The 217,806-nt window shown below is 71.4% G+C and carries 204 protein-coding genes and 1 pseudogene; 91 read left to right on the forward strand and 114 right to left on the reverse strand.

Annotated elements, in window-relative coordinates; all coding sequences use genetic code 11:
* Window positions 1–246: 246 nt before the first annotated feature.
* Window positions 247–1,647 (reverse strand): NAD(P)H-dependent flavin oxidoreductase, encoded by a 1,401-nt coding sequence (locus J5Y10_RS15120; protein ID WP_209374871.1) that lies wholly within the window; start codon window positions 1,645–1,647, stop codon window positions 247–249.
* A gap of 136 nt (window positions 1,648–1,783) precedes the next feature.
* A complete protein-coding gene (pnp, locus tag J5Y10_RS15125) occupies window positions 1,784–4,018 on the reverse strand; it encodes a polyribonucleotide nucleotidyltransferase (protein ID WP_209374872.1) in 2,235 nt (744 codons plus the stop codon).
* Between the two features lie 516 nt (window positions 4,019–4,534).
* On the opposite strand from pnp, the gene J5Y10_RS15130 reads away from it, so the two are divergent.
* Together J5Y10_RS15130 and J5Y10_RS28475 are read left to right on the forward strand one after the other, a co-directional pair.
* Window positions 4,535–4,741 (forward strand): cold-shock protein, encoded by a 207-nt coding sequence (locus J5Y10_RS15130; RefSeq protein ID WP_257715583.1) that lies wholly within the window; start codon window positions 4,535–4,537, stop codon window positions 4,739–4,741.
* Window positions 4,742–4,970: 229 nt separating this feature from the next.
* The gene (locus J5Y10_RS28475) at window positions 4,971–5,096 is read left to right on the forward strand and encodes a hypothetical protein (RefSeq protein WP_280855218.1); all 126 of its coding nucleotides are present in this window, start codon (window positions 4,971–4,973) and stop codon (window positions 5,094–5,096) included.
* A gap of 33 nt (window positions 5,097–5,129) precedes the next feature.
* Here J5Y10_RS28475 and J5Y10_RS15135 read toward each other — a convergent pair whose 3' ends face one another.
* A complete protein-coding gene (locus tag J5Y10_RS15135) occupies window positions 5,130–5,705 on the reverse strand; it encodes a YbhB/YbcL family Raf kinase inhibitor-like protein (protein WP_209374874.1) in 576 nt (191 codons plus the stop codon).
* A 268-nt stretch (window positions 5,706–5,973) separates the two neighbouring features.
* Between J5Y10_RS15135 and J5Y10_RS15140 the strand changes: the two genes are divergently transcribed.
* Window positions 5,974–6,849 (forward strand): aldose 1-epimerase family protein, encoded by an 876-nt coding sequence (locus tag J5Y10_RS15140; RefSeq protein WP_209374875.1) that lies wholly within the window; start codon window positions 5,974–5,976, stop codon window positions 6,847–6,849.
* Here the strand turns inward: J5Y10_RS15140 and J5Y10_RS15145 are convergent.
* The 10 genes from J5Y10_RS15145 to J5Y10_RS15190 form a co-directional block, all read right to left on the reverse strand.
* On the reverse strand, window positions 6,846–7,214 hold the full coding sequence (locus J5Y10_RS15145; RefSeq protein WP_209374876.1) for an H-NS histone family protein: 369 nt from the start codon (window positions 7,212–7,214) through the stop codon (window positions 6,846–6,848). The genes J5Y10_RS15140 and J5Y10_RS15145 overlap by 4 nt on opposite strands.
* A gap of 548 nt (window positions 7,215–7,762) precedes the next feature.
* Window positions 7,763–8,611, reverse strand: coding sequence for a DUF2272 domain-containing protein (locus tag J5Y10_RS15150; protein ID WP_209374877.1), 849 nt, complete (start codon window positions 8,609–8,611; stop codon window positions 7,763–7,765).
* Window positions 8,608–10,479 carry a hypothetical protein gene (locus J5Y10_RS15155; RefSeq protein ID WP_209374878.1) on the reverse strand — a complete coding sequence of 624 codons (1,872 nt, stop codon included), beginning with the start codon at window positions 10,477–10,479 and terminating at the stop codon, window positions 8,608–8,610. The genes J5Y10_RS15150 and J5Y10_RS15155 overlap by 4 nt, the downstream gene beginning before the upstream one ends.
* Window positions 10,480–10,812: 333 nt before the next feature.
* A complete protein-coding gene (locus tag J5Y10_RS28480) occupies window positions 10,813–11,754 on the reverse strand; it encodes an SH3 domain-containing protein (protein WP_209374879.1) in 942 nt (313 codons plus the stop codon).
* 68 nt (window positions 11,755–11,822) lie between these two features.
* Window positions 11,823–12,194 (reverse strand): DsrE family protein, encoded by a 372-nt coding sequence (locus J5Y10_RS15165; RefSeq protein WP_209374880.1) that lies wholly within the window; start codon window positions 12,192–12,194, stop codon window positions 11,823–11,825.
* A complete protein-coding gene (locus tag J5Y10_RS15170; RefSeq protein ID WP_209374881.1) occupies window positions 12,191–12,967 on the reverse strand; it encodes a HesA/MoeB/ThiF family protein in 777 nt (258 codons plus the stop codon). Before J5Y10_RS15170 ends, J5Y10_RS15165 begins: the two co-directional genes overlap by 4 nt.
* A gap of 61 nt (window positions 12,968–13,028) precedes the next feature.
* Window positions 13,029–13,604, reverse strand: a complete 576-nt coding sequence (locus tag J5Y10_RS15175; protein ID WP_209374882.1) for a hypothetical protein — start codon at window positions 13,602–13,604, stop codon at window positions 13,029–13,031.
* A 64-nt stretch (window positions 13,605–13,668) separates the two neighbouring features.
* Window positions 13,669–14,127 (reverse strand): dUTP diphosphatase, encoded by a 459-nt coding sequence (gene dut, locus J5Y10_RS15180; RefSeq protein ID WP_209374883.1) that lies wholly within the window; start codon window positions 14,125–14,127, stop codon window positions 13,669–13,671.
* On the reverse strand, window positions 14,124–15,590 hold the full coding sequence (locus J5Y10_RS15185; protein WP_342452930.1) for a bifunctional phosphopantothenoylcysteine decarboxylase/phosphopantothenate synthase: 1,467 nt from the start codon (window positions 15,588–15,590) through the stop codon (window positions 14,124–14,126). The genes dut and J5Y10_RS15185 overlap by 4 nt, the downstream gene beginning before the upstream one ends.
* Window positions 15,587–16,324 carry a class I SAM-dependent methyltransferase gene (locus J5Y10_RS15190; RefSeq protein ID WP_209374884.1) on the reverse strand — a complete coding sequence of 246 codons (738 nt, stop codon included), beginning with the start codon at window positions 16,322–16,324 and terminating at the stop codon, window positions 15,587–15,589. The genes J5Y10_RS15185 and J5Y10_RS15190 overlap by 4 nt, the downstream gene beginning before the upstream one ends.
* 87 nt (window positions 16,325–16,411) lie before the next feature.
* Here J5Y10_RS15190 and mutM point away from each other — a divergent pair, with 87 nt between their 5' ends.
* Window positions 16,412–17,305 (forward strand): bifunctional DNA-formamidopyrimidine glycosylase/DNA-(apurinic or apyrimidinic site) lyase, encoded by an 894-nt coding sequence (mutM, locus tag J5Y10_RS15195; RefSeq protein ID WP_209374885.1) that lies wholly within the window; start codon window positions 16,412–16,414, stop codon window positions 17,303–17,305.
* Window positions 17,306–17,347: 42 nt separating this feature from the next.
* Here mutM and dapA read toward each other — a convergent pair whose 3' ends face one another.
* The gene (dapA, locus tag J5Y10_RS15200) at window positions 17,348–18,256 is read right to left on the reverse strand and encodes a 4-hydroxy-tetrahydrodipicolinate synthase (RefSeq protein WP_209374886.1); all 909 of its coding nucleotides are present in this window, start codon (window positions 18,254–18,256) and stop codon (window positions 17,348–17,350) included.
* 313 nt (window positions 18,257–18,569) lie between these two features.
* On the opposite strand from dapA, the gene J5Y10_RS15205 reads away from it, so the two are divergent.
* From J5Y10_RS15205 to J5Y10_RS15220, 4 genes are read left to right on the forward strand one after another with little or no spacing between them, the layout of a single operon-like run.
* Window positions 18,570–19,109: a MarR family winged helix-turn-helix transcriptional regulator gene (locus J5Y10_RS15205; protein ID WP_342452932.1), complete on the forward strand. Its 540-nt coding sequence runs from the start codon at window positions 18,570–18,572 to the stop codon at window positions 19,107–19,109.
* Complete coding sequence (gene mdlC / locus J5Y10_RS15210) at window positions 19,106–20,716, forward strand: benzoylformate decarboxylase (protein WP_245214756.1); 1,611 nt, start codon at window positions 19,106–19,108, stop codon at window positions 20,714–20,716. The genes J5Y10_RS15205 and mdlC overlap by 4 nt, the downstream gene beginning before the upstream one ends.
* Before the next feature lie 16 nt (window positions 20,717–20,732).
* Complete coding sequence (locus J5Y10_RS15215) at window positions 20,733–22,229, forward strand: aldehyde dehydrogenase (protein ID WP_209374887.1); 1,497 nt, start codon at window positions 20,733–20,735, stop codon at window positions 22,227–22,229.
* 28 nt (window positions 22,230–22,257) lie between these two features.
* Window positions 22,258–23,244: a Bug family tripartite tricarboxylate transporter substrate binding protein gene (locus tag J5Y10_RS15220; protein WP_209374888.1), complete on the forward strand. Its 987-nt coding sequence runs from the start codon at window positions 22,258–22,260 to the stop codon at window positions 23,242–23,244.
* 4 nt (window positions 23,245–23,248) lie between these two features.
* Here the strand turns inward: J5Y10_RS15220 and J5Y10_RS15225 are convergent, their stop codons facing one another.
* From J5Y10_RS15225 to J5Y10_RS15240, 4 genes are read right to left on the reverse strand one after another with little or no spacing between them, the layout of a single operon-like run.
* A complete protein-coding gene (locus J5Y10_RS15225) occupies window positions 23,249–24,415 on the reverse strand; it encodes an acyl-CoA dehydrogenase family protein (RefSeq protein ID WP_209374889.1) in 1,167 nt (388 codons plus the stop codon).
* Entirely contained in the window at window positions 24,400–25,536 is a 1,137-nt protein-coding gene (locus J5Y10_RS15230; protein ID WP_209374890.1) for a CaiB/BaiF CoA transferase family protein, read from the reverse strand. The genes J5Y10_RS15225 and J5Y10_RS15230 overlap by 16 nt, the downstream gene beginning before the upstream one ends.
* Window positions 25,537–25,541: 5 nt before the next feature.
* Window positions 25,542–26,507 carry a Bug family tripartite tricarboxylate transporter substrate binding protein gene (locus tag J5Y10_RS15235; RefSeq protein WP_245214757.1) on the reverse strand — a complete coding sequence of 322 codons (966 nt, stop codon included), beginning with the start codon at window positions 26,505–26,507 and terminating at the stop codon, window positions 25,542–25,544.
* The gene (locus tag J5Y10_RS15240) at window positions 26,507–26,929 is read right to left on the reverse strand and encodes a cupin domain-containing protein (protein WP_209374892.1); all 423 of its coding nucleotides are present in this window, start codon (window positions 26,927–26,929) and stop codon (window positions 26,507–26,509) included. Before J5Y10_RS15240 ends, J5Y10_RS15235 begins: the two co-directional genes overlap by 1 nt.
* Window positions 26,930–27,049: 120 nt before the next feature.
* On the opposite strand from J5Y10_RS15240, the gene J5Y10_RS15245 reads away from it, so the two are divergent.
* Window positions 27,050–27,937: a LysR family transcriptional regulator gene (locus J5Y10_RS15245; protein ID WP_209374893.1), complete on the forward strand. Its 888-nt coding sequence runs from the start codon at window positions 27,050–27,052 to the stop codon at window positions 27,935–27,937.
* Window positions 27,938–28,273: 336 nt separating this feature from the next.
* Here J5Y10_RS15245 and murJ read toward each other — a convergent pair whose 3' ends face one another.
* From murJ to gloB, 4 genes are all read right to left on the reverse strand, one after another.
* Window positions 28,274–29,800 (reverse strand): murein biosynthesis integral membrane protein MurJ, encoded by a 1,527-nt coding sequence (gene murJ, locus J5Y10_RS15250; protein WP_209374894.1) that lies wholly within the window; start codon window positions 29,798–29,800, stop codon window positions 28,274–28,276.
* Between the two features lie 13 nt (window positions 29,801–29,813).
* Entirely contained in the window at window positions 29,814–30,818 is a 1,005-nt protein-coding gene (trpS, locus tag J5Y10_RS15255) for a tryptophan--tRNA ligase (RefSeq protein ID WP_209374895.1), read from the reverse strand.
* 104 nt (window positions 30,819–30,922) lie between these two features.
* Window positions 30,923–31,366: a cupin domain-containing protein gene (locus J5Y10_RS15260; RefSeq protein WP_209374896.1), complete on the reverse strand. Its 444-nt coding sequence runs from the start codon at window positions 31,364–31,366 to the stop codon at window positions 30,923–30,925.
* Between the two features lie 7 nt (window positions 31,367–31,373).
* The gene (gloB, locus tag J5Y10_RS15265; RefSeq protein ID WP_209374897.1) at window positions 31,374–32,147 is read right to left on the reverse strand and encodes a hydroxyacylglutathione hydrolase; all 774 of its coding nucleotides are present in this window, start codon (window positions 32,145–32,147) and stop codon (window positions 31,374–31,376) included.
* 54 nt (window positions 32,148–32,201) lie between these two features.
* On the opposite strand from gloB, the gene J5Y10_RS15270 reads away from it, so the two are divergent.
* On the forward strand, window positions 32,202–32,993 hold the full coding sequence (locus J5Y10_RS15270) for a methyltransferase domain-containing protein (RefSeq protein ID WP_209374898.1): 792 nt from the start codon (window positions 32,202–32,204) through the stop codon (window positions 32,991–32,993).
* Window positions 32,994–33,086: 93 nt separating this feature from the next.
* Window positions 33,087–33,713 (forward strand): DUF992 domain-containing protein, encoded by a 627-nt coding sequence (locus J5Y10_RS15275; RefSeq protein WP_209374899.1) that lies wholly within the window; start codon window positions 33,087–33,089, stop codon window positions 33,711–33,713.
* Between the two features lie 76 nt (window positions 33,714–33,789).
* On the opposite strand, the gene guaD is transcribed toward J5Y10_RS15275, so the two are convergent.
* Window positions 33,790–35,109, reverse strand: coding sequence for a guanine deaminase (guaD, locus tag J5Y10_RS15280; RefSeq protein ID WP_245214758.1), 1,320 nt, complete (start codon window positions 35,107–35,109; stop codon window positions 33,790–33,792).
* A gap of 127 nt (window positions 35,110–35,236) precedes the next feature.
* On the opposite strand from guaD, the gene J5Y10_RS15285 reads away from it, so the two are divergent.
* Window positions 35,237–36,208 carry a Bug family tripartite tricarboxylate transporter substrate binding protein gene (locus J5Y10_RS15285; RefSeq protein ID WP_209374901.1) on the forward strand — a complete coding sequence of 324 codons (972 nt, stop codon included), beginning with the start codon at window positions 35,237–35,239 and terminating at the stop codon, window positions 36,206–36,208.
* A 639-nt stretch (window positions 36,209–36,847) separates the two neighbouring features.
* Entirely contained in the window at window positions 36,848–38,014 is a 1,167-nt protein-coding gene (locus J5Y10_RS15290) for a glycosyltransferase family 4 protein (protein ID WP_209374902.1), read from the forward strand.
* 256 nt (window positions 38,015–38,270) lie between these two features.
* On the opposite strand, the gene asd is transcribed toward J5Y10_RS15290, so the two are convergent.
* Complete coding sequence (gene asd, locus J5Y10_RS15295) at window positions 38,271–39,146, reverse strand: archaetidylserine decarboxylase (RefSeq protein WP_209374903.1); 876 nt, start codon at window positions 39,144–39,146, stop codon at window positions 38,271–38,273.
* Between the two features lie 26 nt (window positions 39,147–39,172).
* On the opposite strand from asd, the gene J5Y10_RS15300 reads away from it, so the two are divergent.
* Entirely contained in the window at window positions 39,173–40,855 is a 1,683-nt protein-coding gene (locus J5Y10_RS15300; RefSeq protein WP_209374904.1) for an aminotransferase class III-fold pyridoxal phosphate-dependent enzyme, read from the forward strand.
* A 47-nt stretch (window positions 40,856–40,902) separates the two neighbouring features.
* Here J5Y10_RS15300 and J5Y10_RS15305 read toward each other — a convergent pair whose 3' ends face one another.
* Together J5Y10_RS15305 and J5Y10_RS15310 are read right to left on the reverse strand one after the other, a co-directional pair.
* A complete protein-coding gene (locus J5Y10_RS15305) occupies window positions 40,903–41,556 on the reverse strand; it encodes a hypothetical protein (protein WP_209374905.1) in 654 nt (217 codons plus the stop codon).
* The gene (locus J5Y10_RS15310; RefSeq protein ID WP_209374906.1) at window positions 41,556–42,287 is read right to left on the reverse strand and encodes a class I SAM-dependent methyltransferase; all 732 of its coding nucleotides are present in this window, start codon (window positions 42,285–42,287) and stop codon (window positions 41,556–41,558) included. The genes J5Y10_RS15305 and J5Y10_RS15310 overlap by 1 nt, the downstream gene beginning before the upstream one ends.
* A 389-nt stretch (window positions 42,288–42,676) precedes the next feature.
* Here J5Y10_RS15310 and J5Y10_RS15315 point away from each other — a divergent pair, with 389 nt between their 5' ends.
* From J5Y10_RS15315 to J5Y10_RS15335, 5 genes are all read left to right on the forward strand, one after another.
* Entirely contained in the window at window positions 42,677–43,408 is a 732-nt protein-coding gene (locus J5Y10_RS15315) for a calcium-binding protein (RefSeq protein WP_209374907.1), read from the forward strand.
* 172 nt (window positions 43,409–43,580) lie between these two features.
* Window positions 43,581–44,924 (forward strand): NHLP bacteriocin system secretion protein, encoded by a 1,344-nt coding sequence (locus J5Y10_RS15320; protein WP_209374908.1) that lies wholly within the window; start codon window positions 43,581–43,583, stop codon window positions 44,922–44,924.
* Window positions 44,921–47,110 carry an NHLP family bacteriocin export ABC transporter peptidase/permease/ATPase subunit gene (locus tag J5Y10_RS15325; RefSeq protein ID WP_209374909.1) on the forward strand — a complete coding sequence of 730 codons (2,190 nt, stop codon included), beginning with the start codon at window positions 44,921–44,923 and terminating at the stop codon, window positions 47,108–47,110. Before J5Y10_RS15320 ends, J5Y10_RS15325 begins: the two co-directional genes overlap by 4 nt.
* A gap of 3 nt (window positions 47,111–47,113) precedes the next feature.
* Window positions 47,114–50,089, forward strand: coding sequence for an ATP-binding cassette domain-containing protein (locus J5Y10_RS28760; protein ID WP_209374910.1), 2,976 nt, complete (start codon window positions 47,114–47,116; stop codon window positions 50,087–50,089).
* Between the two features lie 328 nt (window positions 50,090–50,417).
* A complete protein-coding gene (locus J5Y10_RS15335; protein ID WP_209374911.1) occupies window positions 50,418–51,113 on the forward strand; it encodes a hypothetical protein in 696 nt (231 codons plus the stop codon).
* A gap of 44 nt (window positions 51,114–51,157) precedes the next feature.
* On the opposite strand, the gene J5Y10_RS15340 is transcribed toward J5Y10_RS15335, so the two are convergent.
* Complete coding sequence (locus J5Y10_RS15340; RefSeq protein WP_209374912.1) at window positions 51,158–51,661, reverse strand: GNAT family N-acetyltransferase; 504 nt, start codon at window positions 51,659–51,661, stop codon at window positions 51,158–51,160.
* An 87-nt stretch (window positions 51,662–51,748) separates the two neighbouring features.
* Here J5Y10_RS15340 and J5Y10_RS15345 point away from each other — a divergent pair, with 87 nt between their 5' ends.
* Window positions 51,749–52,741, forward strand: coding sequence for a Bug family tripartite tricarboxylate transporter substrate binding protein (locus J5Y10_RS15345; RefSeq protein WP_209374913.1), 993 nt, complete (start codon window positions 51,749–51,751; stop codon window positions 52,739–52,741).
* Between the two features lie 321 nt (window positions 52,742–53,062).
* Here J5Y10_RS15345 and J5Y10_RS15350 read toward each other — a convergent pair whose 3' ends face one another.
* Genes J5Y10_RS15350 through cyoA form a run of 7 tightly spaced genes read right to left on the reverse strand, consistent with a single transcriptional unit; the run spans window position 53,063 to window position 59,955 of the window.
* Window positions 53,063–53,608, reverse strand: a complete 546-nt coding sequence (locus J5Y10_RS15350; RefSeq protein WP_209374914.1) for a response regulator transcription factor — start codon at window positions 53,606–53,608, stop codon at window positions 53,063–53,065.
* Window positions 53,586–54,938 (reverse strand): ATP-binding protein, encoded by a 1,353-nt coding sequence (locus tag J5Y10_RS15355; RefSeq protein ID WP_209374915.1) that lies wholly within the window; start codon window positions 54,936–54,938, stop codon window positions 53,586–53,588. Before J5Y10_RS15355 ends, J5Y10_RS15350 begins: the two co-directional genes overlap by 23 nt.
* Window positions 54,939–54,992: 54 nt before the next feature.
* Window positions 54,993–55,760 carry an SURF1 family protein gene (locus J5Y10_RS15360; protein ID WP_209374916.1) on the reverse strand — a complete coding sequence of 256 codons (768 nt, stop codon included), beginning with the start codon at window positions 55,758–55,760 and terminating at the stop codon, window positions 54,993–54,995.
* Between the two features lie 19 nt (window positions 55,761–55,779).
* Window positions 55,780–56,190: a cytochrome o ubiquinol oxidase subunit IV gene (gene cyoD / locus J5Y10_RS15365; RefSeq protein WP_209374917.1), complete on the reverse strand. Its 411-nt coding sequence runs from the start codon at window positions 56,188–56,190 to the stop codon at window positions 55,780–55,782.
* Complete coding sequence (gene cyoC, locus J5Y10_RS15370) at window positions 56,187–56,819, reverse strand: cytochrome o ubiquinol oxidase subunit III (protein ID WP_209374918.1); 633 nt, start codon at window positions 56,817–56,819, stop codon at window positions 56,187–56,189. Before cyoC ends, cyoD begins: the two co-directional genes overlap by 4 nt.
* A 4-nt stretch (window positions 56,820–56,823) precedes the next feature.
* Window positions 56,824–58,821 carry a cytochrome o ubiquinol oxidase subunit I gene (gene cyoB / locus J5Y10_RS15375; RefSeq protein WP_209374919.1) on the reverse strand — a complete coding sequence of 666 codons (1,998 nt, stop codon included), beginning with the start codon at window positions 58,819–58,821 and terminating at the stop codon, window positions 56,824–56,826.
* A 3-nt stretch (window positions 58,822–58,824) separates the two neighbouring features.
* Window positions 58,825–59,955, reverse strand: a complete 1,131-nt coding sequence (gene cyoA / locus J5Y10_RS15380) for a ubiquinol oxidase subunit II (protein WP_209374920.1) — start codon at window positions 59,953–59,955, stop codon at window positions 58,825–58,827.
* 177 nt (window positions 59,956–60,132) lie between these two features.
* Here cyoA and J5Y10_RS15385 point away from each other — a divergent pair, with 177 nt between their 5' ends.
* Window positions 60,133–61,503, forward strand: coding sequence for an MFS transporter (locus J5Y10_RS15385; protein WP_245214760.1), 1,371 nt, complete (start codon window positions 60,133–60,135; stop codon window positions 61,501–61,503).
* Window positions 61,504–61,997: 494 nt separating this feature from the next.
* Here the strand turns inward: J5Y10_RS15385 and rpsA are convergent, their stop codons facing one another.
* The 4 genes from rpsA to J5Y10_RS15405 all read right to left on the reverse strand — a co-directional run bounded on the left by rpsA (window position 61,998) and on the right by J5Y10_RS15405 (window position 66,906).
* Entirely contained in the window at window positions 61,998–63,728 is a 1,731-nt protein-coding gene (gene rpsA / locus J5Y10_RS15390) for a 30S ribosomal protein S1 (RefSeq protein ID WP_209374921.1), read from the reverse strand.
* Between the two features lie 453 nt (window positions 63,729–64,181).
* Entirely contained in the window at window positions 64,182–64,904 is a 723-nt protein-coding gene (locus J5Y10_RS15395; protein ID WP_209374922.1) for an IclR family transcriptional regulator, read from the reverse strand.
* Between the two features lie 61 nt (window positions 64,905–64,965).
* Window positions 64,966–65,886, reverse strand: a complete 921-nt coding sequence (locus J5Y10_RS15400; protein ID WP_209374923.1) for an SMP-30/gluconolactonase/LRE family protein — start codon at window positions 65,884–65,886, stop codon at window positions 64,966–64,968.
* A gap of 9 nt (window positions 65,887–65,895) precedes the next feature.
* On the reverse strand, window positions 65,896–66,906 hold the full coding sequence (locus tag J5Y10_RS15405) for a Bug family tripartite tricarboxylate transporter substrate binding protein (RefSeq protein WP_209374924.1): 1,011 nt from the start codon (window positions 66,904–66,906) through the stop codon (window positions 65,896–65,898).
* A 127-nt stretch (window positions 66,907–67,033) separates the two neighbouring features.
* Here J5Y10_RS15405 and J5Y10_RS15410 point away from each other — a divergent pair, with 127 nt between their 5' ends.
* The 13 genes from J5Y10_RS15410 to J5Y10_RS15470 all read left to right on the forward strand — a co-directional run bounded on the left by J5Y10_RS15410 (window position 67,034) and on the right by J5Y10_RS15470 (window position 81,608).
* The gene (locus tag J5Y10_RS15410; protein ID WP_209374925.1) at window positions 67,034–67,714 is read left to right on the forward strand and encodes an RraA family protein; all 681 of its coding nucleotides are present in this window, start codon (window positions 67,034–67,036) and stop codon (window positions 67,712–67,714) included.
* A gap of 33 nt (window positions 67,715–67,747) precedes the next feature.
* Entirely contained in the window at window positions 67,748–68,776 is a 1,029-nt protein-coding gene (locus J5Y10_RS15415; protein ID WP_209374926.1) for a hydroxyacid dehydrogenase, read from the forward strand.
* 53 nt (window positions 68,777–68,829) lie between these two features.
* The gene (locus J5Y10_RS15420; RefSeq protein ID WP_209374927.1) at window positions 68,830–69,816 is read left to right on the forward strand and encodes a tripartite tricarboxylate transporter substrate binding protein; all 987 of its coding nucleotides are present in this window, start codon (window positions 68,830–68,832) and stop codon (window positions 69,814–69,816) included.
* Between the two features lie 64 nt (window positions 69,817–69,880).
* The gene (locus J5Y10_RS15425; protein WP_209374928.1) at window positions 69,881–70,861 is read left to right on the forward strand and encodes a Bug family tripartite tricarboxylate transporter substrate binding protein; all 981 of its coding nucleotides are present in this window, start codon (window positions 69,881–69,883) and stop codon (window positions 70,859–70,861) included.
* A gap of 4 nt (window positions 70,862–70,865) precedes the next feature.
* Window positions 70,866–71,915, forward strand: a complete 1,050-nt coding sequence (locus J5Y10_RS15430; protein WP_209374929.1) for an amidohydrolase family protein — start codon at window positions 70,866–70,868, stop codon at window positions 71,913–71,915.
* Window positions 71,916–72,042: 127 nt separating this feature from the next.
* The gene (locus tag J5Y10_RS15435) at window positions 72,043–72,849 is read left to right on the forward strand and encodes an ABC transporter ATP-binding protein (protein ID WP_209374930.1); all 807 of its coding nucleotides are present in this window, start codon (window positions 72,043–72,045) and stop codon (window positions 72,847–72,849) included.
* Complete coding sequence (locus J5Y10_RS15440) at window positions 72,846–74,750, forward strand: AMP-binding protein (protein WP_209374931.1); 1,905 nt, start codon at window positions 72,846–72,848, stop codon at window positions 74,748–74,750. Before J5Y10_RS15435 ends, J5Y10_RS15440 begins: the two co-directional genes overlap by 4 nt.
* Window positions 74,751–74,752: 2 nt before the next feature.
* The gene (locus tag J5Y10_RS15445; RefSeq protein ID WP_209374932.1) at window positions 74,753–75,646 is read left to right on the forward strand and encodes a branched-chain amino acid ABC transporter permease; all 894 of its coding nucleotides are present in this window, start codon (window positions 74,753–74,755) and stop codon (window positions 75,644–75,646) included.
* Window positions 75,647–75,650: 4 nt separating this feature from the next.
* The gene (locus tag J5Y10_RS15450; protein ID WP_209374933.1) at window positions 75,651–76,718 is read left to right on the forward strand and encodes a branched-chain amino acid ABC transporter permease; all 1,068 of its coding nucleotides are present in this window, start codon (window positions 75,651–75,653) and stop codon (window positions 76,716–76,718) included.
* Window positions 76,719–76,767: 49 nt separating this feature from the next.
* The gene (locus J5Y10_RS15455; protein ID WP_209374934.1) at window positions 76,768–78,051 is read left to right on the forward strand and encodes an ABC transporter substrate-binding protein; all 1,284 of its coding nucleotides are present in this window, start codon (window positions 76,768–76,770) and stop codon (window positions 78,049–78,051) included.
* Window positions 78,051–78,890, forward strand: coding sequence for an ABC transporter ATP-binding protein (locus J5Y10_RS15460; protein WP_209374935.1), 840 nt, complete (start codon window positions 78,051–78,053; stop codon window positions 78,888–78,890). The genes J5Y10_RS15455 and J5Y10_RS15460 overlap by 1 nt, the downstream gene beginning before the upstream one ends.
* Window positions 78,887–80,122, forward strand: coding sequence for a phenylacetate--CoA ligase family protein (locus tag J5Y10_RS15465; protein ID WP_342452935.1), 1,236 nt, complete (start codon window positions 78,887–78,889; stop codon window positions 80,120–80,122). Before J5Y10_RS15460 ends, J5Y10_RS15465 begins: the two co-directional genes overlap by 4 nt.
* Before the next feature lie 151 nt (window positions 80,123–80,273).
* A complete protein-coding gene (locus J5Y10_RS15470; protein WP_209375062.1) occupies window positions 80,274–81,608 on the forward strand; it encodes a nucleotide sugar dehydrogenase in 1,335 nt (444 codons plus the stop codon).
* A 206-nt stretch (window positions 81,609–81,814) separates the two neighbouring features.
* Here J5Y10_RS15470 and atzF read toward each other — a convergent pair whose 3' ends face one another.
* Window positions 81,815–83,578 carry an allophanate hydrolase gene (gene atzF, locus J5Y10_RS15475; protein ID WP_209374936.1) on the reverse strand — a complete coding sequence of 588 codons (1,764 nt, stop codon included), beginning with the start codon at window positions 83,576–83,578 and terminating at the stop codon, window positions 81,815–81,817.
* 109 nt (window positions 83,579–83,687) lie between these two features.
* Here atzF and J5Y10_RS15480 point away from each other — a divergent pair, with 109 nt between their 5' ends.
* The 3 genes from J5Y10_RS15480 (at window position 83,688) to J5Y10_RS15490 (ending at window position 88,736) form a co-directional block, all read left to right on the forward strand.
* A complete protein-coding gene (locus J5Y10_RS15480; protein ID WP_209374937.1) occupies window positions 83,688–85,877 on the forward strand; it encodes a VTT domain-containing protein in 2,190 nt (729 codons plus the stop codon).
* Between the two features lie 4 nt (window positions 85,878–85,881).
* A complete protein-coding gene (locus J5Y10_RS15485; RefSeq protein WP_245214763.1) occupies window positions 85,882–86,601 on the forward strand; it encodes an endonuclease/exonuclease/phosphatase family protein in 720 nt (239 codons plus the stop codon).
* 344 nt (window positions 86,602–86,945) lie between these two features.
* Window positions 86,946–88,736: an SDR family oxidoreductase gene (locus J5Y10_RS15490; protein WP_209374938.1), complete on the forward strand. Its 1,791-nt coding sequence runs from the start codon at window positions 86,946–86,948 to the stop codon at window positions 88,734–88,736.
* A 39-nt stretch (window positions 88,737–88,775) separates the two neighbouring features.
* Here J5Y10_RS15490 and J5Y10_RS15495 read toward each other — a convergent pair whose 3' ends face one another.
* A complete protein-coding gene (locus J5Y10_RS15495) occupies window positions 88,776–89,114 on the reverse strand; it encodes an NIPSNAP family protein (protein ID WP_209374939.1) in 339 nt (112 codons plus the stop codon).
* 153 nt (window positions 89,115–89,267) lie between these two features.
* Here J5Y10_RS15495 and cynS point away from each other — a divergent pair, with 153 nt between their 5' ends.
* On the forward strand, window positions 89,268–89,714 hold the full coding sequence (gene cynS / locus J5Y10_RS15500) for a cyanase (RefSeq protein ID WP_209374940.1): 447 nt from the start codon (window positions 89,268–89,270) through the stop codon (window positions 89,712–89,714).
* Between the two features lie 14 nt (window positions 89,715–89,728).
* On the forward strand, window positions 89,729–90,439 hold the full coding sequence (locus tag J5Y10_RS15505) for a trypsin-like serine peptidase (protein ID WP_342452940.1): 711 nt from the start codon (window positions 89,729–89,731) through the stop codon (window positions 90,437–90,439).
* 7 nt (window positions 90,440–90,446) lie between these two features.
* Here J5Y10_RS15505 and J5Y10_RS15510 read toward each other — a convergent pair whose 3' ends face one another.
* The 3 genes from J5Y10_RS15510 to hppD all read right to left on the reverse strand — a co-directional run bounded on the left by J5Y10_RS15510 (window position 90,447) and on the right by hppD (window position 93,579).
* Window positions 90,447–91,427 carry a glutathione S-transferase family protein gene (locus tag J5Y10_RS15510; protein WP_209374942.1) on the reverse strand — a complete coding sequence of 327 codons (981 nt, stop codon included), beginning with the start codon at window positions 91,425–91,427 and terminating at the stop codon, window positions 90,447–90,449.
* Window positions 91,428–91,432: 5 nt separating this feature from the next.
* A complete protein-coding gene (gene dctP / locus J5Y10_RS15515; RefSeq protein ID WP_209374943.1) occupies window positions 91,433–92,407 on the reverse strand; it encodes a TRAP transporter substrate-binding protein DctP in 975 nt (324 codons plus the stop codon).
* Window positions 92,408–92,469: 62 nt separating this feature from the next.
* Entirely contained in the window at window positions 92,470–93,579 is a 1,110-nt protein-coding gene (hppD, locus tag J5Y10_RS15520; RefSeq protein ID WP_209374944.1) for a 4-hydroxyphenylpyruvate dioxygenase, read from the reverse strand.
* A 114-nt stretch (window positions 93,580–93,693) separates the two neighbouring features.
* On the opposite strand from hppD, the gene J5Y10_RS15525 reads away from it, so the two are divergent.
* A complete protein-coding gene (locus J5Y10_RS15525) occupies window positions 93,694–94,182 on the forward strand; it encodes an Lrp/AsnC family transcriptional regulator (RefSeq protein WP_209374945.1) in 489 nt (162 codons plus the stop codon).
* A gap of 160 nt (window positions 94,183–94,342) precedes the next feature.
* Here the strand turns inward: J5Y10_RS15525 and J5Y10_RS15530 are convergent.
* A pseudogene (locus tag J5Y10_RS15530) lies at window positions 94,343–95,515 on the reverse strand (MFS transporter); the annotation flags it as partial.
* Window positions 95,516–95,632: 117 nt separating this feature from the next.
* Here J5Y10_RS15530 and J5Y10_RS15535 point away from each other — a divergent pair.
* Together J5Y10_RS15535 and hslU are read left to right on the forward strand one after the other, a co-directional pair.
* Entirely contained in the window at window positions 95,633–95,974 is a 342-nt protein-coding gene (locus tag J5Y10_RS15535; RefSeq protein ID WP_209374947.1) for an ArsR/SmtB family transcription factor, read from the forward strand.
* Window positions 95,975–96,029: 55 nt separating this feature from the next.
* Entirely contained in the window at window positions 96,030–97,358 is a 1,329-nt protein-coding gene (gene hslU / locus J5Y10_RS15540; RefSeq protein WP_209374948.1) for an ATP-dependent protease ATPase subunit HslU, read from the forward strand.
* A gap of 295 nt (window positions 97,359–97,653) precedes the next feature.
* On the opposite strand, the gene J5Y10_RS15545 is transcribed toward hslU, so the two are convergent.
* Window positions 97,654–98,055: a hypothetical protein gene (locus J5Y10_RS15545; protein WP_209374949.1), complete on the reverse strand. Its 402-nt coding sequence runs from the start codon at window positions 98,053–98,055 to the stop codon at window positions 97,654–97,656.
* A gap of 106 nt (window positions 98,056–98,161) precedes the next feature.
* Between J5Y10_RS15545 and J5Y10_RS15550 the strand changes: the two genes are divergently transcribed.
* The 5 genes from J5Y10_RS15550 (at window position 98,162) to J5Y10_RS15570 (ending at window position 102,005) form a co-directional block, all read left to right on the forward strand.
* Complete coding sequence (locus tag J5Y10_RS15550; RefSeq protein WP_245214764.1) at window positions 98,162–99,025, forward strand: EcsC family protein; 864 nt, start codon at window positions 98,162–98,164, stop codon at window positions 99,023–99,025.
* Between the two features lie 208 nt (window positions 99,026–99,233).
* Entirely contained in the window at window positions 99,234–99,539 is a 306-nt protein-coding gene (locus tag J5Y10_RS15555) for a hypothetical protein (RefSeq protein WP_209374950.1), read from the forward strand.
* A gap of 116 nt (window positions 99,540–99,655) precedes the next feature.
* A complete protein-coding gene (locus J5Y10_RS28765) occupies window positions 99,656–100,696 on the forward strand; it encodes a flagellar motor protein MotB (protein WP_209374951.1) in 1,041 nt (346 codons plus the stop codon).
* Complete coding sequence (gene motA / locus J5Y10_RS15565; protein ID WP_209374952.1) at window positions 100,693–101,559, forward strand: flagellar motor stator protein MotA; 867 nt, start codon at window positions 100,693–100,695, stop codon at window positions 101,557–101,559. Before J5Y10_RS28765 ends, motA begins: the two co-directional genes overlap by 4 nt.
* A gap of 20 nt (window positions 101,560–101,579) precedes the next feature.
* A complete protein-coding gene (locus J5Y10_RS15570) occupies window positions 101,580–102,005 on the forward strand; it encodes a PaaI family thioesterase (RefSeq protein WP_209374953.1) in 426 nt (141 codons plus the stop codon).
* On the opposite strand, the gene J5Y10_RS15575 is transcribed toward J5Y10_RS15570, so the two are convergent.
* The 5 genes from J5Y10_RS15575 to J5Y10_RS15595 all read right to left on the reverse strand — a co-directional run bounded on the left by J5Y10_RS15575 (window position 102,002) and on the right by J5Y10_RS15595 (window position 104,670).
* Window positions 102,002–102,448, reverse strand: coding sequence for a DUF421 domain-containing protein (locus J5Y10_RS15575; protein WP_209374954.1), 447 nt, complete (start codon window positions 102,446–102,448; stop codon window positions 102,002–102,004). The two genes, J5Y10_RS15570 and J5Y10_RS15575, sit on opposite strands and share 4 nt — an antisense overlap.
* A 7-nt stretch (window positions 102,449–102,455) precedes the next feature.
* A complete protein-coding gene (locus J5Y10_RS15580) occupies window positions 102,456–103,010 on the reverse strand; it encodes a hypothetical protein (RefSeq protein WP_209374955.1) in 555 nt (184 codons plus the stop codon).
* Window positions 103,011–103,052: 42 nt separating this feature from the next.
* Window positions 103,053–103,817 (reverse strand): SDR family NAD(P)-dependent oxidoreductase, encoded by a 765-nt coding sequence (locus tag J5Y10_RS15585; protein ID WP_209374956.1) that lies wholly within the window; start codon window positions 103,815–103,817, stop codon window positions 103,053–103,055.
* 98 nt (window positions 103,818–103,915) lie between these two features.
* Complete coding sequence (locus J5Y10_RS15590) at window positions 103,916–104,191, reverse strand: hypothetical protein (RefSeq protein ID WP_209374957.1); 276 nt, start codon at window positions 104,189–104,191, stop codon at window positions 103,916–103,918.
* Window positions 104,188–104,670 (reverse strand): peroxiredoxin, encoded by a 483-nt coding sequence (locus J5Y10_RS15595; RefSeq protein WP_209374958.1) that lies wholly within the window; start codon window positions 104,668–104,670, stop codon window positions 104,188–104,190. The genes J5Y10_RS15590 and J5Y10_RS15595 overlap by 4 nt, the downstream gene beginning before the upstream one ends.
* A 147-nt stretch (window positions 104,671–104,817) precedes the next feature.
* Here J5Y10_RS15595 and J5Y10_RS15600 point away from each other — a divergent pair, with 147 nt between their 5' ends.
* The 3 genes from J5Y10_RS15600 (at window position 104,818) to J5Y10_RS15610 (ending at window position 108,604) form a co-directional block, all read left to right on the forward strand.
* Window positions 104,818–105,504 (forward strand): YqgE/AlgH family protein, encoded by a 687-nt coding sequence (locus J5Y10_RS15600; protein WP_432761255.1) that lies wholly within the window; start codon window positions 104,818–104,820, stop codon window positions 105,502–105,504.
* Between the two features lie 354 nt (window positions 105,505–105,858).
* Window positions 105,859–107,706: an aspartate--tRNA ligase gene (gene aspS / locus J5Y10_RS15605; protein ID WP_209374959.1), complete on the forward strand. Its 1,848-nt coding sequence runs from the start codon at window positions 105,859–105,861 to the stop codon at window positions 107,704–107,706.
* A 28-nt stretch (window positions 107,707–107,734) separates the two neighbouring features.
* Window positions 107,735–108,604: a cell envelope integrity EipB family protein gene (locus J5Y10_RS15610; protein WP_209374960.1), complete on the forward strand. Its 870-nt coding sequence runs from the start codon at window positions 107,735–107,737 to the stop codon at window positions 108,602–108,604.
* 57 nt (window positions 108,605–108,661) lie between these two features.
* Here J5Y10_RS15610 and J5Y10_RS15615 read toward each other — a convergent pair whose 3' ends face one another.
* From J5Y10_RS15615 to J5Y10_RS15630, 4 genes are all read right to left on the reverse strand, one after another.
* Window positions 108,662–109,855: an OprO/OprP family phosphate-selective porin gene (locus J5Y10_RS15615; RefSeq protein ID WP_209374961.1), complete on the reverse strand. Its 1,194-nt coding sequence runs from the start codon at window positions 109,853–109,855 to the stop codon at window positions 108,662–108,664.
* Between the two features lie 121 nt (window positions 109,856–109,976).
* Complete coding sequence (locus tag J5Y10_RS15620; protein WP_209374962.1) at window positions 109,977–110,390, reverse strand: hypothetical protein; 414 nt, start codon at window positions 110,388–110,390, stop codon at window positions 109,977–109,979.
* A 143-nt stretch (window positions 110,391–110,533) separates the two neighbouring features.
* The gene (locus J5Y10_RS15625) at window positions 110,534–110,962 is read right to left on the reverse strand and encodes a PaaI family thioesterase (protein ID WP_209374963.1); all 429 of its coding nucleotides are present in this window, start codon (window positions 110,960–110,962) and stop codon (window positions 110,534–110,536) included.
* Between the two features lie 95 nt (window positions 110,963–111,057).
* Complete coding sequence (locus J5Y10_RS15630; RefSeq protein WP_209374964.1) at window positions 111,058–112,404, reverse strand: MATE family efflux transporter; 1,347 nt, start codon at window positions 112,402–112,404, stop codon at window positions 111,058–111,060.
* Between the two features lie 470 nt (window positions 112,405–112,874).
* On the opposite strand from J5Y10_RS15630, the gene J5Y10_RS28770 reads away from it, so the two are divergent.
* The 3 genes from J5Y10_RS28770 (at window position 112,875) to J5Y10_RS15645 (ending at window position 116,073) form a co-directional block, all read left to right on the forward strand.
* Complete coding sequence (locus tag J5Y10_RS28770) at window positions 112,875–114,071, forward strand: pentapeptide repeat-containing protein (protein ID WP_209374965.1); 1,197 nt, start codon at window positions 112,875–112,877, stop codon at window positions 114,069–114,071.
* A gap of 90 nt (window positions 114,072–114,161) precedes the next feature.
* On the forward strand, window positions 114,162–115,199 hold the full coding sequence (locus J5Y10_RS15640; RefSeq protein WP_209374966.1) for an alpha/beta hydrolase: 1,038 nt from the start codon (window positions 114,162–114,164) through the stop codon (window positions 115,197–115,199).
* A gap of 28 nt (window positions 115,200–115,227) precedes the next feature.
* Window positions 115,228–116,073 (forward strand): fumarylacetoacetate hydrolase family protein, encoded by an 846-nt coding sequence (locus tag J5Y10_RS15645; RefSeq protein ID WP_209374967.1) that lies wholly within the window; start codon window positions 115,228–115,230, stop codon window positions 116,071–116,073.
* A gap of 70 nt (window positions 116,074–116,143) precedes the next feature.
* On the opposite strand, the gene J5Y10_RS28775 is transcribed toward J5Y10_RS15645, so the two are convergent.
* The 3 genes from J5Y10_RS28775 to J5Y10_RS15660 form a co-directional block, all read right to left on the reverse strand.
* Window positions 116,144–116,590, reverse strand: a complete 447-nt coding sequence (locus J5Y10_RS28775) for a CsbD family protein (RefSeq protein ID WP_209374968.1) — start codon at window positions 116,588–116,590, stop codon at window positions 116,144–116,146.
* Window positions 116,591–116,766: 176 nt separating this feature from the next.
* Window positions 116,767–117,147 carry an oxalurate catabolism protein HpxZ gene (gene hpxZ, locus J5Y10_RS15655; RefSeq protein WP_209374969.1) on the reverse strand — a complete coding sequence of 127 codons (381 nt, stop codon included), beginning with the start codon at window positions 117,145–117,147 and terminating at the stop codon, window positions 116,767–116,769.
* A 49-nt stretch (window positions 117,148–117,196) separates the two neighbouring features.
* On the reverse strand, window positions 117,197–118,153 hold the full coding sequence (locus J5Y10_RS15660; protein ID WP_209374970.1) for an SDR family oxidoreductase: 957 nt from the start codon (window positions 118,151–118,153) through the stop codon (window positions 117,197–117,199).
* A 171-nt stretch (window positions 118,154–118,324) separates the two neighbouring features.
* On the opposite strand from J5Y10_RS15660, the gene J5Y10_RS15665 reads away from it, so the two are divergent.
* Window positions 118,325–118,699, forward strand: coding sequence for a PAS domain S-box protein (locus tag J5Y10_RS15665; RefSeq protein ID WP_209374971.1), 375 nt, complete (start codon window positions 118,325–118,327; stop codon window positions 118,697–118,699).
* A 58-nt stretch (window positions 118,700–118,757) separates the two neighbouring features.
* Here the strand turns inward: J5Y10_RS15665 and gnd are convergent, their stop codons facing one another.
* Genes gnd through J5Y10_RS15690 form a run of 5 tightly spaced genes read right to left on the reverse strand, consistent with a single transcriptional unit; the run spans window position 118,758 to window position 126,014 of the window.
* Window positions 118,758–119,723 carry a phosphogluconate dehydrogenase (NAD(+)-dependent, decarboxylating) gene (gene gnd, locus J5Y10_RS15670; RefSeq protein ID WP_209375066.1) on the reverse strand — a complete coding sequence of 322 codons (966 nt, stop codon included), beginning with the start codon at window positions 119,721–119,723 and terminating at the stop codon, window positions 118,758–118,760.
* Window positions 119,724–119,775: 52 nt separating this feature from the next.
* The gene (locus J5Y10_RS15675) at window positions 119,776–121,092 is read right to left on the reverse strand and encodes an NtaA/DmoA family FMN-dependent monooxygenase (RefSeq protein WP_209374972.1); all 1,317 of its coding nucleotides are present in this window, start codon (window positions 121,090–121,092) and stop codon (window positions 119,776–119,778) included.
* Window positions 121,093–121,132: 40 nt separating this feature from the next.
* Window positions 121,133–122,434, reverse strand: coding sequence for an aminotransferase class III-fold pyridoxal phosphate-dependent enzyme (locus J5Y10_RS15680; protein WP_209374973.1), 1,302 nt, complete (start codon window positions 122,432–122,434; stop codon window positions 121,133–121,135).
* Window positions 122,431–124,005, reverse strand: a complete 1,575-nt coding sequence (locus tag J5Y10_RS15685) for a hydantoinase B/oxoprolinase family protein (protein ID WP_209374974.1) — start codon at window positions 124,003–124,005, stop codon at window positions 122,431–122,433. The genes J5Y10_RS15680 and J5Y10_RS15685 overlap by 4 nt, the downstream gene beginning before the upstream one ends.
* Window positions 124,002–126,014, reverse strand: a complete 2,013-nt coding sequence (locus J5Y10_RS15690; RefSeq protein ID WP_209374975.1) for a hydantoinase/oxoprolinase family protein — start codon at window positions 126,012–126,014, stop codon at window positions 124,002–124,004. The genes J5Y10_RS15685 and J5Y10_RS15690 overlap by 4 nt, the downstream gene beginning before the upstream one ends.
* 89 nt (window positions 126,015–126,103) lie before the next feature.
* Between J5Y10_RS15690 and J5Y10_RS15695 the strand changes: the two genes are divergently transcribed.
* On the forward strand, window positions 126,104–127,438 hold the full coding sequence (locus J5Y10_RS15695) for an NAD(P)/FAD-dependent oxidoreductase (RefSeq protein ID WP_209374976.1): 1,335 nt from the start codon (window positions 126,104–126,106) through the stop codon (window positions 127,436–127,438).
* Between the two features lie 279 nt (window positions 127,439–127,717).
* On the opposite strand, the gene J5Y10_RS15700 is transcribed toward J5Y10_RS15695, so the two are convergent.
* Window positions 127,718–128,206 (reverse strand): Lrp/AsnC family transcriptional regulator, encoded by a 489-nt coding sequence (locus J5Y10_RS15700; RefSeq protein WP_280855219.1) that lies wholly within the window; start codon window positions 128,204–128,206, stop codon window positions 127,718–127,720.
* Between the two features lie 105 nt (window positions 128,207–128,311).
* Between J5Y10_RS15700 and J5Y10_RS15705 the strand changes: the two genes are divergently transcribed.
* Window positions 128,312–128,551, forward strand: coding sequence for a DUF6356 family protein (locus J5Y10_RS15705; RefSeq protein ID WP_209374977.1), 240 nt, complete (start codon window positions 128,312–128,314; stop codon window positions 128,549–128,551).
* A gap of 9 nt (window positions 128,552–128,560) precedes the next feature.
* Here the strand turns inward: J5Y10_RS15705 and J5Y10_RS15710 are convergent, their stop codons facing one another.
* Window positions 128,561–129,127, reverse strand: coding sequence for a DinB family protein (locus J5Y10_RS15710; protein ID WP_209374978.1), 567 nt, complete (start codon window positions 129,125–129,127; stop codon window positions 128,561–128,563).
* A 22-nt stretch (window positions 129,128–129,149) separates the two neighbouring features.
* Window positions 129,150–131,033, reverse strand: coding sequence for an ABC-F family ATP-binding cassette domain-containing protein (locus tag J5Y10_RS15715; protein ID WP_209374979.1), 1,884 nt, complete (start codon window positions 131,031–131,033; stop codon window positions 129,150–129,152).
* A gap of 136 nt (window positions 131,034–131,169) precedes the next feature.
* Between J5Y10_RS15715 and nhaA the strand changes: the two genes are divergently transcribed.
* Window positions 131,170–132,363: a Na+/H+ antiporter NhaA gene (nhaA, locus tag J5Y10_RS15720; protein WP_209374980.1), complete on the forward strand. Its 1,194-nt coding sequence runs from the start codon at window positions 131,170–131,172 to the stop codon at window positions 132,361–132,363.
* Window positions 132,364–132,465: 102 nt separating this feature from the next.
* Window positions 132,466–132,888, forward strand: coding sequence for a nucleoside-diphosphate kinase (ndk, locus tag J5Y10_RS15725; protein ID WP_209374981.1), 423 nt, complete (start codon window positions 132,466–132,468; stop codon window positions 132,886–132,888).
* 289 nt (window positions 132,889–133,177) lie between these two features.
* Here the strand turns inward: ndk and J5Y10_RS15730 are convergent, their stop codons facing one another.
* The 5 genes from J5Y10_RS15730 to J5Y10_RS15750 form a co-directional block, all read right to left on the reverse strand.
* Entirely contained in the window at window positions 133,178–134,677 is a 1,500-nt protein-coding gene (locus tag J5Y10_RS15730; RefSeq protein WP_209374982.1) for a tripartite tricarboxylate transporter permease, read from the reverse strand.
* Window positions 134,677–135,192 carry a tripartite tricarboxylate transporter TctB family protein gene (locus J5Y10_RS15735; RefSeq protein ID WP_245214765.1) on the reverse strand — a complete coding sequence of 172 codons (516 nt, stop codon included), beginning with the start codon at window positions 135,190–135,192 and terminating at the stop codon, window positions 134,677–134,679. The genes J5Y10_RS15730 and J5Y10_RS15735 overlap by 1 nt, the downstream gene beginning before the upstream one ends.
* Window positions 135,193–135,596: 404 nt before the next feature.
* Complete coding sequence (locus tag J5Y10_RS15740; RefSeq protein WP_209374983.1) at window positions 135,597–137,108, reverse strand: efflux transporter outer membrane subunit; 1,512 nt, start codon at window positions 137,106–137,108, stop codon at window positions 135,597–135,599.
* Between the two features lie 17 nt (window positions 137,109–137,125).
* Complete coding sequence (locus tag J5Y10_RS15745) at window positions 137,126–140,308, reverse strand: efflux RND transporter permease subunit (RefSeq protein ID WP_209374984.1); 3,183 nt, start codon at window positions 140,306–140,308, stop codon at window positions 137,126–137,128.
* Window positions 140,309–140,317: 9 nt separating this feature from the next.
* A complete protein-coding gene (locus J5Y10_RS15750) occupies window positions 140,318–141,646 on the reverse strand; it encodes an efflux RND transporter periplasmic adaptor subunit (protein ID WP_209374985.1) in 1,329 nt (442 codons plus the stop codon).
* Window positions 141,647–141,847: 201 nt separating this feature from the next.
* Here J5Y10_RS15750 and J5Y10_RS15755 point away from each other — a divergent pair, with 201 nt between their 5' ends.
* Window positions 141,848–142,417, forward strand: coding sequence for a TetR/AcrR family transcriptional regulator (locus J5Y10_RS15755; RefSeq protein WP_209374986.1), 570 nt, complete (start codon window positions 141,848–141,850; stop codon window positions 142,415–142,417).
* A gap of 291 nt (window positions 142,418–142,708) precedes the next feature.
* On the opposite strand, the gene rfbD is transcribed toward J5Y10_RS15755, so the two are convergent.
* Both rfbD and rfbC read right to left on the reverse strand, forming a co-directional pair.
* Window positions 142,709–143,599, reverse strand: coding sequence for a dTDP-4-dehydrorhamnose reductase (gene rfbD / locus J5Y10_RS15760; RefSeq protein ID WP_209374987.1), 891 nt, complete (start codon window positions 143,597–143,599; stop codon window positions 142,709–142,711).
* A gap of 10 nt (window positions 143,600–143,609) precedes the next feature.
* Window positions 143,610–144,263 carry a dTDP-4-dehydrorhamnose 3,5-epimerase gene (gene rfbC / locus J5Y10_RS15765; protein WP_209374988.1) on the reverse strand — a complete coding sequence of 218 codons (654 nt, stop codon included), beginning with the start codon at window positions 144,261–144,263 and terminating at the stop codon, window positions 143,610–143,612.
* A gap of 208 nt (window positions 144,264–144,471) precedes the next feature.
* Between rfbC and J5Y10_RS15770 the strand changes: the two genes are divergently transcribed.
* The gene (locus J5Y10_RS15770; protein ID WP_209374989.1) at window positions 144,472–145,719 is read left to right on the forward strand and encodes a glycosyltransferase; all 1,248 of its coding nucleotides are present in this window, start codon (window positions 144,472–144,474) and stop codon (window positions 145,717–145,719) included.
* A 286-nt stretch (window positions 145,720–146,005) separates the two neighbouring features.
* Here J5Y10_RS15770 and J5Y10_RS15775 read toward each other — a convergent pair whose 3' ends face one another.
* From J5Y10_RS15775 to J5Y10_RS15785, 3 genes are read right to left on the reverse strand one after another with little or no spacing between them, the layout of a single operon-like run.
* The gene (locus J5Y10_RS15775; protein WP_209374990.1) at window positions 146,006–147,556 is read right to left on the reverse strand and encodes a sensor histidine kinase; all 1,551 of its coding nucleotides are present in this window, start codon (window positions 147,554–147,556) and stop codon (window positions 146,006–146,008) included.
* A 20-nt stretch (window positions 147,557–147,576) separates the two neighbouring features.
* Complete coding sequence (locus tag J5Y10_RS15780) at window positions 147,577–147,915, reverse strand: hypothetical protein (protein WP_209374991.1); 339 nt, start codon at window positions 147,913–147,915, stop codon at window positions 147,577–147,579.
* Window positions 147,916–147,968: 53 nt separating this feature from the next.
* Window positions 147,969–148,670: a response regulator transcription factor gene (locus J5Y10_RS15785; protein WP_209374992.1), complete on the reverse strand. Its 702-nt coding sequence runs from the start codon at window positions 148,668–148,670 to the stop codon at window positions 147,969–147,971.
* A 117-nt stretch (window positions 148,671–148,787) separates the two neighbouring features.
* Between J5Y10_RS15785 and creD the strand changes: the two genes are divergently transcribed.
* The gene (gene creD / locus J5Y10_RS15790) at window positions 148,788–150,137 is read left to right on the forward strand and encodes a cell envelope integrity protein CreD (protein ID WP_209374993.1); all 1,350 of its coding nucleotides are present in this window, start codon (window positions 148,788–148,790) and stop codon (window positions 150,135–150,137) included.
* Window positions 150,138–150,238: 101 nt separating this feature from the next.
* Window positions 150,239–150,490 carry a hypothetical protein gene (locus J5Y10_RS15795; RefSeq protein WP_209374994.1) on the forward strand — a complete coding sequence of 84 codons (252 nt, stop codon included), beginning with the start codon at window positions 150,239–150,241 and terminating at the stop codon, window positions 150,488–150,490.
* A gap of 68 nt (window positions 150,491–150,558) precedes the next feature.
* Here the strand turns inward: J5Y10_RS15795 and J5Y10_RS15800 are convergent, their stop codons facing one another.
* Both J5Y10_RS15800 and J5Y10_RS15805 read right to left on the reverse strand, forming a co-directional pair.
* On the reverse strand, window positions 150,559–150,855 hold the full coding sequence (locus J5Y10_RS15800; protein ID WP_209374995.1) for a putative quinol monooxygenase: 297 nt from the start codon (window positions 150,853–150,855) through the stop codon (window positions 150,559–150,561).
* Between the two features lie 71 nt (window positions 150,856–150,926).
* Window positions 150,927–151,727 carry a type 1 glutamine amidotransferase domain-containing protein gene (locus tag J5Y10_RS15805; protein ID WP_209374996.1) on the reverse strand — a complete coding sequence of 267 codons (801 nt, stop codon included), beginning with the start codon at window positions 151,725–151,727 and terminating at the stop codon, window positions 150,927–150,929.
* Window positions 151,728–151,842: 115 nt separating this feature from the next.
* On the opposite strand from J5Y10_RS15805, the gene J5Y10_RS15810 reads away from it, so the two are divergent.
* The 5 genes from J5Y10_RS15810 (at window position 151,843) to J5Y10_RS15830 (ending at window position 156,359) form a co-directional block, all read left to right on the forward strand.
* Window positions 151,843–152,751: a LysR family transcriptional regulator gene (locus tag J5Y10_RS15810; RefSeq protein ID WP_209374997.1), complete on the forward strand. Its 909-nt coding sequence runs from the start codon at window positions 151,843–151,845 to the stop codon at window positions 152,749–152,751.
* A 130-nt stretch (window positions 152,752–152,881) separates the two neighbouring features.
* Window positions 152,882–153,775, forward strand: coding sequence for a LysR family transcriptional regulator (locus J5Y10_RS15815; protein WP_209374998.1), 894 nt, complete (start codon window positions 152,882–152,884; stop codon window positions 153,773–153,775).
* A 262-nt stretch (window positions 153,776–154,037) separates the two neighbouring features.
* Window positions 154,038–155,237 (forward strand): MFS transporter, encoded by a 1,200-nt coding sequence (locus J5Y10_RS15820; protein WP_209374999.1) that lies wholly within the window; start codon window positions 154,038–154,040, stop codon window positions 155,235–155,237.
* A 136-nt stretch (window positions 155,238–155,373) separates the two neighbouring features.
* A complete protein-coding gene (locus J5Y10_RS15825) occupies window positions 155,374–156,078 on the forward strand; it encodes a lysozyme inhibitor LprI family protein (protein ID WP_209375000.1) in 705 nt (234 codons plus the stop codon).
* 2 nt (window positions 156,079–156,080) lie between these two features.
* Entirely contained in the window at window positions 156,081–156,359 is a 279-nt protein-coding gene (locus J5Y10_RS15830) for a hypothetical protein (RefSeq protein WP_209375001.1), read from the forward strand.
* A 10-nt stretch (window positions 156,360–156,369) separates the two neighbouring features.
* On the opposite strand, the gene J5Y10_RS15835 is transcribed toward J5Y10_RS15830, so the two are convergent.
* Window positions 156,370–156,660, reverse strand: coding sequence for a hypothetical protein (locus tag J5Y10_RS15835; protein ID WP_209375002.1), 291 nt, complete (start codon window positions 156,658–156,660; stop codon window positions 156,370–156,372).
* A gap of 283 nt (window positions 156,661–156,943) precedes the next feature.
* On the opposite strand from J5Y10_RS15835, the gene J5Y10_RS15840 reads away from it, so the two are divergent.
* Window positions 156,944–157,447, forward strand: a complete 504-nt coding sequence (locus tag J5Y10_RS15840; RefSeq protein ID WP_209375003.1) for a hypothetical protein — start codon at window positions 156,944–156,946, stop codon at window positions 157,445–157,447.
* Between the two features lie 22 nt (window positions 157,448–157,469).
* On the opposite strand, the gene J5Y10_RS15845 is transcribed toward J5Y10_RS15840, so the two are convergent.
* Genes J5Y10_RS15845 through J5Y10_RS15860 form a run of 4 tightly spaced genes read right to left on the reverse strand, consistent with a single transcriptional unit; the run spans window position 157,470 to window position 160,331 of the window.
* Window positions 157,470–157,880, reverse strand: a complete 411-nt coding sequence (locus J5Y10_RS15845; RefSeq protein ID WP_209375004.1) for a hypothetical protein — start codon at window positions 157,878–157,880, stop codon at window positions 157,470–157,472.
* A gap of 24 nt (window positions 157,881–157,904) precedes the next feature.
* A complete protein-coding gene (locus J5Y10_RS15850) occupies window positions 157,905–158,330 on the reverse strand; it encodes a hypothetical protein (RefSeq protein WP_209375005.1) in 426 nt (141 codons plus the stop codon).
* Between the two features lie 4 nt (window positions 158,331–158,334).
* A complete protein-coding gene (locus tag J5Y10_RS15855) occupies window positions 158,335–159,036 on the reverse strand; it encodes a hypothetical protein (protein ID WP_209375006.1) in 702 nt (233 codons plus the stop codon).
* Window positions 159,033–160,331: a hypothetical protein gene (locus tag J5Y10_RS15860; protein WP_209375007.1), complete on the reverse strand. Its 1,299-nt coding sequence runs from the start codon at window positions 160,329–160,331 to the stop codon at window positions 159,033–159,035. Before J5Y10_RS15860 ends, J5Y10_RS15855 begins: the two co-directional genes overlap by 4 nt.
* Before the next feature lie 148 nt (window positions 160,332–160,479).
* On the opposite strand from J5Y10_RS15860, the gene J5Y10_RS15865 reads away from it, so the two are divergent.
* The gene (locus J5Y10_RS15865; RefSeq protein ID WP_209375008.1) at window positions 160,480–161,490 is read left to right on the forward strand and encodes a hypothetical protein; all 1,011 of its coding nucleotides are present in this window, start codon (window positions 160,480–160,482) and stop codon (window positions 161,488–161,490) included.
* A gap of 58 nt (window positions 161,491–161,548) precedes the next feature.
* Here the strand turns inward: J5Y10_RS15865 and J5Y10_RS15870 are convergent, their stop codons facing one another.
* Complete coding sequence (locus J5Y10_RS15870) at window positions 161,549–162,256, reverse strand: hypothetical protein (RefSeq protein ID WP_209375009.1); 708 nt, start codon at window positions 162,254–162,256, stop codon at window positions 161,549–161,551.
* A 2-nt stretch (window positions 162,257–162,258) separates the two neighbouring features.
* Window positions 162,259–162,873, reverse strand: a complete 615-nt coding sequence (locus tag J5Y10_RS15875) for a hypothetical protein (RefSeq protein ID WP_209375010.1) — start codon at window positions 162,871–162,873, stop codon at window positions 162,259–162,261.
* 230 nt (window positions 162,874–163,103) lie between these two features.
* On the opposite strand from J5Y10_RS15875, the gene J5Y10_RS15880 reads away from it, so the two are divergent.
* The gene (locus J5Y10_RS15880; protein ID WP_209375011.1) at window positions 163,104–163,886 is read left to right on the forward strand and encodes an SIMPL domain-containing protein; all 783 of its coding nucleotides are present in this window, start codon (window positions 163,104–163,106) and stop codon (window positions 163,884–163,886) included.
* Window positions 163,883–164,497, forward strand: a complete 615-nt coding sequence (locus J5Y10_RS15885) for a hypothetical protein (protein ID WP_209375012.1) — start codon at window positions 163,883–163,885, stop codon at window positions 164,495–164,497. Before J5Y10_RS15880 ends, J5Y10_RS15885 begins: the two co-directional genes overlap by 4 nt.
* A 30-nt stretch (window positions 164,498–164,527) precedes the next feature.
* Here J5Y10_RS15885 and J5Y10_RS15890 read toward each other — a convergent pair whose 3' ends face one another.
* A complete protein-coding gene (locus J5Y10_RS15890) occupies window positions 164,528–164,845 on the reverse strand; it encodes a hypothetical protein (RefSeq protein WP_209375013.1) in 318 nt (105 codons plus the stop codon).
* A gap of 111 nt (window positions 164,846–164,956) precedes the next feature.
* Here J5Y10_RS15890 and J5Y10_RS15895 point away from each other — a divergent pair, with 111 nt between their 5' ends.
* From J5Y10_RS15895 to ligD, 3 genes are all read left to right on the forward strand, one after another.
* The gene (locus J5Y10_RS15895; protein ID WP_209375014.1) at window positions 164,957–165,625 is read left to right on the forward strand and encodes a DapH/DapD/GlmU-related protein; all 669 of its coding nucleotides are present in this window, start codon (window positions 164,957–164,959) and stop codon (window positions 165,623–165,625) included.
* A gap of 420 nt (window positions 165,626–166,045) precedes the next feature.
* Entirely contained in the window at window positions 166,046–167,077 is a 1,032-nt protein-coding gene (locus J5Y10_RS15900; RefSeq protein WP_209375015.1) for an LLM class flavin-dependent oxidoreductase, read from the forward strand.
* Window positions 167,078–167,121: 44 nt separating this feature from the next.
* Complete coding sequence (ligD, locus tag J5Y10_RS15905) at window positions 167,122–168,660, forward strand: non-homologous end-joining DNA ligase (protein WP_209375016.1); 1,539 nt, start codon at window positions 167,122–167,124, stop codon at window positions 168,658–168,660.
* 258 nt (window positions 168,661–168,918) lie between these two features.
* Here ligD and J5Y10_RS15910 read toward each other — a convergent pair whose 3' ends face one another.
* Both J5Y10_RS15910 and J5Y10_RS15915 read right to left on the reverse strand, forming a co-directional pair.
* Window positions 168,919–169,929, reverse strand: a complete 1,011-nt coding sequence (locus tag J5Y10_RS15910) for an amino acid ABC transporter substrate-binding protein (protein WP_209375017.1) — start codon at window positions 169,927–169,929, stop codon at window positions 168,919–168,921.
* An 11-nt stretch (window positions 169,930–169,940) separates the two neighbouring features.
* The gene (locus J5Y10_RS15915; RefSeq protein ID WP_209375018.1) at window positions 169,941–170,327 is read right to left on the reverse strand and encodes an MAPEG family protein; all 387 of its coding nucleotides are present in this window, start codon (window positions 170,325–170,327) and stop codon (window positions 169,941–169,943) included.
* Between the two features lie 80 nt (window positions 170,328–170,407).
* On the opposite strand from J5Y10_RS15915, the gene J5Y10_RS15920 reads away from it, so the two are divergent.
* Window positions 170,408–171,028 (forward strand): hypothetical protein, encoded by a 621-nt coding sequence (locus J5Y10_RS15920; protein ID WP_209375019.1) that lies wholly within the window; start codon window positions 170,408–170,410, stop codon window positions 171,026–171,028.
* A gap of 293 nt (window positions 171,029–171,321) precedes the next feature.
* Here the strand turns inward: J5Y10_RS15920 and J5Y10_RS15925 are convergent, their stop codons facing one another.
* Window positions 171,322–172,650: an aspartate aminotransferase family protein gene (locus J5Y10_RS15925; protein ID WP_209375020.1), complete on the reverse strand. Its 1,329-nt coding sequence runs from the start codon at window positions 172,648–172,650 to the stop codon at window positions 171,322–171,324.
* The gene (locus J5Y10_RS15930) at window positions 172,650–173,489 is read right to left on the reverse strand and encodes a MurR/RpiR family transcriptional regulator (RefSeq protein ID WP_209375021.1); all 840 of its coding nucleotides are present in this window, start codon (window positions 173,487–173,489) and stop codon (window positions 172,650–172,652) included. The genes J5Y10_RS15925 and J5Y10_RS15930 overlap by 1 nt, the downstream gene beginning before the upstream one ends.
* A 73-nt stretch (window positions 173,490–173,562) precedes the next feature.
* On the opposite strand from J5Y10_RS15930, the gene J5Y10_RS15935 reads away from it, so the two are divergent.
* On the forward strand, window positions 173,563–174,195 hold the full coding sequence (locus J5Y10_RS15935; protein ID WP_209375022.1) for an aspartate/glutamate racemase family protein: 633 nt from the start codon (window positions 173,563–173,565) through the stop codon (window positions 174,193–174,195).
* A 256-nt stretch (window positions 174,196–174,451) separates the two neighbouring features.
* Here the strand turns inward: J5Y10_RS15935 and glgX are convergent, their stop codons facing one another.
* From glgX to J5Y10_RS15950, 3 genes are all read right to left on the reverse strand, one after another.
* A complete protein-coding gene (gene glgX / locus J5Y10_RS15940; RefSeq protein WP_209375023.1) occupies window positions 174,452–176,587 on the reverse strand; it encodes a glycogen debranching protein GlgX in 2,136 nt (711 codons plus the stop codon).
* 440 nt (window positions 176,588–177,027) lie between these two features.
* Window positions 177,028–180,147, reverse strand: a complete 3,120-nt coding sequence (locus J5Y10_RS15945) for an efflux RND transporter permease subunit (protein ID WP_209375024.1) — start codon at window positions 180,145–180,147, stop codon at window positions 177,028–177,030.
* A complete protein-coding gene (locus J5Y10_RS15950; RefSeq protein WP_209375025.1) occupies window positions 180,144–181,301 on the reverse strand; it encodes an efflux RND transporter periplasmic adaptor subunit in 1,158 nt (385 codons plus the stop codon). The genes J5Y10_RS15945 and J5Y10_RS15950 overlap by 4 nt, the downstream gene beginning before the upstream one ends.
* 515 nt (window positions 181,302–181,816) lie before the next feature.
* Between J5Y10_RS15950 and J5Y10_RS15955 the strand changes: the two genes are divergently transcribed.
* The 4 genes from J5Y10_RS15955 (at window position 181,817) to J5Y10_RS15970 (ending at window position 187,056) form a co-directional block, all read left to right on the forward strand.
* Entirely contained in the window at window positions 181,817–183,880 is a 2,064-nt protein-coding gene (locus tag J5Y10_RS15955; RefSeq protein ID WP_209375026.1) for a prolyl oligopeptidase family serine peptidase, read from the forward strand.
* 316 nt (window positions 183,881–184,196) lie between these two features.
* A complete protein-coding gene (locus J5Y10_RS15960) occupies window positions 184,197–185,045 on the forward strand; it encodes a chorismate mutase (protein WP_209375027.1) in 849 nt (282 codons plus the stop codon).
* A gap of 45 nt (window positions 185,046–185,090) precedes the next feature.
* Window positions 185,091–186,173: a histidinol-phosphate transaminase gene (hisC, locus tag J5Y10_RS15965; RefSeq protein ID WP_209375028.1), complete on the forward strand. Its 1,083-nt coding sequence runs from the start codon at window positions 185,091–185,093 to the stop codon at window positions 186,171–186,173.
* Window positions 186,166–187,056: a prephenate/arogenate dehydrogenase family protein gene (locus tag J5Y10_RS15970; RefSeq protein WP_209375029.1), complete on the forward strand. Its 891-nt coding sequence runs from the start codon at window positions 186,166–186,168 to the stop codon at window positions 187,054–187,056. Before hisC ends, J5Y10_RS15970 begins: the two co-directional genes overlap by 8 nt.
* Before the next feature lie 320 nt (window positions 187,057–187,376).
* Here J5Y10_RS15970 and J5Y10_RS15975 read toward each other — a convergent pair whose 3' ends face one another.
* On the reverse strand, window positions 187,377–188,579 hold the full coding sequence (locus J5Y10_RS15975) for an MFS transporter (RefSeq protein ID WP_245214766.1): 1,203 nt from the start codon (window positions 188,577–188,579) through the stop codon (window positions 187,377–187,379).
* Window positions 188,580–188,722: 143 nt separating this feature from the next.
* On the opposite strand from J5Y10_RS15975, the gene J5Y10_RS15980 reads away from it, so the two are divergent.
* Window positions 188,723–190,153 carry a LutB/LldF family L-lactate oxidation iron-sulfur protein gene (locus J5Y10_RS15980; RefSeq protein ID WP_209375030.1) on the forward strand — a complete coding sequence of 477 codons (1,431 nt, stop codon included), beginning with the start codon at window positions 188,723–188,725 and terminating at the stop codon, window positions 190,151–190,153.
* A 309-nt stretch (window positions 190,154–190,462) separates the two neighbouring features.
* Here J5Y10_RS15980 and J5Y10_RS15985 read toward each other — a convergent pair whose 3' ends face one another.
* From J5Y10_RS15985 to J5Y10_RS16050, 14 genes are all read right to left on the reverse strand, one after another.
* Entirely contained in the window at window positions 190,463–190,774 is a 312-nt protein-coding gene (locus tag J5Y10_RS15985) for a hypothetical protein (RefSeq protein ID WP_209375031.1), read from the reverse strand.
* Between the two features lies 1 nt (window position 190,775).
* Window positions 190,776–191,378 carry a methionine biosynthesis protein MetW gene (metW, locus tag J5Y10_RS15990; RefSeq protein WP_209375070.1) on the reverse strand — a complete coding sequence of 201 codons (603 nt, stop codon included), beginning with the start codon at window positions 191,376–191,378 and terminating at the stop codon, window positions 190,776–190,778.
* A 50-nt stretch (window positions 191,379–191,428) separates the two neighbouring features.
* Window positions 191,429–192,583: a homoserine O-acetyltransferase MetX gene (gene metX / locus J5Y10_RS15995; protein ID WP_209375032.1), complete on the reverse strand. Its 1,155-nt coding sequence runs from the start codon at window positions 192,581–192,583 to the stop codon at window positions 191,429–191,431.
* An 80-nt stretch (window positions 192,584–192,663) separates the two neighbouring features.
* On the reverse strand, window positions 192,664–194,247 hold the full coding sequence (locus J5Y10_RS16000) for an ABC transporter substrate-binding protein (RefSeq protein WP_209375033.1): 1,584 nt from the start codon (window positions 194,245–194,247) through the stop codon (window positions 192,664–192,666).
* Window positions 194,248–194,445: 198 nt separating this feature from the next.
* Entirely contained in the window at window positions 194,446–194,952 is a 507-nt protein-coding gene (locus tag J5Y10_RS16005) for a F0F1 ATP synthase subunit B (RefSeq protein WP_209375034.1), read from the reverse strand.
* Complete coding sequence (locus J5Y10_RS16010; protein ID WP_245214767.1) at window positions 194,952–195,716, reverse strand: F0F1 ATP synthase subunit B family protein; 765 nt, start codon at window positions 195,714–195,716, stop codon at window positions 194,952–194,954. Before J5Y10_RS16010 ends, J5Y10_RS16005 begins: the two co-directional genes overlap by 1 nt.
* 61 nt (window positions 195,717–195,777) lie before the next feature.
* Window positions 195,778–196,017, reverse strand: coding sequence for an ATP synthase subunit C family protein (locus tag J5Y10_RS16015; RefSeq protein ID WP_209375035.1), 240 nt, complete (start codon window positions 196,015–196,017; stop codon window positions 195,778–195,780).
* Between the two features lie 59 nt (window positions 196,018–196,076).
* Window positions 196,077–196,832, reverse strand: a complete 756-nt coding sequence (locus J5Y10_RS16020; RefSeq protein ID WP_209375036.1) for a F0F1 ATP synthase subunit A — start codon at window positions 196,830–196,832, stop codon at window positions 196,077–196,079.
* 15 nt (window positions 196,833–196,847) lie between these two features.
* Window positions 196,848–197,147: an AtpZ/AtpI family protein gene (locus tag J5Y10_RS16025; protein ID WP_342452937.1), complete on the reverse strand. Its 300-nt coding sequence runs from the start codon at window positions 197,145–197,147 to the stop codon at window positions 196,848–196,850.
* 165 nt (window positions 197,148–197,312) lie between these two features.
* The gene (locus tag J5Y10_RS16030; RefSeq protein WP_209375038.1) at window positions 197,313–199,181 is read right to left on the reverse strand and encodes an ABC transporter ATP-binding protein; all 1,869 of its coding nucleotides are present in this window, start codon (window positions 199,179–199,181) and stop codon (window positions 197,313–197,315) included.
* A 70-nt stretch (window positions 199,182–199,251) separates the two neighbouring features.
* Window positions 199,252–199,833, reverse strand: a complete 582-nt coding sequence (locus J5Y10_RS16035; RefSeq protein WP_209375039.1) for a YqaA family protein — start codon at window positions 199,831–199,833, stop codon at window positions 199,252–199,254.
* 333 nt (window positions 199,834–200,166) lie between these two features.
* On the reverse strand, window positions 200,167–200,679 hold the full coding sequence (gene secB / locus J5Y10_RS16040) for a protein-export chaperone SecB (RefSeq protein WP_209375040.1): 513 nt from the start codon (window positions 200,677–200,679) through the stop codon (window positions 200,167–200,169).
* Window positions 200,680–200,781: 102 nt separating this feature from the next.
* Window positions 200,782–201,672, reverse strand: coding sequence for a dihydrodipicolinate synthase family protein (locus J5Y10_RS16045; protein WP_342452938.1), 891 nt, complete (start codon window positions 201,670–201,672; stop codon window positions 200,782–200,784).
* 13 nt (window positions 201,673–201,685) lie between these two features.
* Window positions 201,686–202,243, reverse strand: a complete 558-nt coding sequence (locus J5Y10_RS16050; protein ID WP_209375042.1) for a histidine phosphatase family protein — start codon at window positions 202,241–202,243, stop codon at window positions 201,686–201,688.
* Between the two features lie 154 nt (window positions 202,244–202,397).
* Here J5Y10_RS16050 and J5Y10_RS16055 point away from each other — a divergent pair, with 154 nt between their 5' ends.
* Both J5Y10_RS16055 and mltA read left to right on the forward strand, forming a co-directional pair.
* Window positions 202,398–203,051 carry a Tim44/TimA family putative adaptor protein gene (locus J5Y10_RS16055; protein ID WP_209375043.1) on the forward strand — a complete coding sequence of 218 codons (654 nt, stop codon included), beginning with the start codon at window positions 202,398–202,400 and terminating at the stop codon, window positions 203,049–203,051.
* A 4-nt stretch (window positions 203,052–203,055) separates the two neighbouring features.
* Window positions 203,056–204,051, forward strand: coding sequence for a murein transglycosylase A (gene mltA, locus J5Y10_RS16060; protein WP_245214768.1), 996 nt, complete (start codon window positions 203,056–203,058; stop codon window positions 204,049–204,051).
* A gap of 177 nt (window positions 204,052–204,228) precedes the next feature.
* Here mltA and J5Y10_RS16065 read toward each other — a convergent pair whose 3' ends face one another.
* Complete coding sequence (locus J5Y10_RS16065; RefSeq protein ID WP_209375044.1) at window positions 204,229–204,837, reverse strand: class I SAM-dependent methyltransferase; 609 nt, start codon at window positions 204,835–204,837, stop codon at window positions 204,229–204,231.
* The gene (locus tag J5Y10_RS16070; RefSeq protein ID WP_209375045.1) at window positions 204,834–205,538 is read right to left on the reverse strand and encodes a YggS family pyridoxal phosphate-dependent enzyme; all 705 of its coding nucleotides are present in this window, start codon (window positions 205,536–205,538) and stop codon (window positions 204,834–204,836) included. Before J5Y10_RS16070 ends, J5Y10_RS16065 begins: the two co-directional genes overlap by 4 nt.
* On the opposite strand from J5Y10_RS16070, the gene J5Y10_RS16075 reads away from it, so the two are divergent.
* The 3 genes from J5Y10_RS16075 (at window position 205,537) to J5Y10_RS16085 (ending at window position 208,315) form a co-directional block, all read left to right on the forward strand.
* Window positions 205,537–206,208, forward strand: a complete 672-nt coding sequence (locus tag J5Y10_RS16075) for a thiamine phosphate synthase (protein ID WP_209375046.1) — start codon at window positions 205,537–205,539, stop codon at window positions 206,206–206,208. The two genes, J5Y10_RS16070 and J5Y10_RS16075, sit on opposite strands and share 2 nt — an antisense overlap.
* A 132-nt stretch (window positions 206,209–206,340) precedes the next feature.
* On the forward strand, window positions 206,341–207,639 hold the full coding sequence (locus tag J5Y10_RS16080) for a porin (protein WP_209375047.1): 1,299 nt from the start codon (window positions 206,341–206,343) through the stop codon (window positions 207,637–207,639).
* A gap of 136 nt (window positions 207,640–207,775) precedes the next feature.
* A complete protein-coding gene (locus tag J5Y10_RS16085) occupies window positions 207,776–208,315 on the forward strand; it encodes a DUF3576 domain-containing protein (protein ID WP_209375048.1) in 540 nt (179 codons plus the stop codon).
* 60 nt (window positions 208,316–208,375) lie between these two features.
* On the opposite strand, the gene J5Y10_RS16090 is transcribed toward J5Y10_RS16085, so the two are convergent.
* Window positions 208,376–208,747 carry a PRC-barrel domain-containing protein gene (locus tag J5Y10_RS16090; protein ID WP_209375049.1) on the reverse strand — a complete coding sequence of 124 codons (372 nt, stop codon included), beginning with the start codon at window positions 208,745–208,747 and terminating at the stop codon, window positions 208,376–208,378.
* A 128-nt stretch (window positions 208,748–208,875) separates the two neighbouring features.
* Between J5Y10_RS16090 and leuS the strand changes: the two genes are divergently transcribed.
* Genes leuS through holA form a run of 3 tightly spaced genes read left to right on the forward strand, consistent with a single transcriptional unit; the run spans window position 208,876 to window position 213,008 of the window.
* On the forward strand, window positions 208,876–211,455 hold the full coding sequence (gene leuS, locus J5Y10_RS16095; RefSeq protein ID WP_209375050.1) for a leucine--tRNA ligase: 2,580 nt from the start codon (window positions 208,876–208,878) through the stop codon (window positions 211,453–211,455).
* Window positions 211,456–211,468: 13 nt separating this feature from the next.
* Complete coding sequence (gene lptE / locus J5Y10_RS16100) at window positions 211,469–211,990, forward strand: LPS assembly lipoprotein LptE (protein WP_209375051.1); 522 nt, start codon at window positions 211,469–211,471, stop codon at window positions 211,988–211,990.
* 7 nt (window positions 211,991–211,997) lie between these two features.
* The gene (gene holA / locus J5Y10_RS16105; RefSeq protein WP_209375052.1) at window positions 211,998–213,008 is read left to right on the forward strand and encodes a DNA polymerase III subunit delta; all 1,011 of its coding nucleotides are present in this window, start codon (window positions 211,998–212,000) and stop codon (window positions 213,006–213,008) included.
* A 110-nt stretch (window positions 213,009–213,118) separates the two neighbouring features.
* Here the strand turns inward: holA and J5Y10_RS16110 are convergent, their stop codons facing one another.
* Window positions 213,119–213,745 (reverse strand): hypothetical protein, encoded by a 627-nt coding sequence (locus J5Y10_RS16110; protein WP_209375053.1) that lies wholly within the window; start codon window positions 213,743–213,745, stop codon window positions 213,119–213,121.
* 180 nt (window positions 213,746–213,925) lie between these two features.
* Between J5Y10_RS16110 and J5Y10_RS16115 the strand changes: the two genes are divergently transcribed.
* The gene (locus tag J5Y10_RS16115) at window positions 213,926–214,864 is read left to right on the forward strand and encodes a hypothetical protein (RefSeq protein ID WP_209375054.1); all 939 of its coding nucleotides are present in this window, start codon (window positions 213,926–213,928) and stop codon (window positions 214,862–214,864) included.
* A gap of 33 nt (window positions 214,865–214,897) precedes the next feature.
* Here J5Y10_RS16115 and J5Y10_RS16120 read toward each other — a convergent pair whose 3' ends face one another.
* Genes J5Y10_RS16120 through argH form a run of 3 tightly spaced genes read right to left on the reverse strand, consistent with a single transcriptional unit; the run spans window position 214,898 to window position 216,677 of the window.
* The gene (locus tag J5Y10_RS16120) at window positions 214,898–215,050 is read right to left on the reverse strand and encodes a hypothetical protein (RefSeq protein ID WP_209375055.1); all 153 of its coding nucleotides are present in this window, start codon (window positions 215,048–215,050) and stop codon (window positions 214,898–214,900) included.
* 8 nt (window positions 215,051–215,058) lie between these two features.
* Window positions 215,059–215,352: a hypothetical protein gene (locus J5Y10_RS28490; RefSeq protein WP_209375074.1), complete on the reverse strand. Its 294-nt coding sequence runs from the start codon at window positions 215,350–215,352 to the stop codon at window positions 215,059–215,061.
* A complete protein-coding gene (argH, locus tag J5Y10_RS16130) occupies window positions 215,349–216,677 on the reverse strand; it encodes an argininosuccinate lyase (RefSeq protein ID WP_245214788.1) in 1,329 nt (442 codons plus the stop codon). Before argH ends, J5Y10_RS28490 begins: the two co-directional genes overlap by 4 nt.
* A gap of 102 nt (window positions 216,678–216,779) precedes the next feature.
* On the opposite strand from argH, the gene J5Y10_RS16135 reads away from it, so the two are divergent.
* A complete protein-coding gene (locus J5Y10_RS16135; RefSeq protein ID WP_342452939.1) occupies window positions 216,780–217,361 on the forward strand; it encodes a TlpA family protein disulfide reductase in 582 nt (193 codons plus the stop codon).
* Window positions 217,362–217,806 lie beyond the last annotated feature (445 nt).

A 217,806-nucleotide genomic window follows, 5' to 3' on the forward strand; every position in this document is an offset into this window, starting at 1 on the left:
AACAGCCCGGACCAGGCGCTTGCGCAGGTCCTGCGACAGAGGTGCCGTCATCTCCAGCCTCGCTGCTCAACAACAGCGTCGAATCAGAACCCGCGAGTCTGTGCAAGCCGGAAATGCTCTAGGGGGCGGCGCCCCCTGGTCCCGGACAGCCCAGGATCAGCACTAAGCACCATAAATCGAAAAGGCCCACTTTCGCGGGCCAGTTCGCGGTTTCCCCGATCGTCCGGGGCGGGATGATGGCGCTTCCTAGCGGCCCGTCATGATCCGGCCCACCAGCTCCTTCACCGTCGGGATGAACCCGTTGGAGTAGAAGGGGTCCTGGGCGAAGCGGTAGGCGTTGTGGCCGGCGAACATCAGGTTCCCGTCGGGATCGCCGCCGTGGCCGATGTCCTGCAGGGTCTTCTGAATACAGAAGCTGCGGGGATCGGCCTTCTTGCCGTTGGAGTGGTCGTCCGTGTGCTGCGCCCAGTTGGAGAAGCGGCACTGGGAGAGGCAGCCCATGCAGGCGACCTGGTCCGCCAGGATCTGGCGGCTGGCCTCCGGCGTTTCAAAGACGAGCGTGTCGTCCGGGGTGCGGAGCGCCTCGGTGAAGCCCTGCGCCTCCCAGCCCTTCACGCGGTGCAGGTCGCCCGGCACGAGATAGACCGGGCGCTTGCGCGGGCCGACGCCGTAGACCGCGGAGTGCTCGCCGATCGGCTCGCCGGTATAGGCGACCTGCCGGGCGGAACGGTCCTCCAGCTCGCGCAGGAAGGGGTTGCGGACGGCGCTGCTGTAGAAGCCGGTGGGGGAGAAGTTCTGGAGCGAGACGTCGCCGGACTTCAGCGTCAGCAGCTTCTGCTTCCAGGCGTCCGGGATCGGGCTCTCGCGGGTGACCAGCGGGCGGGTGCCGAACTGGAAGGCGATCGGGCCGAGTTCCGGGTTGTCGATCCAGTCCTGCCACTCCTCCAACCACCACACGCCGCCGGCCATGATGATGGGCACGTTGCCCAGGCCGAGCTCGCGCATCTGCTGGCGCAGCTTCAGCACACGGGCATAGGGAGCCTCGGGCCGCCGCGGGTCCTCGGAGTTGGAGAGGCCGTTATGGCCGCCGGCCAGCCAGGGATCTTCGTAGACCACGCCGCCCAGCCACTCGCTGGCCTTGGAGTAGGCGCGCTTCCACAGCGCGTTGAAGGCGCGGGCCGAGGAGACGATGGGGTAGATGTGGACGCGGTATTCCCGCGCGATATCGGCCAGGCGGTAGGGCATTCCGGCGCCGCAGGTGATGCCGTGGATCAGGCCCTTGGCCCCTTCCAGCATCCCGCGCGCCACGCGCTCCGCACCGCCCATTTCCCAGAGGATGTTGGCGTGGACCCGGCCCTGGCCGTTGGAGCGCTCATAGGCCTCGCGGGCCTGGGCGATGCCGCCGGCGATGCCATAGGCCACCAGCTCCTCGTGGCGCTCGCGCCGCGTCTTGCCGTGATATTCCTGGGGAATGATCCGCCCTTCGGCGTCGTAGCTGTCCGCGTTGACAGCGGAGAAGGTGCCCACCCCGCCTTCCGCGGCCCAATTGCCGGCGGAAGCGCCATTGGAGGCAGACACGCCCTTCCCACCCTCAACGATCGGGAGGACGTCGGCACCGCCCATGCGGATGGTGTTGATCGCCTTCAAGGTCGGCTTCTTCCCTGGAACGTGGCGGCCGAGGGGCCGCCGCTAGCGTCGCATATGGTCCGGGCCGGGGGACTCATACAGCCCCCCGGCCACACTTACATTACATTTCACGGGGCCGTGAGCGGCCCCGCGATTCCTAGTCGTTGAAGCGGCGGGGGCGGTCGCCGCCGCGGTCGCGGCGGGGGCCGCGATCGCCACGGTCACCGCGGTCGGAGCGCTCGCCGCCCTCCTCGCCCTCGGCGCGCGGACGCCGGGCGCCCACCTGCTCGCTGATGTCCGCACCCGTCTGCTGGTCGACGACCCGCATGGAGAGCTTCACCTTGCCGCGGTCGTCGAAGCCGATGACCTTGACCTTCACCTTGTCGCCGACCGAGACGACGTCGGAGGTCTTGTTCACCCGCTCCTGGCCCAGTTCGGAGATGTGGACGAGGCCGTCCTTGGCGCCGAGGAAGTTCACGAAGGCGCCGAAGTCGGCGACCTTCACGACCGTGCCCGTGTAGATCGCGCCCACCTCGGCCTCGGCCGTGATGCCGCGGATGCGGTCGATCGCGGCCTGGGTCGCCTCGGTGCTGCTCGACGCGATCTTGATCGTGCCGTCATCCTCGATGTCGATCTTGGTGCCGGTCTGCTCGACGATCTCGCGGATCACCTTGCCGCCGGTCCCGATGACCTCGCGGATCTTGTCCTTCGGCACGTTGATCACGGTGATGCGCGGCGCGGTGGCCGCGACATCCGTGCGGGAGCCGGACAGGCCCTTCGCCATCTCGCCGAGGATGTGGACGCGGCCGTCCTTGGCCTGCTCCAGCGCCGTCTTCATGATGTCGAAGGTGATGGACGTGATCTTGATGTCCATCTGCAGGGCGGTGATGCCCTGCTCCGTGCCGGCCACCTTGAAGTCCATGTCGCCGAGGTGGTCCTCGTCGCCGAGGATGTCGGACAGCACCGCGAAGCCCTTCTCCTCCTTGATCAGACCCATGGCGATGCCCGCCACCGGCCGCTTCAGGGGAACGCCGGCATCCATCAGCGACAGCGAGGTGCCGCAGACGGTGGCCATGGAGGAGGAGCCGTTGGACTCCGTGATCTCCGACACGACGCGGATCGTGTAGGGGAACTTGTCCTTCTCCGGCAGCAGCGGGTGCACGGCGCGCCAGGCGAGCTTGCCATGCCCGACCTCGCGGCGGCCCGGGGAGCCCATGCGGCCCGTCTCACCCACGGAGTAGGGGGGGAAGTTGTAGTGCAGCATGAAGTCCTCGCGGTACTCGCCCGCGAGGGCATCGATAATCTGCTCGTCCTGGCCCGTCCCCAGCGTCGCCACGCAGAGCGCCTGCGTCTCGCCGCGGGTGAACAGGGCGGAGCCGTGGCTGCGCGGCAGGATGCCGACCTCGGCCACGATCGGGCGCACGGTCTTGGTGTCGCGCCCGTCGATGCGCATGCCCGTGTCCAGGATCGCGTTGCGGACCACGTCCGCCTCGAGCTCCTTCAGCATGCCCTTGGCCGCGGCCGTATCCAGGCCCTCGGCCTCGAGCTGGGCGACGATCTTCTTCTTGACCTCGCCCACCTTGCCGTAGCGGACCTGCTTCTGCGTTTCCTTGTAGGCCTCGGCCATGTCGGCGCGGCCCAGCTCGGAGATGCGCGCCTTCAGCACCGTCTCGGCCTCGGTCTTCTCGACGAGGGCCCAGGGCTCCTTCGCCGCGCGCTCGGCCAGCTCGATGATGCCGGCGATCACGGGCTGGAAGGCCTTGTGGCCGAACTCCACGGCGCCGAGCATCACCTCCTCGGTGAGCTCCTTCGCCTCGGACTCCACCATCAGCACGCCCTCGGCCGTGCCGGCGACCACCAGCTCCAGCTCGCTGGTCTTCGTCTGCTCCAGCGTCGGGTTCAGGATGTACTCGCCGGCGGCGTAGCCGACGCGGGCGGCGGCGATCGGGCCGAAGAAGGGGATGCCGGAGATCGTCAGGGCGGCGGAGCAGCCGACCATCGCCACGATGTCCGGGCTGTTCTCCAGGTCATGGGACAGCACGGTCGCCACCACCTGCACCTCGTTCCGGAAACCCTCCGGAAAGAGCGGGCGGATCGGACGGTCGATCAGGCGGGAGGTGAGGGTCTCGAACTCGGAGGGACGGCCCTCGCGCTTGAAGAAACCACCGGGGATCTTGCCCGCGGCGAAGGCCTTCTCCTGGTAGTTCACGGTCAGCGGGAAGAAGTCCTGGCCCGGCTTCACGGAGCGGGCGCCCACCGCGGTGCAGAGGACGATGGTGTCGCCCAGGCGGGCGAGAACGGCGCCATCGGCCTGGCGGGCGATCTTGCCCGTCTCCAGCGTCAGGGTCTTACCGCCCCAGTCGATATCCTTGCGGTAGTAGCTGTCGAACATGCGCTCATCCTGTCGGCCCCGCTCGGCCGGATTGCCGTCGGGGCGTGGTGTTGCGACATGGATGGGATGAAGGGTCTCTGCGCCCCCGCCCCTCTGGCGGGCTGCCCGGCGTCTCGGGCGGCATGGGGTCCGCCGCGGGGTCGCCGCGTACGGGGTTCCATGTGGCCGGAAACGCCGCGGCGCGGCCGTTCCTGTCAGCCCACCGCATGCGCGGAGGGCGGGTGAACCCTGCGGCGCACCCGGTGGGCGGGTATATGGCGGCTCCGTCCGGCAAAGGCCAGGAAAAAGGCGCCGGCGGGGGTATTCCGGGCGCCAGCGGCGGCCTGCGGGACCCCGGGGCGGGTTGCAATCCTGTCATCCGCCTCCCAGATCCAGTCTGCCAGTGCTGGCCCAAACCGTCCGCCGCTCCAACAGGACGCCGGGCCGCCAGTTCCGGTGACCTGCCCCGTGGGCCGGCAAGTGTCGGTCCGGGGGGTACCCCCAGGGGGCAACCCCAGACCGAAAGACATGCGATCGATGGCTACCGGAACCGTGAAGTGGTTCAACGCGACCAAGGGCTACGGCTTCATCCAGCCGGATGACGGGTCCAAGGACGTGTTCGTCCACGTCTCGGACGTCCAGCGCGCGGGCCTCCGCGGGCTGAACGAGGGCGACAAGCTCTCCTTTGACGTCCAGAAGGACCCCAAGGGTAAGATGTCCGCCTCCAACCTCCAGCTGGCCTGAGAGGAGGGGCGGCCCCGCCGCCCCGCACCAAAGGGCGGGCGTCTCGGTCCCCGGACCGCGGCGCCCGTTCCATATCCGGCCCTTTACCGGCCGGTTACCAGGGATCCTGCATCATCATGATCCCGTCACGGGCCTGCCCCGATACCGTCCCAGATCCGGGCGGATGATGGCTGGCCCAAGAAACGCCCGGGCGACCAGACCTTGTCGCCGGAGCCCATGAAAGAAGACCATGAACACGCATAGCGTTACCCATCGGCCGGCCCCGAGCCTGCCGCACACCACCCCCCGGCCGAATGAGGCGGGAACCCTTAGCGACGCGGAAATCCGTCAGATCATCCGCGAGACGCTGGGCTAAGGCGGATCATCGCCTGAACGGTCGGACGGGACGTCAGCCCCGTCTCTCATAGGTGCCGATCAGGCACCCTTTCGCCAGGACGCCCGGGCCGAGGACCTTCCTCAAAGCCCCGCGCCCCGGCGACCCGGCCAGCGGCGCCGGCCGCCCGTGCAGGGCGAAGACCTGGAAAGCGTAGCGGTGCGGCCCGTGCCCCGGCGGAGGATCCGGCGGAAGCCAGGCCTTCCCGAAATACGAGTTCCGCCCCATTCCCACCCCCGGCAGGCCCGGCCGCCCCGGCCCCGGCAGGTCGCCCGCCGCCAGTCCGCCATCCGCCGCCGGCAGGCCGGTGACGATGGCATGGACCAGCGGCTTCGGCGTGGGGCTGTCCGCGTCCTCCACCACCAGCAGCAGTGACCCCGCCCCGTGCGGCACCCCTGTCCAGGCGAGCGGTACGGAAATCCCCGGCCCATCCGCCGTGTGCAGGGCCGGCATCGCCCCACCGCCGGTGAAGGCCGGGCTGGTCACTTCGATCACCGCCGGGACATTCACCCCGGCGAAGAGCAGCGCATTGATGCCGGGCCGCATCCCCGACAGGGCCCGGCCCAGGCCGGCGGGCAGGACTTGCAGCATGTGAACGCCTCCTGGCTATGGGGGAGGGACGCGCGCGGTGGCGCCGGGTTGCGGGGTGTGGTCTGTCCCGGGGAGAGGAAGAAGGAATTCTTCCTCTCCCCGGCCCCCTCACCATCATCTTTTTCTAGGCCTTGGTCTCGTCAGCTGGCGGTGCGCCTCGGGTTGGCCCGGCGGCAGCCGGACGGACGTCCAGGGGGCAGCGCCCCCTTGGGCTCGGGAACACGCCGGGATGACTTGCCCCGCCCGCTGGACCGAAGCATCCAGGCGCATGCCCGACGAGATGCACCGCTTCGGCGACGATCACCTCACTGCCACCGTCAGCGCCGACGGGGCGGAGTTGCGCGGGCTGCGCGATGCCGGCGGCGGGGAGTGGTTGTGGCAGGCCGGGCCGGAATGGCCGCGCCACGCCCCGATCCTGTTTCCCATCGTCGGTCGCCTGCCCGGCGACGTGCTGCGCCATGACGGACGAGCGCATCGGCTGACCCAGCACGGCTTCGCCCGGGACCGCCGCTTCGCCTGGCTTCGCAGGGACGAGCTGGGCTGCGCACTGCGGCTGGCGGATGATGAGGCGACGCGGGAGGCTTATCCATTCGCCTTCACGCTGGAGGTGGAATGGGCGGTGGCGGAAGGTGCCCTCTCATGCGCCGTCACGGTGTCCAATCCCGGACAGGGCCCCCTGCCCTTTCTGGTCGGCGGGCATCCAGCTTTTGCCTGGCCTTTGCCCGGCGCCGCCTCGGCGGAGGGACACGGCATTCTTTTTCCCGGCATCGAAGCCCTGTCGGCACGCCGCCTGAAGGGCGGGCTGGTGGATGCCGCGGAGGCCATTCCATTGCGGAATGGTTTTCTGCCCCTCGATCCCGCCCTTTTCGAAAAGGACGCGATCGTCCTGCCGGATTTCCCGGTGCGGAAACTTCGTTACCTTGCTCCCGGCGCAGCACTGGAGATGGAGTGGGAGGGCTATCCCGATTTCGGCCTCTGGTCGAAACCGGGGGCCCCGTTCCTTTGCCTGGAACCCTGGTGCGGCACCGCTGCACCGCTGGGATGGGACGGGGAATTCATGGACCGCCCGGGCGTAACGGTCCTGGCGCCGGGACATTCCCGGCGCTTTCGCTGGCAGGTCCAGCCGGGGAGAAGCCCGAATTAGATCCGGAAATCGTCCTTCGTGCGGCCGGAGGCTTCCATCGCGGAAAGCCACTTCGGCATGCGTCCGCGCCCGCTCCAGGTCTCCCCGTTCGGGCCGCGGAAGCGCGGCGCGACGGAGCCGCCGGCATCACGACGCATACGGCGGCCAGAAGAGGGCGCGGGCCCGTGCGAGGCATTGCCGGGCATCAGGGATTCCAGCTGCAGCCCGAGCTGCGCGGCCTTGCCACGGAATTCCTCGATCAGCGCGGCGCGGGCCTCATCCTGCTTTTCCGCGCGCTTTGCTTCAGCGGCCTCGATCAGCGCGGTCAGTTCCTGCGCGGTCATTCCATCCAGATCAATGCTGGTTTTCTGCTTGGTGTCGGCCATGTTGGCCTCCTCGAAAAACGGTCCTGGCAACCCGGCTACGAATCGGGCTGTGAGGGGAATATCGTTATCTCCGAAGATAATGTCGAGCATTGAGACGGCGAGCAGAGAAAAACGGCACTGTCGACGCCCCGACGCACCGTCATTGGCATTAATGATGGCTTCGAAATGTTATCCCGGCAGGACTGCGCCCGCTCCGCCGATGGTCGGCCTGAACTGAACCGAGAAAGAAGAAGCTTTCTTTCCCAGGTCCCTGCTGCCATTCCATTTTTCCAGAGTAGATCGTGGTGGCGCAGCATCGCGGAAAAGCAACAGACTAGAGACAGACAATGAACCAGCCCATTTCCGGTAAAAGCAAATAGGCCGCGCAAGTCCGGAACTTCGGAGCCACAGGATCGGCGGCGCGCATCCGCTTCACCAACCCATGCGGCTACCGAGGCAGGACCAGGCCTGATCATGAAGGGCCGAGATGGCAGGCCAGTGCCGTGGCTGCCCGACAGCCGGTTCGGGTTGGTCCTTAACCCCTGATCCCGGCCGGCACGAGGCCAGGTTCAATCCCGGCCGCGGTCGTTCCCGAGCAGGGAGGAAATGACCGGCCCGGCCTGGAAGGGTGGCAGCCGGCCCAGCCGGTTCTCGATCACCGCGAAGACGACCGGCTGCCCCGGCCGGCGGGGGCCCAGGAGGCCGTCAGCCCCGGTTTCGTAGAGGGTCAGCGTCACCGCATCCGCGATATTGCCGCCCACGGCCTCCGCCACGCCCGGCCCGGTGCGGATCACCACGTCGCAGTGCATGGGGCGGAACTGCCCGGCTTCCGGCAGGCGATCCCGCCAGCCGGAAAGCGGGCGGCGGGATCGGTCGGCGCAGATCAGGTCGCCCGGCTCCGGCGCGCGCTCCGCCACGTCGTGCGGCACGAAGGGGGCCTGGGCCGGGAACTCCGCCGCGTCCCGCAGGATGGCGTCCAGGTAGAAGGCATGGGAGGCGGAGGCGTGGAACTCCCGCTCGTCCACCCCCGCGGCACGCATGAGCCAGGAGACGAAGGCGGCGGACCAGGCGGGCTCCGACCACACCCCTTCCGCGGGACGGCCGGCGAGCTGCGCGGTCCAGCGGGCGCGGTTGCGGGCGATGGCCGCGGCCGCCTCCGCGTCCGGCACGGCGCGCCAGTAGGCCAGCACCCGGGGGAAGGAATCCGTGGCCCCCTCGGTTCCCGCCGGGGGGCGCGGCAGGCCGGTACCGACGGTGATCCGGCCCCACTCCACCCATTCCGCCTCCACGATCCGCAACAGGCGCGCGCGGACGGAGGGCGGATAGGCGATCGGCGCCTCCCGCACCGGCGGGGGCGGCGTCACGGCGCAGCCGGAGACCGCCAGCAGGGCCAGAAGGCCTCCGAGGAAACGCTTCAAGCCGCCACCCCGCCCATGGCCAGCGCCACCTCGTCGGGCGAGAGCACGGCAAGGAGCAGGGCGGCGATGCTGGCCGCGTCCGGTTCCCCGGCACCGCCGGGCAGGACCTCCAGCCGGTCCTCCCGCGCGCGCAGGCGGGCGGAAAGGGTTCCGAGCAGGAGGTCGCGCACTGCCGTCAGCCGTTCCATGGCCGCCGGCCCGGGCGCGATCCCGCCTCCTGCCGCCAGCAGCTCCGTCGTCCGCAGCCCCCGCAACAGCATCGCCAAGGCCGGGGTGGAAGCCGGGCCGGAGGTATCCACCCCCGCCAGCCCCGGCCCCTCGGGCGAGAGGGCGAGGATCGCTTTCCGCAGCGCCTCCTCCACCCAGGGCTCGCCGATCAGGGTGGCGCCGCGCGCGAGCGCCAGGATCGCCGCCCCATGCGTCATCAGCCCGTTGCCGATCGCCCCGTCCGGGGAAGCGGCGGCGGCGAGCTGGCCGAGAAGGCCGCGCAGGCGCCGCCTCTCCCGCGGCAGGCCGCCGGCGCGCAGCAGGGCGTCCAGCACCAGCACCATCGGCGCCAGCTCGTCCGGCGCCAGGGCCGCACCCTCCTCCTCCGCCTCCGGCAGGGCGGCCAGGTGCCGGTCCAGAATGTCCCGTAGCCGCGCCAGGCGGTCCCGCGGCAGGGGCGGGTGGAAGGCGGGGGCGTTCAGCAGGACGGAGGCCAGGGCCACCAGCGGGGGGCCGGCCGTGGTCTGGCCGGGGTCGCGCCCGGCCAGGCTGTCGGGCGCGCGCAGCAGCCTCAGCCCCGCCTCCGGCGTGCCCCGCACCACGCCGCGGGCCAGCAGCCGGTCCTCGCGCAGCGTCACCGTACCGCCGCGCGGCACCTCCGGCATGGTGTGCCGCAGCACGAGCCAGTGCGGCACGCCCGCCCGCGCGCTGACGCGCAGGCTGAACACCGATTCCGCCGCGCGCGGGCGGATGTGCAGCACCGCCGCGGCCTCCTCCGGCCCGGCCTGCCAGAGATGCACGGAATCCAGCGGCCCCTCGGCGATCCGCTCCTCCTCGCCGAAGGCGCCGTCCGGCCGGCGGGTCTGGGTGCCGCCGCGCCCGAAGGAGATCCGCGGGAAGGGAACCGCCCCCTCCGACAGCGCGTCCAGCGCCGTGGTCAGCCGGACCTGAGACAGCCCGGCCTTCGCGCCCGCCTTCAGGATCACAGTCAGCCGCAGCACAGGATCCGCGGCGGAGGCGCGGTACTCGTAGCGGACCGTGCCGGCCACCAGGCGCAGGCCGGGCGCGGGGGAGAGGTGCAGCGTGCTCTCGTGCCACATCACCACCCCGGTGCCCTCGGCCTGCAGCCCCTGGTCGGTGACGGCATCCTCCACATCCAGCGTGCGGGGGCGGAGCGAGAGCCGGCCCAGCAGCCCGGGCACCCCGCCATGCAGCCGCAGCCGCACCATGTTGCCGGTGTGCAGCACGTCCCGCTCCCGCCCGTCGCCGCGCAGGCGCTGGCGCAGGACGCCATGGGCCAGGTCGCCCGTGTACTCGTGCCAGGGCGTCAGCACGCGCAGGTCGCGCGGATCGGCACGCAGGATCTCGGCATGCGGGGCCCGGAGCGGCAGGGCACCCCGCGGCGGCGGCCCCACCTCCTCCATCATGGCGGCGGTGAAGCCCAGCGCGGCATCGGCCAGGCCGGGATCGACGGCGCGCAGGGCGGGAACCGCCATCAGCTCCGCCGCCAGCGCGTTGTCCCGCGTCAGCAGGGGCGCGCCCGGCTCCTCCGTTTGCGCCAGCCCCGCCAGCGGCTCGCCGTCCACGTTCACCTGGCGCAGGAGCCGGCGTAGCGAGGCCAGAAGACGATCGCGCTCCTGGGCGTGCAGCAGGTCAGGCATGCGGCCGCGTCCTCATCCATCGTCCGGGAATGCGGGCGGATGGTAGGACAGAACAGGCGCCGGGAAAATCCAGGGAGGACGCGGAAAGGTCATCATTCCCGTCTGTTGCCGCCGGCGGCCCCGGGGAGGCGCCGCCTCCCCAGCCCCCTCCGCCAGGAGCCCCGGGGCACCTGGACCTGCTTCGGGCTGCCGTGTCAGTCGCCGAGGGTCATGGCCCCTCGGCGCACCTCCGACGAAGCATCCCGCGGCAGCCCCCCGGAAAAAGTCGAGAGGGGGTCCAGGGGGAGAGAAGCCCTTCGCTTCCCCTGGGGCCGCTCGCGTGGAAAGCAACCGTTACTTGACCTCCTCCTCCGGCATGACGCCGAAGAACTCGTTCCGCCGCATCCAGCCGCGGTAGTCGGCAACCTGCACCTCGCACCAGACCTGCCCGGCCTCGCAGAGGCGGATGCGGCCGAGCACGCCGGGCTTGATCCGGGCGACCACGTTGGCGCCCTCCTCCGGCCGCCGGCGAATCACCCGCTCCTCCCCGGTCACGACGAAGGTGCGGCGGCCCGTGAGGTTGGACTGGTGGACCCAGCCTTCCGTGCCTTCCATGTCGCGGATGCGGCGCCACAGCTCAAACTCGCGGATGATCTGCACGGGCAGGTCGCGGCGCTGGTAGGTCCACTCGATCGGGTAGCGCGTGCCGGGGCCGGACCGCATGTTCACCTCCTCCGCGCGCAGGGCGGCGAAGCGCGGCAGGGGCAGCTTGGTGACGGAACCCTCGGTGGGCTGCGGCTCGGGGGCGGGCGCCGGGGCTGGGGCTGCTGGCGCGGGCGTGGCGGCGGCGCCCGCCGCCGCGCCGGCAGCGGCGCCGGCGGCCGCACCGGCCCGGCGCCGATTCGGCTGGTTTCCCTGCGGCGAGACGGTGCGTGGGGCGGGGGGGGCCGCGGCGGACGGTTGGCGCGGCGCGGTCCTCGCCCCGGCAGGGGGCGCGGCGGCCGGGCTGCCGGGGGCCGGGTTCGCCGGGGCGAAGGGGGTGCTCGATGGCCGGGATGGGGCGGCTGGCCGCGCCGGGCTGGCGGGCTGCGCCGGGGTGGCGGGCGGTGCGGCCTGCGGCGGGCGGGGCCGCGACGGGGCGCTGCCGCCCGCCGGCGGAGCGGCGGGCGCCACCTGGGGCGCGGGTGTGGCGGGGGCCGCGGGCGGCGCGGCGCCCCGCGGCACGGGCGGTGGCAGGCTCTGCCCCAGGGCGGCGGGGGCGAGCAGCAGCGGCAGGAGGGAGAGCAAGCGTTTCATCGGTCCCCCGATCACGCGCGGAAGCACGTGGCGGGGTCAAGACGCCCCGTCGGCATTCCCGGCCGGCGTTACAGGGAAAGCAGCTGCCCCGCCCCCACCGCCTGGAGGAAGGTGACGACCCCCGCCACCTCCACCCCCTCGGCCAGGTCGGGGGCGGCGATGCCCTCGGCACGCATCCCGGCCTCGCAGGCGATCCGCCGGATGCCGAGATCCTCCGCCGCCTCCGCCAGGGTACCGATGCCCGCCACCGCCCGCGCCTCCAGCAACGCCTCGCGCGGGTCGGCCAGCAGGGGCGCGTCCCGGCGGAACAGGGCCAGGCCGGCATTGGTGGCGAAAAGCGTCACGGGGCGCCCCACGGCGGCGGCGGCCGTGGCCAGCACCAGCGCGTAATGCGCCGGCTCGTGCCCCGCGCCGTGCAGCAGGATGCCCAGCGGGATCATCCGCCGCAGACCGGGCAGGCCGGGTCGCGCCGCAGGCGGATGGTGCGGAAGCGCGCGTCCAGCGCGTCCCACAGCAGCAGGCGGCCGGACATGGATTCGCCGATGCCGAGGATCTCCTTCAGCACCTCGGTGGCCTGAAGGGTGCCCATCACGCCGGTGACGGCGCCGAGCACCCCCGCCTCCCCGCAGGAGGGGACGAGGCCGTCGGGCGGCATCTCCGGGTGCAGGCAGCGGTGGCAGGGGTGCGGTGCGCCGAGATGCGACTTGAAGGTGGAGAGCTGCCCCTCGAAGCGCAGCACCGCCGCCGAGACGAGGGTGCGGCCGAGCGCGTGGCAGAGGTCACCGAGCAGGAAGCGGGTGGGGAAGTTGTCCGTACCGTCGCAGACCAGGTCGTAGCGGGGGATCAGGTCGCGCGCCGCCGCCTCGTCCAGCCGGCGCAGGTGGGTCTCCACCTTCGTCAGCGGGTTCAGGGCGGCGAGGCTGGCCGCCATGCTCTCCACCTTCGGGCGGCCCAACCGGTCCGTGGTGTGCGCCACCTGCCGCTGCAGGTTGGAGAGCTCCAGCGTGTCGTGGTCGATCAGGCCGATCGTGCCGATGCCCGCCGCCGCAAGATAGAGCGCGAGGGGAGAGCCGAGGCCGCCGGCGCCGACCACCAGCACGCGGGCCTGGCGCAGCTTCGCCTGCCCGACGGCGCCAACTTCCCCGAGGAGGATGTGGCGGGAGTAGCGGTGGAGTTCGTCCTCGGTGAAGTCGAGGTCGGGAAGGGCGTCCATGGGGGAGATGTCGTCCGGGTCACCGCCGCCGGCAAGCGGCGGGCCCGGTTCTCATGGCGCGTCAGGGTGTCTTCTGGCGCAGGTCTTCCAGCTGGGCGAGGGAACGGTCCCGGTTCGCGGTGGCGTCGCTCACCTGGGACTCGCAGCCGGAGGAGCCGCAATTGCGGCGCATCTGCGCGACCCGCTCATCTGCCTCCCGGCGGATCGTCGCCGCGCGGTCGCCAAAATAGGCTGCCCTCGCCTCCGGCGAGGCAAAGCCGGCGGAGACCAGGGTGAGCTGCACCGTGTCCGGATACTTCGCGATGGCGCCCGTGCTGGCATCCACGACGAGGCCGACGATGCCGCCGATGAGGATATTGCCGAGCACCACCGGCTGGAACTCGGGCGAGAGCACGGCCTGGGCCGGTAGATGGCCCTCCTTCGTGCAGCTCACGGTCGTCTCGCGGGTGGACTTGCCGATGCGCACCGTACCCGGGGTCTGCGCGAGTTGCGCGACGGGCTGCCCGCCGCGCTCCATCTGGCAGGCGGCGCCGGCCGGTTCGGTCAGGACCGTCAGGTCCTGGCTGGGGCTGGTGGTGATCGTGGCGCAGGCGGAAAGGAAAACGAGGCCAAGAAGGGCCGTGAGGCGAAGCAGCAAGGGACGCTCCCGTCGTTACGTTCCGCAACGGTTGTAACGGGTTTGTGATTACACGCCAAGATACCTAAACGAAATGTCCCGTTCCCGTGCTGCCGAAACCGCCAACCCCGCGCGCCGTCTCGTCCAGGCTCTCGGCCTCCTCGAACACCGCCCGGGTCACCGGGGCCAGCACGGCCTGGGCGATGCGCATCCCCCGCTCCACCGTGAAGGCCTGCTGCCCGGCGTTCAGCACGATCACCCCCACCTCGCCGCGATAGTCCTCGTCGATCGTGCCCGGCGAGTTCGCCAGCACGATCCCGTGCTTCAGGGCGAGGCCGGATCGGGGGCGGATCTGCCACTCGTGGCCCGGCGGAAGGGCCACCAACAGACCGGTCGGGATCAGCGCGCGGTCGCCCGGCAGGATCGTGACCGGGTCCCTCACCGCCGCCAGCAGGTCCATCGCCGCCGCGCCATCGGTGGCATAGGCCGGCAAGGGAAGGTCCGCGGCGTGGGGCAGGCGGACAACGCGGATGGTCGCGCTCATGCGTGCAGCGTCTCCGCGATGCGGTCCGCCAACCGCGCCGCCACCTCGGCCTTCGGCAGGCGCGGCCAGTCCTCCACGGAGTAGGAGGTAACGAGGTGGACGCTGTTCTCCGCGCCGCCCATCACGTCGCCGGAGACGTCGTTCGCCACGATCCAGTCGCAGCCCTTGCGCGCCAGCTTCGCCCGCGCGTGCTCCACCACCCGCTCCGTCTCTGCCGCGAAGCCGATCACCAAGCCCGGGCGCATGGGGTGGCGGGACAGGGTCGCCAGGATGTCGGGGTTCGGCACCAGCGCCATTGGCGGCGCGGCGTCGTCGGCGGGCTTCTTCATCTTCTGCCCGGCCACCTCCGCCGGGCGCCAGTCCGCCACGGCCGCCGCGAAGACCGCGGCGTCGGCGGGCAGCGCCGCCTCGCAGGCCGCCAGCATCTCCCGCGCCGTCTCCACAGGCCGCACGGCCACGCCCGCGGGGTCGGCCAGGGTCACTGGGCCGGAGACGAGCGTCACCCGCGCGCCCAGCGCCGCCAGCGCCGCCGCGATGGCGTGCCCCTGCTTTCCGGAGGAGCGGTTGGCGATGTAGCGCACGGGGTCCAGCGGCTCATGCGTCGGGCCGGAGGTGACGAGGACGTGCTTTCCGCTCAGCGGCAGCAAGCCGGGTGCCGTGCCGCGCAGGCTGTGCGGGGCCACGTCGGCCTCCACCGCCTTGGAGGCTGAGAAGGTGGAGAGCGCGGCTTCCGTTGGGTCCGCGCGATGGTCGGCGTTGTGCGGCGCGCCCTCGGTGAAGCTGGAACCGCCCTTGCGGGGCGCGCGGTGCGGGGCGAAGGGACGCCCCTCCCCTTCCTCGGCCTGCGCGGCAATGGCGGCGTCCAGCGCGTCCTCCAGCGCCGCGTCCGGGGCGCCGTGCTCGGGGTCGGTGAGAGCCGCCTCGATCGCCGCCAGGATGGCGGGCGGCTCGGAGAGCCGGCCCGTGCCGCTCTCCGCCTCCGCCATCGGCCCGTCCTCCGGCCCGACGAAGTGGACCCCGCGGGCCATCAGCGTCGCCACGTTCGCGCCCGTGGCGGGGTGCGCCCACATGGTGGGGTTCATCGCCGGCGCCACCAGCACCGGCCCGTTCCAGGCCAGCAGCACGGCCCCGGCCAGATCATCTGCCATCCCCGCCGCCATGCGCGCCAGACGGTCCGCGGAAGCGGGGGCGACGACGACCAGGTCCGTCTCCCGCGCCAGCCGGATATGCCCGCGCTCCGCCTCCTCCCGCAGGGACCACAGGTCCTCCGCCAGCTTCCGCCCGGTGATGGCTTGCAGGGCGTGCGGCGTGACGAAGCGGGCCCCGCCGGCGGTCAGCAGCCCCATGACGGTCGCCCCGGCCTTGCCCAGCAGCCGCGCCAGTTCCAGCGCTTTGTAGGCGGCGATGGAGCCGGAAACGACGAGGAGGACGCGCTTGCCCTTCAGGCCCTGATGGGCGCTCACAGCCGCCACCCGGAATGGATGGCCACGATCCCGCCGGAGAGGTTGCGGTAGGTCACGTTCTCCATCCCCGCGGCGCGGAACATGCCCGCCAGCTCCTCCTGGTCCGGCATCATGCGGATGCTCTCGGCCAGGTAGCGGTAGGATTCCGAATCATTCGCCACCCGCGCCCCGATGGCGGGGAGCGCCTTGAAGCTCCAGGCGTCATAGAGCGGGTCCAGCGCCGCCACTTGCAGGCGGGAGAACTCCAGCACCAGCGCCCGGCCGCCGGGGCGCAGCACGCGCCGCATCTCCCGCAGCACCGCCGCCTTGTCCGTGCAGTTCCGCAGGCCGAAGGCCATGGAGATCCGCTCCACGGAGCGATCCGGGAAGGGCAGGCGCTCCGCGTCGCAGCACACGAAATCCAGGCCGGAGGCCAGGCCGCGCCCCAGCGCACGGCCCTGCCCCACGTTCAGCATGGCGTGGTTGATGTCGGCCAGGATCACCCGGCCTGCCCCGCGCTCCTTCGCCAGGAAGCCGATGTCCCCGGTGCCGGCGGCCAGGTCCAGCAGCGTGTCCCGCGGCCCGGCGCCGATGGCGTTGATGAAGATCCGCTTCCACACCCGGTGGATGCCGAGCGACATGAGGTCGTTCATCACGTCGTATTTCGGCGCCACGCTGTCGAAGACCTGCCGCACCATCCCGGCCTTGCGGTCCCGGGGGACGGGGGTGAAGCCGAAGTCGATCGTCTCGTTCATGCCGTCGAAGATAGGCCCCGGGGCCCCGGGCGTCACGGGTGGTGCCAGCCGTGGACGAAATGCCCCCGCCGCCCCCATATCCCCAACATGCCCGAACTGCCCGAGGTGGAGACCGTGATGCGCGGCCTTTCCGCCGTGCTCACCGGCCGGACCATCGCCCGCGCCGAGACCCGCCGCGCCGGCCTGCGCTGGCCCTTCCCCGAGCTGCTGGCCGAGCGCCTCTCCGGCCGCCGGGTGGAGGGCTTCCGTCGCCGCGGGAAGTACATGCTGATGCGCCTGTCGGAGGGGGAATCCGTCCTCGTCCACCTCGGCATGTCCGGCCGCATGGTCGCCCGCCCGCCTGGCACCGATCCCATGCCCCGCATCGCCCCCCAGGGCGCCTTCTCCGACGCCCGCGGCGCCGGGGACGGGCTGGCGCATGAGCACCTGCTGCTGGAAACCGAGGATGGCTGGCGCGTGGGCTTCCAGGACCCCCGCCGCTTCGGCTGCGTGGACCTGATACCCACCGAAGCGGAGGACTCCCACAAGCTCCTCGCCGGCATGGGCCCGGAGCCGCTGGAGGAGGGCTTCACCCCCGCAGCCCTCTCCGCGGCCCTGAAGGGTAAGGCCACGCCCATCAAGGCCGCGCTGCTGGACCAGGGCGTGGTGGCCGGCCTGGGCAACATCTACGTCGCCGAGGCCCTGTTCCGCGCCGGCATCTCCCCCCGCCGCCTCGCCGGCACCGTCCCCGGCGCCCGCGCCGAACGCCTCGTCCCCGCGATCAAGGCCGTGCTGACCGACGCCATCGAGGCCGGCGGCTCCTCGCTGCGCGATTACGTCCGCAGCGATGGCGAGCTCGGCCGTTTCCAGGACCGCTTCGAGGTCTACGACCGCATGGGCCAGCCCTGCCCCCGCTGCCCCGGCCCGCCCGCCTGCCCGGGCGTGCAGCGCATCGTCCAGGCCGGGCGCAGCACCTTCTTCTGCCCGCGGACACAGCGATAGCCCCGGGGACGGCGGCCATGGTCGCCCCGGGGGAGCGGCGCCCTAGCTCCGAAGCCGGTCCAGTTCGCGCTCGATGCGGGCGGCAAGGCCGTCGCTGACAGGCGTCATGGGCAGTCGCACCTCAGGGCTGTCGATCAACCCAGCACGCCACAACCAATGCTTGATCGGCGCCGGGCTCGGCTCCGCGAAGAGAAGCCGGGGAAAATCGCAGATGGCGCGCCAGGCGGTGAGTGCACCGGCACCGTCCCCCTCGCGGAGCAGTGCCCCCACCCTCGCGAAGGCGCGCGTCTCGATGTGGGCCGACGCGACGATGCCTCCCTCCGCCCCCTGCGTCAGCATGGGATGGAGCAGGGCGTCCTCGCCGGTCAGCACCGCGAAGTGCGCGGGCTTGTGGCGCAGCAGGTCGAAGGATTGCGCCATGTCGGCCGAGCAGTCCTTCACGCCGACGATATTGGGATGCCCGGCAAGTTGCAGCATCGCCGCATTGCCGAGATTCACGCCGGTTCGATAGGGGATGTTGTAGATCATAATCGGCCGCGCCGTGCTTGCGGCCAGGGCGGAGAAATGGCGGATCATCCCCTCCTGGGATGGGCGCGTGTAGTAGGGGCAGGCGATCAGGTAGCCGTCGATCGGCCAGGCCGCGCTGCGCTCCAGCGCCTTCACGACCTTTCGCGTGTCACTGCCGGAAAGGCCGAAGAAGAGGGGGAGACGACGTCCGGCGGTGGCCAGTTCCCCGGCCGTGAGGTGGACGAGGCGGCTCGTCTCCTCCTCGTCCAAGGTCAGCCCCTCTCCCGTCGTGGCCGCGAGGATGAGCCCGTCGATCGGTTCCCCCGCGTAGTGCTGCACGAGCCGGCGCAACGACACCTCGTCGAGCGAGCCGTCGCGGAACGGCGTGGCGAGCGGCAGCCACAGGCCGCCGGGTTCTATGGAATTCGCTTCCACTTGGTCCATCTCCTCCTGTGCCGGGAGACGGGACCTGAAGGTGACCCCGTCCAACCGGCGGGGTCCAACCTAATCCTGTGGCGCTGTGGCTTACCGCGCGCGACGATCCAGGGTGCCCCGCGAGGGGCACTTCTTCGACGTCGCGGGCTTGGTGCAGCAGCGGATCACGACATCATCGTTCCCGGCGAGCACCGCTTCCGTCAAGGGCCCATGCGGGCCGAGGGGCCACCACGATCCGGTTGCAAAAATATAGTTTGATCTCCTACGATCCCAATATGAACGGCGCGCAATCCAGGACGCGCCGGTTGAGGAGGGGCGATCCGTGGCGCAGCCATCACGGTCCGCGCAGAACCGCGCCCGGCGCGCGGCCGCCGAGGACACCCCGCGCCTGCGCGTGTTGCAGGGCGGCGCGCCCGCGCTGCGCCTCGGGCCGCTCGGGGAGGCGCTGGGCTTTCATCTCCGCCTTGCCCAGGAGGCCTCCTTCGCGGCCTTCGCGCGCCGCACCGGGGAATCCGGCCTCAAGCCCGGCTTCTTCGCCACGCTGGCGGTGATCCACGAGAATCCCGGCCTGTCCCAGACCGCCCTCGGCAATGCGGTGGGGCGGGACAAGTCCACCCTCACCCCACGTTTGGCAGAGATGGAGCGGGCGGGGCTGATCCGGCGCGGCCGATCGGCCACCGACCGGCGCAGCTACGCCCTCACCCTGACGCCCGCAGGGGAGGAGGCGCTCTCGATCCTCGCGACCCACGCCGCGGCGCATGACGCGCAGCTGGACGCGCTGGTGGGGCCGGAGATCCGCGCCGCCTTCCTCGACGCGCTGCGCCGCCTCAACCAGGGGCTGGAACCGGAGGACGACGAATGATGGACGGCAACACCACCACCCGGACCACGGTGCGGGAGGCGACCTTCGCGCTGCTGCGTCAGCTTGGTGTGGACACGGTTTTCGGCAATCCCGGCTCCACGGAACTGCCTTTCCTCGATCGCTGGCCCGCCGACATCCGCTACGTGCTGGGGCTGCAGGAAGCCAGCGTGGTAGGGATGGCCGATGGCTATGCCCGCGCCACCGGGCGCTGTGCCTTCGTGAACCTGCATTCCGCGGCGGGCGTGGGCCACGCGCTGGGCAACCTGTTCACGGCACAGAAGAATGCCGCGCCGATGGTGATCACGGCGGGGCAGCAGGCGCGGTCCCTGCTGCCGAACTTCCCCTTCCTTGGCGCGACGGAAGCCCCGCAGTTCCCGAAGCCCTATGTGAAGTTCTCCATCGAGCCCGCGCGGGCAGAGGATGTGCCGGCCGCCATCGCGCAGGCGCACCGCATTGCCACCACGCGCCCCTACGGCCCCACCTTCGTCTCCATCCCCTCGGACGACTGGTCCGCCACCTGCGCCCCCGTGCAGCCGCGCGCCTGGTTCCCCGACACGGCGCCCGATCCTGCCGCCCTGGCCGAGGCGGCGCGCCTGATCGCCGCCGCCCGCCGCCCCGTGCTCGTGGTGGGGCCGGAGGTGGACGCGGAAGGCGCGGGCCCCGCTCTGGTGGCGCTGGCGGAGCGCATGGGCGCCCCGGTCTGGACCAGCCCCTTCTCCTCCCGCCTCTCCTTCCCCGAGGACCACGCGCTGCATGCCGGGCACCTGCACGCCTCCCCGCAGCAGGTCTCGGACACGCTGATCGGCCACGACCTCGTGCTGGTGATCGGCGCGCCCGTCTTCACCTTCCACGTGGCGGGCGAGTGCGCGCTGTTCCGATCCGGCATCCCCATCATCCACATGACGACGGACCTGGAGACCGCGGCCTCTGCCCCCGCGGGCATGTCGGTGCTGGGCGGGCTGCGCCTGGGCCTGCCTGCCCTGGCGGCCCTGTTGCCGGAGGAGGGGCGGCCCTGGCCCACCCCGCGCCAGCGCCCGGCGCCGCCCGCCGCCTCCAGCCCGCTCACCGCTGCCTATGTCCTGCACCGGCTGGGCCAGGCCATGCCGCCCGGAACGATCCTGGTGGAGGAAGCCCCTTCCCACCGCCCGGCGATGAACCAGCACCTGCCGATCCGCGAATGGGGCGGCTTCTTCACCATGGCCAGCGGCGGGCTGGGCTACAGCCTGCCCGGCGCGGTCGGCGTCGCGATCGGCAGCCGCCGGCGGGTTGCCTGCCTCATCGGCGACGGATCCTTCATGTACTCGCCCCAGGCGCTGTGGACGGCGGTGCAGGAGAGGCTGCCGATGGCCGTGATCGTCATGAACAACGCGGGTTACGGCGCCATGCGCTCCTTCTCCCGCGTGCTGCAGGTGCGGGATGCGCCGGGCATCGACCTGCCGGGCCTCGACTTCGTCTCCACCGCCCGCGGCATGGGCTGCCCGGGACGCACGGCGAACACGCCGGAGGAGTTGGAGGCCGCCCTGGCCGAGGCCCTTTCGGCCGATGGCCCGATGCTGGTGGAGGTCGCCGTCGATGGCGCCATCGCCAACCTCTATGACAAGCACTGAAGGGAGAGAGAACGCCATGCTGGACGTGCCGCTGATCATCGGTGAGACCGACCGCCCCGCAACCGGCGAGGCGGTTTTCGAGCGCCGCAACCCCGTGACGGGCGAGGTGGCCACCCGCGCCGCCGCGGCGACCGTGTCGGACGCGCAGGCCGCCTGCGATGCCGCCGCCGCTGCCTTCCCCGCTTGGTCCAAGCTCGGCCCCAATGCCCGCCGCGCCATCCTGCTGAAGGCCGCCGATGCCCTGGCCGCCAAGGCGCCGGAGTTCATCCGCCTGATGGCCGAGGAGATCGGCGCCACCGCCGGCTGGGCGGGCTTCAACGTGCACCTCGCCGCCGGCATGCTGCGGGAAGCCGCGGCCGCCACCACGCAGACCACGGGCGAGGTCATCCCCTCGGACAAACCGGGCTGCCTCGCCATGGCCATTCGCGCGCCGGTGGGCGTGGTGCTGGGCATGGCGCCCTGGAACGCGCCCGTCATCCTCGGCGTGCGCGCCCTGGCCCTGCCGCTCGCCTGCGGCAACACCGTGGTGCTGAAGGCCAGCGAGACCTGCCCGGGCACGCACAGCCTGATTGCCCAGGCCCTGCGCGAGGGCGGGGTGCCGCCGGGGGTGGTGAACGTCGTCACCCACTCCGCCGCCGATGCGCCGGCGGTGGTGGAGGCGCTGATCGCCCACAAGGCCGTGCGCCGGATCAACTTCACCGGCTCCACCAAGGTCGGCCGCATCGTCGCCATGCACGCGGCGAAGCACCTGAAGCCCGTGCTGCTGGAGCTTGGCGGCAAGGCGCCGATGATCGTGCTGGAGGATGCCGACCTGGACGAGGCCGTGAAGGCCGCCGCCTTCGGCGCCTTCATGAACCAGGGCCAGATCTGCATGTCCACCGAGCGGCTGGTGGTGGTGGAGAGCATCGCGGACGAGTTCGTGCGCCGCCTGGCCGACTTCGTCGGCACCCTGCCCGTGGGCGACCCGCGCACCGGCAACGTCTTCCTCGGCTCCGTGGTGGACGAGGCCTCGGCGGTGAAGGTGGAGGGCCTGATCGCCGACGCCACCGGCAAGGGCGCCACCCTGCATGGTGGCGGCGCGCGCCAGGGCACGATCATGCCGGCGGCCATCGTGGACCGCGTGACACCGGAGATGGCCCTCTACGCCGAGGAGTCCTTCGGCCCCGTCGTCGCCATGATCCGCGTGGCGGATGCGGAGGAGGCGGTGCGCGTGGCGAATGACAGCGAGTACGGGCTCTCCGCCGCCGTCTTCACGAAGGACGTGGCGCGCGGCATCGCCATCGCGCAGCGCATCGAGAGCGGCATCTGCCACGTGAACGGCCCCACCGTGCACGACGAGGCGCAGATGCCCTTCGGCGGCACCAAGGCCAGCGGCTACGGCCGCTTTGGCGGCCGCGCCGGCATTGCCGAGTTCACGGAGCTGCGCTGGATCACCGTGGAAACCCAGCCCGGCCAGTACCCCTTCCCGCCCGCCGCGAAGGCGCCGCCGCCCGCGACGCCCGGCGCGCACTGATCGCCGGACCAGGAGGGAACGAAGGAAAATGGCCACCATCACCCGCCGCGCGGCGCTCGCCGCCGTGCCGGCCCTGCTCGCGGCGCCCTCGCTCCGCGCGCAGGGCGCCAATCCCGGTGCCTATCCCAGCAAGCCCGTCCGCATCGTCGTCCCCTTCCCGCCCGGCGGGCTGGTGGACGTGCTCGCGCGCTCCGTCTCGCAATCTCTCGCCACCCGGCTGGGCCAGCCCTTCGTGGTGGACAACCGCGCGGGCGCGGGCGGCAACATCGGCGCCGATCTCGTCGCCAAGGCGGCGCCGGACGGCTACACCCTGCTCGCCTCCTCCATGGGGCCGCTGGCGGTGAACCAGTTCATCTACCCGTCCATGCCCTACGACACGAACGCCGCCTTCGCGCCGATCACCCTGCTGGCCACCACGCCGAAGGTGATCTGCGTAGCGAACAACCGCCCCTGGCGCAGCCTGGCGGAGCTGGTGGCGGCGGCGAAGGCGCGGCCGGGGCAGCTCACCGCCGGCTCTGCCGGCTCCGGCAGCAGCCTCCACCTCGCGCTGGAGCTGTTCAAGGGCGCGACCGGCACGGACATCCAGCACGTCCCCTATCGTGGGGCCGCACCTGCCGTGACGGACCTCGTCTCCGGCAACATCGACATGGTCATCGATAACGTGCCGAACATCCTGGCGCAGATCCGCGGCAACGGGGTTCGCGCCCTGGCCGTGGCGACGGAGAAGCGCCTGCCCCAGCTTCCCGATATCCCCACCGCCACCGAGGCCGGCGTGAACTTCCGCTTCGGCACCGCCTTCGGCATGGCCGCCCCCGCCGGCACGCCGGACGCCATCATCACGGCCGTCGCGGAGGCCGTTGCCACGGCCCTGCAGGACCCGGCCATCGGCGGCAAGCTGGCCGAGCAGGGCACCATCCTCGGCGGCCAGGGCCCGCGTGCCTTCGCGGCCCTGGTCGAGGAGGAGAAGCGCACGCTGGAGCCGGTGATCAAGCGCGCCAACATCCGCGCGGACTGATCCATCAGTAGGACTTCGGCAGCCCCAGCACCTTCTCCGCGATGAAGCAGAGGATGAGCTGCGGGCTGACCGGCGCGATGCGGGGGATCATCACCTCCCGCATGTAGCGCTCCACGTGGTACTCCTTCGCGTAGCCGAAGCCGCCATGGGTCATCACGGCCTGCTGGCAGGCCGCGAAGCCGGCCTCCGCGGCCAGGTACTTCGCCATGTTCGCCTCGGCCCCGCAGGACATGCCCTTGTCGTAGCGCCAGGCCGCCTGCATCACGCTGAGCCGCGCGGAATCCAGCCGCATCCAGCACTCGGCCAACGGGTGCTGGATCGCCTGGTTCTGGCCGATGGGCCGCCCGAACACCACGCGGTCCTTCGCGTACTGCGCGGCGCGCTCAATGGCGACGAAGCCAAGGCCCAGCGCCTCGGCGGCGATCAGGATGCGCTCGGGGTTTAGCCCGTGCAGGATGTACTCGAAGCCGCGCCCTTCCTCGCCAATGCGGTCCTCCTCCGGCACCTCCAGGTTGTCGAAGAACACCTGATTCGAATCCACGGCCTTGCGGCCCATCTTGTCGATCGGGCGCACCTCGATCCGGGAACGGTCGAGGTCGGTGTAGAACAGCGAAAGCCCCTGGGTCGGCTTGCGCACATCCTCCAGCGGCGTGGTGCGCGCCAGGATCAGGATTTTTTCCGCCACCCCGGCAGTGGAGATCCACACCTTCTGCCCGTTTACCACGTACTTGCTGCCCTGGCGCTCCGCGCGCGTGCGAAGGCGCGTGGTGTCCAGGCCCGTGTTCGGCTCCGTCACCGCGAAGCAGGCGCGCTCCTTCCCCGCAATCAGCGGCGGCAGCATCCGGCGGCGCTGGTCGTCCGTGCCGAAGACCACCACGGGCTGCAGCCCGAAGATGTTCATGTGCACGGCCGAGGCCCCGCTCATCCCCGCGCCGGACTGGGAGATGGCCTGCATCATGATCGCGGCCTCGGTGATGCCGAGCCCGGCGCCGCCGAACTCTTCCGGCATGCAGATGCCCAGCCATCCATCGGCCGCCAGCGCCTGATGCAGCTCCACCGGGAATTCGCCGGTGTGGTCGCGCTCCAGCCAGTAGTCGTCCCCGAAGCGGGCGCAGATGCGGGAGACGGCCTCGCGAACGGCCTCCTGCTCCTCGGTCAGCGCGAAGTCCATGCGATCTCCTCGTCACCGTTCGCCGGCAGGTCGGGCGATGGCCGTAGGGGCGCGTCCTCCTGCCCGGCCCAGCGTCCCACCGGCGCGGTGGAACGCAGCGTGCAGCCTTCCGGCAGCGCCGCCTCTCGCCAGTAGCCCACGGCCCGCAGATGCGGATCGTCCAGCAGCGCCTCGACGCTGTTCACCGGCGCTGCGGGGATATCCAGACCGCAGAGCAGCTCCAGCCACTCCGCCGTGCCGCGCTCCGCCAGGATTTCGCCGACCAGCCCGTAGGCGTGGTGGAAGTTGGCGGTGCGCCCGGCATGGTCGCGCAGCCGGGGATCGGCCTCCATCTCCGGCTCGCGCCCCACGGCGCGGAAGAAGCGGCGCCAGTGGGCGTCATTGTAGAGAAGCACGGCGATATGGCCGTCCCGCGTGCGGTAGGGGCGGCGCTGCGGCGTCATCAGCCGCGGGTAATGCGGCCCGCCCTGCGGCGGATCGAAGCTGAGCCCTCCGAGATGATCGCCCAGCACGAGGTCGGCGAAGGTCTCGAACATCGGGATCTCGATCTCCGCCCCTTCCCCGCCCCGCTCCCGCGCGAAGAGCGCGGCGGTCACGGCCTGGGCGAGCTGGATTCCCACCACGCGGTCGCTCAGCGTCAGCGGCACATAGCGCGGCTCCCCATCCGGCGAGACGCGGCCCATCACATCGGCCAGCCCGCTCGCCGCCTGGATCAGGTCGTCATAGGCCGGGCGCGCGGAATAGGGGCCGCCCGCGCCGTATCCCACCGCGCTCGCCACGATCAGGCGGGGGTTCACGCCCCGCAGCGCCTCGCGCGTCAGTCCCAGGCGTGCCGCGGCATCCGCGCGCATGTTGTGCAGCAGCACGTCCGCGCCCTCTGCCAGGCGCCGCAGGGCGGCCTTGCCCTCCGCCGCCTTCAGGTCCAGCGCCACGGCGCGCTTGCCGCGGTTGAGATGGGCGAACATGGCGCCGCCCTGGCCGGCGCGGCGCAGAACGTCGCCCTCCGGCGGCTCCACCTTCAGCACCTCCGCTCCCTGGTCCGCCAGTAGCCGGGCGGCATAGGGGCCCATCACGACGGAAGAGCAATCCAACACGCGGATCCCGGCCAGGGGGAGAGGCAAGCCGGTCACTCCTTCGGAATGCCGGCGGCCTCGACCATCTCGCGCCAGACGACAATTTGCTGCTTCACGAAATCGCCCAGTTCCCCCGGCGTGCCGGAAAAGGCGTCGAAGCCGATATCGGCGAAGCGCTGCTTCACCTCCGGCCGCTCGATCGGCCCGCGGATCGCGGCGTTCAGCGCCTCGATCACCGGCGCCGGCGTGCGGGCCGGCGCGAAGACGCCGTTCCAGGAGGTGATGTCGAAGCCCGGCAGCGCCGCCTCGGCCAGCGTCGGCGCGTCCGGCATCAGGCGCGACCGTTCCTTCGTGGACACGCCGAGATTGCGCAGCTTGCCCGCGCGCAGGTTGCCCAGCCCCGCCGCGATGTCCACGAACATGCAGTCCACGCGCCCGGCGATCACGTCCGTGATGGCGGGCGGGGTGGAGCGGTAGGGCACGTGCAGCATCTCCGTGCCCGCCATCCGCGCCATGGTGGCGCCGGCGACGATGCCCGTGCTGTTGCCGCTGGCATAGCTCATCTCGCCCCGACGCTTCCGCGCCATGTCCAGGAAGGACCTGGCGTCGCGCGCGGGCGATCCCTCGCCCACCACCAGCATGAAGGGCAGATTCCCCACGCGCGCGACCGGCGCGAAATCCGCCACCGGGTCGTAGTCCAGGTGCTTCAGCAGCGCAGGATTAGCGGAGTGCGTCGTGTTGGTGGTCACGAAGATCGTGTGCCCGTCCGGCTCCGCCCGCGCGACGAATCCTGCCGCGATGGAGCCATTGGCGCCCGCGCGGTTGTCCACCACGATGGCCGCGCCGCCCAGCGCCTCGCTCATCACCTGCGCCAGGATGCGCGCGCCGGCATCCGTGCCGCTGCCGGCCGCGAAGGGCACGACCATGGTGATCGGCCGCGTGGGGCGCCAGGCCTGTGCGAAGGCGGGGCGGATGGCGGGCAGCGCCAGCGCGGCGCCGAGGAGGGAACGGCGGCGCATCACGCGTGCCCTCCCGCACGGCGCGTCACCTTGGCAGGATCCTCGCCATAGGGCGGCGCGTAGATCACCATCAGCTTCAGCGGCTCCTCGCTCGTCACGGTCACCACGTGCTCCACGCCGATCGGGAAGAAGCAGAAGTCGCCGGGACCGACATCGCGCGTCTCGCCGCCCACCTCCACGCGCGCGCGGCCCTCCATGAAGTAGCAGGTCTGCTCCAGCGTCGGATGCGCGTGCGGCAGCGCGCCGTTGCCGCGCTCGATCGTGCCGATCAGCACCTCCATCTGCGTCGCGCCCACCGTCTCGGGCGCGATCACACGGCGGTTGCTGGTGCCGGTGTGGTTGGCGGGGCTGTAGGGGGTGACATCCTCGGCGCGCAGGAAGAAGCGGCGCGCCTCGGCCGCCGGGATCGGGGCCTCGGGCATCTGGACTGGTCCTCTCCAACGGCCCGCTGTCGCGGGCTCTCTCGTTCAGTGCCGGGAAAGCTGGGAGGCGGGCGCCGATAAGGCAATTGAAAACTTGTTCTCGCCCGATAAGGTTCCTTTATGGACGTCACGCTCAAGGGCCTGCGCGCCTTCCTCGCCATCGCGCGCCATCGCTCCTTCACCCGCGCCGCCGGGCTGCTGCACGTTACCCAGCCCGCGCTGACCGTGCAGATCCGCGGTCTGGAAGCGGCGCTCGGCCTGCGCCTGCTGGACCGCACCCCACAGGGCGTGGAGCCGACGGAGGCCGGGGCGGAACTGGCGCGGGTGCTGGAGGTGCAGCTGCGCGACCTCGACCACACGCTGGAGAACGTGCGCGACCTCGCCGCCCGCCGGCGCGGCACGGTCCGGCTGGCGGCCCTGCCCTCCGTCGCCTCCGGCCCCCTGCCGCGCGCCATGCTGCGGATGCGCGGGCAGCACCCGGAGTTGCGCGTGCAGTTGCAGGAGGCGGTGACGGGCCGCATCCACGACATGGTACGGGCGGACATGGTGGATATCGGCATCGCCAGCGGCCCGCCCCCCGGCCCCGACCTGGCGCGGGAACCCCTGTTCCAGGACCGGCTTCTGGCCATCCTGCCCGCCGACCACCCGCTCGCCTCACGCCGCCGCATCCCGCTGGAGGCCCTGGCGCGGGAACACCTGCTGCTGCTGGAATCCAACACCTCCGTCTGGCGCGTGCTGGACGATGCCTTAGCAGCGAAGGGCCTTCGCCTTTCGCCCTTCCAGCAGGCAGTCCACACCAGCTCCCTCATCGGCATGGCGCAGGCCGGGCTCGGCATCGCCCTCCTCCCCTCCACGGCCGTGGAACTCCGCATGGCGCCGGAACTCGCCCGCCGGCCGCTGCAGCCGGATCTGGTGCGGGAGATCATGGTGGTGCATCGCGCCGGCCGCTCCCTCTCCCCTGCCGCCGAGGCCCTGGTGGAGGCCCTGCGGGAGGTCGCCAGGGACTGACGCCCTCGCCGGCGAAGGCTGGTCTGGCTCTTCGCTGGCGGTCTGTCCCGGGGAGAGGAAGAAGGAATTCTTCCTCTCCCCGGCCCCCTCACCATCATCTTCTTGTAGGCATTGGGTTTACTTCGCTGGCAATGCGCCTGAGGTCGATGACCTCAGGCGACTGAAGCGACAGGATCAGGCCATCATCAGCGATACCGCGTCAGGTCAGTTCCGCGGCAGCCAGACGGGGTTCCAAGGGCCTCAGGCCCTTGGCGGGGGTTCCAGGGGGCAGCGCCCCCTGGCTCCGGACAGTTCAGGATGAAGACACCCGGCGGGCCATTACCGGGAAAGCCATCTTCACCGCCGCCGCCGGATCTCCCCCAGGTGCAGCCCGCCGATTGCGTGGGCCAGCCCGAAATACACGCCCAGGCCGACGACGACATAGGCCGCGAGGAAGGCGAGGCGCATCGTCGATCCCACGGGGTCCGGCAGCAGCGCGCGCATCGCCAGCAACACCACGGCCATGGCGAGGGTGGCCATCAGCAGCCGCGGCACGCGGCGGCGCAGGCGGCGGTCCGGCCGCCAGTGGCCGCGCCGGCGCAGGAACACGGCCAGGGCGATCACGTTGACCCAGGCGGCGATGCCCGTGGCCAGCGCGATGCCGACATGCGCGAGGTAGCGCGTGAGGATCAGGTTCATCGCCAGGTTCAGCACGACGATGACGAGGCTGATCTTCACCGGCGTGGCCGTGTCCCCGCGCGCGAAGAAGCCGGGCACGAAGGCCTTCACCAGCACGAAGGCGGGCAGTCCCAGCGCATAAGCGACGAGGGCGACGGAGGTGGCCGCGGCCTCCAGCTCCCCGAAGGCGCCGCGCACGAACAGGGCGGAGATGATGGGCCAGGCCAGCACCGCCTGCGCGGCGGCGGCGGGCAGGGAGAGCGCGAGGGAGAGCTCCAGCGCCCGGTTCATCGTGCGATGGGCGGAGAGCGGGCGGCCGCTGCGGAGCTGCTTCACCAGCAGGGGCAGCATGGCCGTGCCGACGGCGGCCCCGATGACGCCCAGCGGCAGCTGCCCGATCCGGTCCGCGTAGTAGAGATAGGAGACGGCGCCGGCAGGCAGGAGGGAGGCGATGACGACATCCACCGCCAGGTTCAGCTGCGTCACCCCCGCGCCGACGAGGCCAGGCACCATGCGCCGCAGCACCAGCCGCACCTCCGGCGTGATGCGCGGGAGGGAGACGATGCGCAGCGGCATCCCCGCCCGCGCCGCCGCGATCCAGACGAGGAGGAGCTGCGCGGCGCCGGAGATCGTCACGCCCCAGGCCAGCGCGTGCCCGGGCGTCGGCACGATCGGCGACAGGATCCAGAGGGCGGCCATGGAGAGCAGGTTGAACAGCACGGGCGCGCCGGCGGCGGCGCCGAAGCGGTCCAGCCCGTTCAGCACGCCGGAGATCAGCGCCGTCAGGCAGATCAGCAGCAGGTAAGGGAAGGTGATCCGCGTCATCTCCACGGCCAGCCCGAAGCGCAGCGGGTCGTCCGTGAAGCCGGGGGCCAGCACCGTCAGCACCTGCGGCATGAAGACCATGCCGAGCACCGTGAGCAGAGAGAGCCACAGCGTCATCAGCGTGGACATGCGCTCCGCCAGGAAGCGGGCCTGGGCCGCGCCCTCCGTCGTCAGGGTCGCGGCGAAGGCGGGGACGAAGGCGGCGTTGAAGGCGCCTTCCCCGAACAGGCGGCGGAACAGGTTCGGCAGCTTGAGGGCGATGAAGAAGGCATCCGCCACAGGCCCGGCGCCGAGCGAGGCCGCGATCAGCATGTCCCGCAGGAAGCCGAGCACGCGGCTGGCCATGGTCCAGCCGCCGACGGTGAGGATGCTCTTCAGCATGGCGCGCTGTTGATCAGCGGGCCGGAAGGAAGCCGACCAGCTGCTCCGCCTTCGCCACGATCGGCTCCGCGATCTCCCTCGCCCTGTCCGCGCCGCGGCGCAGCAGCGCGTCCACCGCGCCGGGATCGGCCAGCAGGCGGCGCGTCTCGTCGGCGATGGGCGTCAGGTGGGCCACCAGCGCATCGGCCAGGATGCCCTTGAAGGTGCCGAAGCCCTGGCCGCCGTGCGCGCGCAGAACCTCCTCCGGCGTGCTGTCCGTGATGGCGGCGAGGATGCCCACGAGGTTGCGCGCCTCCGGCCGCCCCTCCAGCCCCTGCATCTCGGAGGGCAGCGGCTCCGCATCCGTCTTCGCGCGGCGGATCTTCAAAGCAATCGTGTCCGCGTCGTCATTCAGGTTGATGCGCGACTGGTCGGAGGGGTCCGACTTGCTCATCTTCTTCGTGCCGTCGCGCAGGGACATCACGCGGGCGGCCACCCCCATGATGTGCGGGTCGATATGCGGGAAGAAATCAACCCCGTAGTCGTGGTTGAACTTCTCGGCGATGTCGTTCGCCAGCTCCAGGTGCTGCTTCTGGTCCTCGCCCACCGGCACGCGCGTGGCGTGATAGGCGTGGATGTCGGCCGCCATCAGGTTCGGATAGACGTAGAGGCCGGCGCCGGCATTGTCCCGGTCCTTGCCCGCCTTGTCCTTGAACTGCGTCATCCGGTTCAGCCAGCCGATGCGGGCCACGCAGTTGAAGATCCAGGCCAGCCGCGTGTGCGCGTGGACATGGGACTGCACGAAGAGGATGCAGCGCTCCGGGTCCAGCCCGCAGGCCAGCAGGGCGGCGGCCATGTCCCGGGTCTGGCGCGTCAGCTCCTTCGGGTCCTGGAACTGGGTGATGGCGTGCTGGTCCACCACGCAGAAGATGCACTCGTTCGTGTCCTGCATCGGCACCCAGTTGCGCAGCGCGCCGAGGTAGTTGCCGAGGGTGGGGACGCCCGAGGGCTGGATGCCCGAGAAGACGCGCTGGGACATGGAGGATGGGCTCCTGGCCGCCCGGCGGTTGGAGCGCCGGGGGCTTCGTGGGGTGGGCCCCGGGTGTCCTGCCCCCGGCCCACGGCGTCAAGGCGCCCCCCCGTCTAGGCCTGCCCTGGCTCCCAGCCCGGCGGCGCCATCTCGAACCCCTCGAACAGGAAGGCGGGGCTGACGGTGCAGCCCACCAGGGTCCAGGCGCCGAGGCTCTCTGCCGCCTGCCACTGGCCCTTCGGCACCACCGCGAAGGGCGTCTCCCCGGCGGAGAGGTCCGGCCCCAGCCGTGTCCCGCCGGGCGTCCCGCCATCGGAGACCCGCAGGAGAAGCGGCGCCCCGGCATGCCAGTGCCAGCCCTCCGCCGCGTCCACCCGGTGCCAGTGGCTGCGCTCCCCGGCCGCGAGGAGGAACAGGATCGCCGTCCCGGCGCCACGCCCGCCATCGGCCGGGGCATCGCGCCAGGTCTCGCGGTAGTGCCCGCCCTCGGGATGGGGGCGCAGGTCCAGCGCGGCGATCACCGCGGCGGCCGCCAGCCCGGAATCGCGCAGGTTCATGCGGGGATCAGCCCTTGAACACGTCCTTGCCGCGCCGCCGCTCGGCCAGGGTCGCCTCGTCCCCGGCGCGCAGGAAGGGATTGGTCGCGCGCTCCTGGTCCAGCGTGGTCGGCACGGTGGGGTGGCCGGCCTTGCGTTGCTCCCGCACCTCCTCCGCGCGCGCCTTCAGCGCGGCGTTGTCCGGCTCCACCGTCAGGGCGAAGCGGGCGTTGCTCTCGGTGTACTCGTGGCCGCAGAGCACCAGCGTGTCGCCGGGCAGGGCGTCCAGCAGCCGCAGGGCGCGGAACATGTCGGCCGGCGTCCCCTCCAGCAGCCGCCCGCATCCGAGTGAGAAGAGGGTGTCGCCGCACAGCACCGCGTGCGCCTCGGGAATGAACAGCGCGATATGTCCGATCGTGTGGCCCGGGCTGTCCAGCACCTCGATCGTGCCGCTGCCCAGCGGGATCGAATCCCCGGGATGCACGGACAGGTCCAGCGCCGGCAGGCGGTGGGAATCGGCGGCCGCCCCCAGCACCTTCGCCCCCGTCGCGGCCACCACCTCCGCCACGCCGTCGATATGGTCGGGGTGGTGATGGGTCAGCAGCACCCAATCCAGCCGCCCGGGCTCCGGCATGTCCTGCAGCGCCGCCAGGTTCGGCTCCGCCTCCCCGGGGTCGCAGAGGGCCACGGTGCCGGTCGCCTCGTCCCGCAGCAGCCAGGCGTAGTTGTCGGAGAGGTTGGGCACGGCCCGGATCGTCCAGTTCCCGCGCTGGTGCCCGCTCTGGCTCCCGTTCTGGGTCATGCGCCGCGTTCTCCCTCTGGTGTCAGGCCGGATTCGTGATCCTATATCCGCCGCATGGCCGCCGAGGTCCACTTCACCGCCCGCGGGCTGCAGGGCTTCTACGAGGCGCCGCTGGGCGCCACGACCCGCCGCGTCCTGCGCGCGCGGCTCCGCCGCGCCTGGCCGGAGCTGACGGGGCTGGAGGTGCTCGGCCTCGGCCATGCCGGCCCCTATCTCCGCCTCTGGCGCCGCGGGGCCGCCCGCCTCGTCGCTGCCTCGCCCGAGGCCCTGGGCGCGGGCGGCCTGCCGCCCTGGCCGCCGGACGGCCGCAACGCCACCGCCCTGGTGGAGGAGGACCGCCTCCCCTTCGCCGACCTCTGCTTCGACCGCATCCTCCTCGTCCACGGGCTGGAAGGGGCGGAGAATGCCCGGCGCCTGCTGCGCGAGGCCTGGCGCGTGCTGCGCCCTGAGGGGCGGCTGCTCGCCGTCGTGCCCAACCGCCGCTCCGTCTGGGCGCATCTGGAACACACCCCCTTCGGCCACGGCCAGCCCTACTCGCCCCGCCAGCTCGCCCGCCTGCTGGAGCGGTCCATGTTCACGGTGGAGGCGCGGGAGGCCGCCCTGTTCGTCCCGCCCTTCGCCTTCCGCCCCCTGCTGCGCGGCGCCCGGCTCTGGGAGACGGCGGGCGAGGCCCTGGCCCCGCAGCTCGGCGGCGTGACGCTGATCGAGGCCCGGAAATCCGTGCTGGCCCCCATCGGCCGCAAGGCCGCGCCAGCCCGCCCCCGCCGCGTGCTGGTGCCCCAGCTCCTGCCCCAGGGCGCCTGGCAGAAGGCGGGGCCGGAAGCAGCAATGAAGCCCCGGCGCTAGCGGCGCGTTCTTGCCTCCCGTCCGGGGAAGCGCCCGGGGCCGCCTGAACGGTCCCCGTCACTACCCCGGCCAGAGAAACAAGGATCGAACGCCATGAACCGTCCCACCTTCCTTGCCGCGGCCGCCCTGCTCGCCTTCGGTGGCCCCGCCCTCGCCCAGAGCACCGCCCAGAGCACCGCCCCGGGCACCCCCCCCGGCACGGTCGCTCCCGGGACCGTTATTCCCGGCCAGGGCGTGGTACTGCAGCCCGGCCAGCCCATTCCGCCCGGCATGGTCCAGACCGGCACGGCGATGACACCGCCGCCGGGCCAGCAGGCCGGCAACACCCGCGTCGGCCAGCTCCAGTGCGACGTCTCTGGCGGCATCTCCTTCGTCTTCGGCTCGACGAAGGACCTGTCCTGCGAATTCAAGCCGGTGAACGGCGCCGCCGAGCGCTACACCGGCGAGATCCGCCGCTTCGGCGTGGACCTCGGCTTCACCGGCCGCGGCACCATGGTCTGGACGGTGGTGAACACCGGGTCCGACATCGCTCCGGGCAGCCTTGCCGGCACCTATGGCGGCGCTTCCTCCAACGTCTCGGCGGGCCTGGGCCTCGGCAGCAACGTCCTGATCGGCGGCAGCCGCGACCAGGTGGCCCTCCAGCCGCTCTCCATCGAGAGCAGCACGGGCATCAACGTGGCCGCCGGCATCGCCGAGATGACGCTGAAGGCGGGCGGCTGAACCGCGGGGGAGACCCCGCCTCCCCCTTCCGGCGCGGTGGTTCCCCGGGGGTAGCAGCCCCTGGGGAACCACCGCCCTACTTCCTCTCGTAGGCCAGTCGCCCGGCCAGGTAGGTCGCCCGCACCGCCCGCTCGTCCCCCAGGGCCATGAGGGCGAAGAGCCGGTCCGCCGGGTCCCGCGCCCCCTCCGTCCGCAAGGCGAGTTCCGGGGTGGCGGCAGGGTCCAGCACCACGAGGTCGGCCTCCATGCCCGGGGCCAGGGTGCCGATGCGATCCTCCAGCCGCATCGCCTCCGCCCCGCCGCGCGTTGCCAGCCATAGGGCCTGGGCCGGGTGCAGCCGCGCCCCGCGCAGCCGGGCCACCTTGTAGGCATCACCGAGGGTGCGAAGGGTGGAGAGGCCCGTGCCCGCCCCCACGTCGCTTCCGAGCCCGACCCGCACGCCCGCGGCCGCCATGGCGTGCGCCGGGAAGAGGCCGCTGCCGAGGAAGAGGTTGGAGCTCGGGCAATGCGCCACGCCGCAGCCCGTCTCCCTCAGGCCGGATAGGTCGCCCTCCGTCACATGGACGGCATGGCCCATCACGGCGCCCGGCCCGGCCAGCCCGGCAGCGCGGTATACGTCGAGGTAGGAGGCGGCGGCCGGGAACAGCTCCCGCACCCAGGCGATCTCCGCCTCCGTCTCGCACAGATGCGTCTGCACCAGCGTCCCGGGATTGTCGCACCACAGCCGCCCGGCGGCGCACAGCGCCTCGTCGCTGCAGGCGGGGGCGAAGCGCGGCGTGATGGCGTAGAGCAGCCGCCCGCGCCCGTGCCAGCGATCAATCAGGCGCTGCGTCGCGGGGATGCCGTGGTCCGGCCCGTCCAGCAGTTCGGCCGGTGCGTTCCGGTCCATCAGCACCTTGCCGGCGGCGATCCGCATGCCCAGCCGCTCCGCCTCCGCGAACAGGGCGTCGGCGGAGTGCTCGTGCACGGTGCAGTAGACGAGGGCCGTGGTGGTGCCGGCGCGCAGCAGGGCGGCGAGGAAGGTCTTCGCCACGCGCGCGGCATGGGCGGGGTCGGCGAAGCGCGCCTCCGTGGGGAAGGTGTAGCGCCGCAGCCAGTCCAGCAGCGTTTCCCCGAAGGACCCTGCCATCTCCAGCTGCGGGTAGTGGACATGGGCGTCCACGAAGCCCGGCAGGATCAGCCCGTCCGGGTGGTGATGCACCACCAGGTCGTCCGGATGGCGCGGGCGCTCCGCGGCGTGGTCGCCGAAGCCAGTGATCTTCCCGCCCCGCATCACCACCAGCGCGTCGGGCCAGTGGACCAGCGCCGTGTCCGCCTCGCCCCGGAAGGGATCGTGGCGGAAGGTCAGGGCGGGGCCGCGCAGGCCGAGGCCGGGCGCAGGGGTAGGCTGGGTCAAACGGCGCTCCATCGTCGCCGCCCCATCATGCCACCCCGCACCGATCCTTGAAGCCGGAGCTCCGATGGCGCCTTGCCGCGGCCCCGCGTCCGTGCCCATTTCCGGCCCAGATCGAAAGGATTCCGCCATGCGCCGCCGTCATGTCCTGCCCCTCATCGCGGCCCCCTTGGCAGCCCCGGCCCTGATCGGGCGCGCCGCCGCCCAGGGGCGCAGCATCACCCTCGTCGTGCCCTACGCCGCCGGGGGCGGCACGGACATCGTGGGGCGCGAACTCGCGCCCATCCTGATGGAGCAGCTCGGCCAGAACGTCATCGTGGAGAACCGCGGCGGCGCGGCGGGCCATGTCGGCGCCACCTCCGTCGCCCGCGCGCGGCCGGACGGCACCACCCTGCTCTTCGCCGTCTCCACCAACATCGTGGTCAACCCGCATTTGCAGCGGAACGACCGCGTGAACCTCTCCACGGCGCTGACGCCGGTCACCAAGGCCAGCTCCTACCAGTACGTGCTGGCGATCGACCCGAAGGTGCCGGCCAACACCCTCCAGGAGCTGATCGCGGCGGGCAAGAAGCCGGGCGCGGGCTTCACCTTCTCCTCTGGCGGCGTCGGGTCCAACAACCATCTCGCCGGCATCCTCTTCTCGGAGGCCGCCGGGGTGGAGATGGAACACATCTCCTACCGCGGCACCGCCCCGGCCCTGCAGGACGTGGTGGCCGGGCGCGTGACGATGAATTTTTCCTCCCCGCCCCCGGCCGTGCCGCTGGTGCGGGATGGCCGCCTGCGCGCGCTGGCCGTGACGGGCGACCACCGCCTCCCCTCCCTGCCGGAGGTGCCCACGCTCTCGGAAGCCGGGCTGCCCGGCATCGTCATCCTCGGCTGGCACGGCATCTTCGCGCCCGCCGGCACGCCGGAGGCGGAGCTGAACCGGCTGGAGGCCGCCGCCAACAAGGCCATCCGCGATCCCCGCTTCGCCCGCAGCCTGGAGCGCGACGGGCTGGAAGTGGCCGCCGAGCAGCCCCGTGCCGAGTTCGCGAAGGCCATCCGCGAGGAATACGAGTTCTGGGGCCGGAAGGTGCGGGAACTGGACCTGAAGGCGGAGTAGCCGCCGCACGGGCTTCGCCCGGCGCTTGATCAATTCTGCTCCGAAACAACCCGGCGGGCCTTGGAAAGAGGCCGAGCCCCGCCGGGGAACTCTAAGATCGGAAGTTGCGCAAGCCGGCGCAGCACCAAACTAGACTGCCCTCTTCTCCTACGCAACATGAACTCGCGCCTGGAAGCACCGGAAGAGTCGTGATATTTTCAGATCGGACCGACACGATAGCCATCTCGATCCGGTCACGACCCGAAAGACGATCGGACTGAAGGACATCGAGACTTCGAATGATCCGGCGGGCGCGAAAAAGGCCCGCGGCCCGCCGGGATCTCCGATCGGCGCATAATCCGGCGCTCAGAAATTAACTTATGTGAAAATTAGAATTGCATGCAATATAAGTTTGTTCCGTTTAACGCGAAAACTTTGTGACAGGGCCGCAGGAGCAACCTGCTCCTCCCCCCCGTTGCCGCGCCCGCAACAACCCGGCGCGGGTCACACAAGATTCACGCCGTGCGCGCCCGCGCCTGCGTAAGGACACGGCCGGCACGTCGGTGCCGCCGCACAACGGCAACGGGTTCGATCTTGGCAGGAGGGAGCTCTCGGCTTGGGACCTGACGCTTACGGCCGCCATCGGTTGACCCGCTGCTGATGCGATCCACCACCCCCGCCGGGGCAGGCTTCGGTGCCCTGGGCCGCGTGTCTGGCACGGCGCCTCCCGTCCGCAAGGCCGGGGAAGCCGCGCAGGCCACGGCAAACCGGCACGCGCGCGGTGCCGAGGGGGTGTCCGGCCCCGCATCGCCCGCCCGCATCCTCATCGTCACCGATGCCTGGCGCCCCCAGGTGAACGGCGTCGTCCGCACCCTCTCTACCGTGGTGGAGCACCTCCGTACCCGCGGCGACGTGGTGGAAGTGATCGGGCCGGAGCGCTTCCCCACCGTCGCCCTGCCCTCCTACGCCGAGATCCGCCTCGCCCTCGTCCGCAGCGGCCGCTTCGCCGGCATGGTGGACGCCTTCGCCCCCAGCGCCATCCACATCGCCACCGAAGGACCCCTCGGCTGGGCCGCGCGCCGCCTGTGCCGCCGGCGCAACTGGCCTTTCACCACGTCCTTCCACACGCGCTTCCCGGAATACCTCCATCTCCGCGCCCACGTCCCCCAGGCGCTCTCCTGGGCGCTGCTGCGCCGCTTCCACGCCCCCGCCGCCGCCACCCTCGCCGCCACCACCTCCCTGCTCGGCGAGTTGGAGTCCCGCGGCTTCCGCCACCTGCGCCGCTGGTCCCGTGGCGTGGACCTGGACCGCTTTCCAGCCGCGCCCCGCGACCCCTGGCCCGGCTTGCCGCGCCCGGTCTTCCTCTATGCCGGCCGCGTCGCCGTGGAGAAGAACATCGAGGCCTTCCTTTCCCTCGACCTGCCCGGCTCCAAGGTCGTGGTCGGCGACGGTCCCCACCGCGCCGCCCTCCAGGCCCGCTTCCCCGAAGCCCGTTTCACCGGCTACCGCGAAGGCGTGCCCCTCGCCGCCGCCTATGCCGGGGCCGACGTTTTCGTTTTCCCCTCCCGCACCGACACCTTCGGCTTGGTGCTGCTGGAAGCGCTGGCCACCGGCACCCCCGTCGCCGCCTTTCCCGTCACCGGCCCGCTGGACGTACTCGGCGGCGCGACCGAACCCGTGGGCGCCCTGGACGAGGACCTCCGCGCCGCCTGCCTCGCCGCCCTCGGCGCGGACCGCGCGGCCTGTCGCCGCCACGCCGCGAAATGGTCCTGGGCCGCCTCGGCCACGCAGCTGCGGGACGCGCTGGCCGCCCTTCCCCAGGGGTGACGGGGGAATGCTGCCTCTGACAGGTCCGGAACCCGGGGGCGCCGCCCCCTGGAACCCCCGCCAAGAGGCTGAGCCTCCTGGACCTGCATTCGGCTGCCGCGGGAGCGATCCGGCCCTTGCAGTCGCCTCGGGTCATCGACCCGAGGCGCATCGTCAGCGACGTGATTCCAGCTTGAAGAAAAAGATGATGGAGAGGGGGCCGGGGAGAGGAAGAGTTCCTTTCTCCTCTCCCCGGGACATCCTGCCGCCGCCAGCATCACACGGGAAGCCGTATCAGCGCCTGCCCCGCACGGATCGTATCGCCTTCCCGCACCGCCTCGTGCAGCCGGAAGCCCGGCGGCGCGAAGAGCACGATGGTCGAGCCGTGCTGGAACCACCCCATCTCGTCGCCCTTGCGGAGCGGCACGTCGCAGGGGATGCGGCGCGGTCCGGCTTCGCGCAGATCCAGTTCGCCGCCGAGGAAACCCAGGCGGATGCTGGCGACGAGGATGGCGGCCACCGGCACGAGGGTGATGACATGGCCCGTGCCGGCCAGCCGCGCGCGGATCGGCGCGCGCTCGTTCTTGCAGAACAGGCGCTCGATCCGCTTCAGCGCGATAGGGTTCACGTTCCAGGTGTCGCCGGAGATGTAGGTTACCGACTCCACCCGCAGGTCGTGCGGCGCGTGGAAGCGGTGGTACATGGCGGAGGTGAGGCGCAGCGTGACGTAGCTGCCGCCCTCGTAGCGCGCCGCTTCAGCCTCGTCGCCCAGCAGGTCGCGCAGCGGGTAGGGAAAGCCCTTCACCTGCAGCACCTGGCCCCTCTCCACCGTGCCGTGGGCGCCGAGGATGGCATCGCTGGGGCTGGCGAGGATCGTGGCGTCCGGATCGGCGGGGCGCGCGCCATCCTTCAGTTGCCGGATGAAGAGGTCGTGCAGGCTGCGGAACCGCGCCTGCCGCGCGTCGCTGAGGTCGAGGTCGGTGAAGAGCCGCCACGTGGCGATCGAGAGATCGCGCACCACCGGGTTCTCGATCCGGCTGAACCAGCCGATGAAGCGCGTCGCCAGGCGGCGCGGGATCCTGTTGGTCAGGAGGAAGTTGATGTCCTCCTGCTGCGCCACCCGCGCGAGGGTGGAGCGGAATATCGGCATCATTGTCAGCCCTGTCTGGGAATACTGGAATGTTGAGCACGCAGATCGGTGCCCTCGCGCCCTACGCCGCGGGGGCGGGCGCCCTCGCCGCGCTCTTCGTGAAGGGTCGTGCACGCCTCGCGCTGTCCCGCGCGAAGCACCGATCGCTGACGGGGCACGCCCGCATGGCCCGCCGCGTCGCCTCCCTCATTCCCTATTATGAATACGGCGAGGAACGCTTCTTCTCCTCGGACGGCGCGTCGAAGGATGTGGTCGCGCGCCGGCGCGAGGGGTTCCACCGCCTCGCCGCCCTTTACCGCGCACGCTTCCCGCTGAGCGCCGCTATCACGGAGGAGGTGAAGGAAGGCCTGTCGGACCTGCAGTTCACCGCCGCCTACCGCGTGCCCTTCCAGTACAGCCGCTACCTGCGAGAGCACCTCTCCGGCGGCTCCTTCCTTGCCTCCTCGGCGGGGGTGACGGTAACGGACCTGGACGGCAACGCACTCTACGACCTTACCGGTTCCTACGGCGTGAACCTGATGGGCTACGACTTCTACAAGGACTGCATCGAGGAGGGCGCGGCGCGCGTGCGCGACCTCGGCCCCGTGCTCGGCGCCTATCATCCGGTGGTGGCGGAGAATGTCGCACGGCTGCGCGCCCTCTCCGGGCTGGAGGAGGTCTCCTTCCACATGTCCGGCACGGAAGCGGTGATGCAGGCCGTGCGGCTGGCGCGTTATCACACCGGCCGCTCGCACCTCGTCCGGTTCTCCGGCGCCTATCACGGCTGGTGGGGCGACGTGCAGCCCGGCATCGGCAACCCCGTGCCGGCAGACCGGACCTATACCCTGGCCGAGATGTCGGAGCGCACGCTGCACGTGCTGCGGACGCGCGGGAACATCGCCTGCGTGCTGGTGAACCCGCTGCAGGCGCTGCATCCGAATGCGGGGGCGCCGGCGGACTCCTCGCTGGCCGATAGCGGCCGCCGCGCCGGCTACGACCGCGCCGCCTACACGGCCTGGCTGCACCAGCTCCGGCAGGTCTGCACGGAGCGCGGCATCGCCCTGATCGTCGACGAGGTCTTCATGGGCTTCCGCCTCGCCCCGGGCGGCGCGCAGGAGTACTTCGGCGTGCGCGCCGACCTCGTCACCTACGGCAAGACCCTCGGCGGCGGCCTTCCCATCGGCGCGCTCTGCGGCACGCGCGCGCTGATGCGCCGCTACCGCGACAGCAATCCCGTGGACGTCTGCTTCGCCCGCGGCACCTTCAACTCCCATCCCTATGTCATGGGCACGATGGACGCCTTCCTGCGGCGCCTGGGAACACCGGAGGTGCTGGCCCTCTACGACGGGCTGGAGGAGCGCTGGGCCGGCCGGGCCGATGCGCTGAACGCGCGGCTGGCGGCGGCGGGCCTGCCGGTGAGCGTTGCCGGCATGTCCACGGTCTGGACCGTCCTCTACGCGCGCCCGTCGCGCTACAACTGGATGCTGCAATACTACCTCCGGGCGGAGGGCCTGGCGCTGAGCTGGGTGGGGACGGGGCGGCTGATCTTCAGCCTGAACTACGGGGATGCCGAGTTCGCGGCGGTGGCGGACCGCTTCGTGGCCGCCGCGCGGGCGATGGAGCGGGACGGCTGGTGGGCCGGGCCGGAGACCACGAACAAGGCCATCCGGCGCGGGATCCTGCGGGAGATGCTGCGCCACCGTGGCGGGCGCCGGGCCGCGGAGGCGGCCTGATCCCACCCGCGCCCCGGCTCCACCGGGGCGCGGAATGGGCGCGGGGTTCAGGCCTTGCGCTCTTCCGCCTCGGGTACCCAGTGCTCGTCCTCCTCCGCATGGCCTCGGCCATGGGCAGGGTCGATCAGCTGGCCCTGCAGCAGGTAGCCGGGGGCGCGGTGGTAGAGCTTGATGTCGTGGAACGGGTCCGTGATGATCTTCGTGGCCCAGACCAGCGCCGTCCGCACGTCCCGGATGATGATCAGCTGCGCCACGCGGAACAGCAGCCCGCCGATGCCGACGAAAAACCAGAGCATTCCCACATTGTGCACGAAGCCGCCGAAGCCCTCATGCGGCGTCATCAGCCCGAACAGGCTGGGGTCGAGCACCAGCAGAAGGGGTGAGGCCGCCCAGAACGCCATGAGGACGATCTTGCGGTTCAGGTTGTACCCGACCTTGATCTTCTCCTTGTGCTCGTGCGTCGCCTCGTTGACGTGGTCATAGCCCCGCGGCTCGAAGAAGAAGTGCCCGGCCTGGCGGCTGTTCATGGAGATGAGCCACGCGATCAGGGCGGCCGTGGCAGGATCCTTGAACGCGACCATGTAGGCGCAGAGGAAGCTGATCGCGCTGAGCAGGTGCAGGCTCTGGTTGATCCGGCTGTGGTGGTAGTAGCGGTGGTCGTCCCAACGCTGTTCCCGCAGCTGCTCGAAAAATCCGTTCATCACGACTCCTTATGGGGTGACGAGGCCATGCGCTGCGCCACCGGCCCCCCGCCGGTGGACGCGGCCATGCTGCTGGTGGCCTTCGCGGACCGCGCGTCCTTGGTGATGCGGACGAGCGAGAAATGGCCGAGCGGCGGCAGCGGGCGCCGTTCGAGAAGCTTCGCGCCCGCGGCGCCGGCGACCCAGTCCGCGTAGCGGCTCCAGGGGAACTCGGTGCGCCAGCCCAGCCGGCTGGTCACGGGCATCAGCGCGCGCTCGATCGTGCCGCGCAGCCCCGATTCCGCGCCCACCCGCGTGGCGATGATGATCTCGCCGCCCGGCCGCACCACGCGCAGGAACTCGTCCAGCGCGCGCTCGGGGTTCGGCACGGCGGTCACGACGTACTGCGCCACGATCACGTCGAAGCTGTCGTCCCCGAAGGCCAGCCGCTCCGCGTCCATCACGGCCAGCCCGCCGACATGGCCGAGCCCCTGGCGCTCCACCCGGCCGCGCGCCTTCCAGAGCATCGGGGCGGAGATGTCCATCCCGAAGATCGTGTTCTCCCGCCGGTAGCCGGCAAGCGACAGGCCGGTGCCGACACCCACCTCCAGGATGCGGCCGCCGACGCGCTCGGCGGCCTGGGTCGCCACGCGGCGCCCCTCGCGGAACACCGGCCCGAAGACCAGGTCGTAGATCGGCGCCCAGCCGTCATAGGCGAGGGCGACGCTGTCCGCCCCATTCCTCTCGGTCAACTCTCGTGATCCTCAGCGGTGAATCGGCGGCGGCAGCCCCGCACTCCCGGGCAGGGGGCGGGCATCAGGCGGCGTGCGGGCGGGCGCGAGCACAGCATCATGTCGTCACGACTGCAGCCAACCGTCTCTGAACGGGTGGACGAAGTGTCACGGAACGCGCGGGGTTACCAGCGACGGAATTCCGGCAGAACCGTTGCGGAAAGATGACAGTCCGGAACGTCGGGGATTCCCGCCCGATCGGTGCCGGCATGGGCTCCGTCTCCGCCGAGGTCAGGGCCGCGGGTTCCATCGATAGGCGTTGACGATGGGTCAGATCGACACGGCCACTATAGGCAAGGTTTCCGACAATCGGCATGGTTGCGAAACCAAAACCCGTAAGGAAGACCGATATGACCCGGAAGCCCATCGATTCCGCAGCCCTCGAGAAGGTGGTCGGCGGCGCCTACCTCCCCGGCACGGACGGGCACGACACGACGATCGGAACCAACGAGGCCGACAGCATCGTCCTCGGCGCCGGGAACGACTACGCGGAAGGCCGCGGCGGCAACGATTACATCGATGCCGGCGCGGGCCATGACGAGGTCTACGGCGATGCCGGGGACGACGCGATCTTCGCCGGCGCGGGCAACGACTTCGCGGCCGGCGGCGCGGGCAACGACTACATCGAGGGCAATGACGGCGACGACGTGATCCTCGGCGAAGCCGGCACCGATGCCCTGACCGGCGGCGCGGGCAACGACATCGTCGTCGGCGGCGACGGCGCGGACAACCTCCAGGGCGACGCCGGCGACGACACCCTGATCGGCGGCTTCAGCGACCGCGCCGCGGACTCCGCCTTCGGCGGCGAGGGCAACGACACCTTCTCCTGGAGCCCCGGCGGTGGCAACGACTACTTCGACGGCGGCAACGGGCGCGACGCGCTGACGATCTCGGGCATGACCATGGCCCAGCTCCAGCAGGGCCTGCAGGTCTACACCCCCGGGCTGCAGCTGCTGGAGAACAGCGCCGGCGGCGTCTCCTTCGTCAATTCCCAGGGCCAGCCGCAGTCCTTCAGCGGCCAGCTGACCATCGGCGGCGAGACGCTGCGCTTCGACAACGTGGAGCGCCTCCAGGTCGGCTGAGGCGCCGGGCGGGAGGAGGCCCCCCTTCCCGCACCACCCGGGCGCCTTTCCCCTGGAGCCGGCTGGTACCCCAGCCGTTTCCTTCTCTGCAATTCCCTTCGTTCCGGGGCAGGGGCATAGTCACGCGGGGGCCAGGATCGCCGGGCTCTCCCAAGAAGGTCCGATCCCCGGCATGTCCCAGCCCCCCCTCTTTCGCAGCCAGGCCGTCGCCGAGGCCGCAGCGCCGGACCGCTATGACGAGCCGCTCCGCGTCATGCGCCCCTGGAACTGGGTGGTGGGCGGATCGCTCCTCGCCCTCGCCGTCATCGGGCTCGTCTGGTCCTCCCTGGTGGACGTGCCGCTGAAGGTCACGGGGCGCGGGATCCTGCTGCCCTCCGGCGGCGTGGTGGACATCGTGGCGGACACGGATGGCCGGATCGACCGGCTCGTCGCCCGGCCGGGCGACCACATCCGGGCCGGCCAGTCCATCGCGACGGTGGACCAGTCCGAACTGCGCCTCCAGCTCGCCCTCGCCGAGGGCCAGGCCGCCGACGCGCTCCGCCATCGCGACGAGCTGCGCGCCTTCCACGGGCGGGAGACGGCGGCGGCCGAGGCCTTCCGCACGGCGCGGGACGCGGCGCTGGCCGGCAACCTGCGGATGCTGGACGAGCGGCTGGGCATGATGACCCAGCGCGAGGAGGTGATGCGCGGGCTGATGCAGCAGAACCTCATCAACCGCGACCGCGCCCTCTATGCCCGGGTGGAGGTGTTCCAGGTGCGTGAGCAGATGGCCACCTCGCGGAACGAGCGGGAGCAGCTCGTGCTCGACCAGGCGATGAAGCGCACCCAGCAGGAGCGCGAGGCGCTGGAGGCCGAGCGGCGCGTGGACGAGACGGCGCGCCAGGTGGAAGCGCTGCGCACCCGCCTCGGCCGGCTGGGCGAGGTGCTGGCACCCTATTCCGGCACGGTGGTGGAGCAGAAGGCGAATGACGGCCAGGTGGTGCAGCGCGGCACCGCCCTGCTGACGGTGGAGCGCGACCCGGAGGGCGGCGCCGGCGCGCTGGTGGCCGTGGTCTATGTCACCGCGCAGGACGGCAAGCGCCTCTCCCCCGGGCTGGAGGTGGAGGTCTCCCCCTCCTCCACACGGCGGGAGGAGGATGGCTTCATCCACGGCCGGATCACCCGCGTGGCCCATGCCCCCTCCTCCTCCGCCGGGCTGCTGCGGACCCTGCAGAACGACCAGCTCGTGCGGAACTTCACCACGGAGCTCGGCGCGCCCTTCGAGGTGGAGGTAGCGCTCTCGCCCGATCCCGCCACGCGCAGCGGGCTGCGCTGGTCCACCGCCACCGGGCCGGATTTCCCCATCGAATCCGGCACCCTCGCGGGCGCCGACATCACTGTGCGCTCCGTCCGCCTGATCGGCCTTGCCTTCCCCGCCGTGCGGGGCTGGCTGACCCGCAACGCCGAGGCGTCAACGTCGCCGGGCGCGGCAGGGGCCGCGACATCCAAGGGCGCGGCAGGGGCCGCGACACCTTGAGCGCCACGGTGGCCGCCGCCCCGCCCCGCGCGCGGCCCGGGCGGGTCCGCACGCCCACGCTGCTCCAGATGGAGGCATCGGAGTGCGGCGCCGCGGCGCTGGGCATCGTGCTCGGCAGCTACGGCCGTTGGGTGCCGCTGGAGGAGCTGCGCGCCGCCTGTGGCGTCTCCCGCGACGGCAGCCGGGCCAGCCACGTCGCGGCCGCGGCGTCGGAATATGGCCTGGCGGTGGAGGCCTTCCGGGTGGAGCCGGCCGACCTGCCGGGCATGGCGATGCCCCTGATCGCCCATTGGGGCATGAACCACTTCGTCGTCATCGAGGGGGTGGACCGCAGCGGCGCCCGCATCAACGACCCCGCCACCGGCCCGCGCCGCATCACGGCGGAGGAACTGGACCGCAATCTCACCGGCGTCGTCCTCTCCCTGCGCCCGGGGGAGGGCTTCCGGCGCGGCGGGGAAAGGCCGCGGGCGCTGCGCGGCATCCTGCGCCGGCTGCGCGGCAACGGGGCGGGCTTCGGCTTCCTTCTCGGCCTGAGCCTGCTGATGACGATCCCGGCGCTGCTGGTCCCCGCCTTCTCCCAGGTCTTCGTGGACGACGTGCTCGTCGGCCGCTTCGAGAGCTGGCTGCAACCGCTGCTCTGGGGCATGGCCGGCACCTCCCTCCTCATGGGCCTCATCACCTGGTTGCAGCTGGACCTGCTGCTGCGGCTGGAGACGCGGCTCTCCGTCTCCGGCTCCGCCGCCTTCCTGGACCGGCTGACGCGGCTTCCCGTCGCCTTCTTCGCCCAGCGCCACCCTGGCGACATCGCCGGCCGCGTGGCGCTGAACGACCGCATCGCGCGGCTGGTCTCGGGCGATGTCGGGCGCGGGTTGCTCGGCCTCGTCACCGCGCTCGCCTACGCCGCCGCGATGCTGCTCTACGACCCGTTGCTGGCGGGCATCGTGGTCCTCGCCGCGGCCGTGAACCTCGGCGCCCTCGTCGGCCTCGGCCGCTCGCTCAGCGACGACAACGGGCGCCTCCTCTCCCGCAACCTCCGCACGGAGGGGCTGGCGCGGGGCGGGCTGCGGATGATCGAGACCTACCGGTCCTCTGGCGGCGAGGGCCTGCTGCTGGCCCAGCTCGCGGGCACGCGGGCCGGCGCCGCCAACGTCACCCAGCGGCTCGCGCTGCGGCGCGCCCTGCTGGAGGGGCTGCCGGCCTTCATCGCCATCGCCGCCTCCGCCGCCGTGCTCGTCCTCGGCGGGCGCCGAATCATGGATGGCACGATGACCGTCGGCCAGCTCGTCGCCTTCCAGGCCCTCACCACCGGCTTCATGGGGCCGGTTGCCCAGCTAGTCGGCGTCGCCACCCAGATGCAGGACGCGAAGGCGAACCTCACCCTGCTGGAGGACACGCTGCACCACCAGCTAGCGCCGGAATTCGAGACCGCGCCCGCCCCGGCCGGCACGCGCCGCGCCGGCGCGCGGCTGGCCGGCCATGTGGCGCTGCGCGACATCGTCTTCGGCCACAGCCGCCTCGCCCCGCCCCTGCTGGACGGCGTCTCCATCACGATCGAGCCCGGCCGCCGCCTCGGCATCGTCGGCGGCTCCGGCTCCGGCAAGTCCACCCTCGCCCTGCTGATCGCCGGCCTTTACCGCCCCTGGTCCGGCGAGGTGCTGATCGACGGAAGGCCGATCGAGGGCATCCCGCGCGCGGAGCTCCGGCGGGAGGTCTCGGTGATGGACCAGCAGGGCTTCCTCTTCGACGGCACAGTGCGCGACAACATCGCGATGTGGGATCCCACCCTGGCCGACGAGCGCCTGGTGGAGGCCGCGCAGGACGCGATGATCCACGACGAGATCCTGGCCCGCCGCGGCGGCTATGCCGGCCCCGTGGCAGAGGAGGGGCGCAACTGGTCCGGTGGCCAGCGCGCGCGGATGGAGCTGGCCCGCGCCATCGTCACCGACCCCGCGATCCTCGTGCTGGACGAGGCGACGGCGGCGCTGGACAACGCGGCGGAGGCGGCGGTCATGGCCAATCTACGCCGGCGCGGCTGCACCATGGTCGTCATCGCCCACCGCCTGGCGCTGGTGCGGGACTGCGACGAGGTGATCGTGATGGAGGCGGGCCGCATCGTGCAGCGCGGCCACCCGGACGACCTCGCGGCCGCCCCCGGCCCCTTCCGCACCATGCTGGCGAGTGGCTGAGCCGTGCCCGACGACATCGCCCCCCCGCCCCCTGCCCTGCAGGACGCCGCGGCGCCCGGACTATCGCCGCGGCCGCGCCCGATCCCCCTGGCCATCCCCCTTCCGGCCCATGCGCCGCTTCGGCTGGACGATCCCGCCGCCCGCTGGATCGTTGCCGCCGGCACCGTCACCCTCTTCGCCACCGCCGCCCCGCAGCCCCCGGCGACGGAGGGGCCGCGGCGCTATGTCGGCACCCTCCGCGCCGGCGAGATGCTCTGCGGCGTCGGCACCGCCATGACCGGCGCCACCCTCCTCGCCATCGGCGGCGCCGATACACGGCTGCTGCCCCTGCCCGAGCGGAAGGATGAGGACGCGACCGCCCGGCTCGCCGTCGCGGTGGAGGGCTGGGGCCGTGCCCTCGCCTCCGGCCTCGCCCGCCCCATGTCGCCCCGCCCGCGCACGGATATCGCGGTTTCCGGCGGCACCGGCACGCTCTATCCCCCCGCCGGCGCCGTGGTCGCCGCGCGGGGCGCGCCGGCCTGGGCCCGCATCGGCGGCGGGGGCTGGCTGCTGCTGGGGCTGGAGCCCGTGGAGGGACTGATCCCCCTGCCGGCGGAGGCCTGGCTGGTCGCCGGGGGCGGCAGCCTCCAGCCGATCCTGGCCGAGACCGCCCTCGCGGACCCGGACTGGGAGGACGGGCTCGCCGCCCTCAACGCCGCTTTCCTAGACGCCCTGCCCGCCGCCCTGGCCCTGAGCGCCGCCGACGAGCTGAACCGCCGCCACCTGCGCGAGGAGCGCGAGGCCGAGGCGGAGGCCGAGGGGCGCGCCTCCTTCGCCGCCATCCTCGGCAACCCCGTGGAGCGGCCCGAGCCGGCGAACGCCGACCCGCTGATGCCGGTGTTCCGCGCCGTCGCCGCGGGCCTCGGCCTTCGCGCCCGCCGGCTGGTGCGCGTCCGTAGCACCGACGTGGACGCCACCTCCACGCTGGAGGAGCTGGCCCGCGCCTCCGGCCTGCGCCTCCGCCCCGCCTATCTGGAGGGGCGCTGGTGGGAGGAGGATCACGGCCCCCTTTTCACCGCGCGGGCGGATGGCGCCACCGTCGGCCTGCTGCCGGAGGGGCGCGGCTACCGCATCGTCACCCCGGAGCACCCCGGCGGCGCGAGGCTGGATGCCGCAATGGCGAAGGCCCTGTCGCGGGAGGCCCAGGCCCCGATCCTGCCCCTGCCGCGCAAGGTCCTCGGCCTGTTGGACCTTGTCGGGGCGGGGATGCGGCGCACCGGCGGGGACGTGACGGCGATCTTCGCCACCATGCTTATCGGCGCGGCCCTCGGCCAGGCCGTGCCGCTGGCCACCGGCGTCGCCTTCACCCTTCTCATCCCCGGCGGCCACCTGCCGGAACTGGCGCAGCTCGGCCTCGCCATGGTCGTGGTCGCCGCCGTGGCCTGGGCGACGCGGCTGGGCGGGGAGATCGCGCGCCAGCGCATCGAGGCGCGCGCCGCCCCCGCCCTGCACGCCGCGATCTGGGACCGGGTGGTCCGCCTGCCCCTCTCCATCCTCAACCGCCAGACCGTGGGCGAGACGGCGGGCCGTGCGGCCTCGGCCATCTCGCTCGCCGGGCAGCTCCGCGGCTTTCTCTTCGCCGCCGTCTCCGCCGTCTCCATCATCCTCTCCGCCAGCGTCGTGATGCTCGTCTCGCAGCCCCTGGCCGCCGCGATCGGCCTCAGCCTGCTCGCGGTCCAGATCGCCGCCGCCAACCTGGCTGGCTGGCTGCAGGCCCGCGCCTACGCCACGGGGGAGGCGCTGTCGGGCCTGGCGGACGCCATGGTGTTCCAGATCGTCTCCGGCCTCGTGAAGCTGCGCCTGGCGGGCGCGGAGCACCGCGCGGCCGGCGTCTGGGCCGCCCGTTTCGCCGGAATGCGCGCCCGCCTGGCCGCCTCCCGCCGCATCGGCAACGGCTACGACGCTTTCGCGGCCGGCTTCGCCGTGCTCTCCACCGCCGCCGCCTTCCTCGTCATTGCGGGGCTCCAGAAGGTCGAGCCGGGGCAGGCGCCCCCTTCCCTCTCCTCCGTCATGACCTTCCTCTCGGCCTACGGGCTGATGGCCGGGTCCGGCACGCAGCTCGCCCGTGCCGTCTTCTCGCTCTGGCTGATGGCGCCCAGCTATCGCTTCGCCAAGCCGCTGCTGGAATCCCTCCCGGAGGCCGAGGAGGGCCGCGTGGACCCCGGCCGTCTCAGCGGCGCGCTGGAGCTGTCCAACCTCGCCTTCCGCTACGGCCCGAGCGATCCCTGGATCTTCGCCGGCCTCAGCCTGCGCGTGGAGCCCGGCGAGTTCATCGCGATCGTCGGCCGGTCGGGCGCCGGCAAGTCCACCCTCGTGCGCCTCCTCCTCGGGCTGGAGCAGCCCGCCAGCGGCGCCATCTTCATGGACGGCCACGACCTGCGCGCGCTCGACCTCGGCGTGCTGCGACAGCAGGTCGCCACCGTGCTGCAGGCCGGGCGCGTGCCGCCCGGCAGCGTGCGCGACGCCGTGCGCGGCCTCACCCCCGCCAGCGATGCCGCCGTCTGGGCCGCGCTGGACGCGGCGGCCCTCGGCGCCGACATCCGCGCCATGCCCATGGGGCTGGAAACCGTGCTGACGGATGCCAGCCGCGTCCTCTCCGGCGGTCAGGCCCAGCGTCTGCTGCTCGCCCGCGCGCTGCTGCAGAAGCCCGCGGTGATGATCCTGGACGAGGCGACGAGCGCCCTCGACAACGTCACCCAGCGCGCCACCATGCGCGCCATCCGCACGGTCTCGGCCACCCGCATCGTCATCGCCCACCGCCTCTCCACGATCCGCCACGCGGACCGCATCGTCGTGCTGGACAACGGCCGGATCGCGGAGACCGGGAGCTTCGACGAACTGATCCGGCGCAAGAACGGCCTCTTCGCCCGCCAGTTCGCGGAGGAGGCGCGCTGGCAGGCTTCGACCCGGCGCGCGGGGTCCGGCGCGGCCCTGTCCTGATGGGGCCGGAGCCAGGGGGCGCTGCCCCCTGGAACCCCCGCCAAGGGCCTGAGGCCCTTGGATCCCCGTCTGGCTGCCGCCCGCGCCGGCCTGACTTGGGGTCTCGGCATGGTGGCCTGATCCTGCCCTTGCAGTCGCCGGAGGTCGTCGACCTCAGGCGCACCGTCAGCGGGACGATCCCAACTCGAAGAAAAGGATGATGGGTTCGAAGCACTGCTTCGAACGGGTCCGGGGAGAGGAAGAATTCCTTCTTCCTCTCCCCGGGCCAGACCGACAGCGAAGAATCGGCACCACCCTCCGTTAACCCTTGCGCCCTAACCTCCCGGCCATGAGCACGCAGGCAGTGCAGGCTATCGCGCCACGGACCGCCCGCCCGGCGAAGGCCGTGGCAAAGACGGCGGACTTCAAAGGCGCGCTGGTCCGCGCCCAGGCCCCTTTCGCGCCCGCTCCCCGGCCCAGTGCCGCGGCGACGACCACGGCGGCGCGCGCGGTGGACTCCTCGTTCCGTAACCGCATCGCCGCGCAGGAGAGCGCGGGCGCCGGCTGGGCGGCCCGCAACGCGGCGTCCGGTGCCCTCGGCCGCTATCAGATGCTTCGGGTTGCCCTGCGCGACATCGGCTGGCAGGGCGCGGATGGCGGCTGGACGGAGCGCGCGGCGGCCCTGGGCGTGCGGAGCGAGGCGGATTTTCTCGCCAGCCCCGCCGCGCAGGAGACTGCGATGAGCCAGTACCTCCAGCGCACGGAGCGTCAGCTTGCCGCCAATGGTGCGCTGGATGCTGCGGGGCGCATCGTCACGGCCACGGACGGGCAGCCCCTGGCGATCACGCAGGCCGGCCTTGTCGCCGCCGCCCACCGGCGTGGTGCGGGCACCGTGGCCCGCTGGCTGGATCATCGCACCCGCACGCCGGACGCGCCGCTGCCGGAAGCAACCCGCACCGCCTTTGCCAGCGTGGAGCGCCGCCTGCGCGACTTCGCCGGGACCAGCCTGGCCACGCGGCCCGCTGCCGGGGCGCCTCCCGCATGATCGGTGCGGGTTCGGGAACTTCTGCCGCTGGGCCGAGGCGCGGCTCAGCGATTCCCGGGCGGACCGGCTTGGTCCTTCCGCATGAACAGCACGGGCAAGATCACCCCGTCGCCCACGGGCCGCTCCCCCGGGCGTTCGGCAACGTAGCCCAGGCTCTCGTAGAAGGGCACGGCGCCGAGATAGGCGCGCAGGACGAAGCGCGCATGCCCCGCCGCCCGCGCCCGCTCCTCCGCCGCCTGCACCAGCCGCGTCGCCAGGCCCTGCCGCGCGGCGTCCGGATGCACGAAGACCTTGCGGATCCGCGCCGCACCGTCCGCCTGCGGCAGCCAGCCCGCGCTGCCCAGCAGGATCCCCTCCCGCTCCGCCACCCACATGTCGCTGGCCAGCACCTCCGGCGCGTAGTCCGGCGCCTCCAGCATGGCGCGGTAGGCGGGCACGACGGAGGGTGGGTAGGCGGCGGTGGCCAGCGCCGCAAAGGACGCGCCGTGCAGCGCCACCAGCGCCGGGATCTCCCCCTCATGCAGGGGGCGCAGTCGGGCTGGGTTCATCACGGCTTCCGGGATGGGGTTGTCGGGCGCAAGATCGCTGCCTCGAACGGCCCCGCCAAGGGCCGCGCAACGGGCTGAGGAAATACCATGCGCTCCCCCATCACCGGCCGCCGGCCCCTCCTGGCCGCAGTCCTGCCGGCCCTGGCCGCCCCCGCTCTGCTCCCCACCGGCGCGCTGGCCCAGAGCGCCTTCCCGAACCGCCCGATCCGCTTGGTCGTCGCCTTCGCCGCCGGCGGCAACTCGGACACCATGTCCCGCCTGATCCAGCCCCGCCTCTCGGAGTTCCTGGGCCAGCCGGTGGTGGTGGAGAACCGCGCGGGCGCGGGCGGGGCGCTCGCCGCCGGCCAGGTCGCCAGCGCCCCGCCAGACGGCCATACCCTGTTCTTCGACGCGGCCTCCTTCATCATCGCCCAGTTCATTCACCGCAACCTGCCCTTCGACTACGAGCGCGACTTTCAGCCCGTCGGCATGGTGGCGGAGGTGCCCTACATCCTCGCCGTCACCGCCGGCACCGGCATCCGCGACCTGCAGGGCTACCTGGAGCAGACGAAGATCACGCGGGACGGCATGCCTTTCGGCTCGCCCGGCGTCGGCAACACCGGTCACCTCGCCGGTACCCTTCTGGCCCACCGCAGCAACACGAAGATGGAGCACGTGCCCTACCGCGGCGGCTCGGAAGTCGCGCGCGACCTGGCGGCGGGATCCCTCCCCTCCGGCTATCTCTCCCTCAACTCCCTCTCCCCCGTGCTGGAATCCGGCAAGGCCCGCGCCATCGCCCTGACCAGCGGCACCCGCATGGGGATCGAGAGCGTACCCACGATTGCCGAATCCGGCTTCCCCGGTTTCGACCTCACCAGTTGGAACGCCATCTTCTGCCGAACCGGCACACCCGAGCCCATCCGCCGCAAGCTGGAGGAGGCGGTGAACTTCGCGACACGCGACGACGAGGTGCGCCAACGCCTGGCCACCATGGGCGCCACCGCCGTGCCCGCCGAAGCGGACCGCCTGGCCGCGCGCCTGGTGAGTGAGCGGGCGCTTGTGCAGAACCTGATGCGGGATACGGGGATCAGCTTCGGGTAGGGAAGTCGCTGTCCCGATCCTTTACTTCCGGTCTGTCCTGGAGAGAGGACGAAGGAATTCTTCCTCTCTCCGTGCCCGTTCGAAGCAGTGCTTCGAACTCATCATCTTTTTCTTCAAGTTGGCATCACCCGGCTGACGGTGCGCCTCGGCTCGATGAGCCGAGGCGACTGCAGGGACGAGATACGGCCGATCACGCCGAAACCCCGCATCAGGCCGATGCCGCGCCAGCCTGAAGCAGGTCCAGGAGCCTCAGGCTCCTGGTGGGGGGTCCAGGGGGCGGCGCCCCCTTCCGGACCGATCAGAACAGGCCCAAGGCCCAGCCTAGTCCACCTGCCGCTTCTCGAGCTTTCGCGCCAGCGTCCGCCGGTGCAGCCCCAGCCGGCGCGCGGATTCGGAGACGTTGAAGCCCGTTTCCGCCAGGGTCTGATGGATCCGCTCCCATTCCAGGGTCTTGATGGAGGTGGGGCGATGGCTCAGCGGGATGTCCGCCTTTCCTTCCACCCGGCCGAAGGCGGCCTCGATATCGTCGGTATTGGATGGTTTGGCCAGGTAGTGGCAGGCGCCAAGCTTGATGGCTTCCACCGCCGTCGCGATGCTCGCGAAGCCCGTCAGCACCACGATCCGCATGTCCGGGTCGTGCTCGTGCAGGGCCTGCACGCAGGTCAGGCCGCTGGCGCCCTCCAGCTTCAGGTCCACCACCGCGTAGTGCGGCGTCCGCTCGCGCAGCAACGCCGTCATCTCTTCGAGGCCTGAGGCGACCATCACCTCGTAGCCCCGCCGCTCGAAGGAGCGCCGCAGGGTGCGGGAGAGGCTGACATCGTCCTCCAGGATCAGCAGCAGCCGCTCAGGCGGCGTCTCGTCCGGCATCCTCGCCTCCCTTTCCGATCGCGATGGCGGAGAGCGGCAGCGTGACCGTGACCACGGCCCCGCCCTCCGGCCGGTTCGCCGCGCCCACGCTGCCGCCGAGCTTTCGCACCACGTTCACCACCAGGAACAGGCCGAGGCCGCGCCCCTGCTTGCCCTTGGTGGAGCTGTAGGGCTGCCCCAGCCGCGCCAGCATCTCCGGCGGGAAGCCCGGGCCGTCGTCGCTCACCGCCAGGCGCAGCAACCGTCCCTCCCGCACGGCGGTGAGGCGGATATGGGTGGCCGGGGCCTCCTGCGCATTGCTGGCAAGGTTGAACAGCACCTGCTTCAGGATCGGGTCCGCGGCGATGGCCAGATCCGGGCCGGAACGATCCACGAATTCCAAGGTGCTGCCCGGCCGCGTCTCGTTCCACTCGGCCACGAACTCCGCCAGGAAGGGCCGGAGCGTTGTCCGCGCCGCCCCCTCCCCCCGCGCCTCGCCGGCGGAGAGGAGGATGCCGGAGATGATCGTCTTGCAGCGCCGCACCGCCACCTGCATCTCCTCCATCTCCGCCTGCAGGTCGGGGATGGCCCGCAGCGCCGGCATGCGCTGCCAGTCGCCGAGAATGACCGAGAGGGTGGCCAGCGGCGTGCCCAGCTCATGCGCGGCGCCGGAGGCGAGAAGGCCCATCCGCACGATATGCTCCTCCTGCATCGCCTGCTCCCGCAGATGGGCCAGCCGCGCGTCGCGCACGCGCAGGTTCCGGCTGATGCGGGTGACGAAGATCACCAGCAGCACCGCGTCCAGCACGAAGCAGACGAGGAAGCCCTGGAGGTGCAGCCGGTAGGGATCGGCGCCCAGCGTCTCCGGCAGGATCAGCGGCCGGTGCAGGAAGGAGAGGCCGAGCACGCAGAGGCAGGTGACGGCCGCCACCGCCCAGGCCGCGCGCAACGGCAGCAGCACCGCCGCCAGCGTGACCTGCAGCAGGAAAAGCGAGATGAAAGGGTTGGTCACCCCGCCGCTGAGGAAGAGCTGCGCCGTCAGCGCCGCCACATCCAGCATCACCACGACGAAGAGTTCCCAGGACCGCACGGGCGCCCGCAGCCGCAGCCGCACCAGGCTGGCCAGGTTCAGCAGCACCAGCCCCGCCGCGACCATCCCCATCCCGCGCAGCGGCAGGGAAACCCCCAGCCCCACATGGGAGAAGCCCGCCGTCACCACCTGGCCGAACACGGCCATCCAGCGCAGCTGCACGAGCTGCAGCATGTTCTTGCGCCCGGCCGTATCGGCCCGCACCGCGGGAGGAGGGGGAAGCCCCGCCACGGTCGCCACGGCCTCCGTTTCCCGGCCCATCACACCCTCCGAACCCGGCCCGCGGGTGGCTTCAACGGCCCGGTGCCGGGGATGTCACGCCCGGCCCCGCCGCGCCCGCCACTCCGACAGGAGCAGGAAACAGGTGGCCCCGGCCAGCATCAGCGCCAGGCCGTACCAAGTCAGCGCGTAGATCAGGTGGGTGTTGCGGAAGGCGATCACGGTCAGCCCACCCACCGGCGGCCTCGGATCGGAGGAAACCTCGGCATCCACGAAGTACGGGGCGACCGGCCCTTCGAGGCCCCGGGCGGCGGCAATGGCGGCCACGTCGCGGGAGTACCACCAGCCGCCGGCGGGGTCGTTCGCGCGCAGGAACCCGCCACCGGGTTCAGTGATCCGCAGCAGCCCGACGATCTCCTCCTCCGCGGCGGGGGGCGGCGTGGCCGTCCGCTCCGCCGTGCTCCGCTCCCCCGGCACGAAGCCACGGTTCACCAGCACCAGCCAGCCCTCATCCACGCGGAACGGCTCCAGCAACCAGAAGCCGCCGCCGAGCGCCGTGGTGCCGGCCACCAGCGTCCCACGCCCCGGCAGGAAGCGGCCGGAGAGGCGGACATGCCGGTACTCGTCGGAGGCCGTGCTCACCCCCGGCCAGGCGGCAGGGCCGGGCGCGGGCACGGCGGGGGCATGCACCCGCGTCTCCACCCGCTCGATCAGGTCCAGCTTCCAGGCCCGGCGCGCCACCTGCCAGTTGCCCAGCGAGACCGTCACGCCGACTCCCAGCAGCAGGAGCGCCAGAAACGCGAGGAGCCGGGCCGGCCGGCGGGCTCCCCCGTCTTCCACGCCCGGCCCCTTCATTCCGGCCATGCGACCCGGCGCCTTCCCGTCAGTCCATGTTCCGCATGTCATGCGGCATCAGCATCATGTTGGCATTCATGTGGTACATGACCCAGATCGAGCCCGCGAGGGTGATGACCACCACCACCAGGGTGAAGATCAGCGCCAGCATGGTCCAGCCGCCCTCGGCCCGGCTGTTCATGTGCAGGAAGTAGATCATGTGGACGACGATCTGCACCACGGCCAGGGCCATGATGACAAAGGCCGTCACCCGCGTGTCGGAGAACACGTCCCCCATCACGAGGGCGAATGGGATGATCGTGAGGATCGCGGCCAGCACGAACCCCGTCATGTAGCTCCTGAACGACCCGTGCGGCGCGGCGCCGTGGTCGTCATGCCAGTTGCCGCCATCGGCGCCGTGCGCCGCGTGGCCGTCGGCGCGCGCTGCTTCCGCGCTCATCCCAGAACTCCCATCAGGTACACGAAGGAGAAGACGCCGATCCAGATCACGTCCAGGAAGTGCCAGAACAGGCTGAGGCACATCAGGCGCCGGCGGTTGTCCTCGATCAGCCCGCGATGGGCCACCTGGATCATCAGCACCACGAGCCAGAGGATGCCGAAGGACACGTGCAGCCCGTGGGTGCCGACCAGGGTGAAGAAGGAGGAGAGGAAGGCGCTGCGCCAGGGGCCCGCGCCCTCATGGATCAGGTGGTTGAACTCATAGAGCTCGAGCCCGATGAAGGCCACGCCGAAGAGGCCGGTCACGCCGAGCCAGAACAGCGTGCCCCACTTCTTCCCCCCTTCCATCTGCAGCATCGCGAAGCCGTAGGTGATGGAGGAGAACAGCAGCATGGCGGTGTTCACCGCCACCAGCGGCAGGTCGAACAGCTCCTTCGGCGTCGGCCCGGCCGCGTAGCTGCGGCCGAGCACGCCGTAGCAGGCAAACAGCACGGCGAAGATGAGGCAGTCGCTCATCAGGTAGAGCCAGAAGCCCAGCGCGGTGCTGGACCCGGCATGCGCGTGCTCGTCCTTCTCGAGGTAGAAGACGACCTTCTCGCCGTCCGAGGCAGGGCTCACGGATGCGGACATGGCCTCAGTCCCCCGCCACGGCGACGCTGCGGGCCTGTTCGGTCCGCGCCACCTCGTCGGCCGGGATCCAGTAGTCCCGGTGATAGTTGAAGGTGTGGATGATGGCGCCGAGCACGATCAGCGCGAAGCTGCCGGCCGCCAGCCACCACATGTACCAGATCATCCCGAAGGCGAAGCCGGTGGAGAGGATCGAGAGGATCACCCCCGTGCCCGTGTTCTTCGGCATGTGAATGGGCTGGAAGCCCGAGAGCGGCATCTTAAACCCGCGCTTCTTCATGTCGTACCACGCGTCGTGGTCGTGGATGACCGGCGTGAAGGCGAAGTTATAGGGCGGCGGCGGGGAGGAGGTGGACCACTCCAGCGTGCGCCCGTCCCAGGGGTCGCCCGTCACGTCGCGCAGCTGCTCCCGGCGCAGGAAGCTCACCACTAGCTGGATCAGGAAGCAGGCGATGCCGCAGGCGATCAGCACGGCGCCGAAGGCCGCGATGAGGAAGTAGATCTGCAGCGACCCGTCCTCGAAGTGGTTCAGGCGGCGCGTGACGCCCATGAGGCCGAGCACGTAGAGCGGACCGAAGGCCACCCAAAAGCCCACCAGCCAGAACCAGAAGGAGAGCTTGCCCCAGAACGGGTCCAGCACGTAGCCGAAGGCCTTGGGGAACCAGTAGTTGATCCCCGCCAGCATGCCGAACAGCACGCCGCCGATGATCACGTTGTGGAAGTGCGCCACCAGGAACAGCGTGTTGTGGAACTGGAAGTCCGCGGGCGGCACGGCCAGCATCACGCCCGTCATGCCACCGATCACGAAGGTCGGCATGAAGCCCACCACCCACAGCATCGGCACCTCGTACCGGATGCGGCCGCGGAACATCGTGAACATCCAGTTGAAGATCTTCGCGCCCGTCGGGATCGAGATGATCATCGTCGTGATCCCGAAGAACGAGTTCACGCTGGCCCCCGACCCCATGGTGAAGAAGTGGTGCAGCCAGACCAGGTAGGCGAGGATGGTGATGACCACGGTCGCGTAGACCATGGAGGTGTAGCCAAACAGGCGCTTGCCGCAGAAGGTGGAGGTGATCTCGGAGAAGACGCCGAAGGCCGGCAGGATCAGGATGTAGACCTCGGGGTGACCCCAGATCCAGATCAGGTTCACGTACATCATCGCGTTGCCACCAAGGCCCGCGGTGAAGAAGTTGGTCCCGACGTAACGATCGAGCGAGAGCAACGCCAGGGTCGCGCCCAGCACGGGGAAGGAGGCGACGATGAGGATGTTGCTGCACAGCGCCGTCCAGGTGAAGATCGGCAGCTTCATCATCGTCATGCCCGGCGCGCGCATCTTCACGATGGTCGCGATCAGGTTCACGCCGGACAGCGTTGTCCCGACGCCCGCCACCTGCAGGGCCCAGATATAGTAGTCCACCCCCACGCCCGGACTGTTCGTGATGTCGGACAGCGGCGGGAAGGCCAGCCAGCCCGTCATCGCGAACTCACCGATGAAGAGCGACATCATCACGATGATCGCGCCCGCGGTGGTCATCCAGAAGCTGAAGTTGTTCAGGAAGGGGAAGGAGACGTCCCGCGCGCCGATCTGCAGCGGCACCACCAGGTTCATCAGCCCCGTCACCAGCGGCATGGCCACGAAGAAGATCATGATCACGCCGTGGGCGGTGAAGACCTGGTCGTAGTGATGCGGCGGCAGGAAGCCCGGGTTGTCGAAGGCGATGGCCTGCTGGGTGCGCATCATCAGCGCGTCGGCGAAGCCGCGCAGCAGCATCACCACAGCCAGGATCACGTACATGATCCCGATCTTCTTGTGGTCCACGCTCGTGAACCACTCCTTCCACAGGTAGCCCCAGAGGCGGAAGTAGGTCACCGCCCCCAGCAGCGCGAGCCCGCCCAGCGCCACCGCCGCAAAGGTGGCGACGAGGATCGGCTCGTGGATCGGCAGGCTCTCGAAGGAGAGCCGGCCGAAGACGGAGGTCCAGAAATCCGGGTTGGAGAACATGTCTTACTCAGGGGTTCCGGTAAGGGGGGCGGGAGCAAGGGCCAGGACAGGCCCCGCCTCGCTGGTCTCGGTCAGCAGGCCCGTGGGCCGGCTGGGGGTGCAGAAATCCAGCACGTAGGTGCGGTCCGATTCATGGCCCACGCCCTCGCGCCGGGCGACGCCGCCCGCGTAGACGCGCCGGGTGGCCGTGTTGATCGCCGCGACGGGGCCGATGCCGCCGCGCGCGTCCAGCCGCGCCATCTCGCTCATGCACATCCGGCCGGGCTCCACGCACTGGTCGGCGATGGCGTTGAACAGACCGGGATCGACGGAGGCGAAGCGTCGCGGCGCATCCTTGATGCTCGGCTTGGCGAGGGCGAGGTACTCCTCGCGGCCCAGGTTGCCCTGGCTGCCACCCTGGCCGGCCTTTGTCTCGGCCACCCAGCGGTCGAAATCGGCTTGCGGCATGGCGCGCATGTTGAAGTGCATGTCGGAGAAGCCCGCCCCACTGTAGTTGGCGGAGAAGCCCAGGTAGTCGCCGGGCTTGTTCATCACGGCGTGCAGCCGCGTCACCATCCCCGGCATGGCGTAGACCATCCCGGCCATCTCCGGGATGGAGAGGGTGTTCATCACGGAGGAGGAACTGAGGCGGAACTGGATGGGAACGTCCACCGGAACCGCCAGTTCGTTCACCGTCGCGAAGCCCTGCTGCGGGTAGATGAACAGCCACTTCCAGTCCAGCGCGACCACGTCCACCTCGACCGGCGCCATGCCCTCCGGCACGGGCCGCGAGGCGTCGATCCGCGCCAGCGGGCGATAGGGGTCCAGCAGATGCGTGCTCACCCAGGTGAGCGCACCGAGCGCCACGATGATGACCAGCGGTGCGGTCCAGATGATCACCTCGAGCCCGGTGGAGTGGTACCATTCCGGATCGTACTTGGCCTTCGTGTTGGAGGCGCGGTAGCGCCAGGCGAAGTACAGCGTGAGGAGGATCACCGGCACGACGATGATGAGCATCAGCACGGTGGAGGCGACGATCAGGTCGCGCTGCTGCATTGCCACGTCCCCCGAGGGGTGAAGGACGGAGAGCTTGCAGCCGGTGAGGACGGCCATGAGGGCCATCAGGGGCAGAAGACGCAGGATCTTGCGGGACATGCCGTTCATTTGTGGACCATGGTGCAGCGCAGCGCGGACATATAGATTGTGGGGCCGGAGCGGGATAGGACAGTTTGTCCTATCGGTTCCCGGCGGCGCGTTATGGTAGCTGCAGCAGGCTGCATCGGTGTTCCCCAGGGGATCACGACACTGCCTTATGTTAGGTGAGGGTTGGACTTGAGCACGAGCATCGGGCCCCAGGGCATGGCGCATTCCGCCGGCCAGCCGCATTCGACGGAGCTGGAACGCCACGCCCGCGAGGCCAACCGCGGCCACGGCGGCAAGGAGCATCCGGTCGCGCCGGGCGAGATCGCGATCGGCGTCGTCATCGGGCGCACGTCGGAGTTCTTCGACTTCTTCGTCTACGCCATCGCCTCGGTGCTGGTCTTCCCGCGCTTCCTCTTCCCGGAATCCAGCCCCAATACGGGGATGCTGCTCTCCTTCGCGCTGTTCGCCCTGGCCTTCGTCGCCCGGCCGATCGGCTCGGTGATCTTCATGTGGGTGGACCGCCGGCACGGCCGCGCGGTGAAGCTCACCATCGCCCTGTTCCTGCTGGGTTCCGCCACCGCCGGCATCGCCTTCCTGCCCGGCCATGGCTGGGTCGGCGGCTGGGCGGCCGCCCTCCTCGGCCTCTTCCGCTTCGCCCAGGGCATCGCCCTCGGCGGCACGTGGGACGGGCTGGCCTCCCTGCTGGCGCTCAATGCCCCGGAGAAGAAGCGCGGCTGGTACGCTATGCTGCCCCAGCTCGGCGCCCCGCTCGGCTTCCTCCTGGCGGCCTCCATCTTTGCCTTCCTCCTCTCCGCCCTGCCGGACGGGGATTTCCAGGACTGGGGCTGGCGCTACCCCTTCTTCGTGGCCTTCGCGGTCAACGTGGTGGCCCTCTTCGCCCGCCTCCGGATCGTGGCGACCGACGAGTTCTCCAACCTGCTGGAGAAGGACGAGCTGCAGCCGGTCCGCGTCAAGGCGCTGATGCAGGAGAACGGCCGCAACGTCGTCATCGGGGCCTTCGTCCCGCTGGCCACCTTCGCCCTCTTCCATCTCGTCACCGTCTTCCCCCTGGCCTGGATCATCCTCCAGACCGAGCGTGACGGGCGCGATGTGCTGGAAGCCCAGATGATCGGCGCCGCCGTGATGGTGTTCACGGTCCTGCTCTCCGGCTGGATCGGGGACCTGATCGGCCGCCGCCGCCTGCTCGGCATCAGCGCGGTCCTCATCGGCGCCTTCGCCTTCGCCGGACCCTACTTCCTCTCCGGCCGCAACTCCGGCCCCGATACCTTCATCATCCTCGGCTTCGCCCTGCTCGGCCTCTCCTTCGGGCAGTCCAGCGGCGCCGTGGCTTCCCGCTTCACCCGCAACCTCCGCTACACGGGCTCCGCCCTCACCTCAGACGCCGCCTGGCTCATCGGCGCGGGCTTCGCACCCCTGGTGGTGCTCGCCCTGTCCAACGCCTTCGGCGTCGCCGCCGTGGGCGCCTACCTCCTCTCCGGCGTGGCCTGCACCCTCCTGGCTCTCACCACGAATCGCCAGTTGGAGATGCGGGACCGCTAGGGCGGGCTCCTCCCGACAGGAAGGCGGGCGGCCCTAGGGTCGCCCGCTTTTTTTGTGCCTGGAGCGCGGGTGGTCCCAGGGAAGAGAAAGAAGCCTCTTCCCTGGGACGCCCTCCCATCTTTTTCTGGAGGCCTGCCGCGGGATGCCCGTTTCGCGGCTCGCCTGAGGTCGATGACCTCAGGCGACCAACACGGCGGCACTGGCTGACACGGTGTCGGGAACCTGTCAGCGCCCCCTTCGATCATCGCATGCGCGGTAGCCCGATCGCGGGGTCCGGGGTGGCCCTTGCCGTCCCGGCGGGGTTCCAGGGGCGGCGCCCCTGGAGACCACCGGCGCGTCACCCGATGGTTTCGTGGTGGCGGCAGTACTCTCGACGCCAGGCGTGGCTTGAGACATGCCCCCGGGGCGAAGGCCCGGGCCATTCGCCGCACCGCCCAAAGAAAAAGGGCCGTCCCTCACGGGACGGCCCTTTCAGACTGCCTTCCGGCGGACGATTACTCGTCCGAGGAGAGGTTCCGGCGGCGGATGGCCGCGCCGAGGATGTCGCCGAGCGAGGCACCGCTGTCGGAGGTGCCGAACTCCTTCACAGCCTCGCGCTCCTCCTCGATCTCCTTGCCCTTGATGGTCAGGGCCAGGCGGCGGGCGGCGCGGTCCACGGCCGTCACCTTCGCATCGACCTTCTCGCCGATCGCGAACTTCTCGGGGCGCTGGTCGCCACGGTCACGGGCCAGCTCGGCGCGCCGGATGAAGCCCGTGAGGACCTCGTCCACCTTCACCTCGATGCCGTTCGCCTCGACCTTCGTCACGATGCAGGTGACGACGTCGCCCTTGCGCACCTTGTCCAGCACCTCGGCGGCCGGATCGGCCTCGAGCTGCTTGATGCCGAGGGAGATGCGCTCCTTCTCGATGTCGATGTCGAGGACCTTGGCCTTGACCATGTCGCCCTTGTTGTAGTTCGCCATCGCCTGCTCCGGCGACAGGTCCCACGACAGGTCGGACATGTGGACCATGCCGTCGATCTCCGGCGCCAGACCCACGAACAGACCGAACTCGGTGATGTTGCGGATCTCGCCCTCGACGATCGTCCCGGGGGCGTTGTTCTCCATGAACACCTCCCACGGGTTGCCCTGGGCCTGCTTCAGGCCCAGCGAGATGCGGCGCTTCGGCTCGTCCACGTCCAGGATCATCACCTCGACCTCCTGGGAGGTGGCGACGATCTTGCCGGGGTGGACGTTCTTCTTCGTCCAGGACATCTCGGACACGTGCACGAGGCCCTCGACGCCCGGCTCCAGCTCCACGAAGGCGCCGTAGTCGGTGATGTTCGTCACGCGGCCGGAGAACTTGCCCTGCACCGGGTACTTGGCGGCAACGCCATCCCAGGGATCGGCCATCAGCTGCTTCATGCCGAGGCTGATGCGCTGGGTCTCCGGGTTGAAGCGGATCACCTGCACCTTGACGGGCTGGCCGATGGTCAGCGCCTCGGAGGGGTGGTTGATCCGGCGCCACGCGATGTCCGTCACGTGCAGCAGGCCGTCCACGCCGCCCAGATCCACGAAGGCGCCGTAGTCGGTGATGTTCTTCACCACGCCGTCGAGCACCATGCCTTCCTTGAGGCCCTGGATCAGCTCGGAGCGCTGCTCCGCACGGGTCTCCTCGAGAACGGCGCGGCGGGACACCACGATGTTCCCGCGGGCGCGGTCCATCTTCAGGATCTGGAAGGGCTGCGGGGAGCCCATCAGCGGCCCGACATCGCGCACCGGGCGGATGTCCACCTGGGAGCCGGGAAGGAAGGCCACGGCCCCGCCGAGGTCGACGGTGAAGCCACCCTTCACGCGGCCGAAGATCACGCCGTTGACGCGGACGTTCGCCTGGAACTGCTTCTCCAGGTTCGTCCAGGCCTCCTCACGGCGGGCCTTCTCGCGGCTCAGCACGATGGAGCCGTCGCGGTCCTCGTAGCGCTCCACGAAGAGCTCGACGAGGTCGCCCGGCTTCACCTCGGGCTTGGCGCCCTGGGGGGCGAATTCACGGAGGGGAACGCGCCCCTCGGACTTGAGGCCGACATCGACGACCGCGACGTCGTCATCGATGCGGATCACCTTGCCGGTGACGACCGAACCGGCAAACCCGGTGTCAGCGCCCAGCGTGGCGTCGAGAAGGGAGGCGAAATCCTCGCCGCCGGCGCCCATGGAGGACGAGGCCCGGTCGAGGGTGGTGGCAGAAGCCATGTAGCGATGTGTTCCTGAGAAGGCGGCAAGCCGCCCTGGGGTCCTGCGCCCCACCCCACGCCCGCCAAAGGCCGGCCGAGATGACACGACTTGCCCGGCTCACCGGGCCATCCTGGGGAAACACCCACGTATGGGTACGCAACCGCGGGTCGAACCCTCGGGCGCGACCGTGCTTTACGCCAGTCCAGCGCGAGAATGCAAGCATTCCGGCCAAGGGGCTCCGCCAAGGGCCTGAGGCCCTTGAATCCCCGTTTGGCTGCCGCCACGCCGGCCTGATACGGGGTTTCGGTGCAAGGGCTTTACCCTGTCCTTGCAGTCGCCGCAGGTCTTGGCCCCGAGGCAAGCATCAGCCGGGAAGGCCCAAAGTCTAGAAAAAGATGATGGTGAGGGGTCCGGGGAGAGGAAGAATTCCTTCTTCGTCTCCCCGGGACAGACCGCCCTCCCAGGACGCGCTCACCGCCCTGCCGCCAGCCCCAAGCCGCCGAGCGAGCGCGTCAGTTCCGCCGCGGCGCCAAGGAGGGATGGGCTGGCGTCCTCCGCCGCCTGCCGGGTGAGGCGGGTCACCGGGCCCGTGAGGCAGAGGGCGCCCGCGAAGCTCTCGCCCGGGCCGAAGACGGGGGTGGCCATGCCCGCGACGTGGGGATCCCTCTCTCCGCCCGTGTAGAGCGGAACTTCCATAGAAGCGGCTTCCGGCGGCAGCGGCACGGCGCCGAAGATGCGGAGCACCTGGGCGATGGCGGAGTTGTCCATCGGCAGCATGTCGCCCTGGCGGACATGCAGCCGCAGGCGGTGGGGGGAATCGACCCGGTAGAGGCAGAGCCGGTGCTCCCCGCTGCGCACGTAGAAGGAGGCGCTCTCGCTCGTTTCCGCCACCAGCCGCTCCAGCACCGGCATGACATAGGCCTCCACCCGGAAGGACTGCTGGTAGACGGAGCCGAGCCGGAACAACTCCGCCCCCAGGCGGTAGGCGCCGTCGGGCAGGCGGGTGAGGTAGCCGTGCTCCTCCAGCGAGATCGCCAGCCGCATGACCGTGGTCTTCACCAGCCCCGTCCGGGCGGTCAGCTCGGCCAGGGTCACCGCGTCGTCGCCCTTGCGGAAGGCCGAGAGCAGGGTCAGGGCGCGGCCCGCCGAGGCAACGCCTTCCAGCGAGGCGTTCGGGCGTGTGGGGGTCGTCATGGCGGGCACCGTTACGGTCCGCCCCGCGGCGCGGCAAGCCGGCCGGCCGTTCCGCGCCCCATCAGGGGGCGTGGGAGTGGAGCGGCAGGCCCGGCACCTCCAGCACGGCGCGAAGGATGCTCCCGGTCTCGGACTCAGTGATGAGGAGCTCCGCCGTGCCCGGGCGGAAGGCGAGGTTCGTGGTGGACCAGCCGGCGCAGGAGGCGATGCGCGCCAGGGGCTCGGCGCGGGGGGAGAGGCGCCAGACGGTCCCGAAGCCGGCATGGGCGACGAGAAGGCCGCCCTCCGTGTCCAGCGCCAGCCCGTCCGGGCCGCTGGGGCCGCCATGGAGGTTGCAGAAGATGCTCGCCTTCGTCACGCTGCCATCGGCGTGCAGCGGCAGCCGCCAGATCTGGTTGGCCCGCGTCACCGCCACCAGCAGGAAGGAGGCGTCCGGCGCGATTACGATGCCGTTGGGGCTGGGCACCGTGCCGATGAGGAGGTCCAGGCGCCCGTCCGCGCCCAGGCGGTACACCCGCCCCGTGGGGTCCTGGAGGCCGGTCTGCCCCTGGTCGGTGAAGTAGAGCTCGCCCGCGGGGCCGAAGACGAGGTCGTTCACGCCCTTGAAGCTCTCGGAGCGGGCCGTCTCCAAAAAGGGCGTCACCGCGCCGCTGTCGGGGTCCAGCAGCATGATCCCGCGCTTGTAGTCGGTGATGAAGATCCGGCCGTCCCGGTGGATCTTCAGCCCGTTCGGCCAGCCGTCATACTCGGCCAGCTGCTCCCAATCTCCCTCCGGCGAGACGCGGAAGACGCGGCCGAAGGGGATGTCGGTGACGTAGAGCCGGCCCTGCCGGTCGAAGGCAGGCCCCTCGAGGAAGCTGTCCACCGGCTTGCCCGCGCGATTGGCGTCGCCCCAGGAGGTCCGCCGCGCCTTGCGGAAGCGGTCGGGCAGGCGCGTGAAGAGTTCGGTCTCGATGCGAGGCGGCGGGGCGAAGAAGCTCATCGCCGCGCCCTACTGCCGCTCGATGCCGCCGGAGGCCGCGACCCCGCGCCAGCGCGCCGCCTCCTCCGTCAGCAACCCGGCGAAGGCGGCGGGGGTGATGCCGCCGGGCTCGGAGCCGAGATCGGCGATGAAGGCCTTCATGTCCGGTGCGGCGAGGGCGCGGACCATCTCGCCGTGCAGCCGCGCCACGATCGCGTCCGGCGTGCCCTTCGGCGCCACCAGGCCCGACCAGTTGATCACGCTGAAGCCCGGCAGACCGGCCTCCGCGAAGGTCGGCACATCAGGCAGGGCGGCCACCCGGTGCTCGCCACTGATGGCGACCGGGCGAAGCTGGCCGCCGCGGATGTTCCCCAGCGCCGAGCCGGGCGAGATCATCACCAGGTCCACATTGCCCGAGAGTACGCCGATCACCGCCTCTCCCGCCCCGCGGAAGGGCACGTGATAGAGCTTCACCCCCGCCGCCCGCTCGAAGGCGAGCGTGGCGAAGTGCGGGGCGCTGCCGTTGCCGCCCGTGCCGTAGGTGAGCTTCTCCGGATCCTTCTTCGCCGCGGCGATGAGGGAGGCGAGGTCGCGATAGGGCGACTTCTCCCCGACCGCGAGAAGGATGGGCGAGAAGGCCGTGACGCTGATCGGCTGGAAGGCGGTCGCCTGGTCGAAGGGCAGCCGGCTGAAGAGGTAGGGCAGCATGGCGTAGGTGTTGTCCATTGCCAGCAGCGTGTAGCCGTCCGCAGCGGCGCGCGCGGCCTCGCCGGCGCCGATCGTGCCGGTGGCGCCGGACCTGTTCTCCACCACGAAGCTCTGGCCCATCGCTTCCGTCAGCTTCTGGGCGATGCGGCGCGCCAGCGTGTCCACGGCCCCGCCCGGCGCCCAGGGCACGATCACCCGGACCGGGCGGGACGGGTATTCCCCGGAATTCGCCCCCTGGGCCAGGGCCGGGCGCGGGAGCCCGGCGAAGGGCGTGGCGAGGCCGGCCCCGAGAAGGGCGCGGCGGGCGATGCGGTGGGTCTGGCGACAGGACACTTGCGCTTCCTCTTCCCGTTCGGCTATTTCGAAACGCCGTTGCATTTTCTTGGCGCCGTTCTGGCACTGGGGAAGAGCCGGTGTCAACAAACTGGCGCGGAACAGCGCCGTATCCGGGAGGACGGCCGTGACGATCGGCTTCCGTATCCATCGGCGCACCCGTGAGGTCGACGCCGCGATCGTCACCCGCTTCCGCGACCTTCCCGTCGCGAATGTCAGCGACGTGATGTCGCGCATGACCGCCGGTGGCGCCCGCCTGCGGCCGATGCACACCCCCGGCGTCGTGCTCGCCGGCCCCGCCCTGACGGTGCGGACGCGCCCCGGCGACAACCTGATGATCCACAAGGCCATCTCCCTCGCGCAGGCGGGCGACGTGATCGTGGTGGATGCGGGCGGGGACCTGACCAATGCCCTGATCGGCGAGCTGATGCTGGCGCAGATGGTGCGCCGCGGCCTCGCCGGCATCGTCATCAACGGCGCGATCCGCGACAGCGCCGCCATCCGCGCGCAGGACTTCCCGGTCTTCGCAGCCGGGGTGACGCATCGCGGCCCCTACAAGGACGGCCCGGGCGAGATCAACGTGCCGGTCGCCATCGACGGCATGGTGATCGCGCCGGGCGACCTCGTCCTCGGCGACGATGACGGCCTGCTCTGCGTCCCCTTCGGGGAGGCGGAGGCGATCCACGCCGCGGCCTCCGCGAAGCACGCGGCGGAGGAGAAGCAGATGGCGAACATCGCCGCCGGAACCCATGACGCGTCCTGGGTGGACGCCTCGCTCCGCAAGCTGGGCTGCGAAGGGCTCGAGTAGAGCCCCCTTCCCCTCTCTCCAGGAAGCCGATCCATGACCGACAGCGCCGCGCGCCCCAATGTTCTCGTCTCCGCCGCATGGCTTGCGCAGGAAGCCGTCACGATGCTGGAGGAGGCGGGCTACGCCGTTCGCTGCACCAGCGGCTACCCGGGCGAGGCGGAGCTTCTTGCCGCCATCCGGGAACACCGGCCGGTGGCGATCCTGCACCGGCAGGGCCGCATCGACGGCACGGTGATGGACGCCGCCGCGCCGGAGCTTCGGGTGCTGGCGCGCCACGGCGCGGGGATCGACGGGATCGACATCCCCGCCGCCCGCGCGCGCGGCCTGACCGTGACGCGCGCGGCGGGCGCCAACTCCCGCTCCGTCGCCGAGCACGCCATGGCGCTGATGCTGGCGATGCTGAAGGACCTGCCCTCCGTCACCGCCGGGATGCGGGACGGACTGTGGGAGAAGACCTCGCGCATGACGCGCGACATCGACGGGATGACGCTCGGCATCGTCGGCTACGGCGCCATCGGCACGAAGGTCGCGCGCATGGCCGCCGCCTTCGGGATGCGCGTGCTGGCTTACGACCCCCTGCTGCCCGCCGGCCCGCTCCCCGGCCCCGCGGAGCGGGTGGAGGCGCTGCCGGAGCTGCTGCGGCAGTCCGAGGTGGTGTCCCTGCACCTGCCGCTGGAGCCGGAGACGCGCAACCTGATCGGCGCGGCGGAGCTGGCGCTGCTGCCGCGCGGCGCGATCCTCGTCCACACCGCCCGCGGCGGCATCGTGGACCAGGACGCGCTGCTCGCCGCCCTCGATTCCGGCGCGCTGAGCTGGGCGGGCGTGGACGTCTTCGCGATGGAGCCGCTGGAGGAGGGAAGCCCCTTCCGCACCCATCCGCGCGTGATGGCCACCCCGCATCTGGCGGCCAACACGCCGCGCGGCGCGACCGGCATGGCCTGCGGCGCGGCGGAAAGCATCATCGCCGTGCTCGCCGGCCGCCTGCCGGCGCTGGAGGGCGCGGTGGTGGTGCCGGGCGGCCTGCCGGGCGGCCTGCCGGCCGGCCTCGTGCCGGCGGTCTGACAGGGCACGACGAGCAAAGGCACGGCGCGCAAGGGCAGGAAGAGGAAACGGCCATGGAAGAACAGAGCAATCCCGGGCGCCGCGGCGTCCTGGCGGCCGGGGCGGCCCTTGTCGCCCTCGCCCGCCCGGCCCTGGCGCAACCGGCCTGGCCGGCCGGGCGGCCGATCGAGATCATCGTGGGCTTCGCGCCCGGCGGCGGCACGGACGTGATGCTGCGAGCCCTCGCGCTGTTCATGTCGGCCGAGCTGCAGGGCGCCAACTTCGTCATCAACAACCGCCCCGGGGCGGGCGGGGAGACGGCCTATGCCGCTATCCAGGCCGCGCGGCCGGATGGCTACACCATCGGCGGGCTGAACACGCCGGGCTATCTCTCGGTGCCCGTCGAGCGCCGCGTGCGCTATGACCGCACGAAGATCCGCGCCATCGCCCGCCTGGTGGACGACCCGACCGCCTTCGTCGTGCACCGGGATTCGCCCTATCAGTCGCTCTCGGACCTCGTGGCGGATGCCAGGCGCCGGCCGGGCGCGATCAGCGTCGGCTCGTCGGGCGTCGGCACGGACGACCATCTCGGCCTCACCCTGTTCCAGGCCGCCACGGGCACCGAATTCATCCACGTGCCCTATGCCGGGGCAGGACTGGTGAAGAACGCCGTACTGTCCCGCACCATCGACGTGGCCGGGCTGAACCTCGGCGAGATCGGCATGCTCGGACAGGAAAAGCCGGCCCTGCGCCCGCTCGCCGGCATGGGCGAGCACCGCTGGGACATGATGCCGGACGTCCCGACCTTCCGCGAGGCGGGCATCGACGTGCTCATGACGAGCGAGCGCGGCATCGGCGCGCCGCGCGGCATACCGGACGAGATCGCCCTGCGCCTGCAGGAGGCGATCGCCCGCATCGTCGCCACGCCGGAATGGGCGGAGAAGGCGCGGCAGCTGGAACTGCCCATGGCCTACCTGCCGGGTGCGGAGTGGGAAGCGGCGATGCCGGCCCAGGAGGCCCGCTACCGCCGGATCTGGGAGAAGACCCCCTGGCAGCAGTGACGGCACCGCGCGTGCCGACCGCCACCCATCGAGGCCGAAGAAGCAGGATCGAGGAACCGGTTCCATGACCATGTCCACAGCATCCCGGCGCAGTCTTCTGCTCGCCGCTCCCGCACTGACCCTCTCCGGCCGCGCCGCGCGGGCGCAGGAGGGAGGCTGGCCGGACCGGCCGGTGCGCGTGATCCTGCCCTGGCCGCCCGGCGGCACGGCCGACATCGTCGGGCGGCTCTTCTTCGCCTCCCTGTCCCAGGCCACCGGCAAGCCCTTCGTGATCGAGAATCGCCCGGGCGCAACGGGCACGATCGGCGCCGCCGCCTTCGCGCAGTCCGCGCCCGACGGCTACACCGTGATGCACGGCTCCACCGGCCTCTCGGTCGAGGGAGCCCTGTTCAGCAACCTGCCCTACGACGCCGCGCGGGACTTCATCCCCGTCTTCCGCACGATCACCGTGCCGCAGCTCGTGCTGGTGCCGGCGGGCCTGCCGGTCCGCACAGCGGCGGAGCTGGTGGCCTATGCCAAGGAGAAGCGCGGCATCAACGGCGCCTCCGCCGGCATCGGCTCCATCCAGCACCTCTCCATGGAGCTCTTCGCGCGGCAGACCGGTGCGCCGATCAACCACATCCCCTATCGCGGCGGCGCGCCGATCTACACCGACCTGATGACGGGCACGGTCGACCTCTACTTCGGCAATGCCAATGCCCCGACGGGCTTCGTCAGGGAGGGCAAGCTCCGCGCCCTGGCGCATACCGGCAAGGGCCGGCTCTCCTCGCTGCCAGAGGTCCCTCCCCTCTCGGACCTCCTCCCGGGTTTCGAGACCTATGAGTGGAACGGCGTCTTCCTGCCCAAGGGCACGCCCCCCGCGCTGGTGGCGCGGCTCAACGCGCTGCTGAACGAGGCGCTGGACCGGCCGGAGGTGGCGGAGAAGCTCCGCGCCCAGGATCTCCTGGCCGAGCACAACACGCCCGACGAGTTCGCCGCCTTCTTCGGCACCCAGAGCCGGCGCTGGCAGGGCTTCGTGCGCGAGGCCGGGATCAGGTTGGAGTAGCGCGATGACGAGGCCGGGACAGGCCTCGCCCCACCTTCCCGTGCGGGAGGATTGGCTGGCGCGGCGGCGGGAGGAGATCCTCGATCCCGGCCTGCCGATCGTGGACGCGCACCACCATCTCTGGGACAGGCCCGGCGCGCGCTACCTGTTGGACGAGCTGCTGCAGGACGCGCGCTGCGGGCACGACGTGCGCGCGACCGTCTACATCCAGGCCCGCTCGATGCTCCGCACGGAAGGACCGGAGGAGGCCCGCAGCCTCGGCGAGACGGAGTTCGCGAACGGGGTCGCGGCCCGCAGCGCCAGCGGCCTCTACGGCCCGGTCCGCGCCTGCGCGGGCATCGTCGGGATGGTGGATCTGATGCTCGGGGACGGCGTGGAACCCCTGCTGGAACGGCACATCCGGGCGGGCGGGGATCGCTTCCGCGGCGTGCGGAACCAGACGGCCTGGCACCCCGCGCCGGAGATCAACTCCAACCCCGTGCCGCCCCGCCCCGGCCTGCTCTCCGAACCCGCCTTCCGCCGCGGCGTAGCATGCCTGGCGCGGCACGGGCTCTCGCTCGACGTGTGGGCCTACCACACCCAGCTCGGCGAGGTGCTGGACCTCGCCCGCGCCCTTCCGGGGCTGACCCTGGTGCTGGACCACTGCGGTGGCCCGCTCGGGGCAGGCCCGTATGAGGGCCGGCGCGCCGAGGTGCTGGCGGAGTGGGGCGGGCGGATGCGTGCCCTCGCCGGCTGCCCGAACGTGCTGGTGAAGCTCGGCGGCCTCGGCATGGCCGTGAACGGCTTCGGCTTCGAGCGGCGTGAGCTTCCCTCCTCCTCCGAGGAACTGGCCACGGCTTGGCGCCCCTATCTGGAGACCTGCGTCGCGGCCTTCGGCGCTGGCCGCTGCATGTTCGAGAGCAACTTCCCCGTGGACAAGGGAAGCTACGGCTACGCCGTGCTCTGGAACGCCTTCAAGCGGTTCGCCGCGGCCGCTTCCGCGGAGGAGCGGCAGGCGCTGTTCAGCGGCACGGCGATCCGCACCTACCGCCTTCCGCCCCTGCCGGAGGGCTGAGAAGGGCCACACCCCGCAACGCAGCCCTCCCTCGACGCCCGATCGCCGTGCCGGAACCAACCCCCTTGCCTCATGGGGGAAACTCCCGTCATGTTAACGGCAAGAAATAAGTCGAGGGAGCGTTCGGGTGGGCGATCACGCGCCGATCCTGCAGGCGGATTCCGTGTCCCTGCGCTTCGGCGGCATCAGGGCGCTGACGGAAGTATCCTTCGCCGTCAGGCAGGGTGAGGTCTTCTCCGTGATCGGGCCGAACGGCGCCGGCAAGACCTCCATGCTCAACATCGTCTCCGGCCGCTACAGGCCGACCGAGGGGCGGATCCTGTTCGACGGGGGGGAGATCACGCGGATGCGGCCGAACCGCCGCGCCGCGATCGGCATCGGCCGCACCTTCCAGAACCTCGCGCTGTTCGGGCACATGAGCGTGCTGGACAACATCATGGTCGGCCGCCACCACCTGCTGCGCTCCGGCTTCCTCTCCGGCATGGCCTGGTGGATCGGCGGCGCGCAGAGGGAGGAGCTGGCGCACCGGCGCGAGGTCGAGGAGATCATCGATTTCCTGGGCATCCAGCACATCCGCAAGGCGCAGGCGGGCACGCTGTCCTACGGGCTGCGCAAGCAGGTGGAACTCGCCCGCGCCGTTGCGCTGCGGCCGAAGTTGCTGCTGTTGGACGAACCCATGGCCGGCATGAACCTCGAGGAGAAGGAGGAGATGGCCCGCACCATCCTCGACCTCAACGAGGAGTGGGGCATGACGATCATGATGATCGAGCACGACATGGACGTGGTGATGGACATCTCGCACCGCGTCATGGTGCTGGATTTCGGCCGCAAGCTGACGGAAGGGCGGCCGGAGGAGGTTCTGGTCCATCCGGAGGTGCGCCGCGCCTATCTCGGCGAGGACGACGCGGCCCCGGCGGAGACGGTGCCGGCATGAGCGCCCCATCCCGGGCGCCCGAGGACACCCTGCCCCGCCTTCTCCGCCGCAACGCGCGCGCCCATGGCGGCGAGGTGGCGCTGCGGGAGAAGGCCTTCGGCATCTGGCGCTGCTTCACCTGGGCCGAGTACGAGGCGCGCACCCGCGCGATCGCGCTCGGCCTGCAGGGCCTGGGCATCGGCGGCGATGCGGTGATCGGGCTGATCGGCGACAACCGGCCGGACTGGGTGATGGGCGAGATCGCCGCCCACGCGCTCGGCGCCCGCTCGCTCGGCCTCTACCGCGACGGGCTGGAGGACGAGGTGGCCGACCTCCTCTCCCGCGCCGGCGCGACGGCCGTGATCGCGGAGGATGAGGAGCAGGTGGACAAGCTCCTCAACATCGCGGATTCCGTGCCGTCGCTGCGGCACATCATCTACTCCGACATCAGGGGGATGCGGAAGTACAGCGATCCCCGCCTGCTGCCGATGGCCGATCTCGTCGCGGCGGGCGAGGCGGCGCATGCGGCGGACCCGGCCGCCTGGGACCGGCTGGTGGACGCCACGGATGGCGAGCGCTGCGCGATCCTCTGCACGACATCCGGCACCACCGCCCGCCCGAAGCTCGCCATGCTCTGCGGCCGCGCCGTGGTGCGGCACGCCGAGACCTATCTCGCGGCCGATCCGAAGCGGCCGACGGATGAGTACGTCTCCGTCCTGCCGCTGCCCTGGATCATGGAGCAGATGTACGTCTTCGGCTTCGGCCTCGTCGCGCGCATGCGCGTCTCCTTCGTGGAGGAGCCGGAGACGACCATGGCCGACCTGCGGGAGATCGGCCCGAACTTCGTGCTGCTGGCGCCCCGCGTCTGGGAGACGATCGCGGCCGAGGTGCGGGCCAAGGTGATGGATGCCTCCCCCCTGAAGCGCCGCGCCTTCGACCTGGGCCTGAAGCTGGGCCTGGCGGCGCAGGCGAAGGGCCGGCGGTCCCGCCTGGCCGACCTGCTGCTGTTCCGCGCGCTGCGGGACCGGCTGGGCTTCACCCGCCTGACCTCCGCGGCCACCGGCGGGGCGGCCATGGGGCCGGACACCTTCCGCTTCTTCCAGGCCATGGGCGTGCCGCTGCGCCAACTCTACGGCCAGACCGAGCTGCTGGGCGCCTATACCCTGCACCGGCCGGAGGCGGTGAGCCTCGACACGGTCGGCGTCGCCTTCGAGGGGGTGGACCTCCGGGTGCTCGACCCCGACGCGAACGGCGTGGGCGAGATCGTCACGCGGCACGGCAACATGTTCAGCGGCTATCACGGGGTGGTGGAGAACTCCGACATCCGCGATGGCTGGCTGCATACGGGGGACGCCGGCTACTTCGACAAGGACAGGCAGCTCGTCGTCATCGACCGGGTGAAGGACATCGCGACGACTGAGCGAGGCGAGCGCTTCAGCCCGCAGTTCATCGAGAACAAGCTGAAGTTCAGCCCCTACGTCGCGGAGGCCGTGGTGCTGGGCGATGGCCGCCCGCATCTGGCCGCCCTGATCTGCATCCGCTTCCCCATCGTGTCGAAGTGGGCGGAGCGGAACCGGCTCGCCTTCACCACCTATTCCGACCTCTCCGCCCGCCCGCAGGTGCTGGATCTCCTGCGGGGCGAGGTGGAGAAGGTGAACGCCACCCTGCCGCCGGCCCAGCGGATCCGCGACTTCGTGCTGCTCTACAAGGAGCTGGACGCGGATGACGAGGAGCTGACCCGCACGCGCAAGGTTCGCCGCGGCGTGATCAACCGGAACTACGGCGGGATCATCGACGCGATCTATGCCGGCGAGGAGGCGATCCCCGTGGACACCACCATCACCTTCCAGGACGGCACGAAGCAGCGGATCCGCACGGTCCTCCGCGTCGCCTCCATGGGCCGCGCGATGGAGGCGGCCTGAGCATGGGCACCTCCTTCCTCCTCCAGCTCCTCATCAACGGGCTGATCGTCGGCGCGCTCTACGGCGTCGTCGCGATGTCCTTCGTGCTGATCTACAAGGCGTCCCAGGTCGTGAACTTCGCCCAGGGCGAGTTCCTTCTCGTCGGGGCCTGGGTGTGCTGGTGGTTCCTCACGGAATGGCAGCTGCCCTTCGCGGTGGGGTTCCTCTTCACCCTCGTCTTCATGACGCTGTTCGGGATCATCCTGCAGGCCGTGGTCCTGCGGCCCCTGATCGGGGAGCCGGTGATCAGCGTCATCATGGCCACCATCGGGCTGGGCATCTTCTTCCAGGCGCTGATGAAGTGGATCTTCGGCGTCTTCGCCAAGCCCTTCCCCCAGGTCTTCGGGGCGGAGCGCGTCGCGGTGTTCGGGCTGGAGGTGCAGTCGGCCTATCTGCTCTCGCTCGGCATCTCCCTTGCCATCATGGCGGGATTCGGCTGGTTCTTCCGCTACTCCCGGCACGGGCTGGCGATGCGGGCCACGGCGTTTGACCAGCAGGTTGCGCAGTCCCTCGGCATCTCCGTCCCACGGGTCTTTGCCATGGCCTGGGCGATTTCCGCGGCCGTTTCCGCCGTCGCGGGGGTGACGGTGGGCATGGTGAACGGGGTGTCCGCCGCCCTCTCCGTCTACGGCATCAAGGTCTTCCCCGCCGTCATCCTCGGCGGGCTGGATTCCGTGGTGGGCGCGGTGCTGGGCGGGCTAATCGTCGGCGTGCTGGAGAACCTGGCGCAGTACGTGGACAGCGAGTGGCTGAACCTGGGCAACATGTACCAGGTGGCGCCCTTCTACGCCCTGCTGCTGATCCTGATGATCAAGCCCTACGGGTTGTTCGGCACGAAGAACATCGAGCGGATCTGACCCCATGGCCGTCCTCGCTCCCACCGGCGACTTCCGCACGAGCTACCGCGCGGACACGACGATCTTCCCGACCTTGGGGAGCCGCGCCGCCCTCTGGGCCGGGCTGGCGGTGCTCTGCTTCGCGCCGCTGGTGCTGGACCGCTACTTTCTCGGCCTGCTGATCAACGTCGGCACGCTCAGCATCGCAGCGCTGGGGTTGAACATCCTCGTCGGCTTCAGCGGGCAGATCAGCATCGGCCACGCCGCCTTCTTCGGGCTGGGCGCCTTCGCCTCCGCCTGGTTGCATGAGCGCTTCGGGATCCCCGTTCTGCTCTGCATCCCCATCGCCGGGGTGATGACGGCGGTGGTGGGGCTGGTCTTCGGCGCGCCGGCCGCGCGGCTGAAGGGGCTCTACCTCGCCATCGCGACCCTGGCGGCGCAGTTCATCCTGGAGGACTTCTTCGCCCGCGCGCAGTGGTTCACCGGCGGCGTCTCCGGCCGCATCACCGAATCCCCTGTCATCGGCGGCTTCGCCTTCGACCGGGAGGAGAGCTACTTCTATCTCGTCCTCGCCTTCGTGGTCGTGATGTTCGTGGCGGCGGCGAACCTGATGCGGACGCGGGACGGGCGGGCCCTGGTCGCGGTGCGGGATCACTACCTCTCCGCGGAGATCATGGGGATCAACCTCGCCTATTACCGCACCCTCTCCTTCGGGATCGCCAGCTTCTACGCGGGGATCGGCGGGGCGCTCTACGCGCACCACCTGCTCTTCGTCAGCGTGGAGGCCTTCAACATCCTCTTCTCCATCCAGTTCCTGGGGATGGTCATCATCGGCGGGCTGGGCTCCATCATGGGCAGCCTCATGGGAGCGGCCTTCATGGTCGCCCTGCCGGAGGTGGTGCAATCCGGCGCGGACGCCATCGCCGGCGGCGCGCTGGACCGGATGCTGAAGATCGGGGGCAACATCTCCTTCCTCAGGGAGATGGCGATCGGCGCGGCGATCATCCTCTTCCTCATCTTCGAGCCGGACGGGCTGGCCCGCCGCTGGAAGCTGATCAAGGCCTATTGGAAGCTCTACCCCTACTCGCATTGATGACGAGCCGCGGAACAGCGGCCGGCAAGACAAAGAGGGAAACGGACGTATGAAGGCACTTCTCGCCCTGGCGGCCACGGTCGCGATCGCGGCGCCGGCAATGGCCCAGCAGCGCATCCCCGTCGGGCACCTGATGGACAATTCCGGCGCCACCTCCGACGTCGGCGTGCCTTATGGGCAGGGGGTCGCGGACACGCTGGCCTGGGTGAACCAGACGCGCCAGGGTGTGGGCGGCCGCCAGCTGAATGTGCTGGGCTTCGATTACGGCTACCAGGCGCCGCGCGCCGTCTCCCAGTATCAGGCCTGGACGGGCCGGGAGCGGGTCGTGGCGATCCAGGGCTGGGGCACGGCGGATACGGAGGCGCTGGTGCGCTTCGTAAACCGCGACCGCATTCCCTTCATCTCCGGCTCCTACTCAGCCGCGCTGACGGATGCCGGCGGCAAGTCCGGCCGCGCGGGGGTTGAGGCCTCGCCCTACAACTTCTTCTTCGGTCCCTCCTACTCCGACGCGCTGCGGGGCATGCTGCGCTGGGCGGCGGATGACTGGAAGGCGAAGGGGCAGGCTGGCCGGCCGAAATACGTCCACATGGGCGGCAATCACCCCTACCCGAACTCGCCGAAGGAGGCGGGGGAGGCCATGGCGCGGGAGCTGGGCTTCGACGTGGTGCCGGCGATCCAGTTCGCGCTCGCGCCCGGCGACTACACCGCGCAGTGCCTGACGCTGAAGCAGCAGGGCGTGAACTACGCCTATCTCGGCAACACGGCGGGCTCCAACATCTCCGTGCTGCGGGCCTGCCAGGCGGCGGGCGTGCAGGTGCAGTTCATGGGCAATGTCTGGGGCATGGACGAGAACGCCATGAAGGCCGCGGGCACCGCCGCCAACGGCGTGGTCTTCCCTGTCCGCACCCAGGTGGTGACGGGGCAGGACGCGCCGGGGATGGAAACGATCCGCGCGATCAGCCGCATCTCCGATCCTTCCGGCAATACCTACCGGCCCGTGCACTACATGGCCGGCGCCTGCGCGGCGATGCTGATGGTGGAGGCGATGGACACCGCCGCCGCCAATGGCGGCCAGGTGACGGGCGAGCGCATCCAGAAGGCCTTCTACGAGCGCACCAACTGGGTGCCGCGCGGCTTCGAGGGCGTCTGCACCCCCTCCACCTTCACCGCCGATGACCACCGCGGCACGATGCGCGTGGCCATCTACCGCGCCGTCGTCACGGGCGACACCGCCCAGGGCAGCGTGGGCGACCTGATCCGGGCCGGGACCATGCGGCTGGAGCCGGTGACGACGGTGGAGCTCGAGCGCAAGCGCGAGCTGCTGGGCTGGTGATGTTGGACGCCGCGCAGCACCCCACCCCCGCCCCCGCGGCGGCGGTCGCGCCGCCGCTGCTGGAGGTGGCGAATATCGAGGTCGTCTACAACGACGTCATCCTGGTGCTGCGCGGCCTCTCCCTCGCGGTGCCGCAGGGGAAGATCGTGGCGCTTCTCGGGGCCAACGGCGCCGGGAAGTCCACCACGCTGAAGGCCATCAGCGGGCTGCTGAAGACCGAGGAAGGCGAGGTGACGCGCGGCGAGGTGCGCTTCGCCGGGGAGCGGATCGACGGCATCGACCCGCATGAGATCGTCCGGCGCGGGATCTTCCAGGTGATGGAGGGGCGGCGGATCATCTCCGACATGACCTGCCTCGAGAACCTCCGCCTCGGCGCCTACACGCGCCGTGACAACGAGGTGCGGCAGGACATCGAGAGGGTTTACGAGTTCTTCCCCCGCCTGAAGGAGCGCACGGGCCTCGCCGGCTATCTCTCCGGCGGGGAGCAGCAGATGCTGGCGATCGGGCGCGCGCTGATGGCACGGCCGAAGCTCATCCTGATGGACGAGCCCTCCATGGGGCTGTCCCCGCTGCTGGTGAAGGAGGTCTTCGGTATCGTCCGGCGCATCAACGCGGAGCTCGGCGTGACGATCCTGCTGGTGGAGCAGAACGCCCGCATGGCGCTCTCGGTCGCCGACTACGGCTACGTCATGGAAGGGGGCAAGGTGGTGCTGGACGGCACGGCGGCGGACCTCGCCTCGAACGAGGACGTGAAGGAGTTCTACCTCGGCGGCCACGGCACGGACCGGCGGTCCTTCCGCGGCCTGAAATCCTACAAGCGCCGGAAGCGCTGGCTGTGAGCGTGCATTTCGACGATCTGGAGACCCGCCCGCCGGAAATGCGCGAGGCGGCGCTGATGGAGAGCCTGCCCTACCTGATGGCCCGCGCCGCCGCCGGGTCGGCCCATGCGGCGCGCGTGCTCTCCGGCACGGCGCCGGAAGACATCGCCTCGCGGGCGGCGCTGGCGGCCCTGCCCGTCACCCGAAAATCGGACCTGATCGCGGCCCAGGCGGCGGACCCGCCCTTCGCGGGGCTGAACGGCGTGCCGGTGGGCAATCTCGCGCGTATCTTCGTCTCCCCCGGCCCGATCCACGAGCCGCAGGGACGCGGCGCCGACACCTTTCGCTTCGCCCGCGCCCTGCACGCCACGGGGCTGCGGGCCGGCGATGTGATGCAGAACTGCTTCGCCTATCACTTCACCCCGGCCGGCTTCATGCTGGAGGGTGGGGCGATGGCGCTGGGCTGCCCCGTCATCCCCGCCGGCACCGGCAACACGGAGATGCAGGCCGGGGCCATGGCCCGCCTGCGCCCGCGCGCCTGGTGCGGCACGCCGGACTTCCTGAAGCTCATCCTGGAGCGGGCGGACGCAATGGGGCTGGACACCTCCTCCCTCCGCTACGGCCACGTCTCCGGCGGCGCCTACCTGCCCGGCCTGCGGCAGTGGTACGGGGATCGCGGGCTGACGGTGCTGCAATCCTACACCACCGCCGAGTGCGGCGTGATCGCCTATGAGAGCGAGGCGCGCGAGGGGCTGATCCTGGACGAGGAGGTGATCGTCGAGATCGTCCGCCCCGGCACCGGCGACCCCGTAGCTGAGGGCGAGGTGGGCGAGGTGGTCGTCACCGTCCTGAGCGAGGCCTATCCCCTCATCCGCTTCGCCACCGGCGACCTTTCGGCGATCTTGCCGGGGGCCAGCCCCTGCGGCCGGACCAATGCCCGCATCCGCGGCTGGATGGGCCGCGCCGACCAGGCCGCGAAGGTGCGCGGCCTCTTCGTGCGGCCGGAGATGACGGCGGCGCTGGCGCGGCAGTTCCCCGGCCTCGGGCGCCTGCGCCTCGTCGTCGCCGCGGCGGAGGGTGGGGACCGGCTGGAGCTGCGCGCCGAAGCGCCCGAGGACCCGGCCCTGCGGGAGGCGCTGTCCGCCGCCCTCCGCACCGTGACCGGGCTGCGCGGCGAGGTGTCGCTGGTTCCGCCGGGCACGCTGCCGAATGACGGGCGGATGGTGGACGACACGCGGCCCGTGCCGGCCTGAGCGGCAGATCCGCGCGGAACCTCGAATTCCGGCGCGATGTGCCTCGCGGCGCGCCACCGTCCGACGGGGATCACAGCAGGTCCTGATCCGCCCCTTGCAGCGGGTCCCGGGTTGCGGTTCCCTGATATCACTCAAACGTGAGTGAATCGTGATGGACGGCTCGTACGCCTCCGCTTCCTGGCGCGACGCGCTGATTGCCCGGCTCACCACCCGGCAGGCCCGGATCGGCGTCGTCGGCCTGGGCTATGCCGGGCTGCCCCTGGCCCTCCGCTTCGCCGAGACGGGCTTCGCGGTCGAGGGCTTCGACATCGACCCTGGCAAGATCTCCGCCATCTCGGCCGGCCGCAGCCCCGTCCACGGGATCGCGGACGACCGCGTGGCGGCCAGCGGGATGCGCGCCCATGGCGATGCGGCGGCCGCGGCGGAATGCGATGTGCTGGTAATCTGCGTCCCCACCCCGATCGGCCCGCACAAGGAACCCGATCTTTCGGCCGTGCGCGACACGCTGGCGGCCCTGGCGCCGCATCTGCGCGCCGGCCAGGCGGTCGCGCTGGAGAGCACCACCTATCCCGGCACCACGGAGGAGCTGCTCCTCCCCGTTCTCGCCGCCGCCGGCCTGCGCGCTGGCCGGGACGCCTTCGCCATCTACTCCCCGGAGCGCGAAGACCCCGGCAACCCGGAAGGCACCGTGGCCCGTGTGCCGAAGCTGGTCGGCGGCGCGACGCCCGCCTGCCTCGCCGTCGGGCAGGCGCTCTATGCCCCCGTCGCCGGCGGGCTCGTCCCCGTTTCCTCCCTCGCCGTCGCCGAACTCGCCAAGTGCTACGAGAACGTCTTCCGCGCCGTGAACATCGGCCTCGTGAACGAACTCAAGCGCATCGCCCACGCCATGCACCTCGACGTGAACGAGGTGATCGACGCCGCCGCCACCAAGCCCTTCGGCTTCATGCCCTTCCGCCCCGGCCCCGGCCTGGGCGGCCACTGCATCCCCGTGGACCCCTACTACCTCGCCTGGAAGGCCCGGGAGCTCGGCGTCCCCAGCGACTTCGTGGAACTCGCGGGGCGCGTGAACGACGCCATGCCCGCCTATGCCGTGATGCGCCTGCGGGACGCGCTGGACGACCGCCGCATCCCGCTCCGCGGCGCCCGGATCCTCCTCCTCGGCCTCGCCTACAAGCCCGGCGTGCCGGACACGCGGGAGAGCCCGGCGGTGGAGATCTTCCGCCTGTTGCAGGAGCGCGGCGCGATCGTCGCCTACCACGACCCCCTCGTCCCCCGCTTCCCCGCCACCCGCCGCCTGCACGGTACCTCACCCGCGCTGGAGAGCATGGCGCTGGACGAGGCGGTGCTGGCCGCGCAGGACGCGGTGCTGCTCGTCACGCCCCAGCCGGGAATGGACCTGGACCTGGTGCGCCGCACGGCGCCGCTGGTGGTGGACACGCGCGGGGCGATGCGGGGTGCGGGACCGGGGACTGTGGTTGCGGCTTGAGAATGCGGACCAGAGAGAGGGAGAAGGAATTCTCCCTCTCCCCGGCCCCCTCACCCTCATCTTTCTCTACCGGACTGCCGGGGAATGCGGGGCTTGCGGTTCGCCGAGGGTCGATGACCCTCGGCGCGGCACAGACTTTCCAGGAATCAATTGATAGAAAAAGATGATGGGGGTCTGGGGGAAGAATTCTTTCTCCCACCGGCCTTTTAGCTCTGCGCCGCCAGCCAGGCCCGCCACCCGCCATGCGCCGTGATGTCCGGCGCCCCTTCCACGCCCGAGGCCTCGGCCAGGAACCCCAGGCAGGGACCGGCTTCCAGCGCCACGGTGCCGAAGCCCAGCGGCGCCGGCACCCCGGCCAGCAGTGGCCCGATCGCCGCCGTGGGAAGGGCCCAGACCTCGCCTTCGATCGCTGCCCCGCCCACCGCGCGCACCATTCCCGGGCGGTTGCCCAGTGCGTGGAGCCGGTATTCCGGTCGTGTGCGGTCCCGCCGGAGGAAGCGGCCGCCCAGCGACGTCACCTGCCCATTCAGCGGCAGGCCGGACATGTGGGCGCCGATGCAGAACAGCGCGCTCTCGTCGGGGGCCAGGGCGGCGCCGGGCGGGGGTGCCGGCGTCGCCTCGTCGGAGGCGCCCAGCCGCAGCCCGGCCGCATGGTGCACCGCGCCGCCAACGGCGCAGAGCAGCGCCTCCGCGAAGGCGGGCGCGATGAGCGTGATCCCGGCGGGGCGCCCATCGCCCCGGAAGCCGGCGGGCACGGCGACGGCGGAAAGGTCCAGCAGGTTCACGAAGTTCGTGTAGGTCCCGTTGCGGCTGTTCACCGCGATGGGCTCCGCCGCCACCGCCTCCAGCGTCGGCAGGCCGGGCGCGGTGGGCACGGCCAGCAGGTCGAAGCGCGCGAAGATGGCCCTGGCCAGCAGCCGCGCGCCCGCCTGGGCGTGGAAATCATCGAAGGCATCCACGGTGCGGCGGGAGAGGCCGCCCTCCAGGATGGTGCGGGTGACGGGATGCAGGGCGTCCGCGCGGTGCTCCACCACCTCCCGCAGCGCCGCCGTCCGCTCCGCCACCCAGGCCCCGTCGTAGAGCCGCCGGGCCAGGGCCAGGAAGGGCGCGATGGAGACCCGTTCCAGCACCGCCCCTAGGCTCTCCAGCCGGGCCAGCGCCGCCCGGAACAGCGCCGCATCGTCCGGCGTGTCCAGCACGAGTTCCGCCTCCTCCGGCACGGCCACGCGCAGCACCGGCGGCACCGCGCCGCCCGTGGCGCGCCAGGACGCCGGGGCGGCACGGGAATAGGGATCGGCGGCATCCGGCCCGGCCATCACGGCCAGCACCTCGCCCGCCTGCGCGGCCGTCATGGCGAAGACGGACACGGTGTCGATGGAGCGGCAGGCCGGCACCACGCCGCGCGTGGGCACCAGCCCAAGGCTGGGCTTCAGCCCCACGATGTTCTGGAACCCCGCCGGCACCCGCCCCGAGCCCGCCGTGTCCGTGCCCAGCGAGAAGCCCGCGATCCCCGCCGCCACCGCGCTGGCGGAACCGGAGGAGGAGCCGCCCGGCACGCAATCCGGCGCCAGGGCGTTGCGCGGCGTGCCATAGGGGCTGCGGACCCCCACCAGCCCCGTGGCGAACTGGTCCAGGTTCACCTTCCCCAGCAGCATCGCCCCCGCCGCCCGCAGCCGGGCCAGGCAGGGCGCGTCCTCCTTCGGCGTATAGGCATAGCCCGGGCAGGCGGCCGTGGTGGGCATGCCCGCCACATCGATATTGTCCTTCACCACATAGGGGACGCCCCAGAGCGGCCGGCCCATCGGACCTTCCAGGGCCAGCCGGCGCGCCTCCGCCATCACCGCCTCGACCGGCACGCGATGGATGAACAGGGCGGGGTCGGCCCAGGCCTCGATCCGGTTCAGCGCGGCCCGTGCCGCGGCCTCCGGACCCTTCGTCCGCGCCAGATCCCAGAGCATCGCTTCCCCCAAGTCGCCGATCTCCGGCCGGAAGGGCCGCGTGATCAGGCGGTTTTTGGCAAGAAACGGGCCGCCCTATCGCAGACGCGAACGAAATCGCCGCTTCTGCGTTAGCCGGGGAATGCTGACCGAAGCGCCCCCTCGCGCCCGGCCGCGGACCGTCCCCCCGGCGCCCGAGGCCGAGCCGCCCTCCATCCTTCGCCCCGGCCGCAACGTGTGGCGGGCCGCCCGCGCCGCGCGCGCGGCGATGCTGCCGGACGGCGCCAACTACTTCGGCGCGGTGCGGGCGGCGATGCTGGCGGCGCGCGACACCATCCACGTCGTCGGCTGGGATATCGACAGCCGCACCCGCCTGGTCGGCGACGCCCCCCCGGATGACGGGCTGCCGGAGGAGCTGGGCCCCTTCCTCACCGCCCTGGCGGAGGGCCGGCCCGGCCTCTCCATCAGGCTGCTGCTCTGGGACTACTCCGTCCTCTACGCGCTGGAGCGCGAGCCGCTGCCCGCCCTGCACCTGCGCTGGAACACGCCGGAGGGGGTGGAGCTCTGCCTCGACGACCGCACCCCCTTCGGCGCATCGCATCACCAGAAGGTGGTGGTGATCGACGGCAAGCTCGCCTTCGCCGGCGGGCTGGACCTCACCATCCGTCGCTGGGACCGCTCATCCCACGCCCCCGGCGATCCGGACCGGGTGGACCCCGCGGGCAAGCCCTACCCGCCCTTCCACGACGTGCAGATGGTGGTGGACGGCGAGGCCGCGGCAGCGCTGGAGGAACTGGTGCAGGCCCGCTGGAACGCCGCCTGCGCGGAGTGCCTGGACATGCCGGCACCCCCGCCCAGCGACCACGATCCCTGGCCCGCCGGGGTCGCCCCGGACTGGCGGGAGGTGACGATCGGCATCGCCCGCACCATGCCCGCCTTCGCCGGCCGCCCGGAGGTGCGCGAGGTTGAGTCCCTCTATCTCGACGCCATCGGCAGCGCGGAGCGCACGATCTACATCGAGAACCAGTTCCTCACCTGCGGCCGCGTCGCCCGTGCCCTGATCGCCCGCATGAAGGCGCGGCCCGCGCTGGAAGCCCTGGTGGTCGTCCCGAGGACCCATCACACCTGGCTGGAGCACCGCACGATGCTGGCCGGCCGCATCCGCTTCATGCGCGCAATCCGCCGCGCGGGGCTGGCCGATCGCGTGCGCCTGGTCTTTCCACACGTGCAGGAGGGCGGGGCGGAATCGGAGGTGATGGTCCACGCGAAGGTCATGGCAGTGGACGACCGCTTCCTCCGCATCGGATCCTCCAACATCTGCAACCGCTCCATGGGCACGGACACGGAATGCGACCTGCTCGTCGAGGCGCGGGATGCGACGCAGCGCGCCGCCGTGGCCCGCGCACGGGACCGGCTGATCGCCGAGCACACGGGCGTGGCACCGGAGGCTGTCGCCGCCAGCATGCAGGCCACCGGCTCCATCCTCCAGGCCACGCAGGGCCTCTCCGCCAATGGCCGGAGCCTGCAGGACGTGAAGGATGGCGACCGCCCGGCCCGCAGCCTGCTGCCGGGCATCGAGCGCGCCGCCGATCCCCGCCGCCCCATGGAGGCCGGCGAGTTCCTCTCGGACTACCTCGTCCACCCCGACGTGGCCCCGCCTTCCGGCCGGCCCTGGCCCTTTCTCGCCCGCGCGGCGCTGCTGCTGCTGCCTGTGGCGCTGCTGATCCTGCTGTGGAAGCTGACGCCGCTCGCCGGGCTGCTGACGCCGGAGGCGATGCGGAGCGCGCTGACGGATCGCGGCCACTGGGGCCCGGCCCTCTCCGTCGGGCTTTTCCTGCTGCTCGGCTTCATCGCCTTTCCCGTGAACGTCCTCATCCTCGGAACCGCCGCAGCCTTCGGCACCTGGCCGGGGCTGGCCTATGCGGGGGTGGGCGCCCTCGTCTCGGCCGCTGCCACCTATGGCCTCGGCCGCAGGCTCGGCCCGAATCTGCTGCGCCGCTTCCTCGGCCCGCGCATCAACCGCGTGAGCCAGGCGGTGAACCGCAACGGCATCCTCGCCGTCACCACCATCCGACTGCTGCCCGTCGCGCCCTTCACCCTCGTCAACCTCGTCGCCGGCGCCATGCGGATCCGCTTCCCGGACTACATGATCGGCACCGCCCTCGGCCTGCTGCCCGGCATCGCCCTCCTCTCCCTCGTGGGGGAGAGCCTGTCGCGCATCCTGGAGCACCCGACACCCCGCAACATTGGCCTGCTCACCCTCGTGCTGGTGGCCTGGGCCCTCGTCACCTGGGGCCTGCAGAAGCTGTTCCGCCGCCTGCGCCACGAATAGGCCCATGGAAGGCTTCACCTTCCGGGCCATGACCTGGAACATCCACGGCGCCGTTTCCCCCGCCGGGCGGCACGACCTGGACCGCGTCATCGCCCTCATCCGCCGGCACGAGCCGGACGTGGTGGCCATCCAGGAGGTGGAGGGCCGGAATCGCCCGGGCGCCCTCCCCTTCACCGCCTTGCGGGAGGCCCTCGGGGGCCACTCCCTGGACGCGCCGACCCTCCGGGCCGCCGATGGCTGCTACGGCCACACCCTCATCAGCCGCTGGCCCCTGCAGGATGGAACCCTGCACGACCTCTCCGTTCCCGGCCGGGAACCGCGCACCGCCATCGCCGCCCGCCTCGACACCCCCGCCGGCCCGCTGCGCCTCCTCGCCGCCCATCTCGGCCTCGGCTTCGGGGAGCGCCGGGCCCAGGCCGCGAAGCTCGCCGCCCTGGCACGCGCCAGCGCCGACCCGCTGCTCGCCATGGGCGACTTCAACGACTGGGAACCGCACGGGCCGGTGGACCGCGCCTTCCTCGGCACCCTCCCCTCCCGCACGCGCCTGCGCAGCTTCCCCGTCGCCCGCCCCCTCTTCGCGCTGGACCGCATCTACGCCCGCCCCCGCGCCGCCCTGCTGCGAAGCTGGACCGACAAAACCGCCCGCGAGGCATCGGACCACCGGCCGGTCATCGCGGATGTGGCCTTGGGGGCCGAGGTCGCTGTTCGGCTGGCTGTGGATTGATCGGTCCGAGACAGGGGGGCGCCGTCCCCTGGAACCCCCGCCAGGAGGCTGAGCCTCCTGAACCTGCATCGGGCTGCCGCAGGACTGACTTGAATCGCCAGCCCTCCACCAGAAGGTCTGATTCTACCCTTGCAGTCGCCTCGGCTCCAAAGGCCGAGGCGCACCGCCAGCACAGCAAGGCCAACTCCTGGAAGAAGATGATGGTGAGGGACCTGGGGAGAGGAAGAATTCCTTCTTCCTCTCCCCGGGACAGACCGTGAGGGTCAGGAAAAGACGCCGCCCCACCTGCGCGGAACCCTCGCGAGGCTTCGCCGTTGAGACCCGGCAATGCCGAGGTCCCCTTCATGCCCGCACCCAAGCTGAAACCCCTCTCGGAACAGGTCATCGTCATCACCGGCGCCTCCTCCGGCATCGGTCTGGCCACGGCCCGCATGGCCGCGGAGCGGGGCGCCTCCCTGGTTCTCGTCGCCCGCAACGGGGAGGCGCTGAACGCCCTGGCGGAGGAGATCCGGGCCAAGGGCGGGCGCGCGGAGCCCGTGGTGGCCGACGTCGCCGACATGGCGCAGGTGGAGGCGATCAGCGCCCGCGCCATCGAGGCCTTCGGCGGCTTCGATTCCTGGTGCAACAACGCCGGCGTCGCCATCTATGGCGAGCTGGAGGACGTGCCGCTGGACGATCAGCGCCGCCTCTTCGACACCAACTACTGGGGCGTGGTGCACGGCACGCTCGTCGCGGCCCGTCACCTCAAGGGCAAGGCCGGCGGCGCCATCGTCAACACGGGCAGCGTGCTGTCCGAGCGCGCGATGACGCTGCAGGGCCCCTACTCCGCGTCCAAGTTCGCGGTGAAGGGCGTGACGGAGGCCTTCCGCACGGAGTTCGAGGCCGAGGGCTATCCGATCAGCGTCACGCTCATCAAGCCGGGCCCGATCGACACGCCCTATATGGAGCACGCGCGCAACCTGCTGGGCTCCCCCGGCACGCGGAACCCGCCGCCGGCCTATCACCCGCGCGTGGCGGCCCGCGCCATCCTGCACGCCTGCGAGACCCGCACGCGCGACCTCTACGTGGGCGGTGGCGGCTTCATGATGTCCATGATGGGCACCCACTTCCCCCGCCTGACCGACATGATCTTCGAGAAGATCGCCCGACCCACCCAGGAATCCGAGGAGACCGGCCGCATGGAGCGCCGTGACAACCTGTATGAGCCGCGCGAGGATCTGGCCGAGACCTCTTCCCTCTCCGGCCCGCCGCCCCGCAAGACCTCCTTCCTGCTGGAGGCGCAGATGAACCCGCTCGGCCCGGCCGGGCTGCTGATCGGCGCGGCCGCGCTGCTCGGGGGCGCCGCGATCGGCATGTACACGCTGCGCCGGCCCAAGCCCGTGCCGCAGCGCCTGGCGGACCGCGCCTGGCACATCGGGCACCGCGTGGCGCGTGACGCCGGGCACGGCATCGGCACGCTGGGGCATGAGGCGAGCCGCATCGCCCACCGCGCGCTGGACTACGCGGAGCGGGCGGAGCGCGAGGCGCGCCCCCACCTGAAGCGCGCCCGCAAGCATGCCGAGCACTTCGCCGACAAGGCGAGCCGCTACGCCTCCTCTGTCTATGACGATGCGCGCGATCGCGGCGGCGACCTCTATGACGAGGCGCGCGACCGTGGCCGCGGCTACTACAAGCAGGCGCGGGGCCGGGGCGAGGATCTGTACGACACCGCCCGCCGGCGCGGCGCGGAAGGCTATGACGACGCCCGCGACCGCGGCTGGAGCCTCTTCAAGCGGGCCCGCAATGAGGGCCAGGACGCCTATGAGGAGACGCGCGACCGGGGCTGGAGCCTGTTCGGCCGCGCTCGCGACCGCGGCGAGGAGGTCTATGACCGCGCCCGCAAGCGCGGCGAGGACAGCTACGACGAGGCCCGCGACCGCGGCTGGAGCCTGTTCGGCCGTGCCCGCGACCAGGGTGAGGAGACCTACAACCGTGCCCGCAAGCGCGGCCGCGACGCCTACGAGGACGCGCGCGACGAGGGTTGGAGCCTGTTCGGCCACGCCCGCAAGGAAGTGGACCGCCGCAGCCGCCAGGCAGTGCAGGAGGGTGACGGCCTGCTGGACCGGATCAACGCCTTCCTCAAGTCCCGCCTCTGAACGGAAGCGGCCCGGGGAGAACCTCCCCGGGCCGTTTTCCTACTTCGCCTGCTCCGCCAGATGCGCCGCGTAGAAGGGCGCCGGCGCGACGATGCGGTTCTCCATCTCCTGCAGCACGCCCATCTCCGCCACCTTGGCGAGATAGGCCTGGAAGCCCGGGTCCTTCGCCATGGCCGCGCGCCGCGCCTCGCGGTCCGCCTGGCTGTCATAGGCCCAGAGGTGGACGATGCGGTTCAGCGGCCCCTCCACCGTGGTGTACCAGCCCAGGCAGCGGCCCAGATACTTCTTCTGGATCTCCCAACCCATGGTCTCGTAGGTCTTCACGAACTCCGCCATGCGGTTCGGCTGGCAGGTGTAGATCCGCAGGTCCACGATCATCGGCATCTCCCTTCGCCGCGTCCGGCGGCGACAGCTTCTGCTCTTATCGGGCGCGGCGGCCGCCCGGGAAGGGGGCAGGCCGGCCGCGCTGCGTCTGACGGTCCCTGGCACCGAACTGGCATCGGGCATCCCGACGCTATCCCGGAGGTGCAGATGAACGACGCGAAGACCGAACTCGGCCGGAAGATCCTGAAGCTGAAGAAGGGCAAGGGCCTGAAATGGACGGATGTGGCCGCCCGGATCGGGCAGAGCCCCGTCTGGACCTGCGCCCTCTGCATGGGCCAGATGAGCGCGGAGCCGCACCACGCCCGCGGCATCGCCGAGTTGTTCGGCCTGGACGAGGAAGAGGAGGCGACGCTCTGCGAGATCCCCTACCGCGGCGCCCAGCCCCTGCCGCCGACGGACCCGCTGATCTACCGCTTCTACGAGCTGATCCTGGTGTACGGCACCACGTGGAAGGAGATGATCCACGAGGAGTTCGGGGACGGCATCATGTCCGCGATCGACTACGACATGCAGCTGGAGCGCCAGCCCGACCAGAAGGGCGACCGCGTGCGGATCACTATGTCCGGCAAGTTCCTGCCCTACAAGCGCTACTGAGAGCCACCTTGGGGGTGGCTCCCGCCCTGGCCCTGCTCTCCGCAGGGCCGGCGGCGGCCGAGCCGCGCATCCCGCTTTCGGTCCTCCCCGGCCTAGGGGCCGGGGATGCGCGGCGCCTGGTCGATGCCGATGCCCCGCCCTGGTCCTCGCTCGGCCGCGTGCAGACGGAACTGGGTTCCCGCTGCACCGGCACGCTGATCGGCCCGCGCACCGTCCTCACCGCCGCGCACTGCCTCGTGGCGCCCCGCACCGGCCAGCTCCTGCGCCCTTCCTCCGTCCACTTCCTGCTCGGCTACCGCCAGGGCACCTGGAAGGCCACGGCCCGCGCCGCGAGTTTCCGCACCGGCCCCGGCTTCGACCCGCGCACCCGCCTCCCGCGCGGCGCCGACTGGGCCGTGCTGACGCTGGACACCCCCATTGCCGCCGCCCCGCTTCCCCTGCTGGAGGAGGATCCCGCCCCGGACCAGCCGGTGATGCTCGGCGGCTACCAGCAGGACCGGCCGGAGGTGCTGATGGCCGATACCGCCTGCCGCGCCCTCGGCACGGCCGCGCTGGACGGCCTGCGCCTGATCGTCCATGGCTGCGCCGCCACCCGCGGCGCGAGCGGCGCCCCGCTCCTGGCCCGCCGACCCGATGGCGGATGGGCGGTGGCCGGCGTCTCCGTGGCCATGGCGCTCGATGTCGCCCGCGGTATCGCCGTCCCGGCCCGCGCGCTGCGGGAGTGACGCGAGCCTAACCCAGCGCCTCCCGCCCATGCGGCGCGAGGAGATCCTGCTCCGGCCCGATGGGCACGATCCCCGTCGGATTGATGGTGGGATGGCTCTCGTAATAGTGCCGCTTCATGTGCAGGAAGTCGCAGGTCTCCCCGAAGCCCGGCGACTGGAACAGGTCGCGCAGATACGCGAACAGCGCGGGGTAGTCCGCGATCCGCCGCCGGTTGCACTTGAAGTGCCCGTGATAGACGAGGTCAAAGCGCACCAGCGTGGTGAAGAGGCGGATATCGGCTTCCGTCAGCACGTTCCCCACGAGATAGCGTTGCGCTGCCAGATGCGCGTCCAGCTCGTCCAACTTCGCGAAGACAGCGCGCGCCGCCTCCTCGTAGGCGGGCTGCGCCGTGGCGAAGCCGGCCTTGTACACGCCGTTGTTCACCGCGTCGTAGATGCTGGCGTTCACCTCGTCGATCTCAGCCAGCAGGCCGTGCGGGGCGTGGTCGCCGGGCTTGGCGCCCACGCCATCGAAGGCGTGGTCCAGCATGCGGATGATCTCGGCGGACTCGTTGTTGACGATCGTGCCGCGGTGCTTGTCCCACAGCACCGGCACCGTCACGCGCCCGGTGTAGTGCGGATCGGCCGCCGTGTAGACCTGGTGCAGGAAGCGCGCGTGGTTCACCGGATCGGGGATCACGCCCGGCCCGTCCTCGAAGGTCCAGCCATCCTCCCCCATGTGCCAGTGGACGACGGAGAGGCCGATCATCCCCTCCAGCCCCTTGCGCGCGCGCAGGATCAGCGCCCGATGCGCCCAGGGGCAGGCGAGCGAGACGTAGAGGTGGTAGCGCCCGGGCTCCGCGGCGAAGCCGCCCTCCCCGCTCGGCCCGGGGCTGCCATCCGGCGTCACCCAGTGGCGGAAGGCGCTGTCCTTGCGGATGAAGCGGCCGCCCGTGGCCTTGGTGTCAATCCACCGGTCCTGCCACTGGCCGTCAACGAGAAGTCCCATCGCCCTCAGCCCGCGCGGTAGGTGTTGAGGATCGCCGCGCCCTCGGCCCCGGCGCGCGACGTCCAGTCCGCCACCACCGGCGCAGCCGCCGCCGCCAGTGCGGCGCGCAGGGACGCGCCGCCCGCCAGCGTCACGCCGTTCGCCCGCATCCGCGCCTCGTTCTCCGCCAGCCGCGTGGCAATGGCCTGGAACTGCCGCGCCTCCGTCTCTCGCGCGGCCTGCTCCACATGGTCCTGCACCGGCTTGGGAAGCGCGCGCAACGCCGCCGTGTTGCAGAAGGCGAGGCTGAGGGGCGAGGCGTAATCCAGCACGGTGAAGTGCGGCAGGATTTCCCATAGCCGCGCCCCCGCCCCGCCATCGCCGGAGGACATCACCGCATCCATCTCGCCCGCCCGGAGCCGGGGCAGCGCATCGGCGAAGGAGATCTGCGCGGGCTCCGCGCCGGCATTCCGCATCACCGCCGTGCTCGCCGCGTCATAGGTCCGCACCTTCAGCCCGCGCAGCGTCTCCGGCCCGGACACCGGATTGCGGGACCAGAGCCCCGTCGCCGGCCATGGCGTGGCGTAGAGCAGCGTCACCCCCCGCGCGCCCAGGGCCGCCGCATAGGCCGGGCGCGCCGCGCGCAGCAGCCGCGCCGTGTCCTCGGCGGAGGCTGTCAGGAACGGCAGGGCGGAGAGCTGGAAAATCGGCGCCTCGGCCGCCAGCGCACCGGTGAAGGCGTCGGCCGCCTGCACGCGCCCCTCGGCGGCTGCGCGGATCATGGCGGCGGAGCGAAGCCCGTCCGGCGCGTCGAAACCCGGCGTTACGGACAGGGCGCCGTTGGAGAGGCGCGTCGCGGCCTGCGCGAAATGGGCGATGCCCTCGCCCGGCATGGCGTTCGCCGGATACTCGGTGACGATCCGCCAGGCTTCCGCCGCCCGGGCGGCACCCGCCAGCCCCGCGGCGGGCAGCAGGGCTAAAAAGGCGCGGCGCGTCGGCATCGGGCAGGTCTCCGGTTCGCCCGGAGTATCCCGCCCGGCGCCGCCGCGCCGCAAGCGGGCGATCAGGCCGCCTTGTTGCCGCCGATCACGCCGCGGCGCACCTGGTCCTCCTCGATGCTTTCGAAGAGGGCGCGGAAATTGCCCTCCCCGAAGCCGTCATCGCCCTTGCGCTCGATGAACTCGAAGAAGACCGGCCCGATGACGTTGGCGGAGAAGATCTGCAGCAGCAGCCGCGCCTTGCGGTCCTCCACCACGCCCTCGCCATCCACCAGGATGCCGTTCTTCTTCAGCCGCACGATGTCCTCGCCATGGCCGGGCAGGCGGGCATCGACCTTTTCGTAATAGGTCTCCGGCGGGCTCGGCATGAAGTTCAGCCCGGCCTCGCGCAGGCCCTCGATCGTGCCGTAGATGTCGTCGCAGCCGCAGGCGACGTGCTGGATGCCCTCGCCCTTGTACTCGCGCAGGTACTCCTCGATCTGGCTCTCCTCATCCGCGCTCTCGTTCAGCGGAATGCGGATGCGGCCATCGGGGGAGGTGAGCGCGCGGGAGAAGAGGCCGGTGTACTCGCCCTTGATGTCGAAGTAGCGGATCTGCCGGAAGTTGAAGATGCGGTTGTAGAAGTCGTACCAGTAGTCCATCCGGCCGCGGAACACGTTGTGCGTCAGGTGGTCGATGTAATAGAGGCCTGCGCCCACCGGCCAGGGATCGCGCTCGCCCAGCCACATGAACTCGGCGTCGTAGCAGGACCGGCCCTCGCCGTACTGGTCGATGAAGTAGAGATAGGATCCGCCGATGCCCTTGATGGCCGGCACGTCCAGCGTCTTGCCCTCGGTGGCCGGCTCCGCGCCGTTCTTCACCGCGTGGTCGAAGGCGTGCCGCGCATCCACCACGCGGAAGCCCATGGAGGGCACGCAGGGCCCGTGGTCCTTCGTGAAGCCCTGCGCGTGGGAGCCGGGCTCCTCCGTCAGCAGGTAGTTGATGTCGCCCTGGCGGTAGAGGGTGCTCTTCTTCGTGCGGTGCTTCGCCGACGCCTTGAAGCCCATCCTCTCGAACAGTGCGTGCAGCTTCTCCGGCTCCGGGCTGGCGTATTCCACGAAGGCAAAGCCGTCCGTGCCGGCCGGATTGTGCTCCGTGATCACCGCGCGCGGTGCGTCATGCGGGAAAGGACCCATGGAAGCCTCCTCAGGTTTATGGAGAAAGCCTACCGCGGCCGGACCGCAAATTGCGTGCGAACTGAGGTCCGAAACGCCTTCCGCCGCACGGTCCGTGCGTGCTACGCCTTCCTTATGCAAGAAGTCGTCGAACTCGATGGGATCGACCTCCGCCTCCTCGCTGCCTTGCAGGAGGATGGCCGGCTGACCAACCAGCAGCTGGGCGAGCGCGCCGGGCTCTCCCCGTCCCAGTGCTCCCGCCGCCGCACGGCACTGGAGGCAGCGGGCATTATCCGCGGCTATCGGGCGGAACTCGCGGCCGAGCCGCTGGGGCTGCACCTGCTGGTCTTCGTGCAGGTGACGCTCGCCACCCATAGCCGCGACAACGCCCAGCGCTTCCGCGAGCTCGTCACCCGGTTGGAGGAGGTGCAGGAGGCCTATGCCATGACCGGCGACGCCGACTATCTCCTCAAGGCCGTGGTGGGCGACCTCAAGGACCTCTCCGCCCTGGTGAACGACGTGCTGCTCCCGCATGAGAGCGTGGCCCGCGTGCGGTCCTCCATTGTCCTCGATCGCCTGAAGGAATCCGGGCGTCTGCCGCTCTCGCGGTTGAGGCGGGGATAGGCCGGGAGGCTCCGCCTCGCGGGCAGACCTGTCCCGCGCCGAGCGGCGTGGTCGCTCGGCGAGCCGTCAGGCTCGCATTCCGCGGCAGCCCGAAAGAAGAAGATGAGGGTGGGGGTTCCAGGGGGAGGAAAAATCCCTTCTCTCCCCCTGGTCCGTCGCGTCAGACCGCGCGTACCCGCATCCCCCAGATCATCACCGCCCCCAGCGCCACGATGCTCCCCGCCACCAGCCCGATGTCGCGCAGCCCGCCCACCCCGATCACCAGCCCGCCGAAGAGGGCGCCGAGGGAGGTTCCGGCATAGGTGGCCGATGAGTTGAGGGAGAGGAGGATCGGCGCCAGGGCGGGGGAGAGGCCGACGAGGCGGGCCTGCTGCACCGCCGGGAAGCACCAGCCGGAGGCGCCCCAGACCACCAGCAGCACCAGCACGCCAGGCGCCGCCGCGGTGATGGAGAGGCACTCCACGCAGACGGAGATGGCCGCGAGCGTCAGGCCCAGTACGGCGTTGGAGACAATCAGGAACCGGCGGGGATCGTGCCGGTCCGCCGCCCAGCCGCCGAGGGAGACGCCGAGCAGCCCCCCCAGGCCGGAGAGGAGGAGGGCCAGCGCCGTCCCCTCCCCCAGGAAGCCCAGCGTGCCGCGCACGAAGGGGGCGAGGTAGGAGAAGAGGGTGAAGGCCCCGGCGAAGACGACGACGGTCTGCACCAGCAGCGTCGCCACGGCGGGGCGCGTGGCCAGGGAAAGGCGCTCCGCGATCCCCGCCTCGCGGCTGCCGGGCAGGCGGGGCAGGAAGGCCAGGGCGCCGAGGGCGGAGACGAGGCCCAGCCCGGCCACGACGAGGAAGCTGGCCCGCCAGCCCAGGTGCTCCCCGATCAGCGTGCCCATGGGCGCGCCGAGCACGGTGGAGAGCGTCATGCCCCCGATCACCAGCGCCATGGCCCGCCCACGGTGGTGCGGCTCCACCAGGGCCACGGCGCAGGCCCCCGCCATCGGCGTGAACAGCGCGGCCGCCAGCGCCGCCAGGATGCGCAGCCCCATCAGCCCCGCATAGTCCGGAACCAGCCCGCAGCCGGCGGAGGCGAGGGCATAGACCGCCATGGACAGGACGAGCGTGCGCCGCCGCTCCAGCGAGGCGGTGGCGGCGGCCAGCACGGGGGAGGAGACGGCGTAGGCCAGGGCGAAGGCCATGGAGAGATAGCCCGCTGCCGGGACGGAGACGCCCAGGTCCTCCGCGATGACGGGCAGCAGCCCGGCGATCGAGAAGGTGCCCGTCCCCACGGCGAAGGCGCCGAGCGTGAGCCAGAGGATCGTTCGGGGCATCGCGCCCTCCTTGGTCCAATATTCTTTGAACTAGGCTTTGCTGCACCGCCGCGTCAAGCCAGTTCAAGGAGTCCTGGACCAAGCTCCTGGGGGCCCCTTGGAGACGGGGGCAGAACTGCCTATCTCGTGGGCATGTCCAAGGCGCTTTCCCATCCCGAGGCGGAGGCGATCGACCTCTCCGCCGTGCTGGATGCGCTGCGGGATCCGATCCGCCGTGCCATCGTGCTCATGGTGGCCGAGCAGGGGGAGAAGCGCTGCTCCTCCTTCCTCCATTGCGCGACCAAGACCAACCTGACCTACCACGTCGCCCGCCTGCGGGAGGCCGGCGTGATCCGGGTCCGGGTGGAGGGCCCCGCGCGGCTGATCACGCTCCGGCAGGATGAGCTGGACCGGCGCTTCCCCGGTCTCCTGCCCGCCATCCTCGCCGGCGCGCGACAGGATCCGCCCCTCGCGCGGCTCGTCGAGAGCGCCTGACGACATTCTCTGCACCCCTGTGGGCGCCCTCCCCGCGCCCGGATGACCTACCGGAATGAACACCCCCTCCCCCACGGAAGCCGTCAATCTCTCCCCGCGCGAGATCGTCTCGGAGCTGGACCGCTACATCGTCGGCCAGCACGACGCGAAGCGCGCCGTCGCCATCGCCCTGCGCAACCGCTGGCGCCGCCAGCAGCTCCCCGATGGGATGCGCGAGGAGGTGGTGCCGAAGAACATCCTGATGATCGGCCCGACCGGCTGCGGCAAGACCGAGATCGCCCGTCGCCTCGCCCGCCTCGCCAATGCTCCCTTCCTGAAGGTGGAGGCCACGAAGTTCACCGAGGTCGGCTATGTCGGCCGCGACGTGGAGCAGATCGTGCGCGACCTGGTGGAGGCCAGCATCGTGCAGCTGCGCGAGGCCGGCCGCGCCGAGGTGCAGGCCAAGGCCGAGCTGAACGCCGAGGAGCGCCTGATCACCGCGCTGGTGGGCGAGGGCGCGAATGGCGAGACGCGCATCAAGTTCCGCAAGATGCTGCGCGACGGCAGCCTCGACACCAAGGAGGTGGAGGTGCAGGTGGCCGAGCAGGCCACGCCCATCGGGGCCATGGACATCCCGGGCATGCCACCCGGCGCCGGCAACATCCAAGAGATGATGGGCAAGATGTTCGGCGGCCGCACCCGCGCCCGCAAGATGACCGTGGCCGAGGCCCGCGGCACCTTGCAGCGCGAGGAAGCCGACAAGCTGCTGGACCAGGAGAAGCTGACCCGCGACGCGGTGACCAACGCCGAGCAGAACGGCATCGTCTTCATCGACGAGATCGACAAGGTCTGCGCCCGCAGCGAGAACGGCTTCCGCGGCGGCGACGTGTCCCGCGAGGGCGTGCAGCGCGACCTGCTGCCGCTGATCGAGGGCACCACGGTGAACACGAAGCACGGCCCGGTGAAGACGGACCACATCCTCTTCATCGCCTCCGGCGCCTTCCACATCGCCAAGCCCTCCGACCTGCTGCCGGAGCTGCAGGGCCGCCTGCCGATCCGCGTGGAGCTGAAGGGCCTGACCCGCGACGACTTCCGCCGCATCCTGACGGAGCCGGAGCACGCGCTGACCTCCCAGTACACCGCGCTGATGGGAACGGAAGGCGTGACGCTGGACTTCGCGCCGGACGCGGTGGACGCCGTGGCGGAACTGGCGGCCGACATCAACGACCGCGTGGAGAACATCGGCGCCCGCCGCCTGGCCACCGTGCTGGAACGCCTGCTGGAGGAGGTCTCCTTCACCGCCTCCGACCGCCGCGGCGAGACGGTGCGCGTGGACGCCGGCTACGTGCGGGAGAAGGTGGCACCGCTGGCCGCCAACACGGACCTGTCGCGGTTCATTCTCTGATCCTGCGCTTCCGGCCTGTCCCGGGGAGAGGAAGAAGGGATTCTTCCTCTCCCCGGACCCCTCACCCTCATCTTCTTCTAGGTCTTGGGATTGCCCGCCTGACGATGCGCCTCGGGTCCAGGACCCGAGGCAACAGCTCAGGGCAGGCTCGAACCTCTCGTGCCGAGACCCTGTGTCAGGCTGGCGTGGCGGCAGCCAGATGGGTTTCCAAGGGCCTCAGGTCCTTGGCTCGGGACAAACGCTTCGCGTTTGCCCGGGGGTTCCAGGGGCGGAGCCCCTTGGGGCCGCCCGCTCCCTACCCGTTCAGGTGCGCGCTGAACTTCGCCATCCAGAAGTTCGGCGTCTCGTTCCCCGGTCCGGACTTCATGCGGATGGTCCAGATCGGTTCCAGCGGGTCGCCGGTCTCGATGATGAAGTTCCAGCCCACGCGCTTCTCGGCCTTGTAGACCGGCTCCGTCCGCCACTTCCGAATGAGGGAGAAGGGCAGCAGCTTGATCAGCCGGTGGGAGGCAAGGCCGACCATTTCCTCCGCCCCGCTGAACAGGACCGTGGTTTCCCGTCCCTCCAGCCGGTCGTCCAGCCCCGGGCACTCGTGGATCAGCGCCGCCACCGCCTTGCGCCGCCCCTCCCGCAAGGACCAGATCCGCCAGCCGAGTGCCCCGAGCAGGGCGAGCACGACCAGCACCGCCAGCGTCACCAAATCCTCAGCCCCTCTTCCGGGCCGCTTCTCCGGCCTCGGGCGCGGGGATAAGGCCATCCCCACGGCGGATCAACGACCCACCGTGCGAAGGAGCGATGCGGTGATGCAACCCCACCGCCCCCCCGCCATTTGTCAGGCCATGAGCACCACCTCGTCCGGATCCACGGGCAGCACGCTGCCCGCCCTGCTGACCCTGCCGGAGGACGCCCAGACGGAGCTGGCCAAGGCGGTGGCCACGCTCGAAGGGCCCTCCTTCGCCGCGCGGCTCGCCGCCATCGCCGGCACGCCGATCGAGGCCCTGAAGGATCGGCTGCCCGAATCGATTCGGGACCAGGTGGACAGCGCCGTGCGCCGGGCCTTGGAGAAGGCCTGGTCCGCGGCGGTGGGCACGGAGCCCCGCCGCACCCCCTTCGGCATGGACGTGGCCTGGTTCCACCGCGGCGTCGCCATGGCCAGCGGGGCGGCGGGCGGCGCGCTGGGCCTGCTGGGCACCATGGCGGAACTGCCGTTCTCCACCACCATCCTGCTGCGCCAGATCGCGGCCGAGGCTGCCGCGGCGGGGGAGGACCCGAAGTCGGCCTCCACGGCCGCGGAGTGCATGGCCGTCTTCGCCCTCGGCAGCCCCACGACGGAGGAGGACGACGTGGCGGAGACGGGCTACTTCGCCGCCCGGATCGCGCTGGCCCAGATGCTGCCCAACGCGGCCTCCAGCCTCGTCTCCGGCCTGGTGCCGGGCTTTCTGGGTGCCATCGCCGCCCGGTTCACGGGCACGGTGGGCCTGAAGCTCTCGGCCCAGGCCGTGCCGGTCATCGGCGCGGCGGCCGGGGCGGCCATCAACCTCGCCTTCCTCGAGCACTTCCGGGGGGTGGCCCACGCCCACTTCACCGTGCGGAAGTTCGAGCGCACCTATGGCGCGGACCGGGTGCGCGCCGCCTACGACGCCCTGCGGGACGGCAGCACGCGCTAGGGCGGCATCCAAAGGCGCCGGTCGGCCCCTTCCGGCACCGCCGCCGGAAGCCGATCGGCTCCGGCAGGCCACACTCCTCATCCTTTGCCGCAATTCCGCACTGCAAGGTCCGGAAAAGCCCGGTGACGCGCGCCGCGCGGCGCCCTAGAAGGGCCGGCGCCCCGCCCATGGAACGGTCCTGCGGGGCCCGTATTCCAAGGACGAACCAGTGACCAAGACGATCCTCAAGGCCGTGCTGCTCCCGTCGCTGGCGCTGATGGCGGCGTGCACCACCCCGCCCCCGCCGGCGCCCACCGTCGCCCCGCCCCCGGAAGAGGCCTTCCGCCCGGCCTGCCAGCAGCGCCTGCCCGCCGCGACCGAGTTCGGCCTGAAGAAGTGCATGCTGGAGGAGCTGGACAAGTCCCGCGGCGTGACCCCGGCCAGCGCCGCCGCCACCCCCCCGGCCGCCGAGCCCGCCGCCCCGGCCACGACGACCCGCCGCAGCGGCACCAGCCGCACCCGCAGCCAGCGCTGAGGCTACACCCCGGGGAGGAGAGGCGGCGCCCTCCCCTCCCCGGGGCCACTGATCCGCGGTCAACTCCGCCTTAACCTGATGGAGTCACCCTCCGCCCGATCAACAGGTGCGGGACCGTGGCAAAAGGCAGGGGCGAAGGCGCCACCATCATCATCAGGCGCGAGGAGGGTGGCGAGGGCGGCCATCACGGCGGCGCCTGGAAGGTGGCCTACGCCGACTTCGTGACGGCGATGATGGCCTTCTTCCTCCTGATGTGGCTGCTGAACGCCACCACGGAGGAGCAGCGGCGCGGCCTCGCCGACTACTTCAACCCCACCAACGTCATGGGCCGGAACAGCACCGGCTCCGGCCAGCCCTTCGGCGGCAGGACGCCCAACGAATCGGGCGAGGCCGCCTCCAACGCCTCTGCCCTGCGGGTGGAGACCGGCCCCCGCCCCGTCATCTTCGACCTGGAGGAGGATGACAGCGACACACCCGCCCAGCCGGTGGAGCGGCGGGAGGCCCCGAAGGGCGACGACGAGGAAGCCACCCCGGCCCGGCTGCAGGCGGCGCGCGCCGATGCGGGGAACGGACCCGGCACCGCACCCGGCACCGGCGGCAGCGCGGCCGATGTCGCGAAAGCCTCCGCCGAGGCCCTGCGGGAGGAGCTGGAGCGCCGCGAGCGCGAGGCGCTGGATCGCCTGGCGGAGCAGGTCCGCGCCGCCGTGCGGGACGACCCGGCCCTCGCCGACCTCGCGAAACAGCTCCAGGTGGAGCAGGTGCCGGAAGGCCTGCGGATCCAGCTGCTGGACGCGGAGCGGCAGCCCATGTTCGCCCTCGGCGGCAGCGCGCCCTCGAACCGCGCCCGCGCGCTGATGGCGAAGGTGGCGGCGGTGATCAACCGCGTGCCGAACGAGGTGGCGGTCACCGGCCACACGGATGCCACCCCCTTCCGCCCGGGCGCCCGGTCCAACTGGGACCTCTCGGCGGAGCGCGCCAACGCCACGCGCCGCCTCCTCACCGATGGCGGCGTGGCCGAGGCCCGGATCCGCAGCGTCGCCGGCCTCGCCGAGCGCGAGCCGATGCTGCCGGCGGAGCCGCAGAACCCCGCCAACCGCCGCGTTTCCGTGCTGCTGCTGCGGGAACCCGCGGCGCCGGGAAGGAACTCTGCCCCGTGACGACGATCATCGGCTTCGTGGTGATGATGGTCACCGTCTTCGGCGGCTATACGCTCGCGGGCGGCAAGTTCGATATCATCATGCACGCCCTGCCGCTGGAGGGGATGATGATCGGCGGCGCCGCCATCGGCGCCTTCGTCATGTCCAACTCCATGCACGACGTGAAGCACACGCTCGGCGGCTTCGGGAAGATCTTCAAGGGCGCCCGCTTCCACAAGGCCGACTACGTGGAGATGCTCTCCCTCCTCTACTGGTTCGTGCGGCTGGTGCAGACCAAGGGTGCCATGGCGCTGGAAGCGCATATCGAGAAGCCGGAGGAGAGCCCGGCCTTCGGCAAGTTCCCGAAGATCAGGGCGAACCACCACGCGGTCGCGATGATCTGCGACTACCTCCGCATGGTCGGCATGAACGCCGACGACCCGCACCAGATCGAGGACGTGATGGCGCGGGAGTTGAAGAAGCTGAGGGAGGAGGAGCTCCACCCCTCCCATGCCATGCAGAGCATGGCGGATGCCCTGCCCGCCCTCGGCATCGTCGCGGCGGTGCTCGGCGTCATCAAGACCATGGCCTCCATCGACCAGCCGCCCACCGTGCTCGGCGGCATGATCGGCGGCGCGCTGGTCGGCACCTTCCTCGGCGTGCTGCTCGCCTACGGCGTGATGGGGCCCCTGGCTGCCCGGCTGAAGGGCGTGGTGGACGAGGAGTGCAAGTACTTCGAAGTGATCCGTGCCGTCATCGTCGCTCATCTGCAGGGCAACGCGCCCCAGGTCTCCGTGGAGACGGGCCGCAAGATGGCCCCCTCCTCCCACATGCCGAGCTTTCAGGAGCTGGAGGCGGCGCTGCAGGATTTGCAGATCGCCTGATCCGCGGCTACCTGCCCCCTATGGACGATACCGCCCCCTTCCACGACCTCATCGGCCTCACCGTGGACGAGTGGCGGGACGGCTTCGCCCGCCTCGCCCTCGTGGTGGACCGGCGCCACCACAACCGCAGCGGCGTGCTGCACGGGGGCGTGCTGCTCTCCCTCATCGACCAGGCCGGGGGCTATTCCGGGCTGTTCTGCACGGTGCCCGGCCATGTGCGCCGCGCGGTCACGGTGGACCTGAACACCCACTTCACCGGCCAGGTCACGGAAGGGCGCATCACCGCGGAAGGCCGGGTGGTCACGGCGGGAAACAGCATCTTCTTTACCCGGACCGAGGTGTTCGGGCCGGACGGCAAGCTCGTCGCCTTCGGCTCCGGCACCCATCGCTGGCGCAGCGGCAGCAACAAGCCTGAGGGCGTCCCGGCCGATTCGCCGCTGCGCTAGTCGCCGCCCTCGGCGATGATGGAGATCTTCCCGTCCCGCTCCGCCGTGGCGTAGCGGACCTGCTCCAGCCGCTCCAGCCCGCGCTGCCGGGCGGCGGCCATGATGTCCTGCTCGTTCAGCCGCAGCCGGTGCATGCGGTGCCGGTGCCATTGCCCGTGCTCGTACACCACCACCGGCTTGCCATCCACGATCCGCCCCACCAGCGGGTATCGGCTCTTCGCCCAGGAGACGAGGATGTGCATGAGCCCGATGGTGAACACCGCGGAGACGGCGCCGGTGAGGGACCGGTCGTCCCCGATCACCGCCGTAATGGTGATCCCGCCGAACAGGAACAGCAGCACAAGGTCGAATGGCGCCATCTGGCTGGCGGTGCGCCGCCCGATCAGCCGCACGGCAAACAGCAGGATCAGGTAGCCGGCCGCGGCACGGAGGACGAGGCTCATCGTTTCCTCAGGGCAGGACCGTCTGGGTCCAGGTCAGCGCCGGCCGGGTCCCCGCCCGGGCGGAGAGCGTGACCCGCCCCACCGTGGCCGGCCGCAAGCTCAGCCGGACCATCGGATCGGGCTCGCCCGGCGGCAGGTCGAAGGTCATGGCGATCCCGTCATGCTCCGCCTCCTGCCGCACCGGCCGCGGCCAGACGGATTGCAGCCCCATCGGCTCGACCAGGGCGGAGGGAAAGTGGACGAGGATCTGGTTCGGACCGGGCTGCGTGCCCGGCCGCAGGACGGGCGCCTCGGCCGGCAGGTGCAGGCTGATCCGCGTGTCCGTGCCGTAGCGGGCCACCGGCTCGTAATCCACGGCGAAGCCGCTCTCCGGTGTCTCGACCAGATGGTGGCTCAGGGGCCCGCGGCCGAGCAGCCCGGCCAGGGACGCCGCCACGAAGGCGATCATCACCCCGCGCCCGAGCAGCTCGATGCCGTACCAGCGCTTCTCGAAGCTCTCGTCGAAGCCGACCTCGAAGCCGCTGCCGATGGGATCGGCGCCGCGCGGAGCCTCGCCATCCATGGCGGCGCCTCCTCTCAGGCCGTGCCGCGACTCACCGGAGCCTCAGGCCCCGCCCCAGTTCATCGTCAGCCCGCCATCCATCACCACGGTCTGCCCGGTGATGTACTCGGCGTCCGGGCTCGCCAGGAACAGCGCCAGCTTGGCGATCTCCTCCGGCTGCCCCGCCCGGTGCCAGGGGATCTCCTTGAAGGAGGCCTCCCGCTTCGCCGGGTCGTCCAGGCGCTCCTGCGTCATCGGCGTCTGGATCAGCCCGGGGGCGATGCCCACCACGTTGATCTTCCTCGGCGCTAGTTCCACGGACAGGCTGCGGATCAGCGATCCCACCCCCGCCTTGGACATGCCGTAGGGGGCGCTCTCGGCCGTGGGCAGGTGCTGCGCCACGGAGGAGACGTTGATGATCTTGCTCCCCTCCCGCGGCTCCCCCTTGAGGAAGGCCCGGGCGCACCAGAGCGGGCCGAGGAGGTTGGTGCGGATCACCACCTCCGCGTCCTCGTCCTCCAGTTCCATCACGGGCTTCTTGCCGCCCATGCCCTTGCCCGCGTTGTTCACCAGGATGTCGATCGGGCCCAGCGCGGACCGCGCCGCCCCGAAGGCCGCATCCACGGCGCGCGAATCCATCACGTCCAGCTGCGTCACGAAGGCCTTGCGGCCCGCCGATTCCACGCGCCGCGCCGTCTCGGAAGCGCCGGCCTCGTCCGTGTGCCAGGTGATCGCCACGTCGGCCCCGGCCCGCGCATAGGCCACCGCGATCGCCTGCCCGATCCCGGAGTCCGCCCCCGTGATGAAAGCCACCTTGCCCTGAAGCATCGCCGTTCGTTCCATTCTTCGGAACACATGAAGCGCCGGCGGACGGGGCGGGTTGCCCTTCCACCGGCTTCGTCATGGGCTTGCCAGGGAAGGAGGGGTCAGCCCTTGTTCCGCCGCAGGGTCCGCAGGTTGGCGGAAACCCGCCGATGGGCCGGGCGGGCGGCGGCGGCCATCACCGCCTCCGGTCCCGCCCCGGCCATGGCGGCCCGGCCGGCAGCGAACATGCCGTCGGTGAAGGCCTTCTGCTTCTCCAGCGCCATCCGGGTCAGCTCCTCGCCCGCACCATCGGGCTTGGCCCAGAGGTCCATGCTGCGGAGGGTGAAGACCCAGCCGGCCTGCCAAGCCATCAGGCCCCAGCGCGTGGGGTCCGTCACAGCTGGGCCAGGATGGCGTCGGCGCTGCTCACCTCGAAGGCGCCGGGCTGCTCCACGCCCACATGCGTCACCTTGCCGCCCTTGGCGATAAGGGCGAAGCGCTGGGATCGCACGCCCATGCCGCGCGCCGTCAGGTCCATCTCCAGGCCCAGCGCCTTCGTGAACACCGCGGCGCCGTCGGCCAGCATCACTACCTCGTCCGTCACGCCCTGGTCCTTGCCCCAGGCGGCCATCACGAAGGCGTCGTTCACGGCCACGCAGGCCACCGTGTCCACGCCCTTGGCCTTCAGCGCCGCCGCCTGCTGCACGAAGCCCGGCAGGTGGCGGGCGGAGCAGGTGGGGGTGAAGGCGCCGGGCACGCCGAACAGGACCACGGTGCCGTGGCCGAGGATGGCGGCCGTATCCACCTCCTTCGGCCCTTCCGCGCTGGCCTGCATGATCTTGACGGAGGGAATGGCGTCGCCGGGCTGGATAGGCATCTGGAATCCTCGGAAGGGGTCTTGCCGCAGTTACGGCTCCCGTCTCGCGCCGCTGTCAACGGCTGGTTGTCCCGCATGTTTCGCCAGGCCGCAGCAACGCGGCTCGGGCGGGTTGCGGCCCCCCGTCCCCGGCTCCATCTTTCCGTCATGACACGGCGCCCGAAAGACAAGGCCCCGCCTCCGCCGCCCATCGAGGATGAGGACGAGCTGGATGAGGCGGAGGGCCAGACCACCCCGATCCAGCTGACCCGCATGGCCAGGCCCGGCCCGGCCTCGGAGGGCTGGCTCGGCGGGCAGATCCTGATCGCCATGCCCAGCATGGACGACCCCCGCTTCGCCCGGAGCGTGATCTGCCTCTGCGCCCATTCCCCGGAAGGGGCCATGGGCATCGTGCTGAACCGCACGATCGAGAACCTGACCTTCGACGACCTGCTGAAGCAGCTGGAGGTCACCCCCATCCCGCCCCAGCGCCGCATCCGGCTGCACGCCGGCGGCCCGGTGGAGGGCGGCCGCGGCTTCGTCCTCCACACCGAGGACTGGTCGAGCGAGGGCAGCCTCTCCATCGAGGGCGGCTTCGCCCTCACCGCCAGCGTGGACATCCTGAAGGCCATCGCCGGCGGCGATGGTCCCCGCCAGGGCCTGCTGGCCCTCGGCTATGCCGGCTGGGGCCCGGGCCAGCTGGAGAGCGAGATCGCCGGCAACGCCTGGCTCTCCGTCTCCCCTGACGAGGCCATCCTCTTCACCGAGGAGGACCAGGACGCCAAGTGGCGCCGGGCCCTGGCAAAGCTGAAGGTGGACCCGCTGTTGCTGGTGGGAACGGCCGGACGGGCCTGATCCGTCTGCCCCAGGGAGGCTCCGCCTCCCCGGACCCCTCCGCCAGGAGACTGAGCCTCCTGGACCTGCATGGGGCTGCCGCGGATGCGATGATCGAAGGGCTTTGACACCGTGTCGACCCGGGCCGCCGTGGCGGTCGCCTGAGGTCATCGACCTCAGGCGGGCCATCGGGCGGGTATTCCGCGGCAGCCCGACAGAAAAAGATGAGGGAGGGTCCGGGAGGGAGAATTCTTTCTCCCTCCCGGGAGCCATCAGCGCCGACATGCCAGGACAGGCCCTGCCGGGGTTGACACAGGGGCGCCCCCTGTCCCTCTTGCCGCCCCAAACGCGTCCCAGCCTCAGGTCCCTCGCCCCATGCATGCCTACCGCACCCACACCTGCGGCGCCCTCCGCGCCGCCGATGCCGGCCAGACCGTCCGGCTTTCCGGCTGGGTGCACCGCAAGCGCGACCATGGCGGCCTGCTCTTCGTCGACCTGCGCGACCATTACGGCCTGACCCAGTGCGTCATCCCGCTGGGCTCGGACGTCTTTGCCGCCGCCGACGACGTGCGGCCGGAGAGCGTGATCACCGTGACCGGCGAGGTGGTGGCGCGGGAGCCCGCCACCGTGAACCCGCGCCTGGCCACCGGCGAGGTCGAGCTGCGCGTGCGCGAGCTGGTCGTGCAGTCGAAGGCCGATGTCCTGCCCTTCCAGGTCGCCGCCGATGACGACGCGCCGGAGGAGATGCGCCTCCGCTACCGCTTCCTGGACCTGCGGCGGGAGCGCCTGCAGCGGAACATGATCCTCCGCGCCCAGATCATCCACGACATCCGGGAGCGGATGATCACGGCCGGCTTCAACGAGTTCCAGACGCCGATCCTGACCAGCAGCAGCCCGGAGGGCGCGCGGGACTTCCTCGTGCCGGCCCGGCTGCATCCCGGCAAGTTCTACGCGCTGCCCCAGGCCCCGCAGCAGTTCAAGCAGCTGACGATGGTCGCGGGCTTCGACCGCTACTTCCAGATCGCTCCCTGCTTCCGGGACGAGGCGGGGCGCGCCGACCGCACGCTGATGTTTTACCAGCTCGACGTGGAGATGAGCTTCGTCACCCAGGACGACGTCTTCACCACGATGGAGCCGGTGATCCGCGGCACCTTCGAGCGTTTCGCGGGCAACCGCGCCATGGATGCCGGCCCCTGGCGGCACATCCCTTACGCCCAGGCGATGCTGGACTACGGCTCGGACAAGCCCGACCTGCGGAACCCCCTGATCATCCGGGACGTGACGAAGCAGTTCGCGGGCTCCGGCTTCGGGCTGTTCGCCAAGATCGCGGCCTCCGGCGGCGTGGTCCGCGCCATCCCCGCCCCGGGCGCGGGCGGCAAGCCGCGCGGCTTCTTCGACAAACTGAACGAGTGGGCCCGCGCCCAGGGCGCCGGCGGCCTCGGCTACATCGCCTTCGACGCGGATGGACCGAAGGGCCCGATCGCCAAGAACCTGGAGCCCGAGCGGGTGGAGGCCATCCGCTCCGCCTGCGGCATCGGCCCCGGCGACGCCGTCTTCTTCGCCGCCGGGAAGGTTGACGAGGCCGCGAAGTTCGCCGGCACCGTCCGCACCCGCATCGGGCAGGAGCTGGAACTGATCGAGAAGGACGTCTTCCGCTTCTGCTGGATCGTCGACTTCCCGATGTTCGAGCTGAACGAGGAGACGGGGAAGGTGGACTTCAGCCACAACCCCTTCTCCATGCCTCAGGGCGAGATGGAGGCGCTGGAGAACCAGGACCCGCTGACCATCCCGGCCTACCAGTACGACATCGTCTGCAACGGCTACGAGATGGCCTCCGGCGCGATCCGGAACCACAAGGCCGAGATCATGGTGAAGGCCTTCGGCATGGCCGGCTACCCGGAGAGCGCGGTGGAGGAGCGGTTCGGCGGCATGCTGAACGCCTTCCGCTACGGCGCCCCGCCCCACGGCGGCATGGCCGCCGGCATCGACCGCATCGTCATGCTGCTGGCGGAGGAGCCGAATCTCCGCGAGGTCAACATGTACCCCATGAACCAGCAGGGCGAGGACCTGATGATGGGTGCCCCCAGCACCGTGGAGCCCGGCCGCTGGAAGGAGCTGCACATCAAGCCCGACCTTCCCCCCGCGAAGGACGCGGCCAAGGATGGGGCGGCGAAGGGCAACAAAGATGACGCAAAGGGTGCAAGCCAGGCGAAGACCGCCTAAGTCTGGGCCCTTCCGGAAAGGCTCCTCGATGCGCCTGCGCTCTCTCCTCGCTACCACGCTCACGCTGGGCGCGGCCCTGGTCCTCGCGGGCCCTGCGCCCGCCCAGCCCGCCGCCCCTAATGGCGGGGCGGCTGCCGGCACGGCCGCGGCCATGCCGGGCGCGGAGGCCATGGCGGCCCACCGCGCCGCCTACCGCCTGACCTTCGACCGCGCGCGGGACAATTCCGACATCGCCCGCGCGGAGGGCGTGATGCTCTTCGAGGTGCTGGACGCCTGCGACGGCTGGGCCAGCCGCCAGCGCCTGACCATGCGCATCCAGGACCGTGACGGCCAGACGGTCGAGACCGCCTCCGACTACTCCACCTGGGAGAGCAAGGACGGGCGCCGCCTGCGCTACTCCCTCACCCAGATGACGGCCGGCGCGGTCAGCAACCGCATCACCGGCGAGGCCACCCTCCAGCCCGACGGGACCGGCACCGCGCGCTACGAGCAGCCCCGCCCCTCGCAGGAAACCCTGCCGGCCGGCACCCTCCTGCCGATGGCACATACCCTCCGCGTCATCGCCGCCGCCCGCGCCGGCGAGAAGATCGTCAACGCGCCCCTGATGGACGGCACCAGCGACGACGGCGCGCAGGAGAGCACCACCATCCTCTCCCCCTGGCGCAAGGAGGCCGAGGCCAATCCCCGCTTCCCGCTTCTGGCGAACCAGGAGAGCGGCCGCATGCGCATCGCCTTCTTCGGCAAGGACAACAGCGGCGGCGGTGCCTCCTCCCCGGACTACGAGGTGGGGCTGCGCTACTACGCCAATGGCGTGGCGGACGAGATGAACATGGACTTCGGCGAGTTCGCGGTGAACGGGAAGCTGGAGACCCTGGAGGCCCTTCCGGGCGGGTGCTGAGGCGGCGTCAGGGGGGAGGAAGAAGTCCTTTCTTCCCCCCGGCTCTTCCCGGCGCGGTCAGAGATTGAACGACGCCCGCATCCCGATCGCCTGGAAGTCCCGGTCCACCCCTGTGCGCCCGTTCTCGTACTGCGCCTGGAGCCGGAACCGGTCGGTGAGATACCAGTTCACCCCCGCGGTCCAGATGGATTGCCGGGTCAGGCCGAGATCCGCCGTGCTGTAGCGCACCCCGATTTCCACGCTGCCGAACCGCCCCTCGGCCTTGGGGCGCTTCCAGGTGCCGGTGTCGTTGGACCGTTCCCGCGCCGGGCCTAGCACCGTGTACAGCCCTTCCATGTACCAGCCCTCGAAGCGGCGGGTCGGCGCGTCCGGGGGCTCCACGGTCAGGCGCTGCCAAACGGCTTCCAGGTAGAGGGGGCCGACCCGCCCGGCCGCTTCGGGCCCCACGGCCCAGGCCTGGTCCGCCCGGATGGACCCGCTGTCGAGGAAGCGGCGGGAATCGATCCGCAGCTCCGGGTAGTCCCGGAAGCGGCTGGATTCGGGGCCGGGATCGGTGCCCGGGTGGAACTGCGCCGCGGCATCGGCCCCGATCTGGAACTGCACGGGGCCGAGCGGGGGCAGCAGCACCACCGCCCGCCCGGCCGCGCCGCGCTGCCGCCCGTCATGCGGGGTGGAGCCGACGCCGCCGGTGACATAGGCGCTGGCATTCCACCGCGCGCCCCCGCCCCCCAGCTCGCCCTTGCCCTCGAGCCCCGCCGCCTCCCGCGTGTCGCCGGTGGCCAGCGAAGCGGCGAGGTTGGTGATCGTCGCCCGCTCCATGAAGGGAAGATCGAAGGAGGAGCCGGCGTATTCCGGCATGTGCTGGGGCGTGAAGATGCCCGCGCGCAGCGTGGCCCAGCCCAGCCCGGTATAGGCGAGCTGCGCCTCGAAGATGTTGTTGTAGTCGTTCGGGTTCTGCCCGCCGAACTCCCAGACGAAGCTGTAGGTGAAGTCCCGGAGCACCGTGCCGCCCAGGCCCAGCCGGCCGCGCCGGATGTTCACGCCGCTGCGGAACCCGTTCGACTCGTCCTGCCCGAAGAAGGAGCCGAGATCCGCGTCCAGCCGCACCACGGGCTTGGCTGTGAAGTTGCCCTCGGCCAGCTGCAGGGTCGGTGCGATGCCGTCCCAGCGCAGCCCGTCGGGGCGGGCCTCCTCGGCGGCGGCCGGCAGGGCGGCAAGCATCGCGAGGAGGAGGACCGGAGTGCGGCGCATGGAAATCCCCTGGGAAGGCGGCGCAGGGGTGGGCCGGGGCGTGCCCGGCGTCCAGCGAAACTTTGGTAATGGTATCGGCGGGGCCCCGGTCCATCGACGCGTCGGTCCCCGCCGATCGCCCTTAACGGTTGGGCATGGTCGCCAGCTTGTCGATCAGGGTGGAGGCGGCGTCCACGCAGGCCCGCGTCGGCTCGTCCTCGGCGCAGTGGATGTGGATGACCGAGTCATCCTTCTGGAAAAAGAAGCTCGCCGACTCGGAGCGCGGAGGGTGATGCCAGCCGCGCATGCGGCCCTCCGGGCCACCCATGGGGCCGCGCGGCCCTTCGAAGCCGGGACCACCCATCGGGCCACCCATCGGACCACGGGGTCCCTGGGCCTGCGGGCCCGGCCCCTGGGGATTGAGGGGCGGCGGCGGGGCGGGCAGCGGGGCCGCGGCGCCCGGGGCAGGCGGGGCCGGTGGCGCGGGCTGGGCGACCGCAAGGCCGGCAGCGCCGGTCAGGGCCAGGGCGGCAGCCAGGAACAGGGGCTTGTGCATCGTGTGACCTCCTTCGCCGGATGGGTCCGGCCGGGCCATCCTGCCCGCCGCCCGGGTTGCTTGTCCGGCGCGGCAGGAAACGGATGGTAACCCCTCCGGCTTCATGGCCGGGGCGTAATGCATCGGGCGTCCCGCGCCCTCGCTCAGTCCGGCAGCACGGCGCAGGTGATGCGGGACACGCAGGCCAGGCGCCCATCCGCCCGGCGGATTTCCGTCTGCCACACCTGGGTGGAACGGCCGAGATGGAAGGGCCGGCACTCCGCCGTCACCCCCTGGCCCTCGGGTACGGCGGCGATGTGGTTGGCGTTGATCTCGATCCCCACGCAATGGAACCCCTCCGGCACGGCGAGGTAGCAGGCCATGCTCCCCAGCGTCTCCGACAGCGCCACGGAGATGCCGCCATGCAGCACCCGCCAGGGCTGCACGTGGCGGTGGTCCACGGGCATGGTGGCGCGCAGGAAGTCCGGCCCGATCTCCGTGATCTCGATCCCGAGAAGGCTGATGGCGGTGTTCCCCGCCCGCCCCGCGATCTGCTCGAGGGTGGCGGATTTCTTCCAGATGGGCGTGCTCATGGGGCGGGATGGGGGCCCGGCCGCCCCGGGCCGTCAAGCCATCCCGGCCGCATGGCCGTCCGGCATTCCCGGGATATGGCGATCCGGCCCCGTCCTCAGGCCGGCCGCGCCCGTGCGGTGAGCCCGCCGCGGCGGGAGAGCCGCGCCCAGCGCCAGGTCATCGCCCCCGCCACCCCCGCCAGCCCCAGCACCAGCCCCGCCCAGATGCCCGCCGGCCCCAGCCCGGCCGGGAAGGCCAGCGCCAGGGCCGCCAGGAAGCCAAGCCCCCAGTAGCCGCCCGCCGCGATCAGCATCGGTGCGCGCGTGTCGTGCAGGCCCCGCAGGGCGCCGGCGCCCACCACCTGCACGCCGTCGCTCACCTGGAACAGCCCGGCGAGGAAGAGGAGGGTGGCCGCCAACGCCGCCGTCTCCGCCGTGTCCGGCGCGGCCGGGTCCAGGAACAACCGCGCCAGGGCACCGGGCGCCAGCATCATGCCCAGCGCCATCGGCAGCATGAAGGCCACGGCGAGCAGCACGGCCACCCACCCGGCCCGCCGCGCCGCCCAGGGGCGCCCGGCGCCGATGGCCAGCCCCACCCGCGCCGTCGCCGCCTGCCCCAGCCCCAATGGCACCGCGAAGGTGGTGCTGGCGATCTGCAGCGCGATGGCGTGCGCCGCCACGGCCTGCGCCCCGAAGGAGCCCATCACCAGCCCGACGGCGCTGAACAGCCCGATTTCCAGCAGCATCTGCGCCGCGATTGGCAGGCCCAGCCGCACCAGCCGGCCCAGCCGCGCCATGTCCAGCCGCCAGAGGCGGCCGAAGAAGCGGTAGCGCCGGAGGCGCCGGTCCCGCGCGATGAAGATGGCCAGGGCGACCGCCATGAACCCGTCCGCCACCGCCCCTGCGATCCCCGCCCCGCGCACCCCCAGCGCCGGGGCGCCGAGATGCCCGAAGATCAGGACCCAGCCCAGCAGCGCGTTCAGCGGCACGGCCAGCAGCCCCATCACCAGGGGCGGCCAGGGCCGCTCCATCGCCGCCATCAGCCCGCGCAGGGTCAGGAAGATGCCGAAGGCGGGGATGCCCCACAGGATGCAGCGGAGAAAATCCTGCGCCTTCTCCGCCAGCCCCGGTTCCTGCCCCAGCGCCAGCAGCACCGCGCCGCCGTTCCACAGCAGCACCATCCCCGGAACCGCCGCCAGCACCGCGCCCAGCAGCCCCGCCCGCAGCGTGCGCCGCATGGCCCGGACATGCCCGACCCGCCGCCCCCGTTCCTGCGCCAGCATCGCGGCCGCGGCGAAGGAGAGCCCGAAGCCCGGCGACAGCACCGTCCAGAACAGCGCGCCGGAGAGGGTGACGGCGGCCAGCGCCTCGGTCGAGAGATGGCCGAGATAGGCGGAATCCGTCGCCAGCAATGCCATCTGGGAGAGGTTGGTCAGCGCCAGCGGCCAGGCCAGCAGGACCATCGCCCATGCCTCCGCCCACCAGCCCGCGCGAGATGACGTGGCATTCATGCACGGGCTTGTAGCGCGGGCGGGGCACATTGGCAGGCCCGAGCGCTACTGGCACGGTCCCGGGCAACAAGTCTCCCGTGCGCCCGGTGGCGCCTCGTGAAGGATCCGCCATGCGTTACCGCACCGGAACCGGCACCCGGCCGGGATCTTCCGCCTCGGCGAAGCGTGTCCGCGTTCCTGGCCCGCCGCGGGCGCCGCGCCGCAGCCCCGGATGGGCCGCGCTACTGGCGCTCCTCCTCATGGCCTGCCCGGTCGCCTCCGCCCTGGCCTGCTCGTGCGCGCCGCGTACCCCTCTTGAAGCGATTGAGCACACGCCGTTCATTTTCTCGGGGCGCGTCACCGAACTCCGGCAGCCCGCCTCATCAAGACGCGAGGACAATTACCTCGCCAGCATCGCTGTCACCGGTCGGTGGAAGGGGCAGGTGCCGGACGTGACCCTGCTGTACGGGCACACGACCACCTCCGCCTGCGGCATTCCCCTGCGTGTAGGCCAGACCATGACCTTCATGGCGAACCCTATTCCCGCCGAGGGTTCTAACCCCGCGGGCTTCTCGACCAGTGCCTGCATGATGAGCGGCCTATCCCTCGGCCCCGCGCCCACTTGGCCAGCTGGTTACGCTGCCCAGCAGGAACAGGCCGCGCAGTCCGCTTCGATGGGCTGGAGGCTCCTCCAGACCTTCCGCGCGGAGCGCGAACGACTGGACGCGCTCATCGCGGTCTCGCCCGGCGCCCTGGAACCTGTGCTGGAACGCGCCCGGCTGCTGGAGACGTGGCGGGACACGGGGGCTCTCGGCGCCTATGCCGAACTCGCCTCCCGCGCCCCGGATCTCCTCCCCGCCCAGCTCGGGCTCGTGCGCAGCCTGCTCCGGGAAAAGCGCCCCGACGAAGCGAAAGGACATCTGGACCGGGCACTGGCACTCGCGCCCGGTGACGCCGGAGTGCGCCAGACCGTCGCCTATGCCCGCGCCCTAGCAGGCGACGAGGCCGTGCTGCAGGAGATGCGCAACTTTCGGGGCCTGGACCTCAGGCCGGTCCGGCGGCGCATCACCCTGAGCACTAGGAATCTGCGGGGGGCGGATTTCTCGGATGCTCGCTTCGGCTTCCTCGACCTGTCCGGCGCCGATCTGCGGGGGGTACGGTTCACCGGCGCCCTTGTCGGCCTGCTCCGCCTCTCCGGTGCCGATCTCCGCGGGGCCGACCTGGCCGGGCTCTCGGTCCAGGAACTCACCCTCGACAAGGCGCGCCTGGACGGCACGAACATCGTGGGCATCGACCTGTCCCGCCATGACCTCCGGGAGGCCAGCCTTCGCGGCGTGATCGGGCCCGATGCGCGGCTGGGCGGCGCCCGCCTCTCCGGGGCCGACCTTTCCGGCGCCAGCCTGCCCGGCGCGAACCTGAGCAGGGCGCTCCTCGTCAACGCCCGCTTCGAGAACGCCCGGCTGGTGGGCGCCAATCTCTACCGCTCCGACCTGAGCGGCGCGGACCTCTCCCGCGCCGACATCCGCGGCGCGGCCTTCGACGAGGCCTTCTTCGATTGCCGCACCCGCCTGCCGCGCGGCATCACGCCGCAAAGCCTGGGCATGTTCGCCGCCGATCCCTCCGCTCCCCGGTGTCAGTAGGCGCGCGGGGATGGTAAGCCTGCACCAGCCTCGCCGCCCGCGGGCCACGAGCGCGGGCCGGCAGAATTGAGGCCGCCTGGGAGAAATTGCATGACGCTTGCCCGTCGCAGCATGTTGGCCACGCCGCTTCTCATCCCGGCTACTGGCTCGGCCGGTCCGGCCGCGGCCCAGCCCACGGGAGTGGTCATGGACGAGGCCCTGATTCCCGGCCCGGACGGCGCCCAGCTCTATCTCCGCAACAAGCGCCCGGAGGCCGCCGCGCCGGCGCGGCCGGACCGCACCCTGTTGCTCGTCCACGGCGCCACCTACCCCGCCAGCACCGCCTTCGACCTGCCACTCTCCGGCGTGTCCTGGATGGACTACATGGCCGGGCGCGGCTTCGACGTTTGGTGCCTGGACCTTGCCGGCTATGGCCGCTCCACCCGCCCGGCGGGCGAGGCGGGCAAGCCCCCCACCAACGGAGAGGCGGCGGTGGCGCAGATCGGCGCCGCCCTCGCCCATATCCGGCAGGCCCGTGGCGTGGCGAAATGCGAGCTGGTCGGCTGGTCCTGGGGCACCTCGCTCGTCGCGCGCTTCGCGGCCGACAACCCCGCCCTGGTGGACCGCCTCGTCCTCTACGCCCCGCTCTGGCTGCGCGACCCGGCCAGCCGCGGCGCCGTGCCCGTGCCGGAAGGCCCACTGCAGCCCTATCGCACCGTCACCCGCGCCTCGGCACGGGAGCGCTGGCTGAACGGCGTGCCCGCCGACAAGCGCGGCTCCCTCCTGCCTCCCGGCTGGTACGAGTACTGGGCGGACGCCACCTTTGCGACCGACCCGGAAGGCTCCCGCCAGGTTCCCTCCGTCCTCCGCGCGCCCAACGGCGTGCTGCAGGACCTGCGGGAGTACTGGGACGCCGGGAAGCCCTTCTACGACCCGGCGAAGGTCACCGTTCCCGCCCTGCTGGTCCTCGGCGAATGGGACCGTGACACCCCGCCGGCCATGGCCACCACCCTGTTCCCGCTTCTCACCAATTCCCCGGGCAAGCGCCTGGTGATGCTGGCCGAAGGCACGCACTCCATCATGCTGGAGCGCAACCGCGGCGCCCTCTTCCAGGCCGTGCAGGTCTTCCTGGAGGAAGCCTTCGCCTGATCAGGCGAGGGTTCAAAAGGACAGAACGATGAAGCTGCTGCGACACGGCGCCCCCGGCGCCGAGCGACCCGGGCTGCTGGACGCGGATGGCACCATCCGCGACCTCTCCGGCACCATCCCGGACCTCGCCGGTGACGTCCTCTCGCCCGGGGGCCTCGCCCGCCTCCGGGAACTGGACCCCACCAGCCTTCCGGCCTTGCCCGCCACCACCCGCCTCGGCCCGCCGGTCGCCGGCACGCGCAACTTCGTCGCCATCGGCCTGAACTACGCCGACCACGCGGCGGAGAGCGGCGCCCCCGTGCCGAAGGAACCCATCATCTTCCTGAAGTCGCTCAATACCCTTGCCGGGCCCGATGACGAGGTCGCCATCCCGCCAGACAGCCGCAAGACGGACTGGGAAATTGAGCTGGCCGTCATCATCGGGACCAAGGCCAAGAACGTGCCGCTTGAATCGGCCCTGGACCACGTGGCCGGCTACGCCGTCTGCAACGACATCTCCGAGCGGGAATGGCAGATGGAGCGCGGCGGCCAGTGGACGAAGGGCAAGAGCGCGGACGGCTTCGGCCCGCTCGGGCCCTGGCTCGTCACCGCGGACGAGATCCCCGATCCCCAGGATCTTGCAATGTGGTTGGAGGTGGACGGCCAGCGCCGCCAGGACGGCTCGACCCGCACCATGATTTTCGACGTGCGGACGATCGTGTCCTATGTCAGCCGCTTCATCACCCTGCATCCCGGTGACGTCATCACCACCGGAACCCCGCCGGGCGTCGGCATGGGCATGAAGCCGCCCACCTACCTGAAGCCCGGGCAGGAAATCCGCCTCGGCATCGCCGGGCTGGGCGAGCAGCGGCAGCGCATGATCGCCGGAGGCTGAGGGCGGCAGCACTCGCCGGCAGCCGCCGTGGGGGATGGACCCCACGGCGACGCCTTTCGCTCAAGGTCGATCAGACCCAGTCGCGCTGGTACCAGGCCTTCGGCTCCGGGGCCGTGACGCGCCCCACGAGGAAGGCGAGCACGGCGACGATGCCGATGGTCGCCATCGGGTAGCCGCGCACGACGTTGGAGGCGCTCTCCGCGCCGGCGGCCACCACGTCCCGGGCCTCGCGGCCATATTCCGAGGCCTTGCGCCCGACCTGGTCGAGCAGCGGGCCGGTCCCCTCGTCCAGGGCGCGGCTGGCGCGCTGGCCGAGCTCGGAGGCCTTGTCCGACACGTCGCTGGCGACGTCGCGCACCGCGTCCTTCGCGCCGCCAACGGCGTTCCGGACGGTCCCGGCAACCTTGTCGGCAGTGCCTTCCGCCTGGAGCTTGGCGTCCCCGGTCACATTTCCAGCCGCCGACTTAACAGTCCCGGCCGCCTTGTCGGCGATGCCGCCAACCCGATCCTCGTCCATGTTCATGCCTCCTGCGAGCGTTGCGAAAGGGGACAGGGCGGATCGCGCTGCGCGCCCCCTCGGGGAGACCTAACGAACTTACAACTCAAAAGTTATGGGATGCCGTTCCCGGCGCAGAAAGCGGGGCAGAACGGCGCCCCGGGCGGCCGAAGGGCGATCCCGGGGCTACCCTCCCCCTACTCCGCCACCACGCTCACATGCGCCGCCACGACCCGCCATCCCTCGGGGAAGCGGGCCCAGGCCTGGCTCTGCCGCCCCACCTTCCCCGGCTGCCCCTCGCGCCGGAACATCGTGTTCGCCGTCGCGAAGTCCCGGCCATAGGTGGTGATCACCGTCCGCTCCAGCGCGCGCGCCAGCCCTGCGGAGGGACGAGCGCGGCGGAAGGCGCGGATCTCCTCCATGCCGTAGAGGTTCTCGGCCGCGCCGTAGCGGATGGTCTCCGGCCCGTCGCGGAACAGCTCTTCCAGCACGGGCACGTCGTTCGTCACCAGGGCCTGCTCATAGCGGGCGAAGGCGGCTTCCACCTCCGCCTTCACCTCGGGGATGTCGATCTCCAAGCGCGCTCTCCTCTGTCGTCCGGGCAAGATCCGGAGAGCGGATGCTGCCTTAGCGGCGGCGGGCCAGCCAGAAGCCGATGATCCCCGCCGCGGCCAGCCAGGCCTTGGTCGGGACCTTCACCGCCACCTCCTTCCGGAAGCCGCCATAGACCGCATGGTCCTCCGGCGCGTCGAAGAGATTGCCGGCCGATCCCTCCGCCTTTGCCCCGCCCGACAGCCCGCGCTTCATGATGACGCCCACCGCCCAGCGCAGCGGCTTCGGCGCCACCGTGGCGGCGAGGCGGGAGGCCCAGGCCGCCACCCCGATCACCGCCGCATTCCGCGGCCGTCGAATGAGGGAGGCGATCGTCTCCGCCACCTCGAAGGGGGAGGTGATGGGCCCGCCCACCTCGATCCGGTGGCCCGTACGGTTCGCCCCGTGCCGCAGCCCGGGCGTGTCCACCACGCTGGGGAACACGTCACAGACATGGATCCCCGGCTGGTCCTGCAACTCCGCCCGGAGCGATTCCGTGAAGCCCCGCAGCCCCGCCTTGGAGGCGGCGTAGGAGGAGGCGAAGGGTGTCGGCACCCAGCTCCCGATGGAGAGCAGGTTGATCAGCACCCCATTGCCCTGCCGCCGGAACACCGGCAGCGCGGCATGCGCCCCGTTCACCTGGCCCAGAAGGTTGGTGCGGATCGTCTGCTCGTGCTCCTCGATCGGCACCTCGTCGAAGGGTCCCACGACGCCCACGCCGGCATTGTTGATCCAGACGTCGATCCGGCCGAACCGCGCCCGCGCCGCGTCCGCCAGGGCCCGCACGGCCGCGGAGTCCGTCACGTCCGTCGGCACGGCGATCGCCTCCGCGCCCAGCCGCTCGCACTCGCCCCGCACCACTTCCAGCGTCTCCGCCCGGCGGGAGGCGAGGACGAGATGCGCGCCCTGCCGCGCCAGGTGCTGCGCCGTCGCCCGCCCGATGCCGCTGGACGCGCCCGCGATCACCACCACCGAACCCTGGATCCGGGGCATGGCTTTCTCCTTCGTCTGACCGGCCCTTAACCGGACGGAGGCCCAAGGGTTCCCACCCCTCGAAACGGGGCGATCAGGGGGCCGCCAAGGTGGCTTGAAGGAATGCCGCCCGGCCACACATCCCCCACCCCGGGGTCATCGGCCCGTCACGTGGGACGGAGGCGCAAGCAGATGTTCGACCAGCCCTTCGGACAGGCCGTGACCAGCGAGGACGGGCGATTCCTCCAGGTGAACCGCGCCCTCTGCGAGCTGCTCTGGACCGACGCCCCCGCCCTTCTCGCCCGCTCCGTCCGGGACATCACCCACCCCGCCGACTGGGCGGACAATGCGGCGCTGCTGCACCGCCTGCGGGACCACGGCGAACCCTTCACCATCGTCAAGCGCTGCTTCCGCGCCGACGGCACCACGATCTGGGTGCAGGCCTACGTCTCCATCCTGCACGACGCCGCGGGCCGCACCACCCTCAACGCGCTTATCCGGCCGGTTCTTCCGGAGGCGACCTTGCACCATGGCGCGGGGCGGATGGCCGCCCAGGGGATGCACTAAGCGGCCCCAGGGGGAGAGAAAGAGTTCTTGTTTCCTCTCCCCCGGGGCCACCCGCGCCTCACCCCGCCTTCGGCGGCTCCACATGCCCGCCGAACCCGTGCCGCATAGCCGACAGCATCCGGTCCGCGTAGGACGCCTCCTGCCGCGACCGGAAGCGGGCGTAGAGGGCCGCTGTCAGCACAGGTGCCGGTGTGGCCGTGGCCACGGCCTCCTGCACCGTCCAGCGCCCCTCGCCGCTATCGCCCACACGCCCGGCGTAGTTGGAAAGGTCCGGGTCCCCCGCCAGCGCCTGCGCCGTCAGGTCGAGCAGCCAGGAAGCGACGACCGAGCCGCGGCGCCAGGCCTCCGCGATGTCCGGCAGCGGCATCTCCAGCCCGTGCATCTCGTTGGCGGCACGCATCAGGTCGAAGCCCTCCGCGAAGGCCTGCATCATCCCGTACTCGATGCCGTTATGAACCATCTTCGAGTAGTGCCCGGCCCCGTTCGGCCCGGCATGGACATAGCCCTGAGGCGGGCGCGGGTCGCCGCTGCGGTTCGGGGTGGGCAGCGCCGTCCCCTCGCCGGGCGCGAGCGCGGCGAAGATCGGGTCCAGCCGCTCCACCTGCGCCGCGGGGCCGCCGATCATCAGGCAGTAGCCCCGCTCCAGCCCCCAGACGCCGCCGGAGGTGCCGACATCCAGGTAGTCGATCCCCTTCTCCCGCATGGCCTTGGCGCGGCGCACGCTGTCCTGCCAGTTGGAATTCCCGCCCTCGATCACGCAATCCCCGGGGGAGAGCAGGCCGGACAGGGTCTCCAGCGTCGCCTCGGTCGGAGTGCCGGCGGGCAGCATCACCCAGACCGTGCGCGGCGCCTCCAGCCCCGCGACCAGCTCGGCCAGGTCCGCCGCGCCCTGCGCGCCTTCCCCGGCCAGGGCGGCCACGGCCTCGGCGCTCAGGTCCCACACCGTGGTCGCGTGCCCGGCCCGCATGAGCCGCCGCGCGATATTCGCGCCCATGCGGCCGAGGCCGACGATTCCGATCCGCATCATGGCGCAGGCCCTCCGTTGCGGGGCCCGTCATACCGGAAAGCCCGGCGCCTCAGAAGGCCAGCAGGTTCTCCCGCAGCGTCGCGTGGTCGTAGCCGCGCCGCACCAGCCCGCGCGCCTGCAACGCCGGCACCAGCCCGTCCGCCACCTCCGCCACCACGCGGCGGGACACGTCCCCCATGGAGAAAAGGAAGCCGTCCCCCCCGATCTCCTGCATCGTCTCCGCCATCTGCCCGGCGACGGTGTCCACCGTGCCGCAGAGATCCACCGAGAGCCCCGTGCCGCTGTAATCCGTGAAGGCCTGCCGCAGCGTCTTCCCGCCAGCGCCCAGCCGCTTCAGCGTGTCCAGGTTCTGCTGGTGGCCGTTGGTCCGCAGGTTCTCGTCGATCGGCTTGTCGAGATCCATGCTGCCGAAGTCGATGTTCGTCACCTTGCTGAAGTGCGCCAGCCGCTGGACGATCTTGCGGTCCGCCGCCGCGATCCGCTCCAGCCGCCGCATCTCCGCGTGCTCCGCGCTCTCGCCGATGATGGGGTTCACCAGGAACAGCACCTTGATACTGTCGGGGCTGCGCCCCACCGCCGCGGCGCGCGCCCGCACGTCATCACGATAGGCCTTCATCGCCGCGATCCCCTTGGGGTTCGCCACGATCGTCTCGCCATGGGTTGCCGCGAACTGCCGCCCGCGCGGGGATCCGCCGGCCTGCGCGATCACCGGCCGCCCCTGCACGCAGGGCCCCGAGTTCAGCGGCCCGCGGGAGGAGTACCACTTGCCCTTGAAGTCCACCGTATGGACCTTCGTGTGGTCCACCAGCACGCCGCCCTCACGGTCCGCCACGATCGCGCCCGGCTCCCAGGAATCCCACAGCGCGTTCACGCAGGCCATGTACTCGTCGGCCATGTCGTAGCGCAGGTCGTGCTCCGGCAATCCGTCCAGCCCGTAGTTCCGGGCCGCCATGTCGCTGCTGCCCGTCACCATGTTCCAGCCCGCGCGTCCCGCCGAGACCTGGTCCAGCGAGGCGATGATCCGCGCCAGCAGGTAGGGGTGGTGCGTGAAGGTCGCGAGGGTCGTGCAGACCCCGATCCGCTTCGTCGCCGCAAACAGCAGCGTCGCCACGACCGAAGGATCCTGCCGCGGCACCGAGAGCCCGTTCTTCAGATAGATCTCGCGCGACCCGCCATAGGCCTCGCCGATATAGGAGCTGTCTTCCAGCAGGATATAGTCGAAGCAGGCCCGTTCCAGCGCCCGCGCCATGTCCACGAACAGGTCGGGCTGCATCCATTCCTGCCCGATATTCCCCGTCCAGGGCTCACCCCAGGCCTGCACGCTCGATCCCTGCAGGAACCAGCCGAGATGGAAAGGGTTGGACAAGGCGACGTCTCCGTTCAGGCGCGGCGGAAGTTCGCAAGGATCATGCCTGCGCTCCGTTATGCGCGCGATCCGCGACGAGAAGACTCTCGTCGAGGATCGCGAGCAACCGCTCCGCCTCCACCTCGCCGATCACCAGAGGCGGCGCCAGGAACAGCGAGGTCTGCTCCCCGCTCGTCCCGATCACCGCCCCCAGCTCCAGCGCCCGCGCCGCAACCTGCGAGGCCACCGGCGCCTCCGCCACATCCGCCCGCCACTCCCGCCAGTCCGGCCCGTGCAGCTCGATCGTCCAGTGCAGCCCCTGCCCCGCGACGCGGAAGGCCGAGGGGTGCCGCCCCGCCATCTCCACCAGCCGCCGCCGGAACAGCCCTTCCAGCGCCGCCACCCGCTCCAGCAGCGCCTCCTCCCGCAGGATGGTGAGGTAGGCGGACACGGCCGCCATCGCCATCGGGTGCCCGCGCAGCGTCCCGTAATTCTGCCAGGACGACCCCCGCATCCGCGCGACGACCTCCTCCGACAGCACCACCGCCGCCACCGCCTGCATCCCCCCGCCCAGCCCCTTGCCGAGCGTCACGATATCCGGCCGGCTCGCCCCGCCCTGGAAGGCGAAGGGCCGCCCCGCGCGCCCCAGCCCCGTCACCACCTCATCCGCGATCCAGAGGCACCCCGCCTCCCGCGCCATGCCCGCCACCGCGTCCTGATAGGCCGCGTCGTGGTAGAACCCGCCCTGCGAGTAATCGAGGATCACGGCCGCCGAATCCGCCAGCATCCCCGGCGCCCCGTGCAGCCGCTGCGCGATCGGCGGCACCACCGCCCCATCCGCCCGCCAGGCCGCGCCCTCCGGCGGCGGCAGCACATGCACCGGCGCCCCGGCCGGCGGCACCCGCGTCGCCCCCGGCGCCGCAAGGCCGCCATGCCAGTGCGGCTGCACCGTCACGTCGCGGGAAAGCCCGACCAGCCCGTGATAGGCCCGCTCCCGCGTCGCGATCGCCCGCCGCCCCGACAGCGCCTGGCACAGGGACAGCGCGATATCATTCGCCTCGCTGCCGGAAAGGCAGAAGCGCACCGCCCCCGCCCAGTCCTCCCCCGCCAGCCCGATCCCGAACAGCTCCTCCGCCGCCCGGTCCCGCCCGGCCCAGGCCCACCCCTCGCTCACCATCGGCAGCGAAGCGGCCTTGCGCAGCGCCTCCGCCATGCGCGGATGCCCGTGCCCCAGTGGCCCGCCGGTATTGCTGCCATCCAGCACCCGCCGCCCGTCGGAGAGCAGGAAATGCACCCCCTCCCCACCCACCACGGAGGGCGCCGCCGTCCCCGCGTTCAGCCCCGTCCGCAGAAGCCGGCTCATGCCGCGCCGAACCCGCCGCCGCCGCACCCTTCCAGCGTCACCACATCCCCGCGCTTCAGCAGCAGGTTCGCCTTCCCCTGCAATTCCGTCTGCACCCCCGCGCGCTCCAGCACGATGCGGAAGGGCTGCCCCGCCTCCCCGCCCCGCATGCCGTAGGGCCGGATCCTTGTCCGCTCCACGCAGGTCGTCAGCCACATCTCGTCGCACAGGATGCGGTAGCTGCGGACGATCCCATCCCCGCCGCGATGCGCCCCAGGGCCACCCGATCCCCGCCGGATCGCCTGCCGCTCCAGCCGAATCGCGTAATTCGCCTCGATCATCTCGGCCGGCGTGTTGGAGGTGTTCGTCAGATGCACGCGCGTGGCCGGCGAACCGTCGCGGTCATGCCGCGCCCCCTCGCCGCCGCCATGCACCTCGTAGAGCATCCGCCACCCGCCATCCGGCATCGGCTCCGCGAAGGAGAGCAGCCCCGAGGTCGTCGGCCCGCCCGCCGAGAGCCGCTCCGGGATCACTCCCTCCATCGCGCGGAACATCGCGTCCACGATCCGTGCCGCCGTCTCGTGGTTCCCCGCCGCCACCGCCGCGTTCCAGCCCGGCTCCAGCATGGACCCAGGCCGCGTCACGATCGTCAGCGGCCGCAGCGCCCCCGCGTTCTGCTGCATCTCCCGCCCGCTCATCACCCGCATCGCATAGGCCACCGCGGAGCGCGCGATGTACGGCGTGGTGTTGCAGAAGTTCTGCATCCGGTCGTCGCTGCCGGAAAGGTCGATCACCGCCTCGTCGCCGTTGATCAGGATGCGCGCATGCACCCGCGCCGGGCTCCCATCCGGCCGCCCGTCATCGAGGAAGTCCTCGCCCTCATAGGCCCCATCCGGAATCTCCCGGATCGCCTCCCGCATCTCCGCCTCGGACAGGTCATGCAGCCGCGCCATCGCGTCCACGAACCCCTGCGTCCCATGCACCGCGCAGAGCTCGCGGATGCGCCGCTCCGCCGCCTGCGTCGCCGCGATCTGCGCCATCAGGTCGCCCTCGCAGGAGACGGGATCGCGCACATTGTGCAGCACCATCTCCAGCACGCCCCGGTTCACCCCGGCGGCACTGGTGATCGGCACGGGCGGGATCCGCATCGCCTCCTGGAATGTATCCACCGCCTTCGCGAAGTAGCTCCCCGGCCAGGTCCCCCCCACATCCGGCCAGTGCGCCAGGGACAGCCCCCAGGCCACCAGCCGCCCCTCCACGAAGATCGGCCGCGCCACCTTCACGTCGTTCAGGTGGTTCCCCCCGAGAATCCCGAGGTTGTAGATCAGCGAATCGCCTTCCTTCAGCGTCTCCGCCGGGCAGACCTTCAGCAGCTCCCGCACCGTATAGGCCATGGCGCCGAGATGGACGGGAATGTCCCGCCCCTGCCCCACCAACCCGCCCTCCGCATCCGTGATGGCGGAAGAAAGATCCCCCGCCTCCCGCAGCAGCGGCGAGCGCGCGGACCGCACGACCACAAGGCTCATCTCCTCCGCCGCCGCGGAAAGCCCGTGGCGGATCACCTCCACCGCGAAGGGATCAAGGGCGCTCATGCGTCGCTCCCCGTCAGGAACAGGTTGCCCATCGCATCCCCCCGCGCCCGCCATCCCGGCGGCACGACCGTGGTGGACCACGCATCCTCGATGATCGCCGGCCCCGCCGCCGCCCCCGCCATCGTCTCGCGCGGCAGGATCACCGTGGAAACCTTCCCCAACCCCGGAAACACGCAATCCCGCACGCGCGAGGCCCGCACCGGCCGCCCCACATCCGGCCGCGCCAGCGCCACCGTGGAAGGCTTCCGCGCCTGTACCCGCAGCGCCTCGATCACGCAGGGCTCATTGGTGGCATAGCCATAGAGCTGCCGGTGCCGCGCATGGAAATCCGCTTCCAGCACCGCCGGGTCCAGCGGCACCGCGAACGGCACCGGCGTCGCCTCGCTCTGCGCCGCGTAGCGCATCAGCGCCACGTGCTCCATCGCGATCCCCTCCGGCTCCACGCCGTTGGCGATCAGCGGCCCCCGCGCCTCCGCCTCCATCTCCCCCACCCGCGCCAGGAACCCCACCGCGTCCAACCCCGCCAGCGCCAGCCGCACCGTCCGCTGCTGCAGGAAGGAAAAGTCCGCCGTCAAACACCCCAGCGCGGAAAAGGCGGAGGACGCCGCCGGCACGATCACCTCTCGCAGCCCGTACATCTCCGCCAACCCCGCCGCGTGCATCGGCCCGCCGCCGCCGAAGGCCAGCAGCGCGCAATCCCGCCCGTCCACGCCGCGCTCCACTGTCACGCGCCGCAGCGCCCGCGCCATGGCCGCGTTCGCCACGCGCAGGATCCCCAGCGCCGCTTCCTCTACGCCCATCCCCAGCGCCTCGCCGATCGGCGCCACCACCCGCCGCGCCGCCTCCACGTCCAGCTGGATCGTGTCCCCTAGCCGCGCCTCCGGATCGAGATAGCCGAGCACCGCATTGGCGTCCGTGATCGTCGCCTTCGTGCCGCCGCGGCCGTAGCAGGCCGGCCCTGGCTCCGACCCCGCGCTTTCCGGCCCCACGGAAAGCCCGCCCGGCCCGAGCTTCACGATGGAGCCGCCGCCCGCGCCGATCGAATGCACCGCCAGCATCGGCTGCCGCAGCGGCCGCCCACCGATCATGCGCGTGTCCGTCATCTCCGCCTGCCCATCGACGATGAGGCAGACATCCGTCGTCGTCCCGCCCATGTCGAAGGTCAGCACCCGCGGCCGCCCCAGTTCCCGCGCCAGCCGGGCGGAGGCCGAGACCCCCGCCGCGGGCCCGGAGGCAGCCATGACAAGCGGCCGCTTCTTCACGGCGGGCACCGGCACCATCGCCCCCGCCGAATGGAACACCTGCAGCCCCGCCCCGATCGGCAGCCGCTCCTCCAACTCCGTCAGGTAGTCCACAGCAACGGGCATCGCCGCCGCGTTGAAGGCGGTGGAGGAGGCGCGCTCATACTCCCGCGCCTCCGGGTTCACCTCGTGGCTCACGCAGAGATGCGGCACCACGCCCCGCAGCCGCTCCGCCACCATCCGCTCATGCGCGGGATTGGCATAGGCGTGCAGCAGCGAGACGGCGACGCTCTCCACCCCGCTCCCCTTCAGCCAAGCTGCCAGCCGGTCCAGCTCCGCATCGTCCAGCGGCCGCAGCACCTTGCCCGTATGGTCCAGCCGCTCCCGCAGCCCGAAGCACAGGATCGCCGGCACCAGCGGCGGGGCCTTCGGCGGCACGTCCAGCCGGTACAGCTCCCGCCGGCGGTAGCGCCCAATTTCCAGCACATCCTCGAAGCCCTCGGTGGCCACCAGCGCCACCTTCGGCAACCGCTCCTCCACCAGCGCGTTCGTCACCCGCGTCGTGCCGTGCACGAAGCGCCGCACGTCGCCGGCGGAAAGCCCCACCGCCGCCAGGGCCTCCAGCATCGCCCGCACCGGCTCCGCGGGGCGCGACGGCACCTTGGCGATCCGCGTCTCCCCACCACCCAAGGGACTCGAGATCCGAACTGCGATGATGTCGGTGAACGTCCCGCCGATATCGGTGCCGATGTCCCACTCGCCCCGCAACGCCTATCCCCCAGTTGCCGCAACGCAGCACGGAGCCTAGACCCGGGGGACCGGCAGGCCCACCCCCGCCCGACGCGACAGGACGCCCCATGCCCCCCATCGCCCGCGTGCAGAGCGACACCACCCTTCCCGCCCAGGTGGATGTCGCCGTTATCGGCGGCGGCATCGCCGGCACCATGGCGGCCTACTACCTCGCCGCCGCCGGGCGCTCCGTCGCCCTGCTGGACAAGGGCGTCATCGCCGGGGAGCAGTCCAGCCGCAACTGGGGCTGGTGCCGCGTGCAGAACCGGGACGAGCGCGAGATCCCGCTGATGCAGCGCAGCCTGGAGCTCTGGTCCGGCCTGCCCGCCGAGACCGGCGCCGATCTCGGCTTCCGCCGCGACGGCCTGACCTACGTCACCCGCAGCGAAGCGGAGGTGGCGAAGTGGGACCGCTGGGTCACCATGGCCCGCGGCTACCAGCAGCACAGCCGGATGCTCTCCGCCGCCGAGGCCCGCGCCGCCACCCCCGGCAACGACGGCGCCTGGATCGGCGGCGTCTCCTCCCCGCGCGACGGCATGGCCGAGCCCTTCATCGCCGTCCCCCGCCTCGCCGAGGCCGCCCGCGCCCGCGGCGCCACCCTCCACCAGCGCTGCGCCGTGCGCGGCCTGGACATCACCGCCGGCCGCGTCACCGGCGTCGTCACCGAACACGGCCGCATCAAGGCCGATGCCGTCCTCGTCGCCGGCGGCGCTTGGTCCGCCATGATGCTCCGCCGCCACGGCGTCTTCCTGCCCCAGGCCAGCATCCTCTCCACCGTCTTCCTCACGAAGCCCGCGCCGGAGGTGACGAAGGGCGGCATCTACACCCCGGACATCACCATCAGCCGCCGCAGCAACGGCGGCTACATCGTCGCCGCCAACAACCGCGGCCGGATCGAGCTCACCCCCGCCGGCATCCGCCAGGCCCGCCTCTTCTGGCCCACCCTCCGCAGCCGCTGGAACAGCGTCTCCTTCGGCGTCGGCTCCTCCTTCCTCCGCGGCCCCGATGCCTGGCACGGCAAGTGGTCCCTCGACCGCCCCTCCCCCTTCGAGGAGGAGGCCATGCGAACCCTCGACCCCGCCCCCGCCGCCAACGTCGCCGCCCCCGCCCTCGCCCAGCTCGCCAAGTCCTGGCCCACCCTCGCCGGCACGGAAGCCGACTCCACCTGGGCCGGCTGGATCGAATCCACGCCGGACGCCGTGCCGGTCATCGCCCCCATCGGCGCCCTCCCCGGCCTCTTCGTCTCCACCGGCTACAGCGGCCACGGCTTCGGCATCGGCCCCGGCGCCGGCCACCTCGCCGCCGACCTCATCCTCGGCCGCACCCCCATCGTGGACCCGGCGCCCTTCCGCCTGGACCGGCTGGTGGACGGCTCGCCCATCCGCGAGCCCGGGATGATCTGATCCTGCGGGGGGCGGTCCGTGGCCAGGGAGAGGAAGAAGGAATTCTTCCTCTCCCCGGACCCCTCACCATCATCTTTCTCTAGGAGTTGGAGTCACTCGGCTGACGGTGCGCCTGAGGTCGATGACCTCAGGCGACTGCAAGGGCCGGATCAAACCGCCAGGCAGAAACCTCATCTCAGGACGATGCGGCGGCAGCCAGATGGGGGTCCAGGGGCCTCAGGCCCCTGGCGGAGGTCCAGGAGGCGGAGCCTCCTGGGGCCGGAAAGACCAACCCCCGGATCACCCCGCATACCCCGTCGGCAGCGCCGTCGTGTACTTGATCTGCTCCATCGAGAAGCTGGACGACACGTCGAACAGGTCCGCCATCTCGATCAGCCGCTTGTACACCCCATCATAGGCCGCGATGTCCGGCACCACCACGCGCAGCAGGTAGTCCACGCTGCCGCTCATCCGGTGGAACTCCAGCACCTCCGGGATCTCGCTCACCGCCCGGCAGAAGCGCTCCGCCCATTCCATGGAATGGCGGTTGGTGCGGATGGTCACGAAGACCGTCACGCCCACCCGCATCCTCGCCGCGTCCAGCAGCGCCACGCGGCGGCGGATCACCCCCTCCTCCTCCAGCCGCCGGATGCGCCGCCAGCACGGGGAGGGCGAAAGCCCCACCCGCTCCGCGATCTCCGCCACGGGAAGGGTCGCATCGGCCTGAAGCAGGTCGAGGATCTTCCGGTCAAAGCTGTCCAGGGGCATGGGATTCCAGGATTCGCCCATTTCGGGGCACCGTATTCCACCATCCTGGGAAGCCGGACAGCCGAACGCAAGAACTTACCGGGGCCGCGCCCCTACCATGCCCAGGTCGTCGCAGAGGATACGGACATGGCGCTGCCCTCCTTCACGGAACACCCGGCCGCCGTCGGGGAGAGCTACGCGGAGCACATGCACACCGCGTCCTGGTTCGGCTGGCAGATGCTGCTGGGCGCCGGCGCCTGCTTCGTCCACGCCCTGCTGCCTTTCCTCTTCACGAGGACCGGCTCCGCCAAGATCGCCCTGCTGCACGACCGCATGGTGGCCAACCGCGTGAAGGCCACGAACCGCCACCTCGTCCCGGCGGAGTAGGCGCGGGGATCAGGCCATCCCGCGCCACACCTTCTCTTCCGTCCAGCCCAGCGCCGCGAATTCACCGGCGCGCAGAGGCGCCTCTTCCGAAGCATAGAACTCGTCCAGCTGCGGCGGCGCCACGCCCGTGCCGCTCAGCATGGCGTGCGCCTGCCCGCGATGATGGATATCGTGCTGGAACAGGTGAAGCAGCAGCCGGTCCATCCGCTCGTGCTGGATGCGGCTGCCCCGATGGACAGACACGATCCGGGCCAGCCCCGCAGCGTTCAGCCCATCCACCACCGCCATCAGCCGCGCATCCACCGCCGCCTGCGCTGCCTTCAGCGCGGCCACTGTCGCGCAGGGCTCCGGATCCGCCCAGGCCGCCGGCCCAAGCGTCCCGCCCTCCATCGCGTCCACGTAGAAGCGGTCGATGACGAGGATATGGTTCAGCGTCGCCCGCAGGCTCGGAAAGAACCCCGTCCGCGGCGCGGTGAACTCCGCCTGGGACAGCCCCTCGCAGGCCGTCAGCAGCCTGTGATTCGCCCAGGAATTGTTCCGGGCCATGGTGCGGTAGGGCAGAAGCTGGGCATCCATGCGCCCAGCCTGCCACGCCGGATCAGGCGGCTTCCAGCTTCTCGCTCAGTTCCAGCCACTCCTCCTCCAGCTTCGCCACGGTGGCGGCGATCGCCGCGCGCCGCGTATTCGCCCAGGCGATGTCCGCCGGCTTGAAGCGCGAGTAGGTCTCGGTGTCGGAAAGCTTCCTCTCCAGCAGCCCGTCCTCCAGGCGCAGCTTCTCGATCCGCGCCTCGATCTCCTTCACCCGCTCCCGGATCGGCGCCAGGGCGGCGCGCGCCGCCGCCCGGCTCGCCGCCGTCGGCTTGGCCGGCGCGGCGGGATCGCCCTTGGAAGCCCGCGCCTCCCGCCGGTCCTCCCGCGCCCGGTTCGCCAGCCAGGCCCGGTAGTCGTCCAGGTCCCCGTCGAAGGGCGAGACCTTCCCGTCCGCCACCAGCCACAGCCGGTCCGCCGCCAGCTCCACCATGTGCGGGTCGTGGGTGATCAGCACCACCGCGCCCTTGTAGTCCGCCAGGGCCCGGACCATCGCCTCGCGCGCGTCGATGTCCAGGTGGTTCGTCGGCTCGTCCAGGATCAGCAGCTGCGGCGCGTCCCGCGTGGTGATGGCCAGCATCAGCCGCGCCTTCTCCCCGCCGGAGCAGTTGCGGATCAGCGTCGTCGCCCGGTCCTCGTCCAGCCCGAACCGCGCCAGCTGGGACCGCGCCTGCGTCACCGTCGCCTGCGGCGGCATCGCCGCCTGCATGTGGGACAGCGGCGTCCCCTCCGGGTCCAGCGCCTCCGCCTGGTGCTGGTCGAAATACCCGATCTTCAGCCGCTGCGTGCGCTTCACCTCGCCGGAGCGCGCCTCCAGCTTCCCCGCGATCAGCTTCGCCAGCGTGGACTTGCCGTTGCCGTTCGCGCCCAGCAGCGCGATCCGGTCATCCTGGTCCAGCCGCAGCCCGAGCCCGGACAGGATCGTGCGGTTCCCGTACCCCACGCTCGCGTCGTACATCGTCAGGATCGGCGGCGGCACTTCCGGCGGATCGGGGAACTCGAACCGCGTCGATCCGTCCTCCGCCACCTCGATCACCGGCGGCAGCTTCTCGATCGCCTTGAGGCGGGACTGCGCCTGCCGCGCCTTCGTCGCCTTGGCGCGGAACCGGTCCACGAAGGCCTGCATATGCGCGCGCTGCGCCAGCACCTTCTCGTTCAGCGCGGCCTGCTGCGCCATCCGCTCCCCGCGGATCCGCACGAACTCGGAATACCCGCCGGGATAGGTGGTGATCTTCCCGCGATCCAGATGCGCGATGCTGTCCACGCACTCGTCCAGCACCTCCCGGTCGTGGGAGATGATGATCGCCGCCCCGGGGAAGCGCCGCAGCCACCCCTCCAGCCAGATCGTCGCCTCCAGGTCCAGGTGGTTCGTCGGCTCGTCCAGCAGCAGCAGGTCCGGCTCCAGCGACAGCGCGCAGGCCAGCGCCACGCGCATCCGCCACCCGCCGGAGAACTCCTTCACCGTCCGCTGCTGCGCCTCGGCGTCAAACCCCAGCCCCGCCAGAACGGTGGCCGCCCGCGCCGGCGCCGCATCCGCCCCGATCGCGATCAGCCGCTCCTGCACCTCCGCCAGCCGGGTCGGATCGCCGCTCTCCATCTCCGCCAGCAGCTCGGACCGCTCCCTGTCCGCCGCCAGCACCGTCTCCAGCAGGGAAACATCCGTCCCCGGCTGCTCCTGCGCCACATGCGCCATCCGCGCCCGCGCCGCGATCCGCACCTCGCCGCCATCCGGCTGCAAGGTGCCCGTCAGCACCCGGAACAGGGTGGACTTCCCCGTCCCGTTCCGCCCCACCAGCCCCAGCTTGCGCCCGGGGTCCAGCTGCAGGTTCGCGCCGTCGAGAAGGGTGCGCCCGGCCATGCGGATGGTCAGGTCGCGAAGGGCAAGCACCGTCATGCCCGGCTTCTACCGCGCCGCCCCCGGCAACGGAACGGAGATGATGCGCCGCATCATTCCGGGAGGAACCCTGGAATGTTCCTGCTCCCCGCCGCCCCCCGTGCTAGTGCCGCGCCACGCATCCCACGGAGTCCCAATGGCCCAGGCCGCCCACCACGACGCCCGCCCCAGCGCCCTGCGCCGCTTCCTCGAAGGCCAGTCCTCCGCCGGGCTCGTGCTGATGGCCGCCGCCGCCCTGGCCCTCGTGATCGCCAACACCCCCCTCAACCCCGCCTACCAGGCCGCCCTGCACGCCCCCCTCGGCCCCCTCTCCGTCGAGCTCTGGATCAACGACGGCCTGATGGCCGTCTTCTTCCTGCTCGTCGGCCTGGAGATCAAACGGGAATCCCTGGACGGCCAGCTCTCCACCTGGCCCCGCCGCGCCCTGCCCGGCATCGCCGCCGCCGGCGGCATGGCCGTCCCCGCCCTCGTCTTCCTCGCCCTCAATCCCGCCGGAACCACCCATGGCTGGGCCATCCCCGCCGCAACCGACATCGCCTTCGCCCTCGGCGTCATCTCCCTTCTCGGCAGCCGCGTCCCCGCCTCGCTCCGCGTCTTCCTCGCGGCACTGGCCATCATCGACGACCTCGGCGCCGTCCTCATCATCGCCCTCTTCTACAACACCGGCCTCTCCTGGCCCGACCTGGCCGGCGCCGCCCTGGTCCTCGCCCTTCTCTTCGCCCTCAACCGCCTGGGCGTGCTGAACCTCCTCCCCTACCTCCTCCTCGGCGCCGTCCTCTGGGTCCTCGTCCTCCGCTCCGGCATCCACGCCACCCTCGCCGGCGTCCTCCTGGCCCTCGCCATCCCGCTCCGCGCCCGCCCCGCCGCCCCGGACGACGAAGTGGCGAGCCCCCTGCACCGGCTGGAGCACGCCCTCCACATCCCCGTCGGCTTCCTCATCGTGCCCGTTTTCGGCCTCGCCAACGCCGGCGTCCCCTTCCTCGGCCTCCCCGCCTCCGCCTTCGCCGCCCCCGTTACCCTCGGCGTCGGCCTCGGCCTCCTGGTCGGCAAGGCCGTCGGCGTCTTCGGCGCGGCCACCCTCACCATCCGCCTCGGCCTCGCCGACCTCCCCCCCTATGCCAGCCGCACCCAGCTCTTCGGCACGGCCCTCCTCTGCGGCATCGGCTTCACCATGAGCCTCTTCATCACCCTCCTCGCCTTCCCCGGGGACCCGGTCCTCCAGGCCGAGGCGAAAATCGGCATCCTCGGCGGCTCCCTCGTCTCCGGCCTCCTCGGCTACGCCCTGCTCCGCGTGGCCCCGAACGACTGGCCCGGCTCGCCCTCCCGATAAGGCGGCCCGGTTACCTTTTTCCGCCCCGGCCCCCGCCCCCCTTGCCGAACGGCCCGGGCACCGCTACCGGGCCCCCCGACTCCAAACAGGGAATCCGCCGCCATGGCCACCGAGCGCACCTTCTCCATCCTCAAGCCCGACGCGACCCGCCGGAATCTCACTGGCAAGATCAACGCCGTCTTCGAGGAGAAGGGCCTCCGCATCGTCGCCCAGAAGCGCATCCTGATGAGCCAGGCGATGGCCGAGACCTTCTACGGCGTCCACAAGGAGCGGCCCTTCTTCAAGGACCTCGTCTCCTTCATGACCTCCGGCCCTGTCGTGGTGCAGGTCCTCGAGGGTGAGAACGCCGTTCTCGCCAACCGCGAGATCATGGGCGCCACCAACCCCGCCAACGCGGCCGAGGGCACCATCCGCAAGCTCTTCGCCGAGAGCATCGAGGCGAACTCCGTCCACGGCTCGGACAGCGCCGAGAATGCGGCCACCGAGATCGCGTTCTTCTTCGCCGGCTCCGAGATCGTCGGCTGAGATCATTCCAGGGGGCTCCGCCCCCTGGACTCCCGGGCAAACACGAAGTGCTTGTCCCGAGCCAGGAGCCTGAGTCTCCTGGACCTGCATCGGGCTGCAGCAGGACTGACTTGAACTGCCAGCCCTCTACGATCGGGTCTGATTCCGCCCCTGCAGCCGCCTCGGCTCCACGAGCCGAGGCGCACCGTCAACGCGGCAAGACCAACTCCTGGAAGAAGATGATGGTGAGGGGTCCGGGGAGAGGAAGAATTTCTTCTTCCTCTCCCCGGGACAGACCCTCAGCGCAGGATCATCCCGCCCGCCGCGCCCGCCAAGCGCCCCAGAGCCGCGGCCCCACCAGAGCGAGCACGGCGAGGGTCAGGATGAAGAGTGAGATCGGCCGGGTGAGGAAGGTGGTCCAGTCCCCCTGGCTGATCGTCAGCGCCTGGCGCAGGTTCTGCTCCGCCATCGGCCCCAGGATCATACCGATCACCACCGGCGCCGTCGGGAAGTCAAATCGCCGCATGAACATGGCGATGATGCCGATCCCGTAGAGCAGGACGAGGTCGATCACCGAGTTGCTGATCCCGTAGGTGCCGATCGTCGCGAAGACGAGGATGCCCGCGTAGAGCTGCGGCGTCGGGATCTTCAGGATGCGCGCCCAGAGGCCGACCAGCGGAAGGTTCAGCACCACCAGCATGATGTTGGCGATGTAGAGGCTGGCGATCAGCGTCCAGACCAGCGCCGCCTGCTGCGTGAACAGCATCGGCCCGGGCTGGATGCCGTAGGACTGGAAGGCGGAGAGCATGATGGCCGCCGTGGCGGAGGTGGGCAGGCCCAGCGTTAGCATCGGCACCAGGATGCCGGCGGCGGCCGCGTTGTTCGCCGCCTCCGGCCCCGCCACGCCCTCGATGGCGCCGGTGGTGCCGAACTCGTGCCGGTGCTCCGGCTTCACCAGCTTCCGCTCGGCATAATAGCTGAGCATCGTCGGCATTTCCGTGCCGCCCGCCGGCAGCACGCCGAAGGGGAAGCCCAGCAGCGATCCGCGGAGCCACGGCCCGATGCTGCGCTTCCAGTCGCTGGCGCTCATCCACAGGCTGCCGATCGGGCGCACCACCTGCCCGCCCTCCGTGTGGCGCCAGGCCAGGTACATCGTCTCGCCCACGGCAAACAGGGCGACGGCAACGAGCACGACGTTCACCCCGTCCAGCAGCTCCGGCACCCCGAAGGTGAGGCGCGGCTGGCCGGTCTGCAGGTCGATCCCCACCAGCCCGAGCATCAGCCCGAAGCCGAGCGAGGTGAGGCCGCGCAGGGCCGATCCACCCAGCACCGCGGAGACGGTGACGAAGCACAGCAGCATGAGGGAGAAGTACTCGGCCGGCCCGAGCTTGAGGGCCACCTCCACCACCAGCGGCCCGACGAAGGAGATGCCGAGCGTACCCACCGTGCCCGCCACGAAGGATCCGACGGCGGCGGTGACGAGGGCGGGCCCCGCCCGCCCGTTCCGCGCCATCTTTGCCCCTTCGAGCGCGGTGATGATGGAACCGGACTCACCCGGCGTGTTCAGCAGGATGGAGGTGGTGGAGCCCCCGTACATCGCCCCATAGAAGACGCCGCAGAACAGGATGAAGGCCCCCGTCGCCTCCACCTTGAAGGTCACGGGCAGCAGCAGCGCGATCGTCAGCGCCGGCCCGATCCCCGGCAGCACCCCGATCGCGGTGCCGAGGAAGCAGCCCAGCAGCGCCCAGGCCAGGTTGATCGGCGTCAGCGCATTGCCGAAACCGGCCGCGAGGTTGGCGAAGGTGTCCATCAGAGAATGCCCTCCAGCACGCCTGCGCCGATGTTCACGCCCAGCAGCCGCGAGAAGCCGAGGAAGGCGCCGAGGGTGACGAGAATGCCGATCACCAGGTCCCGCAGCGGCCGGCGGGACCCGAAAGCCGCGCAGACCAGCACGTACTGGATGGTGGCCGCGATCACGAAGCCCAGCCAGTCGATCAGCGCGAGCTGCACCGCCAGGCCCGCCCCCAGCAGCCCCAGCGCCCGCCAGTTGGTCGGCGGGGCGGCCATCTCCTCCTCCAGCCCCCCGCTCCATCCGCCGCGCGAGGCCGAGATGGAGAGCGCGATGCCCAGCAGCACCAGCACCGCCCCGATCAGGTAGGGCACGGCCTTCGCCCCGACCTGCGCGTAGATCGGCGAATCCGGGATGGCCCAGGCCGCATAGAGCGTCAGAAGCCCCAGCAGCACGACGAACAAGCCGACGCCGAGATCAGCCCCCGGCGTGCCGGTAGGCGCGCGCAGGGGTTCCGCGGCTGGGGGTTCCATCATGGCCTTTCACTCCCTCCTCCGCCGGGCCGCTGCGCGGCGGGACGCACCGCCCGGTGATTCGCCGCCTGCATGGCATGGCCCTGCCGGGAGCGGAAGCGGGAGCTGCCCGTTCCCGGGCGCGCAGGTCTTACCTTTCCTTCACCCGCGCCTTCCGGCGCGCCGGGGGAGGAGCTCGGGGCTGCCCCCAGGGGCTCCGCCTCCTGGACCTGCCTGGGGCTGCTGCGGGACTGACTGAAGTTGTTGGCCCCTATGAGCGGGTTTGATCCGGACTTTGCAATCGCCTTGGCTCCACGAGCCGAGGCGCACCGCCAGCCGAAGAAACCAAAGCCTAGAAAAAGATGATGGTGAGGGGTCCGGGGAGAGGAAGAATTCCTTCTTCCTCCCCCCGGGACAGACCGAAAGCCTCAGGAACCGCCCCGCCGTGGCCGCGGCACCTGCGGCTGGGGCGCACCGGATGGCGGAACCGGCTCGGGCGGCGGGGTCGCCGAGCTCGCCAGCCATCCGCCGCCGAGCACGCGGTAGAGCGTGACCTGCGCCGAGAGCCGGTCCCGCTGCAGCCCGATGAGAAGCTGCTGCGCCGCGTAGAGGTCCCGCTGGGAGACGAGGACGGTCAGGTAGTTGTCCACCCCGGCCCGGAAGCGCGCCTCGGACAGCTGGTAGCTCGCCGCATAGGCGTCGGTCAGGGCCTGCTGCGCCCGTAGCTGGTCCCCGTAGGTGCCGCGCGCTGCAAGGGAGTCCGCCACTTCCCGGAAGGCGGTCTGGATCGCCTTCTCGTAGTTGGCGACCTCGATGCGGCTCTGGATCTTCGCGAAGTCCAGGTTTGCCTCGTTGATGCCGCCGGTGAAGATCGGGACGTTGATCTGCGGCGAGAAGGCCCAGATGCCCGAGCCCGGCTGGAACAGGCGGGCGAGCGAGGCGCCCGCCGTGCCGTAGGAGGCGGTGAGGGTGATGCTCGGGAAGAAGGCCGCGCGTGCCGCGCCGATATTGGCATTGGCCGCGCGGAGCAGCCGCTCCGCCGAGAGCACGTCCGGCCGCCGCAGCAGCACCTCGGAGGAGAGGCCGGCCGGCAGGTCCCCGACGATCAGCGGGGAGGCCAGGTTCACCTCCTGCGGCAGGTCCGCGGGCACGGGCTGGCCCAGCAGCAGCGCCAGCGCGTTCTCCGCCTGCGCCAGCTGGCGGGTATAGAGGGACAGGTTCGCCCGCGCCTGCTCCACCTGCGTCTGGGCCTGGCGCAGCACCAACGCGGTGGAGGTGCCGCCCGCGACGGTCGCCTGAGTTAGCCGGTAGGACTGCTCCTGGCTCGCCAGGGTCTGTTTCGTCAGCTCCAGCAGCTGCCGGTTCGCCAGCACGGTGAGGTAGGCGTCGGCGACGGAGGCGACGAGGCTGATCTGCGTCGCCCGCTGCGTCTCCGCCTGCGCGAAGGCCGTCTCCAGCGCCGCCTCGCTCAGGCTGCGGATGCGCCCGAACAGGTCGATCTCCCAGGAGGTGAAGCCGCCCTGGATGCCGAAGGTGCTGGAGGTGGTCGGGCTCGTCCGCCCGGTCCGCGCCCCGGCGCCGAGATCCGCTGGGGTCTGGGCATAGTCCGCGCTGCCGGTGGCGCCGATCTGGGGGAAGATCTCGCCTCGCTGGGCGCGGAACTGCGCCTCCGCCGACTGCACGTTCAGCGCCGCCACCCGCAGGTCACGGTTGTTCCGCAGCGCGATGTCGATCAGCCGCTTCAGGGCGGGGTCCAGGAACACGTCCTGCCAGCCCAGCGCGTCCACCGTGCCGGCGCCCGGGCGCACATCGCCGTAGGCACCGCCGCTCGGGAAGGTTCCGGGCACGGGCGCCGCCGGGCGCTCGTAATCGGGGGCGAGCGAGCAGCCCGCGAGGGCGCCAAGGCTCAGACTGAGGCCCAGGGACAGAAGGTTACGCATGTGTCGATCCCTGGTCCTCAGTCGCCCGCCGCGGGCTGGGGCTGCGTGTTCCGGTCCGTCTGGGCCTCCTGCTCGGCCTGGCGCTCCTTCTCCACGTCGATCGCCCGCTTCGTGCGGAACAACCCGAGCACCAGCACGAAGAAGAGCGGCACGAAGAAGATCGCCAGCACCGTGCCGGTGACGACGCCGCCGATAATGCCCGTGCCGATCGCCACGCGCCCGCCCGCCCCCGCCCCGGTCGCAATCGCCAGCGGCACGACGCCGAGGACGAAGGCGAGCGAGGTCATCAGGATCGGACGCAGCCGTTCCCGCGCCGCGTGCAGCGCGGATTTCAGCAGGTCCTCACCCGTCTCAAAGTGCTCCTTGGCGAATTCCACGATCAGAATCGCGTTCTTCGCCGAGAGGCCAACGGTGGTGAGGAGGCCCACCTGGAAGTAGACGTCATTGGAGAGGCCGCGCAGCCAAGTGGCGGCCACCGCGCCGAAAACGCCGAGCGGCACCACCAGCAGCACGGAGACCGGGATGGCCCAGCTCTCATAGAGCGCAGCGAGGCAGAGGAAGACCACGATCAGCGAGATGGCGTAGAGCGGCCCGGCCTGGGCGCCGGAGGCGCGCTCCTCGTAGGAGAGGCCGCTCCACTCCACCCCGAAGCCCTGGGGAAGCTCCTTGGCCAGCCGCTCCATCTCCGCCATCGCCGCGCCCGTGCTCTGCCCCGGCGCCGCGTCGCCCTGGATCTCGACCGCGTTGATGCCGTTGAACCGCGCCAGGCCCGGCGAGCCGATCTCCCAGTTCGCGCGGGCGAAGGTGTTGAAGGGCACCATCGTGCCCGTGCCGTTGCGGACGAACCACTGGGCGAGGTCGGTCGGCAGCATGCGGTAGGCCGCCTCGGACTGGAGGTAGACGCGCTTGATGCGCCCGCGGTCCAGAAAGTCCCCGGCATAGGTGGAGCCGAAGGCGGCGGAGAGGGTGTTGTTGATGTCGGTGACGGAGAGGCCGAGCGCGCTCGCCCGCTCCCAGTCGATCTCCAGCTTGTACTGGGGCTCGTCCGGCTGGCTGTTCGGGCGCACGCCGACGAGGATGGGGCTTCTGGCGGCCGCCGCCAGCAGCTTGTCGCGCGCCGCGTTCAGCTCCGTCGGGCCCTGGCCGGAGAGCGCCATCAGCTGCATCTCGAAGCCCGTGGCATTGCCCAGTTCGGACACGGCGGGTGGGGAGAAGGCGAGGATCCGCGCGTCCCGATAGCCCGCGAAGCGCTTGATCACCCGGTTGGCGATGGCCTGGGCCGTGTGTTCGCCACCTTCGCGGTCATCCCAGTGCCGGAGGCGGACGAAGGCCATGCCTGAATTCTGGCCGCGGCCGGCGAAGCTGAAGCCAGTGATGCCGTAGACAGATTCCACATCCGCCTTCTCGTCGTTCAGCAGGTACCGCGTCACCTCGTCCAGCGCGTTCTGCGTGCGCTCCACCGTCGCGCCCGGCGGGCCGGCGATCTGCACGTAGAACACGCCCTGGTCCTCGTTCGGGAGGAAGGAGGAGGGCAGGCGGACGAAGAGCAGGGCGAGGCCGGCGGCCATCGCCGCCCAGACGATCATGAAGCGCCAGGGCCGGCGCGCCATGATCCCGACACCGCCGACATAGCCGTTCGTCATGCGGTCGAAGCCGCGGTTGAACAGGCCGAAGACCCCGCGCTTCGGCCCGTGGTTCTTGGGCCGCTTCAGGATGGTGGCGCAGAGGGCGGGGGTGAAAACCAGCGCCACGATCACCGAGAGGGTCATGGCGGTGATGATGGTGAGGGAGAACTGCCGGTAGATCACGCCCGCGGAGCCCGCGAAGAAGAACATCGGCAGGAACACCGCCGAGAGCACCATGGCGATGCCCACCAGCGCGCCGGAGATCTGGTCCATGGACTTGCGCGTGGCTTCCAGGGGGGAAACCCCCTCGGTCTCCATCACGCGCTCCACGTTCTCCACCACCACGATGGCGTCGTCCACCAGCAGGCCGATGGCCAGCACCATGGCGAACATGGTCAGCGTGTTGATGGAATAGCCCGCCAGCGCCAGGACCGCGAAGGTGCCCAGCAGCACCACGGGGATGGCCAGCGTGGGGATCAGCGTCGCCCGGAAGTTCTGCAGGAAGACGTACATGACGACGAAGACGAGGACCATCGCCTCGACCAGCGCCTTCACCACCTCATGGATGGAGATCTCCACGAAAGGCGTGGTGTCGAAGGGGTAGACCACCTCCAGGTTGGAGGGGAAGGTCGGGCGCAGCCGCTCAATCGTCGCCCGCACCGCATTGGCGGTGGAGACGGCGTTGGCGCCGCTGGCCAGCTGCACGCTGATGGCGGCGGAGGCGCGGCCGTTGAACTGGGCGCTGACCGCGAAGCTCTGCGCGCCCAGCTCGATCCGCGCCACGTCGCGCAGCCGCACCTGGGACCCGTCCTGGTTCACCCGCAGCAGGATGGCACCGAACTGCTCCGGCGTGTTCAGGTAGCTCGGCCCGATCAGCGTGGCGTTCAGCTGCTGGCCGGGCAGCGCCGGGCGCGCGCCCAACTCGCCGGAGGCCACCTGCACGTTCTGCGACTGCACCGCCGCCGAGACATCCGACGGGATCATGTTGAACGCGGTCAGCTTCGCGGGATCGAGCCAGATCCGCATGGCATACTGCGATCCGAACAGGTTGTAGTCGCCCACCCCCGTGGTGCGGGTGATCGGGTCCTGCACGTTGCTGGCGATGAAGTCCGCTAGGTCGCTGCTGGTCATCGTCCCGTCCTTGGAGACGAAGCCGATGACCATGAGGTTGGCGCGGCTGGCCTTCGCCACGCGGATGCCCTGCTGGCGCACGGTCTCCGGCAGGCGTGGCTCGGCGAGCGACAGCTTGTTCTGCACCTGCACCTGCGCCGTATCGGCATTGGTGCCCTGGGCGAAGGTCAGCTCAATCGTGGCGCTGCCGTCGCGGTTGCTGGTGGAGGTGAAGTAGAGCAGCCCGTCCAGCCCGGTCATCTGCTGCTCGATGGGCTGCACCACCGTGTTCTGTACGGTCTCCGCTGAGGCGCCGGAGTAGCTGAGCGAGATGCGGATCGTGGGCGGCGCGATGTTTGGATACTGCGAGACCGGCAGGGTCCGCAGGCAGATCAGGCCGATCAGCATGATCGCGAGCGCGATGACCCAGGCGAAGACCGGCCGGTCGATGAAGAAGCGTGCCATGATGCGGCCTCAGCCCTGCCGGGAAGCCTGCTGGCCCTGCGGCCGCTGCTCCCTCTGTGCCTCGGGCGGCCCGCCGCCCTCCTGTCCCTGCCCCTGGGGCTGTCCCTGGGGCTGCCCCCCCGGCGCCGGCTGGCGGGACCGGCGGTCCAGCTCCTCCAGCGTGATCTCCTCGATCTGGGGCTTCGCGCCGGGCTGCACGTTCTGCGCGCCCTGGACGATCACCTTGTCGCCCTGCTGCAGCCCGGCATTCACCACCCAGCGCGTGCCGACGGCCTGGCCGGCATCCAGCACGCGCTCCTGCACCGTGCCGTCCGCCTGCACCACCTTCGCCACGGCCTGGCCGCGATAGTTCCGCGTCACCGCCTGTTGCGGCACGAGAAGCGCGTCGGAAACACCCTCGGCCAGCCGGGCGCGGACGAACATGCCGGGCATCAGCACGCCATCGGGGTTGGGGAACACCGCGCGCAGGGTCACCGCGCCGGTGGTCGGCTCCACCGTCACCTCGGAAACCTGGAGCTGGCCGGGGCGAGCGTACTCGGTCCCGTCCTCCATCAGCAGCCGCACCTCGGCCGCCGTGTCGCTCGCCCGGCGCAGGCTCCCGGACTCCATGTCCCGCCGCAGCCGCAGCAGGGTGGAGGCGGGCTGGGTCACGTCCACATAGATCGGGTCCAGCCGCGTCACCGTCATGAGGGCGGTCGTCTGGTCCGCCGTCACCAGCGCGCCCACCGTCACCGCGGCGCGGCCGGTCCGCCCCTCGATGGGAGAGGTGATGTTGGTGTAGCCCAGGTTGATCCGCGCGGTCTGGACCGAGGCCTGGCTAGAGGCGACATCCGCCTCCGCCTGCTTCTGCGTGGCCACCGCGTTGTCGTAGTCCAGCCGGCTGACCGCGTTCTGCTGCACCAGCGGGCGGTAGCGTGTCACCGTCACCCGCGCCTGGCCCAGCGTCGCCTGCGCCTTGTCCAGCGCGGCCTCCGCGCTTGCCAGGGCCGCCCGATAGGGGGCGGGGTCGATCTGGAACAGCGGGTCACCGGCCTTCACCTGCTGCCCCTCGCGAAACTTCCGCTCGCGGATCACCCCGCCCACCTGGGGCCGGATCTCCGCCACCTCAAAGGCCGCGGTCCGCCCGGGCAGGGTGGTGTTGAGCGTCACCGCCTCCGGCCGCAGGCTCACGACCGAGACGGTGGGGGGCGGGCCGGCATTCGCGCCCTTGCCCTCAGCCTCCGCTTTGTCGTCGCACCCCGCTACCGTCAGGGCCGCCACCAGGGCCAGCCCGCCCAGCAGGGCATCCCGCCGGCTGGCGGGCCGGGACCGTCGCGGCTCGTTCGTGAAGCTCGTCATGAAAGGCCTCGCAATCCCTTGCGTAACACTGGGAAACTTTCTAGTTTCCGCAAGCCGGAAACTCTGCCGTTTCCGGTTCGCCGTCAAGGCTCCTTGTTGCAGTGCAGCAGCCCCAGGTGAAATGGAGTTAACGTGAGCATCAGCGTGCCGGCCCTGGACTTCCCCTGTACGGCGGAGCGAGGCGATCCCAGAATCCGCATCATGGCTGCCGCCGAGGCCGCCTTCGTCGCCCAGGGCTTCCGCCTGACCACGATGGACACCGTGGCCCGGGGCGCCGGATGCTCAAAGAAGACCCTCTACAAGCTCTTCAACTCGAAGGAGGAGTTGTTCCAGGAACTCCTGGCGACCTCCCGCCGCGCCTTCGAGCGACTGCCCGTGGCCACCACGCTGCCCCCCGAAGAGGCGCTGGAAGCCTTCCTGGCCGACCTCGCCGCCATGATTCTGCGGGACAGCCACATCGCCCTGACCCGCATCGCGGTGGCGGAGGCCGGGCAGCTCCCCCGTCCGCTACCCGCCCCCGCCGGCGAGCCGGAGATCGCCCGCCTTGCCCTGGACGACTACCTGGCCGAACTCGGCCGGACCGGGGCCTACGACATGCCCGACCCCGCCGAGGCCGCCCGCATGCTCATCGGCATGGCGCTCGGCGCCTTCCACCACGAGCTTCTCGCCGGCCTCGAGGCCCGGGTGCCCGAAGACACCCTGGCCCGCCGCATCCGCACCTCCGTCCGCATCTTCCTCCTGGGCTGCCGAGCCCCGGTTGCCATGGCCTGATCGGTCCGGAACCAGGGGGCGCCGCCCCCTGGAACCTCCGCCAAGGGCCTGAGGCCCTTGGATCCCCGTCTGGCCGCCGCCTGTGCCGTCCTGACATGGGCTTCGGCGTGAGGGGATTGATCCTGCCCCTGCAGTCGCCTCGGGTCGTGGACCCGAGGCGCACCGTCAGCAAAACAGGACCAACCGCTAGAAGAAGATGAAGGTGAGGGGTCCGGGGAGAGGAAGAATTCCTTCTTCCTCTCCCCGGGACAGACCGACAGTGAAGGACCAGAGACGGCGCTGCAGCCCCGCCTACTGCCCCTCATCCCGGAGCGCGTCGAGGCAGCGCGACAGGGACACCCGCCAGTCCGGCGCCGGGATACCGTGGATCCGTTCGATGCGCCCGCAGTCCAGGCGCGCATCGGCCGGCCGGCGGGCCGGGGCCGGATAAGCCGCGCTCGGGATGGCTGTCAGCGCCGGCACCCTCCGGCCGCGGGCGGCGGCTTCCTTGAAGATCGCCTCCGCGAAGCCGTGCCAGCTGGTGTGCGGCCAGCCCGTGAGGTGAAAGATCCCGAAGCCCGGATCGCCGGCGGGCCGGGCCGCCAGCGCGGGCAGCAGGCGGGCGATCGCGTCGGCGAGATCCTCGGCGAAGGTCGGGGCGCCGAGCTGGTCGGAGACGACGGAGAGCTGCTCCCGCTCCGCCCCGAGCCGCAGCATGGTGCGGAGGAAGTTGGAGCCGTGCGGGCCGCAGACCCAGGCCGCGCGGAGGACGAGGCTGCGCGGGTGCGCGGCGAGGACGGCCGCCTCCCCCGCCAGCTTGGAGCGGCCATAGACATTGAGGGGCCCGGTGGGCGCCGCCTCATCGAGAGGGGCCCCGCCATCCCCGCCGAAGACGTAGTCGGTGGAGACCTGCACGAAGGGGATGTCGCGGTCGGCGGCCGCCCGGGCCAGCCTCCCCGCGCCCTCCGCATTGATGGCGAAGGCCGGTTCCGGCTCCGCCTCCGCCCGGTCCACAGCCGTGTAGGCGGCCGCGTTCACCACCGCGTCCGGCGCCGCCGCATCCACTGTCCGCGCGATGCCCGCAGGATCGCCCAGGTCCAGCTCCGGCCGCCCCAGCGCGATCACGCCGTGCCCGTCCCGGGGAAGGCGGTCCTGAAGCGCCCGGGCCAGTTGGCCCGTGCGGCCGGCGATCAGCACGCGCATGGGGCGGGCCTCAGAAGAAGGGGGGCAGGTCCCGCAGGCGGGGATGGAGGCGATCCTTGTCCGAGAGGATGGGGCCGCCGGGCAGTTCGGGCCAGGGCAGGCCAAGCTCCGGGTCGTCCCAGGCCAGTCCGCGATCCAGCTCGGGGGCGTAGAAATCGTCCACCTTGTAGGCGACCTCCGTCTCCGCCTCGAGGGTGACGAAGCCGTGCGCGAAGCCGGCGGGCACGTAGAGCTGCTCCGCCCCCTCCCCCGACATGTTGCAGGCGACGTGGCGGCCGAAGCTGGCGGAACCCCGGCGCAGGTCCACGATCACGTCCAGGATCGCCCCGCGCAGCACGCGGACGAGCTTCGCCTGTGCGGCCGGCGGCGCCTGGAAGTGCATCCCGCGCAGCGTCCCGGCCGCGCGGGAGAGGGAGTGGTTGTCCTGCACGAAGCGCTCCGTCACGCCCAGCGCCTGGAAATCGCGCTCGCTATAGGTCTCGCAGACGGAACCGCGGGCATCGGCGAAGCGGCGCGTGCAGAGCAGGAGCGGCCCCTCGATCGGAAGGCGCCAAGCGGAGACGTTGCCGCTCTTGGCGTCCGGTGCGCGCAGGAAGGGATGGAGAAGGGAAACGCCGGTCGGCGTCTCGCTGAACCCGGCTGCGGCCACCTCGCCCTGCGGCATCCTCGTCCCCCTTTCTACCGCCCTCTTGGCAGCGGGACGGACCGGCGCCAGCGGGGCGCGGATCGTCGTCCTGGCCGCGATCCTCGCCCGCCGGGCCGTCCCAAAGCAAGGCAGGTCCGGTCACAGCCCGGCCAGCCCCGGCGCCCGGAAGACAGGCCTCCGGAACAGGGCCTTGTCAGGCGGTAGCCGGCCGGGAATACCGGATTCCATGAGGGTCCTGCTCGTTCATCCGAACTTCCCGGGCCAGTATGCCCACCTTCTGCCCGCCCTTGCTGCCCGGCGGGGAACCCAGGTGGTCGGGATCGGCGCGCGCAAAGCTCCCGTGCCCGATGGCGTGACCCTGCGGGTCTACGAGCCGCCCCCGCCGGCGCCCGATGCCGTCCACCGCTCCGCCCGCCCCACCCACGCCGCCGCAGCCCGCGCGGAGAAGGTGGCGGCCCACGCGCTGGAACTGCGGCGCGACGGTTTCGTCCCCGACGTCATCTTCAGCCATATCGGCTGGGGCGACACCCTGTTCCTGAAGGATGTCTTCCCCTCCACGGCTCTGCTCCTCTACGCGGAGTTCTTCTACAGCCCGACCGGCGCCGATGTCGGCTTCGAACCGGGCAGGCCGACCACGGTGCAGGACGCCGTCCGCGTGCGCGGCCTGAACATGCCCCTCCTCGCCTCCGTCCAGGCCTCCGACTGGGGCATGACCCCCACGCGCTGGCAGCGCGCCCGCTTCCCGGACTGGTTCCAGGACCGCATGAGCGTGGTGCACGAGGGCATCGACACCGCGGTCTGCCGCCCCGATCCCGCCGCGCGCTTCACCCTGCCGGACGGCACCGTGCTGAAACGTGGGGACGAGGTGGTGACCTACGTCGCCCGGAACCTGGAACCCTATCGCGGCTTCCCTACCTTCATGCGGGCCCTGCCCGCGCTGCTGGCCGCGCGCCCCAACGCCCGCGTGGTGATCGTGGGCGGCAACGGCACCAGCTACGGCGCCCCGCCCCAGAACGCGGCGACCTGGCGGGAGGCGATGCTGGCCGAGACCGGCCCGCTGGACCCCGCGCGCGTCCACTTCCTCGGCCAGATCCCCCACCCGGCCCTGCACGCGCTGTTCCGCGTCGCCTCCGTCCACGTCTATCTCACGCTTCCCTTCGTTCTCTCCTGGAGCGTGCTGGAGGCGATGGGCTGCGGCACTCTCATCCTCGGCTCCGCCACCCCACCCGTGCAGGAGGTGATCGAGGACGGGCGGAACGGCCTTCTGACGGACTTCTTCGACCACGACGCCCTGGCCCGCCGCATTGCGGAAGTGCTGGCTGACCCCAGGCGCTTCGATCCGCTCCGCCAGGCCGGCCGCGAGACGATCAAGGCGCGCTACGACCTCCGCCGCGTCTGCCTGCCCCGGCAACTCGCCGTCCTCGACGCCCTGGCCGCGCGGCGCCGGCCGGCGACCTATCTCGAGAACGCCTGAGGATTGCGAGCACGGCCCCAGGGAGGCGCCGCCTCCCTGGAACCCTCCGCCAGGAGGCTGAGCCTCCTGGACCTGCATCGGGCTGCCGCGGATGCGATGATCGACGGGCGGCAACGAAGGGATCCTAGATCCGCGTCAGTCCTGGCCGCGCTGTCAGTCGCCTGAGGTCATCGACCTCAGGCGCGCCGCCAGACGGGTATCCCGCGGCAGCGGACCAGAAAAAGATGAGAGGGGGCCCAGGAGGAGAGAACTCCTTCTCTCCCCCTGGGCCACCAGAACCACGCCGTCAGGAAGCCTCCGGAACCGCCCGCGCCAGGACGATACGAAAGCGCGCGCCCTGCACCGCGGGCATCACCTCGATCCGCCCGCCCGCGCCCTCCACCAGGGATCGCGCGATGGCCAGGCCGAGCCCGGTTCCGCCCGCCTCCCGCGCCGTGGTGAAAAAGGGGTCGAAGGCGCGGGCGGCGTTGGCGGGGGAGAGGCCGGGGCCGTCGTCGGAGACGGTCATCGTAGCGGTCGCGGCGTCCTGGCGGAGGGTGACAGCCACGGTGGTGCCGGGCCCGGCATGGGCCAGGGCGTTGCCGAGCAGGCTGTCCAGCACCGTCGCGACGGCCTGCGGGGCAATGGCAGCCCCGGCCTCGCCGGAGATCGTGACGCGGAGGGCGGGATAGCGGGCGGCGGCGGCCTCGGCCAGCGGGCGCAGGGCGGAGCGGCCGCCGGCCGCGGCCATGTCGGCGCGGGCAAGGGCGAGAAGGCCGCCGACGAGGCGGTCCAGCCGCGCCACGCCGTCCTCGATCGTCGTGGCGAAGCGGGCGCGCTCCTCGGGCGACATGGCCTCGCCGTGCTCGGCCAGCAGCTCGGCGGCGCCGCGCATGGCCGCAAGCGGCGTCTTGAACTCGTGGCTGACATGGGCGGCCAGGCCGCGGACATAGGTGGCGCGGCCCTCCAGCGTGGCGGTCATGCGGGCGATGGCCTCGGACAGCTCGGCGGCCTCGCGCACGGCGGTGCGGGGCACGGGCGGCAGGCGCGCGGTGCCGCCGGCGGCCACCTCGCGCGCGGCGCGCACCACGACATCCAGCGGGCGGGTGATGAGGCGGGAGGCGAGGGCCGCGAGGGCGGCCACGAGCAGCAGCAGCAGCAGCGCCACCGCCGCGATTTCCGGCACCTTGCCCGAGACGGTTTGGGTGACGGTGGAAGGGGTGCGGGAGAGGAGGATGACCGCGTCCACCCTCTCCCCGTCCAGCACGGGCATGGCGAGGTGGACGCGCAGGCCGGCGGTGCGGCTGATGCCGCCGGGAACCTCGGTCGCGATCTTCTCCCGCCGGCGCAGCACGGCCAGCGGGCGGCCCGCGCGCGCCGCCTCCACCTCCTCCAGCCCGGCGAGGGAGAGGCCGGTGTCGGCGCCGGTGGAGGCCACCACCACGCCCGAGGCATCCAGCAGGCGCAGGGCCGCGAGCGTCACGGCCTGGGTGTCGCGCAGCACGGGCAGCAGGCGGGCGCCGGCCGCGGCGGCCTCTGGCTCGGGGGGCGGGCCGGGGCGCGGATCGGGGGCCAGGGGCAGCACGGTGTCGTGGGCCAGGTCCAGGCCGCGGCGGCGCGCCGTCTCCAGCGCGCGGGTCGTCAGGCCGTCCGCGAGGCTCTCCGGCGCGATGCCCCGCGCCGCGCGCCACGCGCCGGCCAGGACAGCGGCCTGGGCGCGCAGCTCCGTCTCGGTCTGCCGCACCAGCGCGCTCTCATACAGGCGCAGCGCCCAGAAGCCCGTGACGGGCAGGACGAGCACGACGAGGTTGCTCAGCAGCAGGAGGGTCCGCAGGCGCGGGCGCCGGAAGGCGGGCATCGCGGGGCGGTGCCCGGCGGCTACTTCCGGCCGCCCTCGGTCACGACGCGGGCCGGCCGCTCGCCATCGGGCTCCTCGGCCGTGGTGATGGTGCCAGTGCCCAGCAGAACCGCGAAGAGGAGCATCGGGGCCGCCCAGATCTGCAAAGGGATCCCCCAGAAGGAGTGCTGCGTCGGCCCACCGCGGTTCCAGCGCAGCCCGAGCACGAGGGTAGCGATGCCTGCCAGCCCCATGGTGACCGCGACGGCGCGGTCCACCTCCGGCCCGTCCACCTGCCGCAGGACGATGAGGGGCAGGAACATCGCGAGCGCCGCGAGGAAGATCACCCAGTGTCCGCGGCCCTGCCAGAACACGATCATGCGCCAAACTCCATGATGCCGACGCCTGGTCGCGCGCGTCTATTCGCACCCATCTAATCGCACGGCCCGAGCCGGTAGCCGAAGCCCGGCAGCGTCTCCACCGGCGCGGCGCCGAGGGCGGCGAACTTCGCGCGCAGGCGCCGGACGTGGCTGTCGATGGTGCGGTCGGACACGATCCGCTCCACCGTGTAGGCGCCGTCCATCAGCGCGTCGCGGTTCAGCACGCGGCCCGGGCGGCGCATGAGGGTGCGGAGCAGGCCGAACTCGGTGGCCGTCAGCACCACTTCCCGCCCGTCCCAGGTCACGCGCGCCGTGCCGGGATCCAGGGCCAGGCGGCCATGGCGCAGCACCTCGTCCACCGGCGCCGGGACCGCCGCGACCGGCGCCCCGCGCCGCAGCACGGCCCGCACCCGCGCCACCAGCTCCCGCGGGCTGAAGGGCTTGGTGAGGTAGTCGTCGCCGCCGATCTCCAGCCCCACGACGCGGTCCACCTCGTCGTCGCGCGAGGAGAGGAACAGCACGGGGATCGCGGCTGCGGCCCCGCCTGAGGCGCGGAGGGCGCGGCACATCTCCGTGCCGTCCATCTCCGGCAGCATCACGTCCAGCACGACGAGGTCGGGCAGCGCCTCCCGCGCGGCGGCGAGACCCGCGGCGCCGTCGGCGGCCTCCAGCGTGGCGTAGCCGGCGCGGGAGAGGGCGAAGCGCACGACATCCCGGATCGCCGGGTCGTCGTCCACGATCAGGATCCGCGCCATGCCCCTCCCCGTCTGCACCGGATTTGCACGGGCCCGGCACCGCCTTTCCCCGCCCGCGTCATCGGCCGGGCACGGCGGGCCGCGAGGATGACCGCCTCATCCCCGGAGGCCAAGACCGTGAGCGACATCCCCCATCCCTCCCCCATCCCCGCCGCGCAACCCCGCCCACCGCTGAAGCTCGGGCGCGCGGGCAAGCTCGCCCTCGTCGGCGGGCTGCTGCTGGTGCTGCTGCTGCCCCACCTCATGATCGAGGGCGTGATCGAGGAGCGCGAATCCTACCAGGACCAGGTGCGGGAGGGCATTGCCCGCAGCTGGGGCCCGGCCCAGTCCGTGCTCGGCCCCGTGCTGGTCGTGCCGACCCGCGCCCCCGCCCCGCGCGCCGTGAACGAGACCGGCCCGATGCGCTGGGACCGCGGGGCCGTGGCCGTGCTCCCCACGCGGCTGGGGGCGGAGGCACGGCTGGCGCCGGAGCGCCGCCGGCGCGGGCTGTTCGAGGCGGTGGTCTACGAGGCGGAGGTCGCGCTCACCGCCACCATCGCCGTGCCCGCGATCACCGCGGAACCGGAGACAGAGCTGCTGTGGCGGGAGGCCTTCCTCGTCACCGGCGCCAGCGACCTGCGCTCCGCCGCCGCCGGCGCCCGCCTCTCGGCGGATGGGCGCGACCTCTCGGCCCGCGACGCGCCCGACGCCAACTGCTTCGGGGCCGAGCTGGTGCGCTGGGACCTGGGGCTGGACGGCCCGCCGGAGCCCGGCCGCACCCTGACGCTGGCGGGCGGCCTGTCCATGCGCGGAACCGGCAGCTTCGGCCTGCTGCCCCTGGCGCGCCGGGCGGAGCTCTCCGTCGCCGCGCCCTGGCCGACGCCGAGCTTCACCGGCGCCGGGCTGCCCGTGCGCTCCGACGTGACGGAGACGGGCTTCAGCGCGAACTGGCAGGAGGGCACGGGCCAGCCCCTGGTCCGTTCCCTCGGCAGCAGCTGGTGCCAGGCCCTGACCGCCTCGGGCACGAGCGTCGGCGTGGACCTGCTGGAGGCGGTGCCGACCTATCGCATGGTCACCCGCGCCTCGAAATACGCAGCGATGTTCCTGGCGCTCGCCTTCCTCACCTACGTGCTGTTCGAGCTGGTGGCGGGGGTGCGGATCCACCTCGTGCAGTACGGGCTGCTCGGCCTCTCCGTCGTGCTCTTCCCGCTGCTGCTGCTCGCCTTCGGGGAGCCGCTGGGCTTCGCCGCGGCCTATGCGATCAGCACCGCGGCGGTGGTGGCGCAGGCCTCGGCCTATACGGCGGCGGTCACGCGGCGGGCGGCGCTGGCCGGGCTTTTCGCGGGGATCCTCGGCGGGCTGTTCGGCTTCCTCTACGTGGTGCTGAGCCTGGAAGCCTACGCGCTGCTGGCCGGCACCGTCGCCCTCTTCGCCGCCCTCTCGGTGGTGATGGCCGTCACCCGCCGCGTGGACTGGGCGGGGGAATAGCCGCGGCGCCCGCGAGGGTTGGGGGGCCGGGACGTCCCGGCCCCTTCGGCGCGGGGGATGGCGGGCGGGGACGGCCAGGCCCATCTCGCTCACCGATGGACATGATCCTCTCCGCGATCTGGCACGGGTTCTGGGGGCTGATCCGGGCCCTGGGCGCCCTGGTCAGCCTTCTGTTCGACCCGCTCTCCCTCCTGCCGTCCGGAAAGGGCGGGGCGGAGCAGGTCCCGCCGGAAACGGAGGAGCCGGCGGCGCGGCAAGTCGTCGCGGGCGATCCGCCCGTGCCGTTGGAGGAAACCCGGCGGCAATGGCCGGCGCCGCCGGAACGCGGGCCGTCCCCGAAGAACGGCCAATAGCCGGGTCAGGTGGATGGCCGGCATCGCGCCGCTGCCCGCCCCGCGCCCATCCCGGCCGCTCCGCCGCTTCAGCCGACCGCGGCCGGGTCGAGAACGACGGCGGTCCGATCCGCCAGGTCGTTGATGACCGACAGGTAGTTCTGGAAGTGAGGGGTCGCGCGATGGGCCGCCACCGCCTCACGATCGGCGTAGAGCTCGTCGAGCACGAAGCGGTCGGCATCGGCCTGGTCCTGCCACAGGTCGTAGCGCAGGTTTCCCGGTTCCGCGCGGCTCCGGGCGATCATCCCGTCCAGCAGGGTTCTGAGTTCCGCGGCCTTTCCCGGCCGGGCGGCGAGGATCGCCATGATCTTAACCTGGTTGGTCATCTCGCCATGTTCTCCTGAAGGTGCAGCCTCGGCGGGGCGGGGGCGAAGCGCCCCGCCCGTCATGCGCGTCCTCACGCCTCTGCCAGCGCGTGGTCGAGCGCCTCGATCAGCCTGGCGGCAAGCTGATGGTCGGAACTCGGGTTCTGGCCGGTGATCAGCTCGCGGTCGACGACCACGTTGGGCGCGAAGTCCACGGGATTGACGCCCACCCTGCCGCCCGCGGCCTGCAGCGCCTCGGGCATGTCGAAGTACAGCTTGCCGTGCAGGAGAGCGTCCTCGGCAATCCTCTCCTCGCTGGCCGAGAAGACGGTCATCCGGTAGCCCGCATAGGCCCAGCCCCGGGCATACTCGGCCGCCCCCGCCTCGTCGCCCGCGATCAGTGCGGCGCGGAACTCCCGGGCACGGGGCATTGCCGCGACGATGGCAACCGGGCCATGGCAGAGCAGCGCCGTCGGCTTTCCGGCCTCATGGAAGTGGCGGAGGATCGTGCCGAGATCGGCGTCCTGCATCAGGTCCACCACGGGCGCATGGCCGCCGGGCACGAAGAGGCCGGCGAAGCGGTCCAGCCCGTCCTCCACCACCGAGCGCAGCCTGCGCACCTCGTTCATCGAGGGATCGTCGGCGTAGAAGCGCCGGGCGCGCGCATAGGCGGCCTCGTCGCCTCCAAAATGCTGCACGGAGTCCGAGGCCTCGTCGATATGCGGCCTGGTTCCGTCCGGGGTGGCGAGCACGACGTCGTAGCCGGCCTTGATCAGCGCCATCGCGGGCACGACCGTCTCGTTGAGGTACTGCCCGATCGCGGCCGTGCCGCCGCCCCGCAACTCGATCCGCGTGGCGTTGGAACCGGCCACAAGCACTGTTCCCTTGGTCATCTGAGCCTCCGTTGCGCGATCCGCGTCTCCTGCGGACAGGCAGAACTTGGCTCAGGCCGAGATATTCCAGAACTTTATCTTCTTGATTTCAGATATTCATCTCACACTATAAGTCATGCGCTACGACCTGAACCTCCTGCCGATCTTCATCGCCCTCATGGAGGAGCGTAGCGTCACGCGCGCGGCGGAGCGGCTGGGCATGACGCAGCCGGCGCTGTCGAACGCGCTCTCACGCCTGCGGGTCATGCTGCGCGACCAGCTCTTCATCCGCGAGCGCTACGGCATCCAGCCGACCGCGGTGGCCCAGGAACTGGCGCCCGGCATCGCCGAGGCGCTGGCGAGGCTGGACGACGCCGTGCTCGGCCAGCAGGACTTCGATCCCGCCAAGGCCGACCGGCTCCTGACCATCGCGCCCAATGGCTATGTCGAGTTCGTGCTGGTGCCCGCTATCGTCGCGCGGCTGCGGCAAGTGGCTCCCGGCATCAGGCTGCGGCTGACCCCCTACAGCAACGACCTGGTCGAGACCGGCATCACCTCCGGCACCACCGCGCTGGTGCTCGGCCGCATCGTCGATCCGCCCGACAATCTCGTCGTGCAGCACCTCATGGATGAGGGGCTCGCCTGCGTGGTGCGGGCGGACCACCCCGAGGTCGGCGACACCCTCACCCGCGAGGGATTCGAGCGGCTCAGGCACGTCAACGTGGTTCCGCCCGGCCGCATGCGGGCAGGGCTGTTCCAGGCGATGGCGGAGCAGCGGCTCCGGCGCGAGGTCGCCATCTCCGTCACCAACTTCTTCGCGGTCGCGGAGATGGTCGCCGTCACGGACTACTGCGCGACGCTGCCGGAGCTGATCTGCCGCAGGCTGGCGCACGACCCCCGGCTGAAGGTCCTGCCATCGCCCGTCGATCTCGGGACCTTTCCGGTCGAGATGGCCTGGCATGTGCGGTACCGCCACGATCCGGCGCACCGCTGGCTGAGGTCGCTCATCGCCGAAGTGGCGGGCCGCATGGTCCGGCCGCTTTGATGGCGGCGCGGCCCTGCGCCCATCCACGGACCCGTGCCGGCTTCCCAGGAGCGGCCGTTCCGTGGATCACGCCGGACAGTTCGGTGACCGGCGCAGAGCCGGGGCCAGACAGCATGAGAGGACTTCGTGAATGCCGCGGGGCAGCGTGAACGACCTGCTGGCCTTCCTGGCCGTCGCCCGGGAGCGCAGCTTCACCAGGGCCGCCGCCAAGGCAGGGGTCTCGCAATCCGCCCTCAGCCACACGATCCGGCAGTTGGAGACGAGGCTCGGTGTGCGCCTCCTGACCCGCACCACGCGGGCGGTGTCGCTGACGGAGGCGGGCGCCCGCCTGGCCGAGGGCATCGGCCCGCATTTCGAGGAGATCGAGCACCAGATCGAATCGCTGAGCGAGCTGCGCGACAAGCCGGCCGGCACCATCCGCATCGTCGCCTCGGACCACGCGATCGCGCATGTCCTGTGGCCGAAGCTGCGGGGCTTCCTGCCGCGCTACCCCGACGTGAAGGTGGAGCTCAGCCTCGACAACGGCCTTACCGACATCGTCGAGGAGCGGTTCGACGCGGGGGTCCGGATGGGCGAGCACCTCGCCAAGGACATGATCTCCGCCCGCATCGGCCCGGATTTCTGCCTCGCGGTCGTGGGCTCGCCCTCCTACTTCGCCGGCCGCACGAGGCCGGCGCGGCCGAGGGACCTCGTCAACCACGCCTGCATCAACTTCCGCCTGCCCAGCGCCGGCGGGTTCTATGCCTGGGAGTTCGAGGAGGACGGGCGGGAGATCAGGATCCGGGTCGAAGGCCAGCTCGCCTTCAGCAACACCTTCAACCTCCTCGAGGCGGCGCTCGACGGCTTCGGCCTCGCCTATATCCCGGAGTCGATCATCCTGCCCTATGTCGCGGAGGGGCGGCTCCAGCGCGTGCTGCAGGAGTTCTCGCCGCATTGGGACGGCTACTACCTCTACTATCCCAGCCGTCGCCAATCCTCCCCCGCCTTCGTCGCGCTGGTGGAGGCGCTTCGCCACCGCGGCTGAGGCCCGGCCTGCGGCGGGGGGCAGGCTGGATCGATGAACTGCGTTCATAGGTCCATGCGGCACGGAACCGCTAATCGCTGACTGGTGCCCGGGCTACCTCTCACGCGGCAGGCCGGGGCGGAACCCGGCCATGGCCTCGCTCCCGGGTTCCTCCCGGGGGCCTTTCCCCGCTCTCGATGCGCTCCTGCCGGGGTGCGGCACCGCCGCCCCCGGCGATGGCCGTCCCGCAGCCTCCATGACGGGTCAAGGTAAGAAGATGCTGATGCAAGCCGCATCCGGGAGCAGCCCGGCCGATGAGGGGCGGGCCTCCTGGGGCGCCGTCCTCGCGCTGTCGCTCGGCGCCTTCGCCCTCGTCGCCTCCGAGTTCATGCCGGTCAGCCTGCTGACGCCGATCGCGTCCGACCTGCAGGTCAGCGAGGGACAGGCGGGGCAGGCGATCTCGGTCTCCGGCGCCTTCGCCGTGTTGACGAGCCTGTTCATCGCCTCCGCCGCGGGACGGCTCGACCGGAAGGTGCTGCTGCTGGGCCTGACCGGCCTCATGGTCGTCTCCGGCGCGATCGTGGCGGTGGCGCCGAACTACCTCGTCTTCATGCTCGGCCGCGCGCTCGTCGGGGTCGCGATCGGCGGCTTCTGGTCGATGTCGGCCGCCACCGCCATGCGGCTCGTGCCGGACCGGCAGGTGCCGCGCGCCCTGGCGATCCTGAACGGGGGGAATGCGCTGGCGACCGTGGTCGCGGCACCGATGGGCAGCTTCCTCGGCGGGCTGATCGGATGGCGCGGGGCCTTCTTCTGCGTCGTGCCGGTCGCGGCGGCCGTCTTCCTCTGGCAGCTGGCGAGCCTTCCTTCCATGAGGCCGGAAACCCGGTCGAACCCCGCCGGGGTCTTCGGCCTGCTGGGCCGCCCCGTGGTCGCCCTGGGCATGGCTGCCGTCAGCCTTTTCTTCATGGGCCAGTTCGCGCTCTTCACCTATCTGCGGCCCTTCCTGGAGATGGTGGCCCATGTCGACGTGCCCACGCTGTCGCTCATCCTGCTCGCCATGGGCCTGGCCGGCTTCATCGGCACGACCCTGATCGGCGGCTTCCTGGAGGGCGGCCTGTACCGCACGCTGATTGTCATCCCCGCGCTGATGGCCGTGATCGCGGTGGCGCTCACCGCCATCGGGGGCTGGATCGGGCTCTCGGCCGTGCTGCTCGGCCTTTGGGGCCTGTTCGCCACCTCGGCTCCGGTCGGCTGGTGGACTTGGCTGGCGAGGACGCTGCCGGAGGAGGCGGAGGCCGGCGGCGGCCTGATGGTGGCCGTCGTCCAGCTCGCCATCACCCTCGGCGCGACGGTGGGCGGGCTGCTCTTCGACGCGAGCGGATACCGCACGACCTTCGTCTTCAGCGCCGTCCTGCTCCTCCTCGCGGCCGTCCTGGCGGGCTTCACCCGGCTCGCCTCGGCCCGCGCTGCCGCGGCCGGCTAGACCGCGCCCGGAACAGGCCGCGCTCCCGGAGCCCCGCCCCTTCCACACGCCATGATGATCGTGGAGCGGGCCTGACAGCCCCCTCCGGAATGGCGAGGATGCCCCGGTCCCGAACCGAGCGGAGCGACCGCTGCCGATGAGACGCCTCCTCGCGCCGCTTTTCCTGGCCCTCGCCCTCGCCGCCCCATCGGCCGCCCGCGCCGCGAGCTTCGACTGCGCCCGCGCCGCCACGGCGGACGAGCGCGCCGTCTGCGCCGACCCGCGCCTCTCCGAGCTGGACGACCTGCTGGGGAAGGCCAACCGCCAGGCCCGGGCGGAGGCGACGCCGGAGGAGGCGCCGCGCCTGGCCGTGGTGGCGCGCGGCATCCTGGCGGACCGGCGGAACTGCGGCACCCGGCGCGGCTGCCTCCTGGCCGTCTATGCCGGCGGGATCGAGAGCTACCGCCGCTTCGGCTCCTCCATCCCCCTGCCAGGCTGGGTGGACGCGACGGAGATGGCGGAGGGCACGGCCCCCGAGAGCGACGCGCCACCGGCCCGGCTCGCCGCCTGCACGACCACGCGCGTGGCCGGCATCGGCGCGCGGCTGGAGGGCGAGGGACCGGGCGATTTCTCCTCCGGCACCTCCGTGGTCTTCGCCAACGGCGTGCGGCAGGTCTCCTATGAGCGGGAGAATGCCGTCATCGCCTCCCGGCCCGGCGACCGGGTGGTGATGTGCCTCACCGTCATCCCGCGCGCCTGCCCGCCGGGCGACGACCGCGGGCGCTACTACAGCGTCACCAACCCGCGCACGCGGGCCTCCTGGTCGCTGCCGGATTCCCAGCACCTTTGCGGCGGGGCCTAGCGATGATCCGCCGCCTGATCGCCGCCGCCCTTCTCCTCACCATGCCAGCGCTGGCCGCCGACCTCCCGCGCGACGTGGCCGCCTTCGTCGCCCGGCGCGACCGCTGCGACCATTTCCGCGGCGAGGGATCCGACGACCCGGCCCGCGCCGCCAGGATCGCCCGCGCGCTGGAGCGGAATTGCCGCGGCACCGACGCGGATCTGGCCCGGCTCAAGCGCCGCCACGCGGGTGACCCCGCCATCCGCGCCCGGCTGGACCGCTACGAGGCGCAGGTCGAATGACGCGGATGGCCTAGTTCAGCCGGTGGCACTCCGAGGTGGTCTCGCGCGCGCCGCGCATCCCGCCGGCCGGGCGGACCTCGCAGGCCACGTACTTGCCGTTCCGCTCCAGCGTGAAGCTCGGCCCCATGGAGGAAACGATGCGGTGCCCGCCGTTCAGCAGGGCACTCATCGGCTGGTCCACATCCTCCCACATCGTCGCGGGGCGCTGCGGAGCGGCCGGCGCCGTGGCGGGCGCCTGGGCGCGCAGCGGCGAGGCCGCGAGGGGAAGCAGAGACAGGGCGAGAAGCGCGTGACGGATCATGATGTGTCCTTGCAGCAGCAATGTTCGGGGCGTTGGATCCCGGGGCGCCATGATAACTTCGCTCGCGCCGATCCGGCGGATGAGAAGCCGGTGAGGAACGGCCGCGCCTCGGATGGGCCCGCGCTGCCCCGCAACGATACCGGCGGGCCGGCCTTCTACCGCGCGAAAGCCTCGCGCAATTGTCACGCTTGGCGTTCTTGCCGGAACCGTGCCGCGCGGCTCCATTCCCGCCGCGCGAACAGGACAGCACCGCCGCTGCCGGCGCATCCACCGGGAGAACGCGATGACCACACGGCGCAGCATGATCGGCCTCGCGGCCGCACTCGCCTCCACGCCCGCGCTCGTTCGGGCGCAGGGCACGATCGGCCTCGCGGAGCGCCGGGCCATCGCGGCCTACCGCCAGGAGAAGTACCCGGCCATCGAGAGCGGCATCCAGCAGGCCGCGGGCTTTGCCGTGCCCGTGGAGGTGGAGTGGGACCAGCTCACCCTGCCCGGCGACGCGCAGTATTACGCGCGCGACGACTACTTCGGGAAAACCATCTTCGAGCCGCTGACCGCCGCGCTGCGGAGCATCACCGCGGATGCGATGGGGCGCGACGCCCTGCGCGCGAAGCTGCAGCGCATCCACATCCGCTACGACGAGAAGACGGCGCCCGCCTCCAACTACCCGAACGGGCTCTCCTTCCAGGGCGGCACGCTGGATATCAACTGGCGCCCCTACGCCAATACCGGCGACGTGGCGGAGCGCACGCAGGCGGTCACGCATCTCCTCGAGAAGAACCTCTGACGCCTGCTGCCGGAGCGGGACCTCATCCGTCCCGCTCCGGGTCGTGGACGGGCTCGAAGGCCCGGGCCGTGCAGCGCGGGCAGTGGAGAAGGATCACGTCGCCCCCTTCCAGCGCGACGATCCCGCGCCGCTCCCGGTCGATACGCCATCGCCCGCGCCGCCCGTCCGCAAGGGTGACCAGGCCTTCGGCGTGGCAGCGGGACATCTCCAGATCGTGGTGATAGGCCCGCTCATCCACGAGCCGGGCGGTTGCGAAATAGGCGCGCACCTCGCGCTGCCGCAGGCGGAAGCGGGCGCATTGCGCGGCCGTCTCCTCCCCGCTCACGTCGTTCCCGCGCGCGCCGTTCACGGTGATGCGGATGTCCGATACCGGCCCGGGCAGGCCCGTGGCCGCGACCGGCCCGGCAGCGAGAAGCGTCAGAAGGTGGGCCACGACCCGGCACGTCCAGCGCACCCCCTACTCCTCCGGCCCACGATAGATCGTGACGAGCCGCCAGCCATCCCGACCGCGCGCGAAGGCCAGGCTACTGACGCGCGCTTGGTCCGGGGCGGAGTTGCGGGGATCGAGCGTCGGCTCCGGCGTGTCGCGGATCACCTCCAGCACCGTGCGGTTGGTCCTCACGTCCTCCACCGTCCGGAGCAGCCGGCGGAAGGCAGAGGGCAGCGTCGCCGCGGTCAGGCGCCGCACGGGCTCGTCGTCCAGCTCGCCCCGGCTCTCCAGGGGAAGGCGGCTCATCCGCGTGACGGCGCCCATGTCCCCGGCCAGGACGGCAGCGCGGAAATCGTGCCAGTAGGCCGCGAACGAGGCGCGGGAATCCCGCTGCGCGGCCGCTGGACGGGCGCCGGACAGTGCGGCGGCGAGGAGGAGGCGGCGCGTGGTCATGCCCTCATCCCTTGCGCCGGTAGAAACCGGAGAAGCTGACATTGAGGCCGCCGCAGCCGTTGTTGTCGCGCGCCAGCAGATAGGGGCCGCGCCGCCACAGGCGGATGCGGCAGGTGTACTCGTCGCCGGCCTCGTAGGGCTTGGTGGTGTCGTCATCGCCCATGGAGAAGGCGAGCACGCCGTTCACGGGGCGCGCCTCGCCCGCCACCTCGCCGGTATGGATGCCGCCACGCCGCACGCGCTCCGGGTCGCCCATACCCCAGGTGGCCTCGCCCTTCACGCGCAGCGCGCCCTTGCCTCCAGGGGTGATGGCGATGTCCTGCTCCGGCGCCGTCCACTGGCCGTTCCAGTCGGCGGGGACCTGCTCCGCTTCCGGCAGGGGGAGGAGCGCGGCGCTGGGCATCCAGCCGATCGTCGTCGCGCCCCGCGCGCCCACGAAGCCGGCGCAGGTATAAGCGCCCTGGGTGGGCCCGGTCAGCACCACGTCGCCCGGCGTCAGATAGGCCCGCGCCCGGCAGGCCGCGCTCTCATTCGGGCAGCCGCGCGCAAGGACATCATCCTGCACGAAGTTCACGCGCGGGGCGCCCGGCCGCACGGCAGCGGCGCGCGCCTCCTCCGTCACCAGGTCGGACCAGACGCAGCCCGCCCGCGCCGCGGCGGGCAGGAGAAGGGGCAGCGCCGCCGCCGCGATCCGCAAGGCCCTCATTTCCCGTCCCTCCGCAGGTAGTTGTTGCCGTCGATCACCAGCAGCCCGTCCTTGCCGGGATCGGGCAGGATGAGGCTGAAGCTCTCCCGCCGCCCATCATCGCCGACAAGGGTAAGGCGGTAGCCCTCCGCCTCGTAGCGGCCGCTCTCCGCCGGGCGCTCCCGCCCGCTCGTGAAGCCCGTCCGCCCGCCGCCCGCCTCGTTGGAGGAGGAGGCGCCGGTGAAGCCCGTGCGACGGAAGCGTCCGTCCCGCGAGAGGGTCAGCAGCCGCTCCACCGCCACGCTGCCGGAGGAGAAGGCGGTGCTGCCGGAGGAGGCGAAGAAGTAGCGCCAGGTGCCGTCGAAGACGGTGCCGCGCGGCAGCGGCGGCACGCGGCGATGCGCGTCGCCGCCGATCCGCAGGTTCTCGCCGTCCCGCGCGAAGGGCTTCTCCTTCACCTCGATCAGCCCGTAGCGGGAGGTCATGTCCCGGAACTCGATCCGGTCCGGCCCGCGCAGCATCCCGCCCCCGATCAGGCGGTAGGTGCCGCAATCCGCGGGCACCCTGCGGCAATGCGCCGCCACGTCCTCCTCCCCCGAGGGGACGGCGCGGCTGTAGAGGCCGCCCTTGTCGAAGACGCGCACCTCGTTCTCCGCCCGGAAGTCAATTCCGCCGAAGGCGTTGGGCATCACGCCCGTGCTGAGATGCGTGAAGGTGCCCTCCAGCCCGCCCGCGCCCTCGGGCGGGGCCAGGGTGGCGGAGGGCTCGGCGGCATCCAGGCGGAAGGAACGGACGAAGGCGTCGAAATCGGCGCGCGCCTTCCGCGCGGAATCGCCGCGCAGCCCCATGCTGACGAGCATGAGGACGGCGTGGCGCCGGCCGTCGCTGATGCCCACCGTCTCCGTGCCGATGGAGACGTCGTTGCGCCGGGTGCAGCAGCGGCTCTCGTGGCGGATGCGGTGGCCGGCGGCGGTCACGCCCTCCCCCCGCATCGTCGGCCGCTCCCTCTCCAGGCCGGGGATGCTGGCGGCCAGGCGGGTGAAGACGGCGTCGAAGGGCCCTTCGAAGGCGGGGATGGGGCGCGCCACCTGGATCAGCGCGGCCCCACGGTCCCGCCCCTCCTCGAAGCGCCGCTGGGCCTGCCAGATCCCCGGGCGGGTGTCCGGGTTCACCACCCAGCCCCCTCCCGGTGGCTCGAAGGCGGTGCCCTCGAAGCGGAACTCCTGCGTCGCCCCGGCGGGCGATGCCGCGGGTGGTGCCGCGATCAGCGCGGCGGCCAGCGCCAGGGCGGTCCATGAGGCACGGCGGAGCGGCATGTCGGTCCTCCCATCCTGCCGCACCGGCATAGCCCACCGGGCGGGGATGGCGACCCGGGCGCCGATCAACTCCCGCGGCGCGGCCGGGCGGGTTCCCCGCCCCCCGCGGATCGGACACCATCCCCGGGATTCGCGCCCGGACAGGGCCGTGGGGGACACGATGGTGAAGGTCACGCTCGACCTGTCGCGGCTGCTGCAGGAAGGGCAGATCACCGGGGAGGAGCACGATCGCCTCGCCCGGCTCGGGCGGCGCGACACGGGCTCGCTGCTGGTAAATGCCCTGGTCGGCTTCGGCGTGGTCGCCGTCAGCGCCGGCACCGTGGCCCTGCTGCCGAGCGTGCTGACCGCGATCCCGCTAGGGCTGGTGCTGATGGCGGTCGGGGCCTGGCTGGTGCTCTCGGGCCGCGCGCGCTGGGGGGTGCTGGCCACGATGCTCGTCCTCGTCGCCGCGCTGCTGCTGGGGGCCAGCATCCTCATGCTGAGCGCCGGCATGACGGGCCTGGACAGCGCCCCGGACGCGGAGGCGCAGCCGCTGCTGGGGATGCAGGCGGCCCTGCTCCTCGTCGCGGCGCTTTTCGCGGGCTCCGCGATCCTCGCCGGCAGCGGGCTGCTGATCGCGCTGGCGGTGCTGCTGCTCTCCGCCACGATCGGCAGCGGCGCCGCCTATGGCCATGCCTTCTACGCGCTGGGCGTGGAGCAGCCGCTGGCCACGATCCTCGCCTTCTCGGCCCTCGCCGCCGCCGCGCATGCCACCGCCCCGCGCCTTCGCCCGGCGGGGGAGCGGCTGGCGAACATCGCGGCGCGCACGGCGCTGCTGCTGGTGAATCTGGGCTTCTGGGTCGGCTCCCTCTGGGGCGACGACGCGGGGTGGATCCGGCGGGTCCTCGGTCGCGCCATCCCGGACGACGCCTTCAGCATCGCCTGGGCCGCCGCGCTGCTCGGGGCGGCGGTCTGGGCGGGGCGGACGAACCGGCGCTGGCTGGTGAACCTCGCCTGCGTCTTCGGCGGCATCCACTTCTACACCCAGTGGTTCGAGCGGCTCGGCGCCACGCCCCTCAGCCTCTTCGGCGGGGGTGTCCTGATGCTCGCCTTCGCCCTCGGGCTCTGGCGCCTGAACGAGGGGTGGGCGGGGAACGGGGCGGCCAGGGAACAGGCCTGAGGACCGCCGGAAAGCGGTGCGGCCCTGGCGCGGCCCAGCCGGCACCCGGCCCCGTGCCTCACGACCAGAAATCCCGCCCCATCAGCCGCACGAGACGCGCATGCACCGCCCGCAGCCTGTCGCGCGCCGCCGCGGCCTGCCCGGCGAGGACGGCGGCCTCCAGGCTCCAGGCCGCATCCGCCGGGGGTGGCCCCTCCGCGTCCCATTCGACGAGGAGGACGGTCCCGGGCCCGGCGACCATCCGCAGCGCCCAGCCCTGGTCCTGGTCGTCCAGGATGGGGGTGCCCGGCGCGGCCGAGGCGGCGCGGGCCAGCGTGACCAGCACGTCCCGGGCCTCGCGGAGGCCATCGCTCCAGGGCCAGGAGGCCAGCACCTCGTCCCCGGCCAGGATCTTCGGGCGGACGGCGAAGTAGGGGAACCGTTCGACCAGCGCCGCCATCTTGCCGTGCGCGCGGGCGATGCGGATCAGCCGGTCGAGATAGGCGGCCAGAGCCTCCTCCCGCCCGGCAAGGTCGGTGGAGGCGACCCAGCCGGGGGCGCGGAACGGCAGGTCCGGCGGCGGCAGCGGGACGCGCTCCGCCTCCCACTGCGCCGGGGTCATCCCGTTCTCCGGCCCGACATAGACGCTCCCGGACACCCGGAACATGGCGTCGCAGAGGAAACTGGCGACCGGGCGGGCGGAGGACGCCCAGGCGGCGTCCTCCGGGTCCAGGCCGTCCGGTTCCCTGCCGTGCTGCGGGGCGTCCCCGGCGCCGGGGCCTTCCACCCCTAACGGGCGGGCATGGCACCCGGCGTGCCGGGCGCGCCGTTGGGCATCTGCATGGCGTTATAGCCCGAGGGCACGGTCAGGCGGGCGGGGTCCACCGGGCCATAGGTGACCTGGGTGGCCTCCATCACGACGTTGGTGCCGTCCGGGGCGGTGGCGGCGGTGCGCAGCAGCACGCCGTCATCGGTGATGCAGGAGGTACCCTTGGCCGTGCCGGCGGTCATTTCCCATTCCGTGCAGGCCGTGCCGGCGATGGTGGCGTTGCCCTTCACGCGGAAAGTGGCGCCGGCCGGCATCTCCTGCGTCATGGCGGCAACAGCCTCCTGCGGCATGGCCATGGTCATGCGCTGCGCGTCCATCACCATGACGGCGGAGTTCGCCCGGCGGTCGATCAGCATCCAGCCCACGCCGCCGGGCGGATCGACCCGCTGCTTGCCGGTGCTGGGGGAGAAGGCCATGCGGACCTCCTGCGGGGCCGTGCCGGTCACGCCGACCATGCGGTAGGTGACCGTCACGTCCCGGGTGGGGCGAAGCTGGGCGGGCTGGGCGAGGGCCGGGACGGCAACGAGGGCGAGGGCTGCCGTGGCGGCCCCCACACGAGCCAGGATGCGGATCACAGGAATCTCCGTGTGCGGGGGGGCGGAATGTGGTCCAGCGTTCCGCGAGCGCACAGGCACCGGGCGCGCACGATCCGGAGAGGCAGCGGCCGCCGGGAAGTGCGCGTTCCGCCCGGCGAACCCCGCCCCGCGCACGACCGCGTGGGATCGGCGCCACCGGGTGCCTCCCCGGCTTGGCGGAACCGGCACCGCCGGGGCATGGAGGCCGGAGGGCAGGGGAGAGAATGCCGATGAGCGCACCGTTTATCCGGGGCTGGGCCATGCTCGCCCTTCTCGCGGCTCCGCCTGCCCTGGCCCAGGCGCCGGGCCCGCAGGACCGGCCCGCCCAGGTGCCGGCGACCCAGATGTCCGCCAACCCGGCCGAAGTGCCGGGCCTCGTCGCGGTTGGCGCCGAGGCCCGGCGGCGCCTGCCCGCCACCGTGTCGGACGCCGTGGTGACGATCGAGGTGCACGGGCGCGACCTGCGCGGCACGGCCGCCGCCCTTGCCGGAAAGTCCGGCACCCTCCTCGCCTTCCTGCGCGCGCAGGGGGCGGAGCGGTTGCGGACGGAATCCACGGGCTTCGAGCCGGAGTTGCAGGAGGTCCGCAACCAGCCCGACCGCATCAAGGGCTATGCCGGCCGCGCCACGGTCTCCTTCCGCACCGTGCCGGATCGGCTGCCCGCGCTGCTCTCGGGCAGCCTGGAGAACGGCGCCACCGGCCTGCTGCAATCCGGCTCCCTGCCCCGGGAGGAGGAAGTGGAGGCCGCGCGCCAGGAGCTGGCGGCGGAGGCGACGCGTACCGCGCTGGCCCGCGCGCGCGCCGTGGCCGCCGCCGCGGAGGCGCGGGTGGCGGGGGTGCAGCGGATCGAGATGGACCCTCCCGGCGCCGTCCTGCCCTACGGTGCGGAGGCGGCTGCGCCGATGATGCGGGCCCAGGTCCCCGTGCCCCCCATGGCCTCGGCCGCCGGAGAGGCGGAGGTGGTGGTCCGGGTGACCGCCGTGCTCCGCCTCGCGCCCGGCGCGGCGCAGTGAGCGAGGGGGTGGAAGCGGCCGCCGGGCCGCCCCGCTACGCCCTCCAGGTGCCGGCGCTGGGGCTTGCGGACTACGGGCGGATGCAGGTTGTGCTGATGCGCGCCGCCTCGGTGCGGCCGGGCTGGCGCAGGCGCCTCCTCGGGCTGGCCGGGGGATGCCTCGTCGGCGGGACCGCCGGCTACCTCGCCGCCTCCAGGGAGGTGAGCGCGGAAATGTGGCTCGTGAGCGGGCGGGATGGCTGGGCCTGGAGCCTGGACGGCTTCGGCCTCGTCCTGGCCGTCCTCGGCGTGGTGCTGGCGACGGTGCTGGCGCTCGGGGTGATCCTGTCGTCCCGGCAGCGCCGGGGGATCCACGCCCTGCACGCCGCGGCGGGCGACCTTCTCGGCGCGCACGAGCTGCTGCTCGGCGAGGACGGCCTGCTCTGGCGCAATCCCAGCCGCACCCTCCTCGTGCCCTGGTCGCGCGTGACGGGCGCGGTGCGGCAGGGGGGCATGCTCCTTATCATCGCGGACCGGATCAGCGCCTTCTGGCTGCCCGAGGCGCTGATCGCCGCCCATCCCGACCGCGCCGGGCTGGAGTCCCTGCTCCGCCGGCACGGGGCGCTGCCCTGATCCGCGGCCCCTAGCCGACAACCGCACCCGTCACTCGCCGCCGCCATCTCCTCCTCCGTCGCCGTCACCGTCGTCGCCATCGTTTCCGCAGACGTCATGTCCAGGGGCATCGTCGGCCGAAGAGCCGTCCGCGCCCGCGCCGGTGCTCTCCTGCTGCCGGGCGCGGGCGGGACAGAACAGGAAGGACAGCACGAAGCCGATCAGGGCTGCGATGCCCAGCCGGGTCAGCACGGCGCCGGGCGCGTCGAAGCCCGAGACCGCGAGGGAGGCACCGCCGAGCAGGACCACGCTGCCCCCGATCCATCGGGTCCGGCAGCGCGGGGTCCGGTCCTCCGGCAGAGGCGGCATGGCGGGATCCTCTGGCGGCCGCGACGGGACGGGCGGCGACAAACTGTCTCGAATCCTTCGCCGCCCCGTCATCATGGCGTCGGCACGGCTCATCTAGCCATCCGCCCCCTGATGCACAGTTCCGATCCCCCCAGGCCCCTCGCGGCCCATCCCGACACCCTCGGCAAGTCCCTCGGCCAGGACCCCGCGATCCACCCGACCGCCGAGGTGCGGGACAGCCACTTCGGCCGCTGGTGCGAGGTGGGGGCCCGCACCCGCGTGGCCGAGAGCCGCTTCGGCGACTACGCCTACGTCGTCAACGACAGCGACATCATGGGCGCGGAGATCGGCCCGTTCTGCTCCATCGCCGCGAATGTCCGCATCAACCCCGGCAACCATCCGATGGACCGGGTGGCGCTGAGCCACTTCACCTACCGCTCCTCCGCCTACGGGCTCGGCGACGACGACGCCGCCCTCTTCGCCTGGCGCCGGAGCACGCCGGTCACGCTCGGCCCCGATGTCTGGGTCGGCCACGGCGCGATCATCCTGCCGGGCGTGACGATCGGGGCAGGCGCCGCCATCGGCGCCGGCGCCGTCGTCACGAAGGACGTGCCGGACTTCGCGGTCGTCGTCGGCGTGCCCGGCCGGGTGCTGCGCTATCGCTTTCCCCAAGAGATCATCGCGGCCCTGCACCGCATCGCTTGGTGGAACTGGCCGCACGAACGGCTAGGCGAGGCCATGCAGGATTTCCGGACGCTCGGCGCGGCCGCCTTCTGCGCGAAGCACGATCCGGGCGGGTGATCCTTCCGGCCCCAGGGGGCGCCGCCCCCTGGCCCCCCCCCCGGGCAAACGCGAAGCGTTTGTCCCGAGCCAAGAGCCTGGTTGGACCTAAGGTCCAACCCTGGACCTGCATCGGGCTGCCGCGGAACTGACCTGATCTGTCAGCACTCTACGATCGGGCTCGATCCTGCCCTTGCAGTCGCCTCGGCTCCACGAGCCGAGGCGCACCGTCAGCCGGGGTGTCCCAAAGCCTAGAAGAAGATGATGGTGAGGGGTCCGGGGAGAGGAAGAATTCCTTCTTCCTCTCCCCGGGACAGACCGCCACCGAAAAGCCCGACCACCCACCATCACCCGCCCTGATGAGCACCATTGACGCCCTCGCCTCGACGTCCGCCCCGCGCCCTCCCACCTTTGCCCGCGACCGCCACTGAGGGACTTCGCGTGACCACCCCCATTGAATTCGCCCTGGACACTTTCGGGGACGTCACTTCCGGCCCGGACGGTGCGCCGCTTCCGCACGCCCAGGTCATCCGCAACCTTGTCGAGGAGGCCGTGCTGGCCGATGGCCTCGGCATCGACTTCTTCGGCATTGGCGAGCATCACCGCGCCGACTTCGCGGTTTCCGCACCGGAGGTCCTGCTCGGCGCCATCGCCGCACGCACGGAGCGCATCCGGCTCGGCACCGCCGTGACCGTGCTGTCCTCCGACGACCCGATCCGCGTGTTCCAGCGCTTCTCCACGCTGGATGCCCTTTCCAATGGACGGGCGGAGGTGGTGCTGGGGCGCGGATCCTTCACCGAATCCTTCCCGCTCTTCGGCTTCGACATGAACGAGTACGAGACTCTGTTCGAGGAGAAGCTGGACCTCTTCGCGGAGCTGCTGAAGGGCGGGCCCGCCAAGTGGAAGGGCAGCATCCGCCCGGCGCTGGACGTGCCCGGCGTTTTCCCGCCGATCGAGAACGGCACGCTGAAGACCTGGGTCGGCGTTGGCGGCAGCCCGCAATCCGTGGTGCGCGCGGCGCATTACGGCCTGCCCCTGATGCTCGCCATCATCGGCGGCGATCCCGCGCGCTTCCGCCCCTATGTGGACCTGTACCATCAGGCGCTGGAGAAGTTCGGCAAGGCGGCGCAGCCCATCGGCGTCCACTCCCACGGCTATGTCGCCGACTCGGAGGAGGCGGCGAAGGAGGAGCTGTGGCCGCACTGGAAGGCCGGCCGGGACCGCATCGGCGCCGACCGCGGCTGGCCGCCGGCGCAGCGCGCGGATTTCGAGCGCGAGATCGAGGGCGGCTCCCTCTATCTCGGCACGCCCGAGACCGTGGCGCGGCGCATCGCGAACACGGTGAAGGCTCTCGGCCTTGCCCGCTTCGAGATGAAGTACAGCGCCGGCACCCTGCCGCATGAGCGGATGATGCGCAGCATCGAGCTCTACGGCACGAAGGTCGTGCCGATGGTGAAGGACATGCTCGCCTGAACCGGGCGTGAACCAGGGGGCGGGAAGGACGTTGCCTTCCCGCCATGGCCGATGATCCCCTCGCCCCCTATCGCGCCAAGCGGGATTTCGGGGCCACCCCGGAACCCCGGGGCGGCGCCCCGAAGCGCCGCCGCGCGAAGTCCCTCTCCTTCACCGTCCAGAAGCACGACGCCACCCGCCTGCACTACGACTTCCGCCTGGAACTGAACGGTGTCCTGAAGTCCTGGGCCGTCACCCGCGGCCCCAGCCTGGACCCCGCCGAGAAGCGCCTAGCGGTGGAGGTGGAGGACCACCCCGTGGAGTATGGCGGGTTCGAGGGCACGATCGGCGCCGGCTACGGTGCCGGCACGGTGATGCTCTGGGACCGCGGAACCTGGGAGCCGGACTCGGAGGACCCCACCGCCGACCTCGAAGCCGGCCGCCTGCGCTTCACCCTGCACGGGGAAAGGCTGCGCGGTGCCTGGCACCTCGTCCGCATGCGCCCGCGCGGGCGGGAGAAGAAGCACAACTGGCTCCTCATCAAGGACGAGGACGGCGAGGCCCGCCCCGGCGATGCCGACGCGCTGCTGGAAGCCCATGACCGTTCCGTCAGCACGGACCGCGACATGGGCGCCATCGCCGGCAAGCCCCGCGAACCCGCGAACCCCGCGGCGAAGAAGCGCGCGAAAGCCGCCCCGGAATCTGCCAGAGAACCCGCCATCGAACCCGCCAGGCCACGCCGCGCCGCCACGCCGGCCATCAAGGTGGCCGGCGTCGCCATCACCCATCCCGACAAGCTCCTCTGGCCCGAGGACGGCATCACAAAGCACGACCTCGCCGCCTACATGGAGGCGGTGGCCCCCCGCCTCCTCCCCTGGATCGCCGGCCGCCCCCTCTCCCTTCTTCGCGCGCCCGACGGCCTTTCCGGCGACCGCTTCTTCCAGCGCCATGCCGGCCGCGGCACCTCCGCGCTCATCACCCACGTCACCCCGCGCGGCGAGACGTCTCCGCTGCTTCAGGTGGACACGCCCGAGGCCCTGGTCGCCCTGGCCCAGTCCGGAGTGCTGGAAATCCATCCCTGGCCCGCCCTCAGCAAGGCAGTCACGAAGCCCGACCGCCTGATCCTCGACCTCGACCCCGCCGAGGACCTGCCCTTCGCCGCGGTGGTGGAGGCCGCCCAGACCCTGCGCCGCCGCATGGAGGAGGCGAACCTCGTTCCCTACTGCAAGACCACCGGCGGCAAGGGCCTGCACCTCGTCGCGCCCGTGCAGGGCGCCACCTGGAAGTCCCTGCACGCCCGGGCCGCCGCCCTCTGCGACACCCTGGCGCAGGATAGCCCGGACCATTTCACGACGGAGAGCGCCAAGTCCGCCCGTGAGGGCCGCATCTTCCTCGACTACCAGCGCAACGCCCGCGGCGCCTCCGCCGTCGCCGCCTGGTCCCCTCGCGCGCGGCCCGGCGCGACCGTTTCCATGCCGCTGGACTGGTCCGAGGTGACGCCGGATCTGGAGCCGAAGGCCTTTACCCTCCGCACCGCGCCGGAGCGGCTGAAGCGGCCGGATCCCTGGGCGGATTTCGGAGAGCAGGCGCGGGCGCTGAAGTAGCGCGCAAGGGGCTCCGCCCCCTGCACCCCCAGCAGGAACCTGAGGTTCCTGCACTCCCCATGAATGGGAACTGACCTGAACTGGCGGGCTACGCCAGGGGATCCGGTGCTGCGCTTGCAATCGCCTCGGGTCGTGGACCCGAGACGCGCCGTCAGCCGGATAGTTCCAAAGCCCGGAAAAGGATGACGGGGCTGAAGGCACTGCCTTCTACGGGTCCGGGGAGAGGGAGGATTCCCTCTCACTCTCCCCAGAATAGCGTCACCGGAACGGCACCGCGTACATCAGCCCGCCGCCGTTCCACAGCCCGTTCAGTCCGCGCGGAAGCTTCAGCGAGCTGCCGCCGCCGACATTCCTCTCGAACACCTCCCCGTAGTTCCCGACGGCCTTGATCGCTTTCAGCATCCAGTCGTTGGGCAGTCCCAGGCGGGAGCCGAACTCGCCGCTCGTTCCGAGAAGGCGCTGCGCCACGGGGTTCTGCCCGCGCGCCATCTCATCGGCGTTGGCGGCGGTGATCCCGGCCTCCTCCGCCTCAACCAGCCCATAATGGACCCAGGCCACGATGTTGCTCCAGGCGTCGTCGCCGTTCCGGGTGAACGGACCCAGCGGCTCCTTCGAGATGGTCTCGGGCAGCACCATGTAGTCCGCCGCGCTCGGGGCCACGGTGGCGATCGCGCCGGCGAGTGCGGAGGCGTCCTGCGTCATCGCGTCGCAACGGCCGGAGAAGAAGGCCTGCTGCATCGTGTCCACCCGCTCGAACACCACGGGCTGGAAGCGGATGTTCCGCGCGCGGGCGATGTCGCCGAGCGTCACCTCATGCGTCGTGCCCTGGGCCACGCAGACCGTCGCGCCGTCCAGTCCCTTCACGTCGCGCACATTGGCGTCGCGCCGCACGGCGAAGCCCTGGCCGTCGTAGAAGTTCACCGGCCCCGCGTTCAGCCCGATGGAGGCGTCGCGCAGGAAGGTCTGGGTGGAGTTCCGCAGCAGCACGTCGATCTCGCCGGATTGCAGCGCGGTGAAGCGGTTCTGCGCGGTCAGGCCGACGAAGCGCACCCTCGTCGCATCGCCCAGCACGGCGGCCGCGATGGCGCGGCAGTAATCCGCGTCCAGCCCGCGCACCTCTCCGCGCGAATCCGGCACGGAGAAGCCCGCGAAGCCCGTGGAGACGCCGCAGGCCAGCGTGCCCCGCTGCTTCACCGTGTCCAGCGTGGCCGCCTGGACCGCGCCCGAAATCCCCAATGCCGCGCAGGCGGCCAGCAGAAGTCTCTTCATGGTCGTCCCCTTCAGGAAAAAGCCAGAATGATGGCCGCGATGGCCAGCACGATTAGGGCAAGGAAGGTCAGCACCATCCCCGCCACGCGGGGCCGCATGCGGTGCCTCTCCCCGCCGATGGAGACGGCGTGGCACAGCCGCCCGAGCACCAGCGCAATCCCCGCGCCGTGCAGCAGCGGCACCGGGGCCCCGGCCAGCTCGTCCGCCAGCATCAGCACCAGCACCACCGGAACGTACTCCGCGAAGTTGCCGTGCACCCGTGCCGCGCGCTGCAGCGCCGCGTCCTCCCCCGTGCCGAGCGAAACGCCCGCCTGCCCCCGCGCCCGGATCACCCGCCAGGACAGCCAGAAGAAGGCCAGCCCCAGCAGACCCGCGTAAAGAAGGGTCACCCGCGGCATGGACCGCCCCCCGCGTCTTGCCCCGCCCGGAGGGCCTGATTAGCGTGCGCCGGCATCGACGGAAGGGAAATCCCGGCATCATGCGGCATCGCCACGCCCTCGCCGCCGCGGCGCTGGCCGCGGCCTGGCACATCCCGGCCCAGGCCCAGACCCAGGGCCAGATCCAGGCCCAACTCCAGGCCCAGACCGCCGGCGGCCCGGGTTGCGCGGAGCTGGCGCGCATCGTCCAGCTCCTGCCCGGCGGCCCGAATGTCTTCCCGACGGAAGCCGCACCCAACGGCGCCCCGCCCGCCGCGGGCGGCACCCCCCCGGCGGCCCGGGGAGGCACCCAGGCCAGCGGCCCACCCGGCGCGGCGCCGGCCACGGCCACGCCCGTGGGCCCGGTCCGCACCACCCTTCTCCCGCCCGGCGCGCTGCGCGCCACGGTCTCCGCCCAGCCGGCCGAGACCCGCTACGTCGCCGACCTCTCCGAGGGGAATGGCCGCCGCGGCGGAGCCGACCGCAGCCCGCAGGTGCTGCGCCAGGCCGCGGAGCGCGTGGCCGCCTGCTACCGCGGCGTCCGCCCCGCCCGGGAACCCAACGGCACGGGGGAAGACAACTTCCGCTTCACCGTCGCCCCGGGAACCGAGATCGCGGTTGTCCTTGACGGCGGCCCCGCGTCCACGGTCAGCCTTGTCGCCACGCGGCGGGTGCGGCGCTAGAGCGACAGTGGTGCTGGCGGCCCCAGGGGGCTCCGCCCCCTGGACCCCCGCCAAGGGCATGAGGCCCCTGGACCCCCGGCTGGCTGCCGCCGCGCCGGCCTGACACGGGGTTTCGGCGCGAAGGACTTGATCCTGCCCTTGCAGTCGCCTCGGGTCGTGGACCCGAGGCGCACCATCAGCCGAGCCAGACCAACTCGAAGAAAAAGATGATGGTGAGGGGTTCGGGGAGAGGAAGAATTCCTTCTTCCTCTCCCCGGGACAGACCAACAGCAAAGGACCGGCACCCCCCACCATTAGGCCGCGAGCGCCGCGTCCACAGCCTCACCGAGCCGCTCAACGATAAGGTCGATCTCCGCCTCTCCAGCGATGTAGGGCGGCGCGAGGAGGATATGGTCGCCCCGTGCCCCGTCCACCGTGCCGCCGCCGGGGTACACGGCCAGCCCGCGCGCGAAGGCCTCGTCGCGGATGCGGAGGTTCAGCTTGCGGGTGGGCTCGAAGGGGGCGCGCGTCGAGCGGTCCGCCACCAGCTCGATGGCCCGGAACAGGCCGCGGCCGCGGATGTCGCCGACGTGGCGGTGGTTGCCGAAGCGCTCCACCAGCCCGGCCTCCAGCCGCGCGCCCATGGCCTGCACGCGGTCCAGCAGGCCGTCGCGCGCGATCACCTCCTGCACCGCCAGGGCCGCCGCGCAGGCGACGGGGTGGGAGAGGTAGGTGTGGCCGTGCTGGAAGGCGCCGGAGCCCGCCATGATCGGCGCCAGCACGCGGTCGTTCATCAGGATGGCGCCGATCGGCTGGTAGCCGCCGCCGAGGCCCTTCGCGATCGCCTGGATGTCCGGTGCGATGCCCTCCTGCTCCCAGGCGTGGAGGGTGCCCGTGCGGCCCATGCCGCTCATCACCTCGTCCAGGATCAGCAGGGCGCCGTGTCGGTCGCAGATCTCGCGCACGGCCTTGAAGTAGCCGGTGGGGGCGGCCACGCAGCCCGCGGTCGCGCCCACCACCGTCTCCGCCACGAAGGCGGCGACCTTGGCCGGGCCCAGGCGCTGGAACTCCGCCTCCAGCTCCCCGGCCAGGCGCGCGACATAGGCCGCCTCGTCCTCGCCCTCGCGCATCCCGCGATAGGGGAAGGCGGCGGAGACGTGGCTGAAGGCATCGGCCAGGATCGGGGCATAGGGCGCCCGCCGCGCCGCGTTCCCGCCCAGCGCCAGCGCGCCCAGCGTGTTGCCGTGGTAGCTCTGGCGGCGCGCGATGAAGCGCGTGCGCCCCGGCTCGCCCTTCTCCACGAAGTGCTGCCGCGCCAGCTTCAGCGCCGCCTCCATCGCCTCGGATCCGCCGGAGACGAAATAGGCCCGGCTCAGCCCGCCCGGCTCGTGGCCCAGCAGCGCCTCGCCCAGGCGCTCCGCCGGCTCGTTGGTGAAGAAACCGGTATGGGCGTATTCCAGCGCCGCGACCTGCTTCTGCACGGCCGCCACCACATCCGGGTGCGCGTGCCCCAGGCAGGACACGGCCGCCCCGCCCGAGGCGTCCAGCACCTCCCGCCCGCCGGAATCCCGCAGCCAGCACCCGTGGCCGGACACGGCCATCGGAGGCGTGGCGCGGCCACGATGCAGAAGACGAGACGTCATCAGAGATCCCTTTCCGTTTCCGGCGCGTAGCGGGAGAGTTCCGCCAGCCGCGCCTCCGCCTGGCGCAGCCGCTCCATCGCCGCCGCACCGCCTTGCGCGAACACAGCCGCCGCCAGGGCCTGCGCGAGCGAGACGGCCCCGGTCAGCGAGTGGAAGAAGCCCGGCCCGTCGGCCTCGAAGCGCAGCAGGTGCGCCGCCCCGCGGGCCACGGGCGCGTTCGGCGAATCTGCCAGTGCCACCAGCACCGCCCCTGCTTGCCGCGCCGCCGCCGCCGTCCGCACCGCCTCCGCCGCGTAGGGCGCGAAGCTCGCCACCACCACCGCGTCGCGGCTGGAGAAGGCGTCCAGGTCCAGTTCCTCCGGACCCTCCGCCCCCACCAGCCGCGTCTCCGGCCGGAACAGCCTCAACTGGTAGTGCAGCAGCCCCGCGACCGCGCGGCAGGATCGGAACCCCGCGCACCAGATGCGGGGCGCCCGGTGCAGTGCGGCCGCCGAATCCGCCACCGGCCCGGCCTCCAGTCCCAGCACCGCGGCCGCATCGGCGGCCAGCATCGCGGCCGGCAGGTCATCCCGGCTGCGGGCGCGGCCGGAGAACGGCGCGGGCGGCCGCCGCGCCTCCACCAGTGCCGCGCGCAGGGGCTCCCATCCCGCATAGCCCAGCGCCTGGGCCAGCCGCGTGAAGCTGGCCGGCGTCGCCCCCGCATCCGCCGCCAGTTCCCGCATGGAACGTGTGGTGGCGTCGAAGGCGTGCTCCGCCAAGTACCGCGCCGCCTCACGCAGCCGCGGCGGAAGGTCCGGCAGAGCAAGGCGCAGCCGATCGAGGGGCGCGTCGGAGGACATGAAACATATAGTGCATCAAGGACCAAACGACGCAACAGTTGTTTCATCAAGCGACCCGCGCCAGGATCGCCCCATGCGGATCGCCCTCATCCACGCCCTGCGCCATTCCCCCCCGCCGGTCGAGGAAGCCTTCGCCCGGCTTTGGCCGGAGGCAGAGCTTATGAACCTGCTGGACGATAGCCTTTCCGCCGACCTCGCCCGCGAGGGCGCCCTCACCCCCGGGATGACGGACCGCTTTCTCGCCCTCGCGCACTACGCCCGCGGCACCGGTGCCACCGCTATCCTCTTCACCTGCTCCGCTTTCGGCCCCTGCATCGAGGCCGTGGCGGCCGAACTCGCCCCCATGCCCGTCCTCAAGCCCAACGAGGCCATGGTGGCGGAGGCTGCCGCGATCGGCGGCCGCATCGGCCTCCTCGCGAGCTTCGCTCCCACCCTCGCCAGCATGCCGCCCGAGTTCCCGCCGGGCGTCACCCTCGTCCCGCGCCTCGCCGATGGCGCCCTGGATGCCCTGAACCGCGGTGACGTCGAGGCGCATGACCGCCTCGCCGCCGAGACCGCGAAGGGCCTCACCGATTGCGACGCCATCGCCCTTGCCCAGTTCAGCCTCGCCCGCGCCGCGTCGCTCGTCGCGGCCGCGACCGGCAAGCCCGTCCTCACCACGCCGGACAGCGCCGTGCGGGCGTTGAGGGCGCGGCTTCTGCGCTGACGGTCTGTGCCGGGGATAGGAAGAAGGAATTCTTCCTCTCCCCGGCCCCCTCGCCATCATCGTTTTCTAGAGGTTGGAGTCATCCGGCTGGCGGTGCGCCTCGGCTCATGGAGCCGAGGCGACTGCAACGACAGGACCTAGCCCCTTTCTGCGGAATCACCGTGTCAGGACGGCGCCGCGGCAGCCAGACGGGGATCCAAGGGCTTCAGGCCCTTGGCGGGGGTCCAGGGGGCGGAGCCCCTTGGGGTCGCAAATCTCACCCCTCCGTCTCGGCCTGTAGCAGGAACACCACCACCGAGCGCCCGGTCACCTGATACGTCTCCCCGCACTCGAACACGCGCTCCTCCTCGTCGTCGGGGATGTTCGTATCGGCCAGCAGAGTCCAGCCCTGGCAGCCCGCGGCTTCCGGCAGGTTGAATTCCACGACGTCGTGGTGGCCGTTGATCACCATCAGCACCGTGGCGTCCTGGCCACGCTTGCGGATGCCGGTGACCTGCGCGCGCCCGTCCATCAGCATGCCGAAGCACTTGGTACTGGCGTCGTCCCAGTCGCCGGGCTGCATGTCGGAGCCGTTGGCGTTGATCCAGGTCACGTCCCGGACGCCCAGCTCCTCGTTCATCTCCCCGGTCAGGAAGCGCGTGCGGCGGAGGATAGGGTACTTGTGCCGCAGCTCCAGGAGCTTGCGGGTGAAGCCGATCAGGGTCTGCCCCTTTTCCTCGATCGCCCAGTTCACCCAGCTGATCTCGTCGTCCTGGCAGTAGGCGTTGTTGTTGCCGCCCTGCGTCCGCCCGAACTCGTCGCCCGCCAGGAGCATCGGCGTGCCCTGGGAGAGAAGGAGGGTGGAGAGGATGTTCCGGATCTGCCGCTCGCGCAGCGCATTGATCTCCGGATCCTCCGTCGGCCCTTCCGCCCCGCAGTTCCAGGAGCGGTTGTCAGAATGGCCGTCCTTGTTGTCCTCGCCGTTCGCCTCGTTGTGCTTCTCGTTGTAGGTGACCGTGTCGTTCAGCGTGAAGCCGTCATGCGCGGTCACGAAGTTCACGCTGGCCCAGGCGCGGCGACCGCTGTGGTTGAACTTGTCCGGTGAGCCGCAGAGCCGCGGGGCCAGCGCCTGCGCGCTCGCCTCGCCGCGCCAGAAGTCTCGCACGGTGTCGCGGAAGCTGTCGTTCCACTCGGCCCAGCCGGCGGGGAAGCTGCCGACCTGGTAGCCGCCGGGGCCGATGTCCCAGGGTTCGGCGATTAACTTCACCGTCTGCAGCAGCGGGTCCTGCTGGCACACCTTCAGGAAGCCGCTCTGCTCGTCGAACCCGTGCGGCTCGCGCGCCAGGATGGTGCCGAGGTCGAAGCGGAAGCCGTCGACGTGCATCTCCTGCACCCAGTAGCGCAGGCTGTCCGCCACCATCTGGATCACGCGGGGGTGGGAAAGGTTCACCGTGTTCCCGGTGCCCGTGTCGTTGATGTAGAAGCGCTTCTGGTCGGGCAGCAGGCGGTAGTAGCTGGCGTTGTCGATGCCCTTGAAGGACAGCGTCGGGCCCTTCTCGTTTCCCTCGGCCGTGTGGTTGTAGACCACGTCCAGGATCACCTCGAGGCCCGCCTCGTGGAAGCGCGCCACCATCTCCTTGAACTCGCGCAGGCTGTTCGGAACGTCGGAGGCGTAGCGCGGGTCGGGCGCGAAGAACCCGATGCTGTTGTAGCCCCAGTAGTTCACCAGGTTCTTCTGCAGCAGAAAGTCGTCGTCGATGAAGGTGTGCACCGGCAGCAGCTCGACCGAGGTGACGCCGAGCGACTTGATGTAGTCCACCACCGGCTTCTGCCCCAGTCCGGCATAGGTGCCACGCAGGTTCTCCGGCACCTCCGGGTGCAGCTTCGTGTACCCCTTCACATGGGTTTCATAGACCACCGTGTGGTCCCAGGGCACGAAGCGCCGCCCCGGCTCACCCTGCCAGTCGAAGTTGGGATCCACGATCACGCATTTCGGCACGAAGGCGGCGCTGTCGCGCTCGTCAAAGGTCAGGTCGTCCCCGCTCTCCATCTTGTAGCCGAACACGGCCGGATCCCAGGTGAGCGATCCCGCATGGGCGCGGGCATAAGGGTCCAGCAGCAGCTTGTTCGGGTTGAAGCGGTGCCCCGACTCCGGCTCATAAGGCCCGTGCACGCGATAGCCGTAGAAGGTCCCGGGGCCGACATCCGGCAGGTAGCCGTGGAAGATCTGGTTCGTGTACTCCGGCAACTCGACCCGCTCGATCTCCTTCTCGCCGGTGCTGTCGAAGAGGCACACCTCCACCTTCGTCGCATTCGCGGAGAACAGGGAGAAGTTGGTCCCCTGCCCGTCCCAGTGGGCGCCACGCTTCGCGGGCGAACCCTCTTTGATCCGCCCCTTGATGATCTCTGACAACGTCCGGTCCCGTCCACTATGCCCGCGCCGCAGGGCGCTGATCGCGGAGACCGGAACGGACAGCAGGGCCGCCGGTTGAGGCCAAAAGGCCGGAAGGGGCGCGAATCCCCTGGCGCGCCTCCATTTTTCCCAGTGGCGCGGCAGGGGGGCCGCACCATGGCGGCCCTGGTGTGAGGTTGGGCTTGCCCAGGTCCTGGCGTGGCGGTCTGTCCCGGGGAGAGGAAGAAGGAATTCTTCCTCTCCCCGGACCCCTCACCATCATCTTCTTCAAGTAGCTGGGCTTACCTGACTGACGGTGCGCCTCGGCTCGTGGAGCCGAGGCGACTGCAAGGGCAGAATCGATCCCGATCGTAGAGGCTGCCAGGTCAGGTCAGTTCCGTGGCAGCCCGATGCAGGTCCAGGAGGCCGCGCCCCCTGGGGCCGGCAAGACCAGCCCCGGCCTATTCCGCCGGTGCCGGGTGCACCGCTGTCCCATGCGGCACCCGTCGGCCGCGCCGCAGCCCCTTCACGCTCCGCTCCAGCGCATCGAAGCCGAGATAGAGGACGGGTGTCACAAAGAGGGTCAGCACTTGGCTCACCGCCAGCCCGCCCACCACGGCCAAGCCCAGGGGCTGACGCAGCTCGGCGGCCGCACCCCAGCCAGCGGCGATGGGCACGGCGCCCGCGGCGGCAGCCAGGGTGGTCATCAGGATCGGCCGGAACCGCAGCACGCAGGCGTCCCGCACGGCCACGCGGGGGTCCATGCCCTCGCGCTGCCGGCTGAGCGCCACGTCCACGATCATGATGGCGTTCTTCTTCACCAGCCCGATCAGCAGCAGCACGCCGATCACCGCGATGACGGAGAGGTCCAGGTCGAAGAGCCACAGCGTCGCCAAGGCCCCCAGCGCCGCCGCGGGCAGGCCGGAGAGGATGGTCAGCGGGTGGACCAAGCTTTCGTAGAGGACGCCCAGCACCACGTACATCACGATCACCGCCGCCAGGATCAGCATTCCCTGGCCCGCCAGCGCCTGCTGGAACACCTGCGCGGTGCCGGAGAAGGCGCCGATCACGCCCGGCGGCGGCTGCATCTCCCGCTCAGCCGCGCGGATGGCGTCGGTGGCCTGCCCCAGCGCCACGCCGGGCGGCAGGTTGAAGCCGATGGTCACCGCGGGAAGCTGGCCCTGGTGCCCCACGGTCAGCGGCCCGGTGCCGCGCTGGATGGTCGCCAGGGCGGAGAGCGGGACCAGCCGCCCGGTGTTGGAGCGGAGATAGAGCTTCTGCAGCCCGTTCTCGTCCCGCTGGTCCTCCGGTAGCGCCTCCACGATCACGGGATAGGCGTTGGCCTGGGCGTAGATGGTGGAGATCTGCCGCGCCCCGAAGGCGGAGTAGAGGGCCTGGCGCACCTGGTCCACGTTCACGCCCAGCGCGGCGGCCCGGTCGCGGTCCACCTGCACGTTCACAACGGGCGCATCCAGCTGCAGGTCCGTGTTCACGTCCTGCAGCAGCGGGTTGCCCCGCAGCCGCGCCGCCAGCCGCTGCGAGAAGTCGTAGAGCGACTTCGATTCCAACCCCTGCAGCGTGTACATGTACAGGGTCCGGGACTGCCGCGCCCCGAAGTTCAGGTTCTGGATCGGCTGCAGGAAGGTCTGCATGCCCGGCACGCCGGCGACCTCGCGCCGCAGCCTCTGGATCACCTCCGTCACCATCGGCCGCTCGTCGCGCGGCTTCAGCTCGATGAACATGCGCCCCTGGTTCACCGAGAGGCTCTGCCCGGTGGCGCCGATGTTGGAGGAGACGCTCTTCACATAGGGGTTGCGCCCGATGATGGCCGCCACCTGCCCCTGCAGCTCCGTCATCGCGTCGTAGGAGGCGTCGCGCGGCCCCTCGGTGGAGGCGCTGACGAGGCCCGTATCCTCGATCGGAAAGAAGCCCTTGGGCATGGCCATGGCCAGCCAGCCCGCGGCGAAAAGCGAGGCGAAGAACACCCCCCAGACCACCAGCCGGAAGCGAAGCGCCCGGTCCAGCAGCCAGGCATAGCCCCGCTCGATTCCCCGGAACCCCGCCTCCAGGAAGGCGTCCACCCGCCCGGGCTTCGCATCATGGGAATGCGCCGGCAGCCAGGAGGCCATCAGCGGGGTGAGGGTGAGGGAGACGAAGCAGGACACGGCGACCGCAAGGGTCACGGTGGCCGCGAAGGCGTTGAACACGCGCCCCACCACGCCGCCCATCAGCAGGATCGGCAGGAACACCGCCGTGAGCGAGAGGGTGATGGAGATGATCGTGAAGCCGATCTCCCGCGATCCCTTCATCGCCGCCTCGAAGGGGTTCATCCCCTCCTCCACGTGGCGGATGATCGCCTCCAGCATCACGATGGCATCGTCCACCACGAGGCCCACCGCGAGGGTCAGCCCCAGCAGGGTCACGTTGTCGATGCCGTAGCCCATCGCGTACATCAGCGCGAAGGTGCCGCAGAGCGAGATGGGCACGGCGATCATCGGGATCAGTGTCGCCAGCAGCCGGCGCAGGAACAGCCAGACCACCAGCACCACCAGCCCGATCGCGATGAACAGGCTCTCCTGCACGTCGTGGACGGCGGCCCGGATGGAGAGGGAGCGGTCCAGCGACACGTCGATCCGCGCCCCCGGCGGCAGGGCGGATTGCAACTCCGGCAGGGCCGCGAAGACGCCGTCCACCACCTCAACCGTGTTCGCGTCCGGCTGGCGCTGCACCGCCAGCGTCAGCCCGCGCACCCCGTTGCGGTAGGAGGCGATGCGGTCGTTCTGCACCCCGTCCACCACCTCGGCGATGTCGGCCAGCCGCACCGGCGCGCCGTTCCGCCCGGCCACCACCAGCTTCCCGAAGGCCTCCGCGTCCGGCGGCTGGTCATTCGCCCGCAGCACCAGCTGCTGCCGCTGGCCGGAGAGGGTGCCGACCGGCGTGCTGGAATTGGCGGTCGCCACCGCGCCGCTCACCTGGTCCAGCGTCAGCCCCATGCTGGCCAGCCGGTCCGCCCGCATCCGCACGCGCACGGAAAACAGCTGCTCGCCATAGGTCACCACCTGCGCCACCCCCGGCACCCGCGACAGCGCGGGGGAGACGAGGGTCGAGGCGATGTCGTTCAGCTGGTACAACGGCACGTCGCCGCCCGAGAGGGTCAGCAGCACCACCGGCGCGTCCGCCGGGTTCGCCTTCCGGTAGGAGGGCGGCGTCGTCATCTCGATCGGCAGCCGCCGCTGCGCGCGGGTCAGCGCGGCCTGCACGTCCTGCGCCGCCGCGTCGATGTTCCGGTTCAGCACGAATTGCAGCGTGATCTGCGTCGTGCCCTGGCCGGAGGTGGAGGAGATCGAATCGATCCCCGTAATGGTGGAGAACTCGCGCTCCATCGGCAGCGCGACGGAGGTCGCCATCGTCTCCGGGCTCGCGCCCGGAAGCTGGGCGGAGACGGTGATGACGGGGAAGTCCACGCGCGGCACGGCCGCCACGGGCATCAGCCGGTAGCCCATGATCCCCGCCAGCACGATCGCGGCGGAGAGCAGCCCGGTCATGATCGGGCGGCGGATGAAGATCGCGGAGAGGTTCATCGGGCGCTCGCCTGCCGGCCCGTGCTGCCTTCGGCGGGCGTTGCCTCGGCCTGGGGCCGTGCCGGCGGCGGGCCGCCGGGGTTTCGCACCGCCACCCGCGCCCCGTCGCGCAGGCGCTCAATGCCCTCGGTCACCACCATCTCGCCATTCGCCACCCCGCCCTCGATCACGGCGCGGCCGGCGGCGTAGCGCACCACCTTCACCGCCACCCGCCGGGCGGTGTTCTCCGGGGTCAGGGCATAGAGGAAATTGCCGCCCTGCCCGACGCGCACCGACGCCACGGGCACGGAGACCGCCTGCGGCTCCACGCGCGGCACCATCACCACCTCAAGGTACTGCCCGGGCCACAGCCGTGCCGGGGCATTGGCGAAGCGCGCCTTCAGCCCGATCGTGCCCGTCGCCGTGTCCACGGAGCTGTCCACGAAGACCAGCTCGCCCTCCGCCGGGCGGCCGCTGTCGCCCGGCGCGCCGGCCCGCACCCTCGGCCGCTCGCCCCGCCCCTGCGCCTCCCGAAGTTCGACCAGCCAGCGCTCGGGCACGGAGAAGGCGACGTTGATCGGGTCGGTCTGGGTGATGGTGGCCAGCACCGCCCCCTCCGCCGCGCGGACGAAGTTGCCCTCCTTCACCGGCAGCGCCCCCAGCCGCCCGCTCGCCTCGGCGCGGATGGTCGCGAATTCCAGCGTCAGCCGGGTCTGCGCCACCTGCGCCTCATCGGCCCGCACGGTCGCTGCCAGCCCCGTCGCATCCGCCTGCGCCTGCTCGGCCCGCTGGGCGGACGCGAAGGCATCGGAGCGGAGGGAGGCGTAGCGCCGCGCGTCGGACTGCGCCCGCTCCAGCTGCGCCCGGTCCCGCGCCAGGATCGCCTCCTGCTGCTGCAGCAGGGCCTGGGTGTTGCGGGAGTCCAGGGTGAAGAGGAGGTCGCCCGCCTTCACCATCTGTCCTTCCTGCACGTGCACCCGCTCGATCTGCCCATCCACGCGGGAGCGGACGGAAATCACGGAGACGGGCTGCGCCGTCCCGTTCGCCGTCACCTCCACGGGCAGCGGCCCGACGGCCGCCGGCGCGGCCGCAACGGAAACGGGCGCGGCCTCCTGCGCCAAGGAGGGCGCGGAAGCGAGCAGCAGGCAGCAGAGCGCGGCAAAAAATGGGCGCATCATCATTTCCCGGCCGGAAAGCACCATTCTGATGTGTGCTGTGGATAATCGAAAGTACGATCTTGGCCCGATACGATCCGGAAGGTCTGAGTCACCCGCCGAAACACCCGCGCCGAGCCGCCTGGCGGCAGCAAAACCTGCGCCATCGTAAGATTCCGTGCCCGCAAGCGTCTTTCCCCCTGGCCGTGGACGTGTTCCCGTCCCCCTTGCCCGTCGTCCCAGGGAGGCGCCGCCTCTCCGGCCTCCTGGTCGCCGCAATACATCCATCCCGAGCCGGGCTCGCGACAGCCGTCCCGGACCCCGCGACCGGGCTGCCGCCGATAGCCCGATCGAAGATGGCACCGCAGCTTAAATTCCTGTCAGCCCCGGCCGCCACCAATCGCCGGTGGTCATCGACCCTCGCGCCTTCGGCCCCGAGTTCCGCGGCAGCCCCGACGAGAAAGACGATGAGGCTTCGAGGGTAGAGCATCCCTGCGGTAGGCCGCACCGCTCCCACGGGTGTATCTCCCGGGACGATGACCGCCCTCCCCGACCCCCGCCCCACCCTCGCCGCCCCGGACGATGATCCCTGGCTCTGGCTCGAGGAGGTGGAGGGCGAGCGCGCGCTCGCCTGGGTGGCCGGGCAGAACGCCGCCACCCTGGCCCGCCTGGCCGATGCGCGGTTCGAGGCGGACCGGGACGCCGTGCGCATCGCGCTGGACCGCCCGGACAAGCTTCCGCACATCACCCGCCGGGGTTCCTGGCTCTATAACTTCTGGACGGACGGCGCCCAGCCGCGCGGCCTCTGGCGCCGCACGACGCTGGAGAGCTATCGCACGCCGCAGCCGGAATGGCAGGTGCTGCTGGACCTCGACGCCCTGGCACGGGAGGAGGGGGAGGACTGGGTCTGGCACGGCGCCGCCACCCTTCCCGGCACGCACGACATCGCCATTCTCCGCCTCTCCCGCGGCGGCGGCGATGCCGTGGTGCTGCGCGAGTTCAGCCTGGAGACCCTGCGCTTCGTGGAGGGCGGCTTCGCCCTGCCGGAGTGCAAGGGCTCCGCGGACTGGCTGGACCGGGACACGCTCCTCCTCACAGCCGCCTACGGCGAGGGCATGGCGACCACCTCCGGCTATTCCCGCACCGTCCGCCTCTGGGCCCGCGGCACGGACCCGGCCGCGGCTCCCGTTCTCTACGCCGTCCCCGAGGACCACATGGGCGCCTGGGGCGGGCTGGACCGCGACACCGGCCGGCTGCTCTTCATCGACCAGATCGGCTTCTACGACACCGAGGTCCATCTCGGGGACCGCACCGGGCCGCAGCAGCGCATCGACCTGCCCACGGACATGGATTACCGCTGGCAGCGCGGCTGGCTCGCCGCCCGCCCCCGCACGCCCTGGACGGTGGGCGGCGCCACCCACGCCCCCGATACCCTGCTCGGCGTTGGCCTCGACGCCTTCCTGGCCGGCAGCCGGGACTTCACCACCCTCTTCACCCCCGGCGAGCGGGTGGCGCTTCAGGGCTTCTTCTGGGCCGATGGCCGGCTGATCGTCTCCGTCCTGGACGAGCTGCGCCCGGAGTTCACCCTGCTCACCCCGGGTGAGGGCGAGTGGTCCGGCGCCCGGCTGGAGCTGCCGCGGACCGGCGTCGCCAGCCTCTGGCCGCTCGACAACGAGGTGGAGGAATCGGACGGCACCCTGCTGGCCCAGGTGGAGGACCCGATCACCCCCGCCACCCTCCTCCTCACCAGCACCACCCTCGCCACCCCGGAGGTGCTGCGCCGCTCCTCCCCGGTCTTCGACGCCACCGGCCTCGTCGTCACCCGGCACGAGGCGGTCTCCACGGACGGCGAGCGCATCCCCTATGTCCAGACCGGCCCCGCCGCCGAAACGGGCGATGCCCCGATCCACCTCTCCGGCTATGGCGGCTTCCGCGTCTCCCGCCTGCCCCACTACCAGGGCATGACCGGCAAGCTCTGGCTGGAGAAGGGCGGCACGACCGTCATCGCCAATATCCGCGGCGGCGGTGAATTCGGCACCCGCTGGCACGAGGCCGGGCGGCGCGAGGGCAAGCGCCTCTCCCACGACGACTTCGCCGCCGTCGCCGCCGACCTGGTCCGCCGCGGTGTCACCACCCCCGGCCGCATCGCGGCGGAAGGCGGCTCCAATGGCGGCCTTCTCATCGCCAACATGCTCACGCGCTATCCGGAGCGCTTCGGTGCCCTGTTCTGCACCATCCCGCTCATCGACATGCGCCGCTACACGAAGCTCCTGGCCGGGGCGAGCTGGATCGCCGAGTACGGGGACCCGGACGTGCCGGAGGACTGGGCCTTCCTTCAGCACATGTCCGCCTACCACGCGGCGGAGCCCGGCCGCCCCTACCCGCCGATCCTCATCGCCACCACCCGGCGCGACGACCGCGTCCACCCCGGCCATGCCCGCAAGATGGCCGCCAAGCTCCAATCCCTCGGCTACCCCGCCCTGCTCCACGAGCCGGCCGCGGGCGGCCATGGCTACGGCAAGGACAACTCGGAGGTTGCTACCTTCGCCGCCCTCGGCGCCGCCTTCCTGCGGCGGGCCATCGGGTGGGAGAAGGGCTGATCGGTCCGGAGCCAGGGGGCGCCGCCCCTTGGAACCCCGTCCCGCTACCTCCGCGCCGGCCTGACAGGGGGTTTCGGCGCGAAGGGCTCTATCCTGCCCTTGCAGTCGCCTCGGCTCATGGAGCCGAGGCGCACGGCCAATTCAGTAATCCCAAAGCCTAGAAAAAGATGATGGTGAGGGGTCCGGGGAGAGGAAGAATTCCTTCTTCCTCTCCCCGGGACAGACCACCAGTGAAGGATCGAGGCAACAGGCCCCATGGCGCAGGGGGCAAGCGCCTTGGCGCAAGGGGACAAGGGCGCTAGACCCGCCCTGCCCCATGCCCGACTCAGCCCTGACCGATCCCGCCGCCGTGCAGCCGGAGGCCCTGGCCGCCGCCCGCGCCGAGTTCGACGCGATCGACGACCAGCTGCACGACCTGCTGATGCGCCGCGCCGGCCTTTCCGCCGGGCTGGCCGCGCAGGGGATGAAGGCGAGCGGGGCCAGCTTCCGCCCGGGGCGGGAGGCGATGATCCTCCGCCGCCTGCTCGGCCGGCACCGCGGGCCGATGCCGCGCGCCGCCATCGCCCGCCTGTGGCGGGAGGTGATCGCCACCTCGCTCCGCCAGCAATCCGCCTTCTCCGTCGCAGCGCTCGGCGGCACGGAGCACCTGGCGCTCGGCCATTTCGGGCTGGATACGCCGATGCGGACCCATGCCACCCCGTCCCGCGTGCTGGCCGCCCTCTCGGCGGGGGAGGCGACGGTGGCCATCCTTCCTTCGCCTGCCGATGGGGAGCCGCTGGCGGATGCCTGGTGGGCGAGCGTGGAGGCGCCGCGCCTGCAGGTGGTGGCCGCCCTGCCCTTCCTGCTGCGCGCCGGACAGACGCTTCCCAGCGCCCTCGTGGTCGCGGGCTTCGCCGCCGATGCCACCCCGAAGGACCGCGGGCTGATCCGGCTGGAGCGCGCGCCGAACACCTCACGCGGGGCGCTCGTCTCCGCGCTCGCTGCCGCCGGCCTGCCGCCGCTCCGCGTCATCCTCTCCGCCGACGGAATGCGCGGCCTGGCGGAGGTGGAAGGGCTGATCCAGCCCGGCGATCCCCGCCTGGCCTCCCTCTCCGCGCTGCGCCCGCATCCGATCGGCGGCTTCGCCGAGCCGTCGCTGGACGAGCCGCCCCTCGAGACCCTCTGAACGCCTTTCGACACCCCCTCTGAACGCCCCCTGAAGGCCGCCGCCATGCCCGTGATGCCCCGCCCCTCCATCCTCTCGGTCGAGCCCTATGTCGGCGGCGAATCGAAGGTCCCGGGCGTGAACCGGATCGTGAAGCTCTCCTCCAACGAGGGGCCCTTCGGCCCGCCGCCCGCCGCAGTGGCCGCCATCACGGAGGCCGCGAAGGAGGCGAACCGCTACCCCGACGGCGGCGCCACCGCGATCCGGGAGGCAATCGGCAAGCACCACGGGCTTGATCCGAACCGCATCGTCGTCGGCAACGGCTCGGACGAGCTGCTGGCCCTCCTCATCCTCGCCTATGGCGGCGAGGGGACGGAGATCGTCATGTCCGCCCACGGCTTCCTCATGTACGAGCTGACCGGGCGCTGGGCCGGCTGCAGCGTGCTGAAGGTGCCGGAGAAGGACCTGCAGGCCGATATCGACGGCATCATCGCCGCCTGCGGCCCGCGCACGCGCCTGGTGATCCTGGCGAACCCCAACAACCCCACTGGCGCCCTGCTGCCGCAGGCCGAGGTGGACCGCCTGCGCGCAGGGCTGCGCGAGGACATCCTGCTCGTCCTCGACAGCGCCTATGCCGAGTACGTCACCGACCCCGACTACGACGCCGGCGCGAAGCTGGTGGATGCCGGCACCAACACGGTGATGACGCGCACCTTCTCCAAGGTCTGGGGCCTGGGCGGCATGCGCCTCGGCTGGCTCTACGGGCCGCCGGCGGTGGTGGACGTGCTGAACCGCGTCCGCTCCCCCTTCAACGTCTCCTCCACCGCCCAGGCCGCCGGCATCGCGGCGCTGTCCGAGCCGGGCTGGGTGGAGAAGAACGTGGCCCACAACAGGGAGTGGGTGGGGAAGATGACGGAAGGGCTGACGAAGCTCGGCCTGAAGGTCCACCCCAGCCACGCCAACTTCCTGCTGGTCGATTTCGGCAGCCCCGAGGCGAGCAAGGCCGCCGATGCTCACCTGCGCTCCCGCGGCCTGATCGTGCGCGGCGTGACCGTCTACGGCCTGCCGAGCTGCCTGCGCATCACCATCGGCACCGCCGAGGAGTGCGGGATGGTGCTCGACGCCCTGGCCGACCTGCGAAATGGCTGAGGCCCCTCTCTTCCGCCGCCTCTGCGTCATCGGCCCCGGCCTCGTCGGCTCCTCCATCCTGCGCGTCGCGCGGGCGCGGGACGACATCGCGGGGGAGCTGGTGGCCACCGCGCGCAGCGAGCACACGCTGGAGCGCGTGCGCGCCCTGGACATCGCCGACCTGGCGGAGCCCGACGCGGCGAAGGCCGTACAGGGCTGCGACGGCGTGATCCTCTGCGTGCCCGTCGGCGCCTATGCCGGGGTGATGGCGCATATCGCCCCGCACCTGGAACCCGGCTGCATCCTCTCCGATGTCGGCTCCACCAAGGGCAGCGTGCTGCGGGACCTCTCGCCACTGCTGCCGGAGGGCGTCCACCTCGTCCCCGCGCACCCCATGGCCGGCACGGAGCATTCCGGCCCCGATGCCGGCTTCGCGGAGCTGTTCCAGGGCCGCTGGTGCATCCTCACCCCGCCCCCCGGCACCGATCCCGAGGCCACGGCGAAGGTCCGCGCCCTGTGGGAGCGCGCCGGCTCCATGATCGAGACGATGGACGCCGCCACGCACGACAAGGTGGTGGCCGTCGTCTCCCACCTGCCGCACCTCATCGCCTTCACCATCTGCGGCACCGCAGACGACCTGGCGCAGGAGACGCGGGAGGCCGTGCTGCGCTTCGCCGCCTCCGGCTTCCGCGACTTCACCCGCATCGCCGCCAGCGACGTGGACATGTGGCGGGACATCTTCCTCAACAACCGGGAAGCCGTGTTGGAAATGCTGGCCCGCCTGACGGAGGACGCCCAGGCCTTCGGCCGCGCCATCCGCTGGGGCGAGGCCGGCTTCATCGAGGATCGCATCCGCCGCGGCCGCAAGATCCGCCGCTCGCTCATCGAGATGAAGCAGGCCTGAGGCCCGGTTCTGTCCTGTCGTCGCTTGTGGCCCCAGGGAGGCGCTGCCTCCCTGGAACCCCCGGGCAAACGCAAAGCGTTTGTCCCGAGCCAGGAGCCTGAGGCTCCTGGACCTGCATCGGGCTACCGCGGATGCGATGATCGAAGGGCAGCGCCGAAAAGCTTTCAAAGCCGTGTCAGCCCTGGTGGCCGTGTCAGTCACCTGAGGTCATCGACCTCAGGCGCACCGTCAGACGAGCATCCCGCGGCAGCCCAATAGAAAAAATGAGAGGGGGTCCAGGGGGAGAGAATTCTTTCTCTCCCCCTGGGGCCACCCGCGCATCACGCCGGCACCGCAGCCCGCCCGCGCTCCAGCGCCCAGGCCACGGCGAAGACCGCCAACCCGGCGAGGGTGAGCACCGCCCCCACCCCGCCCGTCGCGGTCCAGCCGAGGCCTGCCGCCACCGCCGCCCCGCCCAGCCAGGCGCCGAGGGCGTTGGCCATGTTGAAGGCGGAGTGGCTGAGGGAGGCGGCGAGCATCTGGGCATCCGGCGCCACGTCCAGCAGGCGGGTCTGCAGCGCGGGCCCCAGGCCCATGCTGGTGGCGGCGATCAGGACGATGTTGAGGGTGACGAGGGGCAGGCTGACGGGCGTGAAGAGGAAGAGGAACTGCGCGACGAGGCCCACCGCCAGCATGATCCCGATGGCGCGCATCACGCCCCGGTCGGCCAGCCAGCCACCGAGCAGGTTGCCGAGGATCATCCCCGCCCCGAAGACGGCCAGCATCACCGGCACGGTTGATTCGCCCACGCGCGTGACCTCCGTCAGCGTGGGCGCGATGTAGCTGTAGATGGCGAACATTCCGCCGAAGCCGATGGCGGTGGTGGCCAGCGCCAGCAGCACCTGCGGGCGCAGCATCGCGCCGACTTCCCGCCGGGCGCCCAGGGCCGGGCCGGCGCCGATGACGGGGAGGCAGAGGCGGATCATCAGCGCGCAGCCCAGCGCGACGACGGCGACGAGGGCGAAGACCACGCGCCAGCTCACCAGCTGCCCCACCCAGGTGGCGAGCGGCACGCCGACCACGTTCGCCACGCTGAGGCCGAGGATGACGCGCGCGACCGCGCTCGCCCGCCGCTCCGGTGGCACGAGGGAGGCGGCGACCATGGCGGCGGTGCCGAGATAAGCCCCGTGCGGCAGGCCCGCGAGGAAGCGTGCGGCGCAGACGCCGAGGAAGTCCGGCGCGGCGGCACTCGCCAGGTTGCCCAGGGCGATGAGAACCGCGAGGCCGGAGAGGAGCGGCCGGCGCGGGAGGCGCGCCAGCAGCAGCGCGATCACCGGCGCACCGACGACCACGCCCACGGCATAGGCGCTGATCGCCAGCCCGGCATGTGGGACCGAGACGCCGGTTTCCCCGGCGATCCGGGGCAGCAGCCCCATGGCCGCGAACTCGCTGATGCCGAGGGCGAGCGCGCCGAGCGCCAGGGCCAGCTCCGCGGCGCCGGTGCCGTGGGGCGGGCGGGGGATGTCGGACGGGTTGGGTGCCATCGGGGTCCTCGCTTCAGCGAAAGGACGCCTCCCCGGGCAGATCTGACGGTGCCCTCCCGCTCTCTAGGCCTCTCCCCGGCCCGCTGCCAAGCGGGGCCACTCGCCCGTTCCTGTCAGGCCCCGTTCTGCCCTATGGTGCGGGCATGGTCGCGCTCACCTCCCCCGACTTCAAGCGACGCGCCGCCCGCGCCCTGGCGGATACAGACCTGCAGAAGGCGCTGCGCCGCGGCGGCAGCGGCTTCCACTCCAAACGCGCCCAGGCCACGGCGGCGCTGCCGGAGTTCGAGGCGTTGCGCGACATCGGGCGCGACATCAAGAATCACACGCTGGCCAACCTGGACCACTACCTGGAGGCCTTCGAGGCGAAGGTGGTCGCCAATGGCGGCCAGGTTCACTGGTCCCGCGACGCCGCCGAGGCGCGCGCCACCGTCCTGAAGATCTGCCGGGAGGCGGATGCGCGCACCGTTACCAAGGGCAAGTCCATGATCTCCGAGGAGATCGGGCTGAACGACCACCTGGAGGCGAACGGCATCACCCCCGTCGAGACGGACCTCGGCGAGTATATCCTGCAGCTGGTGAACGAGCCGCCCAGCCACATCATTGCCCCCGCCTTCCACCTGAACCGGGAGGACTGGGAGTCCCGCTTCCGCGCCGCCCACAAGGACCTGCCCGCGGACCGCGTGTTCCACGACCGGCGCGACATCATGGCCGAGGCCCGCCAGACCCTGCGGGAGCGCTTCATGCAGGCCGATGTCGGCATCACCGGCGCGAACTTCCTGATCGCGGAGACCGGCACCAGCGTCATCGTCACGAACGAGGGCAACGGCGACCTGACGCAGACCCTGCCCCGCGTCCACATCGCCCTGGCCAGCATCGAGAAGGTCGTGCCCACGCTGGAGGATTGCAGCACCCTGCTGCGCCTCCTCGCCCGCTCCGCCACGGGCCAGGACCTCTCGGTCTACACCACCTTCTCCACCGGCCCGCGCCGCGCCCCGGACCTCGACGGGCCGGAGGCGTACCATGTGGTGCTGATCGACAACGGCCGGTCCAACATGATCGGCACGGACTTCCACGAGATGCTCCGCTGCATCCGCTGCGCCGCCTGCATCAATCACTGCCCAATCTACAACGCCGCCGGCGGCCACGCCTATGGATGGGTCTATCCCGGCCCCATGGGCAGCGTCCTCACCCCCGCCCTCGTGGGCATCGAGAAGTCGGCGAACCTCCCCAACGCCTCCACCTTCTGCGGCCGGTGCGAGAGCGTCTGCCCCGTGAAGATCCCGCTGCCGAAGATGCTGCGGAACTGGCGGGAGAGGGAGTTCGAGCGCCACCTCACCCCCTCCACTGTCCGGCGCGGCCTCGGGGTCTGGGCCTGGTTCGCCCGGCGCCCGGCCCTGTACCGGGCCGCCACCCGACTTGCCATGGGCACCCTCGTCCTGCTCGGCCGCGGCACCGGCCGCTTCCGCCGCCTGCCCCTGGCCGGCGCCTGGACCGCCAGCCGTGACCTGCCCGCCCCGGAAGCCGGCGGCACCTTCATGGCCCGCTACGCCGCCACCCAGCGCAGCCGGCGCTGACCATCGCCGGTCCACCTATCGCGGCCTGCGCTTTGTCTTCGGCGGGCGCTCTGTCCCGGGGAGAGGAAGAAGGAATTCTTCCTCTCCCCGGACCCCTCACCATCATCTTCTTCTAGGCGTTGGGATTGCTTGGCTGACGGTGCGCCTCGGCTCCACGAGCCGAGGCGACTGCAAGGGCGGGACTTGGACCGATGGTCGAGATCAACGGTCCCAGTCAGTTCCGCGGCAGCCCCATGCAGGTCCAGGTGCCCCGGGGCTCCTGGAGGGGGTCCAGGGGGCAGAGCCCCCTGGGGCCGGACGGGCCTGGGATCAAAGGGCAGCGAACCACTCGGCATAGGGCGTGTTCGCGGCCATCCGGCGGTTGAGATCCGGCGCGCCATCGGTCCACCAGACCGGGCCGCGCTCGCCCAGGGCCACCTTCGCCTCGTCCACGGCCGCGCGGGCGGATCGAAGGGCATCATCGTCCCCGGCGCGGAGGGCGGTGCCGACGGCGCGGCGGGCGGCCATGAGTTGTTTTATCAGGGCTGCGCGCCGGTCCTCCGGCAGGGCCGGGTTGGACAGGCGCCAGAGGCGGCCGCGGACGACGAAGTAGCGCCCGTCCGGCGTCACGGGGTGGCGCAAATCAGGGCTTGCGGCTGAGGAGGAAGAGGGCCTGCTCCCCGAAAAGGTTGGCCAGGCGCAGGCTCTCGCGCCAGGGCGCACGCAGGCCGTGCTCGTCCACGGCCAGCCAGCCATCCACCCGGTAGCCGTCCTGCTCACACAGGGCGACGAAGTCCAGGATGGTGCAGGGGTGGATGTTCGGCGTCTCGTACCAGGCGCGGTTCCAGGTATCCGTATCCGGCATCCGGCCGGTCCAGAGGAGGCGCCAGCGCATCTGCCAGTGGCCGAAATTCGGGAAGGAGACGACCGCGTGGGTGCCGATGCGGAGCATCTGGCGCAGCACCTCGCGCGGGCGCTCCACGGCCTGGAGGGTGCGGGAGAGGACGACGTAGTCGAAGGCGTCGTCCGGGTAGTGGGCCAGGTCGGCGTCCGCGTCGCCGTGGATCACGGCAAGGCCAGCGGCCACGGCCTGGGTCGCCTGCTGCATGTCGATCTCGATGCCGCGGGCATCGGCGCGCTTTTCCTGCGTCAGATGCCCGATCAGAGCGCCGTCGCCGCAGCCGATGTCGAGCACGCGGGCGCCGTCCGGGATCATCTCCGCGATCAGGCGGAGGTCCAGGCGCATGTTCTTGGCGACGTACTGGATGGGCTCGCGCGGCTTCATCCCCATGATGGTCAGACCCCGACCGCATCGGCGGAGCCGGAGAGAAAGCCGCCGAGCGCGGCGTGGAACTCCGGCTCGTCCAGCAGGAAGGCGTCGTGGCCCTTGTCGGATTCCAGCTCGATGAAGGAGACGCGGGCGGCGGCGCGGGTCAGGGCGCGGGTGATGGCCCGGCTCTCCGCCGTTGGAAAGAGCCAGTCCGAGGAGAAGGAGGCGACGAGGAAGCGCGTCGGCGTGCCGTGGAAGGCGCGGGAGAGGTCGCCCCCGTGATCCGCCGCCAGATCGAAGTAGTCCATGGCGCGGGTGATCGTGAGGTAGGAGTTGGCGTCGAAGCGCCGGATGAAGGTGCTGCCCTGGTGGCGCAGGTAGCTCTCCACCGCGAAGACGTCCTCCAGGAAGGTCAGGGCCTTCGCGCCCTGCAGACGGCGACCGAACTTCCGGGTCAGCGCGCTCTCCGACAGGTAGGTGATGTGGGCGACCATGCGCGCCACCGAGAGGCCCTGGGCGGGGATCCGCCCCTCCCGCCAGTAGGCGCCGTGGCAGAAGTCCGGGTCGGCGTGGATGGCGGCGCGCCCGACCTCGTGGAAGGCGATGTTCTGGGCGGAATGGTGGGCGGCGGTGGCGATGGGGGCGCAGGCGAAGACGCTGCGGGGGTAGAGCGCCGCCCATTGCAGTGCCTGCATGCCCCCCATGGAGCCGCCGATCACGGCCAGCAGCCGCTCGATCCCCAGGTGCTCCACCAGCTTCTTCTGGGCCCGCACCATGTCGGCGATGGTGACGGTGGGGAAATCGGTGCCCCAGGGGCGGCCGAGGCCCCGGCCCTCCGCGTCCGTCATCTCCTCCCGCGGGCCGGTGCTGCCCATGCAGCCGCCCAGGACATTGGCGCAGATGACGAAGTAGCGGTCGGTGTCGATCGGCTTGCCCGGGCCCACGATGGTGGACCACCAGCCCGGCTTGCCCGTCACCGGCTGGGTTTCTGCCAGATACTGGTCCCCGGTGAGGGCGTGGCAAACGAGGATGGCGTTGCTGCGCGCCTCGTTCAGAGTGCCGTAGGTGCGATAGGCCACCGCCATGGGCGCCAGCATCACCCCGCTGTCGAGCGCCAGCCCCTCGGGGAAGACGACCCGCTGGTGATCCACGTCCGGCAGAGTGGTTGCAGCCTCGCTCATACCGGGAGGATTAGGAGTGCCGTCGCGGAACGGCAAGGCGGCGCCGGGGGAGGCAGCCCTTCCCCCGGCGCCGGGCCGGGCTACTGGCCCACCCGCACGTAGCGCAGCGGGAAGTAGTTGTCCGCCATCTGCTGCAAGGTGATGTTGCTGCGCGCCGCCCAGACCACGACCTGCTGGTGCAGGGGGATATGGCCCACTTGGTCGGCGTGGAGCTTCATCGCCTCGTCGATCATCTGCTGGCGCTTGGCGGAGTCGGTCTCCACCGCGATCGCGTCCGTCAGCTCGTCGAAGCGGGGGTTGCTCCAGCCGCCGGAGTTGAACACGCCGCGCTGCCCCTGGCGGGAGGCCATGATGTTGTAGAGCGTGTTGTGGGCGTCGTAGGTCGTCGGCGTCCAGCCCAGCATGTAGAAGCTGGTGTTGTAGCGGGGCGCCAGGATCTCCGCGAAGTAGCGGGCGCGGGTCTGGGCGGCGAGGTTCACCTTCACGCCGATGCGCGCCAGCATGGAGACGACGGCGGTGCAGATCGCCTCGTCGTTCACGTAGCGGTCGTTCGGGCAGTCCAGCGTCACACCGAAGCCGTTGGGGTAGCCGGCTTCCGCCAGCAGGGCCTTGGCGCGGTTGATGTCCGGGCGCACCAGGCGGTCCGCCGCCTCGGTGAAGCCGTTCACGCCCGGGCCGATCATCAGGTTCGTCGGGCGGGACTGGTTGCGCATGATGCGCGACTTGATCGCCTCCTGGTCGATGGCGAGCTGGAAGGCCTGGCGCACCCGCAGGTCCCGGAAGGGGTTCCGTCCCCGCACATCGGACTTCAGCAGCTCGTCCCGGGCCTGGTCGAAGCCGAGGAAGACGGTGCGGAGCTCCGCCTGCTGGTGGATCCGCACGTTCGGCGCGCGGGAAAGCCGCTCCGTATCCTGCGGCGGCACGGTGTAGATCATGTCCACCTCGCCGGAGAGCAGGGCGGCGACCCGGGTGGCGTCATTGCCGATGACGTTGAACACCACCTCGTCCAGGTTGTGCTCCGGCTTGTCCCACCAGTTCGGGTTCGGGCGCAGCACCGTGCGGCGGTCGGGCTCGCGGCTGGCCAGCATGAAGGGGCCGGTGCCGTTGGCGTTGCGGGTAGCGAAGTTCTCCTGGCCCGTCGTCAGGTCCACGGCCTGGGTGGCGTTGTTCGCCTCCGCCCACTTCTTGGACATGATGGCCCAGGTGGTGATCTCCTCCAGGAAAATCGGATCCGGGGCCTTCGTCTCGAACTCGACGGTGAAGTCGTCGATCTTTCGCACCTCCTTCACGGAGGAGAGCACGGAGGTGAGGTTGGAGCCCTGGGCCTGCACGCGCTGTGCGCTGAACACCACGTCATCCGCCGTGAAGGGCGTGCCGTCGTGGAACTTCACGCCCTGGCGGAGATTCAGACGCCACACGGTCGGCGAGGGCTGGGTCCAGGAGGTCGCCAGCGCCGGCTCCACCTTCAGCTCGCGGTTCCGCCGCACCAGCGGCTCGTAAATGTTGTGCGTGAAGGTGAGGAGGAAGGTCTCGTTCCGCGCGTAGGGGTCCATGGAATTGACGTCGCCGTCATTCGCCCAGCGGAAGGTCGCCGCCTCGGCCCCGAAACCGAAGCCCATGCCAAGCGCCAGCGCCGCGGCGCCGGCCAGGAGAAGTCGTCGCATCCCATTTGCTCCCCGTTGGATTCTGGCGGGGAGGCTAGGCGGGCGGCGCGGAAATGGGAACGGGTGACGCGTTCGGAGATTCCCGGCCCAAAATCCCCGCGAGAGGGAGGGAGACGGGAATTCCCGCCCTCCCTGGCCGGCCCGGAAACGCGAACGGGGGCCTCTCGGCCCCCGTAAAGCATTGGAAACCAGCCCGGATCAGGCGGCGCGCAGGACCCGGGGCAGGTCGGAGACGGCCTTGTCGATCATGGCCGCGTCGCCCTCGGCCGTCAGCTTCTCGGCGATGACGGAGCGGGCGGCGCTGGCCGCGATCTCGGCCGCGGCCTGGCGCACCTCGGCCAGGGCGCTGGCCTCGGCGGCGGCGATGCGGTCCATCGCCATGCGCTCGCGGCGGGCGGCATTGGCCTCGGCCTCGGCGGTGGCGGCGGCGGCCACGCGGTCGGCCTCGGCGCGGGCGCGGGTCACCATCTCCTCGGCCTCGCGCAGGGCGGCGGTGCGGTCGGCCTCGGCCGCCTTGCGCATGGCCTCGGCCTCCTCACGGAGCTTCACGGCCTCGGCCAGCTCGGCGCGGACCTGGGCGCCGCGGGCGTCCAGGGCAGCGCCGGCCTTGGCCCACATCGTCCGGCCCAGCAGGAGCAGGAAGACGACGAAGGAGACGGCGACCCAGAACTTCGGGTCCAGCCAGAAATGCTCGTAGTGGTGCATCACGCGGCTCCCATGTTCCGGGCGGCCAGTTCGCGGGCCACGGCCGCGTCCACCGCCGCCTTGTCGTCGATCCCGGCCAGGCGCTGCACCAGCGCGCCGGCGGCGTCGGCCGCGGCCTCGCGCAGGGCGCCCATGGCGGCGTCGCGGGCGGCGCCGATGCGGGTCTCGGCCTCGGTGATCTGGGCGTTCAGGCGCTCGGCCAGGGCCTCGCCCCGCTTCGCGGCATCGGCCTGGGCGGCCGCCGCGGCGGCGGCGATGGAGGCCTGGGCCTCGGCGCGGGCGCGGGCGGTGCTGTCGCGCTGCCCGGCCTCGGCGGCCTCGGCCCCGGCGCGGGCGTCACGCGCCGCGTCCAGGTCGGCGGCGATGCGGTTGCGCCGGGTCTCCAGCACCTCCGCCACCGGCGGCAGAAGATAATGGGCGGCCAGGAAGACCAGCAGCCCGAAGATGACGAAGAGCCAGATCACCTGCGCGATCGTCAGGGGATTGGCGAAATCCAGCTGGGGCATGCCGCCGGCATCGGCGGCCTCGCGGGCGGCGTGCTGGTACTCGGCCGCCGTGCGGTTCGCCTCCAGCACCGCGCGGGCGCGGTCGCTGTCCGCCTGCACGGGGACGCTCTCGCCCTGCTGACCCGGAAGGGGGGCGTTGGTCTGCACCCTGCCGGTCGGCGCGGGGGCCGTGACGTGCTGGGCCGAGGCGGGAGCCTGCGAGAGGAGCAGGGCCAGGGCGCAGGCCGTCCAGAACGGGGCGAGCGGGAGGCGGGTCATGCGGTCTCCGTTCCGCGGCGGACGGCCGGGGGCGTTCCCCCGGCCGCTCCGCGGACGCCGATCAGGCGAAGAGGATGAGGAAGGCGATCAGCAGCGCGAAGAGCGCCACCGCCTCCGTCAGGGCGAAGCCCAGGATGCCGATCGGGAACACCGCGTCGCGGGCCGACGGGTTGCGGGCAACGCTGGTGATCAGCGAGGAGAAGATGTTGCCGATGCCGAGGCCGACGCCGAAGAGCGCGATCACGGCGAGGCCGGCACCGAGCGCCTTGTAGGCACCGAGATAAGCGGCGGGGTCGTTCATCGAAGTGTCTTTCCTTGCTTGGAAAAGGGGACGTCCGGCACGTCTTGGTGCCCTGCCTTTTAGTGCAGGTGCACCGCGTCGTGCAGGTAGATGCTGGTGAGGATCGCGAAGACGTAGGCCTGAAGGAAGGCAACGAGGATCTCGAAGCCGATCAGGGCCACGTTCACCGCGAGCGGCAGGGCGGCGCCGAAGATGCCGACGGCGCCCAGCGAGCCGATCAGCACGATGAAGGTCGCGAAGACCTTCAGCATCACGTGTCCCGCGACCATGTTCGCGAAGAGACGGATGGAGAGGGAGACGGGCCGGGAGATGTAGGACACCACCTCGACCGGAATGATGATGGGGGCCAGCCACAGGGGCGCGCCCTCCGGGAAGAAGTAGCCGAAGAACTTCCGCCCGTGCAGCGCCAGCGCCACCACCGTCGTCACCAGGAAGACCAGGATAGCCAGCCCGAAGGTGACGGCGATGTGGGAGGTGTAGGTGAAGGCGTAGGGCAGAAGGCCCAGCATGTTGCCGAAGAGGACGAACATGAAGAGCGCGAAGACGAAGGGAAAGTAGCGGCGCCCCTCATGCCCGACCTGGCCGACCACCACGCCTTCCACGAACTCGTAGAGCATCTCCGCCGCGGACTGCAGCCGGCCCGGGATGATCGCCCGGTGGCGCATGCCGTAGACGAAGAGAAGGGTAATGAGGCCCACGGCCAGCAGCATGTGCGCGTTGGACTGGGAGAAGCCCACGGCGCGGCCGATGGGCCCGAGGACAGGCACCAGCTCGAACTGGCTCAGCGCGTCGATCGTCTTGCCTTCGGCGGCCACGTCTTGGTCCCTGTTCTACGGTCCGGCTTCCGGGCGGGGCTTGAACAAGCGGTAGAGGTTCAGCACCCCGGCGGCGCCGCCCACGAAGAAGAAGACGAGGAAGAGCCAGGGGAAGGTCCCGAGCCAGCGATCCAGGCCGAAGCCCAGCGCCGCGCCCACGACCAGCGCCGATACCACCTCGACCCCCGCGCGGAAGCCAATTCCCCACGGGCCCGTCGGCAGGCCGCCCTCATCCCCTGTTCGGGGCTTTGGATCCAGGCCCTGGCGGGTCCTGGCCTGCCGCAGCCGGTCGTCGAAGCCGTCCCGGTTTTCCACTCTGCCTCCTCCGCGGTTGTCCCCCGGAAGGCAGGGGGTCCCTAAATTGGCGTCCATGTGAAGTCAAGCCGGCGCGGGCCCGCAACGGGTGCTTAACAGCCGCTTCCCGCGCGCTGTTGCACCATGCCGCCACCGGGCGCCACCCGGGGCCGCGCCACGCCCGGCCTACGCGCCGATGAACCCGCCGGACTGCCGCGCCCAGAGCCGGGCATAGGGGCCGCCCCGGGCCAGCAGCGCCTCGTGCGGGCCGCTCTCGACGATCCGCCCCTCCTCCAGCACCACCAGCCGGTCCAGCTGCGCCAGGGTGGAAAGGCGGTGGGCGATGGCGATCACGGTCTTGCCCTCCATGAGGGAGGTGAGCCCCTCCTGGATCGCCGCCTCCACCTCCGAATCGAGGGCGCTCGTCGCCTCGTCCAGCACGAGGATCGGGGCGTCCTTCAGCAGCACGCGGGCGATGGCCACGCGCTGGCGCTGGCCGCCGGAGAGCTTCACGCCCCGCTCCCCCGCATGGGCCTCGTAGCCGGTGCGCCCCCGCCAGTCCGACAGGGTGCGGATGAAGCCGTCCGCCTCCGCCCGGCGGGCGGCGGCCACCACCTCCTCGTCGGTCGCCTCCGGGCGGCCGAATCGGATGTTGTCGCCGATGGAACGGTGCAGCAGCGCTGTGTCCTGGGTCACCATGCCGATGGCGCCGCGCAGGCTCTCCGCCGTCACGCCCGCGATGTCCTGCCCGTCGATCGTGATCCGCCCGGATTCCGGGTGGAAGAAGCGCAGCAGCAGGTTCACCGCCGTCGTCTTGCCGGCGCCGGAGCGGCCGACGAGGCCCACGCGCTCGCCAGGGCGGATGTCCAGGTCGAAGCCGTCCAGCACGGCGCGGTCCGCGCGGCCATAGCCGAAGCGCACCCCCTCGAACCGTATGGCGCCCCGGCGCACGGCCAGGGGCACGGCGCCGGGCGGGTCCGGCTCGGTGGGCGGGGCGGCGATGGTGCGGATGGATTCCTGCACCACCCCGATGCTCTCGAAGATGGCGCCGACGTTGAAGGCGACCCAACCCGAGATATTGGCCATCTGCCAGGCCATGGGCAGGGCGGTGGCGACCGTGGCCGCCGCGATCTCCCCGGCCATCCAGAGCCGGATGGAGAGCGCCGCCATGCCCACCAGCAGCCCCGCGTTGAGGGCGGAGAGGACGGCGGCGTTGAAGGTGATCTGCCGCATCTGCTGCTGGAAGGCGGCGGTGAGGCCCGTCACCCCCTCCGCCACGAAGGCATCCTCCCGCTCCGCGCGGGCGAAGAGCTTGATGGAGAGAATGTTGGTGTAGGCATCCACGATCCGGCCCGTCAGCAGGCTCCGCTGCTCCGAGGCGGCGCGGGAGCGGTCCCGCAGCCGGGGGACCACCATCCGCAGGAAGGCGGCGTAGGCGAGGAACCAGAGGAGGATCGGCAGCGCCAGGCGCCAGTCCGCCCCCGCCAGCCAGATCACGGCGGAGGAGCCGTAGACGAGGATGTACCAGACCGCCGTGACGGACTGCGTGACGGATTCCCGCAGCGCCGGCCCGGCCTGCATCACCCGGTTGGCGATGCGCCCCGCGAAGTCCTCCTGGAAGAAGGGCCAGCCCTGGCGGGAGACGAGGCGGTGGGACTGCCAGCGGATGAGGCTGGTGAAGGCGGGGTTGATCGCCTGGTTAGCGACGAGATTCTGGGCGAGGATGGAGGCCGGGCGCAGCACCAGCATCACCACAGCCATGCCCGCGAGCCCCCACCCTGCCTCCGCCAGCAGCCGGTCCGGCGCATGGGCGCCGAGGAGGGCGACGAGGCGGCCGATGAAGACGGGGATGAGGCTGTCCAGCACCGCCACCACGAAGCCGGCGGCAAACAGGGCGGCCACCAGCGCCCGCGCCTGCCGGGCGAAGTGCCAGTAGAAGCCGAGCAGGGTGGCCGGCGGCGGCCCCTCCGGCACCGGCACCCCGCCGATCCGCGCCGCCTTCACCCCGGGCGGCGCGACGGGGTCGAGGAAGGATTCGAAGGCGCGGAAGGGCATCGGCCCGATTTAGGCCCGCCCCGGGGGTGGCGATAGCCGCCCGCCCGTCACCAGCGGGCGAGGTCCGGCCTCAGGCCAGGAAGCGCAGGGCCACGAAGCCGGCCACGATCGCCAGCGCCGTGACGCCCGCGATGAGGTTCAGCCGCTTCTCGATGAAGACCCGCGCCGGCGGGCCGAAGCGCCGCAGCAGCCAGGCCAGCAGGAAGAAGCGCGCCCCGCGGGTGATCACGCTGCAGACAAAGAACACGATCAGGGAGAAATGCGCCGCCCCCGCCGCGATGGTGACGACCTTGTAGGGGATGGGCGTCAGCCCCTTGATGAGGATCACCGCCGCCCCCCAACGCTCGAACCAGCCCGTGAAGGTCGCCAGGGCGTCCGCATGGCCGTAGGCCGCGAGGACCGGCTGGGCCACCGCCTCGAACAGGAAGGCGCCGATGAAGTAGCCGAGCAGCCCGCCCAGCACGGAGGCGATGGTGCAGATCAGGGCGTAGCGATAGGCCCGGTCCGGCCGCGCCAGGCACATGGGGATGAGCATGGCGTCCGGCGGGATCGGAAAGAAGCTGCTCTCCGCGAAGGAGACCACGCCCAGCCATGTCGGCGCCCGGGGATGGGCGGACAGGGCGATGATCCGATCGTACAGGGCGCGCAACATGGGGCGGGGGCTTCCCATGGCGCGGGGTCCGGCACAAGGGCGGGCTCGTTGCCCCGAGGGAGGCCCTGCAGCCTCCGGCGTCCGAGGCAGTGCCTCGAATCCCGTGGGACCGTCCGCCAGAAGGCTGGTTGGACCAGCATCGGACTGCCGTGGCCGCGATGACCGCCGGCGGCGCCGGCGCCCTCGGGGCCCGGACCGCCGTGTCAGCTGCCCGGGGTCATCGCCCTCGGGCGTGCCGCCGGCGCCGCATCCCGCGGCAGCCCCGAAGAAAAAAGATGGGAGTTCCAGGGGGAAGAATTCCTTCTTCCCCCTGGGGTCACCAAGACCGCCCGATCAGGACAGCATCGACCCTTCGGGCGCCCCGGCGCCCTGCCCGCGGCGGGACTGCCAGAGGGCCACGAAGTCGATCGGCGTCAGCGCCACGGGCATGAAGCCGCCATCGCGCGTCACATCGGACAGGATGTTGCGCGCGAAGGGGAAAAGGAGGCGGGGGCATTCCACCAGCAGAACCGGCTCCAGCACGTCCGCCCCGACGTTGACTGTGAAGATGCCGCTATAGGCCAGCTCCGCGATGAAGGCGGTGGCGCCCTCGGTCGTCTTGGCGTCGGCGCGGATCTGCAGCGTCACCTCGAAGACGTTGCCGCCGTCCTGCAGGGCGCGGGCCTGCACGTCCAGCGCCACGTCGATGCGGGGCTGCTCGCGGAGCGCGGTGTAGATCTCCGGCGCGCCGGGGACCTCGAAGGAGAGGTCCTTCACGTACTGGAAGTTCACCACCAGCGGCGCCTGGGGCTGGCCGTTCAGGTTGCCGTCGGGCGGCATGTTGGCGGGCGGCGGCAGGTCGGACATGGGATCGGGCCCCTGAGCACTGGGAAGGGATGATGGCGCGGCGGGGTAGCACGCGCCGGGGCGGGTGTCAGGTCATTGCGGGCCGGGGCGTCGCGCGGCGGATCAGCCGTCCAGCCCGGCCAGGGCCTGCGCCACCGCCGCGCGCCCGGCCTCGTCCAGCGGCAGGACCGGGCGGGGCGGCTGGGCATCGGTGAGGCCAAGAAGGTTCGCGGCGGCAAAGACCACGCGGATGCTGCCGTGCCGGCGGAACAGGTCCCAGAGCGGGTGGAGGGTGGCGTCGATTCGGCGCATCTCCGCCTCGTCCCCTGCCTGGGCGGCACGGGTGAGGGCAAGACAGGTCCGGGGCAGGGTGCCGCCGAGGACGCTGTACCAGGCATCGGCCCCGGCCAGCACGGCATCCGGGGAGTGCCAGTCGGCGCTGTAGCCGACGGAGAAGCCGGCGGGCACGCGGGCGCGCAGGGCCTGCACCACCGCCTTCGCCTCGACGGGCGCCGGGGCGGGGTTCTTCACCGCCGCCACGCGGGGCAGCGCGGAGAGGCGCACGACGAGGTCGTCACTGAAGGTGAAGTGGGTGGTGGAGGGGTTGTTGTAGATGCAGACCGGCAGGCCGGTGGCGCCGGCCACGGCGGCGAAGTGCTGGAACACCTCCTCGTCGGTCAGCGGCGTGTAGGAGACGGGGGCGAGAAGCAGCCCGTCCGCCCCGGCCGCCTCCGCATCCCCGGCCAGGGACATGGCCTCGTCCGTGCGGAGGGCGCCGGCACCGACGATCACGGGAACGCGGCCACCCAGGGCCTCCACCGCCGCCTCCACGGCGCGGCGACGCTCCGCGCGGGTGAGGTAGGCGTAGGTGCCGGTGCTGCCGAGCAGCCCGACCGAGTCCACCCCGGCCGCCGCGAGCCGCTCCAGCAGTCCGGCGAGAGCACCGGTGTCCACGCGTCCCGCCGCGTCCGCGGGGGTGATGGGAAAGGCCGAGAGGCCGCGGAAGGGGGTCACGCCAGCCGCCATCCTAGCCATGGTGCCAGTTCACGGTCTCGGGCCCGGGCTGGCAGGGGTCCACGCGCAGCCACTGTCCGTTCATCACGGACTGGCCGGTCATCGCGAGGATGAAGCCCCAGTGGCAGACCACCACCGTGTGCGCCCAGTCCGGCCGCTCCCGCATCTCCTCCCGGAACATCCGAGCGCGGGAGAGGATGGAGTCCGTGCTCTCGGTCTCCTGTGGCCACCAGATCGTGTCCAGGTGGGCGAAGTCGTGCTCCGGCCAGTCCGTCGCCAGCGTGTCGCGGTGGGTGCCCACGTCGCAGGCGAAGGCGTAGCGCTCCCGCACCAGGGAGTGGACGTGGACGGGCAGGCCCAGGCGGCGCGCCAGGGGGGCGGCGGTCTGCAGGGCGCGGGTGTAGGGGCTGGCGACGATGCGGGTCACTCCCTCCCCGGCCAGGGCCTCGGCGGCCTGCTCGGCCTGGGCATGGCCCAGCTCCGTCAGGCGCGGATCCTCGATGCCGGGATCCTTGCGGGTCTCGCTGAAGCGCAGGTTGAACTCGCTCTGGCCGTGACGCAGCAGGATCATGCGGGCCTCCCCGTGTTGCCGCCGGCGATAGCGGCTGGGGCGCGCCGGCACAATCGGGCTGCCGCTCCCGCGGTCCCTTGAACAATGAACGGATTGCAATGTGGTTGCGGTGGGGGGCCCGCAGCCCTAACTGTCATCTCACAAGGAGATTGCGATGCAGGGCGGCGGCTTCCCGATTGATCTGATCCTGTTCGGGATGGTGGCGGCCTTCCTGGTGCTGCGCCTGCGCAGCGTGCTGGGGCGGCGCACCGGCTTCGAGCGGCCACCGGCGGAGCGCGGCCCCGTGGCCGTCCCCCCCGCGGCAGGCCCGGCCGTGCCCGCCGCCCCCGTGGCCGGGCGCGGCGTGCCCGATGCGCGCGGCCCGGTGGGCCAGGCGCTGGCGCGCATCCGCTCCGCCGACCCGAGCTTCGACCCCGCCGCCTTCCTCGGCGGTGCGGAGGGCGCCTTCCGCCTGATCGTGGAGGGCTTTGCCGCCGGCAACCGTCCCCTGCTGCGCGGCCTTCTTTCCGACGATACCTATGCCGGCTTCGAGGGCGCCATCGCCGACCGCGAGTCCCGCGGCGAGGTGCAGCGCACCGAGATCCGCGACATCCGGGAGGCCTCGATCGAAGGCGCCGACCTGCGCGGCACCACGGCCGAGGTGACGGTCCGCTTCGTCTCCGACCAGGTGAACCTGACGACCGACTCCGCCGGCAAGCCCGTCGCCGGCGCCGATGCGGTGACGGAGCTGACGGATATCTGGACCTTCCAGCGCGACACGCGCAGCACGGATCCGGCCTGGAAGCTGGTGGGCACGCGCACGGCCTGAGGCCTTGCGCGCCCGCTTCACGGTCCTTCTCCCCCTTCTGCTGGCCAGCTGCGGTGGCCTTCCGGGTTGGGAGCGGGACCGCGTCTCGGAGGCGGTGCCGGGCTTTCTCGCCGGTTGCGCCGCGTCCTCCGATCCCGGTCCTCTCGCTCCCGCCTGCTCGGAGGCGGCCCGCCTGCCCCCGGGCGACGAGGCCGCCGCCCGCGTTTTCCTGGCCCGCCACTTCGAGCCGGTTCCGGCCGGGGAAGGCCTGATCACCGGATACTATGAGCCGGTGCTGCGCGTTTCCCCCGTGCCCGCCCCGGGCTTCACCGCCCCGCTCCTGGCCACCGCCCCGGGCGCGCCCGACCTGGACCGGGCCTCTATCGAGGCCGCCGTGGCGGCCGGGGAGTGGCCCGGCGCCGTCCTGGCCTGGGCCGATCCGGTCGATGCCTTCTTTCTCCAGATCCAGGGCTCCGGTCGCGCCGTCTTCCCGGACGGCACCGCGCGGCGCCTGGGCTATGCCGGCAAGAACGGCCACCCCTACGTGCCCGTCGGACGGCTGCTGATCGAGCGCGGGGCGATGACGCGGGAGGAGGTCTCCATGCAATCCATCCGCGCCTGGCTGCGCGCCGCCCCGCCCGCCGATGCGCGGGCGCTGATGGACGCCAATCCCTCCTGGGTCTTCTTCCGCTGGCGCGACGACCTTCCCGCCGAGGGCGGCCCGGCCGGCACGCTCGGCGCCCCCCTGCCCCCCGGCCGCGCCGTGGCGGTGGACCGGAGCCACGTCCCGCTCGGCAGCCCGATGTGGATCGCCACGCGCGACCCGCTCACCGGCGGCCGCCTGGAGCGCCTGGTGATCGCCCTGGACACCGGCGGCGCCATCCGCGGCCCGGCCCGCGCCGACCTGTTCTGGGGTTGGGGCGATGCCGCCGGCGAGGCCGCGGGGCGCATGCGGGAAACCGGCCGGATCTGGGTGCTCCGGCCCCGGGTTACGCCAGGACCTCGCACGCCGGGCGGCTAGTGCTCGTGTCCTGGTGGATCGATCCTGCCTTTGCAGTCGCCTCGGCTCCATGAGCCGAGGCGCACCGTCAGCCGAGTGATCCCAAAGCCCAAAAGAAGATGATGGTGAGGGGTCCGGGGAGAGGAAGAATTCCTTCTTCCTCTCCCCGGGACAGACTGCCCTCGAAGGATCAGCCCATCACCCGCGGCGCCGCAGGACGGCCCGCGCCACCTCGGCATGGCCCTGGTGCTTCGGGCCTTCATCGAGAAGGACCGTCCCCTCCAGGCACTCCAGCACCTCGAGTTCCGGAAAATGCTCCCGCACCAGCGCGGCGGACCAGAGGAGATCGGGGTCGCGCGGGCCGCCGGAGCGGCGGCCTTCCTGGGCGGGGGTGAAGCCCTCCAGCACCAGCAGCCCACCGGGGGCCAGCGCGGCGGCGGCACGGGCGGCGACCAGGGCGCGGTCGGCCGGGGGCAGGTGGACGAAGATCCAGCCGATGACCTCGAACGCCGATTCGGGCCAGTCCCAGGCGGTCAGGTCCGCCACCACCGTCTCCAGCGCCACGCCGTGCTGCCGGGCGAGCGCCGTGGCCTTGGCCAGACCGGTCGCGGACCAGTCGAGGCTCGTCACCTCGAACCCACACCCGGCCAGCCACACGCCGTTGCGGCCCTCCCCGTCGCCGATCGCAAGCGCCCGGCCGCGCCTGGGCAGCAGGGCGGCCTGCGCGACGAGGTAGCGGTTCGGCGCCTCACCAAAGGCGAAGCCGCCGCCGGCGTAGCGGGCGTCCCAGGCGGCGGCGTCGCTCATGGTGCGGCGGGATAGGGTCGCGCGCCGAAGATGGCGCTGCCGACTCGGACCTGGGTGGCGCCGCAGGCGATGGCGGCCTCGAAGTCTCCGCTCATGCCCATGGAGAGGACGGGCAGTCCCTGGTCCCGCGCGAAATCCGCCAGCCAGCGGAAATGGGGCACGGGGTCCTCGCCCTCGGGCGGGATGCACATGGCGCCGGAGATGGCCAGCCCGTGCTCCTCCCGGCAGGCGCGGAGGAAGGCGGCGGCCTCATCTCGTGCGATGCCGGACTTCTGCGGCTCGGCGCCGGTGTTGACCTGGATCAGCAGCCCGGGCGCGCGGCCCTCCTTCGCAATGGCCTCCGCCAGGGCGGCGGCGAGCTTCGGGCGGTCCAGGCTCTCGATCGTGTCGGCCACGCGCACGGCGTCGCGCGCCTTGTTCGTCTGCAGGCCGCCGATGATGTGCAGCCGCAGGCCGGGATGGTCCGGGCGCAGTGCCGGGAACTTGCCGGCGGCCTCCTGCACGCGGTTCTCGCCGAACACCGCCTGGCCGGCCTCCAGCGCCGCCAACACTGCCTCCGCCGGATGGGTCTTGGAGACGGCGACGAGGGTGACGGTGGCGGGGTCGCGCACCGCCCGCTCGCAGGCGGCGGCGATTCGAGCCTTGATGCGGGAGAGGCTGGCGGCGATGGCCTCGGTGCCGGGCGTGGGGGATTGGGTCATGCGGTGGGGCAGGCTAGGGCAGAACGGGCGATCCCGGAACGGGCGGGGGATTCCGGCCCTGTGGCTGCTGAGCGACGCGCGGCGCCTCCCCGATCCCCGCGCTGCGGCGGCGCGGCTGCCGCGCGGGTCCGCGGTGCTGGCGCGGGATCTGGCACCGGGGCTGCTGCGGCCGCTGTCGGCGCTGGCGCGGCGGCGGGGGCTGGCGCTGGTGGTGGCGGGGGATGGCCGGGCGGCGCTGGCGCTGCGCGCGGGGCTGCACCTGCCGGACCGGCGCCCGGCAAAGGGCCTGCTGCCCTTCCTCGTCGCACGGCGGGGAACGGGGGGCGGGGGCCTGCTCTCCGTGGCGGCACATGGGCGGGCGGGAATCGCGCGGGCCCGGCGGCTGCGCGCGGACCTGGTGATCCTCTCCCCGGTCTTTCCCACGGCGAGCCATCCCGGGGCACCGGCACTCGGACCGCTGCGCTGGGCGGCGCTGGCGCGGCGGGCAGGGCGACCGGCAGTGGCGCTGGGGGGCGTGAACGCCCTGAACAGCCGCCGCCTGCCGCGGCTCGCGGCGGGCTGGGGGGCCATCGGTGGACTGTCCCGTCACACCCCTGTTGCGGCCTGGCCACAGTGTTTCGCGGATGTCGCGATCCGTTCGTTTGCGCATGGACGCCCCGGAAGGCACTGACCCATAGTCCCGGCGGGCTCGGCCACGGGGCGCATCCACCGGGATGCAATCCTCGCGGCACACCCGCCGAGGGGGGCGGGCGGGTCGCATGAAGCGCCGGGGCGGTTCCCCGGCACGTCAGGAGGATTTGGGATGCGCAAGCTTCTTCTCGGCAGCACGGCCGTCGCCGCCGCTGCCCTTTTCGCGCCAGGTGGCGCTTCTGCCCAGACGCTGAGCTCCGATGCGTTCGGCAGCACGATGGCCGGGCCCTCGGCCTCGCTGCGCGGCCTTGAGGTGCGCATCGGCGGTTACTACCGCGCGATGTACAACTACACCCGCCAGGAGAACGTGAACGTCCCCGGCGCCGCCGTCGGCAGCTCGGACTTCTCCAACGAGGTCGAGATCCACGTCCTTGCCTCCGGCAAGGCCGCGAACGGCCTGCGCTACGGCGCGGCGCTCGAGATCGAGAACGACGCGTGGCGCAACCCGGCGAACCTCACGGGCAACGCCAGTGCCGCCGGCCAGAAGAACACGCTCGACTACGATGAGGCCTGGGCCTACCTCGCGGGCGCATGGGGCCAGATCCGCTTCGGTGACGAGGACGGCGCGATCGGCCAGCTGCAGTCCGGCCACATCACCGGCTTCGGCGTCGGCGGCCTCGACTCGGGCGACCAGAACCAGCAGGTCATCGGCGGCAACTATCGCCGCAACCTGGTCGGCGTGAACGACCTGGGCGACAACACCAAGCTGATCTACCTGTCGCCGCAGTTCTTCGGCTTCGACGCCGGCGCGAGCTTCGCCTTCAACACGAACGAAGGCCCGCTCTCGGGCTGCGATGCCGTCAGCACCACGACGGTGACGCAGTGCGACCGCCTGGCGGTCTCCCCCACCTTCAACAACCGCCGCCGCAACGAGATCCAGGCCGCGGTCCGCTGGCGTGGGTCCTTCGGCCCGGTCGGCGCTGCCGCCACGGTCGGCTACATCGGCGCCGATGCGGTCCGGAACGCCTCCGGCCCCTCCGCCGACCGCCTGAACATGCTCTGGGCCGGCGCCACGGCGACCGCCTACGGCTTCACCGTCGGCGGCTGGTACGAGCGCGGCAACTTCAACGGCAACTTCAACACCGTTCAGCGCGACACCGCCGGCGCCCGGGTTGATGACCGCAACGGCACCGCGTTCCTGGCCGGCGCGACCTACACGATCGACGCGATCACCGTCGGTGGTCACTTCAGCACCAACTGGACCGCGGGCAGCCAGTCCATCGCCACGACCGGTCGTCGCGACCGTGGTTGGGCCGTTGGCGGCAACTACCGCCTCGCCCCGGGCCTCGACCTCTTCGCCGAGTACCTGAAGTTCGACATTAAGGAGACGGGCTTCCAGTTCAACAATGTCGGCCCGTCCGGCAGCACCAAGGTCGACATCGTGCTCACGGGCTTCCGGGTCGCCTTCTGATCCGGGCCTCCAGGCCAGACGAGAGGGGGCGGCGGGGCAACCCGCCGCCCCTTCCTTTTGCCCGCTCCGCTCCCGAAGGGCACTTTACGTTTTCTCACTTGCACGAGACCACGCCACAGCCTTAGGAGCGACGGCCATGCGCCACCTTCGCCTAGCGATCCTTGCCCTGCCCGTCCTCGTCGCCGCCTGCGGGAACTCCCGCCAGGTGCAGAACGACGAGTACTACGACGACAGCCGTCGCGCGCGCGTCGCGGGGCGCCTCTCCGGCAACCCGGACGGCCTCCTCATTCTCGGCACGGACCGCAGCAGCAACCGGGAAGGCGGTGGCGCCGGCGCCCCGGGGGATGGCAGCGCGCTCGGCGTGAACGCCTATCTCTGGCGCGCCAGCCTCGACACCCTCTCCTTCATGCCGCTCGCCTCGGCCGATCCCTTCGGCGGCGTGATCATCACCGATTGGTACTCCCCGCCCGCGGCTCAGGGAGAGCGCTTCCGGGCCACCGCCTACATCCTCGGCCGCCAGCTCCGCTCGGACGGGGTTCGCGTGTCGATCTTCCGCCAGGAGATGCGGAACGGGCAGTGGGTGGACGCCCCGGTCTCTGCCGGCACGAGCACGGAGCTGGAGGACAAGGTCCTCGCCCGCGCCCGTGAGCTGCGGAGCCAGTCGGCCGCGCTCTGACCTGACAATCCCCGGGGAGAGGAAGGGCTTCCCCTTCCCCTCGCCCTCCCCGGCTCTCCCTTAGCGGTAGTTCACGGCCGGCAGCGACCGTATCTCGGCGGAGGGCATGTCGATCGTCACGCGGCGCTCGCCAGGAACGGCGCGCAGCCGCTGCATGGGGACGGAGACGTATTTCTGGGTCAGGCCCAGGCGGCTCTCCACCTCGATCACGACCATGGTGACCTGCCCCTGCGCGTCGATGATCAGGTCCTCCACCTCCCCGATCTCCACGTTGTCCGTCGCATAGACATCCCGGTCCATCAGGTTCCCGGCGCGGAGCTGGCCAGCGGGGATCTCGGTCGCCCCCGCGGCTGGGGTGGTGCCGACGGGCTGGGCCAGGACGGGCGCGGAGAGGAGGCCGGCGAGCAGGGCGGCCACGGTCAAGGGACGCATATTACAATTCCTTCATGTTAGTCCGGCATGAAGAACCGGGGGAGCGCCCCTGGGTTGCCCCTTCCCACCCTGGCCGCCGGGGAATATCAGGACGGACCACTCTTGAAGGCCCATATTGGCCCCCCGCTATGACCGACGGCCCTTCCGACAGCCCCGCACGCTATGACTTCGTCGCCGCCGAGCTCCGCTGGCAGCGGGCCTGGAGCGACGCATCCCTTTTCTCGGCCCCGGACGTCCCGGACGGCTCGAAGCCCAAGTACTACGTGCTGGAGATGTTCCCCTACCCCTCGGGCAAGATCCACATGGGGCATGTGCGGAACTACACGCTGGGCGACGTGGTGGCGCGCTACAAGCGCGCCCGCGGCCACCAGGTGATGCACCCCATGGGGTGGGACGCCTTCGGCCTGCCGGCGGAGAACGCGGCGCGGGAGCGCGGCACGCACCCGGCCGCCTGGACCTACGCCAACATCGCGAACATGCGGGCCGAGCTGAAGAGCATGGGCCTCTCGCTCGACTGGTCGCGCGAGTTCGCCACCTGCGATCCCGAGTATTACGGCCAGCAGCAGGCGCTGTTCCTGGACTTCCTGGGCGCCGGGCTGGTGGAGCGCCGCAAGTCCTGGGTGAACTGGGACCCGGTGGACGGCACCGTGCTGGCCAATGAGCAGGTGATCGACGGCAAGGGCTGGCGCTCCGGCGCGCCGGTGGAGAAGCGCGAGCTCTCCCAGTGGTTCCTGGCGATCACGAAATACGCCCCGCAGCTGCTGGAGGCGCTGAACACGCTGGACCGCTGGCCCGAGCGGGTGCGGACCATGCAGGCCAACTGGATCGGCCGCAGCGAGGGCGCGCGGGTGCGCTTCGCCCTGGCGGAGCCGGTGGACGGCACGGCCGAGGTGGAGGTCTTCACCACGCGCCCGGACACGCTTTACGGCATGTCCTTCCTGGCCGTGGCCGCCGAGCATCCCCTGGCCGCTGCCGCCGGCGCGCGGGATCCGAAGGCCGCCGAGTTCATCGCGGAGTGCCGCAGCCAGGGCACGAGCGAGGCCGCCATCGAGCAGGCGGAGAAGAAGGGCTTCGACACCGGCTTCCGGGTGAAGCACCCCTTCATCCCCGGCGCGACCTTTCCTGTCTGGATCGCGAACTTCGTGCTGATGGAGTACGGCACGGGCGCGCTGTTCGGCTGCCCGGCGCATGACCAGCGCGACATCGACTTCGCCCGGAAGTACGGCCTGCCGGTGATGCCGGTGGTGCTGCCCCCGGGCGAGGACCCCGCGACCTTCGATGTCGGCAAGACCGCCTATACGGGCGACGGCACCCTGTTCCACTCCGAGTTCCTCGACGGGCTTGGAACCGAGGCGGGCAAGCGCGCCGCGATCGACGCGCTGGAGGCCAAGGGGGTCGGCCAGGGCGTGGTGAACTGGCGCCTGCGCGACTGGGGCGTCTCCCGCCAGCGCTACTGGGGCTGCCCCATCCCCGTCATCCACTGCGACGATTGCGGCATCGTGCCCGTGCCGAAGGATCAGCTGCCGGTGCGGCTGCCGGAGGACGTGGACTTCGCCCGCCCCGGCAATCCGCTGGACCACCACCCGACCTGGAAGCACGTGGACTGCCCGAGCTGCGGCAAGCCCGGCCGGCGGGAGACCGACACCTTCGACACCTTCGTGGACAGCTCCTGGTACTTCGCCCGCTTCACCGCGCCGCGGGCCGAGACGCCGCTGGTGGCGGCAGCGGCGAATGGCTGGCTGCCCGTGGACCAGTATATCGGCGGCATCGAGCACGCGATCCTGCACCTGCTCTACTCCCGCTTCTTCACCCGCGCCCTGGCGGGGATGGGCCATCTGGACACGCCGGAGCCCTTCGCCGGGCTCTTCACCCAGGGCATGGTGCAGCACGCCTCCTACAAGGCGCCCGATGGCCGCTGGCTGGCGCCGGACGAGGTGGAGGCCACCCCGGACGGCGGCGCCGTCGAGCGCGCCACCGGGATCGCGCTGACGGTCTCGCGCAACGACAAGATGTCGAAGTCCAAGCGCAACACGATCGATCCGGGCGGCATCATCTCCCGCTACGGGGCGGACACGGCGCGCTGGTTCATCCTGGCCGACAACCCGCCGGATCGCGACATGGAGTGGAGCGAGGCCGGCGTCTCCGGCGCGCACCGCTTCGTCCAGCGCCTGTGGCGATTGGCGGCGACGCTGGAGAGCCGTGGCGGAGCCCAGGGATCGGAGGGGGAGGCGCGGCCGCTGATGCAGGCCGTCCACCGCACGATCGCGGCGGTGACCGCGGCGCTGGACAGCTTCGCCTTCAACGTCGCCGTGGCCCGCCTGCATGAGCTGGCCAATGCCATCGAATCCTCCCCCGCTCCGCTGGAGGCGCGGCGCGAGGCGGTGGGCCTGATGGCCCGTCTCGTCGCGCCGATGATGCCGCACCTGGCGGAGGAGATCTGGTCCATCCTCCATCCCGGCGAGGGAACGCTCGTCGCCGGCATGCCCTGGCCTGAGGCCGACCCGGCCCTGCTGATGGCGGAGAGCATGACCATCGCCGTGCAGGTGCTGGGCAAGCTGCGCGCCACCCTTTCCGTGCCCGTGGGCATCGCCGAGGCGGAGCTGATGGCCCTGGCCGAGGCGGAGGAGAACGTTCAGCGTGCCATCGCGGGCAAGCCCATCCGGAAGCGCATCCATGTCCCAGGCCGCGTCGTCAACTTCGTTGTCTGAGGGGCGCCCTGGCGTGTCCCGCCGGGCGCTGCTCGCGGCCCTGGCTGCCCCCCTGGGGCTGGCCGGCTGCGGCTTCCGGCCGCTGTACGGGCCGCCCGCCGCGGGCGAGACCGACACGGCGCCGGAGCTGGCCGCCATCCGCCTCGGCCGTACCTACGGGCGGACCGGGCAGATCCTGCACCAGGCGCTGGAACGCCGCCTGGCCGCGCGGGACCGCAGCGGGCCGGCCGCCCGCTACGAGCTGGCGCTGGCGCCGCAGCTGGCGATCGAATCGCAGGGATACCGGCGTGACGGCACGCCCACGCGCTTCCGCATGGTGATGACCACCACCTACACGCTCAGCACCCTGTCCATCCCCGCCCGGGCGGTCGCGACGGGCTCGGCGCGGGCGATCGATTCCTACAACACCATCGACAACGAGTACTTCGCCTCCATCGTCAGCAGCGAGGAGGCGCAGCGCCGGATGGCGGAGCAGGTCGCGGAGGACATCGTGCTGCGCCTCACCCTCGCCCTGCGCGGAAACCCGGCGGCCTAGCACCGGCATGGCGAAGCTCGACGCCCGCCGCCTGCCCGGCTTCCTGAAGGACCCGGGCGCCGCGCGGGCCGTCCTGCTCTTCGGCGAGGATGCCGGACTGGTGCGGGAGCGCGCGGACGCGCTGCAGGAGGCCGTGGCCCCGGGCAACGACCCCTTCCGGGTCGCGGAGCTGCCGCGCGACGTCGCCGCGAAGCCCGGTGCCCTCTCCGGCGAGGCCGCTGCCCTGGCGCTGACCGGCGGGCGGCGCGTGGTGCGCGTGCGCGACGCCACCGATGCCCTGGCCCCTGCCCTGCGCGAGGCCCTGGAGGGCCCCGGCGAGGCGCTGATCCTGATCGAGGCCGGGGAACTCCCTGCCCGGTCCAAGCTGCGCCAGCTGGCCGAGGGCAACGCCGCCGCCGCCGCCATACCCTGCTACCGCGAGCGCGGTGCGGAGCTGGCGGGCACCATCGCCGCCCTGCTGAAGGCCGAGGGCGTCTCCGCCGAGCCCGCCGCGATCGAGTGGCTGGCCGGGCGCCTGGGCGAGGACCGGGGCATGCTGCGGCGGGAACTGGAGAAGCTCGCCCTCTATGCCGGCCCCGGCGGCCGCCTGGCGGAGGAAGACGTCCTGGCCTGCATGGGCGACGGCTCCGCCCTGGAACTGGACGAGGCCCTTGTCGCCGCCACCTCCGGCGACCTGCCCACCGCCGACCGCGCGCTGGAATCGGCCATGGCGGAGGGCGCCAACCCCGTGCAGGTGATCCGCGCCCTGCTGCGCCACGTGCAGCGCCTTCACCTGGCCTCCGTCGCGGGCATCCAGGCCCTGCAGCCGCCCGTCTTCTTCCGCAGCAAGCCCGGCTTCGAGAGGGCACTCCGCATCTGGCGGACCGACGCGCTGGAAACCGTGCTTGCCGGCCTGCTGGACGCCGAGCGCCAGAGCAAGTCCGGCGGCACGGGGCGCCCCGTGCCGGACGCGGCCGTGGCGCGCTCCGCCTTCCTCACCCTGGCGCGGCAATCGGCGATCCTGGCGCGGCGGGGGTAGTCCAGGCCGCCAGGGAAAAGGCGACACGGACCCGTCAGCAGCGTGCCCGGTGCGCGGGGACAGGGGCACTCACCCGTGCTTCCCGGCTGCTGCGCCAATCCAGGGCCGTGTCAGCGCATGCCCAGAAGCCGGTCCAGCTTGGTCGCCGAGGACTTGGTGGGATAGTTGGTGTCCGCCTTCACCTTGTCCGCGTGCCCGTTATCCCGAAGATCGTTGCACACCTGGGCCACGTTCTTCGGCGTGACATACAGGTTGTTGGTGAACCAGGCGCGTTTGTGGATCGACATCTTGCTCATCACGCCGCCCGCTTTCAGGACGCGAAGCACGATGGTGGAGCAGTTCTTGCGGAGGAGGTTGTAGTTGCCCCCTTTCTTATCCATGATCGACTTCCACTCTGCCCACATCGAACCGCCATTGAGATTGTGGACACGGTAGGTGGTATGAGGCCAACTTCCTTCAGCGTCCTTGTCCTGCCATAGTGACATGTTGCGATCCTGCGGCGCCTTGTTGAATGACTTGGTGTCGTCAGGCCACCAGCTGACATAGGCGTTGCCGTAAAAGCGCTCGAGATCGGCGCGGACCACTGGATTCCCGAGTGACGCAGTGACCGGGACGCCGCTGGGTCCCATGATATCCTCGAAGCTTTTGTTAAACTCGTGCGTGCCGATGAACATCGATGCGTGGCCAATATGGCTGCCGCTTGGGTACCAGATATAGACCGAAGCCGTGATCGCCATGCCCATCGTCTCCTGTCGGCCCGAGTGGACGCTTCCCGTCCGTGCCGATCAACCCTCGACAATGGACCAGGGCCGCCGGCATTCCTCTACGTTGCCGGGCGGCCGTTCCTGGAAGATCCTGGACAGTCCCCGGTTTTCCTGCGCTTCATCGTTGTGGGAGCGCAATACTGGGGACGCGGCGTGGCAATCGACTTCGACCGCAAGCTGCGCATGGCGGCGACGGCACTCGGATGCGATTCCCGCAAGGACCTGTGTGCCCGCTTCCGGCGCGTGAATCCGGCAACGGCCTGCGATGTCGACAGACTGAACAAGTGGGTCCAGGGCCGCTCCGTGCCGCGGGCCGCGTCGATCTATGCGGATTTCTGCGCCGTCATCGGTTCGGGGAAGCCTGGCCACTGGATCGCCGAATGCAGCCTTGAGGACTTCTCTGCCGAACTGGCTGCCTGCACCGGCATCGACGCCACGAGCCTCGCCGCGCCGGACGCTATGCCGTCCCGTGGCGGCGCTCATGGCGCCGGCTTGCTAGGCGGCGTTGGGACCTTGGCCGGCGCCTTCGCGGCCTATTCGCTCGCCTGGTCGCCGCATTTCCGCGGCCGCCTGATCCGTGGCTCGCTGCGCCTGGAGGCGCGCAGGAACAGGGCCCTGGTCGCGACCTACGCCGAAGCCCTCGTCGGCCGTACCGTAAGGCTGTCCGGCGAGGTGCAGCTCGACGGCCGCTCGATGCATGTCACGGTGCGGGAGCCGGAGGGCAACATGACGCTGTTCTTCAGCCTGCAGGTGCCCGGACCGCCCGCGAGCGTGCTGAGCGGCATCATGTCCGGCGTTGCCTTCGTCGCGCATGAATCCGTGCCGTCCGCCTGCCGCATCGCGCTCGTCCGCGTGCCGGAGACGCCGCGGCTGGATGCCAGCAACCGCTACCTGGAGCCGCTGCCCGGTGCCATCGCTTCCGACCTGTCGGAACTCGGCGTGTCCCTCACGGAGGCCGACAGCTTCGACGCGTTCAGCCGGACCTTCCTGGGGGAGAGCCCCCTGCAGGTGACGACGCAGCAGGCCGCGTTCGCGAGCATGCTGGATCGTCAGTACCTGGACGCCGCGATCCCCATTCGTGGCCAGCCGTAACGGCCGGTCATCACGAGCGCAGAGCCCGCGCCCTCAGCGCCGCAGCAGCATCCCCAGCACCAGGACGGCGCAGGCGGCCGAGGCGGTGCGGAGGGCGGTTTCCGTCTCCCCCATGGCGGCCAGGACGAGGGTCCCGGCCGCTCCGAGGGCGCCCGCTGCCAGCAGAAGCGGGGAAAGGGCCCGCAAGGCCGGGCTCAGCGCGGGCTGGCCGGGCGGTTGACGCCGCCGGTGCCGCTTTCCTGGGCGGCATTGTCGGCCGGCACGGGGCTTCCCTCGCCCAGGCCGGGGGAGAGAGCGCCGGCCGCTCCGGCCGCGCCGGCGGTGTCGGGCGCCGGGACAGCGGCGGGGGGTGGGGCCGCCAGAGGGATGTAGGGGTAGGAGCGGGGATAGACGATGTCCTGCCGCGGGCCGGGCGCGCGGACGGGCCCCACCCGGCCGCAGGCGGTCAGCGCCAGCATCGAGGCGGCGAGGAGCGCGAGGGCCCTCATGCCAGCTTCTCCACCCAGTCCTTCGCCATCGCCGCCACGTTCGCCGGGGCGGTGCCGCCGTAGGAGGTGCGGGAGCGGACGGAGGCGGCGACGGAGAGGACGCCGAAGACCGCTTCCGTGATGCGCGGCTCCACGGCCTGCATCTCCGTGATGGTGAGGCCGGAGAGGTCCACGTTCATGCTCTCGGCCTTCGCCACGAGGCGGCCGGTGACGTGGTGCGCGTCGCGGAAGGGCAGCTTCAGCTCGCGCACCAGCCAGTCCGCGAGGTCGGTTGCGGTGGAGAAGCCGGCGCCGGCGGCGTCCGCCAGGCGGCCGACCACGGGCTGCATGTCCCGCACCATGCCGGCGGTGGCGGCCAGGGCCAGGGCAAGGTTCTCGGCCGCGTCGAAGATGCCTTCCTTGTCCTCCTGCATGTCCTTTCCGTAGGTCAGGGGCAGGCCCTTCATGACGGTCAGCAGCCCGACGAGGGCGCCCGTGATCCGGCCGGGCTTGGCGCGCACCAGCTCCGCCGCATCGGGGTTGCGCTTCTGCGGCATGATGGAAGAGCCGGTGGTGAAGGCGTCGCTCAGCTTGACGAAGTTGAAGTAGGGGTTGGTCCAGATCACCACCTCCTCCGCGAAGCGGGAGAGGTGGGTGGCGCAGATGGCGGCCGCCGAGAGGAACTCCAGCGCGAAGTCGCGGGAGGCGACGGAGTCCAGGCTGTTGCGGGTCGGGCCGTCGAAGCCCAGCGCCTGCGCCGTCATGTGCCGGTCGATCGGGAAGCCCGTGCCGCAGAGGGCGGCGGCGCCCAGCGGGCTCTCGTTCAACCGGCGGCGGGCATCGGCCAGCCGGCCGCGGTCACGCGACAGCATCTCCACATAGGCCAGCAGGTGGTGGCCGAAGGTGGTGGGCTGGGCGGGCTGCAGGTGGGTGAAGCCCGGCATGACCGTGCCGGCGTGCTCCGCCGCCTTCTCCGCCAGGGCGCGCATCACGTCGGCCACCTGGGCGTCCAGCCCGTCGATGGCGTCGCGGGTCCAGAGGCGGACATCGAGGGCCACCTGGTCGTTGCGGCTGCGCGCGGTGTGCAGGCGCTTGCCGGCCTCCCCGATGCGCTCGGTCAGGCGGGCCTCGATGTTCATGTGGATGTCCTCCAGCGCCTCGCTGAAGGGGAAGTCGCCCGCCTCGATCTCCGCGCCGATGGCGTTCAGGCCGTCCCGGATCGCGGCCTCGTCCTCGGCGGAGATGATCCCCACATGCGCCAGCATGGCGGCATGGGCCAGCGACCCGCGAATGTCCTGGCGCCACATCTTGCGGTCGAAGCCGATGGAGGCATTGATCGCCTGCATGATGGCGGAGGGGCCGGCCGCGTAGCGCCCGCCCCATGCGGCATTGGCTTTGACGTTATCGGGCTTGGCGTGGTCGTCGGGCACGGGTGAGGAGGTCTTTCGGTGTTGGTACGTGGTCGCCGCGCGGCACTCGGGCTCTTGGCGGGCGGCACCCTAGTCGGGGGCCTCTCCCCGCGTCCAGCGCGGGCGCAGAACGCGATCGGCAAGCTGGTGGAGGAAGGGCCGAAGCCCCTGCCCGCCATCACCCTGACCGACCCGGAAGGGCGAGAGCGCGACCTTTCCTCCATCGTCGGACCGGGCGCCGGCAAGGGGATCGTGCTGAACCTCTGGGCCACCTGGTGCGCGCCCTGCGTGGAGGAGATGCCGGCGCTGGACCGGCTGGCGACGCTGCTCGCGAAGGAGGGCATCCTCGTCATCCCCGCCTCCTCGGACCGGGGCGGACGGGCGCAGGTGGATCCCTTCTTCGCCCGCACGGGAATCCAGCATCTCGGCCCCTGGCTGGACCCGCGCTCCGCCGCCACCCGCGCCCTGGGGGCACGCGGCCTGCCCACGACGATCCTGATCGACCCGCAGGGCCGCGAGCGCGCCCGGCTGGAGGGCGGCGCGGCCTGGGACAGCGCGGAGCTGGTCGCCGATGTCCGGCGTCTCTGCGGAACCCCTAAGCCGGGCACGGAACCGACTTGACGGGCCGCCATCCTGACAAAGCCGTGAGCATCCTGGAGCCCCGCTGTATTCCGGCGAACTGCCCTCAGCTGTGACTTAGCTTTTGTTGGTTCTGGAAGGCGTGCAATGCACGATGTTCAAGTCGCGGATGCGTTGGCCCAAGCCCATCGATCGATTGATGCGGCGAGCGAGGCTTATCGCCAGTCCCTTCACTGCATCCGGACTTCCCAGGCCCTCCTGGCCACTCCCGTCTGGACGGCCCAGCGTCGGGCCGCATGGCAGGCGCGCGTGAAGGATGAGCGGTCCAGGGCCTTCGAGCGGTTCTGGTAGGGGTCTTCGCGTGCCTAGAGCATTTCCGGCTTGCACAGACTCGCGGGTTCTGATTCGACGCTGTTGTTGAGCAGCGAGGCTGGAGATGACGGCACCTCTGTCGCAGGACCTGCGCAAGCGCCTGGTCCGGGCTGTT

It is taken from the genome of Roseomonas indoligenes (genome assembly GCF_017813365.1).
Lineage (GTDB): Bacteria > Pseudomonadota > Alphaproteobacteria > Acetobacterales > Acetobacteraceae > Roseomonas > Roseomonas indoligenes.

Excerpts from the sequence above, each read along its gene's own strand:
- pnp (WP_209374872.1), bottom strand. The coding sequence starts at position 4,018 with ATGTTCGACAGCTACTACCGCAAGGATATCGACTGGGGCGGTAAGACC.
- J5Y10_RS15130 (WP_257715583.1), top strand. The coding sequence starts at position 4,535 with ATGGCTACCGGAACCGTGAAGTGGTTCAACGCGACCAAGGGCTACGGC.
- J5Y10_RS28475 (WP_280855218.1), top strand. The coding sequence starts at position 4,971 with ATGAACACGCATAGCGTTACCCATCGGCCGGCCCCGAGCCTGCCGCAC.
- J5Y10_RS15135 (WP_209374874.1), bottom strand. The coding sequence starts at position 5,705 with ATGCTGCAAGTCCTGCCCGCCGGCCTGGGCCGGGCCCTGTCGGGGATG.
- J5Y10_RS15140 (WP_209374875.1), top strand. The coding sequence starts at position 5,974 with ATGCCCGACGAGATGCACCGCTTCGGCGACGATCACCTCACTGCCACC.
- J5Y10_RS15145 (WP_209374876.1), bottom strand. The coding sequence starts at position 7,214 with ATGGCCGACACCAAGCAGAAAACCAGCATTGATCTGGATGGAATGACC.
- J5Y10_RS15155 (WP_209374878.1), bottom strand. The coding sequence starts at position 10,479 with ATGCCTGACCTGCTGCACGCCCAGGAGCGCGATCGTCTTCTGGCCTCG.
- J5Y10_RS28480 (WP_209374879.1), bottom strand. The coding sequence starts at position 11,754 with ATGAAACGCTTGCTCTCCCTCCTGCCGCTGCTGCTCGCCCCCGCCGCC.
- J5Y10_RS15165 (WP_209374880.1), bottom strand. The coding sequence starts at position 12,194 with ATGATCCCGCTGGGCATCCTGCTGCACGGCGCGGGGCACGAGCCGGCG.
- J5Y10_RS15170 (WP_209374881.1), bottom strand. The coding sequence starts at position 12,967 with ATGGACGCCCTTCCCGACCTCGACTTCACCGAGGACGAACTCCACCGC.
- dut (WP_209374883.1), bottom strand. The coding sequence starts at position 14,127 with ATGAGCGCGACCATCCGCGTTGTCCGCCTGCCCCACGCCGCGGACCTT.
- J5Y10_RS15190 (WP_209374884.1), bottom strand. The coding sequence starts at position 16,324 with ATGAACGAGACGATCGACTTCGGCTTCACCCCCGTCCCCCGGGACCGC.
- mutM (WP_209374885.1), top strand. The coding sequence starts at position 16,412 with ATGCCCGAACTGCCCGAGGTGGAGACCGTGATGCGCGGCCTTTCCGCC.
- dapA (WP_209374886.1), bottom strand. The coding sequence starts at position 18,256 with ATGGACCAAGTGGAAGCGAATTCCATAGAACCCGGCGGCCTGTGGCTG.
- mdlC (WP_245214756.1), top strand. The coding sequence starts at position 19,106 with ATGATGGACGGCAACACCACCACCCGGACCACGGTGCGGGAGGCGACC.
- J5Y10_RS15215 (WP_209374887.1), top strand. The coding sequence starts at position 20,733 with ATGCTGGACGTGCCGCTGATCATCGGTGAGACCGACCGCCCCGCAACC.
- J5Y10_RS15220 (WP_209374888.1), top strand. The coding sequence starts at position 22,258 with ATGGCCACCATCACCCGCCGCGCGGCGCTCGCCGCCGTGCCGGCCCTG.
- J5Y10_RS15225 (WP_209374889.1), bottom strand. The coding sequence starts at position 24,415 with ATGGACTTCGCGCTGACCGAGGAGCAGGAGGCCGTTCGCGAGGCCGTC.
- J5Y10_RS15235 (WP_245214757.1), bottom strand. The coding sequence starts at position 26,507 with ATGCGCCGCCGTTCCCTCCTCGGCGCCGCGCTGGCGCTGCCCGCCATC.
- J5Y10_RS15240 (WP_209374892.1), bottom strand. The coding sequence starts at position 26,929 with ATGCCCGAGGCCCCGATCCCGGCGGCCGAGGCGCGCCGCTTCTTCCTG.
- J5Y10_RS15245 (WP_209374893.1), top strand. The coding sequence starts at position 27,050 with ATGGACGTCACGCTCAAGGGCCTGCGCGCCTTCCTCGCCATCGCGCGC.
- murJ (WP_209374894.1), bottom strand. The coding sequence starts at position 29,800 with ATGCTGAAGAGCATCCTCACCGTCGGCGGCTGGACCATGGCCAGCCGC.
- trpS (WP_209374895.1), bottom strand. The coding sequence starts at position 30,818 with ATGTCCCAGCGCGTCTTCTCGGGCATCCAGCCCTCGGGCGTCCCCACC.
- J5Y10_RS15260 (WP_209374896.1), bottom strand. The coding sequence starts at position 31,366 with ATGAACCTGCGCGATTCCGGGCTGGCGGCCGCCGCGGTGATCGCCGCG.
- gloB (WP_209374897.1), bottom strand. The coding sequence starts at position 32,147 with ATGACCCAGAACGGGAGCCAGAGCGGGCACCAGCGCGGGAACTGGACG.
- J5Y10_RS15270 (WP_209374898.1), top strand. The coding sequence starts at position 32,202 with ATGGCCGCCGAGGTCCACTTCACCGCCCGCGGGCTGCAGGGCTTCTAC.
- J5Y10_RS15275 (WP_209374899.1), top strand. The coding sequence starts at position 33,087 with ATGAACCGTCCCACCTTCCTTGCCGCGGCCGCCCTGCTCGCCTTCGGT.
- J5Y10_RS15285 (WP_209374901.1), top strand. The coding sequence starts at position 35,237 with ATGCGCCGCCGTCATGTCCTGCCCCTCATCGCGGCCCCCTTGGCAGCC.
- J5Y10_RS15290 (WP_209374902.1), top strand. The coding sequence starts at position 36,848 with ATGCGATCCACCACCCCCGCCGGGGCAGGCTTCGGTGCCCTGGGCCGC.
- asd (WP_209374903.1), bottom strand. The coding sequence starts at position 39,146 with ATGATGCCGATATTCCGCTCCACCCTCGCGCGGGTGGCGCAGCAGGAG.
- J5Y10_RS15300 (WP_209374904.1), top strand. The coding sequence starts at position 39,173 with ATGTTGAGCACGCAGATCGGTGCCCTCGCGCCCTACGCCGCGGGGGCG.
- J5Y10_RS15305 (WP_209374905.1), bottom strand. The coding sequence starts at position 41,556 with ATGAACGGATTTTTCGAGCAGCTGCGGGAACAGCGTTGGGACGACCAC.
- J5Y10_RS15315 (WP_209374907.1), top strand. The coding sequence starts at position 42,677 with ATGACCCGGAAGCCCATCGATTCCGCAGCCCTCGAGAAGGTGGTCGGC.
- J5Y10_RS15320 (WP_209374908.1), top strand. The coding sequence starts at position 43,581 with ATGTCCCAGCCCCCCCTCTTTCGCAGCCAGGCCGTCGCCGAGGCCGCA.
- J5Y10_RS15335 (WP_209374911.1), top strand. The coding sequence starts at position 50,418 with ATGAGCACGCAGGCAGTGCAGGCTATCGCGCCACGGACCGCCCGCCCG.
- J5Y10_RS15340 (WP_209374912.1), bottom strand. The coding sequence starts at position 51,661 with ATGAACCCAGCCCGACTGCGCCCCCTGCATGAGGGGGAGATCCCGGCG.
- J5Y10_RS15345 (WP_209374913.1), top strand. The coding sequence starts at position 51,749 with ATGCGCTCCCCCATCACCGGCCGCCGGCCCCTCCTGGCCGCAGTCCTG.
- J5Y10_RS15350 (WP_209374914.1), bottom strand. The coding sequence starts at position 53,608 with ATGCCGGACGAGACGCCGCCTGAGCGGCTGCTGCTGATCCTGGAGGAC.
- J5Y10_RS15355 (WP_209374915.1), bottom strand. The coding sequence starts at position 54,938 with ATGGGCCGGGAAACGGAGGCCGTGGCGACCGTGGCGGGGCTTCCCCCT.
- J5Y10_RS15360 (WP_209374916.1), bottom strand. The coding sequence starts at position 55,760 with ATGGCCGGAATGAAGGGGCCGGGCGTGGAAGACGGGGGAGCCCGCCGG.
- cyoD (WP_209374917.1), bottom strand. The coding sequence starts at position 56,190 with ATGAGCGCGGAAGCAGCGCGCGCCGACGGCCACGCGGCGCACGGCGCC.
- cyoC (WP_209374918.1), bottom strand. The coding sequence starts at position 56,819 with ATGTCCGCATCCGTGAGCCCTGCCTCGGACGGCGAGAAGGTCGTCTTC.
- cyoB (WP_209374919.1), bottom strand. The coding sequence starts at position 58,821 with ATGTTCTCCAACCCGGATTTCTGGACCTCCGTCTTCGGCCGGCTCTCC.
- cyoA (WP_209374920.1), bottom strand. The coding sequence starts at position 59,955 with ATGTCCCGCAAGATCCTGCGTCTTCTGCCCCTGATGGCCCTCATGGCC.
- rpsA (WP_209374921.1), bottom strand. The coding sequence starts at position 63,728 with ATGGCTTCTGCCACCACCCTCGACCGGGCCTCGTCCTCCATGGGCGCC.
- J5Y10_RS15395 (WP_209374922.1), bottom strand. The coding sequence starts at position 64,904 with ATGACGACCCCCACACGCCCGAACGCCTCGCTGGAAGGCGTTGCCTCG.
- J5Y10_RS15400 (WP_209374923.1), bottom strand. The coding sequence starts at position 65,886 with ATGAGCTTCTTCGCCCCGCCGCCTCGCATCGAGACCGAACTCTTCACG.
- J5Y10_RS15415 (WP_209374926.1), top strand. The coding sequence starts at position 67,748 with ATGACCGACAGCGCCGCGCGCCCCAATGTTCTCGTCTCCGCCGCATGG.
- J5Y10_RS15420 (WP_209374927.1), top strand. The coding sequence starts at position 68,830 with ATGGAAGAACAGAGCAATCCCGGGCGCCGCGGCGTCCTGGCGGCCGGG.
- J5Y10_RS15425 (WP_209374928.1), top strand. The coding sequence starts at position 69,881 with ATGACCATGTCCACAGCATCCCGGCGCAGTCTTCTGCTCGCCGCTCCC.
- J5Y10_RS15430 (WP_209374929.1), top strand. The coding sequence starts at position 70,866 with ATGACGAGGCCGGGACAGGCCTCGCCCCACCTTCCCGTGCGGGAGGAT.
- J5Y10_RS15440 (WP_209374931.1), top strand. The coding sequence starts at position 72,846 with ATGAGCGCCCCATCCCGGGCGCCCGAGGACACCCTGCCCCGCCTTCTC.
- J5Y10_RS15445 (WP_209374932.1), top strand. The coding sequence starts at position 74,753 with ATGGGCACCTCCTTCCTCCTCCAGCTCCTCATCAACGGGCTGATCGTC.
- J5Y10_RS15450 (WP_209374933.1), top strand. The coding sequence starts at position 75,651 with ATGGCCGTCCTCGCTCCCACCGGCGACTTCCGCACGAGCTACCGCGCG.
- J5Y10_RS15455 (WP_209374934.1), top strand. The coding sequence starts at position 76,768 with ATGAAGGCACTTCTCGCCCTGGCGGCCACGGTCGCGATCGCGGCGCCG.
- J5Y10_RS15460 (WP_209374935.1), top strand. The coding sequence starts at position 78,051 with ATGTTGGACGCCGCGCAGCACCCCACCCCCGCCCCCGCGGCGGCGGTC.
- J5Y10_RS15470 (WP_209375062.1), top strand. The coding sequence starts at position 80,274 with ATGGACGGCTCGTACGCCTCCGCTTCCTGGCGCGACGCGCTGATTGCC.
- J5Y10_RS15480 (WP_209374937.1), top strand. The coding sequence starts at position 83,688 with ATGCTGACCGAAGCGCCCCCTCGCGCCCGGCCGCGGACCGTCCCCCCG.
- J5Y10_RS15485 (WP_245214763.1), top strand. The coding sequence starts at position 85,882 with ATGGAAGGCTTCACCTTCCGGGCCATGACCTGGAACATCCACGGCGCC.
- J5Y10_RS15490 (WP_209374938.1), top strand. The coding sequence starts at position 86,946 with ATGCCCGCACCCAAGCTGAAACCCCTCTCGGAACAGGTCATCGTCATC.
- J5Y10_RS15495 (WP_209374939.1), bottom strand. The coding sequence starts at position 89,114 with ATGATCGTGGACCTGCGGATCTACACCTGCCAGCCGAACCGCATGGCG.
- cynS (WP_209374940.1), top strand. The coding sequence starts at position 89,268 with ATGAACGACGCGAAGACCGAACTCGGCCGGAAGATCCTGAAGCTGAAG.
- J5Y10_RS15510 (WP_209374942.1), bottom strand. The coding sequence starts at position 91,427 with ATGGGACTTCTCGTTGACGGCCAGTGGCAGGACCGGTGGATTGACACC.
- dctP (WP_209374943.1), bottom strand. The coding sequence starts at position 92,407 with ATGCCGACGCGCCGCGCCTTTTTAGCCCTGCTGCCCGCCGCGGGGCTG.
- hppD (WP_209374944.1), bottom strand. The coding sequence starts at position 93,579 with ATGGGTCCTTTCCCGCATGACGCACCGCGCGCGGTGATCACGGAGCAC.
- J5Y10_RS15525 (WP_209374945.1), top strand. The coding sequence starts at position 93,694 with ATGCAAGAAGTCGTCGAACTCGATGGGATCGACCTCCGCCTCCTCGCT.
- J5Y10_RS15535 (WP_209374947.1), top strand. The coding sequence starts at position 95,633 with ATGTCCAAGGCGCTTTCCCATCCCGAGGCGGAGGCGATCGACCTCTCC.
- hslU (WP_209374948.1), top strand. The coding sequence starts at position 96,030 with ATGAACACCCCCTCCCCCACGGAAGCCGTCAATCTCTCCCCGCGCGAG.
- J5Y10_RS15550 (WP_245214764.1), top strand. The coding sequence starts at position 98,162 with ATGCAACCCCACCGCCCCCCCGCCATTTGTCAGGCCATGAGCACCACC.
- J5Y10_RS15570 (WP_209374953.1), top strand. The coding sequence starts at position 101,580 with ATGGACGATACCGCCCCCTTCCACGACCTCATCGGCCTCACCGTGGAC.
- J5Y10_RS15575 (WP_209374954.1), bottom strand. The coding sequence starts at position 102,448 with ATGAGCCTCGTCCTCCGTGCCGCGGCCGGCTACCTGATCCTGCTGTTT.
- J5Y10_RS15580 (WP_209374955.1), bottom strand. The coding sequence starts at position 103,010 with ATGGATGGCGAGGCTCCGCGCGGCGCCGATCCCATCGGCAGCGGCTTC.
- J5Y10_RS15585 (WP_209374956.1), bottom strand. The coding sequence starts at position 103,817 with ATGCTTCAGGGCAAGGTGGCTTTCATCACGGGGGCGGACTCCGGGATC.
- J5Y10_RS15595 (WP_209374958.1), bottom strand. The coding sequence starts at position 104,670 with ATGCCTATCCAGCCCGGCGACGCCATTCCCTCCGTCAAGATCATGCAG.
- J5Y10_RS15600 (WP_432761255.1), top strand. The coding sequence starts at position 104,818 with ATGACACGGCGCCCGAAAGACAAGGCCCCGCCTCCGCCGCCCATCGAG.
- aspS (WP_209374959.1), top strand. The coding sequence starts at position 105,859 with ATGCATGCCTACCGCACCCACACCTGCGGCGCCCTCCGCGCCGCCGAT.
- J5Y10_RS15610 (WP_209374960.1), top strand. The coding sequence starts at position 107,735 with ATGCGCCTGCGCTCTCTCCTCGCTACCACGCTCACGCTGGGCGCGGCC.
- J5Y10_RS15615 (WP_209374961.1), bottom strand. The coding sequence starts at position 109,855 with ATGCGCCGCACTCCGGTCCTCCTCCTCGCGATGCTTGCCGCCCTGCCG.
- J5Y10_RS15620 (WP_209374962.1), bottom strand. The coding sequence starts at position 110,390 with ATGCACAAGCCCCTGTTCCTGGCTGCCGCCCTGGCCCTGACCGGCGCT.
- J5Y10_RS15625 (WP_209374963.1), bottom strand. The coding sequence starts at position 110,962 with ATGAGCACGCCCATCTGGAAGAAATCCGCCACCCTCGAGCAGATCGCG.
- J5Y10_RS15630 (WP_209374964.1), bottom strand. The coding sequence starts at position 112,404 with ATGGTCCTGCTGGCCTGGCCGCTGGCGCTGACCAACCTCTCCCAGATG.
- J5Y10_RS15640 (WP_209374966.1), top strand. The coding sequence starts at position 114,162 with ATGACGCTTGCCCGTCGCAGCATGTTGGCCACGCCGCTTCTCATCCCG.
- J5Y10_RS15645 (WP_209374967.1), top strand. The coding sequence starts at position 115,228 with ATGAAGCTGCTGCGACACGGCGCCCCCGGCGCCGAGCGACCCGGGCTG.
- J5Y10_RS28775 (WP_209374968.1), bottom strand. The coding sequence starts at position 116,590 with ATGGACGAGGATCGGGTTGGCGGCATCGCCGACAAGGCGGCCGGGACT.
- J5Y10_RS15660 (WP_209374970.1), bottom strand. The coding sequence starts at position 118,153 with ATGCCCCGGATCCAGGGTTCGGTGGTGGTGATCGCGGGCGCGTCCAGC.
- J5Y10_RS15665 (WP_209374971.1), top strand. The coding sequence starts at position 118,325 with ATGTTCGACCAGCCCTTCGGACAGGCCGTGACCAGCGAGGACGGGCGA.
- gnd (WP_209375066.1), bottom strand. The coding sequence starts at position 119,723 with ATGCGGATCGGAATCGTCGGCCTCGGCCGCATGGGCGCGAATATCGCG.
- J5Y10_RS15680 (WP_209374973.1), bottom strand. The coding sequence starts at position 122,434 with ATGAGCCGGCTTCTGCGGACGGGGCTGAACGCGGGGACGGCGGCGCCC.
- J5Y10_RS15685 (WP_209374974.1), bottom strand. The coding sequence starts at position 124,005 with ATGAGCGCCCTTGATCCCTTCGCGGTGGAGGTGATCCGCCACGGGCTT.
- J5Y10_RS15695 (WP_209374976.1), top strand. The coding sequence starts at position 126,104 with ATGCCCCCCATCGCCCGCGTGCAGAGCGACACCACCCTTCCCGCCCAG.
- J5Y10_RS15700 (WP_280855219.1), bottom strand. The coding sequence starts at position 128,206 with ATGGGCGAATCCTGGAATCCCATGCCCCTGGACAGCTTTGACCGGAAG.
- J5Y10_RS15705 (WP_209374977.1), top strand. The coding sequence starts at position 128,312 with ATGGCGCTGCCCTCCTTCACGGAACACCCGGCCGCCGTCGGGGAGAGC.
- J5Y10_RS15710 (WP_209374978.1), bottom strand. The coding sequence starts at position 129,127 with ATGGATGCCCAGCTTCTGCCCTACCGCACCATGGCCCGGAACAATTCC.
- J5Y10_RS15715 (WP_209374979.1), bottom strand. The coding sequence starts at position 131,033 with ATGACGGTGCTTGCCCTTCGCGACCTGACCATCCGCATGGCCGGGCGC.
- nhaA (WP_209374980.1), top strand. The coding sequence starts at position 131,170 with ATGGCCCAGGCCGCCCACCACGACGCCCGCCCCAGCGCCCTGCGCCGC.
- ndk (WP_209374981.1), top strand. The coding sequence starts at position 132,466 with ATGGCCACCGAGCGCACCTTCTCCATCCTCAAGCCCGACGCGACCCGC.
- J5Y10_RS15730 (WP_209374982.1), bottom strand. The coding sequence starts at position 134,677 with ATGGACACCTTCGCCAACCTCGCGGCCGGTTTCGGCAATGCGCTGACG.
- J5Y10_RS15735 (WP_245214765.1), bottom strand. The coding sequence starts at position 135,192 with ATGATGGAACCCCCAGCCGCGGAACCCCTGCGCGCGCCTACCGGCACG.
- J5Y10_RS15740 (WP_209374983.1), bottom strand. The coding sequence starts at position 137,108 with ATGCGTAACCTTCTGTCCCTGGGCCTCAGTCTGAGCCTTGGCGCCCTC.
- J5Y10_RS15745 (WP_209374984.1), bottom strand. The coding sequence starts at position 140,308 with ATGGCACGCTTCTTCATCGACCGGCCGGTCTTCGCCTGGGTCATCGCG.
- J5Y10_RS15750 (WP_209374985.1), bottom strand. The coding sequence starts at position 141,646 with ATGACGAGCTTCACGAACGAGCCGCGACGGTCCCGGCCCGCCAGCCGG.
- J5Y10_RS15755 (WP_209374986.1), top strand. The coding sequence starts at position 141,848 with ATGGCTGCCGCCGAGGCCGCCTTCGTCGCCCAGGGCTTCCGCCTGACC.
- rfbD (WP_209374987.1), bottom strand. The coding sequence starts at position 143,599 with ATGCGCGTGCTGATCGCCGGCCGCACGGGCCAACTGGCCCGGGCGCTT.
- rfbC (WP_209374988.1), bottom strand. The coding sequence starts at position 144,263 with ATGCCGCAGGGCGAGGTGGCCGCAGCCGGGTTCAGCGAGACGCCGACC.
- J5Y10_RS15770 (WP_209374989.1), top strand. The coding sequence starts at position 144,472 with ATGAGGGTCCTGCTCGTTCATCCGAACTTCCCGGGCCAGTATGCCCAC.
- J5Y10_RS15775 (WP_209374990.1), bottom strand. The coding sequence starts at position 147,556 with ATGCCCGCCTTCCGGCGCCCGCGCCTGCGGACCCTCCTGCTGCTGAGC.
- J5Y10_RS15780 (WP_209374991.1), bottom strand. The coding sequence starts at position 147,915 with ATGATCGTGTTCTGGCAGGGCCGCGGACACTGGGTGATCTTCCTCGCG.
- J5Y10_RS15785 (WP_209374992.1), bottom strand. The coding sequence starts at position 148,670 with ATGGCGCGGATCCTGATCGTGGACGACGACCCGGCGATCCGGGATGTC.
- J5Y10_RS15795 (WP_209374994.1), top strand. The coding sequence starts at position 150,239 with ATGATCCTCTCCGCGATCTGGCACGGGTTCTGGGGGCTGATCCGGGCC.
- J5Y10_RS15800 (WP_209374995.1), bottom strand. The coding sequence starts at position 150,855 with ATGACCAACCAGGTTAAGATCATGGCGATCCTCGCCGCCCGGCCGGGA.
- J5Y10_RS15805 (WP_209374996.1), bottom strand. The coding sequence starts at position 151,727 with ATGACCAAGGGAACAGTGCTTGTGGCCGGTTCCAACGCCACGCGGATC.
- J5Y10_RS15810 (WP_209374997.1), top strand. The coding sequence starts at position 151,843 with ATGCGCTACGACCTGAACCTCCTGCCGATCTTCATCGCCCTCATGGAG.
- J5Y10_RS15815 (WP_209374998.1), top strand. The coding sequence starts at position 152,882 with ATGCCGCGGGGCAGCGTGAACGACCTGCTGGCCTTCCTGGCCGTCGCC.
- J5Y10_RS15820 (WP_209374999.1), top strand. The coding sequence starts at position 154,038 with ATGCAAGCCGCATCCGGGAGCAGCCCGGCCGATGAGGGGCGGGCCTCC.
- J5Y10_RS15825 (WP_209375000.1), top strand. The coding sequence starts at position 155,374 with ATGAGACGCCTCCTCGCGCCGCTTTTCCTGGCCCTCGCCCTCGCCGCC.
- J5Y10_RS15830 (WP_209375001.1), top strand. The coding sequence starts at position 156,081 with ATGATCCGCCGCCTGATCGCCGCCGCCCTTCTCCTCACCATGCCAGCG.
- J5Y10_RS15835 (WP_209375002.1), bottom strand. The coding sequence starts at position 156,660 with ATGATCCGTCACGCGCTTCTCGCCCTGTCTCTGCTTCCCCTCGCGGCC.
- J5Y10_RS15840 (WP_209375003.1), top strand. The coding sequence starts at position 156,944 with ATGACCACACGGCGCAGCATGATCGGCCTCGCGGCCGCACTCGCCTCC.
- J5Y10_RS15850 (WP_209375005.1), bottom strand. The coding sequence starts at position 158,330 with ATGACCACGCGCCGCCTCCTCCTCGCCGCCGCACTGTCCGGCGCCCGT.
- J5Y10_RS15855 (WP_209375006.1), bottom strand. The coding sequence starts at position 159,036 with ATGAGGGCCTTGCGGATCGCGGCGGCGGCGCTGCCCCTTCTCCTGCCC.
- J5Y10_RS15860 (WP_209375007.1), bottom strand. The coding sequence starts at position 160,331 with ATGCCGCTCCGCCGTGCCTCATGGACCGCCCTGGCGCTGGCCGCCGCG.
- J5Y10_RS15880 (WP_209375011.1), top strand. The coding sequence starts at position 163,104 with ATGAGCGCACCGTTTATCCGGGGCTGGGCCATGCTCGCCCTTCTCGCG.
- J5Y10_RS15890 (WP_209375013.1), bottom strand. The coding sequence starts at position 164,845 with ATGCCGCCTCTGCCGGAGGACCGGACCCCGCGCTGCCGGACCCGATGG.
- J5Y10_RS15895 (WP_209375014.1), top strand. The coding sequence starts at position 164,957 with ATGCACAGTTCCGATCCCCCCAGGCCCCTCGCGGCCCATCCCGACACC.
- ligD (WP_209375016.1), top strand. The coding sequence starts at position 167,122 with ATGGCCGATGATCCCCTCGCCCCCTATCGCGCCAAGCGGGATTTCGGG.
- J5Y10_RS15910 (WP_209375017.1), bottom strand. The coding sequence starts at position 169,929 with ATGAAGAGACTTCTGCTGGCCGCCTGCGCGGCATTGGGGATTTCGGGC.
- J5Y10_RS15915 (WP_209375018.1), bottom strand. The coding sequence starts at position 170,327 with ATGCCGCGGGTGACCCTTCTTTACGCGGGTCTGCTGGGGCTGGCCTTC.
- J5Y10_RS15920 (WP_209375019.1), top strand. The coding sequence starts at position 170,408 with ATGCGGCATCGCCACGCCCTCGCCGCCGCGGCGCTGGCCGCGGCCTGG.
- J5Y10_RS15925 (WP_209375020.1), bottom strand. The coding sequence starts at position 172,650 with ATGACGTCTCGTCTTCTGCATCGTGGCCGCGCCACGCCTCCGATGGCC.
- J5Y10_RS15930 (WP_209375021.1), bottom strand. The coding sequence starts at position 173,489 with ATGTCCTCCGACGCGCCCCTCGATCGGCTGCGCCTTGCTCTGCCGGAC.
- J5Y10_RS15935 (WP_209375022.1), top strand. The coding sequence starts at position 173,563 with ATGCGGATCGCCCTCATCCACGCCCTGCGCCATTCCCCCCCGCCGGTC.
- J5Y10_RS15945 (WP_209375024.1), bottom strand. The coding sequence starts at position 180,147 with ATGAACCTCTCCGCGATCTTCATCCGCCGCCCGATCATGACCGGGCTG.
- J5Y10_RS15950 (WP_209375025.1), bottom strand. The coding sequence starts at position 181,301 with ATGCGCCCATTTTTTGCCGCGCTCTGCTGCCTGCTGCTCGCTTCCGCG.
- J5Y10_RS15955 (WP_209375026.1), top strand. The coding sequence starts at position 181,817 with ATGACCGCCCTCCCCGACCCCCGCCCCACCCTCGCCGCCCCGGACGAT.
- J5Y10_RS15960 (WP_209375027.1), top strand. The coding sequence starts at position 184,197 with ATGCCCGACTCAGCCCTGACCGATCCCGCCGCCGTGCAGCCGGAGGCC.
- hisC (WP_209375028.1), top strand. The coding sequence starts at position 185,091 with ATGCCCGTGATGCCCCGCCCCTCCATCCTCTCGGTCGAGCCCTATGTC.
- J5Y10_RS15970 (WP_209375029.1), top strand. The coding sequence starts at position 186,166 with ATGGCTGAGGCCCCTCTCTTCCGCCGCCTCTGCGTCATCGGCCCCGGC.
- J5Y10_RS15975 (WP_245214766.1), bottom strand. The coding sequence starts at position 188,579 with ATGGCACCCAACCCGTCCGACATCCCCCGCCCGCCCCACGGCACCGGC.
- J5Y10_RS15980 (WP_209375030.1), top strand. The coding sequence starts at position 188,723 with ATGGTCGCGCTCACCTCCCCCGACTTCAAGCGACGCGCCGCCCGCGCC.
- metW (WP_209375070.1), bottom strand. The coding sequence starts at position 191,378 with ATGCGCCTGGACCTCCGCCTGATCGCGGAGATGATCCCGGACGGCGCC.
- metX (WP_209375032.1), bottom strand. The coding sequence starts at position 192,583 with ATGAGCGAGGCTGCAACCACTCTGCCGGACGTGGATCACCAGCGGGTC.
- J5Y10_RS16000 (WP_209375033.1), bottom strand. The coding sequence starts at position 194,247 with ATGCGACGACTTCTCCTGGCCGGCGCCGCGGCGCTGGCGCTTGGCATG.
- J5Y10_RS16005 (WP_209375034.1), bottom strand. The coding sequence starts at position 194,952 with ATGCACCACTACGAGCATTTCTGGCTGGACCCGAAGTTCTGGGTCGCC.
- J5Y10_RS16010 (WP_245214767.1), bottom strand. The coding sequence starts at position 195,716 with ATGACCCGCCTCCCGCTCGCCCCGTTCTGGACGGCCTGCGCCCTGGCC.
- J5Y10_RS16015 (WP_209375035.1), bottom strand. The coding sequence starts at position 196,017 with ATGAACGACCCCGCCGCTTATCTCGGTGCCTACAAGGCGCTCGGTGCC.
- J5Y10_RS16030 (WP_209375038.1), bottom strand. The coding sequence starts at position 199,181 with ATGCCCTTCCGCGCCTTCGAATCCTTCCTCGACCCCGTCGCGCCGCCC.
- J5Y10_RS16035 (WP_209375039.1), bottom strand. The coding sequence starts at position 199,833 with ATGTTGCGCGCCCTGTACGATCGGATCATCGCCCTGTCCGCCCATCCC.
- secB (WP_209375040.1), bottom strand. The coding sequence starts at position 200,679 with ATGTCCGACCTGCCGCCGCCCGCCAACATGCCGCCCGACGGCAACCTG.
- J5Y10_RS16050 (WP_209375042.1), bottom strand. The coding sequence starts at position 202,243 with ATGATCCTGCTGCGTCACGGCCAGAGCGAGTTCAACCTGCGCTTCAGC.
- J5Y10_RS16055 (WP_209375043.1), top strand. The coding sequence starts at position 202,398 with ATGCAGGGCGGCGGCTTCCCGATTGATCTGATCCTGTTCGGGATGGTG.
- J5Y10_RS16065 (WP_209375044.1), bottom strand. The coding sequence starts at position 204,837 with ATGAGCGACGCCGCCGCCTGGGACGCCCGCTACGCCGGCGGCGGCTTC.
- J5Y10_RS16075 (WP_209375046.1), top strand. The coding sequence starts at position 205,537 with ATGCGGTGGGGCAGGCTAGGGCAGAACGGGCGATCCCGGAACGGGCGG.
- J5Y10_RS16070 (WP_209375045.1), bottom strand. The coding sequence starts at position 205,538 with ATGACCCAATCCCCCACGCCCGGCACCGAGGCCATCGCCGCCAGCCTC.
- J5Y10_RS16080 (WP_209375047.1), top strand. The coding sequence starts at position 206,341 with ATGCGCAAGCTTCTTCTCGGCAGCACGGCCGTCGCCGCCGCTGCCCTT.
- J5Y10_RS16085 (WP_209375048.1), top strand. The coding sequence starts at position 207,776 with ATGCGCCACCTTCGCCTAGCGATCCTTGCCCTGCCCGTCCTCGTCGCC.
- J5Y10_RS16090 (WP_209375049.1), bottom strand. The coding sequence starts at position 208,747 with ATGCGTCCCTTGACCGTGGCCGCCCTGCTCGCCGGCCTCCTCTCCGCG.
- leuS (WP_209375050.1), top strand. The coding sequence starts at position 208,876 with ATGACCGACGGCCCTTCCGACAGCCCCGCACGCTATGACTTCGTCGCC.
- holA (WP_209375052.1), top strand. The coding sequence starts at position 211,998 with ATGGCGAAGCTCGACGCCCGCCGCCTGCCCGGCTTCCTGAAGGACCCG.
- J5Y10_RS16110 (WP_209375053.1), bottom strand. The coding sequence starts at position 213,745 with ATGGCGATCACGGCTTCGGTCTATATCTGGTACCCAAGCGGCAGCCAT.
- J5Y10_RS28490 (WP_209375074.1), bottom strand. The coding sequence starts at position 215,352 with ATGAGGGCCCTCGCGCTCCTCGCCGCCTCGATGCTGGCGCTGACCGCC.
- argH (WP_245214788.1), bottom strand. The coding sequence starts at position 216,677 with ATGCAGGCGATCAATGCCTCCATCGGCTTCGACCGCAAGATGTGGCGC.